214 protein-coding genes, 2 tRNA genes and 1 riboswitch (1 of these 217 cut by a window edge) are annotated in these 223,660 nt (G+C 65.5%); of the genes, 90 read left to right on the top strand and 126 right to left on the bottom strand.

Going from position 1 to position 223,660, the window contains the following annotated elements:
* The 8 genes in view from dhaK (AC1D3B_RS10405) to AC1D3B_RS10370 are tightly spaced (at most 16 nt apart) and all read right to left on the bottom strand, a layout consistent with a single transcriptional unit that may run on beyond the window.
* Nucleotides 1-51, bottom strand: the 5' end (the start) of a protein-coding gene (gene dhaK / locus AC1D3B_RS10405; protein WP_478190578.1) for a dihydroxyacetone kinase subunit DhaK. It extends 933 nt beyond the left edge of the window; the window shows 51 of its 984 coding nt (coding positions 1-51); its start codon is at nt 49-51; its stop codon lies off the left edge, out of view.
* Complete coding sequence (gene dhaL / locus AC1D3B_RS10400; RefSeq protein WP_478190577.1) at nt 48-680, bottom strand: dihydroxyacetone kinase subunit DhaL; 633 nt, start codon at nt 678-680, stop codon at nt 48-50. The genes dhaK (AC1D3B_RS10405) and dhaL overlap by 4 nt, the downstream gene beginning before the upstream one ends.
* Nucleotides 677-1,690, bottom strand: a complete 1,014-nt coding sequence (locus tag AC1D3B_RS10395; protein WP_478190576.1) for an ABC transporter ATP-binding protein — start codon at nt 1,688-1,690, stop codon at nt 677-679. The genes dhaL and AC1D3B_RS10395 overlap by 4 nt, the downstream gene beginning before the upstream one ends.
* Nucleotides 1,677-2,789, bottom strand: a complete 1,113-nt coding sequence (locus AC1D3B_RS10390) for an ABC transporter ATP-binding protein (protein WP_478190575.1) — start codon at nt 2,787-2,789, stop codon at nt 1,677-1,679. The genes AC1D3B_RS10395 and AC1D3B_RS10390 overlap by 14 nt, the downstream gene beginning before the upstream one ends.
* Nucleotides 2,790-2,798: 9 nt before the next feature.
* A complete protein-coding gene (locus AC1D3B_RS10385; protein WP_478190574.1) occupies nt 2,799-2,978 on the bottom strand; it encodes a hypothetical protein in 180 nt (59 codons plus the stop codon).
* Nucleotides 2,975-3,922 carry a carbohydrate ABC transporter permease gene (locus AC1D3B_RS10380; RefSeq protein WP_478190573.1) on the bottom strand — a complete coding sequence of 316 codons (948 nt, stop codon included), beginning with the start codon at nt 3,920-3,922 and terminating at the stop codon, nt 2,975-2,977. The genes AC1D3B_RS10385 and AC1D3B_RS10380 overlap by 4 nt, the downstream gene beginning before the upstream one ends.
* Nucleotides 3,919-4,878, bottom strand: a complete 960-nt coding sequence (locus tag AC1D3B_RS10375) for a carbohydrate ABC transporter permease (RefSeq protein ID WP_478190572.1) — start codon at nt 4,876-4,878, stop codon at nt 3,919-3,921. The genes AC1D3B_RS10380 and AC1D3B_RS10375 overlap by 4 nt, the downstream gene beginning before the upstream one ends.
* A 16-nt stretch (nt 4,879-4,894) precedes the next feature.
* Complete coding sequence (locus AC1D3B_RS10370; RefSeq protein ID WP_478190571.1) at nt 4,895-6,232, bottom strand: ABC transporter substrate-binding protein; 1,338 nt, start codon at nt 6,230-6,232, stop codon at nt 4,895-4,897.
* Between the two features lie 251 nt (nt 6,233-6,483).
* Here AC1D3B_RS10370 and AC1D3B_RS10365 point away from each other — a divergent pair, with 251 nt between their 5' ends.
* From AC1D3B_RS10365 to AC1D3B_RS10350, 4 genes are all read left to right on the top strand, one after another.
* Nucleotides 6,484-7,515, top strand: coding sequence for a LacI family DNA-binding transcriptional regulator (locus AC1D3B_RS10365; protein WP_478190570.1), 1,032 nt, complete (start codon nt 6,484-6,486; stop codon nt 7,513-7,515).
* 61 nt (nt 7,516-7,576) lie between these two features.
* Nucleotides 7,577-8,563, top strand: a complete 987-nt coding sequence (gene dhaK, locus AC1D3B_RS10360) for a dihydroxyacetone kinase subunit DhaK (protein WP_478190569.1) — start codon at nt 7,577-7,579, stop codon at nt 8,561-8,563.
* An 11-nt stretch (nt 8,564-8,574) separates the two neighbouring features.
* On the top strand, nt 8,575-9,513 hold the full coding sequence (rbsK, locus tag AC1D3B_RS10355) for a ribokinase (protein WP_478190568.1): 939 nt from the start codon (nt 8,575-8,577) through the stop codon (nt 9,511-9,513).
* Nucleotides 9,514-9,574: 61 nt separating this feature from the next.
* A complete protein-coding gene (locus AC1D3B_RS10350) occupies nt 9,575-9,865 on the top strand; it encodes a GYD domain-containing protein (protein ID WP_478190567.1) in 291 nt (96 codons plus the stop codon).
* 10 nt (nt 9,866-9,875) lie between these two features.
* Here the strand turns inward: AC1D3B_RS10350 and AC1D3B_RS10345 are convergent, their stop codons facing one another.
* The 15 genes from AC1D3B_RS10345 to AC1D3B_RS10275 all read right to left on the bottom strand — a co-directional run bounded on the left by AC1D3B_RS10345 (nt 9,876) and on the right by AC1D3B_RS10275 (nt 24,324).
* Complete coding sequence (locus AC1D3B_RS10345) at nt 9,876-10,643, bottom strand: class I SAM-dependent methyltransferase (protein ID WP_478190566.1); 768 nt, start codon at nt 10,641-10,643, stop codon at nt 9,876-9,878.
* Nucleotides 10,644-10,676: 33 nt separating this feature from the next.
* Nucleotides 10,677-11,546, bottom strand: a complete 870-nt coding sequence (locus AC1D3B_RS10340) for an intradiol ring-cleavage dioxygenase (RefSeq protein ID WP_478190565.1) — start codon at nt 11,544-11,546, stop codon at nt 10,677-10,679.
* Nucleotides 11,530-12,606 carry a branched-chain amino acid ABC transporter permease gene (locus AC1D3B_RS10335; protein ID WP_478190564.1) on the bottom strand — a complete coding sequence of 359 codons (1,077 nt, stop codon included), beginning with the start codon at nt 12,604-12,606 and terminating at the stop codon, nt 11,530-11,532. The genes AC1D3B_RS10340 and AC1D3B_RS10335 overlap by 17 nt, the downstream gene beginning before the upstream one ends.
* A 4-nt stretch (nt 12,607-12,610) precedes the next feature.
* Nucleotides 12,611-13,471, bottom strand: coding sequence for a branched-chain amino acid ABC transporter permease (locus AC1D3B_RS10330; protein WP_478190563.1), 861 nt, complete (start codon nt 13,469-13,471; stop codon nt 12,611-12,613).
* 24 nt (nt 13,472-13,495) lie between these two features.
* Nucleotides 13,496-14,197, bottom strand: a complete 702-nt coding sequence (locus tag AC1D3B_RS10325; protein ID WP_478190562.1) for an ABC transporter ATP-binding protein — start codon at nt 14,195-14,197, stop codon at nt 13,496-13,498.
* A 136-nt stretch (nt 14,198-14,333) separates the two neighbouring features.
* Entirely contained in the window at nt 14,334-15,053 is a 720-nt protein-coding gene (locus AC1D3B_RS10320; RefSeq protein WP_478190561.1) for an ABC transporter ATP-binding protein, read from the bottom strand.
* 5 nt (nt 15,054-15,058) lie between these two features.
* On the bottom strand, nt 15,059-16,315 hold the full coding sequence (locus AC1D3B_RS10315) for an ABC transporter substrate-binding protein (RefSeq protein WP_478190560.1): 1,257 nt from the start codon (nt 16,313-16,315) through the stop codon (nt 15,059-15,061).
* 48 nt (nt 16,316-16,363) lie between these two features.
* Nucleotides 16,364-17,431, bottom strand: a complete 1,068-nt coding sequence (locus AC1D3B_RS10310) for a maleylacetate reductase (protein WP_478190559.1) — start codon at nt 17,429-17,431, stop codon at nt 16,364-16,366.
* A 5-nt stretch (nt 17,432-17,436) separates the two neighbouring features.
* Nucleotides 17,437-18,900: an aldehyde dehydrogenase family protein gene (locus tag AC1D3B_RS10305; protein ID WP_478190674.1), complete on the bottom strand. Its 1,464-nt coding sequence runs from the start codon at nt 18,898-18,900 to the stop codon at nt 17,437-17,439.
* Between the two features lie 76 nt (nt 18,901-18,976).
* Complete coding sequence (locus tag AC1D3B_RS10300) at nt 18,977-19,447, bottom strand: nuclear transport factor 2 family protein (protein ID WP_478190558.1); 471 nt, start codon at nt 19,445-19,447, stop codon at nt 18,977-18,979.
* Between the two features lie 16 nt (nt 19,448-19,463).
* Nucleotides 19,464-19,838: a c-type cytochrome gene (locus tag AC1D3B_RS10295; RefSeq protein ID WP_478190557.1), complete on the bottom strand. Its 375-nt coding sequence runs from the start codon at nt 19,836-19,838 to the stop codon at nt 19,464-19,466.
* Nucleotides 19,835-21,577 (bottom strand): FAD-dependent oxidoreductase, encoded by a 1,743-nt coding sequence (locus tag AC1D3B_RS10290; RefSeq protein ID WP_478190556.1) that lies wholly within the window; start codon nt 21,575-21,577, stop codon nt 19,835-19,837. The genes AC1D3B_RS10295 and AC1D3B_RS10290 overlap by 4 nt, the downstream gene beginning before the upstream one ends.
* Before the next feature lie 56 nt (nt 21,578-21,633).
* Nucleotides 21,634-22,641: a hydroxyquinol 1,2-dioxygenase gene (locus tag AC1D3B_RS10285; protein WP_478190555.1), complete on the bottom strand. Its 1,008-nt coding sequence runs from the start codon at nt 22,639-22,641 to the stop codon at nt 21,634-21,636.
* 18 nt (nt 22,642-22,659) lie between these two features.
* The gene (locus AC1D3B_RS10280) at nt 22,660-23,169 is read right to left on the bottom strand and encodes a cupin domain-containing protein (protein WP_478190554.1); all 510 of its coding nucleotides are present in this window, start codon (nt 23,167-23,169) and stop codon (nt 22,660-22,662) included.
* A gap of 204 nt (nt 23,170-23,373) precedes the next feature.
* On the bottom strand, nt 23,374-24,324 hold the full coding sequence (locus AC1D3B_RS10275) for a LysR family transcriptional regulator (protein ID WP_478190553.1): 951 nt from the start codon (nt 24,322-24,324) through the stop codon (nt 23,374-23,376).
* Nucleotides 24,325-24,385: 61 nt separating this feature from the next.
* On the opposite strand from AC1D3B_RS10275, the gene AC1D3B_RS10270 reads away from it, so the two are divergent.
* Complete coding sequence (locus tag AC1D3B_RS10270) at nt 24,386-24,820, top strand: DUF1841 family protein (RefSeq protein WP_478190552.1); 435 nt, start codon at nt 24,386-24,388, stop codon at nt 24,818-24,820.
* On the opposite strand, the gene AC1D3B_RS10265 is transcribed toward AC1D3B_RS10270, so the two are convergent.
* Nucleotides 24,781-25,755, bottom strand: coding sequence for a LysR substrate-binding domain-containing protein (locus AC1D3B_RS10265; RefSeq protein WP_478190551.1), 975 nt, complete (start codon nt 25,753-25,755; stop codon nt 24,781-24,783). The genes AC1D3B_RS10270 and AC1D3B_RS10265 overlap by 40 nt on opposite strands.
* Nucleotides 25,756-25,856: 101 nt before the next feature.
* Here AC1D3B_RS10265 and pcaH point away from each other — a divergent pair, with 101 nt between their 5' ends.
* Nucleotides 25,857-26,588, top strand: coding sequence for a protocatechuate 3,4-dioxygenase subunit beta (gene pcaH, locus AC1D3B_RS10260; protein ID WP_478190550.1), 732 nt, complete (start codon nt 25,857-25,859; stop codon nt 26,586-26,588).
* Between the two features lie 11 nt (nt 26,589-26,599).
* A complete protein-coding gene (pcaG, locus tag AC1D3B_RS10255; protein WP_478190673.1) occupies nt 26,600-27,208 on the top strand; it encodes a protocatechuate 3,4-dioxygenase subunit alpha in 609 nt (202 codons plus the stop codon).
* 72 nt (nt 27,209-27,280) lie between these two features.
* On the opposite strand, the gene AC1D3B_RS10250 is transcribed toward pcaG, so the two are convergent.
* Complete coding sequence (locus AC1D3B_RS10250; RefSeq protein ID WP_478190549.1) at nt 27,281-27,964, bottom strand: c-type cytochrome; 684 nt, start codon at nt 27,962-27,964, stop codon at nt 27,281-27,283.
* Nucleotides 27,965-28,114: 150 nt separating this feature from the next.
* Here AC1D3B_RS10250 and AC1D3B_RS10245 point away from each other — a divergent pair, with 150 nt between their 5' ends.
* The 11 genes from AC1D3B_RS10245 (at nt 28,115) to AC1D3B_RS10195 (ending at nt 41,361) form a co-directional block, all read left to right on the top strand.
* Entirely contained in the window at nt 28,115-28,957 is an 843-nt protein-coding gene (locus AC1D3B_RS10245; protein WP_478190548.1) for an AAA family ATPase, read from the top strand.
* A 120-nt stretch (nt 28,958-29,077) separates the two neighbouring features.
* Nucleotides 29,078-29,692 (top strand): GNAT family N-acetyltransferase, encoded by a 615-nt coding sequence (locus AC1D3B_RS10240; protein WP_478190547.1) that lies wholly within the window; start codon nt 29,078-29,080, stop codon nt 29,690-29,692.
* A gap of 6 nt (nt 29,693-29,698) precedes the next feature.
* The gene (locus tag AC1D3B_RS10235; RefSeq protein ID WP_478190546.1) at nt 29,699-30,886 is read left to right on the top strand and encodes a vWA domain-containing protein; all 1,188 of its coding nucleotides are present in this window, start codon (nt 29,699-29,701) and stop codon (nt 30,884-30,886) included.
* Nucleotides 30,887-31,053: 167 nt separating this feature from the next.
* Nucleotides 31,054-31,968 (top strand): 2OG-Fe(II) oxygenase, encoded by a 915-nt coding sequence (locus AC1D3B_RS10230; protein ID WP_478190545.1) that lies wholly within the window; start codon nt 31,054-31,056, stop codon nt 31,966-31,968.
* A 67-nt stretch (nt 31,969-32,035) separates the two neighbouring features.
* A complete protein-coding gene (locus AC1D3B_RS10225; protein WP_478190544.1) occupies nt 32,036-33,928 on the top strand; it encodes an autotransporter assembly complex protein TamA in 1,893 nt (630 codons plus the stop codon).
* A 13-nt stretch (nt 33,929-33,941) separates the two neighbouring features.
* Nucleotides 33,942-38,009 (top strand): translocation/assembly module TamB domain-containing protein, encoded by a 4,068-nt coding sequence (locus tag AC1D3B_RS10220; protein ID WP_478190543.1) that lies wholly within the window; start codon nt 33,942-33,944, stop codon nt 38,007-38,009.
* Nucleotides 38,010-38,033: 24 nt separating this feature from the next.
* Nucleotides 38,034-38,108: transfer RNA gene (locus AC1D3B_RS10215), tRNA-Arg, on the top strand.
* Nucleotides 38,109-38,188: 80 nt separating this feature from the next.
* Nucleotides 38,189-39,181 (top strand): Bug family tripartite tricarboxylate transporter substrate binding protein, encoded by a 993-nt coding sequence (locus AC1D3B_RS10210; RefSeq protein WP_478190542.1) that lies wholly within the window; start codon nt 38,189-38,191, stop codon nt 39,179-39,181.
* Between the two features lie 70 nt (nt 39,182-39,251).
* Nucleotides 39,252-39,599 carry a hypothetical protein gene (locus AC1D3B_RS10205; RefSeq protein WP_478190541.1) on the top strand — a complete coding sequence of 116 codons (348 nt, stop codon included), beginning with the start codon at nt 39,252-39,254 and terminating at the stop codon, nt 39,597-39,599.
* Between the two features lie 105 nt (nt 39,600-39,704).
* The gene (locus AC1D3B_RS10200; protein ID WP_478190540.1) at nt 39,705-40,244 is read left to right on the top strand and encodes an Rrf2 family transcriptional regulator; all 540 of its coding nucleotides are present in this window, start codon (nt 39,705-39,707) and stop codon (nt 40,242-40,244) included.
* 67 nt (nt 40,245-40,311) lie between these two features.
* Nucleotides 40,312-41,361, top strand: a complete 1,050-nt coding sequence (locus AC1D3B_RS10195; RefSeq protein WP_478190539.1) for an NUDIX domain-containing protein — start codon at nt 40,312-40,314, stop codon at nt 41,359-41,361.
* Nucleotides 41,362-41,618: 257 nt separating this feature from the next.
* Here AC1D3B_RS10195 and AC1D3B_RS10190 read toward each other — a convergent pair whose 3' ends face one another.
* From AC1D3B_RS10190 to AC1D3B_RS10165, 6 genes are read right to left on the bottom strand one after another with little or no spacing between them, the layout of a single operon-like run.
* Complete coding sequence (locus AC1D3B_RS10190; RefSeq protein ID WP_478190538.1) at nt 41,619-42,362, bottom strand: lysophospholipid acyltransferase family protein; 744 nt, start codon at nt 42,360-42,362, stop codon at nt 41,619-41,621.
* A 20-nt stretch (nt 42,363-42,382) separates the two neighbouring features.
* On the bottom strand, nt 42,383-43,657 hold the full coding sequence (locus tag AC1D3B_RS10185; protein WP_478190537.1) for a dihydroorotase: 1,275 nt from the start codon (nt 43,655-43,657) through the stop codon (nt 42,383-42,385).
* Complete coding sequence (locus AC1D3B_RS10180; RefSeq protein WP_435516052.1) at nt 43,654-44,616, bottom strand: aspartate carbamoyltransferase catalytic subunit; 963 nt, start codon at nt 44,614-44,616, stop codon at nt 43,654-43,656. Before AC1D3B_RS10180 ends, AC1D3B_RS10185 begins: the two co-directional genes overlap by 4 nt.
* On the bottom strand, nt 44,616-45,113 hold the full coding sequence (gene pyrR, locus AC1D3B_RS10175) for a bifunctional pyr operon transcriptional regulator/uracil phosphoribosyltransferase PyrR (protein WP_478190536.1): 498 nt from the start codon (nt 45,111-45,113) through the stop codon (nt 44,616-44,618). Before pyrR ends, AC1D3B_RS10180 begins: the two co-directional genes overlap by 1 nt.
* Nucleotides 45,110-45,532, bottom strand: coding sequence for a Holliday junction resolvase RuvX (gene ruvX / locus AC1D3B_RS10170; RefSeq protein ID WP_478190672.1), 423 nt, complete (start codon nt 45,530-45,532; stop codon nt 45,110-45,112). The genes pyrR and ruvX overlap by 4 nt, the downstream gene beginning before the upstream one ends.
* An 11-nt stretch (nt 45,533-45,543) precedes the next feature.
* Nucleotides 45,544-46,143 (bottom strand): YqgE/AlgH family protein, encoded by a 600-nt coding sequence (locus tag AC1D3B_RS10165; RefSeq protein WP_478190535.1) that lies wholly within the window; start codon nt 46,141-46,143, stop codon nt 45,544-45,546.
* Between AC1D3B_RS10165 and AC1D3B_RS10160 the strand changes: the two genes are divergently transcribed.
* Nucleotides 46,142-47,656, top strand: coding sequence for a cryptochrome/photolyase family protein (locus AC1D3B_RS10160; RefSeq protein ID WP_478190534.1), 1,515 nt, complete (start codon nt 46,142-46,144; stop codon nt 47,654-47,656). The two genes, AC1D3B_RS10165 and AC1D3B_RS10160, sit on opposite strands and share 2 nt — an antisense overlap.
* An 86-nt stretch (nt 47,657-47,742) precedes the next feature.
* On the opposite strand, the gene AC1D3B_RS10155 is transcribed toward AC1D3B_RS10160, so the two are convergent.
* The 6 genes from AC1D3B_RS10155 to AC1D3B_RS10130 form a co-directional block, all read right to left on the bottom strand.
* Nucleotides 47,743-53,847 (bottom strand): hybrid sensor histidine kinase/response regulator, encoded by a 6,105-nt coding sequence (locus tag AC1D3B_RS10155; RefSeq protein WP_478190533.1) that lies wholly within the window; start codon nt 53,845-53,847, stop codon nt 47,743-47,745.
* 16 nt (nt 53,848-53,863) lie between these two features.
* Nucleotides 53,864-56,194 (bottom strand): methyl-accepting chemotaxis protein, encoded by a 2,331-nt coding sequence (locus tag AC1D3B_RS10150; protein ID WP_478190532.1) that lies wholly within the window; start codon nt 56,192-56,194, stop codon nt 53,864-53,866.
* 40 nt (nt 56,195-56,234) lie between these two features.
* Nucleotides 56,235-56,768, bottom strand: coding sequence for a chemotaxis protein CheW (locus AC1D3B_RS10145; protein ID WP_478190531.1), 534 nt, complete (start codon nt 56,766-56,768; stop codon nt 56,235-56,237).
* A 22-nt stretch (nt 56,769-56,790) separates the two neighbouring features.
* Complete coding sequence (locus AC1D3B_RS10140) at nt 56,791-57,156, bottom strand: response regulator transcription factor (protein ID WP_028249487.1); 366 nt, start codon at nt 57,154-57,156, stop codon at nt 56,791-56,793.
* Nucleotides 57,157-57,552 (bottom strand): response regulator, encoded by a 396-nt coding sequence (locus AC1D3B_RS10135; protein WP_028249488.1) that lies wholly within the window; start codon nt 57,550-57,552, stop codon nt 57,157-57,159. It abuts the gene before it with no gap.
* Nucleotides 57,553-57,631: 79 nt separating this feature from the next.
* The gene (locus AC1D3B_RS10130; RefSeq protein ID WP_081781356.1) at nt 57,632-57,802 is read right to left on the bottom strand and encodes a rubredoxin; all 171 of its coding nucleotides are present in this window, start codon (nt 57,800-57,802) and stop codon (nt 57,632-57,634) included.
* Nucleotides 57,803-57,912: 110 nt separating this feature from the next.
* On the opposite strand from AC1D3B_RS10130, the gene thiD reads away from it, so the two are divergent.
* From thiD to AC1D3B_RS10115, 3 genes are read left to right on the top strand one after another with little or no spacing between them, the layout of a single operon-like run.
* A complete protein-coding gene (gene thiD, locus AC1D3B_RS10125; RefSeq protein WP_478190530.1) occupies nt 57,913-58,878 on the top strand; it encodes a bifunctional hydroxymethylpyrimidine kinase/phosphomethylpyrimidine kinase in 966 nt (321 codons plus the stop codon).
* Between the two features lie 8 nt (nt 58,879-58,886).
* Nucleotides 58,887-60,170, top strand: a complete 1,284-nt coding sequence (gene hemL / locus AC1D3B_RS10120) for a glutamate-1-semialdehyde 2,1-aminomutase (RefSeq protein WP_478190529.1) — start codon at nt 58,887-58,889, stop codon at nt 60,168-60,170.
* A gap of 5 nt (nt 60,171-60,175) precedes the next feature.
* Nucleotides 60,176-60,658 carry a hypothetical protein gene (locus AC1D3B_RS10115; RefSeq protein ID WP_478190528.1) on the top strand — a complete coding sequence of 161 codons (483 nt, stop codon included), beginning with the start codon at nt 60,176-60,178 and terminating at the stop codon, nt 60,656-60,658.
* A 115-nt stretch (nt 60,659-60,773) separates the two neighbouring features.
* Here the strand turns inward: AC1D3B_RS10115 and purH are convergent, their stop codons facing one another.
* From purH to dusB, 3 genes are read right to left on the bottom strand one after another with little or no spacing between them, the layout of a single operon-like run.
* On the bottom strand, nt 60,774-62,345 hold the full coding sequence (gene purH / locus AC1D3B_RS10110) for a bifunctional phosphoribosylaminoimidazolecarboxamide formyltransferase/IMP cyclohydrolase (protein WP_478190527.1): 1,572 nt from the start codon (nt 62,343-62,345) through the stop codon (nt 60,774-60,776).
* A gap of 6 nt (nt 62,346-62,351) precedes the next feature.
* Nucleotides 62,352-62,588, bottom strand: a complete 237-nt coding sequence (locus tag AC1D3B_RS10105; RefSeq protein ID WP_068683508.1) for a Fis family transcriptional regulator — start codon at nt 62,586-62,588, stop codon at nt 62,352-62,354.
* Nucleotides 62,589-62,625: 37 nt separating this feature from the next.
* Nucleotides 62,626-63,684, bottom strand: coding sequence for a tRNA dihydrouridine synthase DusB (gene dusB, locus AC1D3B_RS10100; protein WP_478190526.1), 1,059 nt, complete (start codon nt 63,682-63,684; stop codon nt 62,626-62,628).
* A gap of 180 nt (nt 63,685-63,864) precedes the next feature.
* Between dusB and AC1D3B_RS10095 the strand changes: the two genes are divergently transcribed.
* A complete protein-coding gene (locus AC1D3B_RS10095) occupies nt 63,865-64,335 on the top strand; it encodes a YqaA family protein (RefSeq protein ID WP_478190525.1) in 471 nt (156 codons plus the stop codon).
* Nucleotides 64,336-64,342: 7 nt separating this feature from the next.
* Here the strand turns inward: AC1D3B_RS10095 and AC1D3B_RS10090 are convergent, their stop codons facing one another.
* From AC1D3B_RS10090 to AC1D3B_RS10080, 3 genes are all read right to left on the bottom strand, one after another.
* Nucleotides 64,343-65,017 carry a glutathione S-transferase gene (locus tag AC1D3B_RS10090; protein WP_478190524.1) on the bottom strand — a complete coding sequence of 225 codons (675 nt, stop codon included), beginning with the start codon at nt 65,015-65,017 and terminating at the stop codon, nt 64,343-64,345.
* 16 nt (nt 65,018-65,033) lie between these two features.
* The gene (gene ychF, locus AC1D3B_RS10085) at nt 65,034-66,125 is read right to left on the bottom strand and encodes a redox-regulated ATPase YchF (RefSeq protein WP_478190523.1); all 1,092 of its coding nucleotides are present in this window, start codon (nt 66,123-66,125) and stop codon (nt 65,034-65,036) included.
* Nucleotides 66,126-66,206: 81 nt separating this feature from the next.
* Nucleotides 66,207-67,088: an MOSC domain-containing protein gene (locus AC1D3B_RS10080; protein ID WP_478190522.1), complete on the bottom strand. Its 882-nt coding sequence runs from the start codon at nt 67,086-67,088 to the stop codon at nt 66,207-66,209.
* Nucleotides 67,089-67,163: 75 nt separating this feature from the next.
* On the opposite strand from AC1D3B_RS10080, the gene AC1D3B_RS10075 reads away from it, so the two are divergent.
* Genes AC1D3B_RS10075 through AC1D3B_RS10060 form a run of 4 tightly spaced genes read left to right on the top strand, consistent with a single transcriptional unit; the run spans nt 67,164 to nt 71,662 of the window.
* Nucleotides 67,164-68,309, top strand: coding sequence for an FAD-dependent monooxygenase (locus tag AC1D3B_RS10075; protein WP_478190521.1), 1,146 nt, complete (start codon nt 67,164-67,166; stop codon nt 68,307-68,309).
* A 17-nt stretch (nt 68,310-68,326) separates the two neighbouring features.
* Nucleotides 68,327-69,049 carry a DsbC family protein gene (locus AC1D3B_RS10070; RefSeq protein ID WP_478190520.1) on the top strand — a complete coding sequence of 241 codons (723 nt, stop codon included), beginning with the start codon at nt 68,327-68,329 and terminating at the stop codon, nt 69,047-69,049.
* Nucleotides 69,049-70,842, top strand: coding sequence for a M61 family metallopeptidase (locus AC1D3B_RS10065; protein ID WP_478190519.1), 1,794 nt, complete (start codon nt 69,049-69,051; stop codon nt 70,840-70,842). Before AC1D3B_RS10070 ends, AC1D3B_RS10065 begins: the two co-directional genes overlap by 1 nt.
* A 40-nt stretch (nt 70,843-70,882) precedes the next feature.
* On the top strand, nt 70,883-71,662 hold the full coding sequence (locus AC1D3B_RS10060; protein WP_478190518.1) for an enoyl-CoA hydratase: 780 nt from the start codon (nt 70,883-70,885) through the stop codon (nt 71,660-71,662).
* A 30-nt stretch (nt 71,663-71,692) separates the two neighbouring features.
* Here AC1D3B_RS10060 and AC1D3B_RS10055 read toward each other — a convergent pair whose 3' ends face one another.
* Both AC1D3B_RS10055 and AC1D3B_RS10050 read right to left on the bottom strand, forming a co-directional pair.
* Nucleotides 71,693-72,826: a hypothetical protein gene (locus AC1D3B_RS10055; protein WP_478190517.1), complete on the bottom strand. Its 1,134-nt coding sequence runs from the start codon at nt 72,824-72,826 to the stop codon at nt 71,693-71,695.
* A complete protein-coding gene (locus AC1D3B_RS10050) occupies nt 72,823-73,431 on the bottom strand; it encodes a sigma-70 family RNA polymerase sigma factor (protein WP_478190516.1) in 609 nt (202 codons plus the stop codon). The genes AC1D3B_RS10055 and AC1D3B_RS10050 overlap by 4 nt, the downstream gene beginning before the upstream one ends.
* Before the next feature lie 178 nt (nt 73,432-73,609).
* On the opposite strand from AC1D3B_RS10050, the gene AC1D3B_RS10045 reads away from it, so the two are divergent.
* Nucleotides 73,610-73,686 (top strand) — tRNA-Met (locus tag AC1D3B_RS10045).
* 419 nt (nt 73,687-74,105) lie between these two features.
* Here AC1D3B_RS10045 and AC1D3B_RS10040 read toward each other — a convergent pair.
* Together AC1D3B_RS10040 and AC1D3B_RS10035 are read right to left on the bottom strand one after the other, a co-directional pair.
* Nucleotides 74,106-75,317 (bottom strand): glycosyltransferase, encoded by a 1,212-nt coding sequence (locus AC1D3B_RS10040; protein ID WP_478190515.1) that lies wholly within the window; start codon nt 75,315-75,317, stop codon nt 74,106-74,108.
* Nucleotides 75,314-76,192: a UDP-2,3-diacylglucosamine diphosphatase gene (locus tag AC1D3B_RS10035; protein WP_478190514.1), complete on the bottom strand. Its 879-nt coding sequence runs from the start codon at nt 76,190-76,192 to the stop codon at nt 75,314-75,316. Before AC1D3B_RS10035 ends, AC1D3B_RS10040 begins: the two co-directional genes overlap by 4 nt.
* Nucleotides 76,193-76,328: 136 nt before the next feature.
* Here AC1D3B_RS10035 and AC1D3B_RS10030 point away from each other — a divergent pair, with 136 nt between their 5' ends.
* Nucleotides 76,329-78,059 carry a lysoplasmalogenase family protein gene (locus AC1D3B_RS10030; RefSeq protein ID WP_478190513.1) on the top strand — a complete coding sequence of 577 codons (1,731 nt, stop codon included), beginning with the start codon at nt 76,329-76,331 and terminating at the stop codon, nt 78,057-78,059.
* Between the two features lie 13 nt (nt 78,060-78,072).
* On the opposite strand, the gene ruvB is transcribed toward AC1D3B_RS10030, so the two are convergent.
* Nucleotides 78,073-79,125 carry a Holliday junction branch migration DNA helicase RuvB gene (gene ruvB, locus AC1D3B_RS10025; RefSeq protein ID WP_478190512.1) on the bottom strand — a complete coding sequence of 351 codons (1,053 nt, stop codon included), beginning with the start codon at nt 79,123-79,125 and terminating at the stop codon, nt 78,073-78,075.
* Nucleotides 79,126-79,212: 87 nt separating this feature from the next.
* On the opposite strand from ruvB, the gene AC1D3B_RS10020 reads away from it, so the two are divergent.
* Nucleotides 79,213-79,647 carry a hypothetical protein gene (locus AC1D3B_RS10020; RefSeq protein WP_478190511.1) on the top strand — a complete coding sequence of 145 codons (435 nt, stop codon included), beginning with the start codon at nt 79,213-79,215 and terminating at the stop codon, nt 79,645-79,647.
* A gap of 9 nt (nt 79,648-79,656) precedes the next feature.
* Here the strand turns inward: AC1D3B_RS10020 and ruvA are convergent, their stop codons facing one another.
* Nucleotides 79,657-80,229, bottom strand: a complete 573-nt coding sequence (ruvA, locus tag AC1D3B_RS10015) for a Holliday junction branch migration protein RuvA (RefSeq protein ID WP_478190510.1) — start codon at nt 80,227-80,229, stop codon at nt 79,657-79,659.
* 34 nt (nt 80,230-80,263) lie between these two features.
* Here ruvA and AC1D3B_RS10010 point away from each other — a divergent pair, with 34 nt between their 5' ends.
* On the top strand, nt 80,264-81,211 hold the full coding sequence (locus tag AC1D3B_RS10010; RefSeq protein ID WP_478190509.1) for a PhoH family protein: 948 nt from the start codon (nt 80,264-80,266) through the stop codon (nt 81,209-81,211).
* 1 nt (nt 81,212) lies between these two features.
* Complete coding sequence (gene ybeY / locus AC1D3B_RS10005; RefSeq protein WP_478190508.1) at nt 81,213-81,665, top strand: rRNA maturation RNase YbeY; 453 nt, start codon at nt 81,213-81,215, stop codon at nt 81,663-81,665.
* Between the two features lie 12 nt (nt 81,666-81,677).
* Here ybeY and dtd read toward each other — a convergent pair whose 3' ends face one another.
* Together dtd and AC1D3B_RS09995 are read right to left on the bottom strand one after the other, a co-directional pair.
* Entirely contained in the window at nt 81,678-82,121 is a 444-nt protein-coding gene (gene dtd / locus AC1D3B_RS10000; protein WP_478190507.1) for a D-aminoacyl-tRNA deacylase, read from the bottom strand.
* Nucleotides 82,118-83,038: a cation diffusion facilitator family transporter gene (locus tag AC1D3B_RS09995; RefSeq protein WP_478190506.1), complete on the bottom strand. Its 921-nt coding sequence runs from the start codon at nt 83,036-83,038 to the stop codon at nt 82,118-82,120. The genes dtd and AC1D3B_RS09995 overlap by 4 nt, the downstream gene beginning before the upstream one ends.
* Nucleotides 83,039-83,171: 133 nt before the next feature.
* On the opposite strand from AC1D3B_RS09995, the gene AC1D3B_RS09990 reads away from it, so the two are divergent.
* Both AC1D3B_RS09990 and AC1D3B_RS09985 read left to right on the top strand, forming a co-directional pair.
* Nucleotides 83,172-83,651 carry a FecR family protein gene (locus tag AC1D3B_RS09990; RefSeq protein WP_478190505.1) on the top strand — a complete coding sequence of 160 codons (480 nt, stop codon included), beginning with the start codon at nt 83,172-83,174 and terminating at the stop codon, nt 83,649-83,651.
* Nucleotides 83,648-84,256 (top strand): OmpA family protein, encoded by a 609-nt coding sequence (locus AC1D3B_RS09985; protein WP_478190504.1) that lies wholly within the window; start codon nt 83,648-83,650, stop codon nt 84,254-84,256. Before AC1D3B_RS09990 ends, AC1D3B_RS09985 begins: the two co-directional genes overlap by 4 nt.
* Before the next feature lie 134 nt (nt 84,257-84,390).
* On the opposite strand, the gene tyrS is transcribed toward AC1D3B_RS09985, so the two are convergent.
* Nucleotides 84,391-85,623 carry a tyrosine--tRNA ligase gene (tyrS, locus tag AC1D3B_RS09980; protein ID WP_478190503.1) on the bottom strand — a complete coding sequence of 411 codons (1,233 nt, stop codon included), beginning with the start codon at nt 85,621-85,623 and terminating at the stop codon, nt 84,391-84,393.
* A 160-nt stretch (nt 85,624-85,783) separates the two neighbouring features.
* Here tyrS and AC1D3B_RS09975 point away from each other — a divergent pair, with 160 nt between their 5' ends.
* Nucleotides 85,784-87,133: a peptidoglycan DD-metalloendopeptidase family protein gene (locus AC1D3B_RS09975; protein ID WP_478190502.1), complete on the top strand. Its 1,350-nt coding sequence runs from the start codon at nt 85,784-85,786 to the stop codon at nt 87,131-87,133.
* A gap of 40 nt (nt 87,134-87,173) precedes the next feature.
* Nucleotides 87,174-88,286: an anhydro-N-acetylmuramic acid kinase gene (locus AC1D3B_RS09970; RefSeq protein WP_478190501.1), complete on the top strand. Its 1,113-nt coding sequence runs from the start codon at nt 87,174-87,176 to the stop codon at nt 88,284-88,286.
* 21 nt (nt 88,287-88,307) lie between these two features.
* Here the strand turns inward: AC1D3B_RS09970 and mdtD are convergent, their stop codons facing one another.
* The 4 genes from mdtD to rplM form a co-directional block, all read right to left on the bottom strand.
* The gene (mdtD, locus tag AC1D3B_RS09965; protein WP_478190500.1) at nt 88,308-89,726 is read right to left on the bottom strand and encodes a multidrug transporter subunit MdtD; all 1,419 of its coding nucleotides are present in this window, start codon (nt 89,724-89,726) and stop codon (nt 88,308-88,310) included.
* 75 nt (nt 89,727-89,801) lie between these two features.
* Complete coding sequence (erpA, locus tag AC1D3B_RS09960; RefSeq protein WP_007827949.1) at nt 89,802-90,167, bottom strand: iron-sulfur cluster insertion protein ErpA; 366 nt, start codon at nt 90,165-90,167, stop codon at nt 89,802-89,804.
* 115 nt (nt 90,168-90,282) lie between these two features.
* On the bottom strand, nt 90,283-90,675 hold the full coding sequence (gene rpsI, locus AC1D3B_RS09955; protein WP_093109516.1) for a 30S ribosomal protein S9: 393 nt from the start codon (nt 90,673-90,675) through the stop codon (nt 90,283-90,285).
* 12 nt (nt 90,676-90,687) lie between these two features.
* Nucleotides 90,688-91,119 (bottom strand): 50S ribosomal protein L13, encoded by a 432-nt coding sequence (rplM, locus tag AC1D3B_RS09950; protein ID WP_028249522.1) that lies wholly within the window; start codon nt 91,117-91,119, stop codon nt 90,688-90,690.
* Between the two features lie 195 nt (nt 91,120-91,314).
* On the opposite strand from rplM, the gene AC1D3B_RS09945 reads away from it, so the two are divergent.
* Nucleotides 91,315-92,265: a 23S rRNA (adenine(2030)-N(6))-methyltransferase RlmJ gene (locus AC1D3B_RS09945; protein WP_478190499.1), complete on the top strand. Its 951-nt coding sequence runs from the start codon at nt 91,315-91,317 to the stop codon at nt 92,263-92,265.
* A gap of 28 nt (nt 92,266-92,293) precedes the next feature.
* Here AC1D3B_RS09945 and AC1D3B_RS09940 read toward each other — a convergent pair whose 3' ends face one another.
* From AC1D3B_RS09940 to ahcY, 4 genes are read right to left on the bottom strand one after another with little or no spacing between them, the layout of a single operon-like run.
* Nucleotides 92,294-92,968: a septal ring lytic transglycosylase RlpA family protein gene (locus AC1D3B_RS09940; protein ID WP_478190498.1), complete on the bottom strand. Its 675-nt coding sequence runs from the start codon at nt 92,966-92,968 to the stop codon at nt 92,294-92,296.
* Nucleotides 92,965-93,798 (bottom strand): methylenetetrahydrofolate reductase [NAD(P)H], encoded by an 834-nt coding sequence (gene metF, locus AC1D3B_RS09935; protein WP_478190497.1) that lies wholly within the window; start codon nt 93,796-93,798, stop codon nt 92,965-92,967. Before metF ends, AC1D3B_RS09940 begins: the two co-directional genes overlap by 4 nt.
* The gene (locus tag AC1D3B_RS09930; RefSeq protein ID WP_478190496.1) at nt 93,776-94,573 is read right to left on the bottom strand and encodes a TlyA family RNA methyltransferase; all 798 of its coding nucleotides are present in this window, start codon (nt 94,571-94,573) and stop codon (nt 93,776-93,778) included. Before AC1D3B_RS09930 ends, metF begins: the two co-directional genes overlap by 23 nt.
* Before the next feature lie 18 nt (nt 94,574-94,591).
* Nucleotides 94,592-96,034, bottom strand: a complete 1,443-nt coding sequence (gene ahcY, locus AC1D3B_RS09925) for an adenosylhomocysteinase (protein WP_478190495.1) — start codon at nt 96,032-96,034, stop codon at nt 94,592-94,594.
* Between the two features lie 64 nt (nt 96,035-96,098).
* Nucleotides 96,099-96,168: riboswitch (S-adenosyl-L-homocysteine riboswitch) on the bottom strand.
* A 101-nt stretch (nt 96,169-96,269) separates the two neighbouring features.
* Here ahcY and AC1D3B_RS09920 point away from each other — a divergent pair.
* The 3 genes from AC1D3B_RS09920 to AC1D3B_RS09910 all read left to right on the top strand — a co-directional run bounded on the left by AC1D3B_RS09920 (nt 96,270) and on the right by AC1D3B_RS09910 (nt 99,449).
* The gene (locus tag AC1D3B_RS09920; protein ID WP_478190494.1) at nt 96,270-96,917 is read left to right on the top strand and encodes a hypothetical protein; all 648 of its coding nucleotides are present in this window, start codon (nt 96,270-96,272) and stop codon (nt 96,915-96,917) included.
* 97 nt (nt 96,918-97,014) lie between these two features.
* The gene (locus AC1D3B_RS09915; RefSeq protein ID WP_478190493.1) at nt 97,015-98,643 is read left to right on the top strand and encodes a peptide chain release factor 3; all 1,629 of its coding nucleotides are present in this window, start codon (nt 97,015-97,017) and stop codon (nt 98,641-98,643) included.
* Nucleotides 98,643-99,449, top strand: coding sequence for an HAD-IIB family hydrolase (locus AC1D3B_RS09910; RefSeq protein WP_478190492.1), 807 nt, complete (start codon nt 98,643-98,645; stop codon nt 99,447-99,449). The genes AC1D3B_RS09915 and AC1D3B_RS09910 overlap by 1 nt, the downstream gene beginning before the upstream one ends.
* Here AC1D3B_RS09910 and AC1D3B_RS09905 read toward each other — a convergent pair.
* Both AC1D3B_RS09905 and AC1D3B_RS09900 read right to left on the bottom strand, forming a co-directional pair.
* Nucleotides 99,436-100,269, bottom strand: a complete 834-nt coding sequence (locus tag AC1D3B_RS09905) for a DUF4399 domain-containing protein (protein ID WP_478190491.1) — start codon at nt 100,267-100,269, stop codon at nt 99,436-99,438. The genes AC1D3B_RS09910 and AC1D3B_RS09905 overlap by 14 nt on opposite strands.
* 75 nt (nt 100,270-100,344) lie before the next feature.
* A complete protein-coding gene (locus tag AC1D3B_RS09900; RefSeq protein WP_478190490.1) occupies nt 100,345-100,563 on the bottom strand; it encodes a SlyX family protein in 219 nt (72 codons plus the stop codon).
* Nucleotides 100,564-100,608: 45 nt separating this feature from the next.
* Between AC1D3B_RS09900 and AC1D3B_RS09895 the strand changes: the two genes are divergently transcribed.
* Nucleotides 100,609-101,454: a GNAT family N-acetyltransferase gene (locus AC1D3B_RS09895; protein WP_478190489.1), complete on the top strand. Its 846-nt coding sequence runs from the start codon at nt 100,609-100,611 to the stop codon at nt 101,452-101,454.
* 146 nt (nt 101,455-101,600) lie between these two features.
* Here the strand turns inward: AC1D3B_RS09895 and AC1D3B_RS09890 are convergent, their stop codons facing one another.
* From AC1D3B_RS09890 to AC1D3B_RS09870, 5 genes are all read right to left on the bottom strand, one after another.
* Entirely contained in the window at nt 101,601-102,338 is a 738-nt protein-coding gene (locus AC1D3B_RS09890) for an amino acid ABC transporter ATP-binding protein (protein WP_478190671.1), read from the bottom strand.
* A 24-nt stretch (nt 102,339-102,362) separates the two neighbouring features.
* Complete coding sequence (locus tag AC1D3B_RS09885) at nt 102,363-103,028, bottom strand: amino acid ABC transporter permease (RefSeq protein ID WP_478190488.1); 666 nt, start codon at nt 103,026-103,028, stop codon at nt 102,363-102,365.
* Nucleotide 103,029: 1 nt separating this feature from the next.
* Nucleotides 103,030-103,755, bottom strand: coding sequence for an amino acid ABC transporter permease (locus AC1D3B_RS09880; RefSeq protein WP_478190487.1), 726 nt, complete (start codon nt 103,753-103,755; stop codon nt 103,030-103,032).
* Nucleotides 103,756-103,844: 89 nt separating this feature from the next.
* Complete coding sequence (locus tag AC1D3B_RS09875; RefSeq protein ID WP_478190486.1) at nt 103,845-104,747, bottom strand: transporter substrate-binding domain-containing protein; 903 nt, start codon at nt 104,745-104,747, stop codon at nt 103,845-103,847.
* A gap of 254 nt (nt 104,748-105,001) precedes the next feature.
* The gene (locus tag AC1D3B_RS09870; protein WP_478190485.1) at nt 105,002-105,979 is read right to left on the bottom strand and encodes a LysR substrate-binding domain-containing protein; all 978 of its coding nucleotides are present in this window, start codon (nt 105,977-105,979) and stop codon (nt 105,002-105,004) included.
* A 58-nt stretch (nt 105,980-106,037) separates the two neighbouring features.
* Between AC1D3B_RS09870 and AC1D3B_RS09865 the strand changes: the two genes are divergently transcribed.
* Nucleotides 106,038-107,489, top strand: a complete 1,452-nt coding sequence (locus tag AC1D3B_RS09865; protein WP_478190484.1) for an amidase — start codon at nt 106,038-106,040, stop codon at nt 107,487-107,489.
* On the opposite strand, the gene AC1D3B_RS09860 is transcribed toward AC1D3B_RS09865, so the two are convergent.
* Both AC1D3B_RS09860 and AC1D3B_RS09855 read right to left on the bottom strand, forming a co-directional pair.
* Nucleotides 107,486-108,424, bottom strand: a complete 939-nt coding sequence (locus tag AC1D3B_RS09860; protein ID WP_478190483.1) for a 2-hydroxyacid dehydrogenase — start codon at nt 108,422-108,424, stop codon at nt 107,486-107,488. The two genes, AC1D3B_RS09865 and AC1D3B_RS09860, sit on opposite strands and share 4 nt — an antisense overlap.
* A gap of 72 nt (nt 108,425-108,496) precedes the next feature.
* On the bottom strand, nt 108,497-110,329 hold the full coding sequence (locus AC1D3B_RS09855) for an ABCB family ABC transporter ATP-binding protein/permease (protein WP_478190670.1): 1,833 nt from the start codon (nt 110,327-110,329) through the stop codon (nt 108,497-108,499).
* A 189-nt stretch (nt 110,330-110,518) separates the two neighbouring features.
* Here AC1D3B_RS09855 and AC1D3B_RS09850 point away from each other — a divergent pair, with 189 nt between their 5' ends.
* A complete protein-coding gene (locus AC1D3B_RS09850) occupies nt 110,519-110,941 on the top strand; it encodes an acyl-CoA thioesterase (RefSeq protein WP_478190482.1) in 423 nt (140 codons plus the stop codon).
* A gap of 127 nt (nt 110,942-111,068) precedes the next feature.
* Here the strand turns inward: AC1D3B_RS09850 and AC1D3B_RS09845 are convergent, their stop codons facing one another.
* From AC1D3B_RS09845 to AC1D3B_RS09780, 14 genes are all read right to left on the bottom strand, one after another.
* Nucleotides 111,069-111,833, bottom strand: a complete 765-nt coding sequence (locus tag AC1D3B_RS09845) for an enoyl-CoA hydratase (RefSeq protein ID WP_478190481.1) — start codon at nt 111,831-111,833, stop codon at nt 111,069-111,071.
* A 27-nt stretch (nt 111,834-111,860) separates the two neighbouring features.
* Nucleotides 111,861-112,457 (bottom strand): 2-hydroxychromene-2-carboxylate isomerase, encoded by a 597-nt coding sequence (locus AC1D3B_RS09840; RefSeq protein WP_478190480.1) that lies wholly within the window; start codon nt 112,455-112,457, stop codon nt 111,861-111,863.
* A 13-nt stretch (nt 112,458-112,470) separates the two neighbouring features.
* A complete protein-coding gene (locus tag AC1D3B_RS09835; RefSeq protein WP_478190479.1) occupies nt 112,471-113,217 on the bottom strand; it encodes an SDR family oxidoreductase in 747 nt (248 codons plus the stop codon).
* A gap of 4 nt (nt 113,218-113,221) precedes the next feature.
* Nucleotides 113,222-114,052, bottom strand: a complete 831-nt coding sequence (locus tag AC1D3B_RS09830) for an acyl-CoA thioesterase (protein ID WP_478190478.1) — start codon at nt 114,050-114,052, stop codon at nt 113,222-113,224.
* A 78-nt stretch (nt 114,053-114,130) separates the two neighbouring features.
* Nucleotides 114,131-115,330, bottom strand: coding sequence for an acetyl-CoA C-acyltransferase (locus tag AC1D3B_RS09825; RefSeq protein WP_478190477.1), 1,200 nt, complete (start codon nt 115,328-115,330; stop codon nt 114,131-114,133).
* 11 nt (nt 115,331-115,341) lie between these two features.
* The gene (locus tag AC1D3B_RS09820; protein ID WP_478190476.1) at nt 115,342-117,741 is read right to left on the bottom strand and encodes a 3-hydroxyacyl-CoA dehydrogenase/enoyl-CoA hydratase family protein; all 2,400 of its coding nucleotides are present in this window, start codon (nt 117,739-117,741) and stop codon (nt 115,342-115,344) included.
* A 129-nt stretch (nt 117,742-117,870) separates the two neighbouring features.
* On the bottom strand, nt 117,871-118,305 hold the full coding sequence (locus AC1D3B_RS09815; protein WP_478190475.1) for a DUF2147 domain-containing protein: 435 nt from the start codon (nt 118,303-118,305) through the stop codon (nt 117,871-117,873).
* Between the two features lie 5 nt (nt 118,306-118,310).
* Nucleotides 118,311-120,107, bottom strand: coding sequence for an acyl-CoA dehydrogenase C-terminal domain-containing protein (locus tag AC1D3B_RS09810; RefSeq protein ID WP_478190474.1), 1,797 nt, complete (start codon nt 120,105-120,107; stop codon nt 118,311-118,313).
* Nucleotides 120,108-120,171: 64 nt separating this feature from the next.
* Complete coding sequence (locus AC1D3B_RS09805; protein ID WP_478190473.1) at nt 120,172-120,861, bottom strand: TetR/AcrR family transcriptional regulator; 690 nt, start codon at nt 120,859-120,861, stop codon at nt 120,172-120,174.
* Nucleotides 120,862-120,979: 118 nt separating this feature from the next.
* Nucleotides 120,980-121,486, bottom strand: a complete 507-nt coding sequence (locus AC1D3B_RS09800) for a hypothetical protein (protein ID WP_478190472.1) — start codon at nt 121,484-121,486, stop codon at nt 120,980-120,982.
* The gene (locus AC1D3B_RS09795; RefSeq protein WP_478190471.1) at nt 121,468-121,986 is read right to left on the bottom strand and encodes a hypothetical protein; all 519 of its coding nucleotides are present in this window, start codon (nt 121,984-121,986) and stop codon (nt 121,468-121,470) included. Before AC1D3B_RS09795 ends, AC1D3B_RS09800 begins: the two co-directional genes overlap by 19 nt.
* A 252-nt stretch (nt 121,987-122,238) precedes the next feature.
* Complete coding sequence (locus AC1D3B_RS09790; RefSeq protein ID WP_478190470.1) at nt 122,239-123,087, bottom strand: fumarylacetoacetate hydrolase family protein; 849 nt, start codon at nt 123,085-123,087, stop codon at nt 122,239-122,241.
* Between the two features lie 19 nt (nt 123,088-123,106).
* On the bottom strand, nt 123,107-123,853 hold the full coding sequence (locus AC1D3B_RS09785) for an SDR family NAD(P)-dependent oxidoreductase (protein WP_478190469.1): 747 nt from the start codon (nt 123,851-123,853) through the stop codon (nt 123,107-123,109).
* A complete protein-coding gene (locus AC1D3B_RS09780) occupies nt 123,850-124,584 on the bottom strand; it encodes an SDR family oxidoreductase (protein ID WP_478190468.1) in 735 nt (244 codons plus the stop codon). Before AC1D3B_RS09780 ends, AC1D3B_RS09785 begins: the two co-directional genes overlap by 4 nt.
* A gap of 167 nt (nt 124,585-124,751) precedes the next feature.
* Here AC1D3B_RS09780 and AC1D3B_RS09775 point away from each other — a divergent pair, with 167 nt between their 5' ends.
* The 7 genes from AC1D3B_RS09775 to AC1D3B_RS09745 all read left to right on the top strand — a co-directional run bounded on the left by AC1D3B_RS09775 (nt 124,752) and on the right by AC1D3B_RS09745 (nt 132,005).
* A complete protein-coding gene (locus tag AC1D3B_RS09775; protein ID WP_478190467.1) occupies nt 124,752-125,459 on the top strand; it encodes a FadR/GntR family transcriptional regulator in 708 nt (235 codons plus the stop codon).
* Between the two features lie 44 nt (nt 125,460-125,503).
* A complete protein-coding gene (locus AC1D3B_RS09770; protein WP_478190466.1) occupies nt 125,504-126,499 on the top strand; it encodes a sialic acid TRAP transporter substrate-binding protein SiaP in 996 nt (331 codons plus the stop codon).
* Between the two features lie 136 nt (nt 126,500-126,635).
* Nucleotides 126,636-127,193 (top strand): TRAP transporter small permease, encoded by a 558-nt coding sequence (locus AC1D3B_RS09765; protein WP_478190465.1) that lies wholly within the window; start codon nt 126,636-126,638, stop codon nt 127,191-127,193.
* 19 nt (nt 127,194-127,212) lie between these two features.
* Entirely contained in the window at nt 127,213-128,607 is a 1,395-nt protein-coding gene (locus AC1D3B_RS09760) for a TRAP transporter large permease (protein ID WP_478190464.1), read from the top strand.
* A gap of 135 nt (nt 128,608-128,742) precedes the next feature.
* Nucleotides 128,743-130,269, top strand: a complete 1,527-nt coding sequence (locus tag AC1D3B_RS09755; protein ID WP_478190463.1) for a UxaA family hydrolase — start codon at nt 128,743-128,745, stop codon at nt 130,267-130,269.
* Nucleotides 130,270-130,389: 120 nt separating this feature from the next.
* Nucleotides 130,390-131,448, top strand: coding sequence for a malate/lactate/ureidoglycolate dehydrogenase (locus AC1D3B_RS09750; protein ID WP_478190462.1), 1,059 nt, complete (start codon nt 130,390-130,392; stop codon nt 131,446-131,448).
* 203 nt (nt 131,449-131,651) lie between these two features.
* Nucleotides 131,652-132,005, top strand: a complete 354-nt coding sequence (locus AC1D3B_RS09745) for an alpha/beta hydrolase (RefSeq protein WP_478190461.1) — start codon at nt 131,652-131,654, stop codon at nt 132,003-132,005.
* Nucleotides 132,006-132,077: 72 nt separating this feature from the next.
* On the opposite strand, the gene AC1D3B_RS09740 is transcribed toward AC1D3B_RS09745, so the two are convergent.
* Entirely contained in the window at nt 132,078-133,451 is a 1,374-nt protein-coding gene (locus AC1D3B_RS09740; RefSeq protein ID WP_478190460.1) for a TAXI family TRAP transporter solute-binding subunit, read from the bottom strand.
* Nucleotides 133,452-133,530: 79 nt separating this feature from the next.
* On the opposite strand from AC1D3B_RS09740, the gene AC1D3B_RS09735 reads away from it, so the two are divergent.
* From AC1D3B_RS09735 to AC1D3B_RS09720, 4 genes are all read left to right on the top strand, one after another.
* Complete coding sequence (locus tag AC1D3B_RS09735) at nt 133,531-134,442, top strand: SDR family oxidoreductase (protein WP_478190459.1); 912 nt, start codon at nt 133,531-133,533, stop codon at nt 134,440-134,442.
* Between the two features lie 94 nt (nt 134,443-134,536).
* Nucleotides 134,537-134,953: a YjjA family protein gene (locus AC1D3B_RS09730; protein WP_478190458.1), complete on the top strand. Its 417-nt coding sequence runs from the start codon at nt 134,537-134,539 to the stop codon at nt 134,951-134,953.
* Nucleotides 134,954-135,140: 187 nt separating this feature from the next.
* Complete coding sequence (gene cysC, locus AC1D3B_RS09725; protein ID WP_478190457.1) at nt 135,141-135,722, top strand: adenylyl-sulfate kinase; 582 nt, start codon at nt 135,141-135,143, stop codon at nt 135,720-135,722.
* Nucleotides 135,719-136,762, top strand: a complete 1,044-nt coding sequence (locus tag AC1D3B_RS09720; RefSeq protein ID WP_478190456.1) for a hypothetical protein — start codon at nt 135,719-135,721, stop codon at nt 136,760-136,762. The genes cysC and AC1D3B_RS09720 overlap by 4 nt, the downstream gene beginning before the upstream one ends.
* Before the next feature lie 22 nt (nt 136,763-136,784).
* On the opposite strand, the gene slmA is transcribed toward AC1D3B_RS09720, so the two are convergent.
* Complete coding sequence (slmA, locus tag AC1D3B_RS09715) at nt 136,785-137,429, bottom strand: nucleoid occlusion factor SlmA (RefSeq protein WP_478190669.1); 645 nt, start codon at nt 137,427-137,429, stop codon at nt 136,785-136,787.
* Nucleotides 137,430-137,547: 118 nt separating this feature from the next.
* Between slmA and galE the strand changes: the two genes are divergently transcribed.
* Nucleotides 137,548-138,567, top strand: a complete 1,020-nt coding sequence (galE, locus tag AC1D3B_RS09710) for a UDP-glucose 4-epimerase GalE (RefSeq protein ID WP_478190455.1) — start codon at nt 137,548-137,550, stop codon at nt 138,565-138,567.
* Nucleotides 138,568-138,578: 11 nt separating this feature from the next.
* Here galE and argB read toward each other — a convergent pair whose 3' ends face one another.
* Together argB and AC1D3B_RS09700 are read right to left on the bottom strand one after the other, a co-directional pair.
* Nucleotides 138,579-139,472 (bottom strand): acetylglutamate kinase, encoded by an 894-nt coding sequence (gene argB / locus AC1D3B_RS09705; protein ID WP_478190454.1) that lies wholly within the window; start codon nt 139,470-139,472, stop codon nt 138,579-138,581.
* 44 nt (nt 139,473-139,516) lie between these two features.
* Nucleotides 139,517-140,611, bottom strand: coding sequence for an MraY family glycosyltransferase (locus tag AC1D3B_RS09700; RefSeq protein WP_478190453.1), 1,095 nt, complete (start codon nt 140,609-140,611; stop codon nt 139,517-139,519).
* A 44-nt stretch (nt 140,612-140,655) separates the two neighbouring features.
* On the opposite strand from AC1D3B_RS09700, the gene AC1D3B_RS09695 reads away from it, so the two are divergent.
* The gene (locus AC1D3B_RS09695) at nt 140,656-141,408 is read left to right on the top strand and encodes a glycosyltransferase family 2 protein (RefSeq protein WP_478190452.1); all 753 of its coding nucleotides are present in this window, start codon (nt 140,656-140,658) and stop codon (nt 141,406-141,408) included.
* An 11-nt stretch (nt 141,409-141,419) separates the two neighbouring features.
* On the opposite strand, the gene AC1D3B_RS09690 is transcribed toward AC1D3B_RS09695, so the two are convergent.
* Genes AC1D3B_RS09690 through AC1D3B_RS09680 form a run of 3 tightly spaced genes read right to left on the bottom strand, consistent with a single transcriptional unit; the run spans nt 141,420 to nt 146,178 of the window.
* A complete protein-coding gene (locus AC1D3B_RS09690; RefSeq protein WP_478190451.1) occupies nt 141,420-142,421 on the bottom strand; it encodes a glycosyltransferase family 2 protein in 1,002 nt (333 codons plus the stop codon).
* A 2-nt stretch (nt 142,422-142,423) separates the two neighbouring features.
* On the bottom strand, nt 142,424-144,283 hold the full coding sequence (locus tag AC1D3B_RS09685) for a glycosyltransferase family 2 protein (protein ID WP_478190450.1): 1,860 nt from the start codon (nt 144,281-144,283) through the stop codon (nt 142,424-142,426).
* Nucleotides 144,280-146,178, bottom strand: coding sequence for a glycosyltransferase family 2 protein (locus tag AC1D3B_RS09680; RefSeq protein ID WP_478190449.1), 1,899 nt, complete (start codon nt 146,176-146,178; stop codon nt 144,280-144,282). The genes AC1D3B_RS09685 and AC1D3B_RS09680 overlap by 4 nt, the downstream gene beginning before the upstream one ends.
* Nucleotides 146,179-146,413: 235 nt before the next feature.
* Here AC1D3B_RS09680 and AC1D3B_RS09675 point away from each other — a divergent pair, with 235 nt between their 5' ends.
* From AC1D3B_RS09675 to gmd (AC1D3B_RS09650), 6 genes are all read left to right on the top strand, one after another.
* Nucleotides 146,414-147,832, top strand: coding sequence for a mannose-1-phosphate guanylyltransferase/mannose-6-phosphate isomerase (locus AC1D3B_RS09675; RefSeq protein ID WP_478190448.1), 1,419 nt, complete (start codon nt 146,414-146,416; stop codon nt 147,830-147,832).
* Nucleotides 147,833-147,849: 17 nt separating this feature from the next.
* Nucleotides 147,850-148,632 carry an ABC transporter permease gene (locus AC1D3B_RS09670; RefSeq protein WP_478190447.1) on the top strand — a complete coding sequence of 261 codons (783 nt, stop codon included), beginning with the start codon at nt 147,850-147,852 and terminating at the stop codon, nt 148,630-148,632.
* Between the two features lie 3 nt (nt 148,633-148,635).
* Entirely contained in the window at nt 148,636-149,349 is a 714-nt protein-coding gene (locus tag AC1D3B_RS09665; RefSeq protein WP_478190446.1) for an ABC transporter ATP-binding protein, read from the top strand.
* A gap of 246 nt (nt 149,350-149,595) precedes the next feature.
* Complete coding sequence (locus tag AC1D3B_RS09660) at nt 149,596-152,169, top strand: glycosyltransferase (protein ID WP_478190445.1); 2,574 nt, start codon at nt 149,596-149,598, stop codon at nt 152,167-152,169.
* 10 nt (nt 152,170-152,179) lie between these two features.
* Nucleotides 152,180-154,474, top strand: coding sequence for a glycosyltransferase family 2 protein (locus AC1D3B_RS09655; RefSeq protein WP_478190444.1), 2,295 nt, complete (start codon nt 152,180-152,182; stop codon nt 154,472-154,474).
* 7 nt (nt 154,475-154,481) lie between these two features.
* A complete protein-coding gene (gmd, locus tag AC1D3B_RS09650) occupies nt 154,482-155,519 on the top strand; it encodes a GDP-mannose 4,6-dehydratase (protein ID WP_478190443.1) in 1,038 nt (345 codons plus the stop codon).
* An 18-nt stretch (nt 155,520-155,537) separates the two neighbouring features.
* Here the strand turns inward: gmd (AC1D3B_RS09650) and AC1D3B_RS09645 are convergent, their stop codons facing one another.
* The 13 genes from AC1D3B_RS09645 to AC1D3B_RS09585 all read right to left on the bottom strand — a co-directional run bounded on the left by AC1D3B_RS09645 (nt 155,538) and on the right by AC1D3B_RS09585 (nt 170,773).
* Nucleotides 155,538-157,622 (bottom strand): DUF7024 domain-containing protein, encoded by a 2,085-nt coding sequence (locus AC1D3B_RS09645; protein ID WP_478190442.1) that lies wholly within the window; start codon nt 157,620-157,622, stop codon nt 155,538-155,540.
* An 84-nt stretch (nt 157,623-157,706) separates the two neighbouring features.
* Entirely contained in the window at nt 157,707-160,532 is a 2,826-nt protein-coding gene (locus tag AC1D3B_RS09640; RefSeq protein WP_478190441.1) for a glycosyltransferase, read from the bottom strand.
* A 129-nt stretch (nt 160,533-160,661) separates the two neighbouring features.
* A complete protein-coding gene (gene gmd / locus AC1D3B_RS09635; protein ID WP_478190440.1) occupies nt 160,662-161,696 on the bottom strand; it encodes a GDP-mannose 4,6-dehydratase in 1,035 nt (344 codons plus the stop codon).
* A 104-nt stretch (nt 161,697-161,800) separates the two neighbouring features.
* Nucleotides 161,801-162,238, bottom strand: a complete 438-nt coding sequence (locus tag AC1D3B_RS09630; RefSeq protein WP_478190439.1) for a class I SAM-dependent methyltransferase — start codon at nt 162,236-162,238, stop codon at nt 161,801-161,803.
* Nucleotides 162,239-162,322: 84 nt separating this feature from the next.
* Nucleotides 162,323-163,510 (bottom strand): class I SAM-dependent methyltransferase, encoded by a 1,188-nt coding sequence (locus AC1D3B_RS09625; protein ID WP_478190438.1) that lies wholly within the window; start codon nt 163,508-163,510, stop codon nt 162,323-162,325.
* A 258-nt stretch (nt 163,511-163,768) separates the two neighbouring features.
* A complete protein-coding gene (gene rffA, locus AC1D3B_RS09620; RefSeq protein ID WP_478190437.1) occupies nt 163,769-164,908 on the bottom strand; it encodes a dTDP-4-amino-4,6-dideoxygalactose transaminase in 1,140 nt (379 codons plus the stop codon).
* Complete coding sequence (locus tag AC1D3B_RS09615) at nt 164,905-166,578, bottom strand: hypothetical protein (protein ID WP_478190436.1); 1,674 nt, start codon at nt 166,576-166,578, stop codon at nt 164,905-164,907. The genes rffA and AC1D3B_RS09615 overlap by 4 nt, the downstream gene beginning before the upstream one ends.
* Nucleotides 166,571-166,945: an EamA family transporter gene (locus AC1D3B_RS09610; RefSeq protein ID WP_478190435.1), complete on the bottom strand. Its 375-nt coding sequence runs from the start codon at nt 166,943-166,945 to the stop codon at nt 166,571-166,573. Before AC1D3B_RS09610 ends, AC1D3B_RS09615 begins: the two co-directional genes overlap by 8 nt.
* Entirely contained in the window at nt 166,942-167,871 is a 930-nt protein-coding gene (locus AC1D3B_RS09605) for a glycoside hydrolase family protein (protein WP_478190434.1), read from the bottom strand. Before AC1D3B_RS09605 ends, AC1D3B_RS09610 begins: the two co-directional genes overlap by 4 nt.
* Nucleotides 167,868-168,539: an acetyltransferase gene (locus tag AC1D3B_RS09600; protein WP_478190433.1), complete on the bottom strand. Its 672-nt coding sequence runs from the start codon at nt 168,537-168,539 to the stop codon at nt 167,868-167,870. Before AC1D3B_RS09600 ends, AC1D3B_RS09605 begins: the two co-directional genes overlap by 4 nt.
* Entirely contained in the window at nt 168,536-169,174 is a 639-nt protein-coding gene (locus AC1D3B_RS09595; RefSeq protein WP_478190432.1) for a class I SAM-dependent methyltransferase, read from the bottom strand. Before AC1D3B_RS09595 ends, AC1D3B_RS09600 begins: the two co-directional genes overlap by 4 nt.
* Nucleotides 169,155-170,084, bottom strand: coding sequence for a glycosyltransferase family 2 protein (locus tag AC1D3B_RS09590; protein ID WP_478190431.1), 930 nt, complete (start codon nt 170,082-170,084; stop codon nt 169,155-169,157). The genes AC1D3B_RS09595 and AC1D3B_RS09590 overlap by 20 nt, the downstream gene beginning before the upstream one ends.
* Nucleotides 170,081-170,773, bottom strand: a complete 693-nt coding sequence (locus tag AC1D3B_RS09585) for a WbqC family protein (protein WP_478190430.1) — start codon at nt 170,771-170,773, stop codon at nt 170,081-170,083. The genes AC1D3B_RS09590 and AC1D3B_RS09585 overlap by 4 nt, the downstream gene beginning before the upstream one ends.
* Nucleotides 170,774-170,934: 161 nt before the next feature.
* Between AC1D3B_RS09585 and AC1D3B_RS09580 the strand changes: the two genes are divergently transcribed.
* The 4 genes from AC1D3B_RS09580 to AC1D3B_RS09565 all read left to right on the top strand — a co-directional run bounded on the left by AC1D3B_RS09580 (nt 170,935) and on the right by AC1D3B_RS09565 (nt 176,707).
* Complete coding sequence (locus AC1D3B_RS09580; protein ID WP_478190429.1) at nt 170,935-172,860, top strand: hypothetical protein; 1,926 nt, start codon at nt 170,935-170,937, stop codon at nt 172,858-172,860.
* A gap of 43 nt (nt 172,861-172,903) precedes the next feature.
* The gene (locus AC1D3B_RS09575) at nt 172,904-174,004 is read left to right on the top strand and encodes a class I SAM-dependent methyltransferase (protein ID WP_478190428.1); all 1,101 of its coding nucleotides are present in this window, start codon (nt 172,904-172,906) and stop codon (nt 174,002-174,004) included.
* A 119-nt stretch (nt 174,005-174,123) separates the two neighbouring features.
* Nucleotides 174,124-175,542 carry an MBOAT family O-acyltransferase gene (locus tag AC1D3B_RS09570; RefSeq protein WP_478190427.1) on the top strand — a complete coding sequence of 473 codons (1,419 nt, stop codon included), beginning with the start codon at nt 174,124-174,126 and terminating at the stop codon, nt 175,540-175,542.
* Between the two features lies 1 nt (nt 175,543).
* Nucleotides 175,544-176,707: an alginate O-acetyltransferase AlgX-related protein gene (locus AC1D3B_RS09565; RefSeq protein ID WP_478190426.1), complete on the top strand. Its 1,164-nt coding sequence runs from the start codon at nt 175,544-175,546 to the stop codon at nt 176,705-176,707.
* Nucleotides 176,708-176,710: 3 nt separating this feature from the next.
* On the opposite strand, the gene AC1D3B_RS09560 is transcribed toward AC1D3B_RS09565, so the two are convergent.
* The 9 genes from AC1D3B_RS09560 to rfbB all read right to left on the bottom strand — a co-directional run bounded on the left by AC1D3B_RS09560 (nt 176,711) and on the right by rfbB (nt 185,325).
* On the bottom strand, nt 176,711-177,493 hold the full coding sequence (locus AC1D3B_RS09560; RefSeq protein ID WP_478190425.1) for a PIG-L deacetylase family protein: 783 nt from the start codon (nt 177,491-177,493) through the stop codon (nt 176,711-176,713).
* On the bottom strand, nt 177,483-178,337 hold the full coding sequence (locus AC1D3B_RS09555; RefSeq protein WP_478190424.1) for a GNAT family N-acetyltransferase: 855 nt from the start codon (nt 178,335-178,337) through the stop codon (nt 177,483-177,485). The genes AC1D3B_RS09560 and AC1D3B_RS09555 overlap by 11 nt, the downstream gene beginning before the upstream one ends.
* The gene (locus AC1D3B_RS09550) at nt 178,337-178,687 is read right to left on the bottom strand and encodes a GtrA family protein (protein WP_478190423.1); all 351 of its coding nucleotides are present in this window, start codon (nt 178,685-178,687) and stop codon (nt 178,337-178,339) included. The genes AC1D3B_RS09555 and AC1D3B_RS09550 overlap by 1 nt, the downstream gene beginning before the upstream one ends.
* Before the next feature lie 14 nt (nt 178,688-178,701).
* Nucleotides 178,702-179,691, bottom strand: coding sequence for a glycosyltransferase family 2 protein (locus tag AC1D3B_RS09545; RefSeq protein ID WP_478190422.1), 990 nt, complete (start codon nt 179,689-179,691; stop codon nt 178,702-178,704).
* The gene (locus AC1D3B_RS09540; protein WP_478190421.1) at nt 179,688-181,832 is read right to left on the bottom strand and encodes a hypothetical protein; all 2,145 of its coding nucleotides are present in this window, start codon (nt 181,830-181,832) and stop codon (nt 179,688-179,690) included. The genes AC1D3B_RS09545 and AC1D3B_RS09540 overlap by 4 nt, the downstream gene beginning before the upstream one ends.
* A gap of 70 nt (nt 181,833-181,902) precedes the next feature.
* Nucleotides 181,903-182,451 carry a dTDP-4-dehydrorhamnose 3,5-epimerase gene (rfbC, locus tag AC1D3B_RS09535; RefSeq protein WP_478190420.1) on the bottom strand — a complete coding sequence of 183 codons (549 nt, stop codon included), beginning with the start codon at nt 182,449-182,451 and terminating at the stop codon, nt 181,903-181,905.
* Nucleotides 182,448-183,335, bottom strand: a complete 888-nt coding sequence (rfbA, locus tag AC1D3B_RS09530; protein WP_478190419.1) for a glucose-1-phosphate thymidylyltransferase RfbA — start codon at nt 183,333-183,335, stop codon at nt 182,448-182,450. The genes rfbC and rfbA overlap by 4 nt, the downstream gene beginning before the upstream one ends.
* A gap of 23 nt (nt 183,336-183,358) precedes the next feature.
* Nucleotides 183,359-184,249, bottom strand: coding sequence for a dTDP-4-dehydrorhamnose reductase (gene rfbD / locus AC1D3B_RS09525; protein WP_478190418.1), 891 nt, complete (start codon nt 184,247-184,249; stop codon nt 183,359-183,361).
* Nucleotides 184,246-185,325: a dTDP-glucose 4,6-dehydratase gene (rfbB, locus tag AC1D3B_RS09520; RefSeq protein WP_478190417.1), complete on the bottom strand. Its 1,080-nt coding sequence runs from the start codon at nt 185,323-185,325 to the stop codon at nt 184,246-184,248. The genes rfbD and rfbB overlap by 4 nt, the downstream gene beginning before the upstream one ends.
* A gap of 158 nt (nt 185,326-185,483) precedes the next feature.
* Here rfbB and AC1D3B_RS09515 point away from each other — a divergent pair, with 158 nt between their 5' ends.
* The 4 genes from AC1D3B_RS09515 (at nt 185,484) to AC1D3B_RS09500 (ending at nt 187,916) form a co-directional block, all read left to right on the top strand.
* Entirely contained in the window at nt 185,484-185,969 is a 486-nt protein-coding gene (locus AC1D3B_RS09515) for a phasin family protein (protein ID WP_478190416.1), read from the top strand.
* Nucleotides 185,970-186,087: 118 nt separating this feature from the next.
* Complete coding sequence (locus AC1D3B_RS09510; protein WP_478190415.1) at nt 186,088-186,762, top strand: TetR/AcrR family transcriptional regulator; 675 nt, start codon at nt 186,088-186,090, stop codon at nt 186,760-186,762.
* An 11-nt stretch (nt 186,763-186,773) separates the two neighbouring features.
* Nucleotides 186,774-187,604 carry a hypothetical protein gene (locus AC1D3B_RS09505; protein WP_478190414.1) on the top strand — a complete coding sequence of 277 codons (831 nt, stop codon included), beginning with the start codon at nt 186,774-186,776 and terminating at the stop codon, nt 187,602-187,604.
* A gap of 57 nt (nt 187,605-187,661) precedes the next feature.
* Entirely contained in the window at nt 187,662-187,916 is a 255-nt protein-coding gene (locus tag AC1D3B_RS09500; RefSeq protein ID WP_478190413.1) for an acyl-CoA-binding protein, read from the top strand.
* Between the two features lie 2 nt (nt 187,917-187,918).
* On the opposite strand, the gene AC1D3B_RS09495 is transcribed toward AC1D3B_RS09500, so the two are convergent.
* From AC1D3B_RS09495 to AC1D3B_RS09485, 3 genes are read right to left on the bottom strand one after another with little or no spacing between them, the layout of a single operon-like run.
* Nucleotides 187,919-188,254, bottom strand: a complete 336-nt coding sequence (locus AC1D3B_RS09495; protein ID WP_478190412.1) for a polyhydroxyalkanoic acid system family protein — start codon at nt 188,252-188,254, stop codon at nt 187,919-187,921.
* Nucleotides 188,247-189,410, bottom strand: coding sequence for an aminopeptidase (locus AC1D3B_RS09490; RefSeq protein WP_478190411.1), 1,164 nt, complete (start codon nt 189,408-189,410; stop codon nt 188,247-188,249). The genes AC1D3B_RS09495 and AC1D3B_RS09490 overlap by 8 nt, the downstream gene beginning before the upstream one ends.
* Complete coding sequence (locus AC1D3B_RS09485) at nt 189,407-191,452, bottom strand: molybdopterin-containing oxidoreductase family protein (protein ID WP_478190410.1); 2,046 nt, start codon at nt 191,450-191,452, stop codon at nt 189,407-189,409. The genes AC1D3B_RS09490 and AC1D3B_RS09485 overlap by 4 nt, the downstream gene beginning before the upstream one ends.
* 71 nt (nt 191,453-191,523) lie before the next feature.
* Here AC1D3B_RS09485 and AC1D3B_RS09480 point away from each other — a divergent pair, with 71 nt between their 5' ends.
* Nucleotides 191,524-192,651, top strand: coding sequence for an ABC transporter substrate-binding protein (locus tag AC1D3B_RS09480; RefSeq protein ID WP_478190409.1), 1,128 nt, complete (start codon nt 191,524-191,526; stop codon nt 192,649-192,651).
* A gap of 31 nt (nt 192,652-192,682) precedes the next feature.
* On the opposite strand, the gene AC1D3B_RS09475 is transcribed toward AC1D3B_RS09480, so the two are convergent.
* From AC1D3B_RS09475 to argE, 4 genes are all read right to left on the bottom strand, one after another.
* Complete coding sequence (locus tag AC1D3B_RS09475; protein WP_478190408.1) at nt 192,683-193,348, bottom strand: hypothetical protein; 666 nt, start codon at nt 193,346-193,348, stop codon at nt 192,683-192,685.
* The gene (locus AC1D3B_RS09470; RefSeq protein ID WP_478190407.1) at nt 193,345-194,064 is read right to left on the bottom strand and encodes a hypothetical protein; all 720 of its coding nucleotides are present in this window, start codon (nt 194,062-194,064) and stop codon (nt 193,345-193,347) included. Before AC1D3B_RS09470 ends, AC1D3B_RS09475 begins: the two co-directional genes overlap by 4 nt.
* 200 nt (nt 194,065-194,264) lie before the next feature.
* Nucleotides 194,265-195,488 carry a DUF445 domain-containing protein gene (locus AC1D3B_RS09465; protein WP_478190406.1) on the bottom strand — a complete coding sequence of 408 codons (1,224 nt, stop codon included), beginning with the start codon at nt 195,486-195,488 and terminating at the stop codon, nt 194,265-194,267.
* 26 nt (nt 195,489-195,514) lie between these two features.
* Complete coding sequence (gene argE, locus AC1D3B_RS09460) at nt 195,515-196,726, bottom strand: acetylornithine deacetylase (RefSeq protein ID WP_478190405.1); 1,212 nt, start codon at nt 196,724-196,726, stop codon at nt 195,515-195,517.
* Nucleotides 196,727-196,837: 111 nt separating this feature from the next.
* On the opposite strand from argE, the gene AC1D3B_RS09455 reads away from it, so the two are divergent.
* Together AC1D3B_RS09455 and AC1D3B_RS09450 are read left to right on the top strand one after the other, a co-directional pair.
* Nucleotides 196,838-198,052: a M20 aminoacylase family protein gene (locus AC1D3B_RS09455; protein ID WP_478190404.1), complete on the top strand. Its 1,215-nt coding sequence runs from the start codon at nt 196,838-196,840 to the stop codon at nt 198,050-198,052.
* Entirely contained in the window at nt 198,049-199,149 is a 1,101-nt protein-coding gene (locus AC1D3B_RS09450) for a M14 family metallopeptidase (RefSeq protein WP_478190403.1), read from the top strand. Before AC1D3B_RS09455 ends, AC1D3B_RS09450 begins: the two co-directional genes overlap by 4 nt.
* A 16-nt stretch (nt 199,150-199,165) precedes the next feature.
* On the opposite strand, the gene AC1D3B_RS09445 is transcribed toward AC1D3B_RS09450, so the two are convergent.
* The gene (locus AC1D3B_RS09445) at nt 199,166-199,939 is read right to left on the bottom strand and encodes a type III pantothenate kinase (RefSeq protein ID WP_478190402.1); all 774 of its coding nucleotides are present in this window, start codon (nt 199,937-199,939) and stop codon (nt 199,166-199,168) included.
* A 118-nt stretch (nt 199,940-200,057) separates the two neighbouring features.
* On the opposite strand from AC1D3B_RS09445, the gene lysM reads away from it, so the two are divergent.
* The gene (gene lysM, locus AC1D3B_RS09440; protein ID WP_478190401.1) at nt 200,058-200,519 is read left to right on the top strand and encodes a peptidoglycan-binding protein LysM; all 462 of its coding nucleotides are present in this window, start codon (nt 200,058-200,060) and stop codon (nt 200,517-200,519) included.
* Between the two features lie 150 nt (nt 200,520-200,669).
* Here the strand turns inward: lysM and AC1D3B_RS09435 are convergent, their stop codons facing one another.
* Nucleotides 200,670-201,110 carry a rhodanese-like domain-containing protein gene (locus AC1D3B_RS09435; protein WP_478190668.1) on the bottom strand — a complete coding sequence of 147 codons (441 nt, stop codon included), beginning with the start codon at nt 201,108-201,110 and terminating at the stop codon, nt 200,670-200,672.
* Between the two features lie 169 nt (nt 201,111-201,279).
* On the opposite strand from AC1D3B_RS09435, the gene AC1D3B_RS09430 reads away from it, so the two are divergent.
* The 5 genes from AC1D3B_RS09430 to AC1D3B_RS09410 all read left to right on the top strand — a co-directional run bounded on the left by AC1D3B_RS09430 (nt 201,280) and on the right by AC1D3B_RS09410 (nt 208,314).
* Nucleotides 201,280-201,705, top strand: a complete 426-nt coding sequence (locus tag AC1D3B_RS09430) for a CopG family transcriptional regulator (RefSeq protein ID WP_478190400.1) — start codon at nt 201,280-201,282, stop codon at nt 201,703-201,705.
* Nucleotides 201,706-201,743: 38 nt separating this feature from the next.
* Nucleotides 201,744-202,928: an extracellular catalytic domain type 1 short-chain-length polyhydroxyalkanoate depolymerase gene (locus tag AC1D3B_RS09425; protein ID WP_478190399.1), complete on the top strand. Its 1,185-nt coding sequence runs from the start codon at nt 201,744-201,746 to the stop codon at nt 202,926-202,928.
* Nucleotides 202,929-203,063: 135 nt separating this feature from the next.
* Nucleotides 203,064-205,214, top strand: coding sequence for a DUF6600 domain-containing protein (locus AC1D3B_RS09420; protein WP_478190398.1), 2,151 nt, complete (start codon nt 203,064-203,066; stop codon nt 205,212-205,214).
* Nucleotides 205,215-205,269: 55 nt separating this feature from the next.
* Nucleotides 205,270-206,622: a glutathione-disulfide reductase gene (gene gorA, locus AC1D3B_RS09415; protein ID WP_478190397.1), complete on the top strand. Its 1,353-nt coding sequence runs from the start codon at nt 205,270-205,272 to the stop codon at nt 206,620-206,622.
* 174 nt (nt 206,623-206,796) lie between these two features.
* The gene (locus tag AC1D3B_RS09410) at nt 206,797-208,314 is read left to right on the top strand and encodes an AMP nucleosidase (RefSeq protein WP_478190396.1); all 1,518 of its coding nucleotides are present in this window, start codon (nt 206,797-206,799) and stop codon (nt 208,312-208,314) included.
* A 111-nt stretch (nt 208,315-208,425) separates the two neighbouring features.
* Here the strand turns inward: AC1D3B_RS09410 and AC1D3B_RS09405 are convergent, their stop codons facing one another.
* Nucleotides 208,426-209,112 carry an ArsR/SmtB family transcription factor gene (locus AC1D3B_RS09405; RefSeq protein ID WP_478190395.1) on the bottom strand — a complete coding sequence of 229 codons (687 nt, stop codon included), beginning with the start codon at nt 209,110-209,112 and terminating at the stop codon, nt 208,426-208,428.
* Nucleotides 209,113-209,163: 51 nt separating this feature from the next.
* Here AC1D3B_RS09405 and AC1D3B_RS09400 point away from each other — a divergent pair, with 51 nt between their 5' ends.
* Complete coding sequence (locus AC1D3B_RS09400; protein WP_478190394.1) at nt 209,164-210,315, top strand: cytochrome P450; 1,152 nt, start codon at nt 209,164-209,166, stop codon at nt 210,313-210,315.
* Here the strand turns inward: AC1D3B_RS09400 and AC1D3B_RS09395 are convergent.
* Complete coding sequence (locus AC1D3B_RS09395) at nt 210,287-211,276, bottom strand: flavin-nucleotide-binding protein (RefSeq protein ID WP_478190393.1); 990 nt, start codon at nt 211,274-211,276, stop codon at nt 210,287-210,289. The two genes, AC1D3B_RS09400 and AC1D3B_RS09395, sit on opposite strands and share 29 nt — an antisense overlap.
* Nucleotides 211,273-211,944 (bottom strand): glutathione S-transferase family protein, encoded by a 672-nt coding sequence (locus AC1D3B_RS09390; protein WP_478190392.1) that lies wholly within the window; start codon nt 211,942-211,944, stop codon nt 211,273-211,275. The genes AC1D3B_RS09395 and AC1D3B_RS09390 overlap by 4 nt, the downstream gene beginning before the upstream one ends.
* Before the next feature lie 82 nt (nt 211,945-212,026).
* Here AC1D3B_RS09390 and AC1D3B_RS09385 point away from each other — a divergent pair, with 82 nt between their 5' ends.
* From AC1D3B_RS09385 to AC1D3B_RS09370, 4 genes are all read left to right on the top strand, one after another.
* The gene (locus tag AC1D3B_RS09385; protein WP_478190391.1) at nt 212,027-212,917 is read left to right on the top strand and encodes a LysR family transcriptional regulator; all 891 of its coding nucleotides are present in this window, start codon (nt 212,027-212,029) and stop codon (nt 212,915-212,917) included.
* Nucleotides 212,918-213,024: 107 nt separating this feature from the next.
* Nucleotides 213,025-213,969 (top strand): ATP-binding cassette domain-containing protein, encoded by a 945-nt coding sequence (locus tag AC1D3B_RS09380; RefSeq protein WP_478190390.1) that lies wholly within the window; start codon nt 213,025-213,027, stop codon nt 213,967-213,969.
* Nucleotides 213,970-213,974: 5 nt separating this feature from the next.
* Nucleotides 213,975-214,805 (top strand): ABC transporter permease, encoded by an 831-nt coding sequence (locus AC1D3B_RS09375; RefSeq protein WP_478190389.1) that lies wholly within the window; start codon nt 213,975-213,977, stop codon nt 214,803-214,805.
* 82 nt (nt 214,806-214,887) lie between these two features.
* Nucleotides 214,888-216,522 carry a Vgb family protein gene (locus AC1D3B_RS09370; protein WP_478190388.1) on the top strand — a complete coding sequence of 545 codons (1,635 nt, stop codon included), beginning with the start codon at nt 214,888-214,890 and terminating at the stop codon, nt 216,520-216,522.
* Here AC1D3B_RS09370 and AC1D3B_RS09365 read toward each other — a convergent pair whose 3' ends face one another.
* Nucleotides 216,523-217,422, bottom strand: a complete 900-nt coding sequence (locus AC1D3B_RS09365; RefSeq protein ID WP_478190387.1) for a LysR family transcriptional regulator — start codon at nt 217,420-217,422, stop codon at nt 216,523-216,525.
* An 89-nt stretch (nt 217,423-217,511) separates the two neighbouring features.
* On the opposite strand from AC1D3B_RS09365, the gene AC1D3B_RS09360 reads away from it, so the two are divergent.
* Together AC1D3B_RS09360 and AC1D3B_RS09355 are read left to right on the top strand one after the other, a co-directional pair.
* Nucleotides 217,512-218,513: an NAD(P)H-binding protein gene (locus tag AC1D3B_RS09360; RefSeq protein WP_478190386.1), complete on the top strand. Its 1,002-nt coding sequence runs from the start codon at nt 217,512-217,514 to the stop codon at nt 218,511-218,513.
* Nucleotides 218,514-218,589: 76 nt separating this feature from the next.
* Nucleotides 218,590-219,750, top strand: a complete 1,161-nt coding sequence (locus AC1D3B_RS09355) for an acyl-CoA dehydrogenase family protein (protein ID WP_478190385.1) — start codon at nt 218,590-218,592, stop codon at nt 219,748-219,750.
* A 6-nt stretch (nt 219,751-219,756) separates the two neighbouring features.
* Here AC1D3B_RS09355 and AC1D3B_RS09350 read toward each other — a convergent pair whose 3' ends face one another.
* Nucleotides 219,757-220,983: a DEAD/DEAH box helicase gene (locus tag AC1D3B_RS09350; protein WP_478190384.1), complete on the bottom strand. Its 1,227-nt coding sequence runs from the start codon at nt 220,981-220,983 to the stop codon at nt 219,757-219,759.
* A gap of 72 nt (nt 220,984-221,055) precedes the next feature.
* Between AC1D3B_RS09350 and AC1D3B_RS09345 the strand changes: the two genes are divergently transcribed.
* The 4 genes from AC1D3B_RS09345 to AC1D3B_RS09330 form a co-directional block, all read left to right on the top strand.
* Complete coding sequence (locus tag AC1D3B_RS09345; RefSeq protein WP_478190383.1) at nt 221,056-221,271, top strand: DUF3820 family protein; 216 nt, start codon at nt 221,056-221,058, stop codon at nt 221,269-221,271.
* 228 nt (nt 221,272-221,499) lie between these two features.
* Nucleotides 221,500-221,904 (top strand): RNA recognition motif domain-containing protein, encoded by a 405-nt coding sequence (locus AC1D3B_RS09340; protein ID WP_478190382.1) that lies wholly within the window; start codon nt 221,500-221,502, stop codon nt 221,902-221,904.
* Nucleotides 221,905-222,064: 160 nt separating this feature from the next.
* A complete protein-coding gene (locus AC1D3B_RS09335) occupies nt 222,065-222,553 on the top strand; it encodes a tripartite tricarboxylate transporter TctB family protein (protein ID WP_478190381.1) in 489 nt (162 codons plus the stop codon).
* Nucleotides 222,554-222,563: 10 nt separating this feature from the next.
* On the top strand, nt 222,564-223,660 hold a 1,097-nt coding region (locus AC1D3B_RS09330; RefSeq protein ID WP_478190380.1), incomplete at its 3' end, for a tripartite tricarboxylate transporter permease.

Here is a 223,660-nt window from a genome sequence, read left to right as displayed (position 1 = left end):
GCCCAGCGACTCGCGCAGCATGGCGTCCACGTCGTTGACGAATTTCTTCATGCGGTCTCCTTGAGCGTTTCGCACACCGCCGTGATGGCGACTTCGCAAGTCTTCGATCCAGGGTCGATGTGGCCCAGCGCGCGTTCCCCGAGAAAGGACGCACGGCCCTTGGTCGCAATCATGTCGCGCGTGGCGAGCATGTTCCGGTGCGCTTCCGCAGTGAGCTGCTCGCACAACGCCGCCAAGGGCGCACCCTCATCGGCCAGCCGCTGCAGCAGCCGCGACACGGGGATCAGCACATCGAGCATGGTCTTCTCGCCCAGATCGGCCTTGCCACGGTTCTTGATGGCTTCCACGCCCGCGACGAAGGCGGCGGCGAACTGCGGCCGATCGGGCTCCGCGATGCCGGCCAGGGTCTTGCCCATGGCGATGAAGAAGCTCGATATCAGCGGGCCGGACGCGCCGCCGATGGTCGACAGCAGCTTCATGCCGATCTTCGTGAAGGCGGCCGCGGGCGGCAGCGGCACCAGCTCGTCGCGCATGGCCATCAGCACGTCGCAACCGCGGCGCACATTGATGAAGTGATCGCCGTCGCCGATGGCGCGGTCCAGCGACTCGATCTGGCTCTCGTTGGCGAGGATCGACGCTTGAACCGCCTCCAGCGCCCCGATGATGTGTTGCGTGTTCATGGCGTTCCAATGCGGCGTCCTGCCGCGTCGAAGAAAAGACAGTGCTCGGTCGGAAAACCGAAGCGCGCCTGCGATCCGGGCGCGAGCGGCTCGTCGAGCATCACGCGGGCATGCACCTCCACGCCCTGTCGCTCGGCCACGAGCTGGTGCTTCACGAGCGAGCATTCGATGACCTGGAAGCCCGGCGCCTCGCCGTCGGGCGACAGCCGCACATCCTCGGGCCGGATTGCGACATGCGCGGTGCCGGTAGGCGCGCGGCCGGCGAACCACTGCGCCGGCAGCACGTTGATGGCGGGCGAGCCCAGTCGCTGCGCCACCGGCAATGTGCGCGGGTCGCCGTAGACCTCCAGCGGCGTCCCCACCTGCTGCAACACGCCGCGCTCCAGGATGCCGATGCGATCGGCCATGGTGGTGGCTTCCACGTGATCGTGTGTCACATACACAACGGTGGCGCCGGTGCTGCGCTGCAGGCGCCGCAACTCGACGCGGAATTCCTCGCGAAGCTGCGCATCGAGCGACGACAGTGGCTCGTCCATCAGGAAGACGCGTGGGCGCCGCACCAGGGCGCGGCCGATCGCCACGCGCTGCATCTCGCCGCCGGAGAGCTCGGTGGCCCGGCGCGCCAGCTTGCCCTCGATATGGAGCATCTCCGCGACTTCGTGCACGCGGCGCCTGACCTCCGCCGGCTCGCTGCGCCGCAACGGCGATCGCAGCGGGAACGCGAGGTTGTCGAACACGGAGAGATGCGGGTAGAGCGAATACTGCTGGAACACGAAGGCGCAGTCGCGGCTCGCCGGCAGGCTGTCGGTGATGTCGCGCCCGTCCATGCGGATGCGCCCTGCATCGGGGCGCTCCAATCCGGCGATGAGTCGCAGCGTGGTGGTCTTGCCCGCGCCGCTCGGCCCGAGCAGCACGAGGAACTCACCGTCGGCGACATTGATGCTCAGGTCTGCGACCGCCTTGACGTCGCCGAACGATCGACTGATGCCGGCAAGTTCAATGCTGGCCATGGCGTTTCGCCTCCTGGTGCAGGCGCGTCGTCGCGCTGGGAAGCAACTGTTCGGTCGCGGTGTCGAAGAGCACGAGCCGATCGGCGTTGAAGCCGATCGCCACCCGATCTCCGGGGGCCGGGTGCCGGGACTTGTCGATCACCGCTTTCAGTGCGCCGGCCGCGGTCGCGAGTTCGGCGACCCAATGCGAGCCGAAGTACTCCACATGCCGCACTTCGGCCGCCAGTCCGGCGCCCTCGACGCCCACGCTGACATGCTCCGGCCGCACGCCCAGCACCGCCTCGGCCGCATCGGCTTCGATGCGCGGCAGGCTCACCGATGCGCCGGCCAGCGACACCGATGCGTCGCCCGCGTGGACCGCGCCGTCGACGCGCACGAAGTTCATCGGCGGCCGGCCAATGAAGCGCGCCACGAACATGCAGCTCGGAAAGTTGTAGATCGCGCCCGGCTCATCGGCCTGCAGGATCTCGCCCTGGTTCATCACCACGATGTGATCGGCCAGCGCCATCGCCTCGTTCTGGTCGTGCGTGACGAAGACTGTCGTCGTCTTCAGGCGCCCATGCAGCTTGCGCAGTTCCACGCACATCAGCTCGCGGAACTCGGCGTCGAGCGTGCCCAGCGGCTCATCCATCAGGAAGGCCTGCGGCTGGCGCACGATGGCGCGGCCAAGCGCAACGCGCTGGCGATCGCCGCCGGACAGCCCGCCGACGCGCGAACCGAGCAGGTGCTCGATGCGCAGGATCGACGCCGCATCCGAGACGCGGCGGTCGATCTCGGCGCGCTTCAGCCCCTCATTGCGCAGCGGAAACTCCAGATTGCCGCGCACGCCCAGGTGCGGGTAGAGAGCGAAGAGCTGGAACACCATGGCTATGTCACGCTCGCGCGGGCGCAGGTAGGTCACGTCCTGGCCGGCCAGCGTGATCGAGCCCGAGGTCGGGAATTCGAGCCCCGCCAGCATGCGCAGCGTGGTGGTCTTGCCGCAGCCCGAGGGGCCGAGCAGCACGACGAACTTGCCGTCTTCCAGCGTCAGCGTCGAATCGCGCACGGCGACGAAATCGCTGAAGCGCTTGTGCAGTTTCTGGATGCGGATCTCGGCCATGTTGTGCTCTCAGGGCAGCTTGCCCGCGACGGTGTAGCCCGCCACCCCCGCGAGGAGCACCGCGAAGGAATAGCTGTAGACGTCGAGCGACCACGGCTGCATCAGCATGACCAGCCCGAGCCCGATGAGCACCATGCTGGCGGGTTCCCAGCGCGAGCGGCGCAGCCAGCTTCTCGTCGACGGCCTCATTTGCGGATCGCTCCGAAGGTGATGCCGCGCAGCAGGTGCTTGCGCAGCAGGATGGTGAAGACAAGCACCGGCAGCAGGAACAGCGTGGTGCCCGCCGCCATCGCCGGCCAGTCGAGTCCGCCCTCGCCGATGATGGTCGGGATGAAGGGTGGCGACGTCTGCGCAGTGCCGCTGGTGAGCAGCAGCGCGAAGGCGTATTCGTTCCAAGCGAAGATCAGGCAGAAGATCGCCGTGGTCGCGATGCCCGTGGCGGCCTGTGGCAGCACCACCTTGATGAAGGCCTGGAAGCGCGTGTAGCCGTCGACCATGGCGGCCTCCTCGTATTCGCGCGGGATCTCGTCCATGAAGCCCTTGAGCAGCCACACCGCGAGCGAGAGATTGACCACCGTGTAGAGCAGGATCAACCCCAGGTGCGTGTCGGAGAAGCCGACCGCGCGGTACATCAGGTAGATCGGGATCGCCACCGCGATGGGCGGCATCATCCGCGTCGACAGGATGAAGAACAGCAGGTCGTTCTTGCCCGGCACCCTGAAGCGCGAGAAGGCATAGGCCGCGAGTGTGCCCAGCACGACCGACAGCAACGTCGAGCCGAAGCCGATCAGCACCGAGTTCAGGTAGCGGTCCGAGAAGCGCGAAGGCCCGGCGAGGATCATCTGCTGTTCGCGCACCAATCCTTCGTACCAGGTGGCGGGCGGCGGTAACGTGGCCAGTTCCTGGGAGCTGACGCGCGAACGCGTGGTGAAGAGGTTGACGTAGCCGATCAGCGAAGGCTGGGTGATGACACGCGGCGGATAGGCGATCGAATCCTGTGGTGTACGGAAGCTGGTCATGAGAATCCACACGAGCGGGATCAGCGAGATCAACGCATAGGCGACGACGACGAAGCCGGCGAAGGCCTTCGCCCGGGGTGTCGGATCCAGAGGCGAGTGCACTGCGTTTTTCATCTCTGCTTCACCCGGTCGAGGAAACGCACCGTCACGAGCGAGAGCCCGTAGATCGACACGAAGAGGATGATCGCCAGCGCGGAGCTGTACCCCGTGCGCCATTTCTCGAAGGCCTCGCGCTTGAGCTTGATCGACGCCAGCTCGGTGACGGAGCCGGGGCCGCCATTGGTGAGGTTGTCCACGAGGTCGAACATCTTGAAGTTCTCGATCACACGGAACAGCACCGCGAGGATGATGAAGGGCATCACCATCGGCAGGGTGATGCGCCAGAACTTGGTCCATTCGCTTGCGCGATCGATTTCGGCGGCCTCGTAAAGATAGGGCGGGATGGATCGCAACCCGGCCAGCAGCAAGAGCATCACGTAGGGCGTCCACATCCAGGTGTCGACCAGGACGATGGCCCACGGCGAAAGGGTCGTGTCTCCTAGCATCGTGAAGCTGCCCGCCATGCCGAAAGGCGCGCGGAAGAAGTTGACGATGTAGTTGAAGATGCCGTACTGCGGCTCGAAGAAGTACTTCCAGAAGGTGCCGACCACCGCTGGCGCCAACATCATCGGCAGCAGGATCGCGGTGCTCCAGAAGCTGTGCGTGCGAAAGCGCCGGTTCAGCATCAGCGCCAGCCCAAAGCCCAGCAGGAGCTGCAGCGTGATCGACCAGGCCAGGAAATGCGCGGTGGCCTGCATGTTCTCCCAGATCGATTCGTCGTTGAGCACCCGCGAGTAGTTGCTGATGCCGACCCACAGCACGTCCGCGCCCGGCCGGTTGGCGCGGAAGTTGGTGAACGACAGCCAGATCGTCCAGATCAGCGGAAAGATGTTGAACGCCAGCAGCAGCAGGATCGTCGGGCCGACGAAGAGCCATGCCAGCGCGCGGTCGGAGAGGCCCTGGCCGGTGAGCCGGCGGCTCTCGCTCTCCGCACCGCGCATCACGGTGTTGTCGACCTGGACGAAGGACATGGGACGGCGCCGCGCATCAGGGCTTGATCTTCCCGTCTTCCCTGAACACTTCGGTCCAGTCCTTGAGCAGGCCGTCGAGCGCCTCCTGCGGCGTACCCTTGCCGGCCACGACGTAGTCATGCGTGCGCTTCTGCATCGCGAGCAGCAACTGCGCGTAGCTCGGCTCCTGCCAGAAGTCCTTGACGATCTTCATCGAGTCGAGGAACACCGGTGCGTACGACGTGCTCTTGTCGAATCCGGGCTTGGAGAGCACCGCGTTGTGGCACGAGAAGCCGCCCGAATCCCACCACTTCTGCTGCACCGACGGCTGCGCGAACCACTTGATGTACTCGAGCGCGAGGTCCTTCTTGTCCGAATACTTGACGACCGAGATCCCCTGGCCGCCGAGCTGTGCCGCTGCGATCTTGGCCTTGGGCATGGTGAAGAAGCCGGTCTTGTCGCCGCCCACGTTCGGATCCTTGGCGATGCCCGGGAAGAAGGCGATGAAGTTCATCTGCATCGCGACCTGGCCCGACTTGTAGGAGTCGAGATCCTCGGTCATGTAGGCGTTGGAATGTCCGGGCGGCGTGCAGCAGTCGAAGAGTTCCTTGTAGAACTTGAGTCCGGCCACGGCCTCCGGCCCGTTGATGTAGCCCTTCATGTCATACGGCTTCTTCGGGTTGTCGTACTCCATGCCGTACGCGTACATGGTGTTCGTCACGCCCATGGTGATGCCTTCGGAGCCTCGCTCGGTGTAGATGGCAGCGCCGTAGACCTTCTTGCCGTCGATGGTTCGGTTCTGGAAGAACTGGCCGATCTGCTTGAGCTCGTCCCAGGTCTTCGGCGGCGCGAGATCGCGGTTGTACTTGGCCTTGAACTCGGCCTGCAGCTCGGGCTTGGCGAACCAGTCCTTGCGGTAGGTGAAGGCCACCGCGTCGCCCATCGCGGGCAGCGCCCAGTAGTTCTTCGTGCCCTTCGGCCAGGTCGAATAGCCTTCGACCGTGGCCGGCATGAAGTCGCTCATCTTGATGCCGTTCTTGTCGAAGAACTCGTTGAGCTGGATGTAGTGCCCTTCGGTCGCGGCCGAGCCGATCCATTGGCTGTCGCCGATGAGCAGGTCGCAGAGCTTGCCCTTGGAATTGAGCTCGTTGAGCATGCGCTGCGCGAAGTTGGGCCAGGGCACGAACTCGTACTTCATCTGCACGCCGGTCTGCGCGGTGAAGTCTTTCGACAGTTCGACCAGTGCGTTGGCCGGGTCCCAGGCCGCCCAGCACAGGGTGAGCTGCTTGGCCTGGGCCTGCGCTGCACCCGAAGCCAGGGCCAGCGCCGCGACGAGCGCAGTGCCGACAGTCGATCGCTTGTTCAACCACTTCATTTGCTCATCTCCTGTGTGAGGATGCGCCATTCGTCGGTCTGGCGCCTACCGGCCTGCGCCCGCCCACCTTTCGGCGACAGCGGTTCGGCTTGATGGAATAATAAAAAGCGCATTAAATAAATCAATCAATGCAAACCCTAGGGCATCAGGTGCCCGAGGGCCTGCGGCAACGCCGGTGCGGGATAGCCCGAAGCCTCGGCCCCGCAGACATCGGCGACACTCCTGATTGATTTATTGAGGCTCTTTTCAGGTTGGCCACTTCCGTCACCATCACCCAGATCGCCGAGACGGCCGGCGTCAGCACCGCCACCGTGGACCGCGTGCTGAACAACCGTCCCGGCGTCAATCCCGCGACCGTGCAACGCGTGCGCGAAGCGATGAAGGACCTGGGCGCCGCGACGCCGATGCGCGGGCGACCGCGCTCCACCGACAGCTATCGCTTCGCCTTCGTGCTGCCGTCCGCGCGACGCGGCTTCTTCGACCTGGTCGACCGTGTCATCGCCCAGGCGGCCGGTGACTTCCGGCACCAGCACATCACCGAAGTGACGCGCCGGCTACCGGCCACCGAACCGAATGCCTTCGCCGATGAACTCGCGCGCCTGTCCGACATGGACGGCGTCGCACTGCTGGCCCCCGACACACCCTCGGTCAAGCTCGCCGTCAACGAACTCGTGCGTTCCGGCGTGCACGTCGTCACGCTGTTCTCCGACGTCGCGGGCTCCATGCGCGAGACCTTCATCGGCGCCGACAACCGCGCCGCCGGCCGCACCGCCGGCCTGCTGCTGGGCCGCGAGGCGCCGGCCGGCCAGGGTCACTGCGCCCTGCTCTCGCCGGCCACCCGCTACGCCGCCGAGATCGACCGCGGCATCGGCTTCGCGCAGGTGCTGGAGGAGCGTTTCGCCGGTGCAAAGCTGCTGCGCGTGGACGACATGCCCGAATCCGAGGACGAGGCCTACCGGCGCGCACGCGAGGCGCTCGACCCCCAGGCGACCGGTGGCCGCCTCACGGCCATCTACAACGTCGGCCCCGGCAGCCATGGCGTGCACCGCGCGCTGGCCGAGCACGGCTACGACGCGTCGCTCGGCATGGTCGCGCATGACCTCCTCGACGTGCACCGCTCGATGCTGATCTCCGGTGCGCTGACTTTCGTGCTGCACCAGGACGTCCATTACGTCGTCACCACCGCCGCGCGGGTGCTGCGTGCCCTGTGCGAAGGCGTGCGCGGGGCGCTGGCGGTGAGCAACCCGAGAGTCGACATCCTGACTGCGGAGAACCTCGCATGACAGCCGGGCGCCATGGCCCCACGATGCCTCACCCTGATCGGGATTTCCTCGAGGACTCACGATGAAGAAATTCATCAACTACGTCGACGACGCCATCGTCGAAAGCCTTTCGGGCCTGGCCTCGGCGCATGCGGATCTGCTGCGCGTCGAGTTCGACCCGACCTTCGTCGCGCGGCGTGTGCCCAAGCGCGATGCGGTGGCCGTCGTGTCCGGCGGCGGCTCCGGCCATGAACCGCTGCACACGGGCTACGTGGGGCGCGGCATGCTCGATGCCGCCTGTCCGGGCCAGGTTTTCACCTCGCCGACGCCCGACCAGTGGCTGGCCGCCGCGCACAGCGTGAACGGCGGCCGCGGCGTGCTCTTCATCGTGAAGAACTACGCGGGCGACCGCCTCAACTTCCAGATGGCGAGCGACATGCTGGTCGACCTCGATCACCTGATGGTGGTGGTCGACGACGACGTTGCCATCGAACATTCGATGCACGCCAGCGGCCGCCGCGGCGTGGCCGGCACGCTGATCGTCGAGAAGATGGTCGGCGCTGCCGCAGAGGCCGGCGCGGACCTCTTCGAATGCAAGGCGCTCGGCGACCGCGTCAATGGCGGCACGGCGTCGATGGGCGTGGCGTTCAACAGCTGCATCGTGCCGGCATCGGGCGTGGCGACTTTCGAGATCGGTGAGCAGGAGATGGAGCTTGGCGTGGGCATCCACGGCGAGCCGGGCCGGCAGCGCATGCCCTTCGCGCCCGCGGCCGGCATTGTCGACTTGCTGCTCGATCCGATCCTGAAGGACCTGTCGCTCGCGCGAGGCCGCGAGGTGCTGCTGCTGGTCAATGGTCTCGGCGGCACACCCCTCATGGAGCTCTATCTGCTGCATCACCATGCACGCCTTCGGCTTGCCGCGGAAGGCCTGGACGTCGTGCGCACGCTGGTCGGCAACTACACGACCTCGCTGGAAATGGCCGGTGCTTCGCTCACCGTGACGGCGCTCGACGAAGAAACCAAGCGCTTGTGGGACGCACCCGTGCACACAGTGGCGTTGCGCTGGTAGGTCGGACGCCCATGGCCGACATCGTCGTCTTCGGCAGTCTCAACATGGACCTCGTGGTCCGTGTGCCGCGCGTGCCCGATGCCGGCGAAACCTTGCAGGCGCACTCGTTCATGAACAACCCCGGCGGCAAGGGCGCCAACCAGGCTGTCGCTTGCGCGCGCCAGGGTGCCCGCGTCGCGATGGTCGGGCGTGTGGGGGACGATGCGTTCGGGCTCTCGCTGAAGGATTCGCTCGCGGCCGATGGCATCGAGGTCGAGCACGTCGAATTCGCGACGGCATCGACAGGCGTGGCCCTCATCATGGTCGACGACAGCGCGCAGAACCGCATCGCGCTGATCCCGGGTGCCAATGCGTTCGTCGGCGCCGACGACACGCAGCGCCTGCAACGCGACCTGGTCACGGCGCGCCTGTTGCTGCTTCAACTCGAAGTACCCATGCAATCCGTCGTGGACGCGGCCGGACTGGCGCATGCGCGCGGCTGCACCGTGGTGATGAACCCCGCGCCTGCCGAGCCGCTCGCCGATGCGCTGTGGAAGCTCGTCGACATCCTCGTGTTGAACGAGAGCGAGGCCGCGATGCTGTGCGGTATTGCTGTCCGCGACACGACGACCGCAGCTCGCGCCGCCGACACACTGCACCGGCGCGGCCCGGCACACGTGATCCTGACGATGGGCAGCGAAGGCGTGGTGGCCTGCGATGCCGGAGGCTGTCGCCACTTCAGCGCGTTGAAGGTCAAGGCCGTCGACACCACCGCTGCAGGCGACACCTTCATCGGCGCCCTGTGCGCCGCGCTTGGCAGAGACGCCGCGATCGATGACGGCATCGCGCTCGGCATCCAGGCCGCCGCGGTATGCGTCACGCGGGCAGGCGCCCAGGCATCGATCCCTCGTCGCGAAGACTTGCTGTCGATGCCGGCCGTGGACTGTCCCACCGCTGTGACGTTCGACTGAAGCGGAAGGGAAGCCTAGACTCTTTCGCCCCGGCTTGCCAAGCCGCAACGAGGGCTCCGCCATGTCCACCTTCATCTCGCTCCTCAGCTTCACCGAACAGGGCATCCGCAGCGTGAAGGAGTCGCCCAACCGGGCAGACGCCTTCACCGGACTGGCTGGCAAGCTCGGCCTGACCATCAAGAGCATGCACTGGACCTCCGGCGCCTACGACATGGTGATCATCACCGAAGGCGGAGATGAAGCGACGATGGCCGCGCTGCTCAGCGTCGGCTCGCTCGGCAACATACGCACCCAGACACTGCGCGCCTACTCCAAGGACGAGATCAAGAAGATCATCGCCTTGATGCCCTGATGCCTTGTCCTCAGGCCGGCTTGATGGCCGTGTACTCGGAGAAGATCCCGAGTTCGACGTGCCGCTTCACGTCCTCGAAGCCGGCGGCGCGAAGTGCGCTCACGACCGACTCCGGCGGAATGCAAGCCTCGATCGTGTCCCAGTAGAAGCGCCACAGCTCGGAAGTGTCGTGACTTCGCGCCACGACCTTCGCGATCACCGGCACCACACTGCGCATGTAGGCCTTGAGCACCGCAGTGCCCACGCGTCCGGCGGGCTTGCTGATCTCGAGTACCAGCAGGCGCCCACCCGGGCGCAACACGCGGAAGAACTCCGCGAACGCCGCGTGCACGTCGGCGATGTGGCGCAGCGCGTAGCCCATGCTGACGAAATCGCTGCTGGCGTCCGGTCGCGGCAGCGCTTCGGCCCGGCCACGGACCAGTTCGACATCGGGCAATGCCACCTCGCCCATCATTCCGAGGCTCGGGTCGACGCCGACCAGATGGCCGCCGGGTCCGATGAGCGTCAACGCCTCGCGCGCGACCAGCCCGGTCCCGATGCCGACGTCGAGCACCTGCGCACCAGCCCTGAGGCCCGCGCGCTGCAAGGCGGAGCGCCGGTACCACGGACCGGACCCCAGCGCGAGCACGCGTTCGATGCGGTTGTAGTCAGGCGCCGTGTCGTCGAAGATGCGGCGCAGGAAGCTCTCGTGCTCGGCCTCGTCACCGTAGTAGTGCGGCAGCGGTGTGTGCGGCGCGAGCACTTCGGGCGGGGTGATGGACGAGCGGGGTTCCTGCATCGCAGCGATTATGACCACCCTCTCGCCCGAGTCTCAACCGGCGGATTCCGGCTCCAGCACGAAGTCGAAGTTCAGCGTGTGGAAGGGCTTCGCCTGCACGCTGCCATCCGGTGCGACGCCATCGCGGTGCGACACGAAGTCGCCGATGAGCGAACTCCGCACACCGAAGACCGCATCGCTGTCGAGGTACTGGTCACCATCGCGGAACACGTGCGTGATGAGCGTTTCGTAGCCCGGTGCCTTGATCATGAAGTGGACGTGCGCGGGCCGCCACGGATGACGTTTGGTCGCCCGCAGCATGACGCCGACCGGCCCATCGGTCGGGATCGGGTAGGCGACCGGCATCACGCCGCGGAACCACAGCCGGCCTTCGGCATCCGTGCGGAAGACGGCGCGGCCCTGCGGGCCGTCGAGCCCGGCTCGTTGCACGTCGTAGAAGCCCTCGGCATCGGCCTCCCACACATCCACTTCGGCATCGGCCACCAGTTCGCCATCGCGCCCGCGCACCGTCGCGTTGACGAACAGCGGGTCGCCCTTGGCCCCGCCCGAGATGTCGCCGCCGAGCGGAAGCTTCGGCGCACCCTGCACGTGGAATGGGCCGAACACCGTGGCCTCGGTGGCCTGCGCGCTCTTCGCATGATTGAGCGCCACCGTGAGCATCGACAGGCCCAGCGTGTCCGACAACAGGATGTACTCCTGCCGCTTGTCGCTGCACTTCTGCCCGGTCGCGGTCAGGAAGTCGATGCCGGCCGCCCATTCGGCTTCGGTCAACTTCACTTCGCGTGCGAAGTCGTGCATGTGGCGCACCAGCGCCGACATGATCTCCTTCAGCCGCGGGTCTTCGCACTGCGCCATGCGGTCGAGCACGGCGGCGGTGATGGTGTGTTCATTGATGTTTCGCATGGGGATGGAACTCCAGGTCGGAAGGAAGGGCCGGAGACACAGGCCGCTTGAGTGTCGCCGTTTGGCCGGTCACCAGGCGCCTCTGCGTCGGGAACAGCGACCAGCCCCAACGCTGCTGCGCGAATCCCCACAGGCCCTGCTTGAAGAAGATGGTGACGACGATCGCCAGCACGCCGAGGCCGAGCAGGTACCAGGTGCCATAGTCGCTCAGGAACTTGTTGAGCGCCCAGAAGATGAGCGCCCCCACCAGCGGTCCCTCGATGCGGCCGATGCCGCCGATCACCACCATGAAGATCGCGAACGCAGTCCAGTTCACGCTGAAGGCCGCATCCGGGCTGATGCGCAGGTTGCCGACGAAATAGAGCGCGCCCGCCAGGCCCGCGCCGAAGGCCGCGACCACATACACCGCGAGCTTCATGCGGGCCACGGGAATGCCCTGCGATTCCGCAGCCACCTCGTTGTCACGGATCGCGAGCAGCGCCAGGCCGCGCTTGCTGCGCAGGAACAGGTAGACCAGCGCGACCGCCGCCACCACGCAGGCCAGCGCCATCCAGTAGGTCACGCTCTCGCGCGTCGCCTTCTCGATGCCGCGCAAGGCGGTCAGCGTGGTGCCCGATCCGCCGCCGACAGCCGACACGTTCGCAAAGCTAAGCCGGAACACTTCGGCGATCACCCAGGTGCCAATCGCGAAATAGCCGCCCGACAGCCGGAATGCCACGAAGGAGACCGGCACCGCGATCGCGCCCGCCGCCAGCGCGCCCAGCGGAATCGCGACGAAGGGATTGAGCCCCGCGAAGTTGCCGAGTATCAGCATCACGTAGCCGCCGAAACCGAAGAAGGCCTGCTGCCCGATGCTCACCATGCCGCCATAGCCCGCGAGCAGGTTCCACATCATCGCGAAGATGAAGTAGCAGGCGATCTCGACGAACTCGCGCATCCAGCTCGATTCGCCCCAGAAGGGCAGGCTGGCGGCGAACACGACGAGCGCAATCGCCATCCACAGCGCCGAGCGGCTCACGGCCGTGCTGCGCACTACGTTGAAGGTCGGAAGGTTCGTCATCTCGTCATCCACGTGTCTTGGGGAAGAGGCCTTGCGGGCGCAGGACCAGCACCAGGAGAAAGACCAGGTGCCCCACCCAGATGCCCCATCCGGGATCGAGCCTGAAGCCGATCTGCTGCGTGATCCCGAGGATCATCGCGCCGGCCAGCGTGCCCCAGAAGGAGCCCATCCCACCGATGATCACGGCCTCGAAGGCGAAGAGCAGCAGCAGCGGCCCGTCCGATGGCGACACGGTCGTCCGCATCCCCTGCAGGGCGCCCGCCACGGCGATCAGCACGAAGGCGATCGCCGTCGCCAGCGCGTAGACCTTCTTCGCGTTCAGCCCCATGAGTTCGGCGATCTCGCGGTCGTCCGACACCGCCCGGAAGGAACGGCCGAGCGCCGTGTTCGCGAACAGCCATTGCAGCGCCGCCGTCGCCACCAGCGCGATCGCCAGCACGATGAGCGGCAGCACGCCGAGCGACAGCGACTCGCCGATGCGCAGCCCCTGCGTGTTGAGTCCGCCGGTCTCGATCGATCGCGGGTCCGCCGAGAACACTTCGAGCAGCAGGTTCTGGATCACGATCGAGAGACCGAAGGTCACGACCAGCGACGGCAGCGGGTCTTTGCCCAGCGTGCCGTTGAGCACATAGCGCTGCAGCGCGTAGCCGAAGCCGAAGGCAATGGGCAGCACCGCCAGCGTGATGAGCAGCGGCGCGTCGCCGAACAGGGAGGTGCCCGCGATCACCGCGAATGCGCCAAGGATGATGAAGTCACCCTGCGCAGTGTTGGTGAGGCGCATGACACCGAACATCAGCGACTGCCCGAGCGCGAACAGCGTGTAGAGGCCGCCGAGCAGCACGCCCTGGAGGATGGTTTCAAGCACGGATGTCTCCTCGTCTTTCTGGGCTCAGAGACCGAAGTAGGCCTGGGAGATCTGCTCGCGCGTGAGGGCGTTCGAGCGGCCCTGCAGCGACACGCGCCCTTCCTGCAGGCAGTAGATGCGCTGCGACACGCGCTGCGCCATCGTCACGTCCTGCTCCACGATCACGACCGTCATGCCTTCGCGGGTGATGTCGGGCATCGCGGCGTAGATCTCGCGGATGACGATCGGCGCGAGGCCCAGCGAGAGTTCGTCGCACAACAGCACCTCGGGATTGCTCATGAGCGCCCGGCCGAGGGCCACCATCTGTTGCTGGCCGCCCGACAGCGCGGTGCCGGGGTCGTGGCGCTTTTCCGCGAGGATCGGGAACAGCGCGTAGAGGCGATCCAGGTTCCATGGCCCCTTGCGGCCGGTGAGCCCGCCGATCAGCAGGTTCTCCTCGACGCTGAGGCTCGGGAACAGGCGGCGCCCCTCCGGCACCATGGCCAGCCCGCGCTTCACGATCTCTCCGGGCGGCAGGCCGCCGATCGCCTCGCCTTTGAAGTGCACGGCCTCGCGCGGCGCGCGCACCAGGCCCGTCAGGCACTTGAGCAGGGTCGACTTGCCCGCGCCGTTCGACCCGATGACCGCGACCAGTTCGCCTTGCGACAGCGAGAAGTCGACGCCGAAGAGCGCCTGCGCGTCGCCGTAGAAGGCCTTGAGGCCGTGGGTTGAAAGCAACGCAGTCATGGTCTTTGCTCCCTCTCCCTCTGGGAGAGGGCTGGGGTGAGGGCACCGGACGATGGGCAAGCCCACGCCGATGGCAACGCCCATGCCCTCACCCTAACCCTCTCCCAGAGGGAGAGGGGACAAGGCAGAACGCCGTTCATGCTTCCATCCCCATGTACACGCGCCGCACCTCGGGATCGTTCATCACCGCGCGAGGCTCCCCCTCCGCCAGCTTCTGCCCGAAGTTGATGACGAACAGCCGATCGGCCAGCGACAGCAGCGCATGCACGACGTGCTCGATCCAGATCATGGTCACCCCGCGCGCCTTGATCTCCTGAAGCTCCTCGACCAGTTGGCGCGCCTCGGGCTCGGTCAGGCCGCCCGCGATCTCGTCGAGCAGCAGCAGCTTCGGCCGCGTCGCGAGCGCGCGCGCGAGTTCGAGACGCTTGCGGTCCAGCAGTGTGAGTCCGCCGGCCGGCTTGTTCGCATGCGGCATCAGGCCCGTCTGCGCCAGCACCTCGTGCGCCGTCTGCCATGCCTCCTGTTCGCGCTCCTGCGCGCCGAAGCAGGCGGCGGTGACGAGGTTCTCGAACACGCTCATGTTGCCGAAGGGCTGCGGCACCTGGTAGCTGCGGCCGATGCCCGCATGGCAGCGCTGGTGCGGCTTGAGCGCGGTCACGTCCCTGCCTTCGTACTCCACGCGGCCCGCATCCACATGCACGTCGCCCGAGATCAGGTTGAACAGCGTGGTCTTGCCCGCGCCGTTCGGCCCGAGGATGCCCAGCGTTTCGCCCTCGGTCACCGCGAGCGTGATGTCGTCGGTGACCTTGAGCGCGCCATAGGCTTTGCTGACCGCATGGAGCGCGAGCAGTGCCATGGCGCTCAGCTCGGCATTGGGCGGAGCGTGCCGCCGACTGGAATGTTGGGCTCCGCCTCGTTGCTGACGATCGTCAGCTCGTACTTGTACTTCTTGCCCTTGCCCCACTGGCCGAGCACCAGCGGTGTCTTGCTGACGTTCTTGAACGGGCCCTGCCCGCCCCATTTCACCGGACCCACTACCGTCGCCAGCGAGCTTGCAGCCACCGCGTCGCGGACGTCGGAAGCCTTCACGGACTTGGAACGTGACAGCGCGTCGGAAGCAACCTCGAACAAGGCATGCGCGAAGCCGATCGGCTGCGTCCACTGCTTCTTCGTTCCCGCCTCGTAGGCCTCGGCCAATGCCTTGGCGCTTTGCTTCGTCAGGCTGGACGTGAAGGGATGCGACGGGCTCCACCACACCTCGGTCGACAGCCCGTCGCCCAGGTCGCCCAGCGCGTCGATCGCACCGGGGAAGAGCAGCGCCTTGCCGAGCGTGATGATCTTGGGCCTGAAGCCCTGCTGTCGCGCCTGCGTGAGGAAGGTCTTGGCGTCGGGCGGGATCACCACGCCGGTGACGATCTCCACGCCGTCCTTCTTGAAGGCCGCGATCTGCGCGCTGAAGTCCTGCGTGCCGTTCTGGAAGCGGCCCGGATCGACGAGCGTGAAGCCCATCTGCGAGAGCGGCTTCGGAAAGCCCAGTTCCTTGTCGCCCCACGCGTTGCCGTCGCCATCATTGGGGAAGAGACCACCGACCTTCTTGTTGGTCGGGATGGACTTCCAGCCGTTGGTGAAGTTGGCGATGACGTCTTCCAGGCCCCAGAACAGGTGGTAGGTCCAGTTGAAGCCCTTGGCGGGATCCCCCTTGCGGCCGAAGAACCACGGCTGCCATGGCACCACGCTGGAAATGCAGGGCACCTCGTTGAGCTCGCAGGCATCGCTCACCGGATTGGCGGTCTCGGGGGTGCCTGCCGTGAGCACGAGCGCGACCTTGTCCTTGAGGATCAGGTCGTTGGCGACCTCGCCCGCGCGGTTGGGATTGGACTGGCTGTCCTTCAGCACGATCTGCACCTCGTATTTCTTGCCGCCGACGCTGATGCCGTCCTTGAAGACCGTCTTCATCTGGTCGATGACCCACTTGTCCGCCTCGCCGAAGGGCGCGAGCGGCCCGGTCTGCGGCGACACGTAGCCGATCTTGAGCGTGTCCGCTGCAAAGACCAGCGGCGTGGCGCCCGTGGCGGCCAATGCCGCTGCGGCCTGGGTGAACTGTCTGCGATTTGTCATGGTTGTCTCCTTCTTTCTTTCTCTTCCTGCACAAAATCGCCAGCGGCTTCAACGCGGCGGGTCGCCGTCGAAAGCCCTCTGGAGCAGCGCGCGGATCGCGTCGCGCTCGGCGGGCCCGAAGGGCCGCGGATTCCAGTAGGGATTGCTGACCGCGATATCCGCCGCGCGGTCCAGGTCCTCGGCGCGCATGCCGATGTCCTTGAGCGCGACGGGCGCACCGTTGTCGCGCGCGAGCGCATAGAGCCCCGCTGCCGCCGATTCCGTGCCGAGCGCCTGCGCGATGCGGTCCATCGCCCGCGGTGCCGCTTCGGCGTTGAACGCGATGGCATGCGGCAGCACCACGGTGTGCACCTCCGCATGCGGCAGGTTGAAGCTGCCGCCCAGCGTGTGGCACAGCTTGTGGTGCAGGGCCATGCCGACGTTGCCGAGCACGCTGCCGCACAGCCACGCGCCGTAGAGCGCATCGGCCCGCGCCTCGATGTCATCGGGCTGCAGCCGGATCACCGGCAATGCGCGCGCGATCGCGGCGATGCCTTCGCGCGCCATCAGGTCCATCACGGGATTGCTGTCCTGCGCGTAGAGGCCTTCCGCCGCATGGGCGATGGCGTTGATGCCGCTGGTCACGCTGAGGCCCACGGGCAAGGTACGGGAGAGCTCGGGGTCGTAGATCACCGTGCGCGGCAACACGCGCGGATCCTTGCCCGTCTTCTTGAGACCCGCTTCGGTGAGCCCGTAGATGGGTGTCATCTCGCTGCCGGCGTAGGTGGTCGGGATCGCGAGGATCGGCAATCCCGAGTGCAGCGCGATGGCCTTGCCGAGACCGGTGGTCGAACCGCCGCCGATGGCCACGGCGCAATCGGCATCGAGCTTGCGCGCGACCTCACGTGCCTCGCGCGCAGTCTCGATCGGCACGTGCATCACCGCACGATCGAAGATGCCGGCCGCCTGCGCGCCGAGCATCTCGGCCACGCGCTCGGCCTGGCCGCGCTGCTCGGGCGTGGAGAGCACGAGTGCGCGCCGCGCCCCGAGGGTGTCGATCTCGCGCGCCAGTTGCTGGAGCGAACCGGCGCCGAAGACGACCCGTTGGGGATGAGAGGTGTAGATGAAGTCGCGCATGATGGTCAGCGTTCGAAGTGAGGAGGAATCTGGGCGTCGATATTGACCCAGACGCTCTTCACTTGCGTGTATTCGCGCATCGCGTCGAATCCCATCTCCCGGCCGTAGCCGCTCTGGCCGACGCCGCCGAAGGGCGAGCCCGGATTCACGCGCTTGTAGCTGTTGATCCAGACCATGCCCGCATGCAGGTCACGCGCGACGCTGTGGGCGCGCTGCAGGTTGCTGGTCCACAGGCCGCTGCCGAGGCCGTAGTCGGTGCCGTTGGCGATCTCCATCGCCTCTTCGTCGGTCTTGAAGGTAAGCACGGTGACGAAGGGACCGAACACCTCTTCCTGCGACACGCGGTCGCGGTAGGACTTCGCGCGCACCACCGTGGGCTCCACGTAGCAGCCGCGCGCCAGGTCGCCGCCCGGCGACTTGCCGCCCGTGAGCACTTCCCCGCCCTCGCCTTTCGCGACCTCGACATAGTTCAGCACGCGCTCACGATGCTGGGCGCTCGTGAGCGGTCCCATCTCGGTCGCATCGTCGAGCGGGTTGCCCAGGCGGATCGATCGCGCGAGCGGGATGAACTTGTCGAGGAAGGCGTCCGCGATCTTCTCGTGCAGCATCAGCCGCGAGCCGGCGATGCAGGCCTGCCCCTGGTTGTGGAAGATGGCCCATGCACTGCCGTTGACCGCGGCGGGCAGGAAGGCGTCCTCGAACACGATGTTCGGACCCTTGCCGCCGAGTTCGAGCTGCACCTTCTTGAGGTTGCCCGCACTCGCCCGCACGACATGCCGCCCGGTCGCGGTGCTGCCGGTGAAGGCGATCTTCGCAATCTCCGGATGCTCGGCGATGTACTGGCCCACGACGGGCCCGAGCCCCGGCACCATGTTGACAACGCCCTCGGGCATGCCGGCCTCGGCCATCAGCTCGACGATCTTGAGCGAGCTGAGCGGCGTGATCTCCGCCGGCTTCATCACGATGCAGTTGCCGGCCGCGAGCGCGGGCGCCATCTTCCAGCTCGTGAACATGAGCGGGAAATTCCACGGCACCACCTGGCCCACGATGCCTACCGGCTCGCGCAAGGTGTAGTTGAGGAAGCCCGCCTCGACCGGAATGGTCTCCCCCTGGAACTTGTCGGCCATGCCGCCGAAGTAGCGGAAGCAGGCGGCCGTGCGCGGCACGTCGAGCTTGCGCGAATCGCGCACCGGATGGCCCGTGTCGAGCGACTCGAGGCGCGCGAGCTCCTCGGTGTTGGCTTCGATGAGGTCCGCGAGCCTGAGCAGGATGCGGCCACGATCGGCCGCCGCCATGCGGCTCCACGCAGGAAAGGCGCGCTTCGCCGCGGCCACGGCCTTGTCGACGTCGGCCTTGCCGGCGAGCGCCACGTCGGCGATCGTCGAGTTGTCGTGCGGGTTCAACGTGGCGAGCGTCTCGCCCGATTCCGCATCGACGAAGCGTCCATCGATGAAGAGCTGGTGCCGTATGGGTGTCTTCAGGCCGGCGGCCTGCTGGATGTCTGCGAGATTCATGAGCGGACCTTCTGCCGTTTCGTTCCGATGGTCATTGCTTCTGGCCCGCAAGCCAGGGGTATCGCGCCGTGTCCTTGCCGGCGTAATCCGGGTCCAGGTAGATGAAGCAGCGCTGGATCAGCCAGTCGCGGACCTCGAACACGTCGCACCAGCGGCCCGCGGCCCATTCCGGTACGCCTGCGCGCCAGGGACCGTCGGCGTGTTCGCCATAGCTCGTGCCTTCGCACGCGAACAGATCGGTGCCCGAGAAGATCCAGTTGAATCCCGCATAGTCGTGCCGGATGGACTTGCCCCGACTGCCGACCTCGCCGAACAGCTTGCCGATCTGTTCCTTGCCGTTCGCCAGTCCCCACTTGGGGAAGTACACCTGTGCGTCGTCGGCGAACAGATCGAGGATCGAGCCGCCGGTGGAAGTGACGCCGCCGTTGTCGTAGGCCTTGAGGTATTCGAGCGCCACCGACTTGCGTTGCTCGTCGGTCATGGTTTGACGGGTAAGGGCCATGGTGAGTCTCCTTCTTTCACTTGAGTGATTGCATGTACTCGATGAGCGCCGCGCGCTTCTTCGGGTCGTCCTGGAAATAGACCATCGTGTTGCCCGGCGCCACCGCCTGGGTGTCGGTGAGCCAGCGTTCGAGCAGCGCGCGGTCCCAGGTCTTTCCCTTCATCGCCTCGACGTACTGCTTCGAATACGTGAAGCCCGGGCTGCTCGCCGCCTGGCGGCCGAGCAGTCCGAAAAGGTTCGGTCCCACCCCATTGGGTTCGCCCTTGCCGAAGGTGTGGCATTGCGTGCAGCTGTTCTGGGCGAGACGCTCGCCCGGCGACTGGGCGTGTGCCGCCACCGCGCCGAGCCCGACCAAACCAAGCGCCACCGCGATGGCGAACGGGCCTTTCATGCCGCGCTCCCGGACTCGGCGTGTGCCGCATTCGCCGCCCGATACGAGAACGCGATGATCGGCCCCAGCGTCGCGCCGCCGGCCCAGTAGGCGCGACCCGATGCCGAGGCGACGCAGTTGCCGACGCCGTAGAGGCCCGGGATCGGCTGGTCGCGGGCGTCCAGCACGCGGCCGTGCGTGTCGGTCTTCGGTCCGCCCTTGGTGTCCAGGGTGCCGGAGACGACCAGTGCCGCGTAATACGGCCCCGTGTCGGACAGGGGCCACATCGTCGGGTTGCTGCGGCCCGGCTCCTGCTTCACATCGCCGTTGAAGAGCAGCTCCACGACGCGTTCGCCGCGCTTGAAGTCGAGATCCTTCCCGGTCTTCGCGAAGCCGTTGAAGCGCGTGATCGAAGCCTGAAGGTTCGGCAGGAAATCCGCCGACAGCCTGGCCCCGCCGATCACGCCCGCGTACCTGACGAAACGCTCGTCGATCGCGCGGGCCAGCTCCTGGAGGGTGGCGCCCTTGACCACGTGCCGGTCGTCGGTGCCCGGCGGCACGATCAGCCGGCCGTACTCCGCACTGGCGGAGTTCTGCTGCGAACGCTGGTCCCACACCGCGATGCGGACCAGGTTAGGGTACTCGGCCTTGGCGCCGTCCCATTCGAAGAAGGTCTGCGCCAGCTCGTTGTACTGGAGCTTCTCGTTGACGGTGCGCCGGCCGTACTTGTTGACGAAGATCATCGAGTCGCCGGCGACCGAGAACATGCCCGACATCGATCCATCGCGCGCCACTGCCTTCTCGAGCGGCACGGGGCAGCTCCATGCGTAGTTCATGTTGCGCAACTGTGCGCCGAGTGGGCCGGCCATCTTCACGAAGTCACCCTCGTTGCTGGGGGCGGCGCAACCGCCGTAGATCGGACCGTTGAGGAAGTTCTTGCGCAGTTCCACGTTGTGCGTGAAGCCGCCGGTCGCGAAGATCACCGCCTTCTTTGCGCGCAGCCGGACCGTCGCGCCCAGTTCATCCTCGGCCTCGACGCCGATCACGCGTCCGCTCGGGTTCTGGAGGATCTTCGTGACGCGCATGCCCGTGCGGATCGGGATGCCTTCCTGGCGCGCCTTGGTGGACATGGTGCGTACAGCGACCAGGCCGCCATCGGCCATGCTCGGGATGGCATCGGCCGGCACCAGCACACGGCCCTTGGGCGCCTTGTCCTCGGGCAGTTCGGCGAAGTAGTCCGGAACGTCGGGCACATGGCGATAGGGCAATGCGCCCTTGGCAGCCAGCAGTTCGGCGGCCGGCGAGGCACTGTCGTAGATGGCCTCGCACATGTCGTATTCCCACTGCGTGAGGCCGAAGCGCGGATGCGCCGGATCGAAGCCCTGCGGGTTCGACAGCCGTGCCACGTACTTCAGGAAGTCGGGCTTCGGATCGGCGATGCCGGCCTTCTTCATGGCCTCGTTGTTCGGCACCCAGTACCAGAACGCGGCCTTCGAGGTCGTTCCGCCGATGGCGCCGGCCTTCTCCAGGATCACGGCACTGTTGCCTTGCCAGCGCGCGAACAGCGCGGAGGCGAGCCCGCCGCAGCCGCTGCCGCAGACCACGACGTCGTAGGTGCCGTCGAAAGCCTGAGCAGCCTGGGCGGGCTCCGCGGACAGCCCCAGGGTGGCGGCTGCCACTGCGGCGGTACCCGCGCCAGCGTGCTGGATGAATTGCCGGCGCGAAGCTGCACCGGCACCGGACCGGATGCGGTCTGCCATGAGAGTCTCCTTGTCGTGAAGCTGCGCGGGCCTGCCGCGCAGCGTCGCCATGCGGGCTAGAACTGAACCGGGATCTCCGGGCTCTCGCCCTTCTGGATCTCGTAGACGAGGCTGGGCGAGCCGTTCTCCCAGACCAGCAGCATCGAACGCTTCGGACTGAAGCCCTGGTGGCGGCAGTAGGCGGGCATGGCGGCCATGTCGCCCGCCTTCATGATCACGCGCGCCATCGGCTTGCCGGTGTTCTTGTCGCCGCAGTCCCAGTGGATCTCGTCGGTCATCTGGAAGAACCATTCGACGCGGTCGTTGCCGTGGATGATCGGCAGGATGTGCTCCTCGGTGGTCGGGCACATGTAGCTGTGCTTGACGACCGAGGTGAAGCTCGGGTTCCAGGTGACCTGCGAACGGCTCAGGAAGCCGAAGAGATTGAAGGCATGCACCTCGTTCTCGAAGCCGGGCTCGGGGTGCAGTTCGGGCTGGCCCTGCGGCACGTCGGCGAAGGCACGGTTGACGGGCGCGCCTCGCTCGTCGCTGCGCAGGTCGAGGTCCCCCTTGAGCCCGACGCAGCGCTTGGCCAGTTCGCGGGCACGGGTGATCTTGGCCGTGTTGTTTCCCTGCTTGCGGCCGTAGGGCGAGCCGGTTTCCTGCGGCGCCGAGAAGGGGTCGAAGCTCTCGTTGGTCCAGTCGTCGAGCATGGCCTCGAAGGTGGCGCGGATCTGCGCGGTCGGGAAGTTCTCGAGCATGTCGATGCCGGCTTCCTTCATCGTGCCGTTGAAGCTGCCTGCGTAGAGGTCGACCGACTGGTAGTGGTTGACCGTGCCGACCACATCGTCGAAGTTGACCCATCCATAGAAGAAGCCCCAGGCCACGTCGCGCATCAGCGCACGCAGGTAGTTGCCGACGTCCAGCGTGTGGCTCATCGGCCGGCCGTCGCGCGTCTTCCAGGTGATGTGGGCGAAATACTCGTCGCGGCGGAAGCCGAAGCTGCCGAGCGAGAAGTCCTTGTAGCCGAGCGTGGCGTCGGGCTGCGACGCGATGACCTTGGCGAGTTCAGCGGGTGCGTTCATGGTGGTGCTCCTGGTGGCTCAGTGCGTCTGGCAGATGTCTGCCCATTTCTCTACCGACAGGTCGCCTTTGCAGGTTTGCAGGACGATCACGCCCGGGGCACCGGCAGTGCGGAACTGGTAGGCGGTGTTCTTCGGCAGCAGGCCCTGATGGCCGCGCGAAAGCTTCATCCAGCCCATCTTCGGGCCCTTGGGTTCGCCCTTCACCAGCACGGCGCCGTTCTTCTCTTCGTCCTGAACGGTCTGGCTAGCGTCGAGCTTGACGAGATGCACCTCGACATCGCCGTCCATTACCAGCGCGAACTCGTCGTGCGCACTGGTGTACCAGGGCGAGGTGCCTTCGGCGCGCAGCGTCTCCAGCACATAGATCTGGTTCTGGCCGAAGACGACCTTCTCGTAGGGCTTGCTCTTGCTCGCGATGTCGAAGCAGTTGGAGAAAGCGTAGTGGCGCACGTCATCGGCGATGGGCTCCACATGGCCCTTCTCGTAGTGCTTGAGGGACCCGAAACGGGTCTGGTAGGCGGCAGTCATGGTGTGTGTCTCCTCTGGGTGCCAACAAGGCAGCGGTGGGCTGCGGTGACTGCACTTTAGGAAACGAAGGGCCGCTCCGGTAGGCCTCAAATCCGGGCCGCATTGTTCGCGGAATCCGGTCAATGCGCAGGGTTTACCCGGGAACGCCGACGGTCCTGGTTGACCGCCTGCGCTCCGGCGGAATTGCCCTTTGGTGCGAAACGGTCACGCGTCCGCAATGAGCCCCGCCGGCAGGAGCCCTCGGTCGATCATGGCCGCGTCCCAGGGCGGCACGCGCGTGAACGCTGCCGTGAGGTGCTCGATGAAGAGCCTGAGCTTGAAGGCATTGCGCGATGTCTCCGCATAGACCGCGCTCAGCGAGAACGACGACAACTGGTGCTCCGCCAGCACGACCTGCAAGTCGCCGCGCAGGATCGAATCGCCCGCGACCAGTGTCGGCAGGCAGACGATGCCGGCGTGCTCCATCGCGTACTCGCGCAGCAGGTGCACGCTGTTGGTCAGTAACGCGGCAGTCATGTAGATCGTCACCTGCTCGTCCGCGTGGTGGAAGGTCCAACGGTCGCGGGTCGGGTAGCCCGAATAGAGGCCGAGCGTGTGCTTGTGCAGGTCGCGCGGGCTTTCCGGCGTGCCGTGCATGCGCAGGTATTCGGGCGTCGCGCAGAACACGCGGCGAACGGGGAAGAGCGAGCGCGACACCAGCTCCGTCGAGGCCGCCGGAAAGATCTGCAACGCGCAATCGACGCCCGCCTTGACCGGGTCCACCACCGCATCGCTCACGATCAGTTCGAGGTGGATGTCCGGAAAGCTGACCTGGAACGCGCGCAGCAGCGTCGCGAAGTGGCCGAGCACGAAGCCGGTCAATGCATGGATGCGCAGCGTGCCGGTGGGCCCCGCCCGCGCGTCGCGCATCTGGTCCATGATGTCGTTGGCCCGCCCGACGAGCTCCGTGCAGTCGCGCAGGAAGGCCTGACCCACGTCGCTGAGCCGCACCACGCGCGTGCTGCGATGGAAGAGTGGCGCGCCGACATGGTCTTCGAGTTGCTTCACGCGGCTGGTCACCACCGACTTGGCCACGCGCATCTGCCGCGCGGCTTCCGCGAAGCTCTGGGTCTGCGCGACTCGAACGAATGTCTCTATGTTTTCAAGGCGGTCCATGGCTTGGCAATGTACGGCGGCAGCGCGAATACGCTCTGAGGGTCGGTGCTAACCTTGGCGGATGTTCAATCCCTCCCAAGAGGAAGTGCGTCGTTTCTTCTGCGACGTCTTCGCCAAGAGCCACCGGGGCGAGCCGATGGAAGCGCTCGAGATCATCGCCAGCCGCTGGATCGATGAGCACCCCGAATACCACGCCGACCTCTCGGACGCAGACGCTGCGGTGACGCGTGTCTACGACGGAAAAGACGGGCGCGAGAACCCCTTTCTTCACCTGTCGATGCATCTGTCGATCAGCGAGCAGTGCTCCATCGACCAGCCGCGCGGCATCCGGCAGGCGGTCGAATTGCTGGCCGCGCGCCGCGACTCGCTGCTTGATGCGCACCACGAGGCGATGGAGTGTCTCGGCCAGATGATGTGGGAAAGCCAGCGCGCCGGCCGGCCGCCGGATGGCGAAGCCTACGTGGCCTGCGTCCAGCGGCGCGCGACCCGCGACTGAGCCAGGCCGGTTTCGCGCAGCAGGGCGATCAGGGTCTGTCGTGCGGGTGACGGTTCGGCATCGCTGCGCAGGAGGAGGCCGACCGGCTCCTCGGTGCCCGTGGTGTCGATGTCCAGCCGTACCAGGTGGCCGGAATTCAGGTCGTCCCATGCGGCGCCTACCGGCGTGAACCAGACCGCATCCGAGCGGACCACCAGCGCCCGGGCCACCGAGAGATCCAGCGTCTGCGTGACGTGGGCGGGGAGGCGCAGCCCCAGACCGGACAGGAAGCTCTCGGTGTGATGGCGCGGGATCGTGCCTTCGCCGTACACCACGAGTGGATGGAGCAATACGTCCTGCACCGACGGCGCGCCGCCGGCGAGCGGATGGCTCGGCCGGGCGACGATGGCCAGCGGCTCGGTGTAGAGCAACTCGAAGGTCAGCCCCGTCATCAACTGCGGATCGCTCATGCGGCCTGCGACGAGGTCGAGATCGCCCCCGCGCAGTGCGTCGAGCAGCGGCGCGTTGGCGCCGGTCTGCACGTGCACCTGCAGGGTCGGCAGGCGCTCGCGCAACGCGGCCAAGGCAGGCGGCAGCAACGAGGGCGCCACGCTGGGAAGCGCGCCGACGCGAAGTCGCTGGGGCCGCGCGCCCGATGCCGGCATCACGGCGTCGGCGCTGGCATCGAGGGCCTCCAGCACGCGCAGCGCATGCGCGAGCAGATGCTCGCCCGCCGCGGTGAAGCCCTGGATGCCGCGCCGGCCGGCGCTGCCGCGCTCCACCAGGCGCGCGCCGGCCAGTTCCTCGAGTTCGGCCAGCGTCTTGGAGACGGCCGGCTGACTGAGCGCCAGTCGCTCGGCCGCCCGCGCCAGATGACGTTCCTGGGCGACGGCCACCAGGCAGCGCAAATGCCGCAGTTGGACGCCGCGGAGAAAGGCTTCGGAGCTGGCTGGCATCGTATTACCGCTGGTTATGAAAAATCGTCAATCCGTCAATTTACATCAGCATTGCGCATGAATAGAGTTCCGGACATCCCCACGATCCGGAGACACATCGAATGCCTTCCTCCACCCCCACCGCCGCCAAGCTGCCCCAGCTTTCGCCGCGCGACTGGCCCAGCCATCCCTCCTACGTCTATTCGGGCTACCGCTCGACCGCCAAGCGCGGTCCGACGCAGCCGCTGATTCCGATCAAGACATCGCTGGGCGAACTGCGCCAACCGGTCTACGGCCACAGCAGCATCGGCGAACTGGACCATGACCTCACGCGCAACGCCCGCCGCAACGGCGAGCCGCTCGGCGAACGCATGATCCTGACCGGCCAGGTGCTCGACGAACGCCGCCGCCCGGTGCGCAATACGCTGGTCGAGTTGTGGCAGGCCAACGCGGCCGGCCGTTACGTCCACAAGGTCGACCAGCACGACGCGCCGCTCGACCCCAACTTCCTGGGCGCTGGCCGCTGCCTGACCGACAGCGAGGGCCGCTATCGCTTCCTCACCATCAAGCCGGGCGCCTATCCGTGGGGCAACCACCCGAATGCCTGGCGGCCGCAGCACATCCATCTCTCGCTCTTCGGCGAGCACTTTGGAAGCCGGCTGGTGACGCAGATGTACTTCCCGGGCGACCCGCTCCTGCAGTACGACCCGATGATCACCGGCACGCCCGAGAAGGTGCGCAACCGCCTGATCTCCGACTTCAGCCTCGACGTCACGGAAGACGGCTACGCACTCGGCTACGTGTTCGACATCGTGCTGCGCGGCGCCGACGAGACGCCTTTCGAAAACCGCTGAGGAGACACCGAATCATGATGAGCGCACTCGAAACCAACTTCGGCCAGACCCCTTCGCAGACCGTCGGCCCCTACTTCGCCTACGGCCTCACCGCCACGCAATACGGCTACGACTTCGACCAGCCCTTCGACGCGGTGCTCGCACTCGACGGCGCGCGCGGCGAGCGCATCCGGCTCGAAGGGCGTGTGATCGACGGCGACGGCAATCCGATCAACGACGCGCTGGTGGAGATCAGCCAGCCCGACGGCACGGGCGAATATCCGCAATCGGTCGACGATGCACGCGACAGGGGATTTCGCGCCTTCGGCCGTGTGGGCACGGGCACCGACGCGCAGAACCGCTTCGTCTTCCATACCGTCAAGCCCGGCGCGGAAACGGCTGGCGACGCGCCGCACATCAACGTGATCGTGCTGATGCGCGGGATGCTGCTGCATGCCTTCACACGCGTCTACTTCAGCGACGAGGCCGAGGCCAATGCCAAGGACGCCGTGCTCGACAGCGTGCCGGCCGAGCGCCGCAACACCCTGATCGCGCAGCGCACCGAAGCCGGCGGCGCCGTGACCTATCGCCTCGACATCCACATGCAAGGCCCGAACGAGACGGTGTTCTTCGACGTCTGACGTCCGATCGCAGAAACGACAAAGCCCGCTGCGAGCGGGCTTTGTCTTTGGGGAATCCGAGGCTCTTGGCTCTTACTTCGGATCGTGGATCATCGACTCCGGCACCGTCTTCAGTTCACCGGGCAGCGAGCTGATGTAGCTGGCCAGTTCCTTGATCTCGGGGTTGGTGTACTTCTTGGCCTGCCCGCTCATCACGCCGTTCGAGCGGCCGAGCTGGTGCTGGTTCTGCACCTTGTACGACTTGAGCGCGACGTAGAGATAGTCGGCATGCTGGCCCGCGAGCTTCGGGACCGTGCCGTCGTTCGGCGTGTTGAAGTTGGCGCCGTGGCACTTGGTGCAGGCGTTGTCCTTGTCGCGGGCGATCAGTGCCTGCACTCTTTCGCTCGGATGGCTGGCGACGGTGAGCGGCGGCGCACCGCCTTCCTTCACGCCGAGCTGGCTGTAGTAGGCGGCGAGGTCGGCGATGTCCTGTTCGCTCAGCGAGTCGGCGATGGCGCGCATGGTCGGATGCTTGCGTTCGCCGCCCTTGTACTGGGTGAGTGCCGAGACGATGTACGTCGCGCTCTGGCCCGCGATCATCGGGACCTTGTGAATCTCCGGGAAGCTGGCCTGGTAGCCGATGATGCCGTGGCAACCCACGCACATCGCCGTCTTCTTCGCACCGGCTTCAGCATTGCCCGTGATCTTCTGGGCCTGGGCCGAGACCGTCACGCAAGCGACAGCAAGGGCAAACATCGTGGTCAACAACTTGTTCATTTTGCGCGCACAATCTCGTGGAGAAACAGATTTCAAATCAACATTTGATTATATGGGGGCTCCTTGTGGCTCCCATGGGCGAGGCAGTCGGAACGCTCGGCAGCGCTGGCCAATGTTGTGTTCTTTCAACCACCCTGCACCACGCCATCCATGAAATTCAAGGGTTCAGACAACTACGTCGCCACACAGGATCTGATGCTCGCCGTCAACGCGGCCATCACGCTCAAACGACCTCTGCTCGTCAAGGGCGAGCCCGGCACCGGCAAGACGATGCTCGCGGAAGAGGTGGCCCAGGCGCTCGACCTGCCGCTGCTCCAGTGGCACATCAAGTCGACCACCAAGGCCCAGCAGGGCCTCTATGAATATGACGCGGTGAGCCGCCTGCGCGATTCGCAACTGGGCGACGAGCGCGTGAAGGACATCCACAATTACATCGTGAAGGGCGTGCTGTGGCAGGCCTTCACCGCCGACGAGCCGGTGGCGCTGCTGATCGACGAGATCGACAAGGCCGACATCGAATTCCCGAACGATCTCTTGCGCGAGATCGACCGCATGGAGTTCTATTGCTACGAGACGCGCGAGCTCATCCGCGCGAAGCACCGCCCGGTGGTGTTCATCACCTCCAACAACGAGAAGGAGCTGCCGGACGCCTTCCTGCGCCGCTGCTTCTTCCACTACATCAAGTTCCCCGATGCCGAGACGATGAAGAGCATCGTGGCGGTGCACTTCCCCGGCCTGAAGCAGGAGCTGCTCACGTCGGCGATGAAGACCTTCTACGACGTGCGCAACCTGCCCGGCCTGAAGAAGAAGCCGTCGACCTCCGAACTGCTCGACTGGCTCAAGCTTCTGGTCGCCGAGGACATTCCGCTCGAAGCGCTGCAGAGCAAGGACGACAAGGTCGCAGTGCCGCCGCTGGTGGGCGCGCTGCTCAAGAACGAGCAGGACGTGACCTTGTTCGAAAAACTCGTCTTCATGCAACGCAATAATCGATGAACCCCCAGGGCTTCGCGCACTTCTTGTCGCTTCGCCTACCCCCTTGTAGGGGGCAACACCGGCGGCCCGGCGAAGCCGGTTCCGCGGTGTTCCTGGCAACTCGCGCTTTGAGAGGTTGAGATGGCGTTTGTCGAACCGGTCACGCTGACGGCACGCGGCATCGCGCTGGTGCCACTTTCGCTGGATCATGAGGAAGGCCTTCGCGCCGCCGCGGCCGATGGCGAGTTGTGGAACATCCGCGTGACCTCGGTGCCCGAACCGAAGGACACGCGCAGCTACATCGAGAGCGCGCTGCAGATGCGCGAGGCAGGCAACCGCTTCGCCTTCGCCGTGACCAACGAAGGCAGCGGCGAGGTGCTCGGCAGCACGAGCTTTCACGACATCCTTCCTGCGGTGAAGCGTGTCGAGATCGGCTACACGTGGTACGCCAGGCGCTGCCAGCGCACGCACGTCAACACCACCTGCAAGCTGCTGATGCTCAGCCACGCGTTCGATGCACTGGGCTGCCACGTGGTGGGCTGGCGCACGGACAACTTCAACCACACGTCGCAGCGCGCCATCGAACGGCTCGGCGCGAGGAAGGACGGCGTGATTCGCGGCCATGCCCTACGCCGCGACGGCACGATCCGCGATACCGTCATGTACAGCCTGCGCTCGGGCGAGTGGCCCGAGGTGCGGGCCCAGTTGCTCTACCTGCTGGACAAGCCGCGCACGAGCCCTTCGCCCCAGGAGTGATTCGCCATGCTGATCGACTTCTTCTACACCCTGCGTTCCGCCAAGCTGCCGGTTTCGGTCAAGGAATACCTGACCCTTCTCGAGGCCTTGCAGGCTGATGTCGTCGGCCCGAATTCCGAGGACGCCTTCAGTCTCGACGACTTCTACTACCTGTCGCGCACCGCGCTGGTGAAGGACGAAAAGCACTACGACAAGTTCGATCGCGCTTTCGCCGCCTACTTCAAGGGTGTCGAGATGCTGGCCGATTTCACCAAGGAAGTGCCGCTCGACTGGCTGCGAAAGACGCTGGAGCGCGAGTTCACCGCCGAGGAAAAGGCCAAGATCGAGAAGATGGGCTGGGACGAGCTCATGGAAACGCTCAAGAAGCGCTTCGAAGAACAGAAGGAAAGGCACGAAGGCGGCAACAGGTGGATCGGCACGGGCGGCACCTCGCCCTTCGGCCATGGCGGCTACAACCCGCAGGGCGTGCGCATCGGCGGCGCCGGCAAGAACAAGAGCGCAGTCAAGGTGTGGGACCAGCGGGCCTACAAGGACTACGACGACAGCCAGGAACTGGGCACGCGCAACATCAAGATCGCCCTGCGCCGGCTGCGCAAGTTCGCGCGCGAAGGGCATGAGGAAGAGCTCGATCTCGACGACACCATCCGCTCGACCGCCGCCAACGCCGGCTACCTCGACATCAAGATGGTGCCCGAGCGCCACAACAACGTGAAGGTGCTGCTGCTGATGGACGTCGGCGGCACGATGGACGAGCACATCCAGCGCGTCGAGGAGCTGTTCTCGGCGGTCAAGACCGAGTTCAAGCACCTGGAGTTCTACTACTTCCACAACTGCGTCTACGACTTCATGTGGAAGAACAACCGCCGCCGCTACTCCGAGAAGTTCGCGACCTGGGACATCATTCGCAAGTACAACAAGGACTACAAGCTGATCTTCGTGGGCGACGCGACGATGAGCCCCTACGAGATCCTGCAGCCGGGCGGCAGCGTCGAATACAACAACGAGGAAGCGGGCGCCGAGTGGGTCCAGCGCCTCACGCACGCCTTCCCCAAGTTCGCCTGGATCAATCCCGAGCCCCAGGGCGTCTGGCAGTACCGTCAGAGCATTGCCGTGATGCAACAGCTCGTATCGCACCGCATGTATCCACTCACCCTCCGGGGTCTGGAGGATGCGATGCGCCTGCTTTCGAAGTAACAGATGACAGAGATGACGGTTCCGTCGACTCCCTCATCGGAGGGAGAAACTGTCAACAGATCGACATGCCACGGAAAAGTTTTGTCACACAAGACCTGGCTTCCATTACATTTAACACTTAGGGATTCAAAAAAATCCAATCCACCTGAATCCGCGGAGGTGCTGCCGTGTCTGCCCTGCTGTCATTTCCCGAGCCGTCGGTACGTGAACGAACCCTGTCGGTCGAATCGGCCAACGCGGCCTTCCGGATACCACCCGACTACCTGAGCATTCGCGGCGTGCGCCTGCCCATCGACGAACTTGTCGACCGGGCGCTGTTCGTTCCCGAACACCGACAGCGTCTGCGGCACAGGCTCCTCGACGCCAGCCCCTTCCCGCATCTCGTGATCGACGGGATCTTTCATCCGGATTTGCTGGAACTGGTTGCGGAAGAGTTCGACATGCTTCCGGCATCCGCCTGGGCTGAAATCAAGAGCAAGTACGAATGCACGCGGCGTTCGGTCCTCGGGGTGGCGCTCGGCCCCGCCCAGCAGCTCTACTTCAACATCGTCAATTCGGGCTGGTTTACCGAGTGGCTGTCCTCCCTCATCGACGTTCCCTACCTGCTGCCTGACCCCAAGCTTTTCGGCGGCGGCCTGCACGAGAGCCGCAACGGGGCGAGCTTTGCGGTGCACCGCGACTTCAACCGCCATCGGCACCTCGGGCTGAAGAACGAGATGGTCTTCATCACCTACCTCAACAAGGGCTGGGATCCGGAATGGGGTTCGGCGCTCGAACTCTGGGACAAGAAGGCCGACCACATCGTGACGACCGTCCAGCCGGAATTCGGCCGGACCATCCTGCTGCCGCACGGCCCGAAGAGCTATCACGGGCACACCCAGGTCCTTCAGACGCCCGATGGCCGCCCGCGCCGTTCGGTCGCAGCCTATTACTACACCAGTCCACTTGCCGGCAAGCAGCACGGCGACGAGTCCGCCTCGGTGTTCATGCGGCCCGCGCGCGTCGACCAGGTCAAGACATTCGCTCGGATGATCGTGCCGCCGGTGGTCTGGGCGCTGGGCCGAAGAATCACCGGGCGCTGACCGTATCCGCCTATTCGACCGGCCGGTATGACCCGGAAGGGGGTCTGCATGCTGTCAAAATGCCCGCATGCTTGGGTTGGTCCCTCCTCTCACGCCGGCTTGGATGCCGGCGTTGTTATTTGCAGGCATCCTACTTTTGCAGGGTTGCAGCCTGCTGCCGTCCAAAGAGGGCGCGGAGACGGACACGGCAGCGAGCCCCGTCGCCGGCCAGACCCGCGAGTCCAGCGGGCGCGCCGCGTTCACCGTCGACGTGCGCGCCCCGGACGCCGTACGCGACTACCTGGTGCGCAACCTGGAAATCCAGCGCTATCGCCAAGTCGACGACCTCGGCGCCATCGAGCTGTCGCGCCTCATGGTCGCGGCCGAGGGCAACGCGCGCGAACTGCTCAACACCCTTGGCTACTTCACGCCGACCCTGACGCTCGAGCTGCTCGAAACGCCCGACGGCAAGGCCCCGCGCGAAGTGAGGATCACGGCCGAGCCCGGCGAAATCACGCACGTGAGCACCGTGAAGATCGACTTCAGCGGCCCCATCGCGGACGACAAGGCGTCCGAATCGCGGCGCGACGCCATCCGCGTCGACTGGCCGATGCGCGCGGGCCAGTCCTTCAACCAGCAGGCCTGGGACAACGCCAAGGCCACTGCCCTGCGCAGCTTGACGGCCCGGCGCTATCCCACCGGCAGCATTCTCGCGAGCCGCGCCGAGATCGACGCCGATCGGAGCGAGGCCAGGCTGGGCGTCACGCTCGCGTCGGGGCCAGCGTACCGCTTCGGGCCGCTGGTGATCCAGGGCAACCAGCGATACGACGCCGACAGCATCCGCCGGCTCGCACGCGTTCCATTCGGGTCCGACTACGACCGCCAGCAGCTCCTGGACGCGCAACAGCGGCTGGCCGCCAGCGGCTACTTCGAATCGGTGTTCCTCACGCTCGACGCACAGGACACCGATCCACAGACCGCGCCCGTCATCGCACAGGTGCGCGAGGCACCGTTCCAGAAAGTGGTGGCCGGCGTCGGCTTCACGACCGACAGCGGCTTCCGCGTGTCGCTGGACCACATTCACAACAGCATGCCCCTGCTGGGCTGGCGCGCGGTGACCGGCCTCTACTACGACAAGGACAAGAAATCGCTCGGCACCGAGTGGAGCGCAATTCCGGGCGACGACGGATGGCGTTCCTTCGGGTCGGCGCAGCTCAAGAACGAAGTCTCCGGCAGCTACACGGTCGACAGCGGGCGCCTGCGCGGCGGCCGCAGCCAGGCCAGCGACCACATCGACCGGAGCCTTTTCCTGCAGTACGACTATGCGCAGAACCATGGCTTTCTTCCGCCGCCGTCCGCTTCGGCGTTGAGCGTCAACTGGGGCTGGACCGGCCGGTACTTCGACAATGCCGCCGCACCGTCCCGTGGCCAGGGGATCGCGCTGGAGCTTGCCGCGGGCTACACGCTGACCGGCGAGCGCCTCCCCTTCACGCGCACCTATGCGCGCTGGGTCGGCATCCTCCCTGTCAGCACTGTCGAAAGCGCGGATCGGTCGCAGACCCGCAGCAGCCGCATCCAGTTGCGTTCCGAACTCGGGGCGGTGGTGGCCAACGACAAGGCGCAGATTCCCGCCACGCTGAACTTCCTGACCGGTGGCGACACCACGGTGCGCGGTTATGCCTACCGCTCCATCGGCGCCGTGCGGCCCGACACCGCCGTCGTCGCCGGGCGCTACCTCGGCCTTGCCAGCGTCGAATGGCAGCGGCCCATCGTGTACGACGGAAAAATGACCGAATGGGAAAGCGCGGTCTTCGTCGACGTCGGTGCGGTGGCGGACCACCCCAGCGACATGCGGGCCCAGGTAGGCGTGGGCGTCGGTGCGCGCTGGCGCAGCCCCATCGGACCCGTGCAGATCGATGTCGCCTATGGCGTGCAGGTGCAGCAGTTCAGGCTGCACTTCCGACTCGGCTTCACCTTCTGAGATCAGCGAACCCATGGCGACCGAACCCTCCGAGCAGCCCACGTCGACGCCGTCGCCGCCTGCGCGCCGCTCGTTCGGCCGCCGCGCGCTCCGCGCATTCGCGTGGACGGTGACAGGGCTGGTTGTCCTTGTGCTGGCGCTCGCGGCGGGCGGCTGGTGGTGGCTCGGCACGAACCAGTCCCTGGCCTTCGCCCTTGCACAGACCACACGCTACCTGCCCTCCGACCAGACGCTGGAAAGCCGCGACGTCACCGGTTCGTTGCGGGCCGGTGGGCGCATCGGCTGGTTGCGCTGGGCGACCCCGAGCCTTGCCGTGGAAGTGACGGACGTTCGCATCGGCTGGGAACTGCTGCCCTTGCTGCGCCGCCGAGTCCAACTCGGCGAAGTGCACGCCGCTCAGGTGCTGATCGAACAGCGCGGGCCGCGCGACGACAAGCCCGTCGAGCCACTGCAGCAGATCGTGCTGCCCGTGGAGATCGAGCTGCCCTTCCGCATCGACGACTTGCGCTGGGCCGGTCCGCCGGCGCTCCAGGCGACGATGCTTGCAGGCCGTTATCGCTATGCCGATTCGCACCACCTGCTCGATGTCGAAGGCGTGGACATCGCCGACGGCCACTACGGCGCGCAGGTCAAGCTGCAGGGCCCGGCGCCGATGGCGATCGATGCTTCACTCAAGGGTCGCGTGCGCGCCTCGCTCGGCGAGGACCGCAGCATCGACGTGCTTGCGGAAGCCACCGTGAAGGGCACGCTGGCAGGCTCCGACGCGCGCCTCGCCGTCGCCGCGAACCTGCAACCCGTCGAGGGAGGTGCGGAGCCGCCGATGCGTGCGCAACTGCAGGCGAACATCGCACCCTGGCAATCGCAACCCGTGATCGATGCCAAGGCCGAACTCGAAAACGTCGATCTCGCCCGCCTGTGGCCAGAAGCACCCGCCAGCCAGCTCACCGGCGAAATCGAAGCCGGCCCCGACCCGACTCTCGGCGCCCTGGGCTGGCAGGCCAGCGCCGACATCCGCAATGCACTGCCCGGCCCCTGGGACACCGGCAAGCTGCCGATCGAGCAGGCCGAGGCGCGTGCGACCTTCGACGGCACGAACTGGACGCTGCCCGAAGCCACCGTGCACGTCGGCGGCGGGCAGATCGAGGCCAACGGCACCTGGAGCCCTGCTCCCGCGCCCTGGAAAGCGAATGCCACCATCCGCGGCGTACAACTCGGCGCGCTCCACACGCAACTCGCCGGCGCACCCCTGACGGGCACCGTGAAGGCCGACCAGCAGGGCGAAGCGCTTCGCTTCGATGTGGCGCTCCGGGCCGAGGGAGGTGCGGGCAGCAGGAACTCCGAAGGCCTGCGGCTCGAACGCGCCCAGGCGCAGGGGCAGTGGAAGGACAGGGTCCTGGACCTGCGCAGCCTGCGCATCGAAGCGCGGCGCGCCAGCCTCGACGGACGGCTTCAACTGCTCATCGACGAGCAGGCCGGCAACGGCAACCTGAACCTCGTCATGCCGGGCGGCACCGTGCAGGTCCAGGGACGCATCGCGCCCGCCACCGGCAATGGACAGGTCAGGGCCCAGGTCGGCGATGCCGGTGCGCTCCAGAGCTGGATCGAAAGGCTGCCCGAGGTGAACAACCCGTTCGGCGGAGCCAGTGTTTCGGGCAATGCGAGTCTCGAGGCCAGTTGGCAAGGCGGATGGCAGGCCGTGCAGCGCCGGTTTCAGAACGCGAACGAGCCGGCCGCGCGCGGTGCCGCCGAACCGACGATCCAGGCGACGCTGACCGCGCCCAAGCTCGACCTGCACCTTCCGCCTCCAACGGCGGCCGAAAGCGCCAAAGCCATCGCCTTCAGCGGCGTGCGCGCGGAACTGTCCGGGAGCCTCGCCCAGGCCACGCTCGCCCTCAAGGGCGAGGCGTCGAGCGGCACGCAGAAGGTCACGCTCGACGTCCAAGGCAGTGGCGGCATCGAACGCGCGAACCAGTGGCGCGCAGCGCTCGCCTCCCTGCGAGTTCAAGCGCAGGACAGCACCCGTCCCGGTCCGTGGACGGTGGAACTGAGCCGCGCCGTCAGCGCCACGATTCGAAACGTCCCAGGCGCCAACGCGCGGCTGGAGGTCGAAGCTTCCGCCGCAGCAGCCACGCTGCGCGGCCCTTTGCCCGGCACCGTACAGATCGACTGGGACCCTCTACGCTTCAGCCGTTCGGGAGCAGAGTCCAGCCGGGCTTTCCGTGTCCAGTCAAAGGGCCGGATGCAAGGCCTGCCGATGGCATGGGCGGAAGCCTTCGGCGAGAGCACGACGCTGGCCACGGTCGGTTTCAGCGGCGACCTGGTGTTCGATGGCGACTGGGACATCGATGCGGGCGACAAGCTGAGCGCCCGCGCCCGGCTCATCCGCAAGAGCGGGGACCTTCGCGTGCAAGCGGGCGAGGCCGCATTGGTCACGCGCATCACCAGCCACGGCACCGGCACGCCCAGCGAAACGACGATGGACGCGGCCGGCCCCGGCGCCAGCACACCCGCCGGCCTTCGCCTGGCCGAACTGAAAGTCGACGCCGAAGGCGACACGGTGCGCGGCAATCTCGCCTGGGAAAGCGAACGCGCCGGCGAGATCCGCATCGAGGCCAGCACGCACGTGCAGCAACGCCAGGGCGGCTGGCAATGGGCCGCCGACGCGCCGCTCTCCGGGCGCATCACGGCACGGATGCCCAACCTGGGCGTCTGGTCGATGCTGGCGCCACCCGGCTGGCGCATGGCCGGCACGCTGCAGACCGACGCCACGCTCTCGGGCAGCCGCACCGATCCGCGCTGGACCGGCACGCTGAGCGCCGACCAGCTCGCCCTGCGCGCGCTGGTCGAAGGGCTGGACCTTCGCGACGGGCGCCTGCGGGCGAAACTCGAAGGCAACCGCGTCGAGATCACGGAGTTCAGCCTCAAGGGCGGCGCCGGCAGCCAGACCCGCATCGCAGGGCAGAGCGGCAACCTGAGCACCGCGGCGAGCGAAGCTTCGCGCGACGGCGGCACGGTTTCCGCACGAGGCGATCTGTCGTGGGGTCCGTCGCCCGCGACCGGTGCGGGAACGGGCATCCGCATGTCCATGCAGGCCCAGGTTCGCGCGCTGCGCGTGCTGGTGCGCGCCGACCGGCAGGTCACGCTCTCGGGCGATGTGCAGACGCGGCTGGAAGGCGGGCAGTTCACCGTGCGCGGCGACCTCCGGACCGATCGCGCCGTCATCATCCTGCCCGAACAGACCGCGCCCAGCCTCGGCAGCGACGTGGTGATCCGCTCGGCCGCCATCGACCGCGAGGCCGCGATCGAAGCCGAACGCCGGGCCGCGGCCAATCAGGCAGAAGTGGCCAAGGCCCAGACGGCCAAGCCGCCGGACATCGCGGTGAACTTCGACCTCGGCGAGGACTTCGCTGTCCAGGGACGCGGCGTCACCACGCGGCTCGCGGGCAAGCTCGACATCCGCAGCAACGCCGTCGGCGCTCCGCCGCGCCTCACGGGCGAGGTCCGGACCGTCAACGGCCAGTACCGCGCCTATGGGCAGCAGCTCACCATCGAAACCGGGATCGCGCGCTTCAACGGCCCCTTCGACAACCCGCAACTCGACGTCCTGGCCATCCGGCCGAACATCTCGCAGAGGGCCGGGGTCGCCATCACGGGCACTGCGCAATCGCCGCGTGTGCGGCTGTACTCGTCGCCACAGCTTTCGGACCAGGAGACGCTCTCATGGCTGATGCTGGGCCGCGCCTCGGCCACCAGCGGTGGCGAATCCGTCATCCTGCAGCAGGCGGCGCTGGCGTTGCTCGGCGGCCTTGGCAGCGGCAATACGGGCGGCGGGCTCGCGAGCCGCTTCGGACTCGACGAAATCGGCTTCAAGGGACCCGGCGAGAGCGGCGAAGTGCGCGATTCCGCGGTGACCGTCGGCAAACGCCTGGCGAGGGATTTCTACGTCACCTACGAGCGCAGTCTCGCGGGTACGTTGGGCTCGCTGTTCATCTTCTATGACCTGACCACCCGGCTCACCATGCGCGCCCAGGCGGGCCAGCCTAGCGGGATGGATCTGATCTACACCTTGCACTTCGATTGAACTGGTAAAGTTGCTGCCGCTTTCGTCCTCGTAGTTCAATGGATAGAACGGGGTCCTCCTAAGACTCAGATACAGGTTCGATTCCTGTCGAGGGCACCACACACCGAGAGGCGGGCGCTCGACAAGCCAAGGCCGCCCAAAAAGGGGAGACAACCTTGTTTGTGGATTCCGAAGACTCATTGACCGGCGCCCTCCTCGCACGGCGTCAGCTCCTCCAGGCCTCGGGCGCCCTCGGCCTCGGCGGTCTTCTCCCTTCGATGGCCATGGCCCAGGCCACCTGGCCCACCAAGTCCGTGCGCTTCGTGGTCCCCTTCGCTCCCGGCGGAAGTTCGGAGATCGTGGCCCGCTCCACCGCCGCCGAGCTCTCCAACACGCTCGGGCAGAGCGTGTTCGTCGACAACAAGCCCGGCGCCGCAGGCAACATCGCCATGGCCGAGGTCGCGCGCAGTGACGACCAGCACACGATCATCCTCGGGCACATCGGCACGCTGGCGGTCAATCCGTACATCTTCGACAAGCTGCCGTACGACCCCAACAAGGATTTCAAGCCCGTCAGCCTGCTGGCGAAGGTGCCCAGCCTGTATGTCCTGCACCCTGACGTGCCGGCAAAGAACCTCACCGAGTTCATCGCCTATGCCAAGTCCAGGCCCGGCAAGCTGAGCTATGGCTCCGCGGGCAACGGCAGTGCGGGCCACCTCGCCTTCGAGTACCTGAAGATGACTTCAGGCGTCTTCATGCTGCATGTGCCCTACCGCGGCACGGGCCCGATGCTGACCGACCTGCTGGCAGGCCGGCTGGATGCATCGGCGATCGGCGCGGCGGCGATCATCCCCTTCATCAAGTCCGGCAAGGTGCGTTGCATCGCGACCGGTTCGGCGAAGCGGCTGCCCCAGTTACCCGACGTACCTACGGTTGCGGAGCAGGGCTTCCCCGGCTTCGAGATGACGCAGTGGTACGGAATGCTCGCTCCCGCGAGCATGGCGCCCGCCAACGTTGCGAAGCTTTCCGCCGAGACCATGAAGGCCGTCCGCTCGCCCGCGGCTTCGGAGCGTCTTCGCGGTGACGCGGCCGAAGCGGTCGGTGGCACGCCGGAGCAGTTTGCCCAGTTCATCGCGTCGGAACAGGCGCGCTGGAAGAAGGTGATCGCGCGGGCCAACATCAAGCCGGACTGACGTCCACGCGCCATGCCCGGAAGACCGGGGGTTCGCCGCCGGACGGGTCCATGCCCTAAAATCAATGGACATGCCCCGCTGGCTCGTCGCTTCTCTCATCGCTTTCATGCTGTCCTGCTTCGGCTTCGCTGCCGTCGCGCACGGTTCGGCGAATTCGCCCGATCACGGTGGGGCCCAGCTGACCCATGTCCAGCATGATCTGTCGTCCAACGATGCACCGATGGACGACGCCGAGGACGCCTCCGCGCTCCAGGACGACGTCGGATCCAACTGCACCGAGGCCGCAACGGGTGAATTCCGCGCCTTTCTCGCAGTGTCCGCGTCCCAGCCGGTCCCGCAACCGGCAATGACAGCCACACCCTCACCCTTCCTCGCGCTGCCCAAGCGGCCGCCGCGCGAGCGCGCCTTCATTCTCTAAGGCTCGCCGCCTCGAGAGCCCTTCGGCTCCTGCCTCTCGATGCGAGCGCACTGCATCGCCGCGTCCGCGCGCCCGATGCGCTCATTCCCACTGAAAGAATCACCGATGCGTCTAACCACCAAGGGTCGCTTCGCCGTCACCGCCATGATCGACGTGGCACTCCGGGGCCGCACGGGTCCCGTCAACCTCTCCTCCATCAGCCAGCGGCAGCGGATTTCGCTGTCCCACCTGGAGCAGCTTTTCGCCAAGCTGCGCCGTCACCAGCTCGTCGAATCCACGCGCGGACCCGGCGGCGGCTATTCGCTGGGCCGCAAGCCGGCCGAGATCACCGTGGCACACATCATCCTGGCCATCGATGGCGACGCTGACTACGAGGCGAGCCAGTTGCAGGATGAAGTTCCGGGCGCGGTGAAGCGCTGCACGACGGACGAGCTCTGGGCTTCCGCCAATCGGCGAGCCCTGGAGTTCCTGGATTCGGTCACGCTGCAGAGCCTGGTCGACGAACAGATCGCCAGGGGCGTGCTGCTCGAGCGCGAACGGCCGTTGCGCGCGCCGGTCCCCGCTGCGACAAGCCGGCCTCCGATCCGGGTCAACGCGCCGAACTCTGTCTTCGCGTTGGGCGCGATGCTGGCAAAACGTTCCTGATGGCGGGAGCCCGGGTCAACCGGGGCGTATCGTGTGGGCTTGAACATCCGCACGACACGTCCCCCGCATGACCGCCCGCCCGCTCTCGCCGCCGCATGACATCGCGGTCCTCATCGGCCGCTTCCAGCCCTTTCACGACGGCCATCTGTCGCTGTTGAAGCTGGCGCTCGACACGGCCCCGCAGGTCGTGGTGGTGATCGGATCGGCCTTCCAGGCCCTTTCGCCCAAGCATCCGTTCACCTGGCAGGAACGGGCGGAGATGATCGGCCAGGCAGTCCCCGAGGCCGAGCGCCAGCGGCTGCGCTGCGTGCCCGTGCGCGATTATTTCGAAGAGACGCGCTGGATCCAGGCCGTGCGGCACGCCGTGACCGGCGGCGACGCCGCGTCGTCACTCTCGATCGCGCTCACCGGCCATTTCAGGGACGCCACCCGCGAATACCTCCGCACCTTTCCTGACTGGGCCTTGCACGCAGCAGATGGCGTGCCGGTGCGGCGCGCGAGCGCGATGCGGGATGCACTCTTCGCTGCGCCGGAAGCGGCGTTGGCGGCGCTCGCTGACGACATGCCGCCGAGCAGCATCGATTTCCTGCGCGCATGGAGCAAGCAACCACATTTCGAGGCGCTCGCGGAGGAAGCGGAACTGCTCAGGCAGTACGAGGCTTCGTGGGCCGTGGCGCCCTACCCGCCGGTGCTGGTCACGGTCGATTGCGTCGTCAAGTGCCGAGACAAGGTCTTGCTGATCCGTCGTGGCCAGGCGCCGGGCAAAGGCCTGTTCGCGGTTCCCGGTGGATTCCTGGAGCAGCGCGAAACCACGCTGCAGGCCGCTCTTCGCGAACTCGACGAGGAGACGCATCTCGACCTGCCCGCCGACGCCTTGCGCGCCTGCCTGAAGGCCACGGACGTGTTCGACCAGCCCGACAGAAGCCAGCGCGGACGCACCATCACGCACGGTCATTTCTTCGATCTGGGCGAGCGTGAACCGCCCGCCCTGCAGGCCGGCGACGATGCCGCCGAGGCCGAATGGACGCCCATCGCCGAGCTGTGCACGCGGGAAGATCGCTTTCTGGACGATCATTTCCAGATGCTCGACCACTACCTCGGACTGCTCCGGCGCTGAGACAGCCTGTAGGCATGGGACCACGCGGTCCCCTTGTCTTTTCCGGCATCGGGCAGCCAAGCGCCTGGCTAAGGTGAGTTCACACACACACCAACCGGAGACCTTCATGAAAAGCATCATCCTGTGGCTCTGCGGCGTTCCGCTCGTGGTGATCATCGGGTTGAAGGTCTTCGGCCTCCTGTGAACGATTCCTCCTCCCGGCGCTACCCGGCGCCGTTATACAGCGCCTCTCGGGGCGCTGTTTTTTTGGGGCATCGCTATTTGAGTTCGCGGCGCAAGGCCTGGACGTCTGCGTGCAGGCCCTTGGCCCATGCGCGGCGATCGCGTCCCATGGAGGCCTGCGGCTCGCCAAAGCGCACGATGGCGAGCAGCGGCGGCGCCTTGAGCGTGTTCCACACCGAGACGAGCAGGTTGTCGTCATCGATGTAGCGCGGTGCATAGCTGGTTTCGCCGGTCTCGGCGTCCGCGAATCGCAAGGCGGCTGGCTGGACCGGCGCACCGGACGAGATGGCCGCCTGGAGCAAATTGGCATGAAAAGGCAGGAGCCCATGACCGTCGCTGGTCGTGCCTTCGGGGAAGACGGCAATGACATCGCCGTTGCGCAGCGCTTCCGTCATGTGATGCACCACGCGCACCGCGTCACGCCGCCTTTCGCGCTCGATGTAGAGCGAGCCGGCTCCCGTCGACAGGGTGCCGATCACCGGCCAATGACGCACCACCGACTTGGAGACGAATCGAACGTGACGGGCCGCATGGATCGTGACGATATCCAGCCACGACAGGTGGTTGCACACCAGCAGCAGCGGGCCATGCGCGGGCGCTGTGCCCAGCACCGTCAGGCTGATCCCCATCAGGTTGAGCATGCGCTCGGCCCATTGCTGCACCTGCTGCTCGCGCTCCGCGGGCGACAGGCGCGAGAACCTCGTGCGGATGATCCACCAGCCCGATGCAATATGCGCGATGGCACGCAGCAGCCTGAGGCTGGCGGAGAGGGCTTGCATCCGGGCGGTTTCCTCGACGCTCAGCCGTGGACGATGCGTCCGCCGACCAGCGTGAAGCGGGCGCGGCCGTGCATGGCATAGCCCCCGAAGGGTGTGTGCTTGCCCTGGCTCCTGAGCGCATCGGGCTGTACCTGCCATTCGAGCGCTGGATCGACCACGCAAAGGTCCGCGATACCGCCCTTCGCCAGCCTGCCCACGCCTTCCGCACCCACCAGCCTGGCGGGAGCGGCGCTGATGACTTCGATGGCGCGCATCAGGCCAGCGCCGCTCTGTTCACCCCACTGCAAGGCGAGCGGCAACAGGAGTTCGAGGCCGGTCGCTCCGGCCTCGCTTTCGGCGAAGGGCAGCGTCTTGGCGTCGGCTTCGACGGGGGTGTGGTCGGACACGAGGGCGTCGATCGTGCCGTCGGCGAGGCCGGCCGACAGCGCATCGCGGTCGCGCTGCTGGCGCAGCGGCGGATTGAGACGCGCGCGGCTGTCGAAATAGCCAATGTCCGTATCCACGAGATGGAGCGAGTTGATGCTGACGTCGCAGGTCAACGGCAGGCCCTCGGCCTTGGCTGCACGGACTTGTGCGACGCCGGCCGCACTCGACAAGCGGCAGAGATGCACTCGCGCGCCGGTGCTGCGCATGAGCTCGATGATCGTGAAGATCGCGATCGTCTCGGCCGCCGCCGGTACGCCCGCAAGGCCGAGCCGCGTGGCGAGCGGCCCGCTGGCGGCAACCCCTTTGCCCAGGTCGCGCTCCTGCGGGCGCAGCCACACCGTATAGCCGAAGGTGCTGGCGTACTGCAGCGCGCGCTGCAGCACCTGTGTGTTGCCCAGCGGAATGTCGGCCTGACCGAAGCCGATGCAGCCGGCCTCGGTGAGTTCGGCCATCTCGGTGAGTACTTCACCAGCGAGGTTGCGCGTGAGCGCGCCGAGCGGGAACAGTCGTGCGCGCTGCATCTTCTCGGCGCGGAACTTGAGCATCTCGACGAGCCCGGGTTCGTCGAGCACCGGGTCGGTGTCCGGTGGGCAGACCAGGCTGGTCACGCCGCCGGCGACCGCCGCGCCCATTTCGCTTTCGAGCATGCCTTCGTGCTCATAGCCGGGCTCGCGCAACCTCGCGGCGAGGTCGACCAGGCCGGGCACGACGAGGCAGTCCCGCGCATCGAGCGTGCGCTCGGCGCGGAACTCGCTGGAGACGTCGCCGATGGCGAAGACCTTGCCGCCGGCGACGGCGACGTCGGCCTTGCGGTCGAGGCCCGAGGCGGGGTCGACGACGCGACCGTTGGTGATCAGTAGCTTGCTCATGCTTCGTTCCCGGCGACGATGCTCATCACGGCCATCCGGACCGCGATGCCGAAAGTGACTTGCGGCAGGATCACGCTCTGCCGGCCATCGACGACGGCCGAGTCGATCTCGACGCCGCGGTTGATCGGCCCCGGATGCATCACGATGGCATCAGGCTTTGCCAGTTGCAGCTTCTCGGGCGTGAGGCCGAAGGTCTTGAAGAACTCCTGCGACGACGGCAGCAAGGCACCGCTCATCCGCTCGTTCTGCAGGCGCAGCATGATGATCACGTCGCAGTCCTTGATGCCCTCCTCCAGCGTGTGGCACACGCGCACGCCCATCTGCGCCATGTCGGTCGGCACCAGCGTCTTGGGTCCGACCACCCGCACTTCAGCGCATCCAAGCGTGGTGAGCCCGTGGATGTCCGAGCGCGCCACGCGCGAATGCAGCACGTCGCCGACGATCGCGACGGTGAGGTTCGCGAAATCCTTTTTGTAGTGGCGGATCGTGTACATGTCGAGCAGGCCCTGCGTCGGGTGCGCGTGGCGGCCATCACCCGCATTGACGACATGAACGTGCGGCGCAACGTGCTGCGCGATCAGGTAGGGCGCGCCCGATTCACTGTGACGCACCACGAACAGGTCGGCGGCCATCGCGCTGAGGTTCGCGATGGTGTCGAGCAGCGATTCGCCCTTGGTGGCGGACGAGCGGGCGATGTCGAGGTTGATCACGTCGGCCGACAGCCGCTTGGCCGCGATCTCGAAAGTGGTGCGCGTGCGGGTCGAATTCTCGAAGAACAGGTTGAACACGCTCTTGCCGCGCAGCAGCGGCACCTTCTTCACCTCGCGGTCGCTCACGCTGGTGAAGTTGGCGGCGGTGTCGAGGATGTGGGTGACGATGTCTTTCGGCAAGCCCTCGATGGAGAGCAGGTGGATCAGTTCGCCGTGCTTGTTGAGCTGTGGATTTCGCTTGTAGAGCATCAGGTGTTTTCCTCTACCTTGAAGCTGAATGCACCCTTTTCGCTGCGTGCCAGCGCGAGCAGTTGTGTCGCCGGCAGTTCGAGGCGTTGGGCCGAGAAGTCGGCCGCCATCGGCAACTCGCGTCCGCCACGGTCGATCAGCACGGCCAGGCGCACGTGCGCTGGCCGGCCGAAGTCGAACAGCTCGTTGAGCACTGCGCGGATCGTGCGGCCGGTGTAGAGCACGTCGTCGAGCAGCAGCACATCGGCGCCGTTCACGTCGAAGGGCAGCGTGGTCTGCGCGCTCGCCGCCAGGCCGCGGCGCGCGAAGTCGTCGCGGTGCATGGCCGAGGAAATCACGCCGGGCGCGCCGGGCAGGCCGAGGTCCTTTTGCAGGCGCTCGACCAGCCAGGCGCCGCCGGAAGTGATGCCGACGAGGCGCGTGTCATCGCGCATCAGGGATTTCACGCCGCTCAGCAGCTCGACATAGAGCGCTTCGGCGTCAGGAATGGAGTTCACGGAAGGCTCCTCAGGAACTGTTCAAGGATGATGCAGGCCGACGCGGCGTCGGCGTCACGCGCGCCCGAGGCGAGCGCCTCGGTCGTGCTGTAGCGCTCGTCGACCTCGTACACGGGGAGCTTGAAACGGCCATGCAGTTGGCGGGCAAAGCGCTGGGCGGCGCGCGTGTTGTCGTGCGGCGCGCCGTCGGGATGGTAGGGCACGCCGACGACCAGCGCATCAGGCTGCCACTCGCGGATGCGGGCCTCGACCTGCGCGAAACGTGCGTCGCCTTCGGCCTTGATCGTGGCTTGCGGGGTCGCGGTCCCGAGCAGGCGATTGCCGCTCGCGACGCCGGTGCGCTTCTGGCCGAAATCGAAGGCCAGGAAGCTTTGGAAACGGGAGGGAACGGATACAGGAGGGGCAGCGTCGTCAGGCATCGACGTAACGCTCACGCGTGCCCCGCGTCAGGCGACAGCGTCCAGGCCTCCAGACCCAGCAGCGACAGCGCCTTGTCGTAACGCTGCTCGATCGGCGTATCGAAGATCACCGCAGGGTCGGCGCCGACGGTCAGCCAGCTGTTTTCGGCCAGTTCGGATTCGAGCTGCCCTTCGCCCCAGGCCGCATAGCCGAGCGAAACCAATACCTTGCGTGGCCCGGAGCCCGTGGCGAGCGCTTCCAGGACGTCCTTGGAAGTGGTCATCTCGAGGCCGCCGGGAATGGTCATGGTCGACGCATAGACGGACTCGTTCGGCTTGTCCGCCTGGGCGAAGACCGGCTCATGGAGAACGAAGCCGCGCTCGGTCTGCACCGGGCCGCCCTGGAACACGGGTGCCTTGCCGAGTTCAGGGCTGGACAGGTGCAATTCGATCTTCTCGAAAAGCACCTTCAGGTTGATGTCGCTGGGCTTGTTGATCACCAGGCCGAGCGCGCCGCGCTCGCTGTGCTCGCACAGATAGACGACGCTGCGGCTGAAGGACTTGTCTTCCAGCCCCGGCATCGCGATCAGGAAATGATGCGTGAGGTTCATCGGGGCAGAATCGGAAGCCATGCCGCCGATTTTACTGGCCGTCGACAAGATCTATCCCAAGGGCCTGATGTGGTTTCGCCGCGATTTGCGGGTGGACGACAACGCGGCGCTCTACCAGGCCCTGCGCACGTGCCGCCAGGTGGTGTGCGTGTTCGTTTTCGACCGCGCGATCCTTGACCCGCTGCCCCGGGCGGACCGGCGCGTGGAGTTCATCCGCGAATCGCTGGTCGAGCTCGATGCCGAATTGCGAGCGCTGGGCGGCGGCCTGATCGTGCGCCATGCGGTCGCGGAAGACGAGATCGGGCCGTTGGCCCGCGCGCTCGACGTTCAGGCCGTTTTCGCCAACCGGGACGACGAACCCGTCGCACTGACGCGCGATGCCAAGGTCCTTGGCGCGTTGGCCAATGCCGGCGTGGCATTCCATACCTACAAGGACCACGCGGTCTTCGAGCGCGACGAGGTCCTGACCCAGGCGGGGGCGCCCTACACGGTTTTCACGCCTTACAAGCGCGCCTGGCTTTCCAAGGTCGACACCTTCTATCTGAAGCCCTACCCCGTGCGCAGCTACGCCGATGCGCTGGCGCCCGCGCCGGAGAAGTTCCGGGTGCCGGTGCCCTCGTTGGCCGACATCGGCTTCGAAAAAAGCAACTTGGCCGACCTGGACATCCCGACCGGCAGCCAGGGCGGCGCTGCGCTGTTCGACGACTTCTTCCAGCGCATCGACCGCTACCACCAGGCACGCGACTATCCGTCGGTGCGTGGGCCCAGCTACCTCGGCGTGCACCTGCGTTTCGGCACCGTCTCGATCCGGCAGCTCGCGGGCATCGCGCACCAGCTTTCGCTGCAGGGCGACCAAGGCGCCGCGACCTGGCTCAGCGAACTCATCTGGCGCGACTTCTACTTCCAGATCCTTGCGCACCATCCCCACGTGGCGGCGGGCGGCGAGTCGCGAAGCTTCCGACCCGAGTACGACAAGATCCAGTGGCACCACGGCAAGCACGCGGACGCCCTCTTCGATGCCTGGTGCAAGGGACAGACTGGCTATCCGCTGGTCGACGCGGCGATGGCGCAGATCAACCAGACCGGCTACATGCACAACCGGCTGCGCATGGTGGTCGCGAGCTTCCTCTGCAAGGACCTCGGGATCGACTGGCGACGCGGCGAACGCTACTTTGCCGAGCACCTCAACGATTTCGAGCTCTCGTCGAACAACGGCGGCTGGCAATGGGCGAGTTCGAGCGGCTGCGACGCACAGCCCTATTTCCGGATCTTCAATCCGGTGACCCAGAGCGAACGCTTCGACCCCGAAGGCAAGTTCATCCGCCGCTACCTGCCGCAGCTGGCCAAACTATCGAACGCCGAGATCCACGCGCCGTGGATGGCCAAGCCGCTGGAACTCGTGGCGGCGGGCGTCGAACTGGGAAAGACCTACCCCAGGCCGGTCGTCGACCACGCCGAAGCCCGAGATCGGACGCTGCAGCGCTACGCCGTGGTGAAAGACAGCAAGCACTGGCGCGGCGCCACCTCTTCGTGAGCAGCCGCGGAACCGGCTCTGCCGGGCCGCGGGCTGCGCCCCCTGGAAGGGGGTGGAGAGCGACACGAAGTGCGCGAGCCTGGGGGTCAGGCTACCAGCGCCACGGGGACTTCGACGCCGGTATAGCTCCGAACCAGACGCAGCAATTCCTCTTCCGAGTACGGCTTGCCCAGGTAGTGGTTGACGCCCAGCGCACGCGCGTGATCGTGGTGCTTCTCGGCAATCCGTGACGTGATCATGATGATCGGCAGGCCGGCCAGCGACTCGTCCGCGCGGATGTTGCGCGCCAGGTCGAAGCCGTCCATGCGGGGCATCTCGATGTCCGACAGCACGACCGCCGGACGCTCCTGCTGGAGTCGCTCGAGCGCCTGCAAGCCATCCGCCGCCAGCGACACGCGATAGCCTTCGCGCTGCAGCAGACGCTGCGTGACGCGACGCACCGTGATCGAATCGTCCACCACCAGGATCAGCGGAACCTGCGGCACCGACACCGGCACCTGCTGCGTGGGTTCCGCGCTGCCGACATCCTTCGTCGTTGCCTGGCGGCTGCGCGATGCCTGGAGCTCGCGCGCCTTTTCGCCATGCACGGCAGCCAGCGCCACCGGGTTATAGATGAGCGCCACCGCGCCGGAGGCCAGCACCGAGATGGCAGCCATGCCCGGCAGGCGGGAAAGCTGAGGCCCGAGGTTCTTGACCACGACTTCCTGGTTGCCCAGGACTTCATCGACGTGCAGGGCGATCCGCTGCGCGGCGCTTCGCACGATCACGATCGTGTTGGCCTTGCCGGGCACGCGTTCGCTGCCTGCGGAGGACTGGAGCAACGCGCCGGCCCAGTAGAACGGAACCTGTTCGCCGCCGAAGGGGTAGCGCTGGTTGAGGTAGGCCAGCTCGAGATCGGACGCGCCGGCACGCAAGACCAGTTCGACCAGGCTCGAAGGCACACCGATCGAAGTGGAACCCGCTCGCATCATGACCACGTGCGTCACGGCGGTTGTCAGCGGCAGGACCAGCTTGAAGACGGTCCCATGTCCGGACTGGCTGGTCGTTTCGATGCGCCCGCCGAGTGCCGCGACTTCCGCGCGCACCACATCCATGCCGATGCCGCGACCCGCCAGCTCGGAAACCTGCTCCGCCGTAGAGAAGCCGGGCTGAAAGATCAGTTCGGCGGCTTCTTCATTGCTGAGTTGCCTGCCTTCGGAGATCAGGCCGAGCGACAACGCCCGTGCGGCAATGCGGTCGAAGTTGAGTCCGGCGCCATCGTCGCGGAAGCTGACCGAGACGTCGTTGCCTTCGTGGTGCAGTTCGATGACGATCAGGCCGCTCGGATCCTTGCCGGCGTTCTCGCGCACCGCCGCGTCCTCGATGCCGTGCGCCACGCAGTTACGCAGCAAATGTTCAAAGGCAGGCGTCATGCGGTCCAGCACGCCGCGGTCCATTTCGATCGAGCCGCCGACGATGTCCAGGCGCACCTGCTTGCCGGTGTCCTTGGAGGCCTGGCGAGTGACGCGGTACAGCCGTTCGGAAATGCCTTCGAACTCGACCATGCGCGTTCGCAGCAGGCCGCGCTGGAGCTCGCGGGTCTGCCGGGCCTGTGCGCTCAGGTCGTCTTCCGTGGCTTGCACCGTCCTCTGCAGCGTGCGCTGCACGGTCGCCACGTCGTTGACCGACTCGGCCATCATGCGGGTGAGTTCCTGCACGCGCGTGAAGCGGTCGAACTCCAGCGGGTCGAAGCCTTGCTGCGAATCCTTCGCCTGCGCCAGGCGCGACTGCATCTGGCTTTCGGCCTGGACCTCGATGTCGCGCAATTGCTGGCGCAAGCGGTCGAGGTTGCCGGTCAGGTCGCCGAGCGAACTGCGCAACTGGCCCAGTTCGGCCTCGAGGCGCGAGCGCGTGATGATCACCTCACCAGCCTGCGCGACCAGTCGATCGAGCAGGTGGGTGCGGATGCGCACAGCCTGGTTCGAAATGGAGCGCAGCGGCGTGAGTGCCGACGGAGAGGGCACCGCCACCGTGCCGCGTTGCACGACGGATTCGGGTTCGGCGACGGGGGCTTTTTCTTCTTTCTTCTCGATGGCCGGCGGCTCGACAGCGACGGGCAGTTCGACCGGCTTCGGCGCGGGAACCGCGGCGACGGCACGTTGCACCAGTTCGGTCTGGACCGCGTCATCGGCAGCACGCAGCGCATCGAAGGTGGCCTGCAATGCGTCGAAGCGCGTGAGCAGTTGTTCGATCGACTGACGGTCGGCGCCTTCGGAGCGAAGCGCCTCGATGTCGGACTCCATGCGGTGCGCGCGCTCGCCGAGGCGCATCGCGCCGGCCAGTCGCGCACTGCCCTTGAGGGTGTGCAGCGTGCGCAAGGTGGAGGCGCGCGGAGCGCTGCCTTCCGGATGCTGCGCCCACTCGCGCAGCGCGGCGCCGAGTTGCGGCAGCAGTTCCGCCGCTTCCTCCTCGAAGATCGGGAAGAGGTCGACGTCGACGGCGTCGGCGACATCGATCGAGTCCTCGGAATCGTCGAGCGCCACATCCGCCAACGCGTCGCGCGGCACATGGAAAGTCACCAGCCGGCCTTCGACCGGCTCGACAGGCAGTTGCGAGGCTGCGACTTCACGCAGTGCCTGCAATGTTTCCTCGGCGGGTTCCCGCAGGAAGCCGGCGGCAAACTGGTGCAACAGGCGGCGCAGTTCCTCGGCCGCCACGACCAGCACCACGCCCTGCTCCGGCGTTCCAAGGCCCTGCATCTGGAGATGCTGCAGCGCTGCTTCGAACAGGCGCGCCATGTTCGACAGGCTCTGGAAGCCCACTGTCGCGGAACTGCCCGCCAGCGAATGCGCCAGGCCGATCGTCGAGTCCGAAACCCGCTCGTGCGATTCGAGCGCCCACTCGCCGACTTCAGTGGCCAGTTGCCGCGACCACTCGTCGGCTTCGTTCAGATAGACGTTGTAGAGCGCGATACCGATGCGCAGCGGGCCGATGACCTTGACCTGCTCCTCGGCGCTCGGCGCCGCAGTACGCTCGGCGACGGTTTCGACCGGCGCCACCGGGACGGGTGCCTGGATCGATTCGGCCACCGGTTCGACCGGTACTTCCTCGACGACTTCCGCGATCGGCGCGACAGCCTCCGCCTCTGGTTCGACCTCAGGTTCGACCGCGGCCTCCGGCTCGATGGCGGGCTCGGGTTCGGCCTTTGCTTCGGGCTCGGGCTCGGGCGCCAGCGTCAGCTCGAAGGCCAGATCTGCCACCGGCGTCGGGATCTCTTCCGGTGCCGGGGCGGGCACCTCGAACATGGCCTCGATCTCGGCGTCCGTGGAGTGAATCGGCGCTGAAACCGGCTCAGGCTGCACAGTTCGCACAGGTTCGAGCGAGGTGTGCACCGTCTCGAGGAAATCGACGTCTTCCAGCTCGCCCAGGACCTCTTCGCTGGCCGGGGGCGCCTCGGGCTTGGCATCGAAATCGAGGAAGTCCGTCGAAGCGAATCCGTCGTCGCTTCCGATTTCTGCGGCGTGCTCCGCTTCGGGCTCGGCTTTTTCTTCCCGATGCTTTTCGGCGTTGTGGAGACCCGCCCAGACCGTCGGTTCGTCGGCGGGCGCGGCGGGCTTCGCCTCTTCCACGGGCGCTTCGAAAGCGACCGGCTCCGGATCCAGGTCCAGATCGGGAAGATCCGGCATCTCGGGGAGCGGCAGCGGCTCGATCGGCGCAGGCGGCGCCTCGACGATCGATTCCGCAGCGATGTGACGCGCGGCGGCCACCAGCGCATCGGCGTCGGCAACCGGAACCGGCGGCGCCAGCGGCTCACCCGTGCGCAGGGCCTCGGCAATGGCGCGGAAAGGCGCCGATTGCCAGGTGTGCGGCTCGCCCGCGGCAATGGCTTCGACCCACTTGGCGAAGTCCTGCAGCGAGGTCTTTGTGCCCGTCAGCAATTCCGGCGTGGCGGGGCGCTGGTCGGCGAGCCAGGTGTTCAGCACCTGCTCGAAGGACCAGGCGGCTTCGCCGAAGTCCATGAGCCCCACCATGCGGGAGCTGCCCTTCAGGGTGTGGAAGGCACGGCGCAGCACGGTCAGCTCGCCACTGTCGTCCGGCCGAGAACCGAGTGCGGAGACGGCGGCAAGGCCGTTGTGCAGCACTTCGCGCGCTTCATCCAGGAAGATGTTCTGGAGATCGTCTTCCTCGAGTTCCGTCACTTCGGTGTCGGGCAGCCCCTCCAGCGGCGCGGGCCCGGTGATCTTGGCGGTCCAGCTTGCCGTGGCGCGGCTGAATTCCTCGATCGGCGAAGGCGGCGTCTTGCGGCTTCCCGGCCCCGCCAGCGCGGCCAGCTTGGCAGCGATCTGCGCATCGACTTCCTCGACGCTCAGCATCGTGTCGGCGACCGCGACAGGCCCGGAAGCCGCCGCGAACGACGCAGGTGCCACCGCCTCGGGCAAGCTAGCCTCGCTGGCCTGGCGTCCCATGAGAGGCTTGAGTTCGCCGAGCTCGGCGTCGAACACGAACAGCCGCTTGGCCAGCGCGGGCTGGTAGCTGAGCATGTCGATCAGGAAGCCCAGCGCGCCGAGGTTGTTGCCCAGCGAGTCGAAAGCCTGAACCTCGTTGGCGGGAGATTCGTCGGCCAGCAACTGGTCGACGTTCTCGCGCATGCGCTGCACGGTCTGGGCCGCCTGGTCCAGCCCGAGGACCGAGAACACGCCGCGCATCTGCAGCAGTTGGCTGGGCACGGTGCGCAGCAATCCCTTTTCGGTGGGTCGACGGAAGAACTGGTCCATCGACTTTTCGAGCTCGCTCAGGTGGCTGCGGAGCTCGCCGACCACGGTGCCCATCGTCTGGCGATCGCTGACACGGCGGTACAGCTCTTCCATCCACGGCTCGAGTGGCTCGGAACGGCCGCCTTCACGCGCACGCTCGATGCGGCCGGCGAGTTGCACGGTGCGGGCCGTGAGCTGGCGGTCGTGCGGATCGAGGTCCTCGAAAGCCGCTTCAAGATAGAGAACCGACGTTGCGACTTCCATCGCCAGTTCGGTTGCCGGCGGCTGGCCGGAACGCAGCGATGCTTCGACCGCATTGTTCAGCGCCTGCACCATCGGCAGGCTCGGCGGGTGCAACTTCTGCAGCGATTCGCCGAGTTGCACAAAGGTGTCGGCCACCTGCCGCGTGCGGTTCACGTCGCCGCCCGAGAGCGCCGACCACATTTCCTTGGCGGCCTCGATGCGCTTGCGCGCTTGCGCGAGCACGACCGGATCGAAGCGGCCGAACTGTTCGATCGTGTAGTCGACCGATTGCTCGTTGGCAACCCCCCATGCAACGCGCACCGCGCGGAGCGTGGCGGCCTCGTCGCGCGCGCCAGGGGCGGCCTGCGCGCAGAAGAACAGCAGGTCCTGCCCCAGGCGATCGGACACGGTGTTGTCGCCACGCGCGAGGGTGGCGTATTGCAGCAGCACGCGCGAGGCGGCCCGCTTCACGTGGGCGTCGGTCGGAATCAGCGCCAGCGCCAGCGCCTCGAAGAAGCCGGCGGCCAGCGTCCAGAAGCTGGCCACGCGCGGGACGGACGCGCCACGGCCGAGCCCCAGGCACAGTGCCTGCAGACGGCGAGCGGCGTGGTCGTCGCCGCTCTTGACGACCTTGAGCACTTCACGATCGAGCTTCGAGCGGACAGCGGGGTCATACACCAGCGCGGTCTGCGTGGGTGCGGGTTTGATCTCCACCCAGCGCCAGGTCATGCTCCACAGGTCGGCGGGGTGGACCCGTTCGTTGCCGACCAGTTCGAGGACCTCGCGGTACTGCGGGAAAAGCGCAACCGACGAAACGGTCTTTCCCGCGATCATCGCGTTCAGGAAGTCGGCGACAGCAAAACCTGCGCGATCGATCTTCTGAACCGCCGTGTCGGTGCAGCGAAGCGGCTCGGTGACGAAACTCTGGACCGCGAACTCCATCGCGCCCAGCACCAGGGCCGGCGCCGTGTGGCCGACCATCTGCAGTGCGCCGACGGCCTGATGCAGTTGCTGGCGCGCGAGTCGCAGCGGCGCGGTGTCGATCTCGGAGCCCGGCAGGGCGGCGGACGCGTCGCGGGCAAAGCGCCGCAACGTCTTGCCCACACCGTCGAGCGATTTCTGGATCTCACCGAGCACCCAGGCCAGCGGCCCAAGATCCTCGGTCGCCGGCGCGTTGCCGGCTGTGTGGGCGGTGGCTGGGCTTTGGGTCGACACGTTGGGCGCTCGGCGTTCAGGCAATCTTGAAACGAGACACGGACTGACGCAGTTCCTCGGCCATGTGCGAGAGCTCGCGGACCTGTTGCGCGGTGGTGCGGGTACCCTCGCCGGTCTGCTCCGTCACGGCAAAGATGTGCTGGATGTTGGCCGCGACGACGTTGGCCGAATCGGCTTCGCGGGAGGCGGATTGCGAGATCTGCTCGATCAGCTCGGCGAGGCGGCGTGACACACGGTCGATCTCGGACAGTGCGGTACCCGCGTTGTCGGAGAGCTTGGCCCCTTCCACCACACCCTGCGTGGACCGTTCCATGGCGCCGACCGCATCCTGCGTGTCGGTCTGAATCGCCTTCACGAGCGCCGATATCTGGCGCGTGGCGTCCGCGGAGCGCTCGGCCAGTCGCTGCACTTCCTCGGCCACCACTGAGAAGCCTCGTCCGGCTTCGCCAGCGGACGCTGCCTGGATGGCGGCGTTGAGCGCCAGCACGTTCGTCTGTTCGGTAATGTCCGAGATCAGTTCGGTGATTTCGCCGATCTCCTGCGACGACTCGCCGAGTCGCTTGATCCGCTTGGAAGTTTCCTGGATCTGGTCGCGGATGGAGTTCATGCCGCCGATCGCGTTCTGCACGGCTTGCAGGCCCGACGATGCGGCTTGCAGCGACTGGCGCGCCACCGTGGCGGACTCTTGCGCCTGCGAGGACACACCGTTGATTCGTTCGGCCATCGTCAGCACCGACTGGCCGGTTTCGCGAATTTCGCGCAGCTGTTCGGTCGATGCGGCGAGCAGTTCGGTCGAGGTGCTTTCCACCTGCGACGTCGTCTGCGCCACGCGGGTCGCCGTGTTCTGCACGTTGCCGACCAGCAGGCGGAGTTCTTCCACCGTGTAGTTCACCGAGTCGGCGATGGCGCCGGTGATGTCCTCGGTCACGGTCGCTTCCTGCGTCAGGTCGCCTTCGGCAACGGTCTGCAGTTCGTTCATGAGTCGCAGAATCGCGGCCTGGTTGGCAGCGTTGACGCGGCTGGCGTCCTCGCCGACACGTTCGGCTTCGACGCGATCACGTTCAGCGGCAGCCGCACGTTCGCGGCCTTCGCGCACCTGCACGAACCCAATCGCGCCGGCGAGTGCCAGGGCAGCCAGCGACAGCACGAAAAGCATCACCACCGTGCCGGCACCCAGGCCGGTGCGTGCGGAGAGCTTTTCCTGCAGGTCGCCGAGGGAAGTGCGCAGCGGTTCGCTGTCGGCCAGGATGGCGGCCTGCGCTTCGCGCGCGGCGACCAGGCCTTGCAGGTTGCCCAGGATGGCGCCGGCTTGCGTGCGGGTCTGCTCGTAGGTTTTCAGGATGGCTTCGAGCTGCTGGCGCGTCTGCGCGTCGCGCGTACCGGGCAGGCGCTGCTGCGCGCTGCCGTCGAGCAGGCCTCGCGTGACTTCCTGGAAGGTGTTCAGGTCCTTGCCGAGCAGGAACACGGCGTCGGGGCTCACGCCTTCGACCGTCAGGAACTCGTTGGCCGACTTGCCGATGCGCTGCGTGAGCATCACCAGTTGGCCGGCGGCGGAAATCTCGGGCAGGGTCGCGTTCTGCTGCATCTTGAGCGAGGCGACGGTCTCGGTCATCTCGAGCAGGTCCGAAGACTGGCGGTTGATGTCGCGCAGCGCGTTGCCGACCTGCGTCAGGATCTGCTGCTGGGCCAGCACGGCCTTGGCGCTCTTGTCGGCACGCTCGACCAGCGGCGTGATCTTGCCGAGCTCCATGTCGTACTGGGTGCCGACGCGTTCGAGCTTGAGCGCGTCGTCGCCGTTCGAGAGGCCCTGCACACGGCGGGTCAGGTCATCCGCGCTGTCCTTGACTTCGGCGAAGGCGCCGACGTTGCCGACCAGCGCCTGCGACACCGACTTGGCAAGCCGCTGCGACTGCATGAGCGACTGGCCGGTGGCCGCCACCTGTTGGGCGAGCCGTTCGGCGCGAAGGATCGCGGAGCCGGCCACCAACAGAAGCAGGAGCACCACGCCGGCGAGTGCCATCGCGAGGATCCGTTGCTGGCGCGCCGGACTCGAACGCTGCGAGCGCCTCGACCGGCTCGCACGCGGCGCGGCGGATTCGGCGACGGATGCCGCGGGCTGGGGCGCCTGCTCGGAAGCCTGGCCCGCGGTCGCATCGACTTCGGCGTCGGCCGGAAGTGCGGTCGACTCGGGAGACGCATCCCTACGTATGAGCACGGTCTTCTCCTCGGAGGTCTGCAAGGTATCGACATTGTCCAGCGTGAGGGTCGCAGCGCTATCGGCGCCCACTGACACGCTGCTGCCGCTCACGGGCATGAATTTCTTGAACTTGTCGGCGATCGAGCTCACGGTCGGTCCTTCAGGTTGTGGTCGGTGCAAGGCGGTCCGCTCAGGCGCCGATGCTCAAAAATTGGGGTTGCTGCGAAAGCGCCTGCAGGTTGATTTCCTGCCAGCGCCCTCCCGCCGCGTCGGTGTAGGCATGTCCGAGCCATGCCGGCGCATCGCTGGCCGGAGGCTGCGATGCGACGAACGCGTCCACGCCGCGCAGGCCGACCAGGCGGTCGATCAGCAGTGCGCAGTTGACTTCGAGCATTTCGTTGAGCGCGACCAGCCGGGACTGCGCACGCGTCGCGTCGCTCACCGCGGGCGCGGTGGTCGCGCCCGAGGCAAAGGTCGAGAGCTGGACGACGCCGTAGAGGCCGCCGCGCAGATTGGCCACGCCAAGGAACCACGGCTCGGTGTAGGGAACGCGCTGCGGAGGCATCCACGGAAAGATCTCACCCGCGTGCCCGAGCGGGAACAGGTAGTTCAAATCGCCCGCCTCCACGGCGAGCCAGGATGCGGAAACGCCCGAAGTGCGCGCCGCCTGGAGGCGACTGGCGAGCCGGGACTGGAAAGCGCGGAGAGCGTCGCGGTTGGCCATGGACGAGAGACTGCTTGCGCTATCAGGCCAGTGCGCTGATCTTCGCCATCAGCTCGGCCGCATTGACGGGCTTGACGATGTAGTCGCGGGCACCTTGCCGCATGCCCCAGACGCGATCAGTCTCCTGGTTCTTGCTTGTGCAAAGGATGATCGGCACCGCCGCGTACTGCGGATTGCGTGCAATGGCACGCGTGAGCTGGAAACCGTTCTGGCCGGGCATCACGACATCCATCAGGATGAGATCGGGTTGCTCTTCCTCGAGACGGCGCATGGCGTCGTCGGCGTTCTCGGCGGTCTTCACCGAGAAGCCGTTCTTCTGGAGGAGGTCGGTCAGAAAGACCAGCTCGGTCTTCGAGTCGTCGACCACGAGCACTTTGCGAATTGCCATTTACTGCGCTTCCTGAACGATACCGAACTGCTCCACTGCATGGAGCAGCTGGTCCTTGGTGAAAGGTTTGGTGAGGTAGTCCTGCGAGCCGACCATGCGGCCGCGCGCCTTGTCGAACACGCCGTCCTTGGACGAGAGCATCACGACCGGAACATTGGAGAAATGCGAGTTGCGCTTGATGATGGCGCAGGTCTGATAGCCGTCGAGGCGCGGCATCAGAATGTCGCAAAAAATCAGGTGGGGCTTGTGGTCGTTGACCTTGGACAGGGCATCGAAGCCGTCCTCGGCCAGCAGGACTTCATGGCCGCCCTGCTTGAGGAAGATCTCGGCGCTGCGCCGAATGGTGTTGCTGTCGTCAATGACGAGCACCTTGTAACCGGATCCGTTCGCGCTCATTCGCACCGCTCCTCTTGTGACACCTTGATGATCACTGCGCTCCCTCGGGAGCGCAGGAAGCGCGGCCCTATGCCATGCTTCAGATCTCAACCATTTCGAAGTCTTCCTTGCGCGCTCCACACTCGGGGCAGGTCCAGTTCATCGGAACATCAGCCCATGCCGTACCGGCTGCAATACCATCTTCCGGCACGCCCACCGATTCGTCATAGATCCACCCACAAATCAGGCACATCCAGGTTTTCGTATTCATCGCAGCTTAAAGTCCCTGTTCATCAAATGCAACGATCGTATCCAGACGTATCCTCAATTCCCGTGAGAATCGTCTCAGATATGCCACCATCCGGTGAGCCCTGATTGGGTATGAACACTTCTTTACTACCAACAGAGCACGATCACAAAGTGAGCGATCTTACCGACCCCTCGAACGACGAAGACACGGCAGAGAGCGATCTGAACCCGCCGTGCGTGCTGGTCTTCAATGCCAGCGACCCCAGCGGGGCCGGTGGACTGGGCGGCGACGCGCTGGCCATGGCTTCGGTCGGAGCCCACATGCTGGCCGTCGTGACCGGCGCGTACGCGCGCGACACCGCGGAAATCTTCGATCACTTCGCATTCGACGAGGAAGCCGTTGCGGAGCAGGCCCGCGCCATCCTCGAAGACGTGGAAGTCCAGCTTATCAAGGTCGGCTTCGTCGGATCCCCGGAGAACCTGAGCACCGTGGCCGAGACCGCCACCGACTACCCCGAGGTACCCGTCGTCGCCTACATGCCCAACCTCTCATGGTGGGAAGACGACCAGATCGAGGCCTACCTCGATGCTTTCCGCGAGCTCGTGCTGCCGCAGACCACGGTGCTGGTCGGCAACCACAGCACACTGTGGCGCTGGCTGCTTCCCGACTGGAGCGGCGAGCGCCCGCCCACCGCGCGCGACATCGCGAAAGCCGCGGGCGAGTTCGGCGTGCCCTACACGCTGGTCACCGGACTCGTGCTGCCCGAGCAGTTCATCGACAACGTGCTGGCATCCCCGCAGTCGGTGCTGGCGAGCGAGAAGTACGAACGACTCGACGCCGTGTTCGCGGGCGCCGGCGACACGCTTTCCGCCGCGCTGGCCGCGCTGCTGGCGAGCGGCACCGACCTGGTCGCGGCCACCAGCGAAGCGCTGAGCTACATGGACCGATGCCTCGACGCCGGCTTCCGGCCCGGCATGGGTCACGTGCTGCCCGATCGCCTGTTCTGGGCGCAGCCCGAGGAAGACGAGGACGACGACAACGGCGACCCGGCCTCCCCCACCGACTTTGCCTTGCCCCCGCACGACACCCGACATTGAACGATGCGATGACTACTGACCAGAACGACATCCTTTTCGAGCGCGCACGCGCTGTCATCCCGGGGGGCGTCAATTCGCCTGTTCGCGCTTTCAAGGCCGTGGGAGGAACGCCGCGCTTCGTGAAGCGCGCGCAGGGCGCGCACTTCTGGGACGCGGCGGACAAGCGCTACATCGACTACATCGGCTCGTGGGGGCCGATGATCCTTGGCCACGGGCATCCTGCGGTGGTTGAAGCGGTTCAGCGTGCCGTGACCGAGGGCTTTTCGTTCGGGGCGCCTACCGAGCGCGAGATCGAACTCGCCGAAGCCATCCTCGCGCTGGTGCCGTCCATGGAGATGGTGCGGCTCGTGAGTTCCGGCACCGAGGCGGCGATGAGTGCGCTGCGCCTCGCGCGCGGCGCGACGGGGCGCAAGTACATCATCAAGTTCGAAGGCTGCTACCACGGGCATGCGGACGCGCTGCTCGTCAAGGCGGGCTCGGGCCTCGCGACCTTCGGCAATCCGACTTCGGCCGGCGTGCCTCCCGAAGTGGTCCAGCACACGCTGGTCCTCGAATACAACAACCTGGCGCAACTCGAGGAAGCGTTCGCGCTCCACGGTCACGAGATCGCCTGCCTGATGATCGAGGCGATCGCGGGCAACATGAACTTCGTGCGTGCGAGCGCCGCTTTCGCCAGGCGCTGCCGCGAGCTTTGCACGCAGCACGGGGCGCTGCTGGTGTTCGACGAAGTCATGACCGGCTTTCGGGTCGGCCTGCGCGGCGCGCAGGGGGTGCTGGGCATCACGCCGGATCTGACGGTGCTGGGCAAGGTGATCGGCGGCGGCATGCCGCTCGCCGCGTTTGGCGGGCCCCGCGCGATCATGGAGCAGCTCGCGCCCCTGGGGCCGGTGTACCAGGCCGGAACCCTGTCGGGCAATCCGATAGCAACAGCCTGCGGCCTCGCGACCCTGAAGGAAATCGCCAGGCCCGGCTTCTTCGAAGCACTGTCGAAGAAGACGCGTTCCCTCACCGATGGCCTGAAGGCCGCGGCTGTCGCGGAGGGCGTCGCCTTCAGTGCCGACAGCGAGGGGGGCATGTTCGGCTTCTTCCTGCTCGATGCGCTGCCGCAGAACTACACAGCCGTCATGAAGAGCGACGGCGCGAAGTTCAACAAGCTGTTCCATGGTCTGTTGGACCGCGGCGTCTACATCGCGCCGGCCTTGTATGAAGCGGGTTTCGTGAGTTCGGCACACAGCGACGACGACATCGCCGCCACGATCGAATCTGCCCGGCAGATCTTCAAGACGCTGTAGCCGCCATGAAGTTGCCAACGCTCCTGGCAGGCGCGAGCCTGCTCCTGCCCGGCCTTGCCCTGGCCCAGGTCGACATCAGCCAGGTCTGGATCAACCCCGGCTTCTATTCGCTGCACTTCGATCGCAACAAGGGATTGGAAGACTTCAACCCGGGCATCGGCATCGAGTGGCCGATCGACAAGACCTTCTCGCTGACCGCCGGCACCTTCCGCAACAGCGATCGCGAACGCTCGAACTATGCGGGCCTCTACGTGATGCCCTTCGAGTTCTACGGTGTGAAGCTGGGTGCCGTCGTGGGCGGTTTCGACGGTTACCCCAAGACCAACAACGGCGGCTGGTTCGCGGCACTGATCCCGACCGCGGCCATCGAAGGAAAGCACTGGGGCCTGAACATCGCGATCATTCCCAGCATCAAGAACCGCCTGTATGGCGCCATCAGCTTTCAGCTGAAGTACCGCTTCTCCGACGGCGTCAACGAGAACCCCTAGGCCCTTCAGTTCCAGGAACACCACGGACCCGGCTCCGCCGGTCCGAAGGTGTTGCCCCCGGCCAGGGGGTAGGCGAAGCGACACGAAGTGCGCGAAGCCTGGGGGCGAGCAACAGCTAGTGCCGGAAGTGGCGTACGCCTGACAGGACCATCACCACGCCGCGCTCGTCCGCGGCGTCGATCACTTCCTGGTCGCGCATCGAACCACCAGGCTGGATCACGGAGGTCGCACCGGCGTCGACCACCACGTCGAGGCCATCGCGGAACGGAAAGAACGCATCGCTCGCTACTGCCGTGCCCGACAGCGACAGGCCGGCGTGCTGCGCCTTGATGCTCGCGATGCGCGCAGAGTCGAGCCGGCTCATCTGGCCGGCGCCGACGCCCATCGTCATGCCGTCGGCGCAGAAGACGATCGCGTTGCTCTTGACGAACTTCGCCACCTTCCACGCGAACAGCAGATCCTGCAGTTGCTGCGGCGTCGGCTGCTTCTTGCTGACGATCTTGAGTTCGTCGATCGACAACTCGCGGTTGTCGGCCGTCTGCATGAGCAGGCCCGATCCGATGCGCTTGACGTCCACCGCATTGCGGCCGTTGTCCCAGTCGGTCTTGCCACCGGGCGGCAGCGCGATCTGGAGGATGCGCACGTTGACCTTGCTCTTGAACACTTCGAGCGCTTCCGGCGCATAGCCGGGCGCCATCAGCACCTCGACGAACTGCTTGCTCACGGCTTCCGCTGCGGCGCGGTCGAGCGGTCGGTTGAAGGCGATGATGCCGCCGAAGGCCGAGGTCGGGTCGGTCTTGAAGGCCTTGCTGTAGGCCTCCAGCGGGTCCTTGCCGGTCGCGACGCCGCAGGGGTTGGCGTGCTTGACGATCACGCAGGCCGCGGTGTCGAAGCTCTTCACGCACTCCCAGGCCGCGTCGGCGTCGGCGATGTTGTTGTAGCTGAGTTCCTTGCCCTGGAGCTGCGTCGCCGTCACGAGCGAACCGGGCGCCGGATACAGGTCGCGATAGAACGCGGCCTGCTGGTGCGGGTTCTCGCCATAGCGCAGGTCCTGCAGCTTGACGAAGCGGCCGTTGCTCTGCGCCGGGAACAGCGCGTGCGCGCCGTCTTCCTGGATGCGGGAGAGATAGTCGCTGATCGCGCCGTCGTACTGGCTGATGCGATTGAACGCGGCGACCGAGAAGGCGAACTTCGTCTTGTCGCTCAGCTTGCCGTCGGCCTTCAGCTCGGCGAGGGCCTGCGGATACTGCGACGCATCGGTCAGCACGCCGACGTCCTTCCAGTTCTTCGCTGCGCTGCGAACCATGGCGGGTCCACCGATGTCGATGTTCTCGATGGCGTCTTCCAGCGTGCAACCGGACTTCGCGACCGTGGCTTCGAAGGGGTACAGATTCACGACCAGCAGGTCGATGGTGTCGATGCCGTGTTCCTTGAGCGCGGCCATGTGGGCCGGCAGGTCGCGGCGCGCCAGCAGTCCGCCGTGCACCATGGGGTGCAGGGTCTTGACGCGGCCGTCGAGCATCTCGGGAAAGCCGGTGTGCTCCGCCACTTCTGTCACCGGCAGACCGGCGTCGGCCAGCAGCTTGGCGGTGCCGCCCGTGGAAAGCAGCTTGATGCCCAGCCCATGCAGGGCTTGCGCGAATTCAAGGATGCCGGTCTTGTCGGAAACGGAGATCAGTGCGTTCATCAGGAGTTACTTCAGCAGTTTGTGTTCGACCAGCTTCTTGCGCAGCGTGTTGCGGTTCAGGCCGAGCCATTGCGCGGCCTTGGATTGGTTGCCCTCGGCGCGCGTCATCACGACGTCGAGCAGCGGCTTTTCGACGACCCGCACCAGCATGTCGTACATGCCGTCGGGCTCGGTACCGCGGAGATCGCGGAAATAGCTGTCCAGGCTGCTGCGCACGCAGTCTTCGATGTGTTTCTTGCTCATGGCCTTCTCTTCTTATCCTCTTCTTGTCCTGTTCTTCTCACGCCAGCGCATCGGCGGACTCCATGTCCGATGGTTCGAGCGCATCGCCCTCGGCGTGCGGAATGCGGTCCATCCGGGTGGCGAGCATGTCGAAGAATCCGGCCACCGCGCGCAGTTGCACGTCGCAGTCTTCGATGGCGTTCATGGTCGATCGGAATGCTTCGCCGCCCGGCAGTGCGCGCACATACCAGCCGATGTGCTTGCGCGCGGTGCGGACGCCGCTGTAGTCGCCATAGAGAACGTAGTGTTCCTGCAAATGGTCGAGCATCAGGCGGCGCACCTCGGCCACCAGCGGCGGGGCCAGGTGCGTGCCTGTGTCGAGAAAGTGCGCGATCTCGCGGAAGATCCAGGGCCTTCCCTGCGCGGCGCGGCCCACCATGACCGCATCGGCGCCAGTGAGCGCCAACACGTCGCGTGCTTTCTCGGGTGAGGTGATGTCGCCGTTGGCGACCACCGGGATTCGTACTGCGGCCTTCACCGCGGCGATGGTGTCGTACTCGGCATGGCCCTTGTAGCCTTGCTCGCGGGTGCGGCCATGCACGGTGAGCATCTGCACGCCGGCCTGTTCGAAGCGACGTGCCAGCGCCACCGCGTTGCGATGGTCCTCGCTCCAGCCGGTGCGCATCTTGAGTGTCACCGGCACGTGATGCGGCGCGGCAGCCTTCACCACCGCCTCGACGATCTCGAGGGCCAGCGGCTCGTCGCGCATCAATGCAGACCCCGCCCACTTGTTGCACACCTTCTTGGCGGGGCAACCCATGTTGATGTCGATGATCTGCGCGCCGCGGTCGATGTTGTACTGCGCGGCCTCGGACATCATGTCCGCATCGGTCCCCGCAATCTGCACCGAAATGGGGCCGGGTTCGCCTTCATGATTGGCACGGCGCGAAGTCTTGAGCGTGCCCCACAACTCCTTGCGCGAAGTCACCATCTCGCTGACCGCGTAGCCCGCGCCGAGCTCACGGCACAGCATGCGAAAGGGCCGGTCGGTGACGCCTGCCATGGGCGCGACGAACAGGCGGTTCTCCAGCGCGATGTTGCCGATTTGCAGGGTCATGGAGAGAAAGTGGCGCGCGCTGGGCTGCTGAAAAATGAGGCACGATTGTAGCGGCGCGGCGATGTGTCGGCTGCAACGATTTGCACTGGGACCCCACGCGAAAGGCAGGTTCGCGACACCGGATGCCCGTACTTGCACCTACACGCCAGACCGCAAATGCCTTTCTATACTCCAGCGCACATGCAAGCCTGGCTCGACTCTCTTCTCGCGCTTCTCGCGCTGCCGCAATACGGGTTGAGCACGCTGTTCATCGCCGCCTTCGTGTCGGCGACGCTGTTGCCGGTCGGCTCGGAGCCGGTGCTGTTCGGGCTGCTCAAACTCAACCCGGACATGTTCTGGTCCGCGATCTTCGTCGCCACAATCGGCAACACCTTGGGTGGCGTCGTCGACTGGTGGATGGGCTATGGCGCCCACAAGGTGGCCGACAAGTACTCGCACTCCAAGCACCATCTGCGCGTGCTGACCTGGCTCGAACGCCTGGGACCGAAGGCCTGTCTCTTGAGCTGGCTGCCGATCGTCGGCGACCCGCTCTGTGCGGTCGCGGGATGGCTTCAACTGCCGTTCTGGCCTTGCGTGTTCTATATGGCGATCGGCAAGTTCGCGCGGTACGTGACGATGACGGTCGCGCTACTCTATATGTGGCCCAACTAGGCCCGGATCACTTCAACAAGCCATATGGGCCGCCGCGCTCCAGCGCGCGCCGATAGGCCGGCCGCGCGCGGATGCGCTCGAGGTATGCCATCAACCTGGGGCGTGACGCATCGAGCCCGCCACGCACGGCGGCTGCCTCTACCGGAAAGCTCATCTGGATGTCGGCACCGGTGAAGGCATCGCCCGCAAACCATTCGCTCTTGCCGAGTTCACCTTCCATGAAGTCGAGATGGCTCGCGATGTTCGGCGTGACGAATCCCGCCTTGGCCTTCGCCGCGATCGAACGGGCGATCGGTTTTGCGAAGAAAGGCATCTTCGAGTTCTCGATCCGGTCGAACACCAGCTTCATCAGAAGCGGCGGCATGGCCGAACCTTCGGCATAGTGGAGCCAGTAGCGATAGCGCAAGGCTTCGGGCGAACCTGCCGCCGGCGCAAGACGGCCGTTGCCGTAGCGCTCGATCACCGTTTCGACAATCGCGCCCGATTCCGCGAGCGTGAGCCCATCGTCGGTCGTCACCACCGGGGACTTGCCCAACGGATGCACTGCACGCAAGGTGGGGGGCGCCAGCATCGTCTTCGGATCGCGCTGGTAATGGACGATCTCGTAAGGCAACTCAAGCTCTTCGAGCAACCAGAGCACGCGCTGCGAGCGCGAATTGTTCAGGTGATGGACGGTGATCATGTATGGGCGTGGCGGCTCAGGAGCTGAACAGGAAGTTCATCACGTCGCCATCCTTGACGACGTACTCCTTGCCTTCCGCGCGCATCTTGCCGGCATCCTTCGCGCCCTGCTCGCCCTTGTATGCGATGAAGTCGTTGAAGGCGATGGTCTGGGCGCGGATGTAGCCCTTCTCGAAATCCGTGTGGATCACGCCGGCGGCCTGCGGGCCCGTGTCGCCGATGTGGATGGTCCAGGCGCGCACTTCCTTGACGCCGGCCGTGAAGTAGGTCTGCAGGCCCAGCAGCGAGTAGGCAGCGCGAATCAGGCGGTTGAGCCCGGGCTCCTCCTGGCCGATCTCGGCGAGGAACATTTTCCGGTCTTCATCGTCCATGTCGGCCAGTTCGGCTTCGATCTTGGCGCAGATGGCGACGACAGGCGCGTTCTGCGCGGCTGCGTATTCGCGCAGGCGGTCGAGAAAGGGGTTGTTCTCGAAGCCGTCTTCGGCGACGTTGCCGACGAACATGGCCGGCTTGGCGGTGATCAGGGAGAACTGCCTGATCAACGGCTTGTCTTCCTTGCTGAACTCGACCGCGCGCACCGGCTTGTTCTCGTTGAGCGCAGCCTGGCATTTCTCGAGCAGCGCGACCAGCTTGATGGCTTCCTTGTCACCGGAACGCGCCGTCTTGGTGTGACGATGCAGCGCTTTCTCGACCGTCGACAGGTCGGCCAGGCACAGCTCGGTCTGGATCACCTCGATGTCGGAGATCGGGTCGACCTTGCCTGCCACGTGGATGACGTTGTCGTCCTCGAAGCAGCGCACGACGTTCACGATCGCATCGGTCTCGCGGATGTGCGCGAGGAATTGGTTGCCCAATCCTTCGCCCTGGCTGGCACCGGCCACCAGTCCCGCGATGTCGACGAACTCGACGATCGCCGGGACGATGCGCTCGGGCTTCACGATCTCGGCCAACTGCGCCAGGCGCTGATCGGGCACCTCGACCACGCCGACGTTCGGCTCGATCGTGCAGAAGGGATAGTTCTCGGCCGCGATGCCTGCCTTGGTCAACGCGTTGAAGAGGGTGGACTTGCCGACGTTGGGCAGGCCGACGATGCCGCACTGGAGACTCATGGCGGGGGCTTTCAGAAATCTTGGGGGAACCGGTGATTTTAGGCGCCCGGCCTTTCGCGCCCTGGATCCGGGGCTACTGGGTCATTCGAAGCGCAGGTTGGCGCCCACCGGCTGCCCGACCCTGAGCGCATGTTCCACGCCCTGAAGCACGATCGCGTTCATGCCGAAGGTGATGGCGCCGTTGACGCGCGCGTCGGAGCGATAGGTCCGCAGCATGTCGCCGACTTCGGGGCTGCTGACGGCAGTCTGCGGGTCGATGTCGGGGATCGGGCAGCGCGCGCAGGGCTTGACCGGGCGCAGGCTGACCTCGCCCTCGGCGGTCTCGACGTGCAGGATCTCGACGCGATCCTCGTCGTGCGCCTCGATCCCTGCCAGCACCACGTTGGGCCTGAAGCGCTCGATGCCCACGGATTCATGACCTGCGGCCGCGAGCCTGGCGTTGAGTTCGGCCAGCGAACCTTCGCTGGCCACGAGCAAGGGGAATCCGTCGGCGAACTGATTCGGCACCTTGACGCCGTCGGTCCACTTCAGGCTCGACAGGCGCTCCTGCTCGGGATCGAATCGCACCAGCCGGAGCTTGCGCGCTTGTCCAGGCTCCGAGAGGAAATCGCTGAACCATTGCGCCGCAATGTCGCCCATGTCGTAGGCGGCGACCTCGTCATCCCAGACGCGCACGCGCACCGGCCCCTCGACACGATCGAAGGCAATGTGCAGCGCCAGCATGCCCGGCGCGCGCAGCACCATCTCGGAATGCTTGAGCTGCGGCCGGATCAGCGCCATGCGCGGCAGTTCGCGCTGCGTGACGAACTCGCCGGCGCCATCGACCACCATCCAGGCGCGATCGAATTCCAAACCGGTTTCGATCAGGAGCGTCTCTTTCACCTCGACACCGGCGCACGATTTGATCGGGTAGACGAACAGGCGCGCGATCGTCGCCTGGAGGTCGAAGTCGGAAGCATTCACGGGCGGGTCCTTTTTCAAGAGCAGCGATTGTCCAGCACGCCGCCCCGGGACGGAGGCTCCTCCTACAATGCCGCGATGGCTCTTCCCCCCGAAGTCTGCATTCGCGGCGCCGGCATCGTCGGACGCACGCTGGCGCTCTTGCTGGCGCGCGAACGCGTGCGGGTGGCGCTGGTGGTGCCCGCCAGCACGCCGAACGGGCCGGATGTCCGTGCGTACGCGCTCAATGCCGCTTCCAGGAAGTTGCTCGAATCCCTGCGCGCCTGGCCGGATGCGGCGCACGCCACGCCGGTGCGCGAGATGCTGGTGCACGGCGACGAAGGCGGCCGGGTGCAGTTCAATGCGGCGCGCCAGAAGGTCGATGCGCTGGCCTGGATCGTCGACGTGCCGGCACTCGAGCAGCAGTTGAGCGACGCGGTGCGTTTCCAGCCCCGCATCGAGGTCGTGACCGCTCCCGTCCCCGCCCCGCTCACCGTGGTCTGCGAAGGCCGCATGAGCGTCACGCGCGAAGCACTGGGCGTTGACTACGAGGTCACCCGCTATCCGCAACATGCGATCGCCGCGCGCGTCGCAGCCGAGTTGCCGCACGACGGCACCGCCCGCCAGTGGTTCAACGACAAGGGCGAAGTGCTGGCGCTGCTGCCGATGGCCGATGCGAACCGCGCCGCAGACGCGCCGGCCAGCCTCGACCGTTCGATGGCGCTCGTGTGGTCGGTCGACCAGCTTCGTGCGCCCACGCTCCTCGCACAGGGCGCCGACGAATTCAACGTTGCGATGAGTGAAGCGACCCACAGGGCGCTCGGCGGCCTGCGGCTCACCAGCGAGCGGGCTGCCTGGCCGCTGCAGCGCGCCATCGCCAACCGCTGGACGGGCCGGTTCGACGACGGCTCCGCCTGGGCGCTGGCGGGTGACGCGGCGCACACCGTGCATCCGCTCGCGGGACAAGGCCTGAACCTCGGCCTTGCCGATGCCGCGGTCCTCGCCGAGGTGATCAAGACGCGCGACTACTGGCGCAGCGTCGGCGACGCCCGGCTGCTGCGGCGCTATGAACGGGCACGCCGCACGGACGTGCTGTCGATGAGCCTCGCCACCGACGGCCTGCAGCAACTCTTCGCCCACAGCGCCGACCCCTTGCCGGCGTTGCGGAACTGGGGCATGCGCGGCTTCGACCGCACACGGCTCGTCAAGAACTGGATCGCTCGGCAGGCAATGGGCCTGCAATGAATTCCGGGAAAACCACCATGAACAAACTCACCCGTCCACTCCTTGCCGCACTGACCGCGCTCACGCTGGGCTACGCACTGAATGCAAGCGCAGGCGAAGCCGAGATTCGCAAGAACCTGGCTGCACGCATCCCGCAATTCGCGAAGATCGACGAAATCACCAAGTCGCCGATGCCCGGCATCTATGAAGTGCGCATCAACGGCTTCGAGATTTTCTATACCGACGAACAGGGCAATTACCTGCTGCAAGGCAACCTTATTGACGTGAAGGAGCGCAAGAACCTCACGGAGGAGCGGGTCGAGAAACTCAGCGAGGTCGCCTTCAACAAGCTGCCCGTCAAGGACGCCTTCACGATCGTGCGCGGCAACGGCAAGCGCCAGCTGGCGGTGTTCGCCGATCCGAACTGCGGCTACTGCAAGCAGTTCGAGCGCGACATGACGAAGGTCGACAACATCACCATCCACATGTTCCTCTATCCGGTGCTGGGCCCCGATTCTGTCGTCAAGGCACGCAACATCTGGTGCGCCAAGGACAAGGCCAAGGCGTGGAACGACTGGATGCAGCGCGGCGTCACGCCTGACACCGGCGACTGCGACACCACCGCTCTCACCCGCAACCGCGAATTCGGCCAGAAGTACAACATCACCGGCACGCCCACGCTGATCTTCAGCGACGGTTCGCGTGCACCGGGTGCGCTGCCGGCGGCGCAGGTCGAAAAACAACTCGCCGCTCGCAGTTGATGGCCGCGCCGGCCATTCACTACCGCGTCGAGTGCGCGGATCGCAAGGCGCACCTCTTCGCCGTCACCCTGACCATCGACCAGCCGGTGGCGCTGCAGCGCGTGTCGCTGCCGGTGTGGATTCCCGGCAGCTACCTGGTGCGCGAGTTCTCGAAGAACCTCCAGGACCTCCGCGCGATGCAGGGCCGGCGCAAGCTCGCGGCGCAACAGCTCGACAAGTGCAGCTGGCAGATCAAATGCACGCCCGGCAAGCCGCTGGTGCTGCGCTATGAAGTCTGCGCGTACGACAACTCGGTGCGGACGGCCTGGCTGGACGCCGATCGCGGCTTCTTCAATGGCACCAGCCTGTGCCTCCAGGTCGAAGGTCTGGTCGACGCGCCACATGCGGTCGAGGTGGTGGCGCCTCCAACACCGGCGGAAGGTGTGCGCTGGTCATGTGCCACGGCGCTGAAGCCGGCCAAGGTCGATCGCCAGGGCTTCGGCACCTATGTCGCCGCCAATTACGACGAGTTGGCCGACAGCCCCGTCGAGATGGGCGCCTTCTGGAGCGCGGAGTTCGAAGCCTGCGGCGTGCCGCACCGCTTCGTCATCGCCGGCGTGCCCGCGTCCTTCGATGGCGAGCGCCTCATTTCCGACACCCGCGCCATCTGCGAAGCGCAGATGCGCTTCTGGCACGGGGACAAGGTCGGCAAGCGCAACGGCCCCAAGCCGCCGCATGACCGCTACGTGTTCATGCTGAATGCCGTGGACGACGGCTACGGCGGCCTGGAGCATCGCCATTCGACCGTGCTCATCTGCACCCGCCGCGACCTGCCGCAGATCGGCGCCCGAAAGCAGACCGATGGCTATGTCACGCTGCTCGGCCTCATCAGCCACGAGTATTTCCACACCTGGAACGTGAAGCGGCTGCGGCCCGCCGAGTTCGCGCGCTACGACTACGGGCGCGAGAACTACACCGGATTGCTGTGGCTGTTCGAGGGCTTCACCAGCTACTACGATGACCTGCTGCTTCGCCGCGCCGGTTGCATCGACGATGCGACCTACCTCAAGCTCGTCAACAAGACCATCAACCAGGTGCAGCAGACGCCGGGCCGGCTCGTGCAGTCGGTGGCGGAGGCCAGCTTCGACGCCTGGATCAAGTACTACCGCCAGGACGAGCAGACGCCGAACACCACGGTGAGCTACTACACCAAGGGCGCGCTCGTCGCCATGTGCTTCGACCTCACCCTGCGCTCCGAGGGGCAGGGTTCACTCGACGACGTGATGCGGTTGCTCTGGAAGAAGAGCGAAGGCGGGCCCATCGCCGAGACGGACTTCGCCGCCGCGCTCGAAGCCATTTCCGGCCGCTCGTTCGCGAAGGAGATCGCCAGTTGGGTTCACTCGACCGATGAACTGCCGCTGTCCGATCTGCTGCGCGCGCACGGCGTCGCCGCGCTCGATGATCCGGCGCAGCGCGCGCAGGAACTCGGTCTCCGCGTGGCCGAAACTGGCGGCAGCGTGCAGGTCAAGGTCGTGCTGCGCGGCGGTGCGGCCGAGCAGGCGGGCTTCTCGGCAAACGATGAATGGATCGGTATCGAACTGCCTGCGACCAAAGGCCGGCCCGCGCAGGGCTGGCGACTTGCGCGGCTCGACGATCTCGCGCTCTACCTGGGGCCGCTGAAGAGAGCCGTCGCGCTCGTCGCGAGAGACCGCCGCCTGCTTCGCCTGGCGCTGGCGCTGCCTACCGGCGTGACGACCTGGCGCCTCTTCGCGCAGGACCCGGCGAAGCTGGCGAAATGGTTGAATCCGCAGTAGCGGCACCGGCCAACGAATTGTTCGTTTCAAGGAGACACGCATGAGCTATGAAACCATCGAAGTTCGCGTCGAGGCCGAGAAGGTCGGCATCATCACGCTCAACCGGCCCAAGGCACTGAACGCGCTCAACGATGCGCTGATGACCGAACTGGGCCAGGCCCTCAAGGCCTTCGACGCCGACCCGGCCATCGGCTGCATCATCGTCACCGGCAGCGAACGCGCCTTCGCGGCGGGCGCCGACATCGCGGCGATGGCCAAGTACAGCTTTCTCGACGCCTACAAGGGCGACTTCATCACCCGCAATTGGGAAACCATCCGCCAGATCCGCAAGCCGGTGATCGCGGCTGTCAGCGGCTTTGCGTTGGGCGGCGGTTGCGAGCTCGCGATGATGTGCGACTTCATCATCGCGGCGGACAACGCCAAGTTCGGCCAGCCCGAAATCAAGATCGGCGTGATTCCCGGCGCCGGTGGCACGCAGCGACTGCCGCGTGCGGTGGGCAAGTCGAAGGCGATGGACATGGTCCTGACCGCGCGCATGATGGACGCCGCCGAAGCCGAACGCGCCGGACTGGTGAGCCGCGTCGTGCCATATGAGAAGTTGGCCGACGAAGCGCTCGGCGCCGCGCTGGTCATTGCGAACTTCTCGCAGATCTCGGTGATGGCGGCGAAGGAGTCGGTCAACCGCGCCTTCGAGAGCGGACTGTCGGATGGCGTCATGTTCGAGCGCCGGCTGTTCCACGCGCTCTTTGCTACCGCGGACCAGAAGGAAGGCATGGACGCCTTCCTGAACAAGCGCGCAGCGGATTTCAAGCATGAGTGAAACGCAACGCCATCGGCCCGAGGGAACTCGCTAGGGATTGCGCGGCGGTGCATAGGCGGGAGCCGCCGTCGGCGCCGGTTGCAGCGTGTCCCGCAGCGCTTCGCGCAACGCTGCGAGTGCCGGCGCCGACGGCACCCCCGTGGCGGACGGCGTCTTTCCCTCGCGCCAGCGAACCTGGGTCGGCGCGACTTCGAATACCGCCAGCACATCGCCGTTGCGCTCCAGCGTGACGCGGTATTCAGGCGCCGCACGCATCGGCTGCGATCCTACGGCGGAGATCGCGGCCGATCCCAGCAGCGCGTTCAGGTCCCGCGCTTCTGCGCGCTGCACGGTGCGAGTTCCTCCGCCCCGCCGGGCGATCGTCATGCGGGTCCACTGAGAGAGGGCAGCGAAGGTGGGTGGCTCGGTGGCCTCCGTGCGCACTGAAGGCGACGGGGCGGGCGCAGGCGCAGGCACGGTACGCGCCACGTCAGCCGAAGCCTGCGGCGAAACAGCAGGAACGGTAGGGGGGACAGGTTTCGCGGCGGCATCCACACTTTCACGTCTTGGCGGTGGCGGCGGCATGGTGGGCGAAGGCGTCTTCTGCTGCAATTTCACGGACGGCGCCGGCGCAGCGGATGCCACCGGCGCACTCGGGGCGGCGACAGGAAGAGGCGGCGGCTCCGGCAGTGCGGTTGATGGCAGCAACGCCGACGAGGACGTCGATGGGGGCGCCGACGACGAAGGCCGCGAAGCGGTTTGACTGGAGGATGGTCCGGATTCCGTCAGACCCGGCAGCGCCGGCCCGTTCGAGTCGCGGGCTTGCGGCGCCGGCGCAGCCGCCACCTTCGGCTCGGCGTCGCGCTGCGGGGCGACCACAGGATCGCGACGCCAGAACATCGTCACCAACGTCGCAAAGAGCAGTATGGCCAATGCAGCCGCCCACGGCAGGCGCGAGCGCTGCTCGCCCGACGAGCCGATGCGCCGCCACCATGGTCGAGCCGCAAGTTCCAGCTCCGCCTCGGCTTCATACGGGTCGACCGCGCCGACGGCGTCGCCCGCCCTTTTCAGGATGGCCTTGCGGAGCCGCCAGTCGGGCGCCGCGTTGTGGTCCGGAGCGTATTCGAGCGCCTGCCACAGGCGTACGTCGCGCAGCTCGTCGACGTTGTCCACGGTGGCGCTCATGAGCCGTGCTCCAGCGCCGACAGATAGCGGTCCATGCAGCCGCGCAGCTTCTTCAGTCCCTGGCGCAGCCTGGTTTGGACGGTGTCCGATCCGACGTCGAGCGTGGCAGCCAGCACGTCCACGGTAAAGCCGTCCTCGTAGTGCAACAGGAAGGCAGCGCGCTGTTCGATCGGCAACTCGTCGAGGCAGCCCACGAGACGGCGACCCGCGGCGCGCCAGAAAGCGAGTTCTTCCTGCGACGTGCGCGTGTCGTCGTTGGCGGCACCGTCGTCGTTCAGCAGGCCGCGGCTGAAGATGAGCGCGGCGTCAAGTCCATCGCCGTCTTCGTCGTGCGCGTAGAACGCGCCCTCGCGGCCGCTGAGGCGAAGCCTGTCCATCGACAGGTTGTGCGCGATGGTGAAGGCCCAGGTGCGCCAGCTTGCATCCTGCGGCGAGAAGGTGTCGCGCGCGCTGATGATGCGCGACCAGGTCTCCTTGAACACCTCGTCGACTTCCGCCGCGTACCGGATGCCGAGGAGGCGCCGTACAAAGCGGTACAGAGCGCTTTCATTGCGCGTGTACAGCGACTCGAAGGCGCTCGTGTCCCCCCCGACGTAGGCAAGCATTGCCTGATCGTCGTCAGAGAGACCGGGAATCTCGGTGGGCACATGCATCCGCAGTTTTTACCTCAGAGCCGACCCGGCCCGCCAGGAACCGAGCCCGATGACGACGGGGAAGAGGGAAGCATCGAAACTTCGGTGTGAAATCGAAGACCGTGCGGAGCCGCGCTATAATTTCGGGCTCGGCTCTTTAGCTCAGTCGGTTAGAGCGATGGAATCATAATCCACAGGTCCGCGGTTCGAGTCCGTGAAGAGCCACCAAACAGAAAAGCCTGCTATCACTTCGATAGCAGGCTTTTTTTGCTTTCGGTCCCGCCTTGAAGCGGCAGTTCTATTCCTTGGGAGGACGCCAGGCGCTAAGGAATTCCGCCGGCTTGTTTGGCGGTTGCCACGTGACCACGACCGGGGATGACGCAGCCGAGGTCGCCCCCGATCCGCTATTGATCGGGGCTTCCCTGCCACTGCCGTCGCAGCCGGCGAGAGCCAGCAAGACCGACAGGCCCGTCGCCGCATACCAGGATGATTTCTTCACAGTTGCTCCTCGGGGTTTTTTGCCTTACCGCCCTGCCGGACCGTCCGAATGCCTCGAGTGTAACCGTTCTGTAACCTTAAAGTTCTATTTGTTGGCTTTGCGCCAAAAATGCACTGGCCCGTTGACTTCGACGGAAGTCTGCTGTCAATTAGACCGATTTCATTACACGCAGATCCACGGGCCGCTTGGCGCCTTTTGACACCGCGAGCGAGTCTTCGAGGATGCCTTGAAGCATGCGCGGCACCTCATCGATCGCCTGGTTGCGAATGCCTTGCGTCGCCGCCCGGTAGCGCTCCAAGTGCGCAGTCAGTTCGTCGACGGCCTCCGCCACCTTCGCGAAGCTGGCGCAGACCAGCCCCACGCCCCGCTCCCGCACCCATTGGGCGTTGTAGCGCTCCTGCGGCAACGTCCATCGGTTGCGAACGACGATCACCGGCAAATGCATCTGCACTGCCTCACTCAGGCTTCCGGGGCCGGGCTTGCCGATGAAGAAGTCCGCCAGTTGCATGAAGCGGGCAATGTCGGGCGTGAACTCCAGCACCAGTCGAGGCGCGCTCGACGGCAGGGCGCGCAGCGCACGAGCGAGCTTCGCGTTGTGGCCGCAGGCGAGGATGAGTTGAGTGTCCGGCAGGCGCTTGGCGATGCCGAGCATGGCTTTGGAGCCCTGTCCGCCGAACAGCACGATGCCGGTCGGTCGATGGGGATCGAGTCCCATCGCTATCCGCCCCGCAGCGCGGTCGATCGGCTTCGCGTCATGGAAGGTCGAACGGATGAGCATGCCGGAACTCGCATGAACCCGCTCCTCCGCGTAGCCCGCCGCGCGGGCCTGCTGGACAGCCTTGGCGGTACCGCAGACGAAGTGCTGGTCCAGCCCTTTTTCGATCCAGAAGTTTGGCGGGTGGTCCGCGAGATCGGTCAGCAGTGTCACATAGGGAACCCCGGGCAAGGTCGAAGCCAGCGCCTCGCAAAGCGCACGGTTGAAGTTCGGGATCAGCGAGACCACCATGTCCGGCTCGGTCGCCAGCCAATGCTCCTGCAGTTGCCGCACCAATGTCGAATGGCCCCACCGGATCATGCCTTGCAGCAGCTTCAGTTCCTGTGCCAGGCCCAGCGTCCAGCCGTGCGCCAGGCGCTTGTTGTAGACGTCCTCCGGATCCATGCCGGTCAGCTTGCGGAAGCTGTCCTTCGGATCGAGCACTTCGCGCAGATTGACCAGGCGCACGGTCCAAGGCAACCCCGCTCTCCGGATCGCCGCCTCGAGCGCCAGCGCGGACGCGCGATGCCCGCCGCCCGCGTTGAAGTAGACGAGGTCGACGGTGCGGGTCGATGGGCGCGAGGGAAGCGGGGCGGCGCGCGTCATGCGTGCGCAGGCTCTCGCCGCGATGCGACACGCCCGGACCGGGCCGCGACGGGCATGTGCTCCGCCCAGTGCAGGATCTCGAGCGACCCGTCGGCGTGCTCGGCCAGCGCGGTGAGACTCTCGACCCAGTCGCCGTCATTGGCGTAGAGGATGCCGTCGATGTCGCGAAGCTCCGCGTGGTGGATGTGGCCGCAAACCACCCCTTGCACGCCGCGCCGGCGGGCTTCGCGCGCCACCGCATTCTCGAAGTCGCCCACGTAGCTCACCGCGCGCTTGACCTTCAGCTTCAGGTACTTCGACAGCGACCAATAGGGCAGCCCCATGCGCGCACGCAGGGAGTTGAGATGCCGGTTCAGCTTGAGCGTGAACTCATAGAGCGAATCGCCCACGTGGGCCAGCCACTTCGCGCACTGAATCACGCCGTCGAACAAGTCGCCATGCATGACCCAGAGTTTGCGGCCGTCCGCGGTCTCGTGGATCCATTCCTCCGCGACATCGATGCCACCGAAGTTGTGATGCAGGTACTTGCGCGCGAACTCGTCGTGATTGCCCGGAATGAAGATCACGCGCGTACCCTTGCGCGCCTTGCGCAGCAGTTTCTGGATCACGTCGTTGTGCGCCTGCGGCCAATACCAGTGGCGGCGCAGTTGCCAGCCGTCGATGATGTCGCCCACGAGGAACAGCGTCTCGCATTCCGTGTGCTTCAGAAAATCGAGAAGCGCCCGTGCCTGGCAACCGGGCGTGCCCAGGTGCAGGTCGGAGATCCAGAGCGTGCGGTATCTCTGCGGCGGGCGCAGCATGTCCCCGTCTTCCGCATCGGAAAGCTGGGGGGCGGAATCGCGCCATGCGCGAAGAAAGGCGTCGTCGCGTTGCATGGACGGACACGATCGCGCCAAGACGTGACGGGGCTATGGCACACGCATGACTCGCCGATGACAACAGCCAGTTTGTCCGGGCAAACCATGACGAGTCAGCGACGCAGTGGCACGCCGTGCGCCCGAAAATCCGCGCATGCGCCCTGGCCAGATCATCGTTCTTGCAACACCCGTGTTCTTTCTCCTGATCGGGATCGAGTTCTTCGTGGGACGCATGCGCGCCCGGCGCGGAACGGGAAGCGATACCTATCGCCTGCCGGACACGCTCAACAGCATCGGGCTGGGCATGCTGAGCCAGATCAGCGCGGCCATTGCCGGGCTGTTGCGCATCGGCATCTACACGGCGATCTGGTCCGCCTTTGCCTTGTTTCGGAACGATGACTTCTGGATGCAGTGGTACGGCTGGATCCTGGCGCTGGTCTTCTATGACTTCTGCTACTACTGGCTGCATCGGTACGGTCACGAAAGCGCGGTGCTGTGGGCCGCGCACGTCGTGCATCACCAGAGCCAGCACTACAACCTGTCGACGGCGCTTCGCCAGACGTCCAGCGGCGTCCTTCTGGGCTGGATCTTCTATCTGCCGATGGCGCTGGCGGGCGTGCCGCCCCTTGTCTTCGGCGCGGTCGCGCTCATCGACCTGCTCTACCAGTTCTGGGTGCACACCGAGCAGGTTGGCAAACTGGGCTGGTTCGACCGCTGGTTCTGCTCGCCGTCGAACCACCGCGTGCATCACGCGGTGAATGACCGCTACGTCGATCGCAACTACGGCGGCGTGCTGATCGTGTGGGATCGCCTCTTCGGCACATTCAAGGAGGAGGACGAGCGCTGCATCTACGGTACGCGCAGTCCGCTCCAGAGTTGGGATCCAGTGTGGGCGAACGCCGAGGTCTATTGGTCGCTTGCACGCGATTCCTGGCGCACCCGGCTCTGGCGGGACAAGGTGCGCATCTGGTTCAAACCGCCGGGCTGGCGACCGGCCGACCTGGCGGCGCTGGATCCGAAGCCGGCTTTCGACATTGCACAGATCCACCGCTACGAACCGCCGGCTTCGCACGGCGTGCAGGCATTCGCGGCGGCGCAGTTCGTTGCGCTGCTCGGCGGCGCAACGGCCTTTCTGTGGTACTCGGACACGCTTCCTTTCAGCGCTTCGCTAACATGGCTCGTTGCCATGACCGCCGGTCTCTGGGCGACAGGCGCGGTGTTGCAGGGCCGGCTGTCGGCGACGGAGGTTCTCTTTGTCGATGCCGCGGCGTTGGCCACTGCGAGCGGCGCCTTGGGGATCACGCCTGTTCACATCGTCTTCAAGCCCCTCGCGCTGATCATCCTCATCGCCTTTGCATTGATGCGCATGCGCGCGACGGGAGTGCGGGGCCGATTCGCCCTCCTGCTGATGGCAGGGCTTGTGGCTTCGCTCGCCGGCGACGTCCTTCTGATGTGGCCACAGTTCTTCGTGCCCGGCCTCATCTGCTTCCTCCTGGCACACCTTGCCTACATCGCACTCTTTGCATCGGGCATCGGCCTGTTTCCGCGGCCGCGCGCGCTCGTCGCAACGCTGGCCATTGGCGCGCTGATGTACGCGTTCCTGTGGTCGGGCGGACTGCCGTCCGGCCTGCGGATGCCCGTGGGCATCTACGTCGTTGTCATCGCCTGCATGGCGGCCCAGGCGGTCGGCCGCGCAGCGGTGCTCGCCAATGACGCATCGGCGCGCAGCGTCGCTGCCGGCGCTTGCCTGTTCATGCTGAGCGATGCCTTGCTGGCGACCAACCGCTTCGTCGTGCCGTTGCCGGTGGCTTCGCTGTGGGTGCTGGCCAGCTACTACGCGGCGCAGTGGTTCATCGCCGCCCACGTGCGCCCGCCAGCGCGCTGACGCCGGGGCCTCATCAGCCGAACATGTCGCCGTCGCGCTGCGGCGGTGCGACACCCAGATGCCGGTACGCGGCCAGCGTCGCGATGCGCCCGCGCGGGGTACGCTGCAGGTAGCCCTGCTGGATCAGATAAGGCTCGATCACGTCTTCGATGGTGCCCGACTCCTCGCCGATGCTGGCGGCGATGTTGTCCAGGCCGACGGGTCCGCCGTCGAAACGATGGATGACTGCTTCGAGCAGCTTGCGGTCCATCAGGTCGAAGCCTTGCGGGTCGACATCGAGCATCGCCAGGGCCTTGTGCGCCACGTCGACCGTGATCCGGCCATCGCCTTTCACCTGCGCGTAGTCGCGAACACGGCGCAGCAGCCGGTTGGCGATGCGGGGCGTACCGCGAGAACGGCGCGCGATCTCGAGGCCGCCGTCGTCGTCCATCGGAACGGCCAGCAGGCCGGCGCTGCGGCGGACGATGCGCGCCAGTTCCTCGGCCGTATAGAACTCGAGCCGCGCGACGATGCCGAAGCGGTCGCGAAGCGGGTTGGTCAACATCCCCGCCCGCGTGGTCGCGCCGACCAGCGTGAAGGGCTGCAGGTCGAGCTTGATGCTTCGCGCGGCGGGGCCCTCGCCGATCATGATGTCGATCTGGTAGTCCTCCAGCGCCGGGTAGAGGATTTCCTCGACCACGGGCGAGAGACGGTGAATCTCGTCAATGAAGAGCACGTCGTTGCGCTCCAGATTGGTGAGCAGCGCCGCGAGATCCTTGGGCTTCTCCAGCACTGGACCGGAAGTCTGGCGCAGATTCACGCCAAGCTCGGCCGCGATGATGTGCGAGAGCGTGGTCTTGCCCAGGCCCGGCGGCCCGAACAGCAGCACGTGATCGAGCGCTTCGGCACGATGTCGGGCCGCGCCGATGAAGATCTCGAGCTGCTCGCGCACCTTGACCTGGCCGACGTATTCGTCGAGCAGCTTGGGCCGCAAGGCACGCTCGATGGCTTCTTCGTTGGGCGATGCGGGCGCGGCGGACACCACGCGTTGCGGGGCCGGGGCGAAATCGTCGGTCTGGATGGTCATGGGGCGATGGGCTGAGGGCGCAGTTTAGGGCCAGTTCGGGCTGGCGCTGCGGCAGAATGCGCCACCGGAAAGGGACCGAATCGCCTCATGAACGACAACGATCGCGCACTGTGCGTCGCCACCGCCGGGCTGCTGCGCGCCAACGGCGCGCTGGCGGCCTGGGGCCTCGCCCTCGCGTTCATTGCAGGCCTGGTGCTCGCGCTGACCGGGCGCTCGCTGCCTTCGGCCACCTGGTTCGCCTTTGCGGTCGTCGCCCTGCTCGGGTTGCCCGAACGCTACCTGGCGTTGCGCCTCGCGCTGGCCGCTTCGCTGTTCGAAGGATTCGTGCAAGGGGCGATCGCCTCGCCATCCGCGCTGGACAACGGACTGGAAAAGCTCGGCCTGGCCCGCGGCGCCGACGGATCGCGCCCGCTGGCCGACCGCGTCGCGGAGGCCCGCAAGTCGATGCAGTGGCACGGCATCGTCGTGGTCGTGCAGACCATCGTGTTCGCCATGGCGCTCGCAATGCAGGATTGGCGCTGACCCATCCCCCTATTTCGCCAGCGCCCGCAGCGCCAGCTTGATTCCCTCTCCCACCGCGACATCCTTCGGCAGCGCCTTCAGCGCCGCGGCCGCTTCCCTGTCGCTGTAGCCCAGCGCGACCAGCGCCTGCAGGATGTCGGCTTGCGAATCGCTCGCCGCATGCGCCGGCAGCGCGATCTCGGCGCCGAGTTTGCCCTTGAGCTCGAGCAGGAGACGCTCGGCGGTCTTCTTGCCGATACCGGGAATCTTCACCAGCCGGCCGGCTTCCTGCAGCGTGATCGCCTGCGCGAGTTCGCTCACGCTCATGCCACTGAGCACGCCCAGCGCGGTGCGGGGCCCGACCCCGGAAATCTTGATAAGCTGCCGAAACGCCGCGCGCTCGGCGGCGGTGCCGAAGCCATAGAGAATCTGCGCGTCCTCGCGGACGACGAAGTGCGTGAGCAGCGAAACCCGCTCCCCGGTGCCGGGCAGGTTGTAGAAGGTGCTCATCGGCACATCGACCTCGTAGCCCACGCCATTGCAGTCCACCACGACCTGCGGCGGATTGCGTTCGGCCAGGATGCCGGTGAGTTTGCCTATCATGGGTGCCCTTCTCGATCTTGAAAATGAAATCCGCGTGATTCTGCGACACACCTTCGCCCCGCCCAACAACACGCGCCTGGGTCACCTCTGCGGCCCGCTCGATGCGAACCTGCGCCGTATCGAGGAAGCCCTCAACGTCAAGATCGCGCACCGGCACGAGCAATTCAAGGTCGACGGTCCCAAGGTCAATGCGCAGCGGGCCATGGACGTCCTGCAGGCGCTCTACGAGATCGCCCAGCGGCCGATCGATGCCGCCGTCGTCCAGCTCACACTGGCGGGCGACGGCTCGATGACGGAGGCCGAGGACGGCGCCATCACGCTCGCCACGCGGCGCGCCGACTTGCGCGCCCGCACGCCCAACCAGAGCGTCTACCTGCAGAACATCGCGAACCACGACATCACGCTCGGCATCGGCCCTGCCGGGACGGGCAAGACCTACCTTGCTGTGGCGTGCGCGGTCGATGCGCTCGAGCGCAGCGCCGTGCAGCGCATCGTGCTGACGCGGCCCGCGGTGGAAGCCGGCGAACGTCTCGGCTTCCTGCCTGGAGACCTCACGCAGAAGGTCGACCCCTATCTGCGGCCTCTTTACGATGCGCTGTACGACCTCATGGGCTTCGATCGTGTCCAGAAGGCCTTCGAGCGCAATGCGCTGGAGATCGCGCCGCTGGCCTTCATGCGCGGCCGCACGCTCAACAATGCCTTCGTCATCCTCGATGAGGCGCAGAACACCACGCCCGAGCAGATGAAAATGTTCCTCACACGTATCGGCTTCGGCGCCAAGGCGGTAGTCACCGGTGACGTGAGCCAGATCGACCTCCCGAAGACGCAGATGAGCGGGCTCATCGATGCGGAGCGAGTGCTCAAGCGGGTCAACGGAATTGCCATCACGCACTTCACCAGCGCCGACGTCGTGCGCCACCCCTTGGTAGCCCGCATCGTCGACGCCTACGACAACGCCCGCAAACGTAGCGCGGCCCGGTGAGATGGCACTCGCTGCACTGTCTTTGTCCCTGCAGTTCGCGCGCTTCAAGGGGGTCGAGCGCCATCGGGCGGCACTCCCTCGTCATAGCGTCGTGCGCTGGATCCGTCATGCGCTGGATGCAGACGGCGAACTGACCGTACGCATCGTTGACGCCGATGAAGGCCAGCAACTCAATCGCGAATTCCGCGGCAAGGACTACGCGACCAACGTGCTGACCTTCGACTATGCGCAGGCGCCGGTCGTGATGGCGGACCTGGTGCTTTGCGCGCCGGTGGTCGCGAGGGAAGCGAAGGAACAGCGCAAGACACTTGCGGCGCACTATGCGCACCTGCTGGTCCACGGCACCTTGCACGCGCAGGGCTGGGACCACGAGACCGGCGAGGAAGACGCTGAAGCCATGGAGGCGCGCGAGATCGAGATCCTCGCAGGGCTCGGCATTCGCAATCCTTACTGAAGCCGCCGGCCCTCAGGCCGACATCTGCAGCGGAATGGTCACCGGGCCATCGTTCACGAGATGCACTTGCATGTCGGCTGCGAATTCACCGGTCGCTACCACCGGATGCGCCGCACGCGCCCGGGCGACGAAGTAGTCGTAGAGTCGCCGGCCTTCTTCGGGCGGCGCAGCCTGGGTGAAGCTGGGGCGGTTGCCGCCGCTCACGTCGGCCGCCAGCGTGAACTGGCTCACCACCAGCAGGCCGCCGCCGATGTCCTGCACACTGAGGTTCATCTTGCCGGCGTCGTCCGGGAAGATGCGCAGCTTCAGGATCTTCGCGACCATGCGGTCGGCCAGCACGTCGCTGTCGCCACGTTCGGCGCACAGCAGCACAAGCAGGCCCGCATCGATGGCGCCGACCGTCCGCCCGGCGATGTCGACGCGGGCGCCGGTGACGCGCTGGAGAACTGCCTTCACGCCACGTGCTCCTTCTGCGTCGCGCGCGCCTCCATGCCCAGTGGCAGCAACTGGATGGTCACGAGCAGCCCGGGCACCGCATCCATCAGCGCCTGCTCGAGGGCGTCGCGCAAGGCGGCGGCGCGTTCGAGCGACCAGGTGCCCGGCACGTGCATGTGGAGGTCGGCGAAGCGTCGTTGGCCGGCGCGGCGGGTGACGATATCGTCGAATCGAAGTTGCGCGCCTTCAGGTACGCTGGCGGCAAATCGCTTCAGCGTCGCATCCAGTTGCGCCAGGGATTCGGGCTCGAGCGCCTCGTCCATCAGTCCCTGTGACGAACGCCAGATCAGCTTCACGCCTTCGCGCACGATGTTCAGTGCCACGCCGATGGCGAGAAGTGGGTCGAGCCATAGCCAGCCAGTCAGGCCGACTGCCACGATGCCGATCACGACGGCGGCGGAAGTCCAGACGTCCGTCACCAGATGGCGCGCGTCGGCTTCGAGTGCGATGGAACGATGGGTGCGCGCGGCCCGGAACAGCACGAAGGCCAGCGCACCGTTAAAGCCCGAACTCAATACCGAGAGCGCCAGGCCCCAGCCGAGTTGCTCGAGGGGCTGCGGCGACAGTAACCTCGAGATCGCAACCCACATGATGGCGATGGCCGCGCCGATGATCAGGATGCCTTCGAAGCCCGAAGAGAAATACTCGGCCTTGTGATGCCCGTAGGGGTGGTCTTCGTCGGCCGGCCTCGCCGCGATCGTGACCATCGCCAATGCGAAGGTCGCGCTTGCGAGATTCACGAACGACTCCATCGCGTCCGAAATCAGTCCCATGGAGTTGGTGACGTACCCGGCCGCGCCCTTGAGCACGATGGTGATGAGCGCCACCACGATCGAGACGCGGAGCAGTTGCTTGGGGCCCAGGGCAGCGAGGTTCAAAGGACGATGATAGGAACAGAGACGATTGCCAGCAAGTCGGCAAAATTGTGCCGAATTATCTGGCACGGTCGGCCGGTGCCGCCCTCTCGCGTACCATCGACCGGCATGCCCCAGGCACTTTTCGGAAGCATTCGTGAACAAGCGTATTGCCATTGCCCTGACCGGGCTCATCCTTTGCAACACCTGTGCGCTGGCGCAGATGACAGCATCCAGCGACGTCTCCAGCGAACAGAGGGCCGGAACCATGAAGTCCGTGCGCGGGGACGTTCGGTTGCTGAGCTCGGACGGTGCGGCGCGTCCTGCCACCCCCGGTGATGCGGTCTCCCCCATCGACCGCATCGTGACCGGCACCGACTCCGCCGCGAGCGTGGTCCTGCGGGACGGTACCTCGATGGTGGTCGGTCCTTCCTCGCGGTTGGACGTCAAGCAGTTCCATTTCGATTCGACCACGCAGGAAGGCGGAATGCTGGTCTCGCTGCTGAAAGGCTCTCTGCGCATGATCACCGGGCTGATCGGCAAGACGCACCCTGACGCGGTACGCGTCGAAACGCAGACCGCGGTGATCGGCATCCGCGGCACGGATTTCATCGTCGAGGTGGACGGTCAGCCGTGAATCTTCGTCGCTTCTCCCTTCTCATCGCCCTCGTCTCCATCGCGCTGCTTGCGGCGTGCTCGACCCCCGGCACGCGTGTCGTGTTGCTGCCGCAGGCCGACGGCAAGCCGTCGGCGGTGGTCGTGAGCACCGAAGACGGTGAGGAAACGCTCGATCAACCATTCGAGCGGGCGACAGCCGGTGTCGGGAAACGGGGCGCGCCCGTCGTCGACCAGGCCGATCCCGAGCGAGTGAAGGCGAACAACAAGGCACTTTTCGAGTTGATGCCGCCTCCACCGCAACGCTACACGGTGTACTTCGAGGCGGGCGGCACCATCCTCACCGCAGCATCGCAGGCAGCGATGAACGAGGCCCTGGCCGCTGCGCGCACGCGCAGCGGCGGCGAGATCGTGGTGACGGGACATACCGACACCGTCGGCACGAGCGCGCGCAACGACGAACTTTCGCGCAGTCGTGCATTGCAGGTTCGGCTGCTCTTCGTGGAACGCAACTTTCCGACGGGTCGGGTCGAAGCGGTCGGCCGCGGCGAACGCGACCTGGCGGTCCAGACGGCCGACGAGGTCGACGAGCCGCAGAATCGACGGGTGACGATCGAAGTTCGGTGATGTTGCTAGCCCCCAGGCTGCGCGCACTTCGTGTCGCTTCGCCTACCCCCTGACCGGGGGCAACACCTTCGGACCGGCGAAGCCGGATCCGTGGTGTTCCTGGAATGGGCGGCCGGCTACGCAGGCGCCTCGGGTCAGGTCAGGGTGACGCGGGCGAACTTGCGCTTGCCTACCTGGACGACGTAGCTGCCTGCGGGGAGTTTGAGGGTCTTGTCGCTGATGACGGTGGAATCGATGCGGACGCCGCCGCCGTCGATGAGGCGGTTGCCTTCGGAAGTCGAGGGCGCCAATCCCGCTTGCTTGAGGAGTTGGGCGATACCGAGGGGCGCACCAGTGAGGGCCACCTCCGGGATTTCGTCCGGGACGCCACCCTTGCTGCGATTGATGAAATCCTGTTCGGCTGCGTCGGCCGCAGCGGGGTTGTGGAAGCGCGCGGTGATTTCCTTGGCCAGCGCAACCTTGGCATCCTTCGGGTTGCGGCCGGCTTCGATTTCTGCCTTGAGGGCCGCGATCTCGGCCAGTGACTTGAAGCTCAAGAGCGTGTACCAGCGCCACATCAGCGTGTCGGAGATGGACAGCACCTTGGCGAACATGGTGTTGGCGTCCTCGCTGATGCCGATGTAGTTGTTCTTGCTCTTCGACATCTTCTCGACACCGTCGAGCCCTTCCAGAAGCGGCATAGTGAGTATGCACTGCGGCTCCTGGCCATATTCCTGTTGCAGGTGACGACCGACCAGCAGGTTGAATTTCTGGTCCGTGCCGCCGAGTTCGAGGTCCGACTTGAGGGCGACCGAGTCGTAGCCCTGCATCAGCGGGTACAGGAACTCATGCACCGAAATCGACTGGCCCGCCTTGAATCGCTTGCTGAAGTCGTCGCGCTCCATCATCCGCGCCACGGTGTACTTGGCCGCCAGCTGGATCATTCCGCGGGCACCAAGTGGGTCGCTCCATTCGGAGTTGTATCGGATCTCGGTCTTGGAGGGATCAAGCACCAGGCTGGCCTGCCGGTAGTAGGTCTGGGCGTTGGCCTCGATCTGCTCGCGCGTCAGGGGCGGGCGGGTGCTGTTGCGGCCCGACGGGTCGCCGATGGTGGTGGTGAAGTCGCCGATCAGGAAGATCACGGTGTGTCCGAGATCCTGCAATTGGCGCATCTTGTTGAGCACCACGGTGTGGCCGATGTGGATGTCCGGCGCGGTCGGATCCAGGCCTAGCTTGATTCGCAACGGCGTTCCCGTCGCCTCGGACCGCTGGAGCTTGCGCACCCATTCATCTTGCGGGAGCAACTCGTCGGTTCCACGGAGTGAAATTTCGAGGGCTCGTCCTACACCTTCAGACAGACTTGTGGATGTAACAAACTCGGCGTTCATTGGGCTTTTTGGCTGATTTCTCTATGGCCGAAGCTATACTCAGCCCGACTTTTCAAGCGCCGGATTCTAAGCGGCGCTGTATGCCCGCACCGTCCTGCCGCCCGTTCGACACGGTCTTCGCAGCACGGATTTGCAGAATCTGAGTTGGAATTTCGAAGTTTTGATCAACGGCATTCTGGCCGCCGAGGAGCTGATTGCTTCGCGCGTGGCTCACACATTCCGGACGTATCCGAAGCAGATCACGGCTGCGATCGCCGCGTTGCTGCTGTCCGCGGGTGGCGGTGCCTTCGCAGTCGCCTCGCTGGGTCCGGATGCGGCTGACATCCCAGTCAAGCAAGTCTTCGAAGCGGTCACTCCGCTGTCGTTTGCCGAGCAGGTCGAGGCCCTGGACACCCACAGCTTCACGCTGTTCCGCAACGAATCCACCCGTTCGAGCGACACAGCCGAAGCGCTACTGCAGCGCCTCGGCATTGCCGATCCGGCAGCTGCCGCCTTCGTGCGCGCGAACGCCGAAGCGCGCAACGCACTGCTCAGCCGCCCCGGGCGCACCGTCACCGCCGAAGCCACACAGGAAAACACGCTGCAGAAGCTCAGCGCCCGCTGGATTCCCGATAGCGATGGCGGCTTCAAGCGTCTGGTGGTCGAGAAGACTGCCGGCGGTTTCCGGGCACGCACCGAATCCGACGTACTGACACCGGGCACCCGCCTGGCCAGTGGTGTCGTGCGCACCTCACTTTTTGCGGCGACGGATGACGCGGGGATCCCCGATTCGGTGGCAACCCAGTTGGCCGACGTCTTCTCCACCGATGTGGATTTCCGCTCGTTGCGCAAGGGCGACCGCTTTGCCGTCGTCTACGAAACCTTTGACGCGGACGGCCAGACGCTTCGCAACGGTCGCGTGCTATCGGCGGAGTTCGAGAGCAACGGCAAGCTGTACCAGGCGCTGTGGTTCCAGGAACCCGGCCAGAAAGGCGGCTACTACCGCCCCAACGGCGACAGCCTGCGCCGCGCCTACCTGAGTTCGCCGGTTGAGTTCACGCGTGTATCGAGCGGCTTCGCGATGCGGCTGCACCCGATCCTCAACAGCTGGCGCCAGCACCACGGCATCGACTTCGCGGCTCCCGCCGGCACGCCTGTCCGCGCCGTGGGCGACGGGACGGTCGAATTCGCGGGCACCCAGAACGGGTACGGCAACATCGTGATCCTCAAGCACCGCAACAGCCAGGAAACGGCGTACGCTCACCTGAGTCGGATCGACGTCAAGCTCGGCCAGAGCGTCAGCCAGAGCCAGACTGTGGGCGCTGTGGGCTCGACGGGCTGGGCTACCGGTCCCCACCTTCACTTCGAATTTCGCGTGAACGGTGAATACCACGATCCGTCCACCATTGCGCAACAGGAAGGCGGTGTCCCGATCACCACGGCATCGCGCCCTGCGTTCGAGCGGCTAGCCCTCGCGACGCGTACCGAGTTGTCGGCCGCCTTCTCGGTGGTGCAGGCCAGCGCGGATTGACGGCGGGCCGGCAACGGCCCGAATCACCTATCCCCGAACCATGGCTGAACTCTTCATCGGCCTCATGTCAGGCACGTCGCTGGATGGCGTTGACGGCGTTCTGGCCGACTTTTCGAACGGGCGCATCGCAGTGCAGGGCTTCGCGGCAGCACCGTTTTCTGTGAGCCTGCATGCGGAGTTGATGGCACTCAACACGCCCGGCGGCGACAACGAGTTGCATCGCGCAGCGCTGGCCGGCAACGGGCTGGCCCGGGTCTATGCGCGCGTAGTGCAGCAGTTGCTGGCCGATGCGGGGGTCTCAGCCAACGCCGTGACGGCCATCGGCGCGCATGGCCAGACTGTCCGGCATCGCCCCGGCGAATTCGACGACGTCGGGTACACCCTGCAGATCAACAACCCTTCCCTGCTGGCCGAGTTGACTGGTATTCAAGTGGTTGCCGACTTCCGCAGCCGCGATCTTGCAGCGGGCGGCCAGGGCGCGCCCCTCGTGCCAGGCTTCCATCGGGCGCTGTTTGCGCGGGACGACCAGGCGGTCGCCGTATTGAATATCGGGGGCATTTCCAATCTCAGCCTGCTGCCTGCCGGCAGCGGAACGGTATTGGGCTTCGATTGCGGGCCGGGCAACGCCTTGATCGACCATTGGTGTCAGACGCACATTGGTCAACCGTTCGACGCCGGCGGCCAATGGGCCGCGAGCGGCCAAGTGCTACCCGACCTGCTGTCCCGGCTTCTCGGCGACGCCTATTTCGCCAAGGCGCCCCCCAAGAGCACCGGTCGCGACCTGTTCAATCCGAACTGGATGGCCTCTCAGCTGGGAACGACCGCCGCCGACCCGGCCGATGTACAGGCCACCTTGACGGAGCTCACGGCTCGTACGTGTGCCATGCATCTGAAGCGCCATGGACCGGACAGCCAGTTGCTGATCGTCTGTGGCGGCGGCGCCCTCAACCAGCATCTCATGGCGCGCCTGCGGGCGCTCCTGCCCGCCGTGGAACTTGTCTCCTCCGCCGAGCGTGGCTTGCCCCCGCAGGAGGTCGAGGCTGCAGCCTTCGCCTGGCTGGCGCGCTGCAGGCTGCTCGGGCAGCCAGGCAACCTTGCCAGCGTGACCGGCGCGCGTGGCGCGCGCGTTCTCGGCGCGATCTACCCGGCTTGATCGGAGCCGTCGCCGGGGTGCTCAGCCTTGGCCGGAAACCTCCGGCTGCGCCGGTTGGACCGCACGCGCCTCCGGCGGCAAGTGCCAGAAGATCAGCGCGGAGGCCAGCGTGATCAGTCCCATGCTCGCGAAGGTCGCCTCGAACGCGTGCAGCGTCTCGAGCGGTGCCTCGCTGCCGAAGATTCCGGTGTAGCCGGCCAGCACCGCGCTCGCCGCCGCCACGCCCAGGCTCATCGCGAGCATCTGCACCATCGAGAGAAGGCTGTTGCCCGCGCTCGCCATGCCGCCATCCAGATCCTTCAGCGTGATGGTGTTCATGGCGGTGAACTGAAGCGAATTGACCGCGCCGAAGGTGAGCAGCTGGACGATGTGCAGCACGATCGGCTGACTGGGCGTCGTCAGCCCGAAGCTCGCCATGCTCAGCCCGACCAGGGCGGTGTTGACGACCAAGACGCGTCGGTAGCCGTAGCGCATGATCAGCGGTGTCGCGAAACGTTTCATCGCCATGCCGGCCAGCGCGATCGGCAGCATCATGAGGCCAGCATTCAACGGCGAATAGCCCATCGAGACCTGCAACAGCAGCGGGATCAGGAACGGCATGCAGCCGCTTCCGAGGCGCGAGAACAGATTGCCCAACAATCCGATGCTCAGTGTCGGTATGCCGAACAGTGCGGGTTCGAAGAGCGGATGAGGGCGACGCACCGCGTGCAACCAGTAGGCGGTGATGCTTGCAAAGCCGAACACCAGCAAGACGAGCACGCCGACTTGCCGCAACCCCAGCCCGGACACACCGTCGATCGCCAGCGAAATCGCCACCATGCCGAAGGCGAGCAAGGCATAGCCGACGCCATCGAAGCGATGCACGAGTTCCGCGCGAATATCGGGCATCACGCGCAACGTGACGAAGCATCCGATCAAACCCACAGGCACGTTGATCAGGAAAATCCAATGCCACGACGCGTACTGCACCAGCCAGCCGCCGAGCGTTGGGCCGAGCAACGGACCGATCAGGCCAGGGATGGCAACGAAACTCATGGCCGCCAGGAATTCGGCGCGCGGCACTGTGCGCAGCAATGCAAGACGCCCGACAGGCAGCAGGAGCGCACCTCCCAGCCCCTGGATGACACGCGCCGCCACCAGTTGTCCGATGCCACGCGACAAGGCGCACAGCACCGAGCCGAGTACGAAGAGCACGATCGCGGCGAAAAAGATGCGCCGCGTGCCAAAGCGATCGGCGATCCACCCGGACGCGGGAATCAGCATCGCCATCGTGAGCGCATAGGCGACCACGACCGACTGCATGCGCAGGGGGCTCTCGCCCAGGCTGGCGGCCATCGCGGGCAGCGCGGTGTTGATGATCGTCGCGTCCAGCGTCTGCATGAAGAAGCCGATGGCTACAAGCCACAGCAAGCTCTTGCGCGGGGAATCCGATGAAGTCATGAGGGCAGAAAATGGCGGGCAGCAAAAAGCCGCCCGGAGGCGGCTTCTTGAATTGGCACGGAGGAACTCAGCACATCAGGCCGAGAAGCTCGATCCGCAGCCGCAGGTGCTGGTGGCGTTGGGGTTCTTGATGACGAACTGGGCGCCTTGCAGATCTTCCTTGTAGTCGATCTCGGCGCCGACCAGGTACTGGTAGCTCATGGCGTCGATCAGCAAGGACACGCCATTCTTGGTCATCGTGGTGTCGTCTTCGTTCGTGATTTCGTCGAAGGTGAAGCCGTACTGGAAGCCGGAGCAGCCGCCGCCCTGCACGAACACGCGCAGCTTGAGGTCTGGGTTGCCTTCTTCGGCGATCAGGTCGGCGACCTTGGCTGCCGCGCTGTCCGTGAAGACGATGGGCTCGGGCATCTGGGTCTGGATGTTTTCTGCAACAGCGCTCATTAGGGGGACTCCTGTGAGGCCGAACGTGCGGCCGATCGACGAATGCTACTTCAAACAACAAAAAACCGCCCGAAGGCGGCTCTTTGACAGTGCAAGCGATAAGCCCAAAGGGCGATCAGCGCTTGGAGAACTGCTTGCGGCGGCGTGCGGAGTGCAGACCGACCTTCTTACGCTCGACTTCACGCGCATCGCGCGTCACGAAGCCAGCCTGGCTCAACACCGGCTTGAGCGTCGCGTCATAGTCGATCAGCGCGCGGGTGATGCCGTGGCGCGTCGCGCCGGCCTGGCCCGACTCGCCACCGCCAGCCACATTGACCATGATGTCGAAGGTTTCGACGTTGTTGGTCAAGAAGAGCGGTTGCTTGGCAATCATGATCGAGGTTTCGCGGCCAAAGAAATCCTGGATGTCCTTGCCGTTGACCGTGATCTTGCCGGTGCCTTTTTTCAGAAACACGCGGGCGACGCTCGATTTGCGACGGCCGGTGCCATTGTTCCATTCACCAATCATTCTCAAGGCTCCTTACAGTTCCAGCACTTTGGGCTGTTGGGCGGTATGCGGGTGCTCTGCGCCACCGTACACCTTGAGTTTCTTGATCATCGCGTAGCCGAGCGGACCCTTGGGCAGCATGCCCTTGACGGCCTTTTCCAGGGCGCGGCCCGGATGCTTGGCTTGCATGTCGCGGAAGTTGGTGGCCGTGATGCCGCCCGGGTAGCCCGAATGGCGGTAGTACACCTTGTCAAGCGGCTTGGCGCCGGTGACGCGCAGCTGGGCTGCGTTGATGATGACGATGAAGTCACCCGTATCGACGTGAGGCGTGTAAATGGCCTTGTGTTTGCCGCGCAAACGGAGAGCAACTTCGCTGGCTACTCGTCCGAGGACCTTGTCGGTCGCGTCAATCACAAACCACTCGTGCGTCACGTCAGCGGGCTTGGCGCTGAACGTTTTGGTCATGAGTTTTCTCTTTTGAAGAGGGTTTGGCGGGCCCTTTTCCACGGTCGGCGTTCCTCTGGCGGGAATCTCTTAGGTGGGTTCGATTTCTTCGCCGCGGGGCCACAAAAGCGCTGCGAAGCCCTCGATTATACGAAGAATCCCCTTCCCCAGGCAATTCAACCCCGTCCCGCTGGACCGGCGGTTACCATTGGGCCAATGTTCAGCTACCGCCACGCCTTCCATGCCGGCAACCACGCCGACGTGCTCAAGCACACGGTGCTGATTGCCACGCTCGATCATCTGCTCGAGAAGGACGCCGCCCTGACGGTGGTCGACACCCATGCCGGCGCCGGCCTCTACCGGCTCGACGGTGACTATGCCGGCACCAGCGGCGAAGCCGCCGACGGCGTCCTGCGCCTGCTTTCGGATCCCAAACCGGCCGCCATGGCGCCCAGCCCCTCCAAGGGGACGGCTAAAAGGGTCCCAGCGCCCCCCGCCGAGCCCCTCGCCGATGCGCTGGCACGCTACCTTGATGTGATCCGGGATTTCAATCCGAAGGGCGGCGCACGCATCTATCCGGGCTCGCCCTTCATCACCCACCACCTCCTGCGCGAGCAGGACAAGCTCAAGCTGTTCGAACTGCATCCGACCGACGCCCGCACGCTCGACGCGAACATCGCACAGCTCGAGGCCGGTCGCCAGATCGCCGTGCTGCGCGACGACGGGTTCGGAAGCGCCACCAAGTTCCTGCCGCCGCCCTCGCGCCGCGCGCTGGTGCTGTGCGATCCGAGCTACGAGATCAAGAGCGACTATGCACGTGTGCTCGACTTCGTCGCTGAGGCGCTCAAGCGCTTCGCGACGGGAACGTACGCCGTGTGGTACCCGATCATCCCACGGCCCGAGGCACACGACCTGCCACGCCGCCTCAAGACGATGGCCACCAAGGCGGCCAAGCCATGGCTGCATGCCACGCTGACGGTCAAGTCCAGCAAGATCACCACGGATGCGACCGGCGCCACGCACCGGCCGGGGCTGCCGGCAAGCGGGATGTTCCTGATCAATCCGCCATACACGCTGAAGCCCCTGATGGCTGCCGCGCTGCCGCAGATGGTCGATCGCCTGGCGCAGGACCGCAACGCCGCCTTCTCCCTGGACAGCGGCGGCTAGAGGGCGACGCCGGCTGCCTGCCGGCATTTCACCGTCGCTTACGGGGTGCGACCGTGCGCGTGGGCTTCGGGGCGGGGTCATCCGCCGCTGCCGATGGCGGCACATCGGGCGCTCCGATCGCCGTGCCTCCGCAAGTAGCCGTGTCCTTGTTCACGATGGACAGTGCCACCTGCTTGATCCCCAGCCCCAGCAGGCCGATCGACTCTGCCGCAGCGCGACTCAGGTCGATGATGCGGCCTGACGTGTAGGGGCCGCGGTCGTTGATGCGAACCAGCACCTCCCGCCCATTCACCAGGCTGCGAACGCACACGCGCGTGTTGAACGGCAGCGTCTTGTGAGCGGCAGTGAACGCCGTCATGTCGAAACGCTCGCCGCTCGCCGTCTTGCGCTGATGGAACTGGATGCCGTACCACGACGCGCCGCCGCGCTCGAATATCTCGCGCGAACCTTCGTCACCCGGCAGGCCGTCGTCCGGCCCCGCCTCGCCTGCGCCAGACACCGCGAGGTCGTAGCGCACTGACGGCACTTGCGAGCGAGGCGGTGCGCCGGGCGGAAGCGCGGGCTGCTTCGCCAAGGGGCGCAATCGGAACAGTGGCGCGCCGCCCTCGCCGCCCTCACCTGAGGATGGCTGCGTGGAGCAGCCCGCGAGGAACACCGCCGCGACGAGCGCGAAGCTGCCGGCGAGGCGCCTACCCAAACTCATGCACCCCGGCCGAGCCGCTGCAGCACGCCGAGCGTCGCCACCGACTGGTTCATCGTGTAGAAATGAAGCGCGGGTGCGCCGCCCGCGCAGAGGCGTTCGCAAAGGTCGGTGACCACGTCGAGGCCGAAGTCCCTGATCGACGCAGTGTCGTCGCCGAAGCTCTGAAGCCGCAGACGAATCCAGCGCGGGATCTCGGCCCCGCAGGCATCGGAAAAGCGCATCAGCTGCGTCGAGCTGGTGATCGGCATGATGCCCGGCACGATCGGCGTGTCGAGGCCTATCGTACGCGCCTCGTCGACGAAGCGAAAGTACGCCTCGGCGCTGAAGAAGTACTGCGTGATGGCCGAATCCGCACCGGCATGGACCTTGGCCGCGAAGGCCTGCAGGTCGGCCTCGGGCGAACGCGCCTGGGGATGCACTTCGGGATAGCACGCCACCTCGATGTAGAAGTCGCGGCCGGTTTCTTCGCGGATGAAGGCGACGAGATCGCTCGCGTAGAGGAATTCGCCGCCGATGCCATAGCCGCTGGGCAGATCGCCGCGCAACGCCACGAGACGATTGACGCCCATCGCCTTCAGCTCGGCAAGCTGCTCGCGCACCGTCGCCCTCGTCGCGCCAATGCACGAGAAGTGGCAGGCCGCGGCAACGCCTTCGCCCAGGATCTCGCGCACGGTGCCGAAAGTGCCGTCGTGCGTCGAGCCACCGGCGCCGTAGGTCACCGAGCAGAACTCGGGCGCCTGGGTATAAAGCTGCTGCCGCACGGCACGCAGTTTGGTCGACCCTTCAGGCGTCTTGGGCGGAAAGAATTCAAAGCTGAGCGGAAGGCTCACGGCCGGCTCCTTGTTCGCCGTCCGCATGAACGGCATGAATGAAAAACTCGCGGTTGCCGTCGCCGCCCGCGATCGGGCTGTCGAGCCATCGCAGCACACGCAGGCCCAGCGACTCGCACGCGTCCCGAAGACGCAGCTCGACGACGGCATACAGCGCTGGATCGCGCACGATGCCGCCCTTGCCGATCTGCCCGGGTTGCAGTTCGAACTGCGGCTTGACCAGCATCAGCAGATCGCCACCGGGAGCCAGCAATGGCACCAGCGTCGGCAGCACCAGCGTGAGCGAGATGAACGAGAGATCGCCGACGATCAGCCCAAAATCCGAATCGTCCAGCGACTGGGCGGCCCACGCATCGGCGCTGAGCACGCGGGCATTGACGCCTTCGACCACAGTGACACGCGCATCGTCGCGCACCCGCGAATGCAATTGCCCGTGGCCCACATCGACCCCCACCACGTGCTCGGCGCCTTGCTGCAGCAGGCAATCGGTGAAGCCGCCCGTCGATTGGCCCACGTCCAGGCATCGGCGTCCGCGCGGATCGATCCCGGTCTCGGCCAACGCGCCCTCAAGCTTGAGTCCGCCGCGGGAGACATAGCGTGCCTCGGCCGCGTCGAGCAATTCAAGCTCGGCCGTCTCGGGCACTTCGTCGCGATTCTTGTTGACCACGCGCCAGTCCGCGCCGTCGCGCCAGCGCAAACCACCGGCAATCAGCCGGACGGCCTGCGAGCGCGACGCGGCGAGGCCACGTTCGACAAGCAACTGATCGGCGCGCAAAGCGCTACGCTCGCGCGATCAGTAGCGGTAGGTGTCCGGCTTGTACGGGCCGTTCTTGTCGACACCGATGTAGGCGGCCTGCGCGTCCGTCAGTTCGGTCAGCATGGCGCCGACCTTCTTCAGGTGCAGGCGGGCGACCTTCTCGTCGAGGTGCTTCGGCAGCACGTAGACCTTGCCGGCCTGGTAGGCATCGGGCTTGGTGAAGAGTTCGATCTGCGCGATCGTCTGGTTCGCGAACGAAGACGACATCACGAAGCTCGGATGGCCCGTGCCGCAGCCGAGGTTCACGAGGCGGCCCTTCGCCAGCAGGATGATCTTCTTGCCATCGGGGAAGGTGATGTGGTCGACTTGCGGCTTGATCTCTTCCCACTCGTACTTCTCGATCGACGCGACCGCGATTTCATTGTCGAAGTGCCCGATGTTGCAGACGATCGCCTGGTCCTTCATCGCGGCCATGTGCTCGTGGCGGATGACGTCGCGGTTGCCGGTGGTGGTCACGAAGATGTCGGCCTTGTCGGCGGCGTACTCCATGGTGACGACCTTGTAGCCTTCCATGGCGGCCTGCAGCGCGTTGATGGGGTCGATCTCGGTCACCCACACCTGGGCGCTCAGCGCGCGCAGCGCCTGGGCCGAGCCCTTGCCCACGTCGCCGTAGCCGGCCACGCAGGCGACCTTGCCTGCGATCATCACGTCGGTGGCGCGCTTGATGCCGTCCACCAGCGATTCACGGCAACCGTACAGGTTGTCGAACTTGCTCTTGGTGACCGAGTCGTTCACGTTGATGGCGCGGAACAGCAACGTGCCCTTGGCGCTCATCTCGTTCAGGCGGTGCACGCCGGTGGTGGTCTCTTCGGTGACGCCGATGATCTCGGCCGACTTGCGGGTGTACCAGGTCGGATCGACGGCCAGCTTGGCCTTGATCGCGGCGTAGAGGATGCGCTCTTCGTCGCTGGTCGGGTTGGCGAGCACGCTCTGGTCCTTCTCGGCACGCTGGCCGAGGTGCATCAGCAGCGTGGCGTCGCCGCCGTCGTCCAGGATCATGTTCGGGCCTTCGCCGGCCGAGCCCTTGGCGCCGAAGTCGAAGATGCGGTGCGTGTAGTCCCAGTAGTCTTCCAGCGACTCGCCCTTGATCGCGAACACCGGCGTGCCGTTGGCGGCAATGGCGGCGGCGGCGTGGTCCTGCGTCGAGAAGATGTTGCACGAAGCCCAGCGCACGGTGGCGCCCAGCGCCTGCAGTGTCTCGATCAGCACCGCTGTCTGAATCGTCATGTGCAGCGAGCCGGTGATGCGCGCGTCCTTGAGCGGTTGGCTCTTGGCGAATTCCTCACGGATGGCCATCAGGCCGGGCATTTCGGTCTCGGCGATGCGGATTTCCTTGCGGCCCCAGGCGGCAAGGCCCAGGTCGGCGATGGCCTGGTCGGCGGTGGAAACAGGGGTCGGGGATTTGAGAACGGCGCTCATGTTGGCTCCAAAGCAAGTTTGAAAGATGGCCACTGCGTTCGGGGAAAGGACTCACCGCGAGAACAGCGGGTGAGCGTGGTTGCGATGGTGGTCCGAGCCTCACGCCTGTCGGCGCTGCAACGCTCCTCGGAACAGGGATTTTAGCGCGCGCGGTCGGACTGCCGTCGGCAGCATTCTTCCGATCGGCCTAGACTGCCATTCCCTCCCCTCCCGCCGCCCCGCGCGACGTTACAACATGTTCAAACCCAAAGCTCTTGCCGCATCGTTCGTGATCGCGTCGGCCCTGCTGCCCAGCGTGGTTCCGGCGCAGACCCAGGCCGCCGCCGCCCAGACCGTGCGTGTGCGCGGCGTCATCGTGCGGGTCGATGCGAATTCGCTGACCGTCAAGGACCGCAGCGGCGAGGTTGTCACCATGGCGCGTCCTGCCGACATGCGGGTCGTCGAGGTGCTCCCGGTGACGCCGGCGGCCATCAAGCCGAACAGCTTCGTCGGCGCCGGATCCCTTCCGCAGCCCGATGGCACGCAGCGCGCGGTCGAAGTCCTGGTATTCCCAGAAGCCATGCGGGGCACCGGCGAAGGCTTCCGGCCCTGGGACTACATGCCCAACGGCACGATGACCAACGCCACGGTCTCCGAGCTGTCGGCGGCACCATCGTCGGCTCCGGGCGGCGGTCAGAAACTGGTGCTCAAGTACAAGGACGGCGAAAAGACCGTGATCGTCCCGCGCGGCACCCCGATCGTTACCTTCAAGCCCGGCAAGGACGACCAGGCGGCATTGTTGGTCCAGGGCGCGAAGGTCGTCGTCACCGCCCAGTTGAAGGACGGCCAGCCGACCGCTTCGAGCCTGCTGGTCGGCCGCAACGGATTCACGCCGCCCATGTGAATGCGAGGGTCGCCCGGCGGCCCGCAAGGTCGATCGGTAAAATCGCGGGCTTTGCCTTCTGCTGCCCGCGCCCGTGAGCGCGCACCGCGTTCACCCCATGACATTCGCTTCCGAAACCCGCCGCCGTCGCACTTTCGCGATCATTTCCCACCCTGACGCCGGTAAGACCACGCTGACCGAAAAGCTGCTGCTGTTCTCCGGCGCGATCCAGATCGCCGGCTCGGTCAAGGCCCGCAAGGCCTCGCGCCATGCGACCTCCGACTGGATGGAAATCGAGAAGCAGCGCGGCATCTCGGTGGCGTCGTCGGTGATGCAGATGGTCTACCGCGACCACGTCATCAACCTGCTCGACACGCCTGGCCACAAGGACTTCTCCGAAGACACCTACCGCGTGCTCACCGCGGTCGATTCGGCGCTCATGGTCATCGACGCAGCCAACGGCGTCGAAGCCCAAACACGTCGCCTGATCGAAGTCTGCCGTCAGCGCGACACGCCCATCATCACCTTCGTCAACAAGATGGACCGCGAAGTGCGCGAGCCGCTCGAACTGCTCGACGAGATCGAGCGCGAGTTGGGCATGCCCTGCGTGCCGATGACCTGGCCCGTGGGGCAGGGCAAGTCCTTCGGCGGCATCGTGAACCTGCGAACCCAGGCAATGACCGTGTTCGAATCGGGCAGCGAGCGCCTGCCGCAGGACTTCGAAACCATCCCGCTGACCGACCGCGAGACGCTCCACAAGCGCTTCGGCCGCGAGTTCGACACCGCGATGGAAAGCATGGAACTCGCCACCGGCGCATCCCCGACCTGGGATCGCGAAGCATTCCTCGCCGGCAAGCAGACGCCGGTGTTCTTCGGTTCCGGTGTCAACAACTTCGGTGTGATGGAAGTGCTCGATGCACTCGTCGACCTGGCGCCCCCGCCGCAGCCGCGCGTCAGCACCACGCTGGTCAACCGGCAGCCGGTGGTCAAGGAGATCCAGCCAGAGGACAAGGACTTCGCGGGCGTCGTGTTCAAGGTGCAGGCCAACATGGACGCCAATCACCGTGACCGCATCGCCTTCGTGCGGATGGCCTCTGGACGCTACACGCCGGGCATGAAGCTCAAGGTGCAGCGCACCGCGAAGGAACTGCGCCCGACCAGCGTCGTGACCTTCATGAGCCAGCGGCGTGAAGCCGTCGAGGAAGCCTATGCGGGCGACATCGTGGGCTTCACCACGCACGGCGGCGTGCAGTTGGGCGACACCATCACCGACGGCGCCTCGCTGCAGTTCACCGGCCTGCCCTTCTTCGCGCCCGAACTGTTCATGACGGTGATCCTGAAGAACCCCTTGCGCACCAAGCAATTGCAGCAGGGCCTCGCGCAGCTTGGCGAGGAAGGCGCGATCCAGGTGTTCCGTCCCGAGGTCGGCGGACCGATGCTCCTCGGCGCGGTCGGCCAACTGCAGTTCGAAGTCGTGCAGCATCGCCTGAAGACCGAGTACGACGCCGACGTGCGCCTCGAAGGCTGCCAGTACACCGGCGCACGCTGGATCACCGCCGACACCCCGGCCGAGTTGCGCACTTTCGTCGACGCCTATCCGGCCCGCATGGCGCGCGACGCGGCCGACACGCTGGCCTACCTGTGCACCTCGCCCTACGACGTGCGGCTCGCGCAGGAGCGCTTCCCGAAGATCCATTTCCATCCGCTGCGCGAGCATGCGGGCCTGGCGCTTCAGACGGCCGGCTGATGCAGGCCCTGACGCAGTGGCCGATCGAAGCGCGCCGTGAACTGGTCGGCGTGTTCACCGATATCGACGACACACTGACCACCGAGGGCGCCATCACCCCCGATGCATTGAAGGCCCTGGCGGAGATCAAGGCAGCAGGACTGCACAGCATCGCGATCACTGGCCGTCCCGTGGGATGGAGCGAGCCTTTCGCGAGCGCGTGGCCGCTCGATGCGATCGTCGCCGAGAACGGCGCGGTCGCACTCGTGCCCTCGCCCGAGGGCCGGCTCGAAAAGCGCTACCAGCAGGACGCCCCAACGCGCGCGCGCAACTTCGCTCGCATGCAGGACGTGCTCGACCGCATCGAGCGTGAAATTCCCGGCGCACGACGCGCCACCGACTCTGGAGGCCGGGAGTGCGACATCGCCATCGACCACAGTGAATTCACGCACCTCGACGACACGAAGATCGCGGCGGTCGTCGCGCTGATGAAGAGCGAGGGCATGCACGCCACCGTCAGCAGCATCCACGTCAACGGCTGGTTCGGCGGGCACAACAAGCTGGCCGGTGCCCGCTGGATCGTGGGTGAACTCTGGGGCCGGCGGCTCGACGAAGAGATGTCGCACTGGGCCTACGTGGGCGACTCGACCAACGACGCCCTGATGTTCGAGCACTTCGAGCACAGCATCGGTGTCGCGAACGTCCGCCGCTTCGAGTCGGCACTGTCACATCTGCCGCGTTACGTCGCGCGGGCCGAACGCGGCGCCGGCTTCGCGGAAGTGGCGGCGGCGGTGCTCGACGCCCGCGCCGGCGTCAGCGCACGCTGAAGGCGATCGGCTTGGCCCGCGCGGTGATGGCGCCGGGCGACGTATTGCTCACCAGGTCAAGGCGCGCACTGTAGTCGCCCTTCGGCGGGTTGATCCACAGTTCCGTCTGGCCGCCGTCCAGTTCGATGATTTCGGGCTTCTGACCCGCACGTTCCAGGATGAGCCGGAAGTGACCAGTGTCCGGCACCTTGGGCGCTGCATGCGACAGGTTGTAGCCGCTGGCGTGCAACTGCACCCGCAAAGGCAACTGCACGGCCGAGCGATCCACCGGGCTGAGAATCTCGATGCGCGGCTGACCCAGCACGCTGGCCGCGGAAACACCCTTGTTCTGCTTGCTGACCGTGAATTTCAAAGGCTTGCTGTAGACGAAGTACGGGATGTGACCCTGGTCGGCCAGCACCAGCCGCATCATGTAGGTGCCCGGCGGCAGGTCGATGACCGTCTCCATCTGCCCCTTGCCGAAGTGGATGTAGTGCTCGGTGAAGGGCAAGGGCTTCTTGAAATCGAGCGGCAACGGCTGATCGATGAGCAGGTGATGGTGGCCCGCCGTGCCCGCCGACTTCCCGGCCGGAACAATCCCGCGCAATGAGAGCCCGAAGCGGGCGACGAACGGAGACTCCACCGTCGCGCCGTCCTTCAGGTTGGTGAAGTACGCGTCCGGCGACCAACTGGGAGGCGGCACCACCCACGGGTGAACAGCCAACTCGCCACCTTCCGCGCCCATGGGCGCCTGCGCGAGGGCCCCATGGGACAGCAAAGCGAGCGATACCGCAGCCAAGCTCTTTCCCGCCCACGAACCGAGACGTGCACCAACGACCATGCCTACTCCTCCAGATTTCGCAGAATTGTGGCATCAGACCTTAGTGTTACATCACAATTTTTAACAAGTGCCGGATCAGTAGTGCGGCGGCAACTCGTCGCGCAAGTTGCGCGGACTCCCTGCCCCGTCCTCGGGCCTTTGCTGCCGCAGTTGCGCGACCTGAAGCACGAGGCTGTCGATCTGCTGCTGTTGCCTGTAGATCGTCATGTTCAACTGGTCCAGCAGGTCTTCGGTGAAGCTGGCCTTTATTTCCAGTTCGTTCAGACGGCGTTCGGCATCGTGCGAGGTTTCCATCCCGTTATTGGACAGGAATCCGGCGCGCGGAGTCAGAATCCGCGCATGGACTACACAATCCGTGCCCTGCGCCGAGACGAGATGCCCTGGGTCATCGACATGGCGGCACATGAAGGTTGGAACCCCGGCCTGCACGATGCCGAGTGCTTCCATGCGGCCGACCCCGCCGGCTTTCTGGTCGCAGAGCACGAAGGCGAGCCGATGGGCTGCATCGGCGCCGTTTCCTATGGTGGTCGATTCGGCTTCATCGGCCTCTACATCGTCGAGCCGGCGTGGCGCGGAGAAGGTATCGGCATCGCCCTCTGGCACAAGGGCATCGCCCGGCTGGCCGGCCATGTGATCGGACTCGACGGCGTACCGGCGCAACAGGACAACTACCGCCGAAGCGGCTTCGAACTGGCCTGGAACAATGTCCGCTACGCCGGCGTTGCAAGTGGAGCGGGCCGGCCCATGCCCCACGAGATCTTCCCCCTCTCAGCCATCGACTTCACCTCGCTGTGCGCCGACGACCTCCGCGTTTTTCCCGCACCGCGCGACGCATTCCTCCGCAACTGGATCGCCATGCCCGACGCGACCGGCCTCGCGTGGCTGCACCAGGGCCGCCTAGAGGGATGGGGACTGATCCGCCGCTGCCGCACCGGCCACAAGATCGGCCCCCTCGTGGCCGAGGACCTCCCGGTCGCCAAGTCCCTCTTCACGGCACTGAGCGCCAGCGTGCCCGCAGGCGACCCCATCTACCTCGACGTACCGCTCCCCAACGCCAACGCCGTGACCTTCGCAAAGACACAGGGCATGCAAAGCATCTTCGAAACCGCCCGCATGTACCTCGGCCCACCGCCCTCGTGCGAGTTGGACCGCCTCTACGGCATCACCACCTTCGAGCTAGGCTGACAGCGCCAAAAACAGAAAAGCCCCGCAAGCGGGGCTTTTCAATTCCAGGGGTGCCACAGATCCGGCTCCGCCGGTCTGCCGGCACCGCCCCCGGCAGGGGGTAGGCGAAGCGACACGAAGTGCGCGCAGCCTGGGGGCGAGCTTGGCTAGTGCGCCAGGATCTTGTTCAGGAAATCCTTCGTGCGCGCCTGCCGGTTCTCCGGATGAGTGAAGAACTCCTCCTTCGAGCAATCCTCAAGGATGCGCCCACCCACGTCGATGAAGATCACGCGGCTCGCCACCTTGCGCGCGAATCCCATTTCGTGCGTGACCACCATCATCGTCATGCCTTCCTTGGCAAGCGCCACCATCACGTCGAGCACCTCGCCCACCATCTCGGGGTCCAGCGCGGAAGTGGGTTCGTCGAAGAGCATCACGATCGGGTCCATGCTCAGCGCGCGGGCGATCGCCACGCGCTGCTGCTGGCCGCCGGAAAGCTGGCCCGGGAACTTGTCCTTGTGCGCCATCAGGCCCACGCGGTCGAGCATCTTCAGCCCGCGCGTCTTGGCTTCGTCCGCGCTGCGCCCCAGCACCTTGATCTGCGCGATCGTCAGGTTCTCGGTCACCGACAGGTGCGGGAAGAGTTCGAAGTGCTGGAACACCATGCCGACCTTCGAGCGGAGCTGCGGCAGGTTGGTCTTGGGGTCATGCAGCGGAATGCCGTTGACCGAGATCTCGCCCTTCTGGAAGGGCTCCAGCGCATTCACCGTCTTGATCAGCGTGGACTTGCCCGAGCCCGAAGGCCCGCACACCACGACCACGTCGCCCTTGGCGATGCTGACGGAGCACTCGTTGAGCACCTGGACCGGTCCGTACCACTTGGATACGTTCTTGATTTCAATCATTTTGTCGGACATCTTTTTGCTCCTTCAGCGGATGATGGCGATCTTTCTGTGCAGGCGCTTCACGAGATACGAAAGCGAATAGCACAGCACGAAGTAGACGACGGCGGCCAGCAGGTAGGCCTCTTCGGGACGACCGAAGTTCTTGCCCGCCGTGTCGAAGCCCTTGAACAGGTCGTAGGCGCCGATGGCGTAGACCAGCGAGGTGTCCTGGAACAGGATGATGGTCTGCGTCAGCAGCACCGGCAGCATGTTGCGGAACGCCTGCGGCAGGATCACGAGCTTCATGTTCTGGCTGTAGGTCATCCCCACGGCCATGCCCGCGGAGACCTGGCCGCGCGGGATCGACTGGATGCCCGCACGCATGATCTCGCTGAAGTAGGCCGCCTCGAACGCGATGAAGGTGATGATGGCCGAGTACTCGGGCCCGATCGGCCGGCCGATGATGTTGGGGACCAGCAGGAAGAACCACAGGATCATCATCACCAGCGGAATGCTGCGCATGCCGTTGACGTAGATGGCCGCAGGCATGTCGAGCCACTTGTTGCCCGACAGCCGCATCAGCGCCAGCAGCGTACCGAAGAAGATGCCACCCAGTGTGGCCACCACCGTCAGGAACACGCTGAAGTAGAGGCCTTTGAGCAGGAAGCTGCTGACGACTTGCCAGCTGAAGAAGGTGAGGTCGAGATTCATGTCAGTGGCCTCCCGTTCCGCCGGCAACCACGAAGCCCGGCACGCGGACCCTCTTCTCGACCCAGGTCATGAGGCGATTGATGATCATTGCGGAGATCACGTAGAGCACGGTCACGGCCATGTACATCTCGGTCACGCGGGAAGTCTCTTCGCCGGCCTGCATCGCGAACTGGATCATTTCCGGAATCGACACCGCGAACGCGACCGACGAGTTCTTGAAGATGTTCATCGACTCGCTGGTGAGCGGCGGGATGATGATCCGGTAGGCCATCGGCAGGATCACGTAGCGGTAGTACTGGAAGGTGGTGAAGCCCACCGCCATGCCCGCGTAGCGCTGGCCCTTTGGCAAGGCCTGGATGCCGGAGCGAAGCTGCTCGGCGATCCGCGCCGAGGTGAAGAAGCCCAGCGCGAACACCACCAGGATGAAGGGCGGCAGGCCCGCCATGACGGGGAACACTTTCGGCACCACGTGATACCAGAGAAAGATCTGAACCAGGAGCGGGATGTTGCGGAACAGCTCGACCCAGGCATTGCCGAAGCGCACCAGCCAGGGGCTGTCGGGCAAAGTGCGGATCACGCCGACCAGGGAGCCGAGCACCAGCGCCACGACCAGCGAGCACAAGGACACCGACACCGTCCAGCCCCAGGCAGAGACCAGCCACTGCCAGTAGGTCGGTATCTTCCCGCCCGGGTCCTGCAGGAAGACCTGCCAATCCCAATTTCCCATTTCAACTCCTCGATGATTGTTGGAGGCCTCTCACAAAACAAACGCCCGCCGAAAGAGGCGGGCGTTCGTCACGCGTCAGCCCACGTGATTTACTTCTTGGCGTAGTCTTCCATCGGCTTGTCGTTGGGGCTGGCCCACGCGGCCTTGGTGGCTTCCGACAGTGGCAGGCCGACCTTGGTGTTGGTCGGCGGGATCGGCTGCATGAACCACTTGTCGTACAGCTTGGCCAGCGAACCGTCCTTGATCTGGTTCTTGATGCTGTCGTCCACGGCCTTCTTGAAGGCCGGGTCGTCCTTGCGCATCATGCAGGCGATAGGCTCGACCGACAGGGCCTCGCCAACGATCTTGAAGTCGGCGGGCGCCTTCGACTTGGCGATGTTGCCGGCCAGAATCTGGCCATCCATCACGAAAGCGTCGGCACGGCCCGATTCGAGCAGCAGGAAGCTGTCGGCGTGGTCCTTGCCCATGACTTCCTTGAAGTCGATGCCCTGGGCGCGCTCGTTCTTGCGCAGGGTCTGCACCGAGGTCGTGCCCGTGGTGGTGGCCACGCTCTTGCCGTTCAGGTCCTTGATGGAGTTGATGCCCGAATTGGCCTTGACCGCGATGCGAACTTCTTCGACATAGGTGGTCACGGCGAAGGCGACGTCCTTCTGGCGGGTGGCGTTGTTGGTGGTCGAGCCGCATTCGAGGTCGACGGTGCCGTTCTGCACCAGCGGAACGCGGTTCTGCGAGGTCACGAGTTGGCGCTTGATGTCCAGCTTGGGCAGGCCGAGCTGCTTCTGGATGTCAGCCAGGATGCGCTCGGACATTTCCGTGTGGAAGCCGACGTACTTGCCGTCGCCGATGGTGTAGGCCAGTGCGCCGGAAGAATCGCGCACACCCATCGTGACGCTGCCGCTGGACTTGATCTTGGCCAGCGTGTCATTGGCCTGCGCGAAAGCGGCCCCCGCGGCGAGCGCCATCACGGCCAGTGCCAATACTTGCTTCTTCATTTGGAAAACTCCTGTGACTGAGAGATACACGAAATTCTAGACGCCCGCATTCTGCGCCATACCCGGGCCAACCCGGTGCGAGATGCACCAGCCGATGGCGCGTCGTCCAATCGGGGCGGTGCATCGGTGCGTCCCTCTTGCAAGGGCTGCGACCGTCCTTCTTTAAAGCAGCCTTTGTGCCCGAATGAAACAGGCGCGCTTGCTGCCGGCGCATTTCCTTCAGCGAGAAGGGGCGATGCCGCGAGCCCGCGATGTCACACGACAGGGGGCTGCGTGCCGACCAGATAGGCCCACAGCGCTTCGACCGAGCTCTTGGCTCGCGGCGCCGGCGCATCCGTCTTGCCCGGCCGCGTGCCTGCCTTGACCGGAGCGGACGGGCGCTCGCGGTAGGCACGGATTTCCATCGTGGCCTCGAGCCGGTCGATTTCTGGGGGCAGCGCGCTCACCAGCGTCCGCGCACGGACCTCCTTGCGCACTGCGCTTTGCGGCAGGAAGGCGATGCCATGGCCTTCGAGCGCCATCACCTTGAGGCCCTCGGCCATGTCGGTCTCATAGACGCGGTCGAGGTGGATAGCGGTGCCCGATTCCTTGAGCAGCTGGTCGACCACGCGCCCGAGATAGGCGCCGGGCGCATAGCCTAGATAGGGCAGCGGCTGGCCGGCCCGCCCCGGCAGCCGGAAGCGCGGCTCGCCGTCCGCGTCCGGCTTGACCCAGGGCGCCACCACCTCCTGGCCAAGGCTCACCATCTCATAGCGGTTGGCGTCCAATGGCAGCGGCTGGGAAGGATGGTGATAGGCGATCAGCAGGTCGCAGCTTCCCTCCACCAGACGCAGCACGGCGTCATGGACGTTGAGTGCGATGAGCCGGCTCTTCAGCGGCCCGAACTGTTCGCGCAGGCCCGTGACCCAGGCAGGGAAGAAGGTAAAGGCCAGCGTGTGCGGGATGGCAACCTCGATCACATCCTGCGCTGCCGTCGAATGGCCGCGCAGCATCGCGCGCGTGCTCTGCAATGCCTGCAGCATCTCGATGGCCTGGCCGTACAGCGTCTGCCCTGCAGGCGTGAGCCGCGTCGGGTAGGAGCTGCGGTCGACAAGATCGGTACCGGCCCACCCTTCGAGCGCCTGGATGCGACGCGAGAACGCGGGCTGCGTCACATGCCGCAACTGGGCCGAACGGCTGAAGCTGCGCGTCTCGGCGAGGCTGACGAAGTCTTCGAGCCACTTGGTTTCCATGAACTGATTATGGAGGGCTGCGACATACTTAAGAGCCACACGGAGACCCGCCTTCAACATGCACGCAGCCGATCTTCTCGCTCTCGACGCCACCACGCTGTCCCGCCACATCGCCGCACGTTCGGTGTCCTGCCGCGAACTCATGCTCGCCACGCTCGCACGAATCGACGCACTCAATCCGCGCTTCAACGCGATCGTGTCCCTGCGGGATCCGCGGCAGTTGCTGGACGAAGCGGACGAACGCGACGCGCAACTTGCGCGCGGCGAGCGGCTTGGATGGATGCACGGCTTCCCGCTCGCGGTGAAGGACCTGAGCCACGCGACCGGCCTCCCGACCTCCATGGGTTCGCCGATCGCGCCCCGCTCGCCGGCGCGCGGCGACAGCCTGCACGTCTCGCGCATGCGGCAAGCCGGCGCGATCGTCATCGGCAAGACCAACACCCCCGAATTCGGGCTCGGCTCGCACACCTACAACACGGTGTTCGGCACCACGCTGAATGCCTACCAGCCCGCGCTGAGCGCAGGCGGCAGCAGCGGTGGTGCCGCGGTTGCGCTTGCCCTGGGCATGCTGCCGGTGGCAGACGGCAGCGACATGGGCGGATCGCTGCGCAACCCCGCAGCGTTCAACAACGTCATCGGCTTCCGCCCCTCGCGTGGCCGGGTGCCCGGTTCGCCAGACGAGGAACTCTTCTTGCAGCAACTCGGCTGCGAAGGCCCGATGGCCCGCACGGTCGAGGACGCCGCGCGGCTGCTCGCCGTTCAGGCGGGCTTCGACCCACGCGTACCCCTGTCGCTGACCGACGCGCTGCCCTCGCCCGACACCATGCAGCTCGACGGCGACGTCAAGGGCCTGCGCGTCGGCTGGCTCGGCAGTGTGTGGCCGGATCTGCCGCTCGCACCGGGCGTGCGCGAACTCTGCGAGGGCGCACTGCAGACCTTCCGCGATCTCGGCTGCCACGTCGAGCCGCATCAACTCGATGTGCCCCGCGAACAGAACTGGACCGCCTGGCTGCGACTGCGTCAGTTGCTGGTGGGTGGCAAGCTCGGCGCCGCGTTCGCCAACCCTTCGGTGCGCGAACAGCTCAAGCCCGAGGCACGCTGGGAAATCGAGCAGAGCCACAAGCTGGACGCTGCTGCGCTCTACCAGGCCTCGGTCTATCGCTCGAATGTGTTCCGCGCCTTCGTGCGGGCCTTCGAGTCCTTCGATGTCGTCGTCGCGCCGACAGCGCAGGTGTTTCCTTTCGATGCAAAGCTCGACTGGCCCTCGGCGGTCGGCGCCGTGCCGAGCGACACCTACCACCGCTGGATGGAAATCGTCACGCCCTTCACGCTGGCCGGACTTCCCACGCTCAATGTGCGTGCGGGCTTCGAAGGCGGCCTGCCGATGGGCCTGCAGATCGCCGGCCCGATCCAGCGCGACCTCGCGGTGCTGCGCCTGGGCCACGCCTACGACCGTGCCTGCGGATGGGGCCTCGTGCAGCCGTCGGCGCTTGCGGACTTGGCGGCCTAGATCGGGGACACGACGCCGCGACCGGCGAAGTGCCCTTCGGCGTTGGCCATGAAGCGGTTCACCGACGCCTGCGTGGCCTCGGGCGACCAGCCCGCCATGTGCGGCGTGAGCAGAACGTTGTCCAGGCCTATCAGAGGCTCGGGCCGCCTGGGTTCGCTTTCGTAGACATCGAGCCCCGCGCCCGCGATCCGGTTCGCTCGCAGTGCGGCGGCCAGCGCCTCGGTGTCGACCACGCTGCCGCGCGAGATGTTGACCAGATAGCCCCGGGGGCCGATCGCGTCGAGGATCTCTGCGTTGATCAGGTGCCGCGTCGCGGCGCCGCCCGGCGTGGCGACCACCAGCACATCCGCCCATTCCGCCAGCGCCTTCAGACTGTCGAAATAGCGGTGCAGCGAGCCGTCCTTCGGCTTGCGGTTGTGATAGCCGACCTCCATGTCGAAGCCGATCGCACGCTTGGCAATCTTCTGGCCGATGGTGCCCAGTCCCAGGATACCGAGCTTCTTGCCCGAGACATTGGGCGGCTGCGGGATCTCCTCGCGCCATACGCCTTCGCGGCACTGCCGGTCGAGCGTGCGGATCCCACGCACGATGCCGATCAGCAGGCCGAAGGCGTGGTCGGCCACGCAGTCGTCGTTGGTACCGGCGCCGTTGGCGACCGCGATACCGCGTGCGCGCAAGGCGTCCATCGCGAGGCCTTCGTAGCCCGCGCCCATCGCGCACACGAGTTCGACCCGGGGCAGGGCGGCAATCTCGTCCGCCGTGATGCCGATCACGCCGATGGTCAGCACTGCGCGGAACTTCGCGCCGTTGGCGGCGATGGCCGCCGTACGCTCGGCCAGCGTTGGCGCATAGGTCAGGTCATAGACCGCGGCGATCTGCGCCCGATGGGCGGGCGAAAGGCTGTTGAGCACCAATAGGGGAATCTTCTCGGACATTCAAATGGCTCCTGGACTGCTGAGGCCCGGATCGCGCGGCCCGACTGCCGCGCGCCGGGGGAAGGGGTTGGGTCAGAGCACCGGCGCGGCCTCGAGCTGCTGCAATCTCCACATCTGCGCGTACTTGCCCTGCCGGGCCAGCAGGTCCGCATGCGTGCCGCGCTCGACGATCACGCCGCTTTCGAGCACGAGGATCTCGTGCGCATCGACCACCGTCGAGAGGCGGTGCGCGATCACGAGCGTGGTCTTGTTTCGCGCGGCGCTCTTGAGTTCGGACTGGATCGCCCGCTCGTTCGCCGAGTCGAGCGCCGAAGTCGCCTCGTCGAAGATCACGATCGGCGGGTTCTTGAGCAGGGTGCGAGCGATGGCCACGCGCTGCTTTTCCCCGCCCGACAGCTTGAGTCCTCGCTCGCCGACCATGGTCCCGTAGCCCTTCGGCGTGTGCGCGATGAAGTCGTGAATTCGCGCTGCCCGGGCCGCGCCCTCGACCTCCTCCCGGCTTGCGCCGGGCCGGCCGTAGGCAATGTTGTATTCGACGGTATCGTTGAAGAGCACGGTGTCCTGCGGCACGATGCCGATCGACTGGCGCACGCTGGACTGGGTCACCTGGCGGATGTCCTGGCCGCCGATGGTGATGCGTCCGTGCTGCACATCGTAGAAGCGGTACAGAAGCCGTGCCATCGTCGATTTGCCCGAGCCCGAGGGCCCGACCACCGCGACCGTTTGACCGGCCGGGATCTCGAAACTCACGTTCTTCAGGATCGGCCGTGCGGACTCGTAGGCGAAGCTCACGTTCTCGAAACGCACCGTGGAGTCGGTTCCGGCGAGAGGCTTTGCATCCGGCGCATCGCGCACCTCGCGCTCTTTTTCGAGCAGCACGAACATCTTGTCGAGGTCCGTGAGGCTCTGCTTGATCTCGCGGTAGATCACGCCCAGGAAGTTGAGCGGGATGTAGAGCTGGATCATGAAGGCATTGACCATCACCAGGTCGCCCAGCGTCATGCGCCCGTCCACCACGCCCTGCGTCGCCCGGTAGAGCATCGCGACCAGGCTTACAGCGATCAGGCATTGCTGGCCGGCGTTGAGCATGCTCAGCGTGGTCTGGCTCTTGACCGCCGCCTTGCGGTAGCGCTCCAGGCTGGCGTCGTAGCGGCCGGCCTCGAAGTTCTCGTTGTTGAAATACTTGACCGTCTCGTAGTTCAGCAGCGAATCGACTGCGTGGCTCTGCGCCACGGAATCGAGCTCGTTCATGGTCTTGCGGAACTGCGTGCGCCATTCGGTCACGGTGACGGTGAACGCGATGTAGACCACCAGCGCTGCCAGCGTGATCCAGACGAAGCCCGAATCGAACTTCACGCCCAGCACCGTCAGCACCAGCGTGAGTTCGATGATCGTCGGCACGATGCTGTAGAGCGACATCGAGATCAGCGAATGCACGCCGCGCGTGCCGCGCTCGATGTCGCGCGTCATGCCGCCGGTCTGGCGCTCCAGGTGAAAGCGAAGGCTCAGCGCATGCAGGTGCCTGAACACTTCCAGCGAAATGCTGCGCGCCGCCCCCTCGGTCGCCTTGGCGAAGACGAGTTCGCGCAATTCATTGAAGACCGCGGTCGAAAGCCTGAGCAGGCCGTAGGCGACCAGCAGGCCGATCGGCACGACCAGCAACGAAGCTGCGCTGCCAGGCTTGATCGACATCGCGTCGACCAGGTTCTTGAGCAGCACGGGCACGCCGACGTTGGCGACCTTGGCGCCGATCATGAAGGCGAGCGCCGCCATCACGCGCCACTTGTAGTGCCACAGGTAGGGGAACAACCGGCGCAGCGTGGCCCAGTCGGAACGGTCGCTGCGGGCAGGCTGGCTGCCCGAGGCGTGGTGGGGAGAGGAAAGTGCTTCGCCGCTGCGGCGCATGGGGGACAATCAAGGCTTGTTGCTCACCCCCAGGCTTCGCGCACTGCGTGTCGCTTCGCCCACCCCCTTCGAGGGGGCGATACCTGCAGCCTGGCGGAGCCAGATCTACGGTATCCCTGGGGTTGGCACGCGGCGTGCATCGCGGGGGTGAGCCGTTTTCGGGATTTTCGTTTTCTACAGATTGTGCCTATGTCCGCCACTTCCAGTGCCAACCTCACCGCCAAGCTCAAGAGCCTCCCGGCCGACATGGAACTGGTGCTCAAGGTGATTCCGATGCCCGCCGACTGCAACGCGAACGGTGACATCTTCGGTGGGTGGGTGATGGCGCAATGCGATCTGGCCGGATCGGTGATCCCGGCGCGCCACGCCAAGGGACGGATGGCGACGGTCGCCGTCAACGAATTCGTGTTCAAGCAGCCGGTGCGGCTGGGCGACATCCTGTCGTTCTATTCGAAGCTGGACCGCATCGGCCGCACTTCGGTCACGGTGACCGTGGAAGTCTTCGCCGAGCGCTTCAAGGCGCAGGGCGAGTACATCAAGGTGACGGAGGCCACGTTCACTTACGTCGCGATCGATGACAACGGGCGCCCGCGAGCGATAGCCCAGGACTGAACGGACTCACGCACCCGTGCGAGTGTCTTGCGTGAAACACCGCGGAACCGGCTTTGCCGGGCCGCCGGTGTTGCCCCCGGTGAGGGGGTAGGCGAAGCGACACGAAGTGCGCGCAGCCTGGGGGAGATCAAAGCGCCGAGAAGTCGGGGCGGCGCTTTTCCATGAAGGCGGTGAAAGCTTCGCGCGCGGCGGGCTCGCGCAGCATGCGGCCGAAGCTCTGGCCTTCCTCGCCCATGCGCTCCAGCAGTGCGGCTTGTTGCGACTTCTTCATCAGGCGCTTGGTCTCGATCAGCGCACTCAGCGGCTTGGCTGCCAGCTTGCGCGCCTGCGCCTGGGCGATGGCGTTGGCTTCGGTCGGCGGCACCACGCGATTGACCAGCCCGACTTCCAGCGCCGCTTCGGCCATGAAAGGCTCGCCGAGCAGCAGTGCCTCGGCCGCACGGTGGTAGCCGAACATCTGCGGGACGAGGATGCTCGATGCGGCTTCGGGGCAAAGGCCCAGGTTCACGAAAGGCATCGAGAAGGCTGCGTTGTCGCCGGCGTAGACCAGGTCGCAATGGAAGAGCATCGTCGTGCCGACGCCCACGGCCGGGCCGCAGACCGCAGCCACGATGGGCTTCGGGAAGGTCGCGATGCCGCGCAGGAAGCGGAACACCGGCGATTCCTGCGTTGACGGCGGGGCGTTGAGGAAGTCGCCGATGTCATTGCCGGCGCTGAAGATCGTCGCGTCGCCCTGGATCAGCACCGCGCGCACGGCGCCGTCCTGCTCGGCCTTGCCCAGTGCATCGGCCAGTTCGCCGTACATCGCGCTGGTGATCGAGTTCTTCTTGTCGAGGCGGTTGAAAGTGATGGTCATCACACCGGCTTCGGTGTGGACGAGGATGTCGCTCATGGTGTGTCCTTGCAAAGAAAAAAGGTTTCAGGCGCCGAGCGCCTCGCGAACGAAATCGAGCCGGTCCTGCCCCCAGAACATCTGGTCGCCGACGAACATGGTCGGCGCGCCGAAAACGCCGCGCTGCACGGCTTCCTGGGTCGCGGCCTTGAGCTGGTCCTTGACGTCCTGCGCGTTGGCCAGCGCCAGCAGCTTGCCGGCATCGAAGCCCGCCTCCTGCAGCACGGCGCCGACCGTCGCAGGATCGTTCAGGTTGCGCGGCTCGACCCACATCGCGTGGAACACGGCGTCGACATAGGCACGAAAGCGCTCGGGCTGATGCATCTGCATGCCGGTGGCCCCGCGCATCAGCAGCAGCGTGTTGATCGGAAAGTCCGGATTCTCCCGGAGCGTCACGCCGTAGCGCCGCGCAAAACGTGCCAGGTCGGTGAACACATACGGCCCCTTCGCGGGGATGGTGGCCGGCGAATGGTTGCCGGTGGACTGGAACACGCCTCCGAGCAGCATCGGCTTCCACACCAGCTCCGCGCCGACGTCGGCACACAGGTGCGGCAGTTGCGTTGCGGCCAGGTAGGAAGCAGGGCTGCCGAAGTCGAAATAGAACTCGACGGATCGCGTCGTCATGAACCTTGTCTCCTCAGAACTTTTCGGACCACGGCCGCAGGTCGAGCTCGTGGGTCCAGGCGTCTCGCGGCTGCGAATGCAGCATCCAGTAGGCATCCGCGATGTGCTCGGGATTGAGGATGCCATCCTGCGCCTTCAGCGCATAGCGGTCGGGAAAGTTGCTGCGGATGAATTCGGTGTCGATCGCGCCATCGATGATCGAATGCGCGACGTGGATACCGCGCGGCCCGAGTTCGCGCGCCATGCTCTGGGCCAGTGCGCGCAAGGCCATCTTCGCGCCCGAGAAGGCGCCGAAGTTGGCCGCGCCCCGCATCGACGCCGTGGCGCCCGTGAAGATGATGGTGCCGCGGTGCGCGCCTTCCGGCAGCTCGCGCGCCACCATGCGCTTTGCCACTTCGCGGCCGTTCAGGAAGCCGGAGAAGCAGGCCATCTCCCAGACCTTGAAGTACTTGCGCGCCGTCTCGGTCAGGATGCTTTCGGGTACGTTGGCGCCGATGTTGAAGACCAGCACCTCGATCGGACCCACGGTAGATTCGATCTGCTCGATCAGCGCGACGACCTCTTCCTCCTTGCGAGCATCGCTGGCGAAGGCATGTGCCTTGCCGCCCTCGGCCTCGATCTGCGCGACCAGCGGCTGCAGCTTGTCGAGGCTGCGCCGCGTGACGCATGTTGCATAGCCTCCGCGTGCGAACCTGCGCGCGATGGCGCCACCGGTCGCATCGCCCGCGCCGACGATCAGCGCTGCCTTGTTGCCTGCCATGGGGTCACTCCTTGAAGTAGACGATCTGGTTGCTGGTTGCCAGGAGCGCGCCCGATTCGCTCCAGAGCTGCGCCGCCTGGTCGAAGTAACCGTTGCGGAACTGCTGTCCGGTCGCGCGACCCAGCAGGTAGCCGGTGCCGATCTCGGCCAGCAGTTTGGCATCGGTGTGGAAATAGGTCGTGATCGACACGGTGCCGATCGGCACTGGCGTCGCCCGGCGCAGCCACACGCGCGGATAGAAAGTGTCGCTCAACGCCGCGAGCGCGGGGAAATCCAGCGGCCTCGGCTCCCAGTCGCGCAGCCACATGCGCGTCTCGCTGTGATCCCCCTTGCCGTCCCAGCGCGTCGGGATCGACCCGATGATGGGGCGCATCTCGTAGCGCTCGAGCCACGCGACCTTGGCCGGGCCGATGCTGAGGCGCTCGACCCGCTCGGGCGACGGCACTTCGGGCATCGGAAGGTCGTTGACGCCCCAGGTCTCGCGCCGCACCGCCGTGACCACCGTGGCTGTGGTCGTGACGTGCGGTTTGCCTTCGGAGCCGGACTGGATCATCTGCACCGTCCAGTGCTGCGTCGAACGATTGGTTCGCACCGGCACAGCCTGCACTTCGAAGGCGCCCGCTTCCAGTGCCGCGGCGTAGTTGCCCGTCAGCGCAATGGGTTCGCCGAGCAGGTCCGGGTGCCGCAGTACCGCCTGCAGCATCACCGCCGCCGTGGTGCCGCCGAAGGGCCCCACCATGTTCCAGTAGTCCGGACTCGTGGCGCCGGTGAAGAGCCCCGCCTGGATGTCGCTGTGTTCCAGCGCGAGGGCCTTGTCGAGGGGATGTGATTTCATGGTCGCAGTGTGCCTCCGTGTCCGTTGCCCATGCAGTCGTGTCGGTGACGCCTGCGCCTGCTCACAAACCCTGAGCCGTTACACGCGCTCGAAGATGCCTGCCGCGCCCTGGCCCATGCCCACGCACATCGTGACCATGCCGTACTTCAGCTTCTTGCGCTGCAGTGCATGGATCACGGTCGCGGACCGGATCGCACCCGTCGCGCCCAGCGGATGGCCCAGTGCGATCGCGCCGCCCATCGGATTGACCTTGGCCGGGTCGAGGCCCAACGTGTTCATCACCGCGATCGACTGCGCCGCGAAGGCTTCGTTGAGCTCGATCCAGTCGATGGCGTCCTGCGTCAGGCCCGCATAGCGCAGTGCGGCGGGGATCGCCTCGATCGGGCCAATGCCCATGATGTGCGGCGGCACGCCCTTGCTGGCGAAGCTCACGAAGCGCGCGAGCGGCTTCAGGTCGTACTGCTTGCAGGCCTTTTCACTTGCGAGGATCAGCGCGCCGGCGCCGTCGGAGGTCTGCGAGCTGTTGCCAGCCGTGACCGAGCCCCGCGCCGCGAACACGGTGCGCAGCTTGGCCAGGCCTTCGATCGACGTGTCGGGGCGCGCGCCTTCGTCCAGGCTCACGGTGCGGGTCTTGACGATCGGCTCGCCGGTCGCGAGATCGGGTGTGCGGTCCGTGACTTCGATCGGCGTGATCTCGTCGGCAAACTCGCCTGCCTGCTGGGCGGCGAGCGCGCGCTGATGCGACTGCAGCGCGAAGGCGTCCTGCGCTTCGCGGCTGACCTTCCACTGCTGCGCGACCTTCTCGGCCGTCAGGCCCATGCCATAGGCAATGCCCACGTCGCCTTCGCGCTCGAAGATCGAGGGCGACAGCGAGGGCGAGTTGCCCATCATCGGCACCATGCTCATGCTCTCGACGCCGGCCGCGATCATCACGTCGGCCTCGCCGACGCGGATGCGGTCCGCCGCCATCTGCACTGCGGAAAGGCCCGAAGCGCAGAAGCGATTGACCGTGATGCCGCCGATGCTGTTGGGCAGGCCCGCGAGCACCGCGCCGATGCGCGCGACATTGAGGCCCTGTTGTGCTTCGGGGATGGCGCAGCCGCAGATGATGTCCTCGATCGACTTCGGGTCCAGCCCCGGCACCGCCGCAAGCGCCGCTTTCAGCGTGGTCGCGAGCAGATCGTCGGGCCGGTAGTTGCGGAAGTAACCGCGGTGCGACTTGCCGATCGGCGTGCGGGTGGCGGAGACGATGTAGGCGTCCTGGATTTGCTTGCTCATGATGTCTGTCCTTAGTTGCGCACTGGCTTGCCGGTCGAGAGCATTCCCATGATTCGCTCTTGCGTCTTGGGATGCACGATGAGCGAGCAGAAGGCCTTGCGCTCGAGCGTCATCAGGTATTCCTCGGTCACGAGCGAACCCGCATCGACGTCGCCGCCGGTGACAACGCCCGCGATCAGGCTCGCGATGTGGAAATCGTGCGCGCTGATGAAGCCGCCGTCACGCATGTTGACCAGTTGACCCTTGATCGTCGCGGCGCCGCTGCGACCTGCGACCTTGAAGGAGCGGCGAAGCGGCGGGCGCCATCCAGCGTCAGCCATCGCCTTGGCCTGCTGCAGCGCGACGTAGAGCAATTCGTCCTTGTTCGGAACGATCACGTCGCTGTCGAGCAGGTAGCCCAGCTTCTTCGACTCCAGCGCACTGGTGCCGACCTTGGCCATCGCCGCGGCGGTGAAGCCCTCGGTCAGGAACGGCAGGAGGTCGGTGCCCGTCGATGCGGCCGCGTTCTCCGCGGCGCGGCGTGCGATGTAGGTCAGCCCGCCCGCACCCGGAATGAGGCCGACGCCGACTTCCACCAGGCCGATGTAGCTTTCCATCGCTGCGACTCGCTTAGCCGAGTGGACCGCGAGCTCGCAGCCACCACCCAGCGCCATGCCGCGCACGGCCGAGACGACCGGCACGCTGGCATAGCGGATCTTGAGCATGACCTTCTGCAGCTCCTCCTCCGCCGCTTCGACCGCACCGATGCCGGCGACCACGAAGGCCGGCAGCATCGCCTGCAGGTCGGCACCGACCGAGAACATCTCGTCGGGCGACCAGATCACCATCGCCTTGTAGTCCTTCTCGGCCAGTTCGACACCGACGGCGAGCGCCTCGGCAACGTCGGGGCTGATGGCGTGCATCTTCGAATGGATGCTCGCGATGAGGACTTCGCCGTCCAGCGTCCAGAGGCGCACGTCGCCCTCGTCCTGGATCGTCGTGCCCGCCTTGTTCGCGTCTGGCGCGTTGGCACCCAGCACGCTCTCGGGGAAGAGCTGGCGCTCGTGCACCGGCAGGCGGCGCGGCGCGACGAAGGTGCTCTTCGACGCACTCCAGGAGCCTTCCGGCGTGTGCACGCCACCGGCTTCGGCCACGGGGCCTTCGAAGACCCACTTCGGCAGTGGCGCGGTCGAGAGCGCCTTGCCGGCATCGATGTCTTCCTGGATCCATTTCGCGACCTGCGTCCAGCCGGCTTCCTGCCACAGCTCGAACGGGCCCTGCTTCATGCCGAAGCCCCAGCGCATCGCGAAGTCGATGTCGCGGGCGCTCTCGGCGATGGTCGCGAGGTGCACGGCGGCGTAGTGGAAGCTGTCGCGCAGGATGGCCCACAGGAACTGGCCCTGCGCGCCTTCGCTCTCGCGCAGCAGCTTCAGGCGTTCGGCTGCGGGCTTCTTGAGCATGCGGCCGTAGACCTCGTCCGCCTTGTCGCCCGAGGGCACGTACTCGCCCTTGACCAGGTCGAAGCGCAGGATGTCGCGCCCGGCCTTCTTGAAGAACCCGGCCTTGGTCTTCTGGCCCAGGTTGCCGAGTTCGAGCAGCTTGGCGAGCACCGCCGGCGTCGCGAAGTTGGGGTAGAACGGATCGCTCTTCTCGTCGAGGTTGTCCTGCAGCGTCTTCACGACATGGGTCAGCGTGTCGAGACCCACCACGTCGGCAGTGCGGAAGGTGCCGGAGCTGGCGCGGCCGAGCTTCTTGCCGGTGAGGTCATCCACCACGTCGGGCGTCAGGCCGAACTTCTCGACTTCCTTCAGCGTGGCCAGCATGCCGGCGATGCCGACCCGGTTGGCGATGAAGTTGGGCGTGTCGAAGGCGCGCACCACGCCCTTGCCGAGCGTGCTGGTGACGAAAGCTTCGAGCTGATCGAGCACTTCGGGCTTCGTGGTCGGCGTGTTGATCAGCTCGACCAGGAACATGTAGCGCGGCGGATTGAAGAAGTGGATGCCGCAGAAGCTCGGCTTGAGCGCCTCGGGCAGTGCCTCGCTGAGCTTGGTGATCGACAGGCCCGAGGTGTTCGAGGCCAGGATCGCGTGCTTCGCGACATGGGGCGCGATCTTCCTGTAGAGATCGAGCTTCCAGTCCATGCGCTCGGCGATCGCCTCGATCACCAGGTCGCATTCGCCGAGCTTCGCGAGGTCGTCCTCGTAGTTGGCCTGCTCGATGAGGCCTGCATCGGCCACGTCGCCCAGCGGCGCGGGCTTGAGCTTCTTGAGGTTGTCGATGGCGCGGCTGACGATGCCGTTCTTCGGGCCTTCCTTCGCAGGCAGGTCGAACAGCACGACCGGCACGCGCACGTTGACGAGATGCGCGGCGATCTGCGCGCCCATCACACCGGCACCGAGCACGGCAACTTTCTTCACTTGAAATCTGGACATAACGGGCCCTAAAAAAGCTCTGACTGACTGATTCAAAAAACACCGTGGAACCGGCTTCGCCGGGCCACCGGTGTTGCCCCCTCGAGGGGGGAGGCGGCTACACGAAGTGAGCAAGCAACGGGGGTGGACTCACGGCACGCGATTCCAGGTCTGCGTGCGCCAGAACGGACCGAGGTAGCCGCGCACTTCGAGTTTCTTGCCGCCGTCGACGGGCGTGAGGCTCGCGCGGTATTCCTTGCCGTTCTCGGGGTCGAGGATCTTTCCGCCTTCCCAGACGTCCTTGCCCTCGGCCTTCTTGCCGCCGCGGATGATCTCCAGGCCGGCAATGGGCTTGCCCTTGCGGTCGTCGGTGCATTCCTCGCACACGGCGTCGGGCTTCGCGTCTTTCCTCAGCGTCTTCTCGATGCGGCCTTGCAGCGCACCACCCGATTCGCTGATCCGGATCTCGGCCTTCGACTCACCGGTCTTGTCGTCGACGCTGCGCCAGAGGCCCACGGGGCTCATCTGCGCCAGCGCCGAGGTGGCGCCGGCTGCCAGCACGATGGCTGCGAGGAGCGCTTTCATGGCATTCAGGCCAGTGCGGCGTCGGTGTTCATCAGCGGCGCCGCGCCGGCACGCGCGGTGCGCATCAGCGTCGCGGTCTCGGGGAACAGCTTGGCGAAGTAGAAGCGCGCGGTCTGCAGCTTGGCCTGGTAGAACGGATCGGCGTTGCCGGCCGCGATCTCGCGCAGCGCGGCCCGCGCCATCAGCGCGAACATGTAGCCGAACACGAAGTGGCCCGCGACGCGCAGGTAGTCCACCGCGGCGGCACCGACTTCATCGGAGTTCTGGAAGCCCTTGAAGCCGATCTCGGTCGTGAACTTCGTGAGTTGGTCGCCCAGGATCGCCACCGGCGTAATGAACTCGCTCATCTTCTCGTTGACGCCTTCTTCCTCCACCAGCTTGCCGACCAGCTTGCCGAACTTCTTCAGCGTCGCGCCGTTGTTGCCCAGCACCTTGCGGCCCAGCAGGTCCAGCGACTGGATCGTGTTGGTGCCTTCGTAGATCATGTTGATGCGGTTGTCGCGCACGAACTGCTCCATGCCCCATTCCTTGATGAAGCCGTGGCCGCCGAAGACCTGCATGCAGGCGTTGGTCGCGATGTGGCCGTTGTCGGTGATGAAGGCCTTCACGATCGGCGTCAGCAGGGCGACGATCTCGCCGGAGTCCTTGCGGACCTTCTCGTCGGGATGGTGGTGCTCCTTGTCGAGCAGCAGCGTGCAGTAGATGGCCAACGCGCGACCGCCTTCGGCGTAGGCCTTGGCGGTCATCAGCATCTTGCGGACGTCGGGGTGCACGATGATCGGATCGGCATCCTTGTCCTTGGCCTTCACGCCGGAGAGCGAGCGCATCTGGATGCGGTCCTTGGCATAGGCCAACGCGTTCTGGAAGGCCACTTCGGTCAGGCCGAGCGACTGGTTGCCGACGCCCAGGCGGGCGGCGTTCATCATCACGAACATGGCCGCAAGACCCTTGTTGGGCTGGCCGACCAGCGTGCCGGTGGCGCCTTCGAGCACCATCTGCGCGGTGGCGTTGCCGTGGATGCCCATCTTGTGTTCGAGGCCTCCGCAGTAGATGCCGTTGCGGCTGCCGAGCGCGCCGTCGGCCTTGACGTTGAACTTCGGCACGACGAACAGGCTGATGCCCTTGCTGCCCTTGGGCGCGTCCGGCAGGCGGGCCAGCACCAGGTGGATGATGTTGGCGGCCATGTCGTGTTCGCCGGCAGAGATGAAGATCTTGTTGCCGGTGAGCTTGTAGGTGCCGTCGGCCTGCGGTTCGGCCTTGGTGCGCAGCAGGCCGAGATCGGTGCCGCAATGGGGTTCGGTCAGGCACATCGTGCCGGTCCATTCGCCGCTCGTGAGCTTCGGCAGGTAGGTCTTCTTCTGTTCTTCGGTGCCGTGGGCCGAGAGGGCCTCGTACGCGCCGTGCGAGAGGCCGGGGTACATCGTCCACGCCTGGTTGGCCGAGTTGAGCATCTCATAGAAGCACTGGTTCACCACGAAGGGCAGGCCCTGCCCGCCGTAGGCCGGGTCGCAGGACAGCGCCGGCCAGCCGCCTTCGACGAACTGTGCATAGGCGTCCTTGAAGCCCTTGGGCGTCTTCACCTCGTGCGTGGTCTTGTCGAGCACGCAGCCTTCTTCGTCACCGTTGATGTTGAGCGGAAAGGTCACTTCGGAAGCGAACTTGCCGCCCTCTTCCAGCACCGCATTGATGGTTTCGGCATCGACTTCCGCATGCTTGGGAAGGGCCCTGAGCTCTTCGGTGACATTCAGCACCTCGTGCATCACAAACTGCATGTCGCGAAGAGGCGGGGTATAGGCGGGCATGTGGAAATCTCCGGGGAAAGAAAAAGGAAGAGAAAAACAGAAAGAGGGTGGCCAGGCAGCGCGATCAGCGCACGGGCTTCAGACGGCGGGACGCCGGAGCGGCGGTCGCGGCGGCAGAGGGCGCGTCCGGCACGGCGCTGCGCGCGAGGATGTTGTCGAACCCGGCGTTGGCGCGAGCCAGCGAGTCGGGCGAGCGCAGGAATCGCGCTTCGTAATGCAGCGCCAGGATGAGAGCGTGGATCTCGAAGGCGATCTGCTTCTCGTCCGCGTCCTCGCGCAGGTGGCCCTCGGCCTTGGCCTGCACGACGGCGCGGTACACGGCGGCGAGCCAGGTGTTGACGGAATCGGCCAGCGCATCGCGCACGGGGCCGGGCCGGTCGTCGAATTCGACCGCGCCGCTGATGTAGATGCAGCCGGAATCGATTTCGGCCGAGGTGCGCTTCATCCAGTTGGCGAACAGGGCGCGCACGCGCGGCAGGCCGCGCTCGGCCTCGAGCGCGGGATAGAAGACTTCCTGCTCGAAGCGCGAGTGATACTCGCGGATCACCGAAATCTGGAGTTCCTCACGCGAGCCGAAATGGGCGAACACGCCCGACTTGCTCATCTGCGTCACTTCGGCGAGCGCGCCGATCGACAGGCCCTCCAGCCCGATCTGGGCTGCGAGGTTCAGCGCCGCATCGATGATGACGGCCTTGGTCTGCTGGCCCTTCTGGGGCGCGCGGGCCGACTTGGCGGAGGCGACGATATCGGGCATCGGGGGACTGTCAGAATAAAAACGAACGATCGTTCTATTTTGCAGGAGTTTCGTGGCTTCCGAAAGACGAAAGACCTGCAGGATTTGCAGGTCTTTCGATGGATCGCCCCGTGGGTGCCTAGTGCAACGCTCCCCATCGCGACACGGCCGGCTCGGCTGTCGCCCACTTCCATCCGTTCTCGCCCCGGCAGGCCGTCATGACGAAGCGGGGCCGTGGCGCGCCAGTCGGCTTGGCATCGATCTCTTCCACGGAAAATGCGGCCTCCTTGCAGGCGGCCAACGGTGTCGAGAACGCACGAACGACCGTGACTTCGCCCTGCTCGTTGCCGTACGGCACCGGATGGCGCACCTCCCACGGCCGACGCTCGCCGACTGCCATTTCGCCCACCAGCACGGCGATGCTGTCCTGCCCTTCGCGACTCCAGTAGCGCAACGCGGTGCTGATCGACGCGTCGACGCCAGCCTGCACACCGATCCCGACAGCGACGCCCACGGCAGGACTGGTGGTCGCAGCGCCCGATGCTGCGCCGGCCACCGCACCGGTGATGCTGCCGACCGCGCCGCAAGCCGACAGCAAGGCCACGGCGACGAGCGCCAGGGCCGGCCTCATTGCAGAGAGCCCCATCGTTCGGTCGCCGGTTCGGCCGACGCCCAGGCCCACTGGCTCCCGCTGCGACAGATGGCCGCCACATAGAACTGGCCGGGCGTCAGCGCGTCGCCACCGCTGCGCTCCACCGAGATGACGATCTCCTTGCAGTGGAGTTCGCCGGAACTGATGACGCGGCTGACCGTCACCCGGCCGGATTCGTCGGGCTCCAGCGGAAGCGACAGCGCGGTCTTCCAAGGCTTGACCTGGCCGACCTTGAGCGGGCCGGCGACCTGCGCGATCTGCGCCTGTGCCTCCGCGTGGACCTTTCGCTCGTGGTACTGCACGCCGGCACGGGCAATGGCCTGGACGCCGATACCGATGCCGGTGGCGATCCCGGCGTTGTCGGTGATGGCACCGGCGATCGCGCCACCCGCGATGCCGGCGCCGGCCGAGGCGCTTTCGGCGAGCAGTGAGCCGCAGCCGCTCAATGCCAGCGTGGAGGCGGCCAGCAAGCAGCCCCCCAACCAATTCTTCATGTGGCGGCCGACCCGAAACCGAAGGCGAGCAGCCCCACCGCGACGAGGCGTTTGAAGTTGGACATTGGCGTGACCCCCTGAAATGCAAGAACTGAATTCCGCCCCGCGCCAATGACAACTGCCAGGCGCAGGGCTATCCAAGTCTCGGCGAGCGAGAGGGGCAACTTGTCTGGATATGGGACGGATTTGTCTTGTCTTGTGCAAGCAAACGCCCATAGGGCGAGGCACGCGGCGCCTGGCCGCGTGCCCGGATCAGAGCTTGAAGGGAACGACTTCCTGCCGCTGTTCGCCCAGCCCTTCGATGCCGAGCGTCATCACGTCGCCCTTCTTCAGGAAGACAGGCGGCTTCATGCCCATGCCCACGCCGGGCGGCGTGCCGGTGGTGATGATGTCGCCGGGCTCCAGCGTGTTGAGCTGACTCACGTAGCTCACCAGCTTGGCGACGTTGAAGATCATGGTCCTGGTGTTGCCGGTCTGCACGCGCTTGCCGTTGAGGTCCAGCCACATCGCGAGCTTCTGGGGATTGGGCACCTCGTCGCGCGTGACCAGCCACGGGCCGATCGGGCCGAAGGTGTCGAAGCCCTTGCCCTTGTCCCAGGTGAGGCCGCGTTCGAGCTGCCACTCGCGCTCGCTCACGTCGTTGATGGTGCAGTAGCCCGCCACGTAGTTGAGCGCATCCTTTTGCGAAACGTAGCGTGCGCGGGTGCCGATCACCACGCCCAGTTCGACTTCCCAGTCGCCCTTGACCGAGCCCTTGGGCAGCATCACGGAGTCGTTCGGTCCCTGGATACAGCTGATCGCCTTGGTGAAGACCACCGGCTCTTTCGGAATTGGCATGCCGGATTCGGCCGCATGGTCCGCGTAGTTGAGACCGATAGCGATGAATTTGCCGACGCTCGCCACCGGGCAGCCATAGCGCGGCTTTCCGCGGACCAGCGGCAACTTGTCGACCTTGAGCTTGCGCAGCTTGGCGAGCGCGGCGTCGCCCAGTTGATCCGGGCCGATGTCCTTGACCACCGCGCTCAGGTCGCGGAGCTGGCCGTTGTCGTCGACGAGGCCCGGCTTCTCCTTGCCGGGGTTGCCATAGCGAACGAGTTTCATGTTGTCCTTTCTTGTGTGATCAATAGGTCGAGCGGCCGCCGGAGAGATCGAACACGGCGCCGGTGGAGAACGAGCAATCCTCGGTGCAAAGCCAGGCGACCATCGCAGCGATCTCCTCCACCTTGCCGAAGCGGCCCATCGGGATCTTCGAGAGCATGAACGCAATGTGGTCCGGTGTCATCTGGTCGAAGATCGCGGTCTTCACTGCTGCAGGCGTCACGCAGTTGACGCGGATGCCGGTGTCGGCCAGTTCCTTGCCGAGCGACTTGGTGAGCGCGATGAGGCCGGCCTTGCTCGCGCTGTAGGCGCTGGCATTGGGATTGCCGTCCTTGCCCGCGACCGAGGCGATGTTGACGATGCGGCCGTAGCCCTGCGTGCGCATCTGCGCCACGACTTCCCGGCAGCAGATGAAAGGGCCGGTGAGATTGACGTCAATGACCTGCCGCCATGCGTCCACTGGATAGTCCCAGAGCTTGGTGTTGGGTCCGGTGATGCCGGCGCTGTTGATCAGCGCATCGATCCTTCCCGCCTGCGCGAGCGTGGCGGCTACAGCCTTTGCGACCGAAGGCTGCTGCGTCACGTCGACATTGAGCGAAAACGCCTTCGCGCCGAGCGACCACGCGGCCTTGGTGGCGGCTTCGCCGTCGCGGTCCCAGATCGTCACGCTGCCGCCGGAGGCCAGCAATCGCTGCGCGATGCCGTAGCCGAGTCCCGTCGCGCCGCCGGTCACGATGGCATGCCGGCCCGCGAAATCGAGCTGGTTCATATCGTGATGCCGCCGTCGACCGTGAAAGCCTGCCCCGTGGCGAACACCGATTCGTCGCTCGCCAGGAACACGACCACCGGCGCAATCTCCTCGGCCTTGGCGAGACGGCCCATCGGCTGGCGCGCGATGAAGGCCTTGCGCGCTTCTTCCGGATCCGCATTGGCATTGATGCGATCACCGAGCGACGGCGTATCGACCGTACCGGGGCACACCGCGTTGCAGCGAATGCCCTTGGTCACGTAGTCGGCGGCCACGCTCTTCGTGAGACCGAGCACCGCCGCCTTGGTCGTGCCGTACACGAAGCGATTCGGCAGCCCCTTCATGCTGGAGCACACGCTCGCCATGTTGATGATGCTGCCGCGTCCGGCGGCGAGCATGCCCGGCAGGACAGCCTGGATGGTCCAGAACTGCGCCCGCACGTTGAGGTGGAAAGCAAATTCGAGATCGGCATCGGTGGCATCCAGCGCCGTGCCGTTGTGCACCACGCCCGCGCAGTTGAACAGCACGTCGAGCGCGGGCAGTGTCTTTACGAATGCGTCGATGGCGGCCTTGTCCAGTACATCGAGCCTGGCCGTCTTGATGTTGGCCACGCCCGCATAGCGCTCCAGCAGTTTCTCGTTGACGTCGGTGGCCCACACCTGTGCGCCCTCCGCAGCGAGTGCGAGCGCGCTCGCATGGCCTATGCCTTGCCCGGCCGCGGTCACGAGCGCGGTCTTGCCCTGGAGTCTCATGGGGATGTCCTCGTTGAAGCCTTGTCGGATGGTCGCGCCGGCGTGGTCCGCAGCGTTCAGGGTTTCGCCGGATGGCTGCCGCACAGTGCCGATCGTATTCTGAATTGGCCTGACCACTTGTCCAATTCAGGACAACCCTTAAGACCCATTCACGCCGCGTCTCCCACGTGCCGCTACAGACCGTCGAGCCCCGTCGCCTCTATCGCCAGATCGCCGATCAGCTTCGCGCGCTGATCGCGGGTGGGGAGTTCGCAGTCGGCGCGCGGCTGCCGGCCGAGCGCGATCTGTCGAAGCAGCTTGGCGTGAGCCGGCCATCCGTGCGCGAAGCACTGATTGCGCTGGAGGTCGAGGGCTGGGTCGAAGTTCGGACGGGATCCGGCGTGTATGTGATCGATCGGTCTCACCGCGTGGCGGAGCCTGTCGAAGGGTCCGAGTGGGGACCGCTCGAACTGATCCGTGCGCGCCGCGTGGTCGAAGGCGAAACCGCGGCACTGGCCGCGACGATGGGCAAGCGCAAGGACGTCGACGCCATGAGCCGCGCGATCGAGACCATGCGCGAAATGGCCGACCGCAACGTGATGCCGCTCGAAGGCGACAGGGCCTTCCACCTGGCGATCGTCGACGCCTGCGGCAACGTCGTGCTGTCCGAGACCGTGCAGGGCTTCTGGGATTCGCGCAAGGGTCCGATCTTCACGCGGCTCGGCGGCTATTTCGAGACAGTGAAGTCGTGGCGATCGGCCATCGCCGAGCACGAGGCGATCCGGGACGCCATCGCCGCACGCGATGCGGACGGCGCGCGCAAGGCGATGCACGAGCACATGGACAAGTCGCACCAGAGATTCAGCGCGAGCTGGCGCCGCGCGAAGGTTTCCTGATCCGCCAGCAGTGTTCTCTTTCCAACCCACAACGGAGACAACCGATGACCAGCAAACGTTTCGCCATCAAGACCATCGCAGCGTGCGCCATCGCGGCCAGCACGCTCGGCGCCTTCGGCATCGCGCAGGCCCAGACGAAACTCAAGTGGGCGCACGTCTACGAGACCTCCGAGCCCTTTCACAAGTACTCGGTGTGGGCCAGCGAAGAGATCAAGAAGCGCACCAACGGCAAGTACGAGATCCAGGTGTTCCCGGCGTCGAGCCTGGGCAAGGAATCGGACATCAACCAGGGCCTGACGCTGGGCACGGTGGACATCATCCTCACCGGCGCGAGCTTCGCGGCCAACACCTACAAGCCGCTGGCCGTCACCTACTTTCCCTTCATCTTCCGTGACTCCGAGCATCTGCTGAAGTACGCCAAGAGCGATGTCTTCGCCGAACTGGCCAAGGGCTACGACGAGAAGAGCGGCAACCACATCACCGCGCTCAACTACTACGGCGCACGCAACGTGACCTCCTCGGCGGCCAGGCCGGTCGCCAAGCCCGAAGACATGAAGGGCCTGAAGATCCGCGTGCCTGATGCGCCGGCCTACCTGGCCTTCCCGAAGTCGCTGGGCGCCAACCCGACACCGATCGCGTTCGCAGAGGTCTATCTCGCACTGCAGAACGGCACGGTCGATGCCCAGGAGAACCCGCTGCCGACCATCGAAGCGAAGAAGTTCTATGAAGTGCAGAAGAACATCTCGCTCACCGGCCACATCGTCGATTCGTTGCTCACGGTCGTCTCGGGCCAGGTGTGGCAGAAGCTCACCCCGGACGAAAAGAAGATATTCACCGAGGTGATGCAGGAGGCCGCCGAGAAGAGCGGCCGCGAAATCATCGCCTCCGAAGTGCGCCTGACCGAAGAGTTCAAGAAGAAGGGCAACAACGTGATCACGGTCGACAAGAACGCGTTCCGCGAGGCGGTGCTCAAGAACACGAAGCCGACGGATCAGGGCTACCGCCAGGAGGACTACGACCGCATCCTGGGGATCAAGTGACCACCCCCGTTTCTTGCTCACTTCGTGTAGCCGAATCCCCCCTCGAGGGGGCAACACCTGCGGCCCGGCGGAGCCGGTTCCGCGGTGTTTCCCGAATGAGCCGCGCAGTGCCTGCGGGCTGATCAAGGAGATCTGCTTGACTGAACAAAAGATCATTGACGACGAAGGGCACTTCCATGCGGAAGATGAAGCCGTCGATCTTTCCGACACCATTGCCGAAGGGTGGATGGCGCTCGCGCTTTTCTGGCTGCTTGGCTTGACCGTCTTCTACCAGTTCATCACGCGTTACGTGATGAACGACTCCGCGGCGTGGACGGAGGAAGTGGCGCGCTACATGCTCATCGGAGTGGTGTTCATCGGCGCTGCGATCGGGGTGGCGAAGAACAACCAGATCCAGGTGGATTTCTTCTATCGCCACATTCCGCCGGCGATGGGCCGCTGGATGTCGAAGGCGGTGGACGTGATCCGCATCCTCTTCTTCATTGCGGCTGTCGTCATGACGGTGCAGATGATGATGAAGATCGGCAACCAGACGCGCATGACCATCGTCGACCTGCCGATGAACATCGTCTACGGGCTGTGCCTCTTCGGCTTCGCCGCGATGACGTGGCGTTCGGTGCAGACCGCGCGCATCCACTGGCGACGCGGCTACAGCGTGTTGGAGCGCCCCGAATCCACCCTGGCCGATCACTGACGAACGGAAACCCACGCCCATGCTGAAAATCTTCTTCCTGATCTTCATGGCGGGCGGCATTCCGGTCGCCATCGCGATGGCGGGTGCGTCGCTGACGTACATCCTGCTGTCGAGCAACCTGCCGCCCTTCGTCGTGATCCACCGCATGGTGAGCGGCATCGACAGCTTTCCGCTGCTGGCGGTGCCCTTCTTCATCCTGGCCGGCAACCTGATGAACAACGCCGGCATCACGACGCGCATCTACAACTTCGCGCTCGCGCTGGTGGGCTGGATGAAGGGCGGGCTCGGCCACGTCAACGTGCTCGGCTCGGTGATCTTTGCCGGCATGAGTGGCACTGCCATCGCCGATGCCGCAGGCCTGGGCACCATCGAGATCAAGGCGATGAAGGAGCACGGCTACGAGACCGAATTCGCCGTCGGCGTCACGGCCGCATCGGCCACGCTCGGGCCGATCATTCCGCCGAGCTTGCCCTTCGTGATCTACGGGATGATGGCCAACGTGTCGGTCGGCGCCCTCTTCCTGGCGGGCATCCTGCCGGGCGCGATGATGGCCATCCTGATGATGCTCACGGTCGCCTACTACGCGCACAAGAACAAGTGGGGCGGCGACGTCAAGTTCTCGAGCACGCGGCTGTTCAAGGCGCTGAGCGAGCTGGCGGTGGTCATCGGATGGCCGCTGCTGCTGTGGGTCGCGATCGACAAGCTCGGCGCGCCGCCGCAGATGACGGTGTTCGCCGGCCTCGCGGCGCTCTTCGTGCTGGACAGAATCTTCACCTTCGAGGCGCTGCTGCCGATCATGACGCCCGTGCTGCTGATCGGCGGCATGACGACCGGGCTCTTCACGCCGACCGAAGGCGCGATCGCCGCCTGCGTGTGGGCCATGATCCTCGGCTTCGCGTGGTACCGCACGCTGTCGTGGAAGATGTTCGTGAAGGTTTGCCTGGACACGATCGAGACCACGTCCACCGTGCTCTTCATCGTCGCCGCCGCCTCGATCTTCGGATGGATGCTGACGGCCACCGGCGTCACGGCGGACATTGCCGCCTGGGTGCTCGGCTTCACGGACCAGGCCTGGGTCTTCCTGCTGCTGGCCAACCTGCTGATGCTGTTCGTCGGCTGCTTCCTGGAGCCGACCGCCGCCATCACGATCCTGGTGCCGATCCTGTTGCCGATCGCGACGCACCTGGGCATCGATCCGATCCACTTCGGATTGGTGATGGTGCTGAACCTCATGATCGGCTTGCTGCATCCGCCGATGGGCATGGTGCTGTTCGTGCTCGCACGGGTGGCGGGACTGAGCTTCGAGCGCACGACGATGGCGATCCTGCCGTGGCTGGTGCCCTTGCTGGTGAGCCTGGCCATCATTACCTACATGCCGTCACTGGTACTGTGGCTGCCGAAAATGTTCTTCTAGAACGCCCCCAGGCTGCGCGCACTGCGTGTCGCTTCGCCAACCCCCTCGCGGGGGCGCAGCTAGCGGCCCGGCGGAGCCGGTTCCGCGGCGGCCTTGAACTTGCACTGCGATTGAATGACCCCGAGAGGTATCACGATGAATCCCTTCATTCGACTTCACCCCGCCGACGACGTCGTCATCGCGCGCGGCCAACTGGTCGGCGGCACGCCGGTCGAAGGTGTCACGGCGCGCGGACTGATTCCGCCGGGCCACAAGATCGCCGTCCGCGCCATCGCGCAGGGCGAGCCGGTTCGGCGCTACAACCAGATCATCGGCTTCGCGAGCAAGCCGATCGCGGCCGGCGAGCATGTGCACACGCACAACCTCGACATGGGCCCGGACAAAGGGCACTTCGAGCGCGACTACGCCTTCGGTGCCGATGTGAAGGCACCGCCCGCACGGCGCGAGGCGACCTTCATGGGCATCCGCCGTCCCGACGGTCGCGTGGCGACGCGCAACTACATCGGCGTGCTGACCAGCGTGAACTGCTCGGCAACGGCTGCGCGGGCCATCGCGGACCACTTCTCGCGCAAGACCAATCCCGCGGCGCTCGCGGACTACCCCAACGTCGACGGCATCGTTGCGCTGACCCACGGCACAGGCTGCGGCATGGACACGGGCGGCATGGGCATGCAGATCCTCGAACGCACGCTGACGGGCTATGCGACACACGCGAACTTCGCGGCGGTGCTGGTGGTCGGCCTGGGCTGCGAAGCGAACCAGATCAATGCATGGCTCGCGACCGGCAATCTCAGCGAGGGCGAGAACTTCCGCGTCTTCAACATCCAGGACACCGGCGGCACGCGCAAGACCGTCGAGAAAGGCGTGGCGCTCATCAACGAGATGCTCCCGCGCGCGAACGCCGTGAAGCGTGAACCCTGCAGCGCGGCGCACATCACGATCGGACTTCAGTGCGGCGGCTCGGACGGCTATTCGGGCATCAGCGCCAATCCGGCGTTGGGTGCGGCGGTCGACCTGCTGGTGGCCCATGGGGGGACAGCGATCCTGTCGGAGACACCCGAGGTGTACGGCGCCGAGCACCTGCTCACGCGGCGCGCGGTCAAGCGCGAGGTCGGTGAGAAGCTGGTCGAGCGCATCCGGTGGTGGGAACACTACACCGAGATCAACGAGGGCGAGATGAACAACAACCCTTCGCCGGGCAACAAGGCCGGTGGGCTGACGACCATCCTCGAGAAGTCGCTTGGCGCGGTTGCGAAGGGCGGCACGAGCAATCTCGAGGCGGTCTACGAATACGCCGAGCCGGTGACCGCGCACGGCTTCGTCTACATGGACACGCCGGGCTACGACCCGGTGAGCGCCACCGGGCAGGTGGCAGGCGGCGCGAACATGATCTGCTTCACCACCGGGCGCGGGTCGGCCTACGGTTGTGCACCCTCGCCTTCGCTGAAGCTCGCGACCAACTCCGCGCTGTGGCAGCGACAGGAGGAGGACATGGACATCAACTGCGGCGAGATCGTCGAAGGGACGGTGTCGATCCAGGAGATGGGCCAGCGCATCTTCGAACTGGTGCTGGCAACGGCTTCGGGCGAGCACTCCAAGAGCGAACAACACGGCTACGGCCAGAATGAATTCGTGCCGTGGCAAGTCGGCGCAGTCATGTAATGCGGGCCCCCCGGCTTTTCACTGCGCTTCGCTGCGTGTAATTCGCCACCCCCCGAGGGGGAGGCTCGGCCGCCTTGGGGCGGCCCGGCGCCGGCCGAAACCGGACTGAAAAGGTAGTCAATGTCCCAAACTCTCCAAGCACCGGCTCTGCGCAAGCAAGTCGCCTCAGTCATCGCCGCGGCCGGCAGCACACCCGCCGAGGCAGAGCAGGTCGCGGCCAACCTCGTGCTCGCCAACCTCAGTGGCCACGATTCGCATGGCGTGGGCATGGTGCCGCGCTACGTCGATGCGGTGGTCGAAGGCGGGCTCAAGCCCAACGCCTCGATCAAGGTCAATCTGGACGCGGGCGCGATGCTGGCGCTCGATGGCCAGCGCGGCTACGGGCAGATCGTCGGCGTGCAGGCGATGGAACTCGCCATCGCACGCGCGAAGGCGCAAGGCAGCTGCATCGCGTCGCTCGCGAACGCGCATCACCTCGGCCGCATCGGGCATTTCGCGGAGATAGCGACGGCACACGGACTTGTCGCCATGCACTTCGTCAACGTGCTGTCGCGGCCCGTCGTCGCCCCATGGGGCGGCGGCGACGGGCGCTTCGGGACCAACCCCTGCTGCATCGGCGTGCCGCTCGCAGGTGCCGAGCCTTTCATTCTCGACTTCGCGACCAGCCGGGTCGCGCAGGGCAAGATGCGGGTGGCCCACAACAAGGGCGAACGCGTGGCGCCGGGCCACCTCATCGACGAGCACGGCGCGCCGACCGATGACCCGGGCGTCGTCGTCGTTCCGCAGAGCAATGGCCTGTTCGGCGCGCTCATGACTTTCGGCGAACACAAGGGCTACGGCATGGCCGTGGCCTGCGAACTGCTCGGCGGTGCATTGACCGGCGGCGGCACCTGGCATCGGCCTGCCGACACGGCGCGCACCGTGCTCAACGGCATGCTGGTGGTGTTGATCGACCCCGTGAAGCTGGGCACGCAAGCCAGCTTCGAGCAGGAGGCACGGGCCTTCATCGAATGGCTTCGCCAGAGCCCGCCGGGCGCGGGTTTCGAGGCCGTGCAGATCGCCGGCGAGCCCGAGCGCAAGGCGCGTGCCACGCGCGAACGCGAAGGGATCTGGCTGGACGATGCAACCTGGAGCGAGATCGTCGAGGCCGGCCGCAAGGTGGGTGTGACGATCGATTGATTGTTTCCAAAAAGGCGACGCGGTTCTTCCAAACGCGAGGGTTTTGAGTTCGCGATTGGTCTCAAACTTCTTCTCACGGACCAGTCAAAAAAGCTGATCTGCGTGAACAGGGCACAGAGCGATGTGGCCACCCCCATAAGGGATTGGCGACTTGCCCCGAGACCGGTTCGACATCGTCCCAACGCATTTGAAGGAACTTGAAAATGAACAGCTCGAAACTCATCGCCGCGGCCGCGTTCTCCATCCTGGCCGCCACCGGTGTCGCGCATGCAGAGACCTATGAAGGCGTGCATCCGCTGACCACAGCCAACAGTCGTGCCGACATGAACGCGGAAGCCCAGGTCGCTGCGCGCAGCGGCAACACCTATGGCGACGGCTCGGCCGCCGGCGTGACGAAGATGGCATCGACCGCCGACCGCTCGGCCATGCGCGCACAGGCCGTGGCCACCGCGCACAACCCGCTGCAAAGCCTCGACCGCCGCGCGTTCTACCGTGACACGGTGCCGGCCGAGTATTCCAAGCCGAAGGTTTCGCTGACGCGCCAGGCCGGCTTGTAATCCGCTGACAGGCTGCCGAAGGCCGGGTCCGCAGTGCGCGGGCCCGGCCTTTTTGCATTCTTCACCGCGTTTTCAGGTGTGTCCCTGCGCATCGGTGCGCTCGGTCTGCCTGTTCAGTTGTGCGCGCACGAAGTCGACGTGCTGGCGCAGGGTGTAGACCCTGTCGGAGAAATCCAGTGGAAATTTGGTGTGGAGGATTTCCGCCTCGATCCGGTCGAGTTGCTCCAACGCTTCCTCCCGCTCGGCGGCATCGAGCTTGCGCGATGCGAGGTCCTGCTCGAGGAACTTCAGCTCCCCGTAGCGTCGATAGAGGCGCCCCTGGCGTCGCCAGGAGACGAACGCAGGGAGCAGTCGCGAGAGAGGAACCAGGATGGCGGCCAGTGGAACCAGCAGCAACAAGATCCGTTGCGAGTAGTTCGCCGCCCAGAACGGCAGGTAGTTCTGCAGGAAGGGACGGCCGTTCTTGAAATAGCGCTCCGTCTCCTGCGATACCGGGAAATCGGTCCCCCTCGGGCTGGGGAACTCGTCGGGCCGCGTAATCAGGCTCGCCTGGCTGTGCACCTTGCGCGCCGCTTCGAGCAGCAGGTAGGCCAGCGCAGGGTGCAGTTCATCGCGGACCACCAGGTTGGCCGTGGTGGCCAGCAACTGGATGTCGTGTGGTGGCAGGTCGCGTCCCGGATCGACCGAGCCGCGTTTCAGCGTCACCGGCTGGAAATACGGATAGCGCCTCGACAGGCCTTCGACATGGTCCAGGGAGGCGAGGCGAAGCGAGGTGTCCGAAAGCAGCTTCTGCACTGCCGGAGCCTGGGACGCCGAGATGATGATGGCCGCATCGATCTGATGCTCATCGAGCATCTTCACCACGGCCATGCCACCCTCGCTCACGAAAGTGGTGCCGTCCGGCGCGCTCTGCTGGCCGTCCGGAACGACGACGCCGTAGATGGACAGCAGTTGGACGGCGACCTTGTAGTTGCCGCTGCCGGGAACGCCCACGGCGATCCGCTGGCCGGCGAGTGCCTGCAGACCCTTGGAGAGATCCAGCGAGTGCGTGAAGATCCACACGGGCTCGAAGGCCACGGTCGCCAGCGAGCGCAATGGCGTCGAATCGGGCGACGCATCGGGATCCAGCGCGAATACCCCCGTGCCACCCTGGACAAACGCGACGGAAACCGAGCCGTCGTTGAGCCGCTGCAGGTTCTCGACACCGCCGCTCGAAGGGCGCAACTCGAGCGCGACACCGTTGGCCTTGAGGATTTCCTGATAGCGCTGGCCGAAGCGGTGGTAGGCACCGTCAGGGACGCCCGTGCTCATCACGAGCGTGCGCGGCGGCAGCGGACTGACGAAGCGCACGACGAACCAGCTTGCCGCCGTCACGGCAGCGATCAGCGCCAGCCAGAACAGCAGGCGTCGACCGTGGGGCAGGGTTGGCAGGCTCGGAGCCTTCATTCATGAACCTGAAGCATTGGGATGGTGCATTCTGCCCTCGACATTGCGGACAACTGGGAGGGCCACTAGCATCGTTCTCATGCATCCGACACTCGAAGGAAAAGTGGCGCTGGTGGCCGGCGCGACCCGCGGCGCAGGGCGCGGCATCGCCGTGCAACTGGGTGCGGCGGGCGCCACCGTTTATGTCACGGGGCGCAGCACGCGCGCCGGCCGATCGGAAATGGACCGCCCCGAGACGATCGAGGAGACCGCCGAGTTGGTCGACGCGGCCGGTGGACGCGGCATTGCAGTGCAGGTCGACCATCTCGTGCCCGACGAAGTGCGTGCACTGGTGGACCGCATCCGGGCCGAGCAAGGCAGGCTGCACATCCTGGTGAACGACATCTGGGGCGCCACCACGATGGAGTGGAACAAGACAGTCTGGGAGTCTTCGCTGGACATCGGACTGCGCACATTGCGCCTGAGCGTGGAGACCCATGCCATCACCAGCCACTTCGCGATTCCCCTGCTCATCGAGACACCGGGCGGGCTCGTCGTCGAGGTCACCGACGGCACCGACGACTACAACGCGAGCAACTACCGGGTGTCCTTCTTCTACGACCTCGCCAAGGCTGCGGTGAACCGCATGGCGTTCGCGCTGGCGCACGAGTTGCAGCCGCACGGCGCGACAGCCGTGTCGCTCACGCCCGGATGGCTGCGTTCCGAGGCCATGCTGGAGATCTACCGCGTCACCGAATCGAACTGGCGCGATGCGACATCCTGGCAGCCTCATTTCGCGATTTCCGAAAGCCCGGCATTTGTCGGGAGAGCGGTCGCGGCACTGGCGCGGGATCCGGACGTGGCGCGCTGGAACGGAAGCTCCCTGTCGAGCGGGCAGTTGGCAAGGGTCTACGGCTTCACCGACATCGACGGAAGCCAGCCCGACGCCTGGAGGTACGTTCCGGAAGTCCAGGACGCAGGCAAGCCGGCCGACACGACCGGCTATCGCTGACGCCCGTGACAGTCAGCACTAACTGTTTCAGATGCTGTCGGACCGGGGGCTTAAGCTACCGTCATCACAAATCCAAATCTTCAAGGAGTTGACCATGACCATTTCCCGCACCCGTTTCGCCCGCCTCGGCGCCGTTCTCGTCTTGTTGGCCGCAGGCGCGGCCCAGGCCCAGGGCCTGGACATGCTGAAGGGTCTTGCTGGCGGAGGTGGCTCGTCGTCGGCGCTGGGCTCGATGGCATCGGGCAGCCTCGGCAATGCAGCCGGCGTCATCGAGTACTGCCTGAAGAACAACTACCTGAGCGGTGACGCCGCCTCCTCGGTCAAGGACCAACTCATGAGCAAGATCCCGGGTGGCAAGCCTGCTACCGACACGGGCTATGTCGATGGCTCGCAGGGCATCCTGACCAGCAGCGATGGCAAGAAGATGGATTTGACCGGGGGTGGCCTCAAGCAGGAACTCACCAAGCGCGCCTGCGACTTCGTCCTCAAGCAAGGCAAATCGATGATCTGAAAGGGCTGGGGCGGCCTCGCGTCCTCCCCCTGGCGGAAGTTTCCGCGTGCTCGCTAATGGAGGGCTAAATCTTCGCGTGCAAACTGGGCGCCCTTCATCAAGGCGTCCAGACATGGCCGCCCAAAAATAATATGAACGTTATCTTCATTTGCATTCAGTCAGCATCAAGTTACTCACGAATGCAGTCATGAAGAGACAAGAAGAGGATTCGCTCCAAAGGAGCGAGGCGGTCGTCATGTGGTTGACGGGCCTTTCGTCCGCAGGCAAGTCCACGATCGCGCAGAACTTGCAGGCCCGGATGCTGAAGCGCGGTGTTGCTGTCGCGGTCCTGGATGGAGACGAAATTCGCCGCGGATTGAGTCGGGGCCTCGGGTTCAGTGATGAGGACCGGTTGGAGAACATCCGGCGAATTGCCGAAGTGGCGCGCCTGCTCAGCGATCAGGGCATTCCGGTGGTCGTTGCGGCCATCGCACCGCTCGGCCGGCAACGGAGCGCGGCGCGCAAGATCATCGGGGCGCCCTACCGCGAGATTTACGTGAAGGCATCGCTTTCCGACTGCGAGCGCCGCGACGTCAAGGGCCTGTATGCCCGTGCGCGACGCGGAGAGGTGGCGAAGTTCACCGGTGTCAGCGACGCCTATGAGCCCCCGCTGAATCCCGATCTGCTGATCGATACGTCCCACCATGGCGTCGACGCGGCGGTGAACATGCTGATGCCGCTGCTCGAACGCTTCGGTGCCAAGGATCCGGGGTCGAGGCAGTTGGCATGAAGAATCACCTGCTCATTGCCGGGACCGGCCGTTCCGGCACGACCTTTCTGGTGCAGTACCTCGCGGCGTGCGGATTGGAAACCCAACTCGCGCGAGAAGGACGCCACGCTTACGACGATGCCGCCAATGCGGGCCTGGAAGACATGCTGCTGGGCCAGCCCGACGCGCCCTACGTCTGCAAGTCGCCCTGGCTGTACGAGTACGTTGAGCGCGTGCTCGCCGACAAGGAGATCGTCATCGATGCAGTCGTCGTTCCGATGCGAAGTCTCGTCGAGGCCGCGACCAGCCGGGTGGTCAACGAGATGCGTGCCCGGTATGCCGCCGACGCGATGCCTGACGATTGCAAGCAATGGGCTTCCTGGGGAACAACCCCGGGCGGCGTGGTCTATTCGCTCAACCCGCTCGATCAGGCGCGCCTGCTCGCATTGGGCTTCCACGAACTCCTGCACGCACTCGTCAAGTACAAGGTTCCCGTCCTCTTCCTCGACTTTCCTCGTTTCGTCGAGGACCACGACTATCTCTACGATTCGCTGGATTCGATCCTTGGACACCGGGTCGACCGACAGTTGGCGTCGAGCGCGCATTCGCGCCTGGCCTCGCCGACAAAGGTGCGGATCGGCAAGGAGCTTGCCACGGAAGGCGATGCGAAGGTGCCGGTAGCACGAGCCGACGGCCAACCGCCGCCGGGCATCGCACTTCCTCCTCTTGCAACGCTGGACCGCATCGCCCTCACGCGCGAGCTGGAGAAGACGAAACTCGATCGCACCGCGCTTGCGCGCGAACTGGGCGAGACGAAGCTTGCGTTGGCCAGCACCCGAGGGGCACTCGATGGGGCTGCGGCGACAGCCAGGTTGCACGAAGAAGAACTACGCAGCGCCGGCATGGCGCTGGAAGCGGCGAGGAGTGAACTGGCCGGGATGACGGCGCGCGCTGAACAGGCGGAGGAACGGCGCGACGCATTGGAAGCTTCGAGTTCCTGGCGCGCCACGGCGCCGTTGCGCGCGTTGTCCGGCCGCCTGCGACGTCAGTCGGGACACTGATCCCGTACTCGGCAGTCTCCGCTCAGAGCATCAGCGCGACGGCAGCGTCCAGATGCTCTGAAGGCGCGCGCCGGAATCCCGAGCGGGCGAATCGCTGCAGCCGGCCGACCACGAAGGCTGTCAGCACGGAGGCCCTCACCTGCGCGTCGACGCTCGGCGTGGCGGAGCCGTCGGTCGTGGCCGCGTCGCGGAAGGCTTGGCGCAAGGTGGCCTCGATCTTGTCGAAGAACTGGTTCATGCGGCTCTGCAGTCGGTCGTTCTCGAAGACCAGCGCATCGCCGACCATCACGCGCGTCATGCCGGGGTTCTTCTCGGCGAACTGCACCACCATCGCGACGATGCGCGCGGCCTGCTCGCTGCCCGCCACCTCGCGTTCCACGATCTGGTTGACGAGCGTGAAGACGCTCTGCTCGATGAATTCGATCAGGCCTTCGAACATCTGCGCCTTGCTGGCGAAATGCCGGTACAGCGCGGCCTCGCTGACATCGAGCCGGGCTGCCAGGGCCGCAGTGGTCACACGCTCTGCGCCGGGCTGCTCGAGCATGGCGGCGAGGGCCTGGAGGATCTGCACGCGCCGCTCGCCCGGCTTCGGGCGTTTCCGGATCGGTACGGCCACCGGTTCTGAACTGATTGGCGCATCGGAGGCGCTTTGCTCGTCGTTCTGCATGGGCACGTGCAAAATGTAAAAAAATGATTCTCGCACACGGCAGTTAGCGTGCGCCAACCGGGCAAGCCCTTCCTGTCGCGCAGAATCGACAGTTACTTTACGGGGGATCGCGCGCCACATGACGAACCAGACCATCCTAGTGACCGGCGGGGCCGGATTCATCGGCAGCCATACCTGCGTGGCCCTGGCGGCCGCCGGCTACACCCCGCTGATCCTGGACAACCTCGGCAATAGCGACGTCCGCGTGCTGGAGCGGCTGGGACGCATCATCGGCGCCACGCCCCGCTTCATCGAAGGCGATGTCCGCGACCGGGCGTTGCTCGACAAACTGTTCGGCGCGGAGCCGATCGCCGGCGTCATCCATTTCGCGGGCCTCAAGGCGGTCGGCGATTCGGTGGCCGACCCGATCACCTACTACGAAAACAATGTGCACGGCACCTTCGTGCTGGCGCAGGCGATGCAGGCGGCGGACGTCCGTACGCTGATCTTCTCGTCCTCGGCCACCGTCTATGGCGACCCCGACCGCTCGCCGATCCCGGAAGACGCGCCCCGCAGGCCGGCCAACCCGTACGGGCGGTCGAAGCTCATGGTCGAAGAGGCCTTGTCCGACCTGCAGCGCGCGCATCCCGACTGGCGTATCGCGCTGCTGCGCTACTTCAATCCCGTCGGCGCGCACGAAAGCGGCCTGATCGGGGAGCACCCGCAAGGCAAGCCGAATAACCTGATGCCCTTCGTCTCCCAGGTGGCCGTCGGCCTGCGCGACAAGCTGGCCGTGCACGGCGGCGACTACCCGACGCCGGACGGCACCGGCGTCCGGGACTACGTGCACGTGATGGATCTGGCCGAAGGCCATGTCGCCGCACTGCGTCACGCGGAAAAGCAGCCCGGCCTGGTCACACTCAACCTCGGCACCGGCCAGGGCGCATCGGTGCTGGACGTCGTCAAGGCCTTCGAACGCGCCAGTGGCCGACGCATCGCCTACGAAATCGGCCCGCGCAGGCCCGGCGACGTGCCAGCCTACTGGGGCGACCCGACCCTGGCACAAGCCACGCTAGGCTGGCGCGCGCATCGCGACCTGGATCAGATGTGCGCCGACAGCTGGCGCTGGCAACAAGCCAATCCCAACGGCTACGAATAGCCCTCGAAGCCCTAGCGGGCTCGAATCATGGTCCCGTAGGCCTGATCGGTCAGGATTTCCAGCAGCATCGCGTGCGGCACGCGGCCATCGATGATGTGCACCGCATTCACCCCGCTCTTCGCGGCATCGAGCGCACCCTCGATCTTCGGCAGCATGCCGCCGGAGATCGTGCCGTCGGCAAACAACTCGTCGATTTCGCGTGCGCTCAGATCGGTCAGCAGCTTGCCGTCCTTGTCGAGCACGCCAGGCGTGTTGGTCAGCATCATCAGCTTCTCGGCCTTGAGCACGGTCGCCAGCTTGCCGGCGACGACGTCGGCATTGATGTTGTAGCTCTCGTTCTCCTCACCGAAGCCGATCGGGCTGACGACGGGGATGAAGGCGTCGTCCTGCAGCGCCTTGACCACGCTCGGGTCGATCGAGACGATGTCACCGACCTGCCCGACGTCGTGGTGCAGGCTGGGATCGTTGCGATCGGCCATCTTGAGCTTCTGCGCGCGGATCAACCCACCGTCGCGCCCCGTCAGGCCCACCGCCTTGCCGCCGGCCTGGTTGATGAGGCCGACGATGTCCTGTTGTACTTCGCCGGCCAGCACCCACTCGACCACCTCCATCGTCTCGGAGTCGGTCACGCGCATGCCCTGGATGAAGTTCCCCTTCTTGCCGAGGCGGTTGAGCGCCGCCTCGATCTGCGGGCCGCCCCCGTGCACCACCACCGGATTCATGCCGACCAGCTTGAGCAGCACCACGTCTTCGGCGAAGTCGGCCTGCAGTTCGGGGTCGGTCATGGCATTGCCGCCGTACTTGATGACGATCGTCTTGCCGTGGAACTTGCGGATGTAGGGCAGTGCCTGGGCCAGGATTTCCGCCTTGTCGCGCGGGGGGATGTTGAGCACGGGATCGGTCATGGTGGGCGGTGGGAAGTTCGGATTCCGGAATTGTGCCGTCGAACTCAGGGACGCAGCCAGCGGGGGACCTTGAATCGCACGATCATGAGGTAGGCAGCCACGTAGGTGGCGACGAACAGGGCGCAGAACGCCATCAACACAGGCGTGTTGTTCCAGAACAGCACCGCCGGCACCACCGTCAACGCCGCGAAGATCCACAAGTACGGCGAGGTCCGGTTGTTGCGCGCGAGCAGCTGGCGCGCTTCATCGTCCGCGAACGCGACACGGACGATGCGCCGGAAGATCAGCTGGTGGAAGTGCAGCGCGTCCGCCGTTCCCGGCGACTGGCCGCGCGCGATCTTGCGGTAGATGGAGAACACGGTCTCCCACACCGGGTAGATCAGCAGCAGCATCGGGAACCACGGCGAGACGACGCGGTGCCGCTGCACCAGCGTGACCGCGGCGACGGCGATCACCATGCCCCAGACGTAAGCGCCGCCGTCCCCGGCAAAGATCTTGCCGCGCGGGTAGTTCCAGATCAGGAAGCCGACCGTCGCGCCGACCAGGCAGATCACCATCGCGGCCAGTTGCCGGTCACCGACCTGCAGCGCAACGTGCGAGATGGCCAGGCAGACCAGCACGGCGACGGTGCCGGCCAGCCCGTTGTAGCCATCGATGATGTTGAACGCATGCGGCAGGCCGCCAATCGCGAGCGCCGCGAACAGGAGCGGCGCATAGGGCATCGCCTGCATCCAGCCGTCGACGGTGGCCACGCCGGTCCGCGCGACGCCCAGGTGAAGCACCCAACACAGCAACAGCGCCGAGCCGATGGTGAGCCCGAGCCGGTAGCGCACAGACACCCGCTGGGTCACGTCCTCGATGATGCCGCCGAGCACCGCCGGCGCGATGCACAGCAGCGTGAGCACGGAGGCCTTCAGCGGCCACGACACATTGAACGGGTCCGAAGGCATCCCCGCGACCAGCCAGGCCACCCCCATGCCCACCAGGATGCCGGCACCTCCCAACCGCGGCACGTGGCCCTTGTGGAAGCGCTGCGGCATGTCGTGGCCGTAACGCCGCGCATGCCGGCGCGCCCGGCGCATGAACACCTGCACCGCGAATGCAGAGAGAAGAAAACTGATGACGATCAGAGCAATCATGGGGTGGGAGCGGGAACTCTAGAATTCCCGGGCGAAATTAGACCATGCCGATCTCCCCACCCCACTCTCTTCCCATCACGGTCTCGATCGTCAGCCATGGCCAGCTCGAACTCGTGTTGCCGCTGATCGAGGAACTGGACCGGTACAACCGCGGGGAGGTCGCCAAGGTCGTGCTCACGATCAACATCCCCGAGCCCGACCTGCTGGCGGGCCGGAGCTGGGGCTTCGAGATCGAACGCATCGAGAACGACGCGCCCAAGGGCTTCGGCGCGAACCACAACCAGGCCTTCGCGCGCTGCGCGACGCCGTGGTTCCTGGTGTTGAATCCGGACATCCGCTTCGACAGCGACGTGCTCGCACCATTGATCGCTCACGCCGCGCCGGACAGCGGCCTGCTCGCGCCCCGGATCCTCGAGCCCGGCAAGCCGACGCCCGAACAGCACCGGGCGATCATCACGCCGCTGGAGATCGTCTCGCGCAAGCGTCCCGACTATGTGCGGCCCGTCGTGCCTGCATGGATACCGGGGCTGTTCATGCTCTTCCGCAGCGAGGCCTACCGCGAGATCGAAGGCTTCGACGAACGCTTCTTCATGTATGGCGAGGACTTCGACATCTGCGCCCGACTGCGGCTCGCGGGCTGGAAGTTGCAGATCGCCGAGGAACTGCAGGCCCGGCACGACGCGCGACGCGCCAGCCATCGAAGCAAGCGACACCTCTACTGGCACGTGACCAGCCTACTCAAGGTGTGGTCGTCCGCCGCTTTCTGGCGCTATTGGCGGCTGGAGCGGACGGGCTGACGCAGGCCGGATCAGACCGACTCGAACAGGTCGCGGACGACGCCCCGCACTCCCCGGCCGAACTTGTCGTACCGGCCCGTCATGGCCTCCCGCAGCACCGGCACGCAGCGCTCGATCCGTCGCGCCGGCAATGCGGCCCGGAATCGCTGATGCTCGATCTTCGAGCGCACCTTCTCGATCGTGACGGGCGATACCCGGTCGCCCAGCGTCAGCAGGCGCGCGAGAAGAAGCTCCGCCTTGATGGCGCGCTTGACGTGCGTGTCGCCGCGCGAAGCCAGCGCCTTGCGGATCTTGCCCATGAAGGTGTCGCGCCGTGCGCCGATCTGGTTGGATGCGTGCTGGCGGTACTCGATCAGTTCGTCTTCCAGCACGTCGACGCCACCCACGGTCGAGGCCACGATCGCGAGCCACTCGTCATGCAGCCATTCCACCGGAAAAGGTGCGGCGTCGGCCAGCAGGCTGCGGCGGAAGATCGCGGTCGCGCCGGTCACGAGATTGCGGCGAAGGAACACGTCGAAGGCATTGCCGCCGTGGATCCAGTTCATTTCGAAGGGCTTGACCTCCAGCGCGTGGAAGAGCGACTGGCCAAGATCCCTGCGATCGTCATCGACCAGGCGCGCGTCGGTGTGCAGCAGCAGCAGATCGGGGCGCCGCTCGAATTCGGCCGCCATCCGGGCAAGCCGGTCGGGCTTCCACACGTCGTCCTGGTCGCTCAATGCGATCAGGTCGCCCTCGCAGGCGCGCACGGCCTGCTCGAAATTCTTCGTGACGCGAAGCGCGGTGGTGTTCTGCAGCACGCGCAGGGCGACCGGGTGTTCGGGACGCTCGGCGGCGCACTCGGCGACCGCAGCGCGGGCGATATCGACGCAGCCATCGGTCGACGCGTCGTCGGACAGCACGATCTCCTGCGGAGGGCGTGACTGCAGACAGATGCTGCGGACCTGTTCGCGGATGAAGGCGGCCCCGTTGTAGGTGCACAGGGCGACGGAGATGGACAGGGGGGCGGTTGCCATGTTCAGGTTCTTGCGGCCTCGGAGTACCAGGGTGCGCGGGACCATCGCGCGTAGCTGAAGTCCTCGAGCTGGAGTGTCAGGTTCGGGCTGTAGGCCGGGTCGTCGAGGAGGGCCTTGCCCCATCGCTGTCGCATGTACGCAGCGTCCTCCCGAACATGCGTCGACTTCGCAGGCCAGGTCGACGCATGGTGGATCAGGTCGGCATAGGGCGTCCACACAATGCGCAGGCCCGCCTCCCGCAGACGCAGGCAGAGGTCGACGTCCGCGAACGCCCCCTTGAGGTGATCTGCGTCCATTCCTCCTACTTGCTGGTAATGGTCCTTCGTGACGACGAGACACGCAGCGGACACGGCCGACATGGACTGGATCAGGGCCGCGCGTCCGCAATACCCTTCCCGTGCAGGCGGCATGCCCCGGTGCGAATAGCCGGCCACGCCGCCGACCCCGAGGATCACGCCGGCATGCTGCAACGCCCCGGCCGGATACCACAGGCGCGCACCCACGGCGCCCACGCCGGGCTGGAGGGCGAGACTCACCATCTCGCCAAGCCATTCGGCCGACTTCACCTCGACCTGGTCCGCGAGAAGGGCCAGAACGCTGCCCTCCGCAGCCTCGGCCGCCGTGTTGAGGACGGCGGCGTCATCGGAGGCCTGCCCGATCCGGACCACGCGGACCCCGGGCTCCTTCGCAATGGATTGCAGCCAGGCCTGCATCTCGGCGCCGGTCGATGCGCGATCGACCACCACGATCTCGTAGTTCGGATAGGCCGTCTTCTCGCGCACGGAGTCCACGCACCGCCGGATGGACCTCGCGTCGTTGCGCGTCGGAATGATCAGCGACACCAGCGGCGGCGCTTCGGGAAGAGCGTAGCGAGCGCGATAGCCCACGCCGATATGCTCCGCCGCGGCGCGCACACCCGTGCGCGCGAAGTGCTCGTTGAGGGCACGCTCGCCCGCTACTGCCGCGTACGGCTTGGCATCCATAGAGCCGGCCGTGCTTTCGCTGTGCACCCGCCAGTGATAGAGGACGCGGGGCACATGCCGGATCTGCCCGGCTTCGACGCGCTCCATACAGCGCAGCACCAGGTCCCAGTCCTGCGAGCCTTCGAGGCCGAGCCGGAAGCCACCGACTTCGCGCACCAGGTCGGTCGCCAACGCGCCGAGGTGACTGAACATGTTCTGCGAGCGGAACAGGTCGACGTTCCAGTCGGACTTGAAATAGGGATCGAAGCGCCGACCGGATTCGTCGACCTTGTCTTCGTCCGAATAGATCAGCCGCACATCCGGATGCGCGGCGATGCAGTCCGCCACGCAGAACAGCGCATGCTCGGGCAGCAGATCGTCGTGGTCCATGAGTGCCAGCCAGGTCCCGGTCGCGAGCGCCAGCGCGCTGTTCGACGACGCCGAGATGTGGCCGTTCTCGGGCCGGAACACGACCTTGATCCGGGCATCCGTCTCGGCATAGGACTTCAGGATGTCCCGGACCGCTGGGGAGGTCGAGGCATCGTCCGCGATGCAGAGCTCCCAATGCGGATAGATCTGGCTGCGCACCGACTCGATGGCCTCGCGCAACCATGCGGGGTTCGGGTTGTAGGTGGGCATGAGCACCGAGATCAGCGGCGGTGCTTTCATTGCGGCGACGCGCTGCGACATCGCTTCCTGAAGTTGCGGTGTCAGCGTGTCGTTGTCGGCGATCCACCGCGCGTAGTCGAGACCGCCGCCGAAGCGCTGGCGCAAGCCCCATTGAAGGCCGCGCCAGCCTGAAGTGCGGAGCAGGCGCCAGCCACGCTGGAAACGGCCCACCGGGCGCGAAGGCCCGGAGGCTTGCGGCTCCAGCGAGACGGAAGGAAGTACAGGTTTCATTGGGGACTGTTCGGAGTCACGCGAGGCGGCCATGCCAGGCCGAAGTCTTCCGCGTCCAGGGTGAGGTTCGGGTTGTACGCCGGGTCATTCGCAATCAAGGCGCCCCATCTTTCTCTCATGTAGGCCTGCTCCAGGGCGAGACGCTCGCGTTGCGCGCCGGACATGTCCGAGCCGCGGGTCGCGGATTCGTGATGGAACAGAACGGCGTACGGCGTCCATACATTGCGATATCCCGCGTCCCGGAGTTTGAGGCAGAAATCGACGTCGTTGTAGGCCACCTTCAGGTCGGCATCGTTCAGGCCGCCGACCTGCTCGTAGAGATCCTTCCTGACCACCAGACAGGCCGCGGTCACCGCGGAGAACGACTGCATGAGCCGTGCGCGATGGCCATGGCCGCCGAGCCATGCCGGCAAGTGCTTGTGCGCGTGGCCGGCCACTTCGGCGACACCCAGCACGATGCCGGCGTGCTGCAAGGTCTGGTCCGGATAGAGGAGCTTGGCGCCGACCGCCCCCACGCCCTGCTGGCACGCCAGCGAGACCATTTCGCCGAGCCAGTCCGGCGTGATCACTTCGATGTCGTTGTTGACCAGCGCCACGAACTCGCCGCGTGCCTGCGCCACGGCGCGATTGTTGAGCGCCGCATAGTTGAATGGCCGGTCGTCGCGAAGCACCGTGATGCCCGGCTGCGCGTCGAGTTCGGCGAAATAGGCCAGGGCCGCAGGATCGTCGGACCCGTTGTCGACCAGCAGGATCTCGTAATGGGGATAGGTGGTCGCGGCCACGATGCTTTCGACGCACTGCCTCACCAGCGCCTCCGCATTGCGGGTCGGGATGACCAGCGTGACCAGCGGCGGATCGACCGGAAGGTCGTAGTGCACGCGATAGCCCTCGGGAAGGGCTTCCGCCGTGCCGGCGATACCGAGGCGTCGAAGGTGATCGTTCAAGGCGCGCGCCCCCGCGGGCGGTGCGGATGGCTCCGCGCCATGCGACAGTGCAGTGCTCTCGCCATGGGACCGACGATGGCAGAGCACGCGGGGGATGTGTCTCACCTGATCGGGGCTGAGCGCCTCGATGCAACGCAGCGCGAAGTCATGGACCTCCGCCCCTTCGAATCCCGGGCGAAAACCGCCGACCTGCCGGGCCAGCGAAGCGTCGAAAGCACCCAGCCGGGAGAACAAGTCCTGCGACCGCAATAGATCGAGATTCCAGTCGGGCTTGAAGTACGGGCTGTAGCGGCGACCGCGGGCATCGATGCGGTCTTCATCGGAATAGACCATCCGCGCACCCGGATGGCTCGCGATCTCTGCGGCGAACAGTTGGAGCGCTTGCACGGGAATCAGGTCGTCCGGATCCGTCGGCAGCACCCACGCCCCCGATGCGATCCCCAAGGCGCCATTCAGTGCCGATGCGACGCACCCCGCACCCCCGAGGGGAGGCACCACCTTGATACGCGCGTCGTCCAGATCCAGCCGGTCCAGCAACGCACTCGCTTCGGCCCCGGACGAGGCATCGACGGCAAGGCAGAGCTCCCAACCGGCGTAGCGCTGCGAACGTACCGCATCGACGGCTTCGGCAAGCCAGGGGGAGCGAAGGTCGGAAACAGGCATCAGCAGCGAGAAAAGCGGCGTCCCGGGCAATGCCGCCGCCTCGGCGTGCGGCCCGGCGTCCAGCGCAACGCCGGGCGAGTCATACCGGCGAATCCACTCGGCATAATCGTCTCGCTGGCCGATGACGGTCTCCGACGCGGGGCCCGCTGATCGCCGAAGCCATCTGTTGGCGCGTCGAAGCGGTGCAGTCAGCCGCCAGCTGATGGATCGCCTCAGTGCATCGACTTCCGCTTCCAGTGCCTCGCGACGCTCCTGGAGTTGGGCGCGACTCGGCCCAGGGTCGAGCACGGGCTGTTGCCTCTGCGATAGGGTGCCCGGCAAGGTCGGCTTACTCGGCACGAAGATCTCTTCCGCAGATGAAAACGCGAAACTTGATGCGCGATGCCGGCGCATTTCCTGAAAGGGCTGGCAAGATCGTGATTTCGCGTGTGCTTTTCGCCATGGGGACCGCTTGCGGTTCTGCTTGAATTTTCCCGACGGCCGGGTCAGTAAAATTATCCCCTCAACACACCCCCCCAAAAAAATGCGCTTGCTATCAGTCGTGCTCGCGGGAGGCGCAGGCTCCCGCCTTTGGCCCGCATCGCGCCAAGCCTTTCCCAAGCCTTTCATGAAGCTTGGTGGATCGACCTTGCTCCAGAAGGCGATCGAACGGGGGCAGGCGTGCGGTACCGGCGACCTCATGGTCGTGACGAACAAGGACCACCTGTTCCTCACCAAGGACGTGCTGCGGCAGATGCAGGATCCGCCCGATGCGACGATGCTGCTCGAGCCCAAGGGCCGCAACACCGGCCCCGCCATTGCGCTCGCGGCGCTCCAGTGCGTCAAGCAATTCAGCGGCGACACGGTGATGCTCGTCCTTTCGGCCGACCACCTGGTGTCCGATGTGGAAGCCTTCGTCGCCAGCGCGAGCCAGGCTTTCCGGATCGCGGCGCAGGGCTCCCTCGTGGTGTTCGGCATCAGTCCGACCAGCCCCGACACCAGCTTCGGCTATGTCGAGGTGGACAAGGCCTCGCGCGAGAGCCAGCCCGCCAGGCGCTTCGTCGAAAAGCCGGACCAGGAGACCGCGCAGGAATACCTCGCAACCGGGCGCTACTACTGGAACAGCGGCATGTTCTGCTTCACCGCGGATGCCATCCTCGCAGCCTTCGAGCGGCACGCGCCCGAGGTGCTGGCCGGCGCACGCCGCGCCTTCGACGCCGCGAGCGCCACGGGCAACACCGTCCAGTTCGACTCGCACAGCTTCGGCCTGCAGCCCGACATCAGCATCGACTATGCGGTGATGGAGCGCGCCGACAACGTCCACGTGGTGCCCGCCAAGTTCGGCTGGAGCGATGTCGGCTCCTGGCCGTCGGTCGCCAAGGCCCATCCGGGCGATGCCAACGGCAACACGATGCCGTCGGACGTCGTCGCGCTCGATACCACCGGCACGCACGTTCAGGTCGACAGCCACGGACCGAAAATCGTGGCCACCCTCGGCGTGCACGACCTGGTCATCGTCGACACCCCGGATGCGCTGCTCGTGGCGCACAAGAGCAAGGCGCAAGACGTCAAGCGGATCGTCGAGGCCCTGAATGTCCGCAAGCACGAGACCGTCCATCTGCCGGCGGTCGTCCATCGTCCCTGGGGGACCTACGCGTCGCTCAAGGAAGAGGACGGCTACAAGGTCAAGCGCATCACCGTGAAGCCGGGCGAGGCGCTTTCGCTCCAATACCACCACCAACGGGCAGAACACTGGGTCGTCGTGCAGGGAACCGCCATGGTCCAGGTCGGCGAAACCGAATACCGCACCTCACCCGGCGAATACCGCTACATCCCCCTCAAAGAGAAACACAGATTGACGAATATCGGTGAAGACGAGCTCGTGCTCGTCGAAGTTCAATGCGGCGCCTACCTCGGCGAAGACGACATCGTGCGGCTCGCCGATACCTACGGGCGCGTATGAGTCAGGCACATTCCAATTTGCATCGCAGTCCCTGGGCCGACTGGTGGGAAGGCACCCGCCGCACCGACATCTGGTGGACCCTCGCCTGGTTCGACATCGTCCTGCGCTACCGGCGCTCGATGCTCGGCCCGTTCTGGCTGACGCTCAGCATGGGCGCCATGATCGGCGGCATGGGTCCGCTCTACAGCGGCCTGTTCGGCACCGAGCTGTCGAAGTTCTTTCCGCACCTGGCGCTCGGCATCATCTTCTGGGCCTTCTTCTCCAGCATGGTCTCGGACTCGTGCAACGCGTTCATCGGCTCGTCCAACTACCTCAAGCAGGGCTACTTTCCGATCAGCCTGTTCGTGTGGCGGAGCATGTCCCGCAACCTCATCCAGTTCGCGCATCAGATCGTGCTGTATGTGCCGGTGGCGATCTGGGCCGGTATCTCCCTCTCATGGTCGGCCCTCCTCGTGGTGCCGGCCTTCCTGCTCCTGCTCATCAACGCGCACGCGCTGGGCATCGCGCTCGGCCTGGTCTGCACGCGTTTCCGTGACGTGGGCCAGATCGTCACCAGCGTGATGCAGATGCTGATGTTCCTGACCCCCGTGTTCTGGCTACCGGCAAGCCTGCCGGGCCGCGCCCAGTACATCCTCTACAACCCCTTTGCGCAGATGCTCGAACTGCTCCGCGCGCCCTTGATGGGCAACGTGGCCGACGCCCACAACTGGTGGGGCATGCTGGGATGGACGGTCTTCGGACTCATTGCGTCGAGCCTCCTGTTCGCGAAGTACCGCCGGCGCGTGGTCTATTGGCTGTAAAAAATGGCTTTCATTTCCCTCAACAACGTCTCGGTCAACTTTCCCATCTACGGTGCCGGCGCCAACTCACTCAAGAAGACACTGGCGGCTTCCGTCACCGGCGGCCGCTTCGGCAAGGAGACCGGCGTCAACGTGGTGCAGGCGCTGAGCGGCATCAACCTCGAATTGAAGAGCGGCGACCGGCTCGGGCTCATCGGTCACAACGGCGCGGGCAAGTCCACGCTGCTGCGCACGCTGGCCGGGGTCTTCGAGCCCTCTGCGGGCGAGTTCGTCCGCAAGGGAACCGTGTCGAGCCTGATCGACCCGTCGCTCGGTATCGAACCGGACGCGACGGGTGTCGAGAACATCATGCTTCGTGGTCTCGTGATGGGCATGAGCAAGAAGCAGGTCGATGAACTGACGCCCGAAATCTGCGAGTTCAGCGGCTTGGGCGAGTACGTGAACATGCCGGTTCGCACCTATTCGACCGGGATGATGATGCGCCTGGCGTTCTCGATCTCGACCAGCGTGGAGGCCGACATCCTGCTGATGGACGAATGGCTCTCGGTCGGTGACGCGGAGTTCACCGAGAAGGCCGAGAAGCGCATGAAGGACGTGGTTTCGAAGTCCGGCATCCTGGTGCTGGCTTCGCATTCGCCCGAATTGATCGCCAAGGAGTGCAATCGCGTCATTCACCTGGAACACGGACGGATCGTCGAAGCGTCGGTCAGCGCCTGATCAGGTGTGGCGCGCCGAAGCGACGCGCCATCACATTCTGTTTCCACTTCCTTCCCTCGCCGGGGACCCGGCACGGGACGATTCTTGCTCCTGCCCTATGCCGGGCAGCACGCAGATTGAGGCGATCTCCGACGTCGATGCGGGCGCCGGGCGACTCCGGCGTCGCCGGCGCGTGCGCTAGACTGGAAAAGCCCGCAAGAGAACAAAGAACAAGAAATTTCCTGCGATTGAACGAGAAGGAACGCAATGAATACGAGGGACTCGCGCGATCCCGCAAGAGAGGGCGACACGAAAAGCGGGGTTGAACTGGCCCATCCGGAGACGTCTCGCGATGACGCCGTGAAGGAGGCAGAACGTCTGCGGTCTGCCCATGACAAGCTCCGAACCGCGTGGAATGTCGAACGGCAACAGCTGTCCGCCGAGAGTCAGCGGCTGGCCCAGATGGTTTCGGCGCAGCAGGAGGAATTCGCTCGCGAAGTCATGCATGTCCGCGCGGACGAGAAACGTCTGCGCGAAGAGATGGCGCACGCCTTCCGCAGTTCCGCTTCCTGGCGCATCACCGCACCGCTGCGGGCCGCGACCAGGGCGCTTCGCAGGCTGTCCGGCGCATCGCCTTCACCAGAGCATCCTGCGGAACAGGCTCCATCGGAATCGGGGCGCAGCACCTCTCCCGGCCCGGCAGGCACCAGCCCCAAGGCGGCCATGCGCGCCGGGTTCAAGACGCAACTGGACGTCTTCCTGACGTCAAGCGGCAAGCTCAGGCTGCCCTCCCACCCGACACCGGACGTGAGCATCCTGCTGGTGCTCTACAACCAGGCAGAGCTGACCTTTGCCTGCCTGTCCTCGATTGCGGAAGTCACCAACGGAAGCACGCTCGGCGTGGAGGTCATCATCCTCGACAACGGCTCGTCGGACGCCACGGCCGGACTTCTCCATCGGATCGAAGGCGCCAGGATCATTCGCAGTCCGGACAATCTCCACTTCCTGCGGGGCGCCAATCGTGCGGCGCGCGATGCCCGTGGCAAGTACCTCTTGTTCCTGAACAACGACGCCCTGCTCATGCCCGGCGCACTGGAGACCGCCGTTCGCGAGAGCGAGGCCGACGCGAGCGTCGGCGCGATCGGCGGAAGGATCGTCTTGCCGGATGGCACCTTGCAGGAAGCCGGATCGATCGTCTGGAATGATGGCGTCTGCGTGGGCTACGGCCGCGGCGAGCGACCCGACGCACCCGAATTCATGTACCGGCGCGACGTGGACTACTGTTCCGGCGCATTCCTGCTCACGCCGCGCTCACTGTTCGAATCCATGGGTGGCTTCGACGAACGCTACGCACCCGCCTACTACGAGGAAACGGACTACTGCCTGCGCATCTGGCAGTCGGGTCGCCGGGTCGTTTTCGATCCGGGGATCGTGATCCTGCACTACGAGTTCGGAAGCTCGTCGACCTCCGAGCAAGCACTCGAACTGCAGCAGCGCAACTGGGCGATCTTTCGCGAACGGCATGCGGCATGGCTCGAGAGCCAGCAAGCCCACGCGCCATCCAATCTGCTGCGCGCACGCGCACGCACCGGTGCCAGGCGCATTCTCTTCATCGAAGACCGGGTGCCCCACTCGAAACTCGGCGCAGGCTATCCGCGGTCGAACGAGTTGCTGAGAGAGTTGGTCGCAGCGGACGCGGAGGTCACGCTGTTCCCCATGTTCAGCCATGCTGAAACCTGGGAAGGCATCCGACGGTCGGTGCCAGAGTCTGTCGAAGTCATGTACGGCTCCTCCGCGGGGAACCTGCGCTCCTTCCTGGAGAAGCGGCGCGGCTTCTACGATGCCGTCTTTGTTTGCCGTCCGCACAACATGAAGGAGTTCCTCGCCGCAACGCAAGGCCGGCCGGAGCTGATCGGCGATGCCCGGGTCTTCTACGACGCCGAAGCCCTGTTCGCGTCGCGCAAGCTACTGCAGAGCGCGCTGGCCGGCGAGGAGATCTCGTCCGCCGTGGCAGACCAGATGATTGCCGAGGAAGTGGCCTTGACGCGGACCGCCAACGCGATCGTCTCCGTCTCGCCGCAGGAAAAGGCGCAGTTCGAAGCGCACGGGGTCGGCCCGGTCTTCATCCTCGGCCACACCATCGACGTCGCGCCCACAGTGGCGCCCTTCGATGAACGAGCCGACCTTCTCTTCGTCGGCGCCGTGCACGGCGAAGACGCACCGAACGCCGAATCGCTGCGATGGTTCGCCAGCGAAATCTGGCCGCACCTGCAACGAGAACTCGGCCAGGACGTCCAGCTGAAGGTGGTCGGTATCAACCGGGCCCCTTCCGTTGCCGCCCTCGCCGGCCAGGGACTGGACCTGGTCGGGGCAGTCGACGACCTGCGCCCTTGGTTCGAACGCGCGCGCGTCGTTCTCGCGCCCACGCGCATCGCTGCGGGCATTCCGCTGAAAGTCTACGAAGCGGCCGCGCACGGCGTGCCGACCGTCGCGACCGACCTGCTTGCATCGCAGACCGGCTGGCAGTCCGGGCGGGATCTGCTCGCAGCCACGTCGGCCTCCGATTTCGCCAAGGCCACGGCCCGCCTCTACCGCGACGCGGAGCTCTGGCAAGCGATCAGGACGTCCGCCCTGGAACGAGTGACGGTCGACTGCTCTCGCGCGCAATTCAGGAACACCGTGCGGCAGCTGTTGGCAACCGTCCCGACACCGACGACGCCGGCACAACGTACGGTCGCCCATCCCCAAGCCGCGGCGAACAAGGCGCCTCCGGTGAAGGCGGGATCGCCCGCAGTGGCCATGAGCGAGAGTTCGGCGACCGGCGCTCATCACCTGAAGTAGCAGGTACCGCGTGACGAAAAGCATCATCCCCGAACTCATCCCACAGAACGATCTCCGGCGCGAAGGCGAATGGTGGGTCTCCACGGGCGACGACCCCTATTTCCTGATCGAGCTCGCATCGCACCGCGTTCCCACGGGCTGGAACGTCATCCGGCTGGATGCCGAGGCCGAGGCCGAGGGCCAGGTGCTGACACCCACCTTGTATTTCGATGACGGCTCGGGCTTTTCGCAGGACGCGACCCGTCACGTGGCAACCTGCAAGAGCCGTCCCGACGGTTCGCTCGTCCGGTTGCCCGCCAGATTGCGCGCGCTCAGGCTCGACCCCCTCAGCGGACGCGGGCGCTTCAAGATCAATGCCTTGACCTTCGAGCCCATCAGTCAGTATCGGGCGGCGTATCGGCGCGCGCAGCCGGTGCTCGATCAATTGCGGCGCAATCCGTCCTTCGCCCGACGCTATGCCGCCGAAGCCCTCCGGGTCATCAAGCAGTCGGGCGTGAAAGGCTTGCTGCGCCACGCGTTGAGGGAACGATCGAGCGAGCGCGAATCCGACCGCTATGCCGACTGGGTGGCGCAGTTCGGGACCCTGAGCGCCGCCGACCTCGCCGCGATCGATGCGCATACGCGAAGTTTCAAGTCGACGCCGTTGATCTCGGTGCTCGTGCCGCTCTACAACACGCCCGAACCGCTGCTGCGGAAATGCGTCGATTCGGTCACCGGGCAGACTTATCCCAACTGGGAACTCTGCCTCGTCGACGACGGGTCGTCGAGTCCTCATGTCGCCAGGATCGCCGCGCAGTATGCAAGGGCGGACAAGCGCATCAAGTTCATGCGCCGGGCAGAAAGCGGCCATATCGCGGCAGCCACCAACTCGGCACTGAGCCTGGCGACAGGTGATTTCGTCGCGCTGCTCGACCATGACGACGAACTCGCCGCGCACGCCCTCTACATGGTTGCCGCCGAACTCGAAGTTCGTCCCGACCTGGACTTCCTGTTCAGCGACGAGGACAAGATCGACGAGGACGGCGTTCGTTTCGACCCCTGGTTCAAGTCCGACTGGAACTACGACCTCATGCTGTCGCAGAACGCGGTCGTGCACCTCGCCGTGTATCGACGAAGCCTTCTGGAGGACATCGGCGGCTTCAGGTCGGGCTTCGATGGCAGCCAGGACTACGATGTGACGCTCAGGTTCTCCGAGCAAACCTCGCCCGATCGCATCCGGCACATCCCGCACATCCTTTACCACTGGCGGGCGATCGCCGGCTCCGTGGCGCTCGCCACGACCGAGAAGATGTACCCATACGAGGCTGCCGCCCGCGCTATCCAGGAACACCTCGACCGCACGGGCCGCGATGCCCGCGTCTCGATGGAAGCCCACCTGGGCTACTACCGGGTGAAATGGGCCCTGCCAGCGGAGCGCCCTCGCGTCACACTCATCATCCCGACCAAGGACAAGGTCGATCTGCTGCGCGTGGCAGTCCAGACGATCCTCGACAAGACGCAGTACGAGAATTTCGACATCCTGGTCGTCAACAATCGCAGCGAGCAGGCCGAGTCCTTCTCGTACTTCGAAGAGATCGCGCGGCTTCCGCGGGTCCGCGTGATCGACTACGACCAGCCTTACAGTTTTGCCGCACTCAACAACTGGGCCGTCGGCCAGACCGATGCGCCGCTGCTGGGTTTCGTCAACAACGACATCGAAGTGATCGAGCCCGAATGGCTCGCCGAGATGGTCGGGCATGCGCTGCGCGCCGAGGTCGGCGCGGTCGGCGCCAAGCTCTTCTATCCGAACGAGACCATCCAGCACGCCGGCGTCGTCGTCGGCATCGGCGGACTGGCAGGCCATCCTCACGTCGGGCTGCCGCGGGGTGCCCTCGGCTACTTCGGCCGCGCTGCCTGCACGCAGCAGTTCTCGGCCGTCACCGCGGCCTGCATGCTGATGCGCCGGGAAGTCTTTCTCGAAGTGCAAGGATTCGACGAGAAGAACTTCGCGGTGGCCTTCAACGACGTCGATATCGGATTGCGCCTGCGGCAGGCCGGCCACGCCATCGTGTGGACACCGTATGCCCAGCTCTTCCATCACGAGTCGGCGAGCCTCGGCCTTCCGTCGGGCGAGGAACGCCGCAACCAGTTTTTCGAAGAGTGCAGCAACTTCAAGCGGATCTGGGCCGACGTCATCGCGAACGATCCGTTCTACAACCCGAACCTGACCATTACGGGGGGGGACTTCGCCCCCGCAGTCCCGCCGCGCGCAGCCAGGCCCTGGTTGCCTTCGGATCCGGCTTCGGCCGCCAGCCCATCCCATTGAACAAGCCATGAGCAAAACAGCAGTTGTCACCGGCATCACCGGCCAGGACGGAGCCTATCTTGCCGAACTGCTTCTAGCGAAGGGCTACAAGGTCTTCGCGACCTACCGGCGCACGAGCTCGGTCAACTTCTGGCGGATCGAGGAACTCGGGATCCAGAACCACCCGAGTCTCGAACTCGTGGAATACGACCTGACGGACCTCGGCAGTTCCATGTTGCTCATCGATCGGGCCCAGCCTGACGAGGTCTACAACCTTGCGGCCCAGAGCTTCGTCGGCGTGAGCTTCAACCAGCCCGAGACGACGGCGCAGATCACGGCGATGGGCGCGCTGCACCTGCTCGAAGCGATACGGCTGGTCAACCCGAAGATCCGCTTCTACCAGGCCTCGACGTCCGAAATGTTCGGCAAGGTGCAAGCCATCCCGCAAGCCGAGGACACGCCCTTCTATCCGCGCAGTCCCTATGGTGTCGCCAAGCTCTTCGCCCACTGGATGACGATCAACTATCGCGAGAGCTACGGCATCTTCGGCGCCAGCGGCATCCTCTTCAATCACGAGAGCCCGCTGCGCGGCCGGGAGTTCGTCACGCGCAAGATCACCGACGCCGCCGCCAAGATCAAGCTCGGCAAGCTGGATGTGCTGGAGCTTGGCAACCTGAACGCCAAGCGCGACTGGGGCTACGCCAAGGAGTACGTGGAAGGCATGTGGCGCATGCTGCAGGCCGACGAGCCCGACACCTTTGTGCTGGCCACCAACCGGATGGAAACGGTACGGGAGTTCGTCGACATGGCATTCAAGGCTGCGGGCTTCGAACTGCGGTTCGAGGGCGACGAGCAGCACGAGGTCGGCATCGAAGTCGGCAGCGGCAAGACGCTGGTTCGCGTCAACCCGAAGTTCCATCGGCCCGCCGAAGTGGACCTGCTGATCGGCAATCCCGCGCGCGCGGCTGAAAAGCTCGGATGGGTGCCGAAGACGACGCTGGAAGAACTCTGCGCGATGATGGTTGCGGCCGACCTGCGCCGAAACGCGCAAGGGCAATCGTTCTAGACGCGGTCCCCCGCGGACTCAGAGCGGCTCGATCCGCAATTCGTAGAACGCGATGCCGAGGAGCCGGTCGTCTTCTCCGAGGCCGCGGGCCTTGGGCGACATCGGATTAGGAATGTCGATCCGGATGAGATTTGACCTGGAGGCGTTGTCAAATTCGAGCACCTTCTCCTCGACCACGCCTTCCGCCAGCTTGAACGACTTCGAGTTCGAGCCCGCATGCATCACGAACTCGTCGTGCGGCGCGGATGCGAAGGCGCGGCCCTTGAGATGCACGGCGAAGCGTGCCGGCAGCGGCCTTTTGAACGCGATCGTGGCAACCTTGCCGGTCGACCAGGCGCCCCATGGCTCCGCGCCCGACAAGCCCTGGGTCTTGCTGACCAGGCCCGGCCAGGACGTCTTGTCGAAGGTCAGCGTTGCCGATTCCACGATCCTGGCCAGGGCAAAGTCATCCATCGAAACCTCGAAATGCCTTCGCCCCGCAAGCGCGACATCTCCCACCGTAAGCACCCACTCACGATCCTCGGGAAGCTCGGAAAACTCGACGCGCGTGCCGGCGGGGACTTCTTTCAGCACCACGTTCGGGTTGTCCAGGTACATGGCGGCGCGCAACAGGCCGGCCGGATCGGAACCGACGACCACGAGTTTCGAGATGTCTTCGTCGGCCAGGTAGTTGTTCGCCACGATGCCAGCGCGATCGTAGATATCCGGCGTCTTGCGTTGCCCGAGGTCCGCATTCACGGACGCGGACGCAAGCAGAGCGAACGCCGGGGCGTAGATGAAGACGTACAACCGGGCACCCAGCCGAGCGTCCGCCACCCAGGCGACCAATGCCGCAATCGACAATCCGGCCAGCCACTTGAAGCAACGGCCGTTGAGCACGAAGCCCCTCAGTTCCGGGTTGTCGACATAGCTCGACTCGTACGGCACCAGTCCCCCTGCGAGGCCGTAGACGGCAAACAGGCCCACCGGGATGGCTGTGCAGAGCCGCCAGGCCAGGGACGCCTCATGCGCACCCTGACGCAGGAATCCGGCAGCAACGATCAAGAGCAGCGGCAATGCGAAGTTGTAGTAACGCATGTGCAGCCTGTTGACTGCCTGGTTCGGGTCCGCATAGGGAACCGTGGCGGTGAAGAGCGCGACCACGATCAACAGGCAGCCCAGGATCAAGGTGCTGTAGAGGGCGGTCTGCGTCGTGGATGCATCCCTGCGTCGCACGATCGAGGACAGCGTCACGCAGGCGCCGGCAGCGATCGGCATGCCGAACATCAGTGCCAGCGCAATGAGGTGTCCCTGGGCCACATCCATCGCCATCGCGACGATTTCCAGGTAGTGCGAGAGGCTCGCCAGGCCGGTATGGGCCATCGACCCGTAGGCCGTGCCCATGAGGGTCAATCCGGCCCGTCCCGCCACGGCGTAGCCGACCCCGAACTTCAGGACCATGGCGCAGGCGAGGAACGCAGCGACGCCCTTGAGCGCTTCCACGATCCCGCCGATGCCGGCGCCCGGCTTGCGCGTCGCGACCCACGCGAAAACAAGCAGCGCCGGCATGAACAGGATGGCGTGCGGCTTGACCAACGCGCACAGTCCGAACAGCAGGCCCAGGACCGCGAAGGACCGCGGCGTCGAGTTCCGATCCAGGTTCAGCGCGTACCAGGTGAGCACCCAGAAGCAGAGGAAGTACAACGCCTCCGGCATGAAGTAGGCCGTGTAGACGTTGATGGGCCCCACCAGCGCCAGCAGAGTGACCGCAGCGGCCGCGACCTGGCCGCAGGTCTTTCTCGCGCTCAGGTAGATGAATGGCGCGGCCGCCAGGAAGACCACCACGTTCAATACGCGTGCGCAATCCAGAAACGCGTCGCCACAGATGTTCGTCATGCGGAACAGCGCGAGATACAGGTAGCCGGGCACGGCGGACTCGGCAAACGGCACGAGCCTCGAGAACTTGCTGTAGAGCGTTTCGTCGACCACGACGGCGTAGAGGCCGCCGTTGCGCAGCACCAGGAACAGAAGCAGGAGCACTCCGACACAGATGACCAGGTAGCGCCTGAACTCGCGCGTGCCGACGAAGGCGATTCCGGTCGCCGCGTTCCAATTCTTTTCCACGATTCCAGTCATCACTCTTTTATTTTGGTAGTCGTCACGCCAAATACCGCTGCGCTTTCGAAACGCTGCGGGCTTGCGCGGACTTCAACTCGAGGCCGGGCCCGCTGGTTCGACGCGACGGTCAACGCCGAGAAGAGCCTTGAGCGTCTGATTGCACGACTGCTCTTGTCGCTCCAGCCAGTTCTCGTCCGCGAGCTTGAGTGCCTGCAAGCACAGTTGCGCGGCCGCTTCCCGCGAGTAGTTCTCGTGCACGAAGGCCCAGCCCGCCGTCCGCATCCGGGTCCAGAGCGCTTCGTCCGAGTACACGCGCATGACTTCCCGCGCGAACGCCTCAGGTTCGTCGGCCACGCGCAGATGGCTCGACTCGTCGGTTCCGATGCCTTCCGCGGCGATCGTGGTCGCTACGCTCGGAACGCCGTGCGCCAGGGCCGTCACGAGCTTGCCCTTGATTCCCGCGCCATAGCGCAATGGCGCGACGAACACTCGCGAGCGCTCGAAGTACGGCTTGAGATCCTCCACGTAGCCGGTCACCACCACGCGATCACTCGCCATCGCAAGCACCTCCGGCGGAGGCTGGTGGCCCACCACGAGCAGTTTGGCCTGCGCAGGAAGTTGCTGCTCTAGTTCGGGCCAGATCGACTGCATGAAGAACCGGATCGAATCCACGTTGGGCAGGTGCGGAAAGCTTCCGAGGAACATGATGTCCTTGCGACCATCGCAGCCGCCACAGTCCTTGTCGATGTCGGACAGCCAGGGCAGCACCACGATGTTCTTCAGCGGACGCGGCATCTCGTCCTGGATGATCTTCTTCTCGATCTCCGTGTGCACGAAGCTGGCATCGGCGCGGGCGAACATCTCGAGTTCGAGGGATTTGGTGACCGCCGCCTTGAATATCCCGCTGGCATCCGCGTGGGTCGAAGCCCCGCGCAGCTCTCTCAGGTAATGCAGGTCCACGTTCGCAAAGACGACCCTTGTGGATGGCGACAACTCGCGCAACGGCGCGCAGACAACGGATGCCACGTTGTATCGGTACAGCAGTGCGTAGTCGAAATAGAAGGAGTTCTCGATGACACCCCTAATATCGAGCGCGTACGGCATGTAATGACAACAGACGCCCAGTCGTTGAAGGCGCTCCGTCGCGGCACCGAGATACCTCGGATCATGCTGGGGAAAGAAGCTCTCACCGAACCCCAGGTCCCGGTAGGTTCTCATGACTTCGTCGGTCACGATCGAGCCGGAGTCGTGATCCGGCCGCGGTGTCAAGGCGTCGACGATCAGGATGTTCTGCGCGAACCGCCACGAAGCCGCCCGCGCGGAGAGCGTGCCGGGCACGGGATGGGACAGCAGTTCCGCTGCAAAACGCTGGGCGAACTTCCTGAGATTCTCGACCTGATAGGCCTTGACGCCCTTGCTCGTGTCACGCCCATGCGTCACGCCCTCATAGTGGATGGCGCGGGAGAATGGCATGTACCAGACCTCGTAGCCGTGACGACGAAGGCGAAACGCCAGATCGGCATCCTCGCAGTAGGCCGGTCGATACCACGCGTCGAAGCCACCGAGCTCGTCCCACACCCGCCTGCGCAGTGCGATGGATGCCCCCGAAATGAAGTCTGCCTTGCGCGCATGGCAATACTGCGGCCGGTTCGAATCGTCACCGCGGCCGTAGTTGTGCGCGGAGCCGTCGCGCCAGAAGATGCCACCGGCTTCCTGCAAAGTGCCGTCGGCATTGAAGAGCTTCGACCCGGTCATTCCCGCCTTGGGAAACAGTTCGAACCCGTCGATGAGCTCGTCCAGCCACCCGGGCACCACCCGCGTGTCGCTGTTGAGCAGCACGACGAACTCTCCCCGGGACAGTTGCACCGCGGAATTGCAGCATTCGAGAAAGCCACCGTTCGCCTCGCGTCGTTCGTAACGGATCCAGGGAATGCGCGCGAGCAGCCCTGTGCGCGTGTGCTCGGGCGAAGCGTCATCGGCGACCAGGATCTCCACCGAATGCTTCGATTCGTGCTGCGCGAGCGAGTCCAGGCAGTTCAGCGCGAAGGGCATTTGCCCATAGACGGGCACGATGATCGACACCTTCGGGGAGGACGAGTCAATGGACAGGAGCGGCTTGCGCCCTGCCATGCTGTCGACACTGCGTTCGATAGCCTCCGGCGTGCCCCGATCCTCGAAATCGAAGCCTTGCCCCGCGAAGTAGGCCACGCCTGTCATCCGCTCGTGATGCACGATGTCGTCGGGCAATGGAAAGGATCTGCCCGGCACTGCCCATCGGAAGTTCTTGAGTCCGTGACCAGGCAGGATCCGTTTTTCCAGGCGGCCGCACATCACCCAGTGGGCCAGCGGATTCGCTCCGGACTCGCGCAGGTCGGGGTACAGGCCCAAATAGGCCTTCATCGATACGACGGGTGAAGGCTCCGCCATGCTCCGGTGTCCGGTGGCCAGGTAGTGGAGCAAGGGATCCATCCCGCTCTCGACCACCACAGGGTTGGCCTGCAGGTAGAACGCTGCATCGAAAAGTCCGGCATCGCGGATGGCCCGCGTCACTTCCTCCAGTCTTGCCGGATCGAACGGCGCCGGATCGATCCATCGGCCCTCGCGCTGCCCGTGATACGCGTAGTGCAGTGCCGCCTTGGACGCGCCCTCAATGTCCGGATAGAGCGCCGAATATGCGACGGGATCGAATCCCAGGGAAGGCCGCCGTTCGCTCGCCATGCCAACCTTCACGAAGTGTTCGGCGGGAGAGAGCCCGCTCGAATCGACATCGGGATAGGCCCGTCGATAGAAACCGGGATCGAATACGCCGGAAATCGTCAGCGTGTTGGCGATCTGCGCTTCTTCTGATTCGGCGCCACCATTGACGCCCAGTCCCAAGCGGCGCTTTATCGGCCCCAACATCGACGTCCACTTCATTGTTCCTCGCTTCTACGGTAAGACTGTCCCGCATTCGCGCGGATAAACGGGCGCGATGCGCCATGGATTTGCTGGGCGCACATCTCCGATGCGCGCTCCGACGCGCGATGCGTCAGCACCACTTCAACTTCAAAACGACTGGCCGTCCTTGTTGTGCCGCAGGTCTGCCTCGACCATCATCGTGCACAGTTCTTCCAGCGTCGTCTTCGGCTCCCAGCCCAGCTTTTCGCGGGCGCGGGCGGGATTGCCGATCAGCAAGTCGACCTCCGCCGGCCGATAGAACTTTGAATTGACCTTGACGAGCGTCTTGCCCGTCGCGACGTCGATGCCGACCTCGTGCTGCTCCTCGCCCTCGAAGCGAAGTTCGAAACCGGCCGCCCTGAACGCCAGGTCGACGAAATGGCGAACGGTCTCCGTGCGATTGGTCGCCAGCACGAAGGTGTCGGGCTCGTCGGCCTGGAGCATGCGCCACATGCCTTCGACGTATTCCTTGGCGTAGCCCCAGTCGCGCTTGGCACCAAGGTTGCCCAGTTCCAGCACGTCGAGCTTGCCGAGCCGGATCTTGGCGACCGCGTCAGTGATCTTGCGCGTGACGAACTCGCGACCGCGCAGCGGGCTCTCGTGATTGAACAGGATGCCGCTGCAGCCGAAGATGTCGTAGCTTTCGCGGTAGTTGATCGTCATCCAGTGCGCGAACAACTTGGCCACGCCATAGGGGCTGCGCGGGTAGAACGACGTGTTCTCGTCCTGGGGAATGGCCTGCACCTTGCCGAACATCTCGGACGTCGAAGCCTGGTAGAAGCGGATGCTGCGGTCCGTGAGCCGGATCGCTTCCAGCAGGTGCAACGCACCCATCCCCGTGATCTGCGCAGTGGCATCAGGCTGGTTGAAGCTGACGCCGACGAAGCTTTGGGCAGCGAGGTTGTAGACCTCGTCCGGGCGGGCCTCCTTGATCAGCGAGAGCGAACTTCCGAGATCGGTGAGGTCGTGCTCGACCAGCTTCAGATTGGGATGGTTCTGGATACCCAGCTCTTCCATGCGCCAGAAGTTCACCGAACTCGTCCGGCGAAAGGTGCCGTGCACGACGTAGCCCTTGCTCAAGAGCAGTTCGGCCAGATACGCGCCGTCCTGCCCGGTGATCCCTGTAACTACTGCGTGCTTCATCTTGTTCGCTTGCTGATGGAGATGGAAGCCCCTGATTGTGCCGCAATGCCAATCGGGTCCTTGCCGGACAACGGCCAGACCCGAATTGGCCTGTCATTGCCCGGTCACGAAGTCTTCAATGCCTCGAAGACAAGTGAAAAGGGGCCAACGATGCCCCTATCGGGTGCATACAAGTTCCAGGCGCGCGTTTCGAATCCAATGTGCGCCATTTGCACCAGCATCTGCAGCCCGAAGATGGTCCAGACGAGCACGCCCTCGTCGGGCCTCACCGGATCGCCGTGAAAGTGCTTCTCCGCGAGGTACTGGATCTCGCCGTCGACGAGCCGAGCCCTTGCGTCGTCCAGGGCGCTGTGGGCGTCGAACGGCACGGTGAAGATGTGTCGCCCGCCCGGCTTGAGCACCCGGAAGATCTCGCGATGCGCCTGGTACGGATCGGGCATGTGCTCCAGCACGTCGCTTGACAGGACGAGGTCGATGGAATCGTTCGCAAACGAAAGGCGCTGGAGATCCTCGTGCCGGCGTGCATCGGTAAGCGAGGGCACACGTCCGAAATGTAACCATGCGTCCGCGGATCCTGCGATCTGAAAAGCCCTTTCGAATGTGATTTCCGGGGTTGTCCGACGGACTTAGTCTGGCCGCCGAATGGACATCAGGGGGCTCAGCCCGCGAGCGTAGACGGGCGAACGACATTGCTCCGGGCTCATCACCGCCAGCATTTGGGTCGGCTTCAATTCCCCGCTCTGAAAGCCATCCTCGTCGATCGCGTGGATGCGGTCTATGAGAGCTTGGTCGGAAGGTGACTCTGCGTCGAAGTTGTGCCCGAAACAGCGATCAATGAACGGGGTGATAACGTTTGCGAACCCCAAAAACACCTGAAAGTCGAAGCGCTCGACAAGCAAGGGCAGGATGTCCTGCGCACGAATGCCCTCAAACCCTTCGCTGGAGCAGTCCCAATTGACAAATGTGGGCTCGTGCCTCCGGAGCAAATGGTTGTACCGCCTCTCTTCAGGCAGTTCTCCCCAGAACTGCTCCACCCGGACAAGCGCCTCGGGCCAACGCTGGTGACCGTTGCGGCCGATCATGTCGCTCGTGACGAAGTAACCGCGCGGATGCAACGAGGATTTGATCGAGTCGAAAAGGCCCTCTAGGTTGGTGACGTGATGCAGCGAATGGTTGGCCATCGCCCCCGTATAGGAGCCCGTGGGAATCCACGCATTGAAGTCCGCCTGAGTGAAGGTGAGCGAACCCTCAATCTCATTGGCAGCGGCGTCTTGTCGACCCCGCTCCAGCATCGACGGGTTCAATTCGAGACACTCCAACACGAAAGAACGCAGCCCCATGTCGCGCAGCAAGCAAGCAACGCGAACCTCTGTGTCACAGTTCCCCGCCCCGATGCTGATGAAGCGTGCCGAGCCGCCAACGCGCTGCGCAGCCTCAAAGAGACTTTTCGCGTAGAACTCGTCGACCCCCGCGAAGCCGCACTCACGAAACATCGGAAGAAGGTGTTTGTTGGACCAATAGCCGTAGATCGCCGGCAACGCGTGCACATCCGAGACCTCCGTGAAGTTCCTTAGTTCCTGCTGGATCTTTTCTTCGTAAGACTGCCCAGGCGTGAGGGCATTCAGATCACACGAGAGTTTGTCGATTTGGGCTTTCATCCTGTCCATCTCGGCGACGGCAATAGCCAGGCGCTCCTCCGCGCGATCCAGCCGTTCGATGGTGGCTGCGTTCTGAGTCCCCGCCACGTACTCAAATCTGCGGCGAACGGGGCGCCACAAGGGGCGAAAGGTGGTCTTTACGATGTGCTTGAGCATCGAACTATCGATCTTCAGACGGCGCCAATCGGCGAAGCAAGGAATGTACGACAGGACCCGCTCACGTGCGCTAGACCCCATCGGCCCATACATTTTCTGAAGTAGGTAGCGAGCACGCCCAGCGTCGGGTTGCCGGATGAAAAGCCATGCTTGCCCGGTCGAACTTATCGACTTGTTTGTTGCTTGACTGAATGAAGTTCATTTCTTTCCTTAGGGTGCGTAGCCGAAGAGCACGGCCGCGGGAAGATCAATGTCAAATCAGCTCGCAAATTCGTCGAGGGCTGCCACGACCTTGTCCTGCATATCTTCGGACAGTCCAACCCACAATGGCAAGCGGACGAGCCGCTCGGACTGACGGTCCGTCATCGAGAGGGAATCACCGTGCGTGCGTCCATAGCGCCGTCCCGCAGGCGAAGAATGAAGCGGCACGTAGTGGAAGACCGAGTTGATGTCGCTTCGCTTGAGGTCGTCCAGCAGCCGTTGACGATCGAGGCCGGGATCGAGCAGCACGTAATACATGTGCCCGTTGTGAACGCAATCGGCCGGCACGATGGGGCGGCGCAGCATGCCCTTGCGCTCCAAGGGCTCCAGCATCACGTGATAGCGGTTCCAGCTAACCAGGCGTTGCCGCGTGATGGCATCCGCCTCCTCCAGTTGCGCCCACAGGAAGGCCGCAATGAGTTCTCCCGGCAGGAAGGACGAGCCGACTTCCTGCCATGTGTACTTGTCGACCTCGCCGCGGAAGAAGCGGCTGCGGTCGGTCCCCTTCTCGCGAATGACCTCTGCCCTGCCTGCGAGCGCCGGATCGGTGACCAGCAATGCGCCCCCTTCCCCGGAGATGACGTTCTTGGTCTCGTGGAAGCTGTAGGCGCCGAGATGCCCGATCGCGCCGAGGGCGCGCCCCTTGTAGGTCGACATCACGCCCTGCGCGGCGTCCTCGACCACCTTCAGGCCGTGGCGCTCCGCGATCGCCATGATCGCGTCCATCTCGCAGGAGACCCCCGCATAGTGCACGGGGACGATGGCACGGGTTCGCGGCGTGATGGCGGATTCGATCAGCCGCTCGTCGAGATTCAACGTGTCTTCGCGGATGTCGACGAAAACCGGCACGCCGCCTCGCAGGACGAACGCATTGGCCGTCGATACGAAGGTGTACGACGGCATGATGATCTCGTCGCCCGGCTGGATGTCGAGCAGCAGCGCCGCCATCTCGAGCGCGGCAGTGCACGAATGCGTGAGCAGCGCCCTGGAACAGCCGGTGCGGCTCTCCAGCCATGCGTGGCAACGCTTGGTGAATGGGCCGTCGCCAGCCAAGCTCCCGTTGAAGTGGGCTTCGGCGATGTAGTACAGCTCCTTGCCGGTCATGTGCGGCCAGTTGAATGGGATCTTGTCAGTCATGATTCTTCCTTGGCGTTTGGCTCGGAGGAGTTGCCTTCGGGCCTGGCGCAGCGAATTCGCTGCAGCGTGAACCCGCTGAACGGCAGCGTCTGCAGCCGGGCGAGTTTGGCACCCAGGTGCTCCTGGCAATAGATCTCGAGCCACCGGAGGTCCGCGATGATGCCGAGAAGGCCCTCCGCGCTTTGCAGTCGCCGAATCAGCCCCTCGCCCTGCGCTTCCAGCGCGAAAGCCGTCGAGACCGGGGCGCGAGTGAAAACGCCTAGGCCATAGAAGCGGAAGCCCGCTGCAAAGGACGGACCCATCACTGGATAGGCCAGTTGATACGGGAAGCTAGCGCCCCAGACGACTATGACCTGCGGAGACAGTCCCGCCATGCTTTGACGCAACTTGCCTGCGTCGGCATGGACGGACCGGGATTCGCTGAAGATCTGCGAGGCATTGGCAAGCAGGCCGAAAGCAAGCGCCGCAACCCCCGCCTTACGCCGCCACCCGGTCGCAGGCAAGTTGATGATGCAAGGCGCCACCAGGAGCAGCGCGACCAGCGGAACGTATACCCGCGTCACGCCGGGTCGACCGAACCAACCCATGGCCATCGCCGCCGCCAGAGTGAGCAGCCACACAGCGCCCAAACGCAGGGAAAATTTCAGTAGCAATAGCGCCAGCGCCGCCGCAGACAACGAGAGCAGCGTCGGTTCCCACAGCGTGCGGAGTCCGTCGACGGCGCGCTGACCTCCTCCCGACTGGGCGGAAGTCGGCCCAAGCTCGTCGAGCATCCGCTGCAAGCGCTGGGTCTCCATCAATTTGCTATCGGCAAAGAACCAGGAGCTGATGAGATCGATGTCGTTGCGGCTGAGTCCGTGCCGCTCGAGGATTTCTGGGTGTTGCTTCAACCGCTCTCCCGCACCAAAGTCAGTGAAGGGCGCACGCGCCGCATCGACCGCTTTGAATGCCACCCATTCTTCGCTGCGGTAGCTGTGTCGATCAACCAACGCAGCCGCCGCGATGGCTGCAGCCAGCACGATCAAGGCTACTTGGCCTGCTCGACGTTTGACAAGTGAACCCCAGGGCAACAATGGCGCCCCAACGGCCGCTACCAACAGGAACTCCTGACTGCGCACGAGGTAGCTCAGGAACGCGAGCACGCAGCCCAGTGCCAAGTCGATCCAGGCGCGGCGATCGAACGCCTCCACGCCGCTGGCATAGCATTTGAATGCCGCTATCGCACCGACGCACAGCAAGCCGGCATTGATTGTGAACTGGGGAAACAGGATTGGCCGCAGCATCACGAGCGCGAGCATCAGGCTCGCGACAACCATGCCGTGTCTGAGTCGATGCACGGCGCGGAAGATCATCGCACCTGTGCAAGTCAAAACCGCCAAGGTGGCCCACGCATAGCCGGAAGTCTGCATAAGGGAGGGAATGGATCGCACCAACCACCCCCAGACCACATTCGAAAAGATCAGGCGGGGCGAGCCCTGAGCCGCCAAACCGAATCCATGCGCAAGCATGGCCATGCCGACGTCGTCATTGGTTTCCCAATAGGGGACGAACGCAGTTGACAACCCGGCGAGCAGGAGGAGCGACGCGCCAAACCCCAGCCACCAGGAACCGGGACGGCTAACCTTAGAACGACTGTTGTCGCCGCTGCAAATATTGGCGTTGCTAGGCACGGGACGCTACCACGGTGCCCACCACGATCAGCGCGATACCTGCGACCTTCCCGAAGGACAGCGGTTCGTTCAGCAGCCATACACTCAGCAGCAACACGACCACAAAGTTCAGACTCATGAAGGGGTAGGCATGGCTGAGGTCGAATTTGGTCATCGCAGCCATCCAGGAAAGCGACGCCAGAAAGGCCGCGAGAAAGCCCGAGAAGATGAGCGGATCGAACAACAGTCCGATCAGGAATCTGAGCTTGTCCCAGGTGTCCGAAGGCAGCGCGCCGAAGTGTGCGATCCGGTACTTCAGGATGAGTTGTCCGTACACCGTGAAGATGATCGTGCCGGCGATGTAGAGATAGTCGGAAAGCCGAGTCATGTCGCGTCTTCCTGGACGGCAATGCCGAATCCCGTGCGTCCGTAGTCGTTGCCGTTGTAGAGCATGTAGCGCCGCCCGCCATGGTCGAAGACGAAGGGATATTCGATCATCTCGCTGTCCCATCCGTGCTCGGAAACCTCGATGCCGGCTTCGGCGTCGCGTCGTTCCCAGTGGCGCCCATCGAGCGACTCGGCGTAGCCGATGCGATAGGCCGCGCCCCGGTGGGAGTACCACATGCGCCAGAGATCGGCATCGCGCATCACGGACGGACGCGAGATCGCGTACTCGTCGGCATCTGCAAAATCGATCGCGACCTCACCGCGCCGATCCCATGCAATGCCGTCGGCCGATTCGGCATATCGGATGTGGTATTTGTGTTCGGGCCGCCCCTGACGCAGACGCCAGCCGGTGCACGCGAGGTACCACATGCGAAAGAGTTCGCCCTCCTTCAGCACGCAGCAACTGGCGCAAAAGTGCGGCTCCGACATGCTTCGATCGACGATGGGGCCTGCGGCATGCCGCACGAAGACGTCGCCACCCTGCTCATCGCCCACCGCGAGCCCGATCGAGTTGCGGAATGGCACCGTCAGGCCGAGGTTCCAGCCGATGTAGTAGAGATGGCGCCGGTTACCCACCCGCGTCAACCAGGTGGCCATCGCCCCGCTGTCGTCGAACTCGCCGAGACCGCCGGGCACCAGCACCGGGCGGGTCGACAGGTCGAGCACCTGCGTTGGATTCGCGAGGTCGATCACCAGGCTTCCCGTGAAGCTCCGGTTGTTCGCGTCGCGCGAGCTGAAGTAGATCCGAAAGAGGTCATCGCGCAGATGCTCCGCGATCGGCACGGCCGCATGGGACTGCATCCACGGCGTTTCGCCTGCAGGACCGAAGACGCGCCCGAGCTTGCGCCATCGCGTCACCGGGCTCATAGCTTCTTCAGGCGGCTGCTCGGAACGCGTGAACGCTCCGTGGCAGTGCCCACGTAGACGCCGTCCGGCTCCGTATCCGCCAGGATCAAGGCGCCGGCTCCGATCACGCAACGCTCGCCCACCTTCACATGGTCGCGCAGCGTGGCATTGACCCCGACGAAGCATTGCTCGCCCACATGTACGCCGCCCGAGATCACCACGTGCGAAGCGACGAAGGCGTGGTCGGCGATCGTGGAGTGGTGCCCGATGTGGTTGCCACTCCACAAGCTCACGTTGTTGCCGATCCGCACGAAGGGCTGGATGGTGTTGTCTTCGAGGATGAAGCAGTTCTCGCCGATCAGGCCTTCGTTTAGCACGGTGGCGCGCGAACTCAGGTAGCTGGCAATCGGATAGCCCAGCGCCTTTGCCGCGAGGTACTTTTCCTTGCGCACCGCGTTGAGCTTTGCGTAGCTCAATGCCACGAAGAGCGCATGGTCCTCGGGCGGGAAGCGCTCGCGCAAGGCTTCGAACGCGACAAGCGGCAGGCCGTCGAAGTTATCCGCCGAGCGGAAGGCCTCATCGACCGTGAACCCGACCACCTCATGGTCGCTGTCGGTGCGAAAGTAGTAGTGCGCGAGTTGGGCGATGTCTCCCGCCCCGAAGATGACCAGTTTCTTCATCATCGTCATACGGACTTTCTCACGAGCAGCGTGAATTCGTAGAGATCGTAATCGTGCAGCAGGGCCACGTTGCGCGCATAGCGGCGCTTGCACAGATCGAAGAAGTACAGCGGATCGGCATAGAAGAGATGGCTCTTCTTCTTGTCCTCGTCCGAGTAGGAAGTGAGGCAGTTGAAGGCGAAGCCCTTCAGGCTGGTGCGATCGAGATCGCTCAACGTGGCCTCGATGTAGTCGCGCCATTCGGATGCGGGGCGCTGCTGACGCACGTTGAAGATGCCACTGGCGATCCCGAAATCCGCTGGCTGATCTGGTGCTGCCGAACACACGAAGCGCGCGCCTTGGACAGCGCCATGTCGCCGCTGCGCGGCAGTGATCATTTCCGCCGAGACATCTATGCCGCAGTAGTGGACTCCATCGCCGTCGCGCTGGCGAAGAAAGTCGAGCATCGCGCCGTAGCCGCAGCCCAGGTCGTTGACAGAATAGGCGTTCTCTCCGTCCATCAGCTTGTGGAGTTGATCGAAGCGCGCGAACTGGCTTTCCTCTCCGTTCCAGTCGACACCCTTGGCGGTCTCGCCATACGTCTGCAACTTGCCACGGTAGTAATCCGCGACCTCCTGCAGAAGTTCATTTTCTTGGCGTGGCATAGATGTCTCTCACGATGGTGTAGGGACGCTGCTTCGATTCGGAGAACACCTTCGCCAAGTAGATGCCAATAACACCGATGAATGAGATGATCATGCCGCCCAGCAGCCAGATGGAAGCCATGACCGAGGTCCAGCCGCTCAGCGGCCGCGACAGGAACAACCAGTGGAGCAGCAGATAGAGAATGTAGCAGCCGGCGAGCAAGCTGATCGAGACGCCGACGTAGAAGATGCTCACCAGCGGCGCATTGCTGAATGAAGTGACCGAATTCACCAGCAGCGACAACTTTCTGCGCAGCGTGTAGGTGGTCGCGCTGGTCTGGTGCTTCTTGAGTGTCAGGGGTTGCTGCGAGAAGCCAGTGATGTACCACAGGCCGGCCAAGAAGATCTCGCGCTCGCGATGCAGCAGCAGCGCCTCGACATAGCGGCGCGACATCAGCCGCGCCGTCAGTACGTTCTGGGGCAGGGCCATGCCGGTCAACGCCCGGAAGAAGCGATAGAACCACTGGCCGCTCCAGCGCTCGACCCATCCACCTTTGCGCTGCTCCTGCACGCCATAGACCACATCGCAGGGAGATTGCTGCATCTGGGCGGCGAACGCTAGCAGGGACTCGGGCTCCTCCTCCAGGTCGCTATCAATCAGGAAGACCGCCTCGCCGCTCGCGTGGGCCAAGCCCGTCATCATGGCTTTGTGATGGCCGAAGTTGCGCGACAGGTCGACCACCATGACATGCGGGTCTTCGCGGGAGATCTCCACGGCGACCTCGAGGCTGCGATCTGGCGAGCCATCGTTGACGAGCACGATCTCGTAGTCGTCCCCAACCAGTTGCCTCGCCGCCTCGCTCGCCCGCCGATGAAACTCGACGATGTAGGGCGCGGACTGATACAGCGTCGCGACGATCGAAAGCTTCACCCTGCGTACCTCATGTAACGTCGTGCGTCCTTGCCGCAGTTGAAAAGCAGATCGAGCACCGTCACCGTGTGCGAAAACGTGCCCCAGAGTTGCGGATACTCCGGGTAGCCTGCGTAGTCGAACCAGCTGAGCGCGACACCGCGTTCACGAAAGACTTTTTCATCGACATAGTCCCGGGCCGAAGGACCGGAGATGTATTCGGTGCCGCCCGCCTGCACGCAGAGGTCGGCCAAGCGCTCTGTCTTCCCGTCGACGAGCGAATACTGGCCCGAATCGCTGATCTTCGTGTCGATCTCCAAATAGCGGCAGATGTGCTCGATGAAATGCCTGTTCAGCTCGGACAGGTAGGCATGGCCACCCTGTTGGTAGATCGGTCCGACCCACTCTGCGACCTCGTCGAAATGCTTCGCCCGCGCATAGTTCTGCGTCAGCGACTTCCAGTGCGTGGCAGCCCAGTCCTCGCCGTCGATCTCGGTGTCCCTGATCTTCTGCTCGTACTTGCCCTTCACGCGGACCGGCACGGTCAGCCATTGAAGCCCCTGGGGCGTCTTGATCTGGTTCCGATTTCGCCAATCGCGCCGCGTGTACTGCATGTCGTCGAAAAGGATGAATTCGTCCACCGCGCCGATCAGGTCGAAGTAGCCCTTCCAGGGGATGTAGTTGGATTGGAGGATGGCGATCTTTTTCAATGCGTACTCTTGCGTTCAGATCGCTGATCGCCTTGGGTGTGTCGAGGCTTGCGGTTGGACGGGCGAATTGTATGCGTCGGCCCCGGGTCGGGACCACGCGAGGGCACCGCGAGTCACCATCCTAAGATAGCGCCCTTTTCGATCCCCCGAGTCTTCACCGAATGGCCTCCATCACAGCAAGCAACAAGACCTCGAAGCTGTGGCCCTGGCTCGTCGCGGGAGGCGTCGTCTGGCTTGTGTTCGCCTGGCAAGGCCACAAGGGATTCGACCTGTGGGACGAGGGATTCACGTGGTACGGCGCCCAGCGCACGCTGCAGGGCGAGGTCCCGTTTCGCGACTTCATGTCTTACGACCCCGCCCGCTACTACTGGTCGGCCGCCTTCATGAAGTTGACGGGCAGCGACGGACTGATCGCGTTTCGCGCTTCAAACGCCCTGCTGCAGATGGTCGCGGTCTACCTGGCGCTGGCAGCGGTCACCCGGAACACGCCTCGGGCCGGCCCTGCGTTTCTCATCCTGTCGGCAGTCATGTTCACGCTATGGATGCTGCCGTACTACAAGATGGCGGATCTCTTCGCCTGCATCCTGCTGATCAGCGTCTTTGCGTATCTGATCGAGGCGCCGAGTCCGGGCAGGTACCTGCTCGCCGGGATCGGGCTCGGGTTCGCCGCCTTTGTCGGGCGGAATCACGGGATGTACGGGCTGGCGGCCGGCGGGGCGATCCTTCTCTGGCTCCGGTTTCGGCGGGGCGGGAGCGTGCCGCTATTCAAGGCAGGCTGCCTGTTCGGCCTGGGCGTCGCCATGGGCTTCCTGCCTATCCTGCTGATGGCGTGGGTGCTGCCGGGCTTCGACAAGGCGTTCCTGGACAGCATCCGCTTCCTCTTCGAGTTCAAGGCAACCAATCTCGGAGTGCCGGTGCCCTGGCCGTGGCGTGTGAACTTCTCGGCGCCTGTGGGGATCGTGCTTCGCGATGTGCTCCTGGGCTGCTTCTTCATCGGTGCCCTGGTGTTCGGCGTGCTGTCGCTGGCGCACGTGATCCTGCGTGACCCCCGCAAGCCCCTCGCACCGGCTTTTGCCGCTGCCGCTTTTCTTGGGCTGCCCTATGCCCACTACGCGTTCTCGCGCGCCGACTACTACCACCTCGCGTTCGGCATCTTCCCCCTGCTCATCGGTTTGCTCGCCTGGCTGGCGACTCAACGTCCGATCGTGAAGTGGGCCGCGGCCGGCACATTGCTGGCCGGCAGCGTTCTCACCATGTTCACGTTTCAGACGGGCTGGCAATGCCGCGCCGCGGCGCATTGCGCCGAAGAAACGATTTCCGGCAGCAAGATCCTGATGGAACCACGCTTTGCCGATGACGTGACCCTGATCCGCCAACTCGAAGCGCAGTACGCGCCGAACGGCCGGAGCTTCGTCGTCGCGCCGCTCTGGCCCGGCGCCTATGCATTGCTCGACCGCCGATCGCCGATGTGGGAGAGCTATGCCCTTTTCAAGCGCACCGAGGCGTTCGAGAAGGGCGAGATCGCGCGCATCGAAGCGGCCCAGCCCGGCTTCGTGTTCATCTTTGACCACGCACTGGACGGCCACGACGAACTGCGGTTCAAGAACACGCATCCGCTGACGCACGCCTACGTGGTCGAGCACTTCGAGCGGGTTCGGTACCCGTTCCGCGACGACTACCAGGTCTACGTGTCCAAGGGCAATGCCGGGCTGCGCGAAGCGCCGCCCTACCTGCGTCTCGGCGCGGAGGAGCTGGCAAGGCTTGATCGCGGCGCGTCCAGCGTTCGAATCCTGAACTGGGGCCCCCAGGAGGCCGTCGCCGGCACGGTCCCCAATCCGCAAGCCATGGGGAACGCAGGCATCTGGATCCAGGTGGCCGACGACGCCGATCTGGGCCAGGCCCGCGTCATGGTCGATGGCGCGCCGGCGTCGTCGAGCTCGGTCGCGCCGGGCGTCATCACCGCCGCCGTGAGCCCGCAGGTGTTCCTGCAACCCGGCGACAAGAGCATCGCCATCGAGCAATCGGTGACAGGCCGCCGCATTCCCGTCGGCCCGCTCAAGGTGACCGCGCCGCCGACGCCGCCCTGACGACCCGGAGGCAAAAGGCGCGGGCCTCGGTTACCCTCGCTGCATGACACACCTCGACATCGAAGCCAACTTGGCGATGTTCATCCGGCCGCTGCGCGTGGTTCCCAGCGGCTGGACGGGGCACGTGCCCTTCGGCGCATGGCTCACCGCGGCGGCCCGCCCGGGGGTGCTGGTCGAACTCGGGTCGCACTTCGGGATGTCGTATGCCGCCTTCTGCCAGGCGGTGCAATCCGAAGGCCTCGATACGAAGTGCTATGCGGTCGACACCTGGCAAGGCGACGAACACGCGGGCTTCTATGGCGAGGACGTCTACCAGGATCTCCACGCCTTCAACGAGCGGCACTTCGCTGCGTTCTCGCGCCTGATGCGCATGACCTTCGAAGAGGCCGCAGACTATTTCGCCGATGGGTCGGTCGATCTGCTCCACATCGACGGCCTCCATACCTACGAGGCGGTCAGGCACGACTTCGAGACTTGGCTCCCCAAGCTCTCCGAGCGGGCCATCGTGCTGTTCCATGACACCAACGTGCGGGAGCGGGGGTTCGGCGTCTGGAAGTACTGGGGCGAAATCGCCTCGCGCTACCCCAGCATCGAATTCGACCATTCGGCAGGTCTTGGCGTGCTGATGGTCGGCAAGGACCAGACCCCCGAGATACGGAACCTGCTTGAGCTTTCCGGGCAGCAGCCCCGCTGGAGGGCCGTCAAGGACGTGTTCTCCAACCTGGGCGAGTCGGTGCTGCGGCGCTGGGAGCTCGACACCACTCGGCAGGAACTCAAGGCTCGCAACTCGGACGTCGAGCGCGTCCTGGTGCAACTCGAGAACGTCTCTGGCGAATTGAGCGCGTGCCAGGACGCTCATCGTGGCGCCGCGCGCCTGCTGGAAGAAACTGACGGCAAGGTCCGGCTGCTCCATGCCGAGACGCAGGAATTGCAGGAAGAGTTGCAATCGATGCAAAGCGTCCTGGCACAGAGGCAGCAAAGCCTGGCAGAGAAGGAAGGGGCCTTGATCCAGAAGGATGAGGCGATGCGCCAGCAGGAAGAAAGCCTGAGCAAGTTGCGGGATGCCTATCGCCAACTTACTGGCTCGAAGTCCTACCGCCTAACGAAGCCGCTGCGCCAGATTCGAGGCATGTTCAACCGCTGAGCGACCATCGCTGTCCCCTCCTTGCCGCGGACGCGGGGGCATGCGCGCGGGCTTTATAGAATGCCTACTTCCCGCCTCCGCCCCCTAGCCCTCTCGACCTTTCCGGCTTTCGACAGCACGTGACATTCAGTTCGCCCGGTTTCCTCTTCGGCTTCATGCCGATCACCTTCCTGCTGTACTTCCTGCTGCCGGGCTGGCTTCGAAACGCCTTCCTCATGGTCGCGAGCTTCGCGTTCTACTTCGTGGACGCGGGCATGGTTTCGATGGTCCTGCTCGGCTCCGTGGTGGTCAACGCCTTCATCGGCAAGCTGCTCCATCGACTCGACGACGGCGCCCCTGCCCGTTGGCTGCTGGCCGGTGGCGTGCTCGCGAACCTGATACCGCTGCTGTACTACAAGTACTGGACCTTCATGCAGCATTCGATGCAGGATGCCGCCACGACGCTCGATATCCCCGTCGCGTGGAGCATCACCAGCATCGTCCTGCCCGCGGGCATTTCCTTCTTCACGTTCCAGGGCATTTCCTACCTGGTCGACATCTTCCGGCGCGATGTCCCTCCGGCGCGCACACTGATCGACTTCGGCATGTACCACACGCTTTTCCCGCAACTGATTGCGGGCCCGATCGTGCGCTACGGCGAGCTGCAGGACCGAATCCAACATCGCCCTGTCGGCGTCGAAGATGTGCATGCCGGCCTGGTTCGTTTCTGCATTGGGCTCGGCAAGAAGATCATCCTCGCCGACAGCATGGGTGTGCTCGCAGACCGCATGTTCGGGCTGCCGTCGGACCAGCTCGGCGCCGGCGCGGCCTGGCTCGGCGTCGTCGCATACACGCTTCAGATCTTCTTTGATTTCTCAGGCTATTCGGACATGGCGATCGGCCTTGGCAGGATGCTCGGTTTCCGCTTCCCGGAGAATTTCAACCAGCCGTATCGCTCGCAAAGCATCACGGAGTTCTGGCGACGCTGGCACATGACGCTGTCGCGCTGGTTTCGCGACTACCTCTATATCCCTCTTGGCGGAAACCGCGCGGGGCCGATCAGGACCTACGCGAATCTGCTGATCGTCTTCGCGCTTTGCGGGCTATGGCACGGTGCCGCCTATACCTTTCTTCTGTGGGGCCTGTTCCATGGCGCCCTGCTCGTGATCGAGAGGCTCGGCCAGAACCGCTTCGGATGGAAGCCCAGCGGCCCGGGTGGCTGGGCACTGACTCTGCTGCTGGTGATGCTCGGGTGGGTGCTATTTCGCGCGCCGACCGCGGGCGCGGCGGCGGACTACCTGAAGGCCATGTGGGGATTCGGCGTGGGCGTGACGCCGAGCGCAGTCTGGGCCGTGGTGACACCGGACAAGTTGCTGTTCCTCGCGATTGGCGTCGCGGTAGCGCTGCTGCCTGAAGGTTGGCGGGTCGCACCGCGCGAGGTGGCTGGCTGGGGCATGCGCACTTCGGTCATGTCGATGAGTGCCTTCGTCATGTTCGCCTACTCGGCGATGCTCATCGCCGCCAACGGCTTCAATCCATTCATCTACTTCCGCTTCTGACATGCGGCGCTTTGCTCCCTGGCTGTTCATCGGCGCATTCTTCCTGGCCACGCTGCTCCCGGCGCTCCAGATGCTCACACGCTGGCTCCCCGAAGTCGCGATCGACGAGCAACGGCGCCTGGCGCCGCCACCTTCCACTTCCGCGAGCGCCGGGCAGTTCGCGCGCGATGCCAATCTGTGGTTCTCCGACCATTTCGGATTTCGCGCACTGTTGATCAGCCTCAAGGCCGAAATCGACTACCGGCTCTTCCGCGTATCGGACAAGGTGCATGTGGGACGTGACGGGTACCTCTTCTATCGGAGCGTGCTCGATGTCGAGAAACCGGCACTTGAGGGCTATCTCGCCTCGCACGAGGCCGAGGTCTTGGACGGGTTCCGTCGCTATGCTGAAGCTTTGAAGCGAAAGAACATTCAGATGGTGCTGGTCATCAATCTGCTCGGTGATCGCTTCCTGCCCGAGATGCTGCCGGCGGAGGTCGCCAAGCGCCCGCCGCTACGGCGCATCGACGATTTCATCGACAAGGCGCGCAAGATACCTCATGTCACCTTCGTCGACAGCACCCGGATCCTCCATGAGACCGAGCAATTGCGTCCGATCTTTCATCGGACCGATTTCCACTGGAACGATCCGGCAGCCTTTCCAGTGGCAAAGGCCGCTGTCGACGCGATGAGCCGACAGTCCCGTCTTGCAGAAAGTCCATGGAAGCATCCGCTCGCGATCGAAGCCCGGCAGATGAGCGGCGGCGTTGCTCGCTTCATGCCGCTTCTTCATCCTCCTTCGGAGAAGACGATCTTCGTCAAGCAGACGTGGGCCTGGCCCGAAGGCTTTGCCGTGCAAGCGCCCGCTGCGCCTTTCGAAGAAATCACGACGACGCGCGAAAACCCCGCCGATGCGCGTCTGCTTGCGCCCGCTGTGTTCGTGGGGGACAGCTTCGCGGATGCGCTGATGCGCAGCGGGATGGGCTGCTGTTTTCAGAAGACCGCCCGTGCGCGATGGAAGCCTGACTTGCGATTGAGCACGATCACCGCCGCACTTCCAAAGGACACGCGCTGGATGGTGTTCCAGTTCATCGAGGTCAACACGGTGGCGATGGGAGCGTTCGCAGATGCTGGCGACGTCACCCGCGCGATCGACATTCTCGAGGCCCGCGCGCCCACGCCCTGAACATCAGGCGTGTTGCGCAGACTGCCAAGCCGCGATCGCCGCGCTGACTTCCTCCCAACGGGCGAACTGCCGCTTCTCGTAGTAGAGGCGTCCGTCGTGGGGCCGCTCGCGCACGCGGCTCGCATTCACTTCCTGCAGGTCCTGCGTTCCCTTCACGATGTAGTGCACAAGCACGAACGGCATCAGCCCCACCCATGTCTTGAATTGCGATCGATAGCGGAGCAGGAACTGCAGATAGCGGATGCGCTTGGGCAAGGGGATGCGCTGCTTCTGCACGACGCCGTTGACCTCCAATGGCTTGAGCACATGAAAGAAGGGGCCCGGGCAACCGCGTCCGTTGTAGAGCGAGAATTGGCGGATCAATCGCCCCTTGCCTTGTCTCAACGCGGTTTCGACTGCAATCGCGTGGAGGCAATCGTGGTCCGGGTGACCACCTTCCCACGCGGGAACGCAGATCATTTCCAAGCTCGCCCTGGCACCTAGAAACTGGTCCATCCATTGGCCGGCAACAGGTAGCGACTTTCTCAGGTGCCCATCGGCAACGCCGATCTGCGCCCCCGCAAAGATCACCTCGTCCACTCCAAGCGCCGACAGGACGCCCATCGATTCGGCGTCGCGCTGCGAGGGATCGCCGCCCGGGCCGACACCACTCGTCAGGTAGGCGCAGACAACCCGGCGACCGAGCTTCTTCTCCGATTCGATGGCATGGAACACGCCAAACTCGTCGTCCTGATGCGCCAGCAGGAACACCGACGTCGGCACAGAGTCCGGCGTGTCAGTAGGCATCGAAGTCGAGGAAGGTGAAGAAGATCCGGTCCGCGTCGAGCCCCCGCTGCTCGCCCGCCAGCGGACGGAATATGAGGTTCAGCGGCGAGGGACGCAGCTTCCCGGGAATGTCGAAATAGCCGGAGAAGCTCGTCGTCCCGGCCGGCATGAGGCCGAGATAGAGCCTCAATGGCGTGAGAAGGCTCCCGTCGGCCGCCGGCAATTCCTGCCTCGCGGTGTCGAGTTCCGCATAGGCGGGCAGCATGCCGCCGAAAGCGTCGGCGGCAAAGGCCGCGCCGGCGCGCGTCCGGTAGGGCCGAACCGGGTTGACCGGATTTGCGCAGCGCCAGCGAATCGATTCGGCCGTCCACCGGCGCTCGAACTGGATGCCGCTGGACTTCAGCGCCTGGGTATCGAGCCGGAGGCCGCCGATGCCGACCATCGCCCGCAACGGCGCAACGAGCTGGAAGCCGAGCTTCCGGACGAATCCAGGCGTGCTGTTCGCATTGGCGACACCGTAGACGGCGCTGAAGCCTTGCTCCGCGCCCGACGCGTAGGTCATCTCCGCGAGCTTGGTGAAAAGGCCCTTTCCCTGGTGATTCGGATGCGTGGCGGTATTGAGCGACAGCAGGACGCGGCGTTCGACGCCATGGACCATCGCCCGGGCAGGCACGCACACATAGTGCGCAGCCAGCACGTCCCCCTCATAGGCGTCGAAGCCCACGGCGCGGCCGTCCGGGTTGTCGACGTAAAGCCACCGCAGGGCGTTCGGCTTGAACTTGGGCGACGGCGGGAAGCAGGCTCCGAACAGGGCTTCGTATTCTCGCAGGGCCTGGTCGTCGAAACGGATCGCGGAAAAATGCATTATCTGAACACCCAGAATTTGCTGAGGACAAAACCGTTGATCGCAACGACTGGAAGCGACGCTAGCTTTCCGGCGAGGGCGCTGCCGACAAAGCGCTGCGAGAGGTAAACGAAAGCCAGCGTGATCCCGAAGTTCACGAGCACCACCAGCGCGAACTTTGTCATCGCCGCCGCCGACATGGTCGCATGGTGTTGGAAAGTGACCTTGGAGTGCAACAGGTAGTTGGCGACAAGGCCAAGGCCGAAGCCGGCGGCCGTGGCGATCGTCAGGTGGACACCTGCATGCAGCAAGGCCTGCATCACACTCACGTCGATCAGCGCGGACACCACGCCGACCATCACGAACACCATGAACTGGCGCGTGATCACGACGTCATTCGCGCCAATGCGCGGCGATGCAGGACGCGACGGGGAACGGACGCGATGTCCTCTGCGATGAACGCGAGGATGAACTGCAGGCCGGCGAGCAGGCTCACCGTGACGATCATGATCGTGCCGGCAGGCGTCGCGATGTCATTGCGCGCATTCTCAATCCAGTGGAATCCGCCGAACGCGAGACCGAACACCAGCAAGACCACGCCGAGCGGCAGTTGGATCGAAGCGATCGACATGTCGCGCAGGTAGTAGTTGTAGAAGACGCGCTTGAGGAAATTGCGGAAATGCTTGACCAGGAATTCCCCGACGATCTTGCTGATCTTGAGGTTGCTGACCTCGTCGCCATACTTGGCGCTCATCGGGACGTCGACCACCACTGCGCGCAGCGTGTTGAGTCTGAAAAGCATGTCCGTCTCGAAGAAATAGCGCAGGCTGATCTGCTTGGTGATCACACGTCGCGCCACATCTCTGTGAATGGCGGTATAGCCGTTCGTGGGATCGAACAGGTCCCAGTAGCCCGAGGAGAACTTGGTCATGAACGACAGGACCGCGTTGCCGAACAGGCGGATCTTCGGCATCGACTTGATCTCCTCGAGATCGAAGAAGCGATTGCCCTTCGTGTAGTCCGCCTCGCCGGCCGCGATGGGCTCGATGAAGTTGGACATCAGCGCCGGGTCCATCTGGCCGTCACCGTCGACCTTGACGATGATGTCGATGCCCTCCTCGATCGCCACCCTATAGCCATGGATGACGGCACCACCGACACCCAGGTTCTCTTCGTTGAAGAGCACGCGCACCCGCGGATCGCGCGATTCGTCCAGCACCAGTTGCCCCGATCCGACCGGGCAGCAATCGTCGACCACGTAGATCCGGTCGACGTAGGGTTCCATGCTGTCGATCACACCGAGAATGTGGTCGCGAACCTTGTAGCTTGGGATTACTGCAGCGATCTTGAACTGCTTGCCTTTGACCTCGATCATGATGGAATTGTCCGTTGGATTGCGTGCGCGGATGCCTGTGCGCCAAAGAAGTGCGAAGCGGGATCCGCGGCCTCGAAGCGGACGCTTTTCGCAGGCTGCGCCGTGGCGCGGTATTCGGGCTTGATCTTTCGCACGCTGATCTGGCCGAGGTCCGACACCAGGTCCGATGCAGCCTCGATCCAGGCGCGCTGGTCTTCCCGGCCCCAGGTCTTCTCGAGGATCACATACTCGATGCCGTTGCCTACCATCGCGGCCGCCATGTCGGCAGCCGAGCGCGCCGCCGCGATCTTTGCCTCGAAGTGGATGTTGTACCAACTCGGATAGTAGGCATCTGCCGCCAGCCCGGCCGAGAGCGGCGATGAAAAGACCGCGACGGGCGAACGCTCCTTGTTGAGCCGGTTGATCAACTCGACCGCATTGCGGATGGGCAATCGCGGCGCCAGGTAGTTAACGCGCTCGACCGGCCCCATCAGCGCCCGCCATTGCAGCTCGCCGTAATTGGTAGCTGTCATGAAGAAGAGCAGGTTGAGTCCCACCGCCGCGCACGCGCATACCGTCAGCCACCGCGAATGCCACGCGCTGGCGATCGACCCGCCGGGCGCGATCGCGACGCCGATCACCGCAACGATCATGATGAAGGACGGGAAGATGTAGCGCAGGTACGCGACGGACCGGAATGTGAGCGCGACCTCGCAGATCCCGATCACCAGGATCAACAGCGCGCGGCGATTGCGGGCGACGGCCATCGCGATCGCAGCAGGAAGCAGGAGCAGCAAGTTGTGGAAGCCCGCCGCACCCGGATGTGCCTCCAGGTAGCGGCCGCTCTGGAAAGTGAGCCGATAGAGCGAGTTCCAGTGCAATCCCCTCGTCCAGCGCGTGTCCTCGAAGTTTTGCGCCGGCCACAAGGGCGACTTGAAGACCGAATTGAAGTACGGGAACAGCGGGTTCGCCGCGAGTACCCATGCCGTGAGGTAAGGAACGACCCCGATGACGGTCAGGCAGCCGAATCCGATCGCCACATCCTTGGCCCTTTGCCAGTGGGCCCAGCGCTTGCCGTAGAGGACGAACACCACTAGCAGCACCGGCATCACGCTCAGTGTGATCGCCTTGGCCGCCAGCGCGACGCCGAGCAGCACGCCAGCGGCGAGCAGGTTGCCCTCGTCGTCACTGTTCGCATCCAGCGCCTTCAGCAGCTGGAACACGCCGCCGACAACGAACGCGGCCCATACCGATTCGATGTAAAGGCTGCTGCTTTCGAGAAAGGTCAGCGGTGTCGCCAGGAAGAGGAGCACCGCCCACCTGACGGCAGCGGGCGATCCCCCGATCCAGCGAACGATCTCGCGAATGAGAAAGCAGTTGGCGATGGCAAAGCCGACGTTCACCAGTCGGGAAGCCTGCTCCCCGGCCAGCATGTACACGATCGAGAAGATCCAGTCGCCCATCATGGGCATGACCGCCCAGACATAGATGCCGACGTCGAAGCCCCAGGCCTTGCGAATCGCGAGATGGGCCGGCACGAACAGGTGGGTAGCCAGCGCGTCGTGTCCGACCTCGGGCATCAGTGCGATGGCCACGTGGGCAATGGCCACGATGGCGATCGCGAGGTCGAAGAGTGGTCGTGAAGAGGACGCCCTGGCTGCATTCCATCCCGCAATCAGGGAGGTCCGCGCCCCCCGCCATCCGAAGATCAGCGGCACCAGGATGGCTAACGTGTAGAGCGCGGGCGTGTTGATCGGGAGATGTGCGGCCAATCCGACGGTTGTGCCGTAGAGACCGGCGCCGACGAGGAGCGTGATCACGGGCGAGCTTTCGCGCCGTGCGCCCAGCAGACGCAGCACCGCGCCCCCCAAGACGTGGCTGGCAAGTCCGAACGCGAGCACGACCAGCAAGGGCCATCCCGCGCCGACGACGACGACGGCGATCGCGCCCATCCACAGAGCGGCCCCAAGCCTGTTCATCCCACGCCATCTCGCCACGACTTCCACCAGCAGCGCGCTGGCGATGGCGAGGACGATGTAAGGTTGCCAGGCGTTCCACGAGATCGCCGGACTTGGTGCCCATTGAAGTTTGCCGAGGCCGATCGCTGTCGCAGCTGCGCCCAGCAGCAGTGCCGCGAGCACTGCAAGTCTTGGAAGATTCATGAAGAGAAAATGGTCGGTTCTCGGCAAGTGCCCAGCGCTAGGACCGACCCGAAGGCGGTCGCAGTCGGATTCACTCGAAGACTTCGGCGCCTGCCAACGGCAGCCCCGCTTGATCCTTGGCGGACAGTTGCACATCGACGCCCACGTCCGGCCAGTCGATGCCGATCGCCGGGTCGTTCCACGCGATCGAGCGCTCGTAGGCAGGCGCGTAGTAGTCGCTGGTCTTGTAGAGGAAGTCGGCCGACTCGGTCAGCACCATGAATCCATGCGCAAAGCCGGGAGGTACCCAGAGTTGCTTCTGGTTCTCTTCGCTGAGTTCCACCCCGACCCACAGGCCGAAGGTCGGGGACGACTTGCGGATGTCCACCGCCACGTCGAACACCGCGCCGCGCACCGCGCGCACCAGCTTCCCCTGCGGTTGCTGGATCTGATAGTGCAGCCCGCGCAACACGCCCTTGGCCGAGCGCGAATGGTTGTCCTGCACGAACTCGACGTGCCCACCGACCGCTTCGTCGAAAGCCTTCTGATTGAAGCTCTCGAAGAAGAATCCGCGTGCGTCACCGAACACCTTCGGCTCGATGACGAGGACGTCGGGGATCAATGTCGCGGTGACTTTCATGACCGGACCTCTTCGGCCAGCAGGTGGTTGAGGTATTTGCCGTAGCCGCTCTTTTCCAGCGGAGCGGCAAGTTTGGCCAGCTGTTCCCGGTCAATGAACCCGTGGCGCCATGCCACTTCCTCCGGGCAGGCGATCTTGAGCCCCTGCCGGTGTTCCAGCGTCGCGATGAACTGGCCCGCTTCGAGCAGGCTCTCGTGCGTTCCGGTGTCGAGCCATGCATAGCCGCGCTGCATGATCTGCACGCTGAGTTGGCCGCGCTCCAGGTAGGCCTGGTTCACGGCGGTGATCTCCAGTTCGCCGCGCGCGCTCGGCTTCACGGCCTTGGCGATGTCGATCACTTCGTTGTCGTAGAAGTAGAGGCCGGTCACCGCGTAGCTGCTCTTCGGCTTGACGGGCTTTTCCTCGATGCTGCTGGCCTTGCCATTCGCATCGAATGCGACCACGCCGTAGCGCTCGGGATCGTGCACGTGATAGGCGAACACGGTCGCACCGGACCGCTTCGCGTCGGCATCCGCAAGCAGGTGCACGAAGTCGTGCCCATAGAAGATGTTGTCGCCCAGCACCAGCGCGCTCGGCGCATCGCCGATGAACTTGTCGCCGATGATGAATGCCTGCGCCAACCCGTCCGGGCTCGGCTGCACCGCGTACTGCAGGTTGATGCCCCACTGGCTGCCGTCGCCGAGCAACTGCTGGAATCGCGGCGTGTCCTGGGGCGTGCTGATGATCAGGATGTCGCGCATGCCGCCGAGCATCAGCGTGCTCAACGGGTAATAGATCATCGGCTTGTCGTACACGGGCAGCAGTTGCTTGCTCATCGCCAGGGTGGCCGGATGGAGCCGGGTGCCGGAGCCGCCGGCCAGGATGATGCCTTTGCGTTGCGTCATGAGTCTCTTCTTTTGTAGTGGGATCAGAGCGTTTCGCGCAGCATGCGCGCGACACCCGCCTGCCAGTGCGGCAGGACGAGGCCGAAAGTGGCCTGGAGCTTCGCCGTGTTCAGGCGGGAGTTGTGCGGCCGTGTGGCCGGCGTCGGAAACGCGCTGGTCGGCACCGGGTCCACGGCATCGGGCCCCGCCTTGAGCTCGATGCCCGCGGCCTGGGCCTGCTCCAGCACGAAGCGCGCGTAGCCATGCCAGGTGGTCTCGCCGCCAGCGACGAGGTGATAGAGACCCGCCTTGCCGGGCTCGCGCAGCGTGTCGCGAATGGCATGCGCCGTGACATCGGCCAACAGTTCCGCGCCGGTGGGCGCGCCGAACTGGTCGTCGATGACCGTGAGGCGCTCCCGCTCCTTGGCCAGCCGCAGCATGGTCTTCGCGAAGTTGCCGCCGCGTGCTGCGTAGACCCAGCTTGTGCGAAAGATGAGGTGGCGCGCGCAGTGCTGCGCGACCAGTTGCTCGCCTTCGAGCTTGGTACTGCCGTAGACGCTGAGCGGGCCCGTGGCGTCGTCTTCCTCCCAGGGCCGGGTTCCGCTGCCGTCGAAGACGTAGTCGGTCGAGTAATGGACCATCAGCGCGCCGATCTGCTGGGCAGCCTGCGCAACCACGCCGGGCGAAGTCGCGTTCAGCTTGCGCGCGAATTCCGGCTCGCTTTCCGCCTTGTCGACGGCCGTGTGGGCCGCCGAATTGACGATGACGTCCGGCCGCACCTTGAGCACGGTGTCGGCCAGTTCCTCCGGATGGCCGAAGTCCGCGCGGAAGTCCGTGCTGTCGAAATCGAGCGCCACCAGTTCACCGAGCGGTGCCAGGCTGCGCTGCAATTCCCAGCCGACCTGCCCGCCCTTGCCGAGCAGCAGCAGCTTCATGCCTGCGCCTTCGCGGGAGCGCCCGCGTATTGCTTCTGGACCCACTCGCGGTAGGCGCCGCTCTGCACGTTGCGCACCCACTCGGCATTGGCCAGGTACCACTCGACGGTCTTTCGAATGCCGGTGTCGAAGGTCTCCGCGGGTTTCCAGCCCAGTTCGCGTTCGAGCTTGCGCGCATCGATGGCATAGCGCCGGTCGTGGCCCGGACGGTCGGTGACGTAGGTGATCTGCTCGCGGTAGCTCTTGCCATCGGCGCGGGGGCGGAGTTCGTCGAGCAGCGCGCAGACCGTGTTGACGATTTCGATGTTGGGCTTCTCGTTCCAGCCGCCGACGTTGTAGGTCTCGCCGAGGCGCCCGGCTTCGAGGACGCGGCGGATCGCGCTGCAGTGGTCCTTGACGTAGAGCCAGTCGCGCACCTGCATGCCGTCGCCATACACCGGCAGCGACTTCCCGGCGAGCGCGTTGACGATCATCAGCGGGATCAGCTTCTCGGGGAAATGGAAGGGGCCGTAGTTGTTCGAGCAATTGGTCGTGACCACCGGCAGGCCATAGGTGTGATGCCATGCCCGGACCAGATGGTCGCTCGCCCCCTTGCTGGCAGAGTAGGGGCTGTTGGGCTCGTACTTGTTTTCCTCGGTGAAGGCCGGGTCGGTCGCCGACAGCGAGCCGTACACCTCGTCGGTCGAGACGTGGAGGAAACGGAAGGCTTGCTTCTGGTCCGCGGGCAAGGCATTCCAATGGCCCCGGACGGATTCGAGCAGCCGGAATGTGCCCAGCACGTTGGTCTGGACGAAATCCTCGGGCCCGTGGATCGAGCGGTCCACATGCGATTCGGCCGCGAAGTTCACCACCGCGCGCGGCTTGTGTTCGGCCAGGAGCTTGTCGACCAGGGCGCTGTCGCCGATGTCGCCCTGCACGAACACGTGCCCGGCGTTGTCCTTGAGCGATGCGAGCGTTTCGAGGTTGCCGGCATAGGTCAGCTTGTCGAGATTGACGACGGCTTCGCCGCTCTGCGCAATCCAGTCGAGAACGAAATTGGCGCCGATGAAGCCGGCGCCGCCGGTAACCAGGATCATGGGAGGTCCCTCTTTATTGTCGAAATAATCGCCTGCCGGCGGTCGAGCAGCGGATTATCCCATTCGAGAAATGTTTCAATTCGCTGCTAGACCCCCGCCTCTACACGAGCCCGCCCGGCCCCGGCTAGAGTCCCCAAGCGATCCAAGGAACACACACCATGTCCAACCCCGACGACGACAAGCGAGCAGACCGTATCAAGGACTCCGCCCAGCAGATCTGGCTCGCCGGCCTCGGCGCCTTCGCCAAGATGCAGCAGGAGGGCAGCAAGGCCTTCGAGGCGCTGGTGAAGGACGGCGTCGGCGTCCAGAAGAAGACCCAGCAGGCGGCCGAGGAAACGCTGGCCCAGGCGCAGGCGCGGATGGCGGGTTTCGCCAGCGAATTCGGCACCAAGGCCGCGGGCGGCTGGGGCAAGCTGGAGAACATCTTCGAGGACCGCGTTGCCCGCGCCCTCGAAAAGCTCGGCATGCCGTCGGCCCAGGAAGTCGCGGCGCTGCAGGCGCGGGTGGAGGCCCTGGAGGCGGAGTTGCGCCGCAAGGAGGCCGCCAGCGCTCCGGCTCGTCCGGCGCCGCGCAAGACCGCCGCGCGCAAGTCGTCGGAATCCGCAAAGCCCTCACAGCGACACAAGGCGCCAGGCAATGGCTAAGCCGGCCTGACCGGAAACTGAGCCCGGGGCCGGCCGCGGGACAAGCGGCGATCGCCGCACCCGTCGCGACGGAGTTGCGCTAGAGTGTCTGCCAAGAAGAGACAACCGAGGCTCCGACATGGCCAAGAAAGCGCCACGCCGCACTGCACAACGCATCCTCGAAGCCGCACTTGACCTGTTCAACCGGTTCGGGGAGCCGAACGTCTCGACGACCTTGGTTGCGGCCGAGCTCAACATCAGCCCCGGCAATCTCTACTACCACTACCCCGCCAAGGATGAGCTGATCAACCGGCTCTACGAAGGCTACGAGACCGAGCTCGTCACCCTGCTCCACGCGAGCGAAGGCGTGCACGACGTCGAGGATGCATGGTTCTTCATGCACAGCCTGTTCGAGCTGATCTGGCGCTACCGCTTCCTCTACCGCGACCTGAACGACCTGCTGAGCAAGAACCGGCATCTCGAGACGCAGTTCCAGATCGTGCTCAAGAACAAGGCGCGGGCCATTCGCGCCCTGCTGGCCGGACTGAGCCGCGCCGGGCATCTCGACATCGACGCGCGCGAAGTCGACACCCTGGCGCAGAGCATGGTGGTCGTGCTGACCTACTGGCTCAGCTACGAATACGTCCGCAACCCGCGCGAGGCGCTCGAGCCCGCGCACGCCCAGGGCGCCCTGTTGCGCGGCGCCCATCACACACTGCATCTGCTGGCGCCCTATCTGGCGACGGAGCAACGGAGGCATTTGCTGACACTCAGCAACGCCTATGCCGGCGAAGATCAACCTGCAACGGTCTGACCCCTTATCGAATGACCCCACCGGACCTCCAACCTCTCTCGCTGCTGTCCGCCGGCGCCCCACCCGCGACGGGGCAATGGACCCGATTGCCCTATCACGACGCCCCCCATTTCGACACTTCCAACCTGCTGACGCACTGGCCGCGCCTCCATGCCGGCCAAGGCCTGCAGCCGCCCGTGCCGGGGCCCTTGGCCGAGGGCTGGGCGCTCTATCACAGCGGGGAGTTCGAACGTGCCGCGGCCATCGGCCTGAAGCACGGCCACGAGGGGCTGGCGCTCGCGAACCAGGCCACGGCCATCTATGCCAACTACCTGGAGCCTCGCGAGTCGGTCCGGCTGGCGCTGTTCAAGCAGGTGGCCGAGCGGACCACGGCCCAGATCGCTTCGGAGCCCGACAACTGCCAGGCGCTCTACTGGCAGGCCTACGCGCTCGGGCGCTACAGCCAGGGCATCAGTGTGGCGCGCGCGCTGGCGCAGGGACTGGGCAGCAAGGTGAAGAGCGCCCTGGAGCGCGTGATCGACCTGCAGCCGCACCACGCCGACGCGCACGCGGCGCTCGGGGCCTTCCACGCCGAAGTCATCGACAAAGTCGGCTCGCTGGTGGGCCGCATGACCTATGGCGTGCGCGCCGAAGCCGCCATCGAATTGTTCGAGCGCAGCTTGGCGCTCAATCCGCACTCGGCCAGTGTGCTGATGGAATACGCGCGCGGACTGCTAATGCTGCAGGGCGATTCGCGCATGGCCGAGGCGACGCGCCTCTATGAAAAGGCAGCGTCGCTGGAACCGGCCGACGCCCGCGAGCGCCTCGATGTCGAACTCGCACGGGCTGGCCTGTCCGACTGATATTTATAGACGGCGTCGTCACTTAAGATCGGGTTTTTGACGAAACCCCTTCCTGCCATGACCGACCTGAACGCCCAGTTCGAAGCCGCCCAAGCCAATTCCAAACTGCTCGCCGAGCGCCCCGACAACCCGACGCTGCTCAAGATCTACGGCCTTTTCAAGCAGGCCACCGCCGGCGACAACACCGAGAAGAAGCCGAGCTTCAGCGACATCGTCGCCCGTGCGAAATGGGACGCGTGGACATCCCGCAAGGGCCTGAGCGCCGACGACGCCAAGCAGCAATACATCGACCTTATCGAGTCGCTGAAATAACCTCAGAGCCAGTCCCTGTCGTTGTACGCGTCGTCGTCGGCCGGTGACTTGTCGCCCAGCAGGGCGTCGAGGTTCTGTTGCAGACGCTGCTCGATCTGCTCGCTGAAATTCGCGAACAGGAACCCGAGCGTGGCGTTCAGCATGAAGCGGCTGCCGCTCACTTCCACGGTGCCGTCGATGCCCGCCCGGGTGAACTGGCCCACGTCGCAGGTCTGGCCTTCGTCATACGTGCACTCGAGGCCGTAGTCCTGCTCGACCTTCTGCATCCATCGGCGCGCGACCGCGCGTGCGGCGACCAATCCCAGGTCGTGGTTGCGTTCGATATGGATGTCAGACACCGGGAGCTCCGTTCTTGGTGTTGTTGGGCTTGCAGCAGGGTGCTTGAGTTTGCAGGAGGTCCGCCGATGGCGCCGGAGGAGTGGTCTTGAGTGCCAGGTCCCGTCCGTCCTTGGGCATCTTGGCCAACTGCTTGACCGCAGCGTAGAAGCGCGGCCAATCCTCGCCCTCGCGCTCGAACAGCGCTTCGAACCCCGGGACGAGTTCGTCGTAGGCCGCCTGCGCACCGAAGGTCGCATTGTTGGCCCGCGCCACCCAGGTGTCGTAGGCGCCTTGCCTCGGGCCGGACCAGCTCGCACGCAGCACGGCATAGCGCTCGCGAAACTCCTCCATGGCCGCCTTCTTGCGGGCATCGACCGCTTCCCAGTCCTTCGCCTGGGCTTCCTTCGACGTGTAGATCTCCTGCAGCGCGCGCCGGGTGTCGGTGGTGAGCGCACGGAACTGCTGGCGGCGTGCGTCGAACTGGGCGTATTCCTGCGCCGCCGCCTCGCTGGCGTGGGTCTTCAGCCAGCGCGCGCCGCCGATGCGCTCCACCGCGGTCGCGAAGGATTCGTTGAACATCGTGTCGCCCGGCACGTAGAGCACCTGGTGGGCCAGTTCATGGAAGACGATGCGCGCCAGTTCGCCTTCCGGGTAGCCGATGAAGGTGGAAAGCAGCGGATCGCCACCGGCCCAGTTCATCCAGCCGAGCGTCGAGTACGCAGGCACTGGGTAGACGGACGTTTCCAGCCCCTGCGCCTGCAACTCGGCGGCTTCGGCCTTGGCGGCGGCCTCGTCGTAGTAGCCCCGATAGCCGACGCACCCGGCGACCGGGAAGCACCATGTCTTCAAGGTGAGCGAATGCGGCGACGCGGCCACGACGTTCCAGAGCGCGGCGTTGCGGTGCAAATCCGCGTAGGCCTTGTAGCTGTCGTTGTCGGGGAGACCGAGTTCGGTCACCGCGTAGCGGCGCAGTCGCGTCGTGAGTTCGAGCTTGGTCTTGAGTGCGTCCGACGTCGTGGGGTCTTCGAGCCACTGGTCCACCGGCCGGGCCGCCCGCATCAGGTCCAGGTGGCCGCTGGCCGACTGCCAGTAGTAGCCGACATCGGCGCAACCCGCGAGCAACGCAATCCCTGCAACCGTCGCGCATATTGCGAGACGCTTGCTTCTGGCCTTCATGGCGCGACCGCTGCTTCCGCGACGGACTCCACTTCGACGAGGCAGTCATAGAAGGTCGGACCGCGCCCGATGTCCGTCAGCCGCTGGCTCGTGAGCTGGTTGACGTTCGTGCCGTCCAGGCCAAGCTTGCGCCACCAGATCCCGAGGCCGTGCACCACGCCCGGGCGGGCGCGGCGCGAGACTTCGGCGCGACAGCGATGCTCGCCGCGCTGGTTGAAGACGCGCACCGTGGCGCCGTCCACGATGCCGCGCACCGAGGCGTCGGCTTCGTTGATCTCGAGCAGCGGCTCGCCTTCGATCGCACGAAGGCTGCGCACGTTGACGAAGCTCGAATTGAGGAAATTGCGCGCCGGCGGCGAGATCATCGCGAGGGGAAAGTCCTTCGAGCTGCCTGCGGGTTCGTAGTTGGGCACGTGATCGGGCACGCCGTCCTGGCCCTGTGCAGCGAGCCGGGCGCTGTAGAACTCGCAGCGTCCGGACGGCGTCGGGAAATTGCCTTCGGCGTAAGGCGCATCCGGGAGCTTGAGGGTGGCAAAACCGTGCGCCACCAGTTCCTCGAAGTCGACCGCCTCGGTGCCGAATGCGGCGCGGCACAAGGTTTCGTCGTCGTCCGCGAAGCAAGGCTCGTCGAAGCCCATGCGTTTCGCCAGTTCGCGAAACACCCAGGTGTTGCTGCGCGCCTGGCCCCGCGGCGCGACCGCAGGCCGGTTCAACATCACGTCGGTATGGCCGTAGCTGTAGTGGATGTCCCAATGCTCCAGTTGCGTAGTGGCCGGGAGCACGTAGTCGGCGTAGTCGGCGGTGTCGGTCTGGAACTGCTCCAGGACCACGGTGAAGAGGTCTTCGCGCGCAAAGCCCGCGACCACCTTGCCCGAGTCCGGCGCGATGGACACCGGATTGCTGTTGTAGACGACCAGGGCCTCGATCGGGTTCGCGGTGTCGAGCAAGGCATCGCCGATGGCGCTCATGTTGATGGTGCGCGGGCGCCGGCCGTCCAGGAGGTCGGGCCGCTGCAATCTGGCGCGGTCCACCGGAAAGAGGCCCGAGCTGCTCAGCAGCAGGCCCCCCGCCCGATCGCGCCACGCGCCCACCAGCGCAGGCAGGCAGGCCACTGCGCGGGCCGCATTGCCGCCGCCGCGTACGCGTTGCATGCCGTAGTTGAGCCGAATGGCCGCCGGCTTGGTCGTCCCGTACGCGCGGGCCAGCTCGACAATCTGCGCTTCCGGCACGCCGCAAACCGCTGCCGCGCGCGAAGGCGGCCACTGCAACGCGCGCTCGCGAAGCTGCGTCCAGCCCAAGGTGTAACGCTCGATGTAGTCGTGATCGAGCCAGTCGTTCACGATCAGCTCATGCATCAGCCCGAAGGCCAGCGCCGCGTCGGTGCCTGGCAGCAGTGCGATGTGCTCGTCGCACTTGTCCGCCGTCTCGGTCCTGCGCGGATCGATGCACACCAGCCGCGCGCCGGCGCGCTTGGCGGCTTGCGCATGCCGCCAGAAGTGCAGGTTGCTGGCGATCGAGTTGCTGCCCCAGATCAGGATCAGCTTCGCTTCCGCGAAAAACTCGACCCGCATACCCACCTTGCCGCCCAAAGTAAAACCTAAGGCCTCACCTCCGGCAGTGGAACAGATCGTACGGTCCAGAAGCGATGCGCCGAGCTTGTTAAAAAAACGACGATCCATCGATTCGCCCTGTACAAGACCCATCGTTCCTGCGTAACTGTAAGGCACAATCTTTTCCGGATTGTTACTTCTGATTGCATGGAGTCGCGCCGCGATGTCGTCCAGTGCGGCCTCCCAAGTCACCGGCTCGAAGAGGCCACTCCCCTTGGGGCCGGAGCGCTTCAAGGGTTGCACAAGGCGTTCGGGATGGTCATTCCGTTCGATGTAGCGAGAGACCTTGGTGCAGAGCACGCCCGCAGTGTGCCGATGGGCTGGATTGCCCTGCAGCTTGATGGCCACGCCATCCTGCACGGTGGTCACGAGCCCGCAGGTATCGGGGCAGTCATGCGGGCATGCGCCGAGCACTTGGGTTGGGAGAGTCATGGGGTCAAGAGGGGCAACGGCCGACAGGCGAGTCTAAGTTCTGCGTCGCGAATGCGCGCTGAGGGGTTTTCATGAAATTGAATCGCAGGCATTTTTCGATCGCTACCGGCGCGGCGGCACTCGCCGGCTTTCAATGGGCACGGGCGCAGAGCGAAACGCCGATCGTCCTGGGCCAGTCGGCACCGTTCACCGGACCGGCTGCGCAGCTCGGCATCCAGTTCTACGAAGGCGCCAAGCTCTATCTCGACCAGTACAACGCGCTGCCCGGGCACCGCGACGTCGCGATCAAGTTCCTGGACGATGGCTACGAGCCCGACCGCTGTGCGGCCAACACCAGGAAGCTGATCGACGACGACGCCTTCGCGCTGTTCGGCTACATCGGCACGCCGACCAGCCTCGCGGCCCTGCCGCTGGCGGTGAACGCGAAGATCCCCCTCATCGCGCCCTTCACCGGTGCGATGGCCCTGCGCGAACCCTTCCACCGCAATGTGTTCCATCTGCGCGCCTCGTACAACGACGAGACCGCGCTGATCGTGAAGCAACTCACCCACCTCGGCCTGAAGAAGATCGCGGTCTTCTACCAGAACGACGCCTACGGCAGGGCAGGTCTCGACGGCGTCACCCTCGCCCTGTCGCAGCTGGACCTCAAGCCGACCGCGCTCGCCACGGTCGAGCGGAATTCGGTCGACGTTGCCACGGCGGTCAAGAACATCGTCGCGGTGCGTCCCGACGCGGTGGTCCAGGTCAGCGCCTACAAGTCATGCGCCGCCTTCATCCGCGAAGCGCGCAAGGCAGGCTATGGCGGCACCTTCTTCAACGTGTCCTTCGTCGGCACGCAGGCCCTGTCCGACGAACTCGGCAAGGACGGCGCCGGCGTGGTGGTCACGCAGGTCGTGCCCTCGCCCTACAACGCGGCCAACGGCATCACGCGCGAGTTCAACGATGCGCTGCGCAAGAGCGGCGGCAACACCAAGGCCAACTTCTCGAGCCTGGAAGGCTACCTGGCCGCGAAGGTACTGGTCGAAGGATTGCGGCGGGCGCCCGGCAAGGTCACCCGCGAGGGCCTGATCGCCGGCCTCGAAAGCATCGACAGGCAGCAGTTCGGCGGCTTTGAGGTCTCGTTCTCGCCGCGCAACCACGTGGCGTCGAAGTTCGTCGAGCTGTCGATGATCACGGGCGACGGGCGGATCCGCACCTGAGCCAGCCCCCTCAGGTCCGGGCAGCGATCGGCTAGTCGCCCTGGGCCTGCAACGTCTGGCCGGCGCACACGGTCGAGAAGTCCGCGACCATGCTGCGGAGGGCTTCATCGATGCCCAGGTTCAAGACGGCCATGTACTCGCCGTTGCCGTTTTTCCAGTTGGTACGCGTGCCCATCCCGTGGTACTGGCGCACGGCGTCGCCGCCCGGCAGGTGATAGTTGACGGTGAGCACCACGTGCGAGACGAGGTTGAGACCGGCAGACCATCCATGCGCGAGGCGCAGTCCGACGTCCGCCGAAACCTGCCCCGGCGCCGTGGTGGAAGTCCCTGCGGGCTCCTCCAATTTCACGCCGTAGCGCTGGAGGGACTTGAGCGCGAGACGCGTCCATTGGGTGCCATCGCCGCTCTGTGCCGACTGCACGCCCAGCGGCGTCGCACCGGGCCCCATCAGCATGAACGTCGAGTTCGCCGCAAAGCCCTTGTTGCGACGCAAGTCTTCCACCTTGGTCAGTTGCAAGGTGCAGGCTTGCGCAAGCCGTATCGGCTCGATCACGGGGGGCCCGTTCGGGCGCTGGGCCGGCTGAGGGGCTTCTTCGTAGAGCATGCTGAGCGGCTCTCCGTCGGTGAGCGCATGCGAGAGGCCCGGGGCGGCGCACAGCGCGCCCAGGCAGGCCAGTGCGAAACGGTTCCGGATCATTGCGTCTTCTCCACCAGCGAATAGAGAACGCCGGCCTGGTCGCGCACGATGGCGCGCGCGGTCCGGGCATCGACTTCGGTCGTGGAAACGGGCACCCAGGTCCCATTGAAATTGAGGCGCGAGGTGCCCGCCTTGCCGGCGGCGGCCTTGTTGGATGCCGGTGGACCGGCAATGTCGAGCGCAACCATGCGCATGGTTTCCGCCATCGAGGCCTGCATGGTCGAGCGAAGCAGGTCGCCGTCCTGCGCAGTCAGCCGCCGGACGACTTCGACCCGGCTGCCAGTGCCCAGCGGCGCCTGGAAGATGGCGGCGGCCCGATAGGACGGTTCGTTGTTTCCGTCCTGCCACATCAGAGCGGTAGTGCGCGTCGTGAACGCACCGAGACCCGGTTCGAGCGCGTAGTGAAGCATGAGCACCATGTAGGCGGGACCTGTTGCCGTCGCCGCGATGCTCGCTTCATGGTCCTTCTTGACCGGCATGCCGGCGAGCAAACTCGCCGATCGAACCTTGAGCGGAAAGGCACCATCCGCCTCGATGCCTGTCAGCGCGCGACCCGCCTCGGCCCGGTAGTCATAGTCCAGGAGCGGCCCCACCGTGGCCTGCACTTCCGAAGCCATGGCCTTCTGGCGCGACTGCTGGACCGATGCGTCGATGAGCGCCGGTATCAAGCCCCCGCCGAGGGCGGCGCTGACGCCCGGCGATTGCGCGGAAAACATGAAGCTTTCCTGCGCAACGACGACACGGACATCGACTTCAGTGATGCGGGCCCGATTTTCGGGCGCAAGGGGTTTGTGGAAAGGCGCGCACGCGCCAAGAAGAAGCGCTGATAGCGCGAGAAGCCAACGAAGCAATTTCGAACTCTGTTTGTTTTCCTCGTAACATTATGTGTCGACATCGGCGTCGGATTTTCTTGGGGTTAGCCCTTCCAAATCTGCGTCGCCGCATGGATCCCGAGGCCGACCAGGCCGCCCACGAGCGTCCCGTTCACCCGGATGAACTGCAGGTCGCGCCCGATGTTCAGTTCGAGCTCGCGGGTCATCTCGTCGGCATTCCATTCCTGGACCCGTTCGACGATGTAGCGCCGGATGTCCTCGCGATAGCGTTCGATCGCACGCGGCGCGGCGTCGACGATCTGCTCGTTGATCCAGCGCCGCATCGCCTCATCGGCCCGCAATCGCGCGCCCATGGCGCCCGCCATCGAGACGATGCGCTGGCGGATGCTCGAATCGATCTTTGCGAGATCGTCGTGCAGCCATCCGAGCACCTCGGTCCAGAGACCGTGAAGGTAGTCGCCAAGCGCCGGATGCGCCTGCAGGTCGGCGCGGATGGCTTCGCCGCGCCGCTGGAACTCGGGGTCGGTCTTGAGGCGTTCGACGAACTCGGCCATGAAGGCATCGAAGCGCAGCCGCAGGGGATGCGCGGGGTCGCCGGCCATGTCGGCAATGGTGCGCGCCACGGCCGCGATGATCTTGCGCGTTGCCAGCTTGGCCGCGACCTGGTCCAGCCCCACGTAGCGCAGCGCCTTGACCTCGCGGGCGATCGCCTCGGTGATGCGCTCCTGCACCTCGTCGCTTTCGACGACGCCCGCGATCTGCACCAGTACGTCATCGAGCAGGGCCTGGTGCCGGCCGCCCGCGGTCAACGCGTCGAGCGCCTGCCCGGCGAGGCGCGACACGTCGACCTGCGCCAACCCCGCTGTCGCCATGCGGCCAAGGAAGTCGCGCACCCGCGTGTCATCGAAGGCGGTCAGCCCATAGCGCACCGCGGCCACCAGGTGCTCGCCGAGCTTTTCCGCGCGATCGGGGCGCGAGAGCCAGTCGGCAAGGCGCGCCGCCGGATCGACCTGTTCGAGCTTGGCCAGCACCTGCGGCGTGCTCAGGAAGTTGTTGCAGATGAAGCCGGCGAGCTTGGCGCCGATACGGTCCTTGTTGGCCGGGATGATCGCCGTGTGCGGAATGGGCAATCCGAGCGGATGACGGAACAGCGCCACGACTGCGAACCAGTCCGCAATCGCACCGACCATGGCCGCTTCCGCGAAGGCGGCGACATAGCCCCAGGCCGGATGCCCGGGTTCGAGCGCCGTGGCCAACGCATAGAGCAGCGCGGCCGCGCACAGCAGGCCGAGCGCGATGCGTTTCATGGCCCCAGGGCCGCCCGGCGCCGATGTCAGCGGATCTCCTTCGTCGCCGCCAGCCCCCGGAGAAAGGCTTCGCAGCGCGCCAGTTGCTCGAGCGTCACGTACTCATCGGGCTGGTGCGCCTGGGTGATGCTCCCCGGCCCGCACACCACGGTCGGGATGCCCGCGTTCTTGAAGAGGCCCGCCTCGGTGCCGAAGGCCACCAGCGTGGTGCGCGGCTCTTTGGCCAGACGCTGCGCGAGCCGCGTGACGGGATCATTGGCGGAACCCAGGAAACTGGGGACCTCGCAGATGGTCTCGAAGCTGAAACCGGCCTCGGGCGCGACCTTCTTCATCGCGGCCTCCGCGCGGCTCGCGTAGGTGGTGATTTCCTTCTGCATCTGCGCCGCATCGGCCGTGGGCAGGTTGCGGAATTCGTAGCGGAACTCGGCGTCGCGCGGCACCACGTTGTCGGCGATGCCGCCATGGAACTGGCCCACGCTGGCAGTGCTGAAAGGTACGTCGAAGCCGGCATAACGCGGCTCGTCGCGCTCGAAGCCCTCGGCCATGTCGCGCAGCTTGCCGACCACGCGCGCAGCCATCTCGATGGCATTGACCGACTGCGGCGTGAGCGACGAATGCGCCTCCTTGCCGCGCACGCAGCACTTGTAGCGGTACACCCCCTTGTGCGCGATGGCCGGGATCATGAGCGTTGGCTCGCCGATGATGCAGGCCAGCGGCCTGATGGTCTGCTCCTTCATGTCCGCGATCAGCTCGCGCACGCCGAAGCAGCCGACTTCCTCGTCATAGCTGAAGGCGAAGTGCACCGCGAACGGCGAATCGCTTTCGATGAAGTGCTCGGCGTTGGCCAGCGCGAGCGCGATGAAGCTCTTCATGTCCGCAGAGCCCCGCCCGTAGAGCCGCGGCTCGACATGCGCCACCTCGGCGTCCGCGTCGTCCTGCGGCCAGTCCTGCACGATGGCGGAGAGTGGATCGACGCTCCATTCCTGCCCGTCCCAGGGCACCGTGTCGGTGTGGCCCGAGACGATCACACCCGCCTTCTTGCCGGCACCCAGCGTGGCGAAGAGATTGGCCTTGGTCTTGTCGGCGTTGTAGGTGATGCGGCTGCGCACGCCGAGCCCGGCCAGGTGGTCGCGCGCGAAGTCGATCAACTCCAGGTTGCTGTTGGCACTCACAGTGTTCATGCGCACCAGCGTTTGCGCGAGTTCGAGGCTGCGGGGGGAGAGCACATGGGATGACATGCGAACTATTGTCCCGGAAGTCCGCGCGGCCACGGTTGCCAAGCGCGACGCGTCGATCCGGGCGAGGCACGGACTTTGCGGGCGCTCCCCGCAAAGCCTAGACTCCTGCCCATGAAACTCATCGATTCCCTCGTCACCCAGGCGGCCGGCATCGCGACGGTCCGACGCGACCTGCACGCTCATCCCGAGCTCTGCTTCCAGGAAGTCCGCACCGCCGACGTGCTCGCGGCCAAGCTCACCGAATGGGGCATCCCGATCCACCGCGGGCTCGGAACGACAGGCGTGATCGGCATCGTCAGGAACGGCACCAGCGACCGCGCCGTCGGGCTGCGCGCGGACATGGATGCGCTGCCGGTGACCGAACTCAACACCTTCGCGCATGCGAGCAAGCACCCCGGCAAGATGCACGCCTGTGGCCACGATGGACACACCGCGATGCTTCTCGCTGCGGCGCAGCATCTGGCGAAGCACCGCAACTTCGACGGCACGGTCTACCTGATCTTCCAGCCCGCCGAAGAAGGTGGCGGCGGCGCGCGCGAGATGGTGAAGGAAGGATTGTTCGAGCAGTTCCCCATGGAAGCCGTCTTCGGCATGCACAACTGGCCGGGCATGAAGGTCGGCCAGTTTGCCGTCAGCCCCGGACCGGCCATGGCGTCGAGCAACGAGTTCGTCATCACGATCCGCGGCAAGGGCGGCCATGCCGCGCTGCCGCACACGGGCATCGACCCGGTGCCCGTGGCTTGCGAGATGGTGCAGGCCTTCCAGACCATCATCACGCGCAACAAGAAGCCGACCGACGCCGGCGTGATCTCGGTCACGATGATCCACGGGGGCGAGGCCACCAACGTGATCCCCGACACCTGCGTCCTGAAGGGCACGGTGCGGACCTTCTCGCTCGAAGTCCTCGACCTGATCGAGACGCGCATGAAGAAGGTCGCCGAGCACGTCAGCGCCGCGCATGACACGGAGTGCGACTTCTACTTTCACCGCAACTATCCGCCGACCATCAACAGCGCCGCCGAAGCCAACTTCGCCCGCCGCGTGATGGCCGGCATCGTCGGCGAGGACAACGTGCTGGTTCAGGACCCCGCCATGACAGCCGAGGACTTCGCCTTCATGCTGCTGGAGAAGCCGGGCGCCTATGCATTCATCGGCAACGGCGACGGCAGCCATCGCGACGCGCACCACGGCGGTGGCCCGTGCATGCTGCACAACGCCAGCTACGACTTCAACGACGACCTGATCCCGCTGGGCGCGACCTGCTGGGTCCAACTGGCCGAGCAGTTCCTCAACGCGCCGAAAGGCACGGCGGGGGCAGCCGCATGATCGGCGTCGGCGAGGCTTTCTCGTCTCGCTACCTGCTGGCCCGGCAGAAATTCCTGCAGGCGTGCACGAGCGCCGGTCTCGCGGTGCAATCGCACGTTCACCCGCTCAAGGGCCGCGACGGCGAGGAACTGGCGATGGACGTCGCCCTCGACGGCAGCCCCGATGCCGAGCGCCTGCTGATCGTGACCAGCGCCTGCCACGGCGTCGAAGGCTACTGCGGCAGCGGCGTGCAGATCTTCGCGCTGTACGACGACGAGTGGCGCCAGAAGGCGCGCGACCAGGGCGTGGCGGTGCTGTATGTGCACGCGCTCAACCCGCACGGCTTTTCCCACGGCCGACGGGTGACGCACGAGAACGTGGACCTCAACCGCAACTTCTTCGACTTCGCTGCGGCCTTGCCCATCAACGAGGCCTATGCCAGCCTCCATGCGCTGCTGCTGCCCGCCGAGTGGCCGCCGACCGCGGAGAACCAGGCGGCGATCGCCGCATGGATCGACCAGCACGGCGCCACCGCCTACCAGGCCGCCGTGACCCGTGGCCAGTACCAGTTCGCGGACGGCCTCTTCTTCGGCGGCAACGCGCCGACCTGGAGCAACAGGACCATCCGGGAGGTCCTGCACACGCATGCCAAGGCGACGCGACAGTTGGCATGGATCGACCTCCACACCGGCCTCGGTCCCAATGGAATCGGCGAGCGCATCTTCTCGTGCCGCGACGACAAGGCCGCCTACGCGCGCGCCAACGCATGGTGGGGCACGCCAGCAGCGCCGGTGACATCGATCTACGACGGCTCTTCCACGTCCGCATTCCTGACCGGGCTGATGTGGAACTCTGTGTACGAGGAATGCCCGCAGGCCGAGTACACCGGGATCGCGCTGGAATACGGGACCGTCCCCATCATGGACGTGATGGGTGCGCTGCGTGCGGACCACTGGTTGCACAACCACCCCGAGGCGCCCACGGAACTTGCAGCACCGATTCGCGCGAAGATGCTGGAAGCGTTCTACACGGACACCGATGCATGGCGCGGCCAGATCATCAGCCAGGCCCGGCAGGCGATGTTCCAGGCAGTGGACGGCCTGTCCGGAAGCCGCTGAACTTCCCCCAGGACGATCAGCCGGGCAGCAGGCGCTCCTCGGCGATCACCAGCAGGCCGTCCATGATCAGACTGTCGACGAGATCGAAGTCGCCGTTCATGCTCGGCGCCATCTTCCACCCCGCGCCGCCGGTCATGTAGCAGGCCGGCTCCGCGCCGCAATGCGCGCGCACATGCTGCACCATGCGCTCGACCGCCCCGGCGATCGCGTAGGTGCCGCCGCTGGTCAGTGCATCGCTGGTGTTGGTCGGGAACTCGCGCACTTCGCCGGTCGGTACGTGCAGGCCCGCGGTGCCTGATTCGAGCGCGCGCAACATGATCCCGTGGCCCGGCAGGATGAGACCACCGAGGAACTTTCCGTTGGCATCGACGGCCTCCACCGTCACCGCGGTGCCGATCATCACCACGACCATCGGTCGCACCGGTCCTTGCGACAGCATGCGATGGCGCGCACCGATCATCGCGACCCACCGGTCGGCGCCCAGGCGCGTCGGATGGTCGTAGCCATTGACGATGCCGGCTTCGGCGAGGCTGGAGACCACCCATCGCGGCGAACAGTCGAATCGCTCCACCACCTGCTCTTCGGCGCGGCGCCGCACGGCATCGCCGGCCACCACGCAGCCCAGCATCGACGCGGGCGCGGGCATATCGGCCCACGGCCCCTCGGCGAGACGCTCGATGTGATCGAGGAACTCGGCCCCATGCGCCAGCAACTCGGCACCAGGCCGCGCCACGTCGTAGAGAGCCCACTTGAGGCGGGTGTTGCCGATGTCGATCGCGAGGAATGCCATGCGCGGGATTATTGCGAGTTGTGCTTACGGCCGCTTGCATATGCGCGGGCGGCCGCGCCGGGGACCGCCATCTTCAGGGGTTAAAGTGGTCTCTCCAATATTCAATCAAGGAGTAACCATGGGTTTGCTGAGTTTCATCAAGGAAGCGGGCGAAAAGCTGTTCGGCGGTTCGACCGCTCACGCTGCGGAACCAGATGCGAACAAGGTGGCCGCAGACGCCATCAAGACCTACATCGAGACACAGAACCTCGGGCTGACCGCGCTGGAGGTGACCTACGTCGCCAGCAGCGGCGTGGTGACGCTGTCGGGGAATGCGCCTTCGCAGGAAGCCAGCGAGAAGGCTTCGCTAGCGGCAGGCAACGTGGCCAACGTGACGCAGGTGGACAACAACCTGGTCGCGCCGGCAGCCGAGGAAGCGCAGTACCACGACGTGGTTCGCGGCGACACGCTCTCGGCCATTTCGAAGAAGTACTACGGCGACGCCAACAAGTACAACGCGATCTTCGAGGCGAACAAGCCGATGCTGAGCCACCCGGACAAGATCTACCCCGGCCAGAAACTCCGCATCCCCAAGCTCTAGCTCGCCCCAAAAATGTAGCTCGCCCCCAGGCTTGCCCACTTCGTGTGGCCGCCTACCCCCTGCCGGGGGCAACACCTGCGGACCGGCGGAGCCGGATCCGTGGTGTTTTACGAAAGAAAAAGGGCCCCGCGGGGGCCTTTTTCATTGCTGTTATTTTTGTTTCCAGGGGAGGCCGTGGAGGCGCCAGCCGCCTTTTTGGCCGCGATGACCTTGTTCGTCTGCGTCGCCTTCGAAGCCTTCGAGGATGTTGTAGGCCTCGATGCCGAGTTCGGTGGCGCGCTTGGCGGCGGAGATCGAACGGACGCCGCTGCGGCATAGCAGCACGGCTTTCTTTCCGGCCGGGACGGCGGAGCGCAGGCCTTCGTCGAAGCCGGGGTTGGGAGCCATTTCAGGCCACTGCTTCCACGCGAGGCCGACAGCGCCGGGGACATAGCCGACCCATTCACGCTCTGCATCGCTGCGCACGTCGACCAGCACGGCTTCGCCGCTCGTCATCCAGAGTGCGGCCTGCTCCGGCGTGACGTCGCCAGCGTAGCCTGCGGCCGGTTTTACGCCAAGTCTGTCCTGGGCGGGTGCGTTCGGATGGCTCATCTGCATTCGTCCTTGCTGCGGGTCGGTGGATTCCTGCGGTCGATTCTCCCAGTTCATGAAGACCCTCCGCGCACAGCAGCGAGGCCATGCGCGCCGCCACGATTCGTTCAAACAAACCATCCCAATACCATCCTGCAACCATCCATACGGATGGTGATAGAATGGCGGCATGCAAACTGAACATGCACCGCCGGCCCTCCGAAGCCGCCTGCCCGACGCCGAGAAGATCACCATCAACCTCGGTTACGTCGATCTGGGTCACATCGACCTGATGGTCGCCGAGGGCTTCTATTCGAACCGCACCGACTTCATCCGGACCGCCATCCGCAACCAGCTCACCGCCCATGGCGACGCGCTGAAGCAAGTGGTGGCCCGGAAGATGCTGGTACTGGGCCTGCAGCAGTTCGGCGTCGGCGATCTCGAAGCGGTTCGCCGCGCCGGCGAGAAGCTCGAAATCCGGGTACTCGGACTCGCCAGCATCGCGACGGACGTGACGCCCGAACTCGCGCTCGAAACCATCGGATCGATCACCGTCCTCGGTGCACTGCACGCGAGCCCTGCCGTCAAGGCTGCACTGGCAGACCGGGTTCGCTGAGCGGTCCCGATACCTCCCCACTTTTCTTCAAGGCCACGATGAATCCCCTTTTCGAACGGCTGATGCGCCAGGCCACCCGCCTGACGCGAACCGGCAACCTGCAGGAAGCGACGCGTGCGATCCAGCGCGCCCTGCGCGGATCTGCTGCTGCGGAATCCCCATCCACGCGCCCTGCCGACGCCGTGCCGCCATCGGCGCACGCGGCCAACGAGGACACGCTGGTCATCGACGTGGAATCGCGCTTCGTCGAACCGGCGCCCGCCAAGGCGGACACCCCATTCGCACCTTTCGCACCTTTCGCCCCGTCACCCCGAACGGAACCGGAATCGGAACCGGAACCGGAACCGGAAACCGAGGAGCAATGGATCGACGGTCTCTTCGCCCACCAGAACCGCTCCATCGCCTACAAGCTCTTCGTGCCCACCAAGGGTGCCGACACCCCGCGCCCCCTGCTGCTGATGCTGCATGGCTGCACCCAGCATCCGGAGGACTTCGCAGCCGGCACGCAAATGAACAATCTGGCGCGCGAACACGGCTTTCTCGTGCTCTACCCCGCGCAGACGCAGCACGCCAATTCGTCGAAATGCTGGAACTGGTTCAAGTCCCAGCACCAGCAACGCGATCGAGGCGAACCCGCCCTGCTGGCAGCGCTCACTCAATCGGTCATGGCCGCGCAATCGGTCGATCCGGCGCGCGTCTACGTCGCCGGGCTGTCGGCCGGCGGCGCGATGGCGGACATCCTCGGGCGCACGCACCCCGAACTGTTCGCCGCAGTCGGCGTCCACTCGGGACTTCCGAGCGGCTCGGCGAGCGACCTGATGTCGGCGCTGGCCGCCATGAAGGGCGGTCACGCCAAGGGCGCAACGCCCGGCCCGACGCCGCCGACCATCGTCTTCCACGGTGATGCCGACAGCACGGTCCATCCCCGGAACGGCGACCAGGTGGTCGCGGCCGCGCTGGCAGGGCGAGAGGACGGCATCGCGCCCGGCGCGCGGGAAGCCACCGGCACGTCGACGCGCGGTCGCACCTTCACCCGTCGCACCTATGCAAGCGCCGGCGGGCGTCCGGCGGTCGAGCACTGGGTGTTGCACGGTGCGGGCCACGCGTGGGCCGGCGGCAGTCCGCAGGGCTCGTTCACGGACCCCTCGGGACCGGACGCCAGCGCCGAGATGCTGCGCTTCTTCCTCCTGCACGCCAACCCGGCGGCCGGCATCGTTCACTGAGGCGACCCACACCGGCGCAAGCGCCGGGCTTACACGTGGTTGCCTCCCGTGCGAGATATTTGCCTTGGTTTGCAAGGCGGATGCCAGCGCGGAACCGCCCTCGCGCGTTGTATCCGACATGACGAAGGAACAACCATGAAACAACGCAGCACCCTGCTGCCAGGCCGCGCGGCCGCCTGGTTGATGGGTTTCGCACTGCTCCTGACGGGGCTGCAGGCCGCCGCCCAGCAGGATCCACCGGGTCGCGTCGGCCGACTCAACTTCCATCAGGGCGTGGTGAGCTTCTCGCCCGCCGGCGAGGACAGCTGGTACGAAGTCGTGCCGAACCGGCCGCTCACCACCGGCGACCGCCTCTGGACCGATCGCAACGCGCGCGCCGAGGTGTACGTGGGCTCCTCCGCGGTGCGGCTCGACGAGCAGACCAGCGTCACGCTTTCCGAGATCGACGACGACACCGCGCGCATCACCGCGTCGCAGGGCAGCCTGCAAGTGCGCGTGCGCGACGACCTCGCCGGCCAGCGCTTCGAAGTCGACACCGGGAACCTGGCCGTGGTCATCGACGCGCCGGGCGACTACCGCATCGAGACGGACCCGATCCAGGGCACGACGCGGGTTGCCGTGGCGGCGGGCAATGTCACGCTCTATGGCGAAAGCGGCGAATCCATGCCGCTGGCGGCGAGCCAGCAGATCACGACCTCCGGCCGGAACCTCGCGGCGGCGAACGGTGCGCCGATTCGGCAAACCGGCGAATTCGATCGCTGGGTCGCCGAGCGTGACCGCGTCGAAGACCAATCGGTTTCCGCTCGCTACGTGTCGCGCGACGTCGTCGGCTACCAGCAGCTCGATGCCTACGGCGACTGGCAGAGCGATCCCAACTACGGCAACGTGTGGTACCCCCGCGGCGTCGACACCGAATGGGCGCCCTATCAGGACGGCCAATGGGTCGATGTGGCGCCCTGGGGCTGGACCTGGATCGATGCCGCACCCTGGGGCTTCGCGCCTGCGCATTACGGACGCTGGGCACGCATCGGCCCGCGCTGGGGCTGGGTGCCCGGTCGGCCGCACGCGCGCCCGATCTATTCGCCTGCGGTGGTGGGCTTCGTCGGCGGCGCCAGGAACCCGAACCTGATCCCGGGCGGCCGGCGCGGCGTGGGCTGGTTCCCGCTCGCACCGGGCGAGACGTGGCGGCCGGGCTATCAGGCCAGCCAACGCTACATCGACGAGGCCAACCGCGCCGCGGCGATGCAACGAAGAGGCGGACGCGGCGGCTATGCCAACGCGCTGACGCCGGGCGCCGTCACTGTCGTTCCCACGGATGTCTTCGGCCGCGGGCCAATCGCGAGACGCGACGTCATCCGCGTGCCGCCGGAACGCATCGGAGGCGTGCCCGTGGGCATGGGGGCGCCGATCCCGCTGCGGGGCGATCAATCCCGCGGTCAGTTCGGCAGGCCCGCCGCCATCCTCCCACCCGTCGCATTGCAGGCACGGCAGCAGCAGCAACAGTTTCAGCAGTTGCAACAAATGCAGCAGGCGCAGCAGCAGATGCAACAAGCACAGCGGCAACAGTTCGAAGGACAGCAGCGCGCCGTCGGCCAGGCCGTGCAAGCCCAGCAGGCGCAGCAGTTCCAGCAGCTTCAACGGCAGCAACAGGAGGCCCAGCAACGTGCCGCTGGACAAGTGCAGCAGGCTCAGCAACTCCAGCAGGCGCAGCGTCAGCAGGTGGAAGTCCAGCAACGTGCTGCCGCCCAAGCGATGCAAGCGCAACAGGCGCAGCAGTTGCAGCAGGCACAACGCCAGGCACAGGAGGTGCAGCAGCGCGCAGCGGCCCAGGCGGCGCAGGCCCAACAGGCGCAGCAACTCCAGATGCAGACACAGCGACAGCAGCAGGAAATCCAGCAGCGCGCCGCACAGGCCCAGGCGCAGCAGGCACAGCAGGCACAGCAGGTGCAGCAGCAGCAACTGCAGGCCCTGCGCCAGCAACAGGAAATGCAGCAACGGGCCGCCCAGGCTCAAGCCCAACAGGTGCAGCAAATGCAGCAGCAACAGGCCTTGCGTGCGCAGCAACAGATGCAGGCGCAACAGCAGATGCAGGCACAGCATCAACAGATGCTGCAGGCCCAGCAGATGCAGCAACAGCAAGCGATGCGGCAGGCGCAAGAGGTGCAACAGCGCATGCTGCAGTCGCAGCAGCAGCAACTGCAGCAGCGCGCCGCCGACGCGCGGATGCCGCAACGCGCAGGCGTCCCAGGGCAGCGGGATCCGAACCAGCAACCCGATCGCCCATAGGCTCCTCGCAGCGGCTTCTCCTCCCGCCGGCTACAGTCGGCGCGAAGGAGTTCCCATGCGCACATTCGACTTCGACCTTTTCGTGATCGGTGGCGGAAGCGGCGGTGTGCGGGCGGCACGCATGGCCGCCCAGCGCGGCGCTCGCGTCGCGCTCGCCGAATGCGCCGAACTGGGCGGCACCTGCGTCAACGTCGGCTGCATCCCCAAGAAGCTCTACAGCTACGCGGCCGGCTATGCGGAATCCTTCGAGGAAGCGGCGGGCTACGGGTGGCACGTCGGCGAGCCGCGCTTCGACTGGTCGCGCCTCAAGGCCAACCGTGCGCGCGAGATCACGCGGCTCAACGGCGTCTACCAGAGCCTGCTCCAAGGCGCGGGCGTCCAGCTCGTCCAGGGCTGGGCGCAGCTCAGGGACGCGCATTGCGTGCAGGTCGGCGAAAAGCACTTCACCGCACAGCACGTGCTGATCGCGACGGGGGGCATGCCCTTCGTGCCCGAGATTTCCGGGCGCGAACACGGGATCGTCTCCGACGCGATGTTCGATCTCGAACCGTTTCCGAAGCGGCTGCTGGTGGTCGGCGGCGGCTACATCGCCTGCGAGTTCGCATCGATCTTCAACGGACTGGGCGCGAAGGTGACGCAAGTGCAACGCAGCGCGCACCTGCTGAACGAGTTCGACGAGGACGTTCGCCAGTTCGTGGCGAAGGAAATGGCGCGCACCGGCATCGACATCCGGCTCAACGCGGAGATCAGCATGGTGACGCGCCTGGAGAGCGGGCTGTGCGCCCTGCTCTCGCGCGGCCAGCGCGTGGAAGCCGACGCCATCCTCTTCGCGACCGGCCGTGTCCCCAATACCGAGGGCATGGGTCTCGAAGCCGCGGGCGTGGAGTTGGATCAGCGCGGCGGCGTGATCGTCGATGCGCATTACCGCAGTTCGGTGCCCTCGATCTTCGCGGTGGGTGACGTATCCACGCGGCAGCAGCTCACACCGGTCGCACTCGCCGAAGCGATGGTCGTGGTCGACACCCTTTTCGGGAAGGGCAAGCGGCAACTCGACTACCAATACACGCCGACGGCCGTTTTCACCCATCCGAACATCGGCACCTGCGGCTACACCGAGGCCGAGGCGCGCATGAAGCTGGGCAAGGTGACGATCTTTTCGAGCGAATTCCGCGCGCTGCGCCACACGCTGTCGGAAAGCAAGGAACGCACCTTCATGAAGCTGATCGTCGACAAGGCCAGCGACCGCGTGGTCGGGCTGCACATGGTGGGGCCCGATGCGGGCGAGATCGTGCAGGGCTTCGCGGTCGCGATGCGTTGCGGTGCGACGAAGGCGGACTTCGACAGCACCATCGGCATCCATCCCACAGTGGCGGAAGAGTTCGTGACCATGCGCGAACCTATGCCGTAGGGCTGGCTCGCCCCCAGGCTGCGCGCACTTCGTGTCGCTACGCCTACCCCCTACCGGGGGCAACACCGGCGGACCGGCAGAGCCGGATCCGCGGTGTTTCACGAAGGGGCCGGGCTGCGCCGGCCGTCGGCGGGGCGTCTTATTGCGGCAACGCTGGGTGCGCCACAATGGGCTATGCCTTACATGCCTGCCTTTATTGCGCCAGCCCGATTTACTGATCCAGACGCTGCTCTTGAGCAGGTCCGACAGATTTACAACGGGGGCTTGCAGCACCTTCGCGAAGCAATGCAGCGGTTCGTGGCCGGTGAAAGCCTGCCGGGGCGGGTGCGGGCCTGCTATCCGTTCGTGCGGGTGCACACGCACACTGTTTCGCGCAGTACGCCGGTTGCGAATGCAGGGTTGAGCTACGGGTTCGTTTCGGGGCCGGGGCGCTACGAGACGACGCTGACGCGGCCGGACCTGTTCTTGCGTTACTACCGCGAGCAGTTCAGGCTGTTGCTGGAAAACCATCGGGTGGAGTTGGAGATCGGCACCAGCACGCAGCCGATCCCTATCCACTTCTCGTTTGCGGAGAATGATCACATCGAAGGAACGATGTCCGCCGAACGACGCGCGCTGATGCGCGACGTGTTCGACCTGCCCGATCTGGGCGCGATGGACGACGGCATTGCCAACGGCACCTTCGAGGCCAAGCCCGGCGAGGCGCAGCCGCTGTCGCTCTTCACGGCGGCGCGGGTCGACTATTCGCTGCACCGGCTCCGGCACTACAGCGGCACGGCGCCGGAGTGGTTCCAGAACTTCGTGCTGTTCACGAACTACCAGTTCTACATCGATGAATTCGTGCGGCTCGGCCACGAGGCGATGACGGACGAGAACAGCGAATACATCGCCTTCATCGAGCCAGGCAATGTCGTCACCCGCCGCCGCGGTATGTCCCCGGGTTCGAGCGATCTGTACGGCGAACTGCTCGACGGCACGCAGGGCACGCCGCCGCCGCGCCTGCCCCAGATGCCGGCGTACCACCTGGTGCGCGAGGATTGCACGGGCATCACCATGGTCAACATCGGGGTCGGGCCGGCCAACGCGAAGACCATCACCGACCACGTCGCGGTGCTGCGGCCGCACGCCTGGATGATGCTCGGCCATTGCGCCGGCCTGCGCCAGGGGCAGCAGCTCGGCGACTATGTACTGGCGCATGCCTACGTGCGCGAGGACCACGTGCTGGACGAAGAGCTTCCGCTGTGGGTGCCGATTCCGGCCTTGTCCGAGATCCAGCTCGCGCTCGAAAAGGCGGTGGCGGAAGTCACGGGCACCCAGGGCACGGAGCTCAAGAAGATCATGCGCACGGGCACCGTCGCCAGCACCGACAACCGCAACTGGGAACTGCTGCCGGGCAACCAGCCGCAGCGGCGCTTCAGCCAGAGCCGAGCCGTCGCCCTGGACATGGAAAGCGCCACGATCGCCGCCAACGGCTTCCGCTTTCGCGTGCCCTACGGCACCCTGCTGTGCGTGAGCGACAAGCCGCTGCACGGCGAGATCAAGCTCCCGGGCATGGCCAACCAGTTCTATCGCGAGCGGGTCGAGCAGCACCTGCGCATCGGCATGGCTGCGATCGAGATCCTGCGGCAGGAAGGATCGAGTCGCCTGCACAGCCGCAAGTTGCGCAGCTTTGCCGAAGTGGCGTTCCAGTAGTCGCCCCCAGCCTCGCCCACTTCGTGTGGCTCTGCACCCCCTTCCGGGGGCAACCCCTACGGCCCGGCGGAGCCGGTTCCGTGGGGTTTCCGGGATTGGGGTCGCGGGCGCTCAGGCGCTGAAGAGTTCGGGCAATTCGCGTTGCGCCTTTGGCGTGAGCGCGAGGGCTCGGCCGTCCAGGTCTTGTCTTACCCAACCGCGGCGCAGCGAGAGTTGCAGCCACGCCGCGCCGAGCGCGCCGCCGAGGTGGGGTCGGCGCTCGCTCCAGTCAAGGCATGCGCAGGCAAAGCGGCGGCGCGTGCTGCGGGCGTTCGCTACATCGATGCCCAGGCTTTCGAGCGCCACGGCGCCTTCGGGGGTGAGGTCGTAGTCACCCTCCGAAACCTCCTGAAGCCAACCTTGCGCATGCAGTCGGTCATGCAGTGCGACGCCGGCCGTGCCGGCCATGTGGTCGTAGCAGGTGCGCGCGGAGCGCAGGCGGCTTGGCGTGTTCGGGCGGAATTCGTTGCGCGGGGCGCCGGCGACGACCAGCAGGCCTTCGAGCGCAGCGGCGACCTCGCTGCCGGCGAGGCGGAAGTAGCGGTGCTTGCCCTGCGCGACCACGTCGACGAGGCGCTGCTCCTTGAGGCGCGCCAGATGAGCGCTGGCGGTCGAGGCCGCGACCTCGGCGACGGTTGCCAGTTCGGTCGCGGTGCGGGCGTGTCCGTCCAGCAGGCAGCAGAGCATGCGGGCGCGGGCAGGTTCGGCAATCGCGCCGGCCACGCGCGCAAGGTGGGTGTCAGCCGTTAGTGCATCCATACTTCGATCGTAAACGAAGTGTGTGCGTTCGAAAAGCGCCAGACTGGCGGCATGAAACACATGGATCCGCCGGCCGATGCGATCGCCGCCGTCACTCACTGCAATCCCTATCCCTGGTACGCGACGCTGCGCAACGGGCCTCCCCTCGTCCGCGACGAACGGTTGCGCGTCTGGGTCGCGAGCCGTGCCGACGTCGTTCGCGAAGTACTGGCGAACGATGCGCTGCGCGTACGCCCGCCATCGGAGCCGGTGCCGGTCGCGATCACCGGCACACCCGCGGGGGAAGTGTTCGGGCGGCTCGTTCGCATGAACGACGGGGCGCCGCATTCGGCTTACAGGCCGGTGGTGCAACGCGCGCTGACGGGGCTCGATCTCTCCGCAGCGTACGCTGCCGCGCTCGGGGTCGCGAAGCGTGTGACGGTCGATTCGCTGTCCGATACCTGCTTCTCGTTGCCGGTGCGCTGCGTCGCCCACTTGCTCGGCTTCGCGGACAACGAGTTGCCCCGTGTCTCCGACTGGATGCGCAACTTCGTCGCCTGCCTCTCCCCCTTGTCGACCGCTGCTCAATTGGACGAAGCGAGCGAAGCCGCAGTCGCCCTCATGACGCGCTTCGAGCAATTGACCGCTTCCAGCCCCGCATCGCGGGGCACGCTCCTCGCGGCAGTGCAGGAACAGGTGCCGGGCGATCGCTCGCGAACTCTCCTTGCCAATCTCGTCGGCCTGATGTCGCAGACCTGCGAAGCGACGGCCGGACTGCTGGGCAACAGCCTGGTGGCGCTGGCGCGCGAACCTGCCCTTCGCCGACGGCTCGACGCGCACTGGGAACTGCTGCCCGCACTGGTGGACGAAGTGGCCCGGCACGATCCTTCGATCCAGAACACGCGTCGATTCGTCGCACAACCCACGACCATCGCCGGCATCGAACTCGCGCCGGGCGAGGCCATATTGCTGGTTCTCGGTGCCGCCAATCGTGATCCGTCGCTCAACCCCGCCCCGGCGACCTTCGAGCTGATGCGCGCGGAGCGCCGGACGCTGGGCTTCGGCCACGGCATCCATGCCTGCCCGGGACAGGCCTTGGCCTGCACCGTCGCCGCCGCCGGTCTGCAAGCGCTGCTGTCTCGTGGTGTCGCTACCGAAGCACTCCTGGAACGCGGCTGGGACTATCGGCCCTCCGTCAATGCGCGGATCCCCGCCTTTCATTGACCTCGGGCCAGCGCCCCGTCGGAGCCAGGAACGGCGACAGCATCGCAGGCCCCCATCGCAACGGCAGCGCCGCGGGCCGGTGGATCGCGGACACGACCTGCATTCGAAGCAGCCGCTCCGCGCCATCGAAGCTCGCGAGTTCCGGCCCGTCCCAGATCGTCTCGGCTGTCACGGCGAGCTGAAGCAGGTCACCGGTTTCGAAATCGATGAAGAGCAGGCCCGCGCGCGGATGCACGGCGATATTGCCCAGCGTGTTGAAGAACGAATTGCCGACGAAGTCCGGCATGGTGAGGGTGCCCTCGCCCGTCACGCGCACGAAGCCCGGCCGGCCGCCTCGATGCGATACGTCGACGCCGTGCGACGTGGCCGCGTCGCCAGCCGCAGGATGGGCGGTGGCGATGAACAAGGTGTCGGCGTTGCTCACCATCCGCCGTGCCGCCGCGTCCATCTGTTCGCTGCGCCGCGCATTCGAAGCTGCATGGCCAGTGCTCAAGAAGACGGGTTCACGCGCCTGGATGTACTTCGGGCAATTGCCGAAGCTCTGTTGCACCTCGACCGAGAAGCCTTGGGCATCGACCCGTTCAACCACCCCGTTCATGCGATTGCGCCGCCGCGTGTGCGGTTCGATGCCGAGCAGCCCGACGGGCGCGCCGGGCCGCAACGCCGCAGCCAGCGGGTCTTCCACGGACGGACGCGCATCGATGCGCAGGTGATGCTCGTCGGGTGAATGGGCGAATCCGGCCGGTGCCGCCAGCACACTCGCCCAAGGTTGATCTGCCGCATCAAGACCCCCTGCGATCAGGAAAGGCAGTTGCGGAAAGAAATCGCGATGCTGGTCCGGCATGTAGTCGCGAATCACACGCGGCCCGAGCATCGCCATGCGATCGCGCACGCCTGCGAGCGACTGCATGGCGAGTTCGCCCTCATGCCAGGGCGACGGGCCGACCTCCGGGGCGTTCATGCTGCGAGTCCGATGCGTGATGGCGCCATCGGCACGAAGCCGGGCAGCGCCTCGATGCGGGCCAGCCATCCGCGCACGCGGGGATAGGCTTCGAGCGAAACATTGCCCTCCGGCGAATGCGCGACATAGGTGTAGTTGGCGATGTCGGCCAGCGTCGCGGAAGCGCCCGCGAGGAACAGTTGATGCGCCAGCTCGCCCTCCATGATGCGGAGGAGATCGTGGGTGCCTGCGATCACGTCCGATGCATCCCGCGACTGCTTGAACAGCACGATCAGGCGCGCCGCCGAAGGTCCTGCTGCAAGCTGGCCAGCGGCGACCGATAGCCAGCGCTGCACCCGCGCCGCACCGAGCGGATCGCGCGGATACCAGCGCGCCGGCTCTGCGGCGTAGCGCTCGTTGAGGTAGACCAGGATCGCGTTCGAGTCGGCCAGGATCGCGTCGCCGTCCTCGATGACCGGCACCTGCCCGAAGGCATTGCGTCGCAGGAACTCCGGCGTGCGATGCGCACCCGCGCCCAGGTCTACCTCGACTGTTTCGAAAGGCAGTCCGAGCAGCGAGAGGAACAGCCTGACCCGGTGCGAATGGCCGGAGACGGACGAGCTGTAGACCTTGATGGGTTGGGCAGGGCGGGTGGCTGTCGTGCGGTTCTCCTGTTGCGATGTGAGCATTGATGGATTGTGTTTTCACGCGCCCGATGAAGTAATGGCTTCGAATGCAGTTGACTGCTGCGTTTTACGGTTTAATCGCGCCATGGACCGCCTCAAAGCCATGCAGACCTTCGTGCAGATCGCCGACCGGGGGAGCCTCACGAAAGCCGCCGACGCGCTCGACACATCGCTTCCTGCCGTGGTGCGCTCCCTTGCCGCGCTCGAGGCCCACCTGGGCGTGCGGCTCTTCCATCGCACCACCCGGCGCATCTCGCTCACGGAGGAAGGCCGCAGCTACCTGCTGAGCGCACGCGAGGTGCTGGCCGCGGCCGACGCGGCGGACCAGGCACTCACCGCCGACGCGGGCGAGCCCGCCGGGCAGCTCACCGTCACGGCACCCGTGCTGTTCGGCCACATGTACGTGTCGCCGGCCATCGTCAGGTTTCTCCAGCGCCACGAAAAGATGCGCTGCAGCGTGCTGCTGCACGACCGCAACGTGAACCTGCTGGAGGAAGGCATCGATGTGGGCATCCGCATCGGGGCGCTGGACGATTCTTCGCTGGTCGCACAGCAGCTCGGGAGCGTTCGCCGCGTGGTGGTGGCAAGCCCCGGATTCCTGCGGGAGCGCGGCACGCCGCGGCACCCGCGCGAACTGCTCGATGCCCATTGCGTGCGCATCCATCCGGGCGGCACGCCCCACTGGACCTTCCGCGACCAAGGCCGTCCACTCGCGATCGCGCCACGGGGCAACCTGGAGTTCAACCACATCGCACCGGCCGTGGAGGCCTGCGCGGCCGGCATGGGATTCGGCATGTTCTTCTCCTACCAGGTGCTACCGCTGGTGGCACAGGGGCGGCTCGTCATCGTGCTCGACGGATTCGAGCTTCCGCCGCGCCCGGTGAGCGTGATCTACCCCCATGCACGGCTGCTGCCAGCACGCACTCGCGCTTTCATCGACTGGATCAAGGGCGAGTTCGCTGGCTTGGAGGTTTAGATCGCCCCCAGGCTCGCGCACTTCGTGTCGCTCTCCACCCCCCTTCCGGGGGCAACCCCTGCGCCCCGGCGGAGCCGGTTCCGCGGGGTTCCTGGCTTTGGTTTCTCATGCGCCACAATGCCGCGGTGCCGAATCCGCTCTTCCACGCCAGCCACTTGCACAAGCGCTACGGCACGACCACCGTGGTGGACGACTTGTCGTTCGAGATCGCGCCGGGGGAATGCCTGGGCGTGATCGGGCCCAATGGCGCCGGCAAGACGACCACCATTCGCATGTGCCTCGGACTGACCGCGCCCGACGGCGGCACGATCGAGGCACTGGGCGGACTGTCGATGCCTAACGACGCGCGCGCCATCAAGGCGCAGCTCGGCGTGGTGAGCCAGTTCGACACGCTCGACCCCGACTTCTCCTGCGCGGAGAACCTGATGGTCTACGCACGCTACTTCGGCATGCGCCGCGCCGAGATCGCGCCGCGCATTCCGCAATTGCTGGAGTTCGCGGCGCTCTCGCACAAGGCCGACGCCAAGCCCGGCGAACTCTCCGGCGGCATGCGAAGGCGCCTGTCGCTTGCGCGCGCTCTGGTCAATGACCCGAAGCTGCTGATGCTCGACGAGCCGACCACCGGGCTCGACCCGCAGGCGCGGCATCTCATGTGGGAGCGACTGCAGGTGCTGCTGCAGCAGGGCAAGTCCATCCTGCTGACCACGCACTTCATGGACGAGGCCGAGCGCCTGTGTTCGCGCCTGCTGGTACTGGACCATGGCCGCAAGATCGCCGAGGGACGCCCGCGCGACCTGATCGCCGAATACCTGGAGCCGGACGTGGTCGAGCTCTACGGCAACGGCGCGCTCGAACTGGCGCAGTCGCCGTTGAAGGACTACGCTGCTCGCGTCGAGGTCAGTGGCGAGACGGTGTTCTTCTACACACAGGATGCGCGCGGCCTGATGGCGGCGCTGGGCGACCGCAGTGGGCTGCGCACCTTTCACCGCCCCGCCAACCTGGAGGATCTCTTCCTGAAGTTGACCGGTCGCCAGATCAGAGAGGATGGTTGATCCGCATGTCGAGCCTCGCTTCTGCTTCCCCTGCGCCACCGACGCGCTCCGTCTGGCGCCCGCCCGAGCTCTCGATGCGCTGGTGGCCGGTGTTCCTGCGCAACCTGCTGGTGTGGCGCAAGCTGGCGATCCCCAGCCTGATCGGCAACATCGCCGAGCCGCTGATCTGGCTAGTGGCCTTCGGCTATGGCATGGGCGCGCTGGTGGGCGAAGTGAAGGTCGACGGTACCAGCGTGCCCTACATCCTCTTCCTCGCGAGCGGCTCGGTCTGCATGAGCGCGATGAACGCGGCCTCGTTCGAGGCGCTGTATTCGGCCTTCTCGCGCATGCATGTGCAGAAGACCTGGGACGGCATCATGAATGCGCCGGTCGGCCTCGACGACGTGGTCATGGCCGAGATGCTCTGGGCAGCCTTCAAGGCGATCTTCACGACGACCGCGATCATGTTCGTGATGCTCGGGCTTGGCATCAGCCACAGCCCGAAGCTCTTCATCGCGTGGTTCGTGCTGGTGGGTGTGGGCATCACCTTCTCGTGCATCGCGCTGATCTTCAATGCGCTGGCGAAGGGCTACGACTTCTTCACCTACTACTTCACGCTGTTCATGACACCGATGATGTTCCTGTCGGGCGTGTTCTTTCCGCTCGATCAGTTGCCCGGCGTGGTGCGCGCGGTCTCCGCGTGGCTGCCCCTGACCAACGCGGTGGCACTGGTGCGGCCGCTCTTCATGGACCAGTGGCCGCCCGACTGGTGGCGACACGCTCTGGTGCTGGTGGTGTACACCGTCGCCGCGTTCTGGATCGCGCTTGGACTGACGCGCAGGCGCTTCCGGGCCTGAGGCCGCGCTTGTCCCGCGTGTGACTGCAAACAGGAGCCCCGCTCCTAGACTGCATCGGCGACTTTCACAACGAGGAGACAACATGAAGCGGATCTTCGGCGGCGCCCTGCTGGCGTCGGCATTCCTGCTCGGCGCATGCACCACGACGCCGCCCACCCGGCCCAACGCCTGGGCCGCGCCCGAGGCGATCGTGGCGCCCTCTTCGTTCTCGGGCGTGCACGGGCTCGCAATCGACCGGCAGGGGCGGCTGCTCGCAGGCTCGGTGGTCGGCAACACCCTGTGGGAGGTCGATCGCCAGACCGGCGCCGCGCGCGTGCTCATCAAGAGCGTCGAGGGGCAGGCCGACGACATCGCGGTCGGCCCCAAGGGCGAGCTGGCATGGACCAACTACCTGATGGGCATGCTGCGCACGCGCGACAACGACAACGCGCCGATGCGCGTTCTCGCCAAGGACCTGCCCGGCCTCAACTCGCTCGACTTCGACCGCCGCAACGGCAAGCTCTACGCCTCGCAGGTGTTCCTGGGCGATGCGCTGTGGGAGATCGATGTCGCAGGCCAGAAGCCCCCACGCCTGATCAAGAAGGACATGGGCGGCTTCAACGGATTCGAGGTCGGGCCCGACGGCATGCTCTACGGCCCGCTGTGGTTCAAGGGCCAGGTGGTGAAGATCGATCCGGCCAACGGCGCCATGACGGTGATCGCCGACGGCTTCAAGATTCCCGCCGCCGCCAATCTCGACGGCAAGGGCAACCTGTGGGTGGTCGACGCACGTAGCGGCGAACTGGTCCGCGTCGAACTGGCGACGGGCCGCAAGACCGTCGCGAAGCAGCTCAAGCCGTCGCTCGACAACCTCGCGATCGCGCCCGAGGGCATGATCTACGTGTCGAACATGGCCGACAACTCGGTGGAGGCGTTCAATCCCGCGACCGGCGAGTTGCGCCTGCTCACCGGCGGAAAGCTGGCAGTGCCGGCCGGCGTCAAGATCGATGGCAACGACCTGTGGGTGGCCGATATCTTCGGCTTCCGCCAGGTCGACGCCACGAGCGGCGCGGTGCGCGACGTCTTCCGCATGCAGCGCGATCCGGAACTCGAATACCCGTTCGCGGTCGGCCTGTCGCCCACGCACTTCGCGCTGACCTCATGGTTCACGGGCACGGTACAGCTCGTGGACCGTAAGACCCTCAAGACCACCGCTGTGCTGCACGGCCTGAAGGCGCCGGTCGACGCCATTCCCATGCCAGACGGCAGCGTGATCTACGCCGAGATCGCGACCGGCAGCGTGACCCGCGCGAGCGGCCCGAAGTTCGAGACGAAGGAAGTCATCGCCAGCGGCCTTGCGGGACCGGTGCAGATGATCATGGGCAAGGATGGCGCACTCTACGTGACCGAAGCCGCGGGCAAGCTGACGCGCATTCCGCTCGATGCGAGCGCTCCGCTGCGTGCCGTTGCAGAAGGTCTGGCCATGCCGGAAGGCGTGGCGCAGACGCCGTGGGGCACCTTCATCGTCGCGGAAAGTGCCGCCCGGCGGCTGGTGGAGATCGACATCGCGAGCGGCACGCGCCGCACCGTCGCCGAGAACCTGCCGATCGGCCTCGAAGGCGGGCCGGGGATGCCGCCGCCCTACGTGCCGACAGGTGTGGCGGTCGGCAGCGACGGCACGATCTACATGACGGCCGATCGCAACAACGCGCTGTATCGGATCCGACCGCAGCGCTAGTCAGCCGGCGGTGCCGCAGTACGCCGTCAACGCCGTCGCCAGGTGCGCGAAGGTCGCGCGCACCCTTCGCATGCGCCGCAGGTCCTCGTGCATGGTGACCCAGGTCTCGAGTTCGTAGCAGAACGCCTTCGGGAGGACGGGCACCAGCGACGGATCGCGGCGGGCGATGCCTTTCTGGCAGATGCCGATCCCGAGGCCGGCACGGATCGCACCCAATTGCGCAAGCTGGTTGTCGCTGCGGCAAGTGAACATCGAGCGCTTCAGGTCCAGGCCGAGCGCACGCAATGCGCGCAGATCGGCCGTCTCGCGATCGGGTCCGATCAGCGCGAAGCGGCCAAGCTCCTCCAGCTTCTTCGGCGTGCCGTGCTTCCGCAGGTAGTCTGCCTTCGCATAGAAACCCAGCTCGACAACGCCTACGCGCGTGGCGACGACCGAAGCCTGGGTCGGCCGCACCATGCGCACCGCGATGTCGGCCTCGTGCCGCAGCAGGTCCTCGTTGCGATTGGTGAGGCTGAGCTCGAACACGAGGCCCGGCTGCGCAGCTTGCAGGTCAGCCAGCATCCCGGGCAGCACTTCCGCGCCCACCACGTCGCTGGCGGTGATGCGGACCGTGCCCGAGGCAGCGTCGGTGTCCGCCGAGGCCGCCCGCGCGAAGGCGTCGGCCGCCGCGGCCATCGTCTCGGCATGGGTGCCGAGCTCCCGCGCCGCGTCGGTCGGCGTCAGGCCGCTGGGGGATCGGATGAAAAGCGCCACGCCGATCGAGCGTTCCAGCGCCTCCAGCCGCCGGCGGACGGTGGGCTGGGCGATGTCGAGCGCCCGCGCCGCGCCTGACAGGCTGCCCTCGCGAAGGACGGCCAGAAAGGCGCGTTGGCTTTCCCAGTCCAGTGGATTTAGGTTCATACATTTCATACTAGCCGATGAGATGGTTATGACAATTGTGCTTATCACCCCCTGCCTCAAGAATCGAGCCTTCACGAAAGGAATCGGTCATGGAACGAGGTACGGCATTGGTGCTCGGCGCGACGGGCGGTATCGGTGGCGAGACGGCGGCGGCGCTGCTGCGGCGCGGCTGGAAGGTGCGGGCGCTGGCGCGCGACCCGGCGAAGGCTGCGGCTCAGTGGCCCGAGGGCATGGCACGTCCCGAATGGGTGGCGGGCGATTCGCTCGACCCTGACAGCGTCGTCGCCGCAGCCCGCGGCGCATCGTTGATCGTCCATGCGGTCAACCCGCCGGGCTACCGCAACTGGAAGACGCAGGTGCTGCCGATGCTGGAGAGCACAATCCGCGCGGCAGAAGCCTCCGGCGCGCGCATCGTGCTGCCGGGCACGGTCTACAACTACGGCCCCGATGCCTTCCCCGATCTCGTCGAGCACTCGCCTCAGCATCCGCGGACGCGCAAGGGCGCGATCCGCGTGCAGATGGAGCTGCGGCTGCGCGAAGCCGCCGGACGCGGCGTGCGGACGCTCATCGTGCGAGCAGGCGATTTCTTCGGCCCGAGGTCCGGCAACAACTGGTTCTCCCAGGGCCTGGTGAAGCCCGGCCGGCCGCTCGCCGCCATCGCCGACCCCGGTCGTCGCGGCATCGGGCATCAGTGGGCCTATCTGCCCGACGTCGCGGAAACCATCGTCCAGCTCGTCGAACGCGACGGTGCGCTCGCGGCCTTCGACACCTTCCACATGGCCGGACATTGGGATGCAGATGGCGCGCAGATGCAGTCCGCCATTCGTCGGGCAAGCGGCCAGCCCGATCTGCCGGTCCGGCGCTTTCCCTGGTGGCTGGTCACCGTGGCCTCGCCCTTCGTCCCCGTGTTCCGCGAGTTGCGCGAGATGCGCTATCTCTGGCGGCAACCGGTGCGCCTGCGCAACGCGCGGCTCCTGTCGGTGCTCGGGAGCGAGCCGCACACGCCGCTCGACACCGCGGTCCGCGCGACGCTCGAAGGCCTCGGCTGCGTGCAGCGCGCGCCGACGGGCGCACTGACCATGAGCCTGTAGCCACTTCGCGCAAGCACCGCTTGCAGGTCGGGCCTAGAGTCGGCGAAGCTGACACAGGACCGACCGGAGACCAGGCATGCAGTACACCCACGAACACCTCGAGATCCAGAAGACGATGCGTCGCTTCATCGACGAGGAAATCAATCCGCACGTGGATGAGTGGGAGGCCGCGGAAAGCTTTCCGGCGCACGATGTGTTCAGGCGGCTCGGCGCGCTCGGACTGCTGGGGCTCAACAAACCGGAGGCGTACGGCGGGTCCGGCCTCGACTACTCGTACGCGATGGCGCTCGCCGAGGCGCTGGGCCACGTGAGCTGCGGCGGCGTGCCGATGGCGATCGGGGTGCAGACCGACATGTGCACGCCGGCCCTGGCACGCTTCGGCAGCGATGCGCTGCGGCGCGAGTTCCTCGTGCCTGCGATCGCGGGCCAGACCGTCGGTTGCATCGGCGTGAGCGAGCCCGGCGCGGGCAGCGACGTGGCCGGCCTCAAGAGCCATGCGCGCAGGGATGGGGACGACTACCTCATCACCGGCCAGAAGATGTGGATCACCAACAGCCTGCAGGCCGACTGGATGTGCATGCTGGTCAATACCGGCGACGGCCCCGTGCATCGGAACAAGTCGCTGGTCATTGTGCCGATGGACAGCCCGGGCATCGAGAAGGCGAAGAAGATCCGCAAGATCGGCATGCATTCGAGCGACACGGGCCTCATCTATTTCGACAACGTGCGCGTGCCGCAGCGCTACCGCATCGGCGAGGAAGGCCAGGGCTTCGTCTACCAGATGCAGCAGTTCCAGGAAGAGCGCCTGTGGTGCGCCGCAAGCTCGCTGGAGCCGCTGGACGACTGCATCGCCGAGACCATCGAATGGGCGCAGCAGCGCAAGCTCTTCGGCGGCACGCTCGCCGACCAGCAGTGGGTACAGTTCAAGTTGGCCGAGCTCAAGACCGAGGTCGAGGCGCTGCGTGCCCTCACCTACCGGGCCTGCGATCTCCATGTGCAGGGGCAGGACGTGACCGAGCTGGCCTCGATGGCGAAGCTCAAGTGCGGCCGGCTCACGCGCGAGGTGGCCGACACCTGCCTGCAGTTCTGGGGAGGCATGGGCTTCACCTGGGAGAACCGCGTGTCGCGGCTGTACCGCGACGGCCGGCTCGCCTCGATCGGCGGAGGCGCCGACGAGGTGATGCTCGGGATCCTCGCGAAGACGATGGGCATCGCGAAAAAGCCGCCGCGGGAGTGACGGCGTTCAGCGCGCCGCGGCGCGCAGCTTGTCCTTCTTGCTGGGCCGCTTGCCCTTGATGCCGCCGGTACCTGCCGGCGCTGGCGCTGCCGTTTCCACCGGTTCGAAACCGGCCACCCGCTCGCGCGGCACGTTGAGGCCCTGGCGCTTTTCGATGAGCCTGAAGTGCGCTTCCGTGGCCGCGCCGACGAAGCTCACGGCCAATCCGCTGGCGCCCGCGCGGCCGGTGCGGCCGATGCGGTGCACGTAGTCGACGGCCGAACGCGGCAGGTCGTAGTTCACGACCACGGGGAGCTGGGCCACATCGATCCCTCGTGCCGCGAGATCGGTCGCGACGACCACCTGCACGCGGGAGGCCTTGAAGTCGGCGAGCACCTGGGTGCGCTTGCCTTGGCTGAGCTCGCCGTGGAAGGGCTCCGCTTCGATGCCTGCCTTGCGCAGCTTGTCGGCCACGATCTCCGACGCGTGCTTGGTGGCGACGAAGACCAGCACGCGCGTCCAGCCGCTGTCCTTGACGAGTTGGCGCAGCAACTGCGTGCGCCGCGCGGCATCGACCTCGATCGCGCGTTGCTGGATCGCAGGCTCATCGGCCGCTTCGGATTGCACGTCGACGCGCACCGGATCATGGAGCAGGCCCTCGGCCAGCGACTGGATGGCCTGTGGGAATGTGGCTGAGAACAGCAGGTTCTGGCGCTGCTTCGGCAGCAGCGCCAGGATGCGCCCGAGTTCCTCCGCAAAGCCGAGGTCGAACAGGCGATCGGCCTCGTCGAGCACGAGTGTCGACACCGTCGACAGACGCAGCGCGCGATGGTCGATGAGGTCCAGCAGCCGGCCCGGGGTGGCGATCATCACGTCGGCGCCACCGCGCAGCGCCATCATCTGCGGGTTGATGGACACGCCGCCGAAGGCGACCGCGATCTTGAGCGGCGCGGGCAGATGCTGCGCCAGGCTGCGCATCGACTCGCCCACCTGCGCAGCCAGTTCGCGGGTGGGCACGAGAATCAGCGCCTGCAGTCGACGCGGCGACTGGCGGGGCTCGCTCGCCAGCCGCTGCAGCAGCGGCAGCGAGAATGCCGCCGTCTTGCCCGAACCGGTCTGGGCTGCGCCCAGCAAGTCGCGCCCTTGCAGGATCGCCGGGATGGCTTCGAGCTGAATGGCCGTGGGCGCGACGTAGCCCTTTTCAGCGGCGGCGCGCGCCAGGGCGGCATCGAGACCCAGGGATTGGAATGGCATGGACAGGTGGGCCCGAATGGAATCGGTGAATGAAAAAAGCGGGGTTCGCAGGGATGAGGGAGCATAGCCACCATGAACCCTGAGGACCTCGAAAAGCTGGTGACGCGCGAAATGCCTTTCGGCAAATACAAGGGCCGGGTGATCGCCGACCTGCCCGGAAACTACCTCACCTGGTTCGCGCGCGAGGGATTTCCCCCGGGGGAAATCGGGCGTCTGCTCGCGCTGATGCACGAAATCGATCACAACGGTCTCAAGGCGCTGCTGAATCCGTTGCGAAAAAGGTCCTGAACGGCTTTTGCGTCGCAAATACGGCGCAATCAGATACAAATGGGTTCAAAAATTAAAAGCATTTCACCCAAAAGTTCCGTAGTGACGGACAATGCCGGGACGTCGCGGTCACATCTGCTGCCCGCGCGTGATCCGGTGATCGGAAAGTTTCGCGCCACAGCGCTATTAGTTTGTTGTGATTCTGGGACTCCATCGCTTTGTTTGTTAGGTTTGATTAGGAGTCCCACCATGGGCAAGAAACTCTACGTAGGCAACCTCGCCTACTCCATCCGCGACAACGACCTGGAACAGGCCTTCGGCCAGTACGGCTCGGTCGCCAGCGCCAAGGTCATGATGGAACGCGACAGTGGTCGCTCCAAGGGCTTCGGCTTCGTCGAAATGGGCACCGACGCGGAAGCGCTGGCTGCCATCGAAGGCCTGAACGGCCACGCACTCGACGGCCGCAGCCTGACCGTCAATGAAGCCCGTCCGATGGAGCCCCGCTCGCCCGGCGGCTTCGGCGGCGGCGGTGGCCGCAGCGGCGGCGGTGGTGGTTACGGCGGTGGCGGCGGCGGCGGTTACGGCGGCGGCGGTGGTGGTGGCTACGGCGGCGGTGGCAACCGCAGCGGTGGCGGCGGCCGCGGCGGCTACTAAGCCCTCGTCAGCGCACATGCAGAAAGGCTCCTTCGGGAGCCTTTTTCATTGGGCGCCTCACGCCGGTACGTGGAAGTCCGTACAGTAGAAGTCAGCCAGCCGTCAGGGGCAGAAGACGACCCTCGACCTCGTTAGAAGTTCATCAACGAGGGTCGAGACAATGCGTATCAAGAGTCAGGCTGACTTCTTTTCAGGAGTCATGTTCACCACGGTGGGAGCGGCGTTCGCCATCGGCGCCACCACCTACAACATCGGCGACGGCGCCCGCATGGGGCCGGGCTACTTCCCGCTCATGCTGGGCATCCTCCTGGCCGTTCTCGGCGCCCTGGTGATGTTCCAGTCGCTGGTGGTCGAGACGGTCGACGGCGACCGGATCGGCAAATGGGCCTGGAAGCCGCTGTTCTTCGTCATCGTGGCCAACCTCGCTTTCGGCGTGCTGCTCGGCGGCCTGCCGAGCATCGGCGTGCCGGCGATGGGCATGATCATCGCGATCTACGCGCTCACCATCATCTCCAGCCTCGCGGGCGAGCATTTCAAGCTGCGCGACGTGCTGATTCTCTCGACCATCCTGGCAGCAGGCAGCTACGTGGCGTTCATCTGGGCGCTCAAGTTGCAGATCCAGGTCTGGCCCACCTTCATTTCGGGCTGAGGAGACCTTCATGGATCTGATTCACAACCTCGCGACCGGCTTCGGCGTCGCGTTCACGCTCACCAACCTGTTGTATTGCCTGGTCGGTTGCATTCTGGGGACCCTGATCGGCGTGCTGCCGGGCATCGGCCCCGTCGCGACCATCGCGATGCTGCTGCCCGCCACGTACGCGCTGCCGCCCGTGTCGGCGCTGATCATGCTGGCCGGCATCTACTACGGCGCGCAGTACGGCGGCTCCACCACCGCCATCCTGGTGAACCTGCCGGGCGAATCGTCCTCGGTGGTGACCTGTATCGACGGCTACCAGATGGCACGGCAGGGCCGGGCGGGTCCCGCGCTGGCGGCCGCCGGCCTGGGCTCGTTCTTCGCGGGTTGCGTCGGCACGCTGATCCTGGCGGCTTTCGCCCCGCCGCTGACCGAACTGGCCTTCAAGTTCGGTCCTGCCGAGTACTTCTCGCTGATGGTGCTCGGCCTGATCGGCGCCGTGGTGCTGGCTTCGGGTTCGCTGCTCAAGGCGGTTGCGATGATCGTGCTGGGCCTGCTGCTCGGCATCGTCGGCACCGACGTGAACTCGGGTGTCGCGCGCTTCAGCTTCGACATCCCTGAACTCACCGACGGCATCGGCTTCGTGGTGATCGCCATGGGTGTGTTCGGCTACGGCGAAATCATCGGCAACCTCTCGCAGCCCGATGAAGAGCGCGAAGTGTTCACCTCCGAGGTGAAGGGCCTGTGGCCGACCAAGGCGGACTTCAAGAACATGGCGCCGGCCGTCCTGCGCGGAACCACCCTGGGCTCTGCCCTCGGCATCCTGCCGGGTGGCGGCGCGCTGCTGGCCTCGTTCGCGGCCTATGCGCTGGAGAAGAAGATCCGCATGCGCCCTGGCGAAGTGCCTTTCGGCAAGGGCAACATCCGCGGCGTGGCATCGCCCGAGTCGGCCAACAACGCCGGTGCGCAGACTTCCTTCATCCCGCTGCTGACGCTGGGCATTCCGCCCAACGCCGTGATGGCGCTGATGGTGGGTGCGATGACCATCCACAACATCCAGCCCGGCCCGCAGGTGATGACCAGCAACCCCGAACTCTTCTGGGGCCTGATCGCCTCGATGTG

This window comes from Variovorax sp. P5_A3 (assembly GCF_056400665.1).
Note: the sequence above shows the minus strand (reverse complement) of the source record. Positions and strands in the feature narration are given on the sequence as shown.

Bases quoted from the DNA above. Each gene is read 5' to 3' on its own strand.
- dhaL (WP_478190577.1), bottom strand. From the start codon at position 680: ATGAACACGCAACACATCATCGGGGCGCTGGAGGCGGTTCAAGCGTCG.
- AC1D3B_RS10395 (WP_478190576.1), bottom strand. From the start codon at position 1,690: ATGGCCAGCATTGAACTTGCCGGCATCAGTCGATCGTTCGGCGACGTC.
- AC1D3B_RS10390 (WP_478190575.1), bottom strand. From the start codon at position 2,789: ATGGCCGAGATCCGCATCCAGAAACTGCACAAGCGCTTCAGCGATTTC.
- AC1D3B_RS10385 (WP_478190574.1), bottom strand. From the start codon at position 2,978: ATGAGGCCGTCGACGAGAAGCTGGCTGCGCCGCTCGCGCTGGGAACCC.
- AC1D3B_RS10380 (WP_478190573.1), bottom strand. From the start codon at position 3,922: ATGAAAAACGCAGTGCACTCGCCTCTGGATCCGACACCCCGGGCGAAG.
- AC1D3B_RS10375 (WP_478190572.1), bottom strand. From the start codon at position 4,878: ATGTCCTTCGTCCAGGTCGACAACACCGTGATGCGCGGTGCGGAGAGC.
- AC1D3B_RS10370 (WP_478190571.1), bottom strand. From the start codon at position 6,232: ATGAAGTGGTTGAACAAGCGATCGACTGTCGGCACTGCGCTCGTCGCG.
- dhaK (WP_478190569.1), top strand. From the start codon at position 7,577: ATGAAGAAATTCATCAACTACGTCGACGACGCCATCGTCGAAAGCCTT.
- rbsK (WP_478190568.1), top strand. From the start codon at position 8,575: ATGGCCGACATCGTCGTCTTCGGCAGTCTCAACATGGACCTCGTGGTC.
- AC1D3B_RS10350 (WP_478190567.1), top strand. From the start codon at position 9,575: ATGTCCACCTTCATCTCGCTCCTCAGCTTCACCGAACAGGGCATCCGC.
- AC1D3B_RS10345 (WP_478190566.1), bottom strand. From the start codon at position 10,643: ATGCAGGAACCCCGCTCGTCCATCACCCCGCCCGAAGTGCTCGCGCCG.
- AC1D3B_RS10340 (WP_478190565.1), bottom strand. From the start codon at position 11,546: ATGCGAAACATCAATGAACACACCATCACCGCCGCCGTGCTCGACCGC.
- AC1D3B_RS10335 (WP_478190564.1), bottom strand. From the start codon at position 12,606: ATGACGAACCTTCCGACCTTCAACGTAGTGCGCAGCACGGCCGTGAGC.
- AC1D3B_RS10325 (WP_478190562.1), bottom strand. From the start codon at position 14,197: ATGACTGCGTTGCTTTCAACCCACGGCCTCAAGGCCTTCTACGGCGAC.
- AC1D3B_RS10320 (WP_478190561.1), bottom strand. From the start codon at position 15,053: ATGGCACTGCTCGCGCTCCATGCGGTCAGCAAAGCCTATGGCGCGCTC.
- AC1D3B_RS10315 (WP_478190560.1), bottom strand. From the start codon at position 16,315: ATGACAAATCGCAGACAGTTCACCCAGGCCGCAGCGGCATTGGCCGCC.
- AC1D3B_RS10310 (WP_478190559.1), bottom strand. From the start codon at position 17,431: ATGCGCGACTTCATCTACACCTCTCATCCCCAACGGGTCGTCTTCGGC.
- AC1D3B_RS10300 (WP_478190558.1), bottom strand. From the start codon at position 19,447: ATGGCCCTTACCCGTCAAACCATGACCGACGAGCAACGCAAGTCGGTG.
- AC1D3B_RS10295 (WP_478190557.1), bottom strand. From the start codon at position 19,838: ATGAAAGGCCCGTTCGCCATCGCGGTGGCGCTTGGTTTGGTCGGGCTC.
- AC1D3B_RS10290 (WP_478190556.1), bottom strand. From the start codon at position 21,577: ATGGCAGACCGCATCCGGTCCGGTGCCGGTGCAGCTTCGCGCCGGCAA.
- AC1D3B_RS10285 (WP_478190555.1), bottom strand. From the start codon at position 22,641: ATGAACGCACCCGCTGAACTCGCCAAGGTCATCGCGTCGCAGCCCGAC.
- AC1D3B_RS10280 (WP_478190554.1), bottom strand. From the start codon at position 23,169: ATGACTGCCGCCTACCAGACCCGTTTCGGGTCCCTCAAGCACTACGAG.
- AC1D3B_RS10275 (WP_478190553.1), bottom strand. From the start codon at position 24,324: ATGGACCGCCTTGAAAACATAGAGACATTCGTTCGAGTCGCGCAGACC.
- AC1D3B_RS10270 (WP_478190552.1), top strand. From the start codon at position 24,386: ATGTTCAATCCCTCCCAAGAGGAAGTGCGTCGTTTCTTCTGCGACGTC.
- AC1D3B_RS10265 (WP_478190551.1), bottom strand. From the start codon at position 25,755: ATGCCAGCCAGCTCCGAAGCCTTTCTCCGCGGCGTCCAACTGCGGCAT.
- pcaH (WP_478190550.1), top strand. From the start codon at position 25,857: ATGCCTTCCTCCACCCCCACCGCCGCCAAGCTGCCCCAGCTTTCGCCG.
- AC1D3B_RS10250 (WP_478190549.1), bottom strand. From the start codon at position 27,964: ATGAACAAGTTGTTGACCACGATGTTTGCCCTTGCTGTCGCTTGCGTG.
- AC1D3B_RS10245 (WP_478190548.1), top strand. From the start codon at position 28,115: ATGAAATTCAAGGGTTCAGACAACTACGTCGCCACACAGGATCTGATG.
- AC1D3B_RS10240 (WP_478190547.1), top strand. From the start codon at position 29,078: ATGGCGTTTGTCGAACCGGTCACGCTGACGGCACGCGGCATCGCGCTG.
- AC1D3B_RS10235 (WP_478190546.1), top strand. From the start codon at position 29,699: ATGCTGATCGACTTCTTCTACACCCTGCGTTCCGCCAAGCTGCCGGTT.
- AC1D3B_RS10225 (WP_478190544.1), top strand. From the start codon at position 32,036: ATGCTTGGGTTGGTCCCTCCTCTCACGCCGGCTTGGATGCCGGCGTTG.
- AC1D3B_RS10220 (WP_478190543.1), top strand. From the start codon at position 33,942: ATGGCGACCGAACCCTCCGAGCAGCCCACGTCGACGCCGTCGCCGCCT.
- AC1D3B_RS10205 (WP_478190541.1), top strand. From the start codon at position 39,252: ATGCCCCGCTGGCTCGTCGCTTCTCTCATCGCTTTCATGCTGTCCTGC.
- AC1D3B_RS10200 (WP_478190540.1), top strand. From the start codon at position 39,705: ATGCGTCTAACCACCAAGGGTCGCTTCGCCGTCACCGCCATGATCGAC.
- AC1D3B_RS10195 (WP_478190539.1), top strand. From the start codon at position 40,312: ATGACCGCCCGCCCGCTCTCGCCGCCGCATGACATCGCGGTCCTCATC.
- AC1D3B_RS10190 (WP_478190538.1), bottom strand. From the start codon at position 42,362: ATGCAAGCCCTCTCCGCCAGCCTCAGGCTGCTGCGTGCCATCGCGCAT.
- AC1D3B_RS10185 (WP_478190537.1), bottom strand. From the start codon at position 43,657: ATGAGCAAGCTACTGATCACCAACGGTCGCGTCGTCGACCCCGCCTCG.
- AC1D3B_RS10180 (WP_435516052.1), bottom strand. From the start codon at position 44,616: ATGCTCTACAAGCGAAATCCACAGCTCAACAAGCACGGCGAACTGATC.
- ruvX (WP_478190672.1), bottom strand. From the start codon at position 45,532: ATGCCTGACGACGCTGCCCCTCCTGTATCCGTTCCCTCCCGTTTCCAA.
- AC1D3B_RS10160 (WP_478190534.1), top strand. From the start codon at position 46,142: ATGCCGCCGATTTTACTGGCCGTCGACAAGATCTATCCCAAGGGCCTG.
- AC1D3B_RS10165 (WP_478190535.1), bottom strand. From the start codon at position 46,143: ATGGCTTCCGATTCTGCCCCGATGAACCTCACGCATCATTTCCTGATC.
- AC1D3B_RS10145 (WP_478190531.1), bottom strand. From the start codon at position 56,768: ATGGCCAACCGCGACGCTCTCCGCGCTTTCCAGTCCCGGCTCGCCAGT.
- AC1D3B_RS10140 (WP_028249487.1), bottom strand. From the start codon at position 57,156: ATGGCAATTCGCAAAGTGCTCGTGGTCGACGACTCGAAGACCGAGCTG.
- AC1D3B_RS10135 (WP_028249488.1), bottom strand. From the start codon at position 57,552: ATGAGCGCGAACGGATCCGGTTACAAGGTGCTCGTCATTGACGACAGC.
- AC1D3B_RS10130 (WP_081781356.1), bottom strand. From the start codon at position 57,802: ATGAATACGAAAACCTGGATGTGCCTGATTTGTGGGTGGATCTATGAC.
- thiD (WP_478190530.1), top strand. From the start codon at position 57,913: ATGAACACTTCTTTACTACCAACAGAGCACGATCACAAAGTGAGCGAT.
- hemL (WP_478190529.1), top strand. From the start codon at position 58,887: ATGACTACTGACCAGAACGACATCCTTTTCGAGCGCGCACGCGCTGTC.
- AC1D3B_RS10115 (WP_478190528.1), top strand. From the start codon at position 60,176: ATGAAGTTGCCAACGCTCCTGGCAGGCGCGAGCCTGCTCCTGCCCGGC.
- purH (WP_478190527.1), bottom strand. From the start codon at position 62,345: ATGAACGCACTGATCTCCGTTTCCGACAAGACCGGCATCCTTGAATTC.
- AC1D3B_RS10105 (WP_068683508.1), bottom strand. From the start codon at position 62,588: ATGAGCAAGAAACACATCGAAGACTGCGTGCGCAGCAGCCTGGACAGC.
- dusB (WP_478190526.1), bottom strand. From the start codon at position 63,684: ATGACCCTGCAAATCGGCAACATCGCGCTGGAGAACCGCCTGTTCGTC.
- AC1D3B_RS10095 (WP_478190525.1), top strand. From the start codon at position 63,865: ATGCAAGCCTGGCTCGACTCTCTTCTCGCGCTTCTCGCGCTGCCGCAA.
- AC1D3B_RS10090 (WP_478190524.1), bottom strand. From the start codon at position 65,017: ATGATCACCGTCCATCACCTGAACAATTCGCGCTCGCAGCGCGTGCTC.
- ychF (WP_478190523.1), bottom strand. From the start codon at position 66,125: ATGAGTCTCCAGTGCGGCATCGTCGGCCTGCCCAACGTCGGCAAGTCC.
- AC1D3B_RS10075 (WP_478190521.1), top strand. From the start codon at position 67,164: ATGGCTCTTCCCCCCGAAGTCTGCATTCGCGGCGCCGGCATCGTCGGA.
- AC1D3B_RS10070 (WP_478190520.1), top strand. From the start codon at position 68,327: ATGAACAAACTCACCCGTCCACTCCTTGCCGCACTGACCGCGCTCACG.
- AC1D3B_RS10065 (WP_478190519.1), top strand. From the start codon at position 69,049: ATGGCCGCGCCGGCCATTCACTACCGCGTCGAGTGCGCGGATCGCAAG.
- AC1D3B_RS10060 (WP_478190518.1), top strand. From the start codon at position 70,883: ATGAGCTATGAAACCATCGAAGTTCGCGTCGAGGCCGAGAAGGTCGGC.
- AC1D3B_RS10055 (WP_478190517.1), bottom strand. From the start codon at position 72,826: ATGAGCGCCACCGTGGACAACGTCGACGAGCTGCGCGACGTACGCCTG.
- AC1D3B_RS10050 (WP_478190516.1), bottom strand. From the start codon at position 73,431: ATGCTTGCCTACGTCGGGGGGGACACGAGCGCCTTCGAGTCGCTGTAC.
- AC1D3B_RS10040 (WP_478190515.1), bottom strand. From the start codon at position 75,317: ATGACGCGCGCCGCCCCGCTTCCCTCGCGCCCATCGACCCGCACCGTC.
- AC1D3B_RS10035 (WP_478190514.1), bottom strand. From the start codon at position 76,192: ATGCAACGCGACGACGCCTTTCTTCGCGCATGGCGCGATTCCGCCCCC.
- AC1D3B_RS10030 (WP_478190513.1), top strand. From the start codon at position 76,329: ATGCGCCCTGGCCAGATCATCGTTCTTGCAACACCCGTGTTCTTTCTC.
- ruvB (WP_478190512.1), bottom strand. From the start codon at position 79,125: ATGACCATCCAGACCGACGATTTCGCCCCGGCCCCGCAACGCGTGGTG.
- AC1D3B_RS10020 (WP_478190511.1), top strand. From the start codon at position 79,213: ATGAACGACAACGATCGCGCACTGTGCGTCGCCACCGCCGGGCTGCTG.
- ruvA (WP_478190510.1), bottom strand. From the start codon at position 80,229: ATGATAGGCAAACTCACCGGCATCCTGGCCGAACGCAATCCGCCGCAG.
- ybeY (WP_478190508.1), top strand. From the start codon at position 81,213: ATGGCACTCGCTGCACTGTCTTTGTCCCTGCAGTTCGCGCGCTTCAAG.
- tyrS (WP_478190503.1), bottom strand. From the start codon at position 85,623: ATGAACGCCGAGTTTGTTACATCCACAAGTCTGTCTGAAGGTGTAGGA.
- AC1D3B_RS09970 (WP_478190501.1), top strand. From the start codon at position 87,174: ATGGCTGAACTCTTCATCGGCCTCATGTCAGGCACGTCGCTGGATGGC.
- mdtD (WP_478190500.1), bottom strand. From the start codon at position 89,726: ATGACTTCATCGGATTCCCCGCGCAAGAGCTTGCTGTGGCTTGTAGCC.
- erpA (WP_007827949.1), bottom strand. From the start codon at position 90,167: ATGAGCGCTGTTGCAGAAAACATCCAGACCCAGATGCCCGAGCCCATC.
- rpsI (WP_093109516.1), bottom strand. From the start codon at position 90,675: ATGATTGGTGAATGGAACAATGGCACCGGCCGTCGCAAATCGAGCGTC.
- rplM (WP_028249522.1), bottom strand. From the start codon at position 91,119: ATGACCAAAACGTTCAGCGCCAAGCCCGCTGACGTGACGCACGAGTGG.
- AC1D3B_RS09945 (WP_478190499.1), top strand. From the start codon at position 91,315: ATGTTCAGCTACCGCCACGCCTTCCATGCCGGCAACCACGCCGACGTG.
- AC1D3B_RS09940 (WP_478190498.1), bottom strand. From the start codon at position 92,968: ATGAGTTTGGGTAGGCGCCTCGCCGGCAGCTTCGCGCTCGTCGCGGCG.
- ahcY (WP_478190495.1), bottom strand. From the start codon at position 96,034: ATGAGCGCCGTTCTCAAATCCCCGACCCCTGTTTCCACCGCCGACCAG.
- AC1D3B_RS09920 (WP_478190494.1), top strand. From the start codon at position 96,270: ATGTTCAAACCCAAAGCTCTTGCCGCATCGTTCGTGATCGCGTCGGCC.
- AC1D3B_RS09915 (WP_478190493.1), top strand. From the start codon at position 97,015: ATGACATTCGCTTCCGAAACCCGCCGCCGTCGCACTTTCGCGATCATT.
- AC1D3B_RS09910 (WP_478190492.1), top strand. From the start codon at position 98,643: ATGCAGGCCCTGACGCAGTGGCCGATCGAAGCGCGCCGTGAACTGGTC.
- AC1D3B_RS09905 (WP_478190491.1), bottom strand. From the start codon at position 100,269: ATGGTCGTTGGTGCACGTCTCGGTTCGTGGGCGGGAAAGAGCTTGGCT.
- AC1D3B_RS09900 (WP_478190490.1), bottom strand. From the start codon at position 100,563: ATGGAAACCTCGCACGATGCCGAACGCCGTCTGAACGAACTGGAAATA.
- AC1D3B_RS09895 (WP_478190489.1), top strand. From the start codon at position 100,609: ATGGACTACACAATCCGTGCCCTGCGCCGAGACGAGATGCCCTGGGTC.
- AC1D3B_RS09890 (WP_478190671.1), bottom strand. From the start codon at position 102,338: ATGATTGAAATCAAGAACGTATCCAAGTGGTACGGACCGGTCCAGGTG.
- AC1D3B_RS09885 (WP_478190488.1), bottom strand. From the start codon at position 103,028: ATGAATCTCGACCTCACCTTCTTCAGCTGGCAAGTCGTCAGCAGCTTC.
- AC1D3B_RS09880 (WP_478190487.1), bottom strand. From the start codon at position 103,755: ATGGGAAATTGGGATTGGCAGGTCTTCCTGCAGGACCCGGGCGGGAAG.
- AC1D3B_RS09875 (WP_478190486.1), bottom strand. From the start codon at position 104,747: ATGAAGAAGCAAGTATTGGCACTGGCCGTGATGGCGCTCGCCGCGGGG.
- AC1D3B_RS09870 (WP_478190485.1), bottom strand. From the start codon at position 105,979: ATGGAAACCAAGTGGCTCGAAGACTTCGTCAGCCTCGCCGAGACGCGC.
- AC1D3B_RS09865 (WP_478190484.1), top strand. From the start codon at position 106,038: ATGCACGCAGCCGATCTTCTCGCTCTCGACGCCACCACGCTGTCCCGC.
- AC1D3B_RS09860 (WP_478190483.1), bottom strand. From the start codon at position 108,424: ATGTCCGAGAAGATTCCCCTATTGGTGCTCAACAGCCTTTCGCCCGCC.
- AC1D3B_RS09855 (WP_478190670.1), bottom strand. From the start codon at position 110,329: ATGCGCCGCAGCGGCGAAGCACTTTCCTCTCCCCACCACGCCTCGGGC.
- AC1D3B_RS09850 (WP_478190482.1), top strand. From the start codon at position 110,519: ATGTCCGCCACTTCCAGTGCCAACCTCACCGCCAAGCTCAAGAGCCTC.
- AC1D3B_RS09845 (WP_478190481.1), bottom strand. From the start codon at position 111,833: ATGAGCGACATCCTCGTCCACACCGAAGCCGGTGTGATGACCATCACT.
- AC1D3B_RS09840 (WP_478190480.1), bottom strand. From the start codon at position 112,457: ATGACGACGCGATCCGTCGAGTTCTATTTCGACTTCGGCAGCCCTGCT.
- AC1D3B_RS09835 (WP_478190479.1), bottom strand. From the start codon at position 113,217: ATGGCAGGCAACAAGGCAGCGCTGATCGTCGGCGCGGGCGATGCGACC.
- AC1D3B_RS09830 (WP_478190478.1), bottom strand. From the start codon at position 114,052: ATGAAATCACATCCCCTCGACAAGGCCCTCGCGCTGGAACACAGCGAC.
- AC1D3B_RS09825 (WP_478190477.1), bottom strand. From the start codon at position 115,330: ATGAGCAAGCAAATCCAGGACGCCTACATCGTCTCCGCCACCCGCACG.
- AC1D3B_RS09820 (WP_478190476.1), bottom strand. From the start codon at position 117,741: ATGTCCAGATTTCAAGTGAAGAAAGTTGCCGTGCTCGGTGCCGGTGTG.
- AC1D3B_RS09815 (WP_478190475.1), bottom strand. From the start codon at position 118,305: ATGAAAGCGCTCCTCGCAGCCATCGTGCTGGCAGCCGGCGCCACCTCG.
- AC1D3B_RS09810 (WP_478190474.1), bottom strand. From the start codon at position 120,107: ATGCCCGCCTATACCCCGCCTCTTCGCGACATGCAGTTTGTGATGCAC.
- AC1D3B_RS09805 (WP_478190473.1), bottom strand. From the start codon at position 120,861: ATGCCCGATATCGTCGCCTCCGCCAAGTCGGCCCGCGCGCCCCAGAAG.
- AC1D3B_RS09800 (WP_478190472.1), bottom strand. From the start codon at position 121,486: ATGGGGCTCTCTGCAATGAGGCCGGCCCTGGCGCTCGTCGCCGTGGCC.
- AC1D3B_RS09795 (WP_478190471.1), bottom strand. From the start codon at position 121,986: ATGAAGAATTGGTTGGGGGGCTGCTTGCTGGCCGCCTCCACGCTGGCA.
- AC1D3B_RS09790 (WP_478190470.1), bottom strand. From the start codon at position 123,087: ATGAAACTCGTTCGCTATGGCAACCCCGGCAAGGAGAAGCCGGGCCTC.
- AC1D3B_RS09785 (WP_478190469.1), bottom strand. From the start codon at position 123,853: ATGAACCAGCTCGATTTCGCGGGCCGGCATGCCATCGTGACCGGCGGC.
- AC1D3B_RS09780 (WP_478190468.1), bottom strand. From the start codon at position 124,584: ATGAGACTCCAGGGCAAGACCGCGCTCGTGACCGCGGCCGGGCAAGGC.
- AC1D3B_RS09770 (WP_478190466.1), top strand. From the start codon at position 125,504: ATGACCAGCAAACGTTTCGCCATCAAGACCATCGCAGCGTGCGCCATC.
- AC1D3B_RS09760 (WP_478190464.1), top strand. From the start codon at position 127,213: ATGCTGAAAATCTTCTTCCTGATCTTCATGGCGGGCGGCATTCCGGTC.
- AC1D3B_RS09755 (WP_478190463.1), top strand. From the start codon at position 128,743: ATGAATCCCTTCATTCGACTTCACCCCGCCGACGACGTCGTCATCGCG.
- AC1D3B_RS09750 (WP_478190462.1), top strand. From the start codon at position 130,390: ATGTCCCAAACTCTCCAAGCACCGGCTCTGCGCAAGCAAGTCGCCTCA.
- AC1D3B_RS09745 (WP_478190461.1), top strand. From the start codon at position 131,652: ATGAACAGCTCGAAACTCATCGCCGCGGCCGCGTTCTCCATCCTGGCC.
- AC1D3B_RS09740 (WP_478190460.1), bottom strand. From the start codon at position 133,451: ATGAAGGCTCCGAGCCTGCCAACCCTGCCCCACGGTCGACGCCTGCTG.
- AC1D3B_RS09735 (WP_478190459.1), top strand. From the start codon at position 133,531: ATGCATCCGACACTCGAAGGAAAAGTGGCGCTGGTGGCCGGCGCGACC.
- AC1D3B_RS09730 (WP_478190458.1), top strand. From the start codon at position 134,537: ATGACCATTTCCCGCACCCGTTTCGCCCGCCTCGGCGCCGTTCTCGTC.
- cysC (WP_478190457.1), top strand. From the start codon at position 135,141: ATGAAGAGACAAGAAGAGGATTCGCTCCAAAGGAGCGAGGCGGTCGTC.
- AC1D3B_RS09720 (WP_478190456.1), top strand. From the start codon at position 135,719: ATGAAGAATCACCTGCTCATTGCCGGGACCGGCCGTTCCGGCACGACC.
- slmA (WP_478190669.1), bottom strand. From the start codon at position 137,429: ATGCAGAACGACGAGCAAAGCGCCTCCGATGCGCCAATCAGTTCAGAA.
- galE (WP_478190455.1), top strand. From the start codon at position 137,548: ATGACGAACCAGACCATCCTAGTGACCGGCGGGGCCGGATTCATCGGC.
- argB (WP_478190454.1), bottom strand. From the start codon at position 139,472: ATGACCGATCCCGTGCTCAACATCCCCCCGCGCGACAAGGCGGAAATC.
- AC1D3B_RS09700 (WP_478190453.1), bottom strand. From the start codon at position 140,611: ATGATTGCTCTGATCGTCATCAGTTTTCTTCTCTCTGCATTCGCGGTG.
- AC1D3B_RS09695 (WP_478190452.1), top strand. From the start codon at position 140,656: ATGCCGATCTCCCCACCCCACTCTCTTCCCATCACGGTCTCGATCGTC.
- AC1D3B_RS09690 (WP_478190451.1), bottom strand. From the start codon at position 142,421: ATGGCAACCGCCCCCCTGTCCATCTCCGTCGCCCTGTGCACCTACAAC.
- AC1D3B_RS09685 (WP_478190450.1), bottom strand. From the start codon at position 144,283: ATGAAACCTGTACTTCCTTCCGTCTCGCTGGAGCCGCAAGCCTCCGGG.
- AC1D3B_RS09675 (WP_478190448.1), top strand. From the start codon at position 146,414: ATGCGCTTGCTATCAGTCGTGCTCGCGGGAGGCGCAGGCTCCCGCCTT.
- AC1D3B_RS09665 (WP_478190446.1), top strand. From the start codon at position 148,636: ATGGCTTTCATTTCCCTCAACAACGTCTCGGTCAACTTTCCCATCTAC.
- AC1D3B_RS09660 (WP_478190445.1), top strand. From the start codon at position 149,596: ATGAATACGAGGGACTCGCGCGATCCCGCAAGAGAGGGCGACACGAAA.
- gmd (WP_478190443.1), top strand. From the start codon at position 154,482: ATGAGCAAAACAGCAGTTGTCACCGGCATCACCGGCCAGGACGGAGCC.
- AC1D3B_RS09640 (WP_478190441.1), bottom strand. From the start codon at position 160,532: ATGAAGTGGACGTCGATGTTGGGGCCGATAAAGCGCCGCTTGGGACTG.
- gmd (WP_478190440.1), bottom strand. From the start codon at position 161,696: ATGAAGCACGCAGTAGTTACAGGGATCACCGGGCAGGACGGCGCGTAT.
- AC1D3B_RS09625 (WP_478190438.1), bottom strand. From the start codon at position 163,510: ATGCTCAAGCACATCGTAAAGACCACCTTTCGCCCCTTGTGGCGCCCC.
- rffA (WP_478190437.1), bottom strand. From the start codon at position 164,908: ATGACTGACAAGATCCCATTCAACTGGCCGCACATGACCGGCAAGGAG.
- AC1D3B_RS09610 (WP_478190435.1), bottom strand. From the start codon at position 166,945: ATGACTCGGCTTTCCGACTATCTCTACATCGCCGGCACGATCATCTTC.
- AC1D3B_RS09605 (WP_478190434.1), bottom strand. From the start codon at position 167,871: ATGAGCCCGGTGACGCGATGGCGCAAGCTCGGGCGCGTCTTCGGTCCT.
- AC1D3B_RS09600 (WP_478190433.1), bottom strand. From the start codon at position 168,539: ATGACGATGATGAAGAAACTGGTCATCTTCGGGGCGGGAGACATCGCC.
- AC1D3B_RS09595 (WP_478190432.1), bottom strand. From the start codon at position 169,174: ATGCCACGCCAAGAAAATGAACTTCTGCAGGAGGTCGCGGATTACTAC.
- AC1D3B_RS09580 (WP_478190429.1), top strand. From the start codon at position 170,935: ATGGCCTCCATCACAGCAAGCAACAAGACCTCGAAGCTGTGGCCCTGG.
- AC1D3B_RS09575 (WP_478190428.1), top strand. From the start codon at position 172,904: ATGACACACCTCGACATCGAAGCCAACTTGGCGATGTTCATCCGGCCG.
- AC1D3B_RS09565 (WP_478190426.1), top strand. From the start codon at position 175,544: ATGCGGCGCTTTGCTCCCTGGCTGTTCATCGGCGCATTCTTCCTGGCC.
- AC1D3B_RS09560 (WP_478190425.1), bottom strand. From the start codon at position 177,493: ATGCCTACTGACACGCCGGACTCTGTGCCGACGTCGGTGTTCCTGCTG.
- AC1D3B_RS09555 (WP_478190424.1), bottom strand. From the start codon at position 178,337: ATGCATTTTTCCGCGATCCGTTTCGACGACCAGGCCCTGCGAGAATAC.
- AC1D3B_RS09550 (WP_478190423.1), bottom strand. From the start codon at position 178,687: ATGGTGTTCGTGATGGTCGGCGTGGTGTCCGCGCTGATCGACGTGAGT.
- AC1D3B_RS09545 (WP_478190422.1), bottom strand. From the start codon at position 179,691: ATGATCGAGGTCAAAGGCAAGCAGTTCAAGATCGCTGCAGTAATCCCA.
- AC1D3B_RS09540 (WP_478190421.1), bottom strand. From the start codon at position 181,832: ATGAATCTTCCAAGACTTGCAGTGCTCGCGGCACTGCTGCTGGGCGCA.
- rfbC (WP_478190420.1), bottom strand. From the start codon at position 182,451: ATGAAAGTCACCGCGACATTGATCCCCGACGTCCTCGTCATCGAGCCG.
- rfbA (WP_478190419.1), bottom strand. From the start codon at position 183,335: ATGACGCAACGCAAAGGCATCATCCTGGCCGGCGGCTCCGGCACCCGG.
- rfbD (WP_478190418.1), bottom strand. From the start codon at position 184,249: ATGAAGCTGCTGCTGCTCGGCAAGGGCGGGCAGGTCGGCTGGGAATTG.
- rfbB (WP_478190417.1), bottom strand. From the start codon at position 185,325: ATGATCCTGGTTACCGGCGGCGCCGGCTTCATCGGCGCCAATTTCGTT.
- AC1D3B_RS09515 (WP_478190416.1), top strand. From the start codon at position 185,484: ATGTCCAACCCCGACGACGACAAGCGAGCAGACCGTATCAAGGACTCC.
- AC1D3B_RS09510 (WP_478190415.1), top strand. From the start codon at position 186,088: ATGGCCAAGAAAGCGCCACGCCGCACTGCACAACGCATCCTCGAAGCC.
- AC1D3B_RS09505 (WP_478190414.1), top strand. From the start codon at position 186,774: ATGACCCCACCGGACCTCCAACCTCTCTCGCTGCTGTCCGCCGGCGCC.
- AC1D3B_RS09500 (WP_478190413.1), top strand. From the start codon at position 187,662: ATGACCGACCTGAACGCCCAGTTCGAAGCCGCCCAAGCCAATTCCAAA.
- AC1D3B_RS09490 (WP_478190411.1), bottom strand. From the start codon at position 189,410: ATGAAGGCCAGAAGCAAGCGTCTCGCAATATGCGCGACGGTTGCAGGG.
- AC1D3B_RS09485 (WP_478190410.1), bottom strand. From the start codon at position 191,452: ATGACTCTCCCAACCCAAGTGCTCGGCGCATGCCCGCATGACTGCCCC.
- AC1D3B_RS09480 (WP_478190409.1), top strand. From the start codon at position 191,524: ATGAAATTGAATCGCAGGCATTTTTCGATCGCTACCGGCGCGGCGGCA.
- AC1D3B_RS09475 (WP_478190408.1), bottom strand. From the start codon at position 193,348: ATGATCCGGAACCGTTTCGCACTGGCCTGCCTGGGCGCGCTGTGCGCC.
- AC1D3B_RS09470 (WP_478190407.1), bottom strand. From the start codon at position 194,064: ATGTTTTCCGCGCAATCGCCGGGCGTCAGCGCCGCCCTCGGCGGGGGC.
- AC1D3B_RS09465 (WP_478190406.1), bottom strand. From the start codon at position 195,488: ATGAAACGCATCGCGCTCGGCCTGCTGTGCGCGGCCGCGCTGCTCTAT.
- argE (WP_478190405.1), bottom strand. From the start codon at position 196,726: ATGTCATCCCATGTGCTCTCCCCCCGCAGCCTCGAACTCGCGCAAACG.
- AC1D3B_RS09455 (WP_478190404.1), top strand. From the start codon at position 196,838: ATGAAACTCATCGATTCCCTCGTCACCCAGGCGGCCGGCATCGCGACG.
- AC1D3B_RS09450 (WP_478190403.1), top strand. From the start codon at position 198,049: ATGATCGGCGTCGGCGAGGCTTTCTCGTCTCGCTACCTGCTGGCCCGG.
- AC1D3B_RS09445 (WP_478190402.1), bottom strand. From the start codon at position 199,939: ATGGCATTCCTCGCGATCGACATCGGCAACACCCGCCTCAAGTGGGCT.
- lysM (WP_478190401.1), top strand. From the start codon at position 200,058: ATGGGTTTGCTGAGTTTCATCAAGGAAGCGGGCGAAAAGCTGTTCGGC.
- AC1D3B_RS09435 (WP_478190668.1), bottom strand. From the start codon at position 201,110: ATGAGCCATCCGAACGCACCCGCCCAGGACAGACTTGGCGTAAAACCG.
- AC1D3B_RS09430 (WP_478190400.1), top strand. From the start codon at position 201,280: ATGCAAACTGAACATGCACCGCCGGCCCTCCGAAGCCGCCTGCCCGAC.
- AC1D3B_RS09425 (WP_478190399.1), top strand. From the start codon at position 201,744: ATGAATCCCCTTTTCGAACGGCTGATGCGCCAGGCCACCCGCCTGACG.
- AC1D3B_RS09420 (WP_478190398.1), top strand. From the start codon at position 203,064: ATGAAACAACGCAGCACCCTGCTGCCAGGCCGCGCGGCCGCCTGGTTG.
- gorA (WP_478190397.1), top strand. From the start codon at position 205,270: ATGCGCACATTCGACTTCGACCTTTTCGTGATCGGTGGCGGAAGCGGC.
- AC1D3B_RS09410 (WP_478190396.1), top strand. From the start codon at position 206,797: ATGCCTTACATGCCTGCCTTTATTGCGCCAGCCCGATTTACTGATCCA.
- AC1D3B_RS09405 (WP_478190395.1), bottom strand. From the start codon at position 209,112: ATGGATGCACTAACGGCTGACACCCACCTTGCGCGCGTGGCCGGCGCG.
- AC1D3B_RS09400 (WP_478190394.1), top strand. From the start codon at position 209,164: ATGAAACACATGGATCCGCCGGCCGATGCGATCGCCGCCGTCACTCAC.
- AC1D3B_RS09395 (WP_478190393.1), bottom strand. From the start codon at position 211,276: ATGAACGCCCCGGAGGTCGGCCCGTCGCCCTGGCATGAGGGCGAACTC.
- AC1D3B_RS09390 (WP_478190392.1), bottom strand. From the start codon at position 211,944: ATGCTCACATCGCAACAGGAGAACCGCACGACAGCCACCCGCCCTGCC.
- AC1D3B_RS09385 (WP_478190391.1), top strand. From the start codon at position 212,027: ATGGACCGCCTCAAAGCCATGCAGACCTTCGTGCAGATCGCCGACCGG.
- AC1D3B_RS09380 (WP_478190390.1), top strand. From the start codon at position 213,025: ATGCGCCACAATGCCGCGGTGCCGAATCCGCTCTTCCACGCCAGCCAC.
- AC1D3B_RS09375 (WP_478190389.1), top strand. From the start codon at position 213,975: ATGTCGAGCCTCGCTTCTGCTTCCCCTGCGCCACCGACGCGCTCCGTC.
- AC1D3B_RS09370 (WP_478190388.1), top strand. From the start codon at position 214,888: ATGAAGCGGATCTTCGGCGGCGCCCTGCTGGCGTCGGCATTCCTGCTC.
- AC1D3B_RS09365 (WP_478190387.1), bottom strand. From the start codon at position 217,422: ATGAACCTAAATCCACTGGACTGGGAAAGCCAACGCGCCTTTCTGGCC.
- AC1D3B_RS09360 (WP_478190386.1), top strand. From the start codon at position 217,512: ATGGAACGAGGTACGGCATTGGTGCTCGGCGCGACGGGCGGTATCGGT.
- AC1D3B_RS09355 (WP_478190385.1), top strand. From the start codon at position 218,590: ATGCAGTACACCCACGAACACCTCGAGATCCAGAAGACGATGCGTCGC.
- AC1D3B_RS09350 (WP_478190384.1), bottom strand. From the start codon at position 220,983: ATGCCATTCCAATCCCTGGGTCTCGATGCCGCCCTGGCGCGCGCCGCC.
- AC1D3B_RS09345 (WP_478190383.1), top strand. From the start codon at position 221,056: ATGAACCCTGAGGACCTCGAAAAGCTGGTGACGCGCGAAATGCCTTTC.
- AC1D3B_RS09340 (WP_478190382.1), top strand. From the start codon at position 221,500: ATGGGCAAGAAACTCTACGTAGGCAACCTCGCCTACTCCATCCGCGAC.
- AC1D3B_RS09335 (WP_478190381.1), top strand. From the start codon at position 222,065: ATGCGTATCAAGAGTCAGGCTGACTTCTTTTCAGGAGTCATGTTCACC.